The organism is Bradyrhizobium sp. B025 (genome assembly GCF_042257955.1).
Classification (GTDB): Bacteria; Pseudomonadota; Alphaproteobacteria; order Rhizobiales; family Xanthobacteraceae; genus Bradyrhizobium; species Bradyrhizobium diazoefficiens.
Genome location: NZ_CP170150.1, coordinates 7179358 through 7404168 on the forward strand (window position 1 = coordinate 7179358; position 224811 = coordinate 7404168).

General features: G+C 64.7%; 220 protein-coding genes, 2 tRNA genes and 5 pseudogenes (2 of these 227 cut by a window edge). 110 read left to right on the forward strand and 117 right to left on the reverse strand.

The features are described from left to right. Positions 1-548 carry the 3' portion of a YcjX family protein gene (locus tag ACE10W_RS33855; protein ID WP_028172939.1) on the forward strand. It extends 922 nt beyond the left edge of the window, so 548 of the gene's 1470 nt are visible here — the last part of the coding sequence; the start codon falls outside the window, past its left edge; its stop codon occupies positions 546-548. Further along, a complete protein-coding gene (locus ACE10W_RS33860) occupies positions 545-1576 on the forward strand; it encodes a YcjF family protein (RefSeq protein WP_028172938.1) in 1032 nt (343 codons plus the stop codon). Before ACE10W_RS33855 ends, ACE10W_RS33860 begins: the two co-directional genes overlap by 4 nt. Before the next feature lie 114 nt (positions 1577-1690). Here the strand turns inward: ACE10W_RS33860 and ACE10W_RS33865 are convergent, their stop codons facing one another. After that, positions 1691-3256: a glycosyltransferase family 39 protein gene (locus tag ACE10W_RS33865; RefSeq protein WP_304553902.1), complete on the reverse strand. Its 1566-nt coding sequence runs from the start codon at positions 3254-3256 to the stop codon at positions 1691-1693. Between the two features lie 474 nt (positions 3257-3730). On the opposite strand from ACE10W_RS33865, the gene ACE10W_RS33870 reads away from it, so the two are divergent. The 4 genes from ACE10W_RS33870 to ACE10W_RS33885 all read left to right on the forward strand — a co-directional run bounded on the left by ACE10W_RS33870 (position 3731) and on the right by ACE10W_RS33885 (position 7706). Beyond that, the gene (locus ACE10W_RS33870) at positions 3731-5461 is read left to right on the forward strand and encodes an adenylate/guanylate cyclase domain-containing protein (RefSeq protein WP_304548288.1); all 1731 of its coding nucleotides are present in this window, start codon (positions 3731-3733) and stop codon (positions 5459-5461) included. Between the two features lie 326 nt (positions 5462-5787). After that, the gene (locus ACE10W_RS33875; RefSeq protein WP_304548289.1) at positions 5788-6987 is read left to right on the forward strand and encodes a molybdopterin-dependent oxidoreductase; all 1200 of its coding nucleotides are present in this window, start codon (positions 5788-5790) and stop codon (positions 6985-6987) included. 12 nt (positions 6988-6999) lie between these two features. Beyond that, entirely contained in the window at positions 7000-7308 is a 309-nt protein-coding gene (locus ACE10W_RS33880; RefSeq protein ID WP_304548290.1) for a cytochrome c, read from the forward strand. Positions 7309-7505: 197 nt separating this feature from the next. Next, positions 7506-7706 (forward strand): cold-shock protein, encoded by a 201-nt coding sequence (locus ACE10W_RS33885; RefSeq protein WP_008563500.1) that lies wholly within the window; start codon positions 7506-7508, stop codon positions 7704-7706. A 172-nt stretch (positions 7707-7878) separates the two neighbouring features. Here the strand turns inward: ACE10W_RS33885 and ACE10W_RS33890 are convergent, their stop codons facing one another. Further along, the gene (locus tag ACE10W_RS33890; protein WP_011089995.1) at positions 7879-8340 is read right to left on the reverse strand and encodes an Lrp/AsnC ligand binding domain-containing protein; all 462 of its coding nucleotides are present in this window, start codon (positions 8338-8340) and stop codon (positions 7879-7881) included. Positions 8341-8454: 114 nt separating this feature from the next. Between ACE10W_RS33890 and putA the strand changes: the two genes are divergently transcribed. Together putA and ACE10W_RS33900 are read left to right on the forward strand one after the other, a co-directional pair. Next, the gene (gene putA, locus ACE10W_RS33895) at positions 8455-11454 is read left to right on the forward strand and encodes a bifunctional proline dehydrogenase/L-glutamate gamma-semialdehyde dehydrogenase PutA (protein ID WP_304548291.1); all 3000 of its coding nucleotides are present in this window, start codon (positions 8455-8457) and stop codon (positions 11452-11454) included. Positions 11455-11566: 112 nt separating this feature from the next. Further along, entirely contained in the window at positions 11567-12772 is a 1206-nt protein-coding gene (locus ACE10W_RS33900) for a CaiB/BaiF CoA-transferase family protein (RefSeq protein WP_304548292.1), read from the forward strand. 6 nt (positions 12773-12778) lie between these two features. On the opposite strand, the gene ACE10W_RS33905 is transcribed toward ACE10W_RS33900, so the two are convergent. The 5 genes from ACE10W_RS33905 to ACE10W_RS33925 form a co-directional block, all read right to left on the reverse strand. Beyond that, complete coding sequence (locus ACE10W_RS33905) at positions 12779-14314, reverse strand: hypothetical protein (protein ID WP_304548293.1); 1536 nt, start codon at positions 14312-14314, stop codon at positions 12779-12781. Between the two features lie 93 nt (positions 14315-14407). Then, positions 14408-15415, reverse strand: coding sequence for a hypothetical protein (locus tag ACE10W_RS33910; protein WP_304548294.1), 1008 nt, complete (start codon positions 15413-15415; stop codon positions 14408-14410). A 382-nt stretch (positions 15416-15797) separates the two neighbouring features. Beyond that, positions 15798-16295 carry a TPM domain-containing protein gene (locus tag ACE10W_RS33915; RefSeq protein WP_060910642.1) on the reverse strand — a complete coding sequence of 166 codons (498 nt, stop codon included), beginning with the start codon at positions 16293-16295 and terminating at the stop codon, positions 15798-15800. A gap of 5 nt (positions 16296-16300) precedes the next feature. Then, positions 16301-17188 (reverse strand): YgcG family protein, encoded by an 888-nt coding sequence (locus tag ACE10W_RS33920; protein WP_304548295.1) that lies wholly within the window; start codon positions 17186-17188, stop codon positions 16301-16303. A gap of 132 nt (positions 17189-17320) precedes the next feature. Next, complete coding sequence (locus ACE10W_RS33925) at positions 17321-17929, reverse strand: LemA family protein (RefSeq protein WP_011090002.1); 609 nt, start codon at positions 17927-17929, stop codon at positions 17321-17323. Positions 17930-18214: 285 nt separating this feature from the next. Between ACE10W_RS33925 and ACE10W_RS33930 the strand changes: the two genes are divergently transcribed. Genes ACE10W_RS33930 through ACE10W_RS33940 form a run of 3 tightly spaced genes read left to right on the forward strand, consistent with a single transcriptional unit; the run spans position 18215 to position 21437 of the window. After that, a complete protein-coding gene (locus tag ACE10W_RS33930; protein WP_304548296.1) occupies positions 18215-19069 on the forward strand; it encodes an enoyl-CoA hydratase in 855 nt (284 codons plus the stop codon). A gap of 5 nt (positions 19070-19074) precedes the next feature. Further along, the gene (locus ACE10W_RS33935; protein WP_028172926.1) at positions 19075-20223 is read left to right on the forward strand and encodes an acyl-CoA dehydrogenase family protein; all 1149 of its coding nucleotides are present in this window, start codon (positions 19075-19077) and stop codon (positions 20221-20223) included. 17 nt (positions 20224-20240) lie between these two features. Next, the gene (locus tag ACE10W_RS33940; protein WP_028172925.1) at positions 20241-21437 is read left to right on the forward strand and encodes an acyl-CoA dehydrogenase family protein; all 1197 of its coding nucleotides are present in this window, start codon (positions 20241-20243) and stop codon (positions 21435-21437) included. A gap of 245 nt (positions 21438-21682) precedes the next feature. Here ACE10W_RS33940 and ACE10W_RS33945 read toward each other — a convergent pair whose 3' ends face one another. The 3 genes from ACE10W_RS33945 to ACE10W_RS33955 form a co-directional block, all read right to left on the reverse strand. After that, positions 21683-24004: a xanthine dehydrogenase family protein molybdopterin-binding subunit gene (locus ACE10W_RS33945; protein ID WP_304548297.1), complete on the reverse strand. Its 2322-nt coding sequence runs from the start codon at positions 24002-24004 to the stop codon at positions 21683-21685. 249 nt (positions 24005-24253) lie between these two features. Beyond that, a complete protein-coding gene (locus ACE10W_RS33950; protein ID WP_028172923.1) occupies positions 24254-25129 on the reverse strand; it encodes a dihydrodipicolinate synthase family protein in 876 nt (291 codons plus the stop codon). Between the two features lie 56 nt (positions 25130-25185). Further along, on the reverse strand, positions 25186-26151 hold the full coding sequence (locus ACE10W_RS33955) for a VOC family protein (protein ID WP_011090008.1): 966 nt from the start codon (positions 26149-26151) through the stop codon (positions 25186-25188). A 183-nt stretch (positions 26152-26334) separates the two neighbouring features. Here ACE10W_RS33955 and ACE10W_RS33960 point away from each other — a divergent pair, with 183 nt between their 5' ends. Both ACE10W_RS33960 and ACE10W_RS33965 read left to right on the forward strand, forming a co-directional pair. Then, the gene (locus tag ACE10W_RS33960; protein WP_028172922.1) at positions 26335-27201 is read left to right on the forward strand and encodes a S1C family serine protease; all 867 of its coding nucleotides are present in this window, start codon (positions 26335-26337) and stop codon (positions 27199-27201) included. Then, complete coding sequence (locus tag ACE10W_RS33965; RefSeq protein WP_028172921.1) at positions 27198-27569, forward strand: response regulator transcription factor; 372 nt, start codon at positions 27198-27200, stop codon at positions 27567-27569. The genes ACE10W_RS33960 and ACE10W_RS33965 overlap by 4 nt, the downstream gene beginning before the upstream one ends. A gap of 10 nt (positions 27570-27579) precedes the next feature. Here the strand turns inward: ACE10W_RS33965 and ACE10W_RS33970 are convergent, their stop codons facing one another. The 5 genes from ACE10W_RS33970 to ACE10W_RS33990 all read right to left on the reverse strand — a co-directional run bounded on the left by ACE10W_RS33970 (position 27580) and on the right by ACE10W_RS33990 (position 33770). After that, positions 27580-28821 (reverse strand): amidohydrolase family protein, encoded by a 1242-nt coding sequence (locus tag ACE10W_RS33970; RefSeq protein ID WP_039187018.1) that lies wholly within the window; start codon positions 28819-28821, stop codon positions 27580-27582. A 29-nt stretch (positions 28822-28850) separates the two neighbouring features. Further along, entirely contained in the window at positions 28851-29942 is a 1092-nt protein-coding gene (locus ACE10W_RS33975) for a HAMP domain-containing sensor histidine kinase (protein WP_028172919.1), read from the reverse strand. After that, positions 29929-30621, reverse strand: coding sequence for a response regulator transcription factor (locus ACE10W_RS33980; protein WP_011090013.1), 693 nt, complete (start codon positions 30619-30621; stop codon positions 29929-29931). The genes ACE10W_RS33975 and ACE10W_RS33980 overlap by 14 nt, the downstream gene beginning before the upstream one ends. A gap of 100 nt (positions 30622-30721) precedes the next feature. Beyond that, positions 30722-31267, reverse strand: a complete 546-nt coding sequence (locus ACE10W_RS33985) for a hypothetical protein (protein WP_028172918.1) — start codon at positions 31265-31267, stop codon at positions 30722-30724. Positions 31268-31433: 166 nt separating this feature from the next. Next, positions 31434-33770, reverse strand: a complete 2337-nt coding sequence (locus ACE10W_RS33990; RefSeq protein WP_028172917.1) for a Tex family protein — start codon at positions 33768-33770, stop codon at positions 31434-31436. Between the two features lie 398 nt (positions 33771-34168). On the opposite strand from ACE10W_RS33990, the gene ACE10W_RS33995 reads away from it, so the two are divergent. Both ACE10W_RS33995 and ACE10W_RS34000 read left to right on the forward strand, forming a co-directional pair. Beyond that, positions 34169-35281: a ring-opening amidohydrolase gene (locus ACE10W_RS33995; RefSeq protein ID WP_028172916.1), complete on the forward strand. Its 1113-nt coding sequence runs from the start codon at positions 34169-34171 to the stop codon at positions 35279-35281. A gap of 127 nt (positions 35282-35408) precedes the next feature. After that, entirely contained in the window at positions 35409-36878 is a 1470-nt protein-coding gene (locus tag ACE10W_RS34000) for an amidase (protein ID WP_028172915.1), read from the forward strand. A gap of 39 nt (positions 36879-36917) precedes the next feature. Here ACE10W_RS34000 and ACE10W_RS34005 read toward each other — a convergent pair whose 3' ends face one another. Then, entirely contained in the window at positions 36918-37235 is a 318-nt protein-coding gene (locus tag ACE10W_RS34005) for a hypothetical protein (RefSeq protein ID WP_028172914.1), read from the reverse strand. A 147-nt stretch (positions 37236-37382) separates the two neighbouring features. Here ACE10W_RS34005 and ACE10W_RS34010 point away from each other — a divergent pair, with 147 nt between their 5' ends. Together ACE10W_RS34010 and ACE10W_RS34015 are read left to right on the forward strand one after the other, a co-directional pair. Then, complete coding sequence (locus tag ACE10W_RS34010) at positions 37383-38306, forward strand: PaaI family thioesterase (protein WP_028172913.1); 924 nt, start codon at positions 37383-37385, stop codon at positions 38304-38306. Between the two features lie 68 nt (positions 38307-38374). After that, entirely contained in the window at positions 38375-38740 is a 366-nt protein-coding gene (locus tag ACE10W_RS34015; protein WP_028172912.1) for a hypothetical protein, read from the forward strand. On the opposite strand, the gene poxB is transcribed toward ACE10W_RS34015, so the two are convergent. From poxB to ACE10W_RS34030, 3 genes are all read right to left on the reverse strand, one after another. Further along, the gene (gene poxB / locus ACE10W_RS34020; protein WP_271550879.1) at positions 38737-40473 is read right to left on the reverse strand and encodes a ubiquinone-dependent pyruvate dehydrogenase; all 1737 of its coding nucleotides are present in this window, start codon (positions 40471-40473) and stop codon (positions 38737-38739) included. The genes ACE10W_RS34015 and poxB overlap by 4 nt on opposite strands. Before the next feature lie 80 nt (positions 40474-40553). Next, positions 40554-41186, reverse strand: coding sequence for a 2-dehydro-3-deoxy-6-phosphogalactonate aldolase (locus tag ACE10W_RS34025; protein ID WP_028172910.1), 633 nt, complete (start codon positions 41184-41186; stop codon positions 40554-40556). Positions 41187-41201: 15 nt separating this feature from the next. Then, positions 41202-42116 (reverse strand): 2-dehydro-3-deoxygalactonokinase, encoded by a 915-nt coding sequence (locus ACE10W_RS34030; RefSeq protein ID WP_028172909.1) that lies wholly within the window; start codon positions 42114-42116, stop codon positions 41202-41204. Between the two features lie 216 nt (positions 42117-42332). Between ACE10W_RS34030 and ACE10W_RS34035 the strand changes: the two genes are divergently transcribed. Both ACE10W_RS34035 and ACE10W_RS34040 read left to right on the forward strand, forming a co-directional pair. Beyond that, positions 42333-43430, forward strand: a complete 1098-nt coding sequence (locus ACE10W_RS34035; protein ID WP_028172908.1) for an LLM class flavin-dependent oxidoreductase — start codon at positions 42333-42335, stop codon at positions 43428-43430. Positions 43431-43487: 57 nt separating this feature from the next. Then, a complete protein-coding gene (locus tag ACE10W_RS34040) occupies positions 43488-44042 on the forward strand; it encodes a flavin reductase family protein (RefSeq protein ID WP_028172907.1) in 555 nt (184 codons plus the stop codon). A 184-nt stretch (positions 44043-44226) separates the two neighbouring features. Here the strand turns inward: ACE10W_RS34040 and ACE10W_RS34045 are convergent, their stop codons facing one another. The 5 genes and pseudogenes from ACE10W_RS34045 to ACE10W_RS34065 all read right to left on the reverse strand — a co-directional run bounded on the left by ACE10W_RS34045 (position 44227) and on the right by ACE10W_RS34065 (position 53899). Next, on the reverse strand, positions 44227-46095 hold the full coding sequence (locus ACE10W_RS34045) for a sigma-54-dependent Fis family transcriptional regulator (RefSeq protein ID WP_028172906.1): 1869 nt from the start codon (positions 46093-46095) through the stop codon (positions 44227-44229). A 252-nt stretch (positions 46096-46347) separates the two neighbouring features. After that, positions 46348-49653, reverse strand: a complete 3306-nt coding sequence (locus ACE10W_RS34050) for a carboxyl transferase domain-containing protein (RefSeq protein ID WP_304548299.1) — start codon at positions 49651-49653, stop codon at positions 46348-46350. 12 nt (positions 49654-49665) lie between these two features. After that, positions 49666-51387, reverse strand: coding sequence for an AMP-binding protein (locus ACE10W_RS34055; protein ID WP_028172904.1), 1722 nt, complete (start codon positions 51385-51387; stop codon positions 49666-49668). A gap of 146 nt (positions 51388-51533) precedes the next feature. Then, positions 51534-52205, reverse strand: a complete 672-nt coding sequence (locus tag ACE10W_RS34060; RefSeq protein ID WP_028172903.1) for an aspartate/glutamate racemase family protein — start codon at positions 52203-52205, stop codon at positions 51534-51536. A gap of 12 nt (positions 52206-52217) precedes the next feature. Beyond that, a pseudogene (locus ACE10W_RS34065) lies at positions 52218-53899 on the reverse strand (methyl-accepting chemotaxis protein). A gap of 295 nt (positions 53900-54194) precedes the next feature. Here ACE10W_RS34065 and ACE10W_RS34070 point away from each other — a divergent pair. Next, on the forward strand, positions 54195-54695 hold the full coding sequence (locus ACE10W_RS34070; protein WP_060910621.1) for a hypothetical protein: 501 nt from the start codon (positions 54195-54197) through the stop codon (positions 54693-54695). Between the two features lie 11 nt (positions 54696-54706). Further along, the gene (locus tag ACE10W_RS34075; RefSeq protein ID WP_028172901.1) at positions 54707-55180 is read left to right on the forward strand and encodes a hypothetical protein; all 474 of its coding nucleotides are present in this window, start codon (positions 54707-54709) and stop codon (positions 55178-55180) included. A 3-nt stretch (positions 55181-55183) separates the two neighbouring features. Here the strand turns inward: ACE10W_RS34075 and ACE10W_RS34080 are convergent, their stop codons facing one another. Next, a complete protein-coding gene (locus tag ACE10W_RS34080; RefSeq protein WP_304548301.1) occupies positions 55184-55783 on the reverse strand; it encodes a TetR/AcrR family transcriptional regulator in 600 nt (199 codons plus the stop codon). 166 nt (positions 55784-55949) lie between these two features. Between ACE10W_RS34080 and ACE10W_RS34085 the strand changes: the two genes are divergently transcribed. The 3 genes from ACE10W_RS34085 (at position 55950) to ACE10W_RS34095 (ending at position 57204) form a co-directional block, all read left to right on the forward strand. After that, a complete protein-coding gene (locus tag ACE10W_RS34085; RefSeq protein WP_011090034.1) occupies positions 55950-56327 on the forward strand; it encodes a tautomerase family protein in 378 nt (125 codons plus the stop codon). Positions 56328-56435: 108 nt separating this feature from the next. Next, complete coding sequence (locus ACE10W_RS34090; protein WP_011090035.1) at positions 56436-56807, forward strand: hypothetical protein; 372 nt, start codon at positions 56436-56438, stop codon at positions 56805-56807. A gap of 1 nt (position 56808) precedes the next feature. Beyond that, on the forward strand, positions 56809-57204 hold the full coding sequence (locus tag ACE10W_RS34095) for a GFA family protein (protein WP_304548302.1): 396 nt from the start codon (positions 56809-56811) through the stop codon (positions 57202-57204). 3 nt (positions 57205-57207) lie between these two features. Here ACE10W_RS34095 and ACE10W_RS34100 read toward each other — a convergent pair whose 3' ends face one another. The 3 genes from ACE10W_RS34100 to ACE10W_RS34110 are packed head-to-tail and all read right to left on the reverse strand — an operon-like array spanning position 57208 to position 60554. Next, positions 57208-58071, reverse strand: coding sequence for a DUF1989 domain-containing protein (locus ACE10W_RS34100; protein ID WP_039187026.1), 864 nt, complete (start codon positions 58069-58071; stop codon positions 57208-57210). A gap of 44 nt (positions 58072-58115) precedes the next feature. Next, complete coding sequence (locus ACE10W_RS34105) at positions 58116-59045, reverse strand: GTP-binding protein (RefSeq protein WP_028172897.1); 930 nt, start codon at positions 59043-59045, stop codon at positions 58116-58118. 3 nt (positions 59046-59048) lie between these two features. Further along, positions 59049-60554 (reverse strand): amidohydrolase family protein, encoded by a 1506-nt coding sequence (locus ACE10W_RS34110; RefSeq protein ID WP_231166634.1) that lies wholly within the window; start codon positions 60552-60554, stop codon positions 59049-59051. A 163-nt stretch (positions 60555-60717) separates the two neighbouring features. On the opposite strand from ACE10W_RS34110, the gene ACE10W_RS34115 reads away from it, so the two are divergent. Both ACE10W_RS34115 and ACE10W_RS34120 read left to right on the forward strand, forming a co-directional pair. Beyond that, positions 60718-62049 (forward strand): PcfJ domain-containing protein, encoded by a 1332-nt coding sequence (locus ACE10W_RS34115; RefSeq protein WP_246740346.1) that lies wholly within the window; start codon positions 60718-60720, stop codon positions 62047-62049. An 836-nt stretch (positions 62050-62885) separates the two neighbouring features. Continuing rightward, positions 62886-63995 carry an IS630 family transposase gene (locus ACE10W_RS34120; protein WP_304548173.1) on the forward strand — a complete coding sequence of 370 codons (1110 nt, stop codon included), beginning with the start codon at positions 62886-62888 and terminating at the stop codon, positions 63993-63995. A 10-nt stretch (positions 63996-64005) separates the two neighbouring features. On the opposite strand, the pseudogene ACE10W_RS34125 reads toward ACE10W_RS34120, so the two are convergent. Next, positions 64006-64197, reverse strand: a pseudogene (locus tag ACE10W_RS34125) (IS5/IS1182 family transposase); the annotation flags it as partial. Here ACE10W_RS34125 and ACE10W_RS34130 point away from each other — a divergent pair. Together ACE10W_RS34130 and ACE10W_RS34135 are read left to right on the forward strand one after the other, a co-directional pair. Continuing rightward, complete coding sequence (locus tag ACE10W_RS34130; protein WP_304553954.1) at positions 64114-65067, forward strand: hypothetical protein; 954 nt, start codon at positions 64114-64116, stop codon at positions 65065-65067. The pseudogene ACE10W_RS34125 and the gene ACE10W_RS34130 overlap by 84 nt on opposite strands. A gap of 118 nt (positions 65068-65185) precedes the next feature. Beyond that, complete coding sequence (locus ACE10W_RS34135) at positions 65186-65758, forward strand: SEC-C metal-binding domain-containing protein (RefSeq protein WP_231166632.1); 573 nt, start codon at positions 65186-65188, stop codon at positions 65756-65758. Between the two features lie 70 nt (positions 65759-65828). Here ACE10W_RS34135 and ACE10W_RS34140 read toward each other — a convergent pair whose 3' ends face one another. The 8 genes from ACE10W_RS34140 to ACE10W_RS34175 form a co-directional block, all read right to left on the reverse strand. After that, positions 65829-66464 (reverse strand): response regulator transcription factor, encoded by a 636-nt coding sequence (locus tag ACE10W_RS34140; protein WP_011090041.1) that lies wholly within the window; start codon positions 66462-66464, stop codon positions 65829-65831. Between the two features lie 168 nt (positions 66465-66632). Next, on the reverse strand, positions 66633-67262 hold the full coding sequence (locus ACE10W_RS34145) for a response regulator transcription factor (protein WP_304548303.1): 630 nt from the start codon (positions 67260-67262) through the stop codon (positions 66633-66635). Between the two features lie 70 nt (positions 67263-67332). Then, positions 67333-68526, reverse strand: a complete 1194-nt coding sequence (locus tag ACE10W_RS34150; RefSeq protein ID WP_304548304.1) for an ATP-binding protein — start codon at positions 68524-68526, stop codon at positions 67333-67335. 664 nt (positions 68527-69190) lie between these two features. After that, positions 69191-70036, reverse strand: coding sequence for an outer membrane beta-barrel protein (locus ACE10W_RS34155; RefSeq protein WP_304548305.1), 846 nt, complete (start codon positions 70034-70036; stop codon positions 69191-69193). Between the two features lie 234 nt (positions 70037-70270). Then, on the reverse strand, positions 70271-71533 hold the full coding sequence (gene arcA / locus ACE10W_RS34160; protein WP_304548306.1) for an arginine deiminase: 1263 nt from the start codon (positions 71531-71533) through the stop codon (positions 70271-70273). 26 nt (positions 71534-71559) lie between these two features. Beyond that, positions 71560-72993: a basic amino acid/polyamine antiporter gene (locus ACE10W_RS34165; protein ID WP_011090046.1), complete on the reverse strand. Its 1434-nt coding sequence runs from the start codon at positions 72991-72993 to the stop codon at positions 71560-71562. Positions 72994-73136: 143 nt separating this feature from the next. Next, positions 73137-76199 (reverse strand): efflux RND transporter permease subunit, encoded by a 3063-nt coding sequence (locus ACE10W_RS34170; protein ID WP_304548307.1) that lies wholly within the window; start codon positions 76197-76199, stop codon positions 73137-73139. Then, positions 76196-77299: an efflux RND transporter periplasmic adaptor subunit gene (locus tag ACE10W_RS34175; protein ID WP_304548308.1), complete on the reverse strand. Its 1104-nt coding sequence runs from the start codon at positions 77297-77299 to the stop codon at positions 76196-76198. Before ACE10W_RS34175 ends, ACE10W_RS34170 begins: the two co-directional genes overlap by 4 nt. Positions 77300-77666: 367 nt before the next feature. On the opposite strand from ACE10W_RS34175, the gene ACE10W_RS34180 reads away from it, so the two are divergent. From ACE10W_RS34180 to ACE10W_RS34220, 9 genes are all read left to right on the forward strand, one after another. Then, positions 77667-77831, forward strand: a complete 165-nt coding sequence (locus ACE10W_RS34180; protein WP_231166709.1) for a DUF3551 domain-containing protein — start codon at positions 77667-77669, stop codon at positions 77829-77831. A gap of 35 nt (positions 77832-77866) precedes the next feature. Continuing rightward, the gene (locus ACE10W_RS34185) at positions 77867-78055 is read left to right on the forward strand and encodes a hypothetical protein (RefSeq protein WP_131234198.1); all 189 of its coding nucleotides are present in this window, start codon (positions 77867-77869) and stop codon (positions 78053-78055) included. 25 nt (positions 78056-78080) lie between these two features. Further along, positions 78081-78596 (forward strand): Na+/H+ antiporter subunit E, encoded by a 516-nt coding sequence (locus tag ACE10W_RS34190; RefSeq protein ID WP_304548309.1) that lies wholly within the window; start codon positions 78081-78083, stop codon positions 78594-78596. Beyond that, entirely contained in the window at positions 78589-78879 is a 291-nt protein-coding gene (locus ACE10W_RS34195) for a monovalent cation/H+ antiporter complex subunit F (protein WP_011090051.1), read from the forward strand. The genes ACE10W_RS34190 and ACE10W_RS34195 overlap by 8 nt, the downstream gene beginning before the upstream one ends. Then, positions 78876-79169 (forward strand): monovalent cation/H(+) antiporter subunit G, encoded by a 294-nt coding sequence (locus ACE10W_RS34200; RefSeq protein ID WP_011090052.1) that lies wholly within the window; start codon positions 78876-78878, stop codon positions 79167-79169. The genes ACE10W_RS34195 and ACE10W_RS34200 overlap by 4 nt, the downstream gene beginning before the upstream one ends. Then, on the forward strand, positions 79166-80110 hold the full coding sequence (locus ACE10W_RS34205) for an MnhB domain-containing protein (protein WP_304548310.1): 945 nt from the start codon (positions 79166-79168) through the stop codon (positions 80108-80110). The genes ACE10W_RS34200 and ACE10W_RS34205 overlap by 4 nt, the downstream gene beginning before the upstream one ends. Further along, positions 80107-80448: an NADH-quinone oxidoreductase subunit K gene (locus tag ACE10W_RS34210; protein ID WP_304548311.1), complete on the forward strand. Its 342-nt coding sequence runs from the start codon at positions 80107-80109 to the stop codon at positions 80446-80448. The genes ACE10W_RS34205 and ACE10W_RS34210 overlap by 4 nt, the downstream gene beginning before the upstream one ends. Further along, positions 80448-82226 carry a complex I subunit 5 family protein gene (locus ACE10W_RS34215; RefSeq protein WP_304548312.1) on the forward strand — a complete coding sequence of 593 codons (1779 nt, stop codon included), beginning with the start codon at positions 80448-80450 and terminating at the stop codon, positions 82224-82226. Before ACE10W_RS34210 ends, ACE10W_RS34215 begins: the two co-directional genes overlap by 1 nt. A 218-nt stretch (positions 82227-82444) precedes the next feature. After that, positions 82445-82948 (forward strand): DUF1269 domain-containing protein, encoded by a 504-nt coding sequence (locus ACE10W_RS34220; protein ID WP_011090056.1) that lies wholly within the window; start codon positions 82445-82447, stop codon positions 82946-82948. A 15-nt stretch (positions 82949-82963) separates the two neighbouring features. On the opposite strand, the gene ACE10W_RS34225 is transcribed toward ACE10W_RS34220, so the two are convergent. Then, positions 82964-83662: a Bax inhibitor-1/YccA family protein gene (locus ACE10W_RS34225; protein ID WP_304548313.1), complete on the reverse strand. Its 699-nt coding sequence runs from the start codon at positions 83660-83662 to the stop codon at positions 82964-82966. Positions 83663-83922: 260 nt separating this feature from the next. On the opposite strand from ACE10W_RS34225, the gene ACE10W_RS34230 reads away from it, so the two are divergent. The 12 genes from ACE10W_RS34230 to ACE10W_RS34285 all read left to right on the forward strand — a co-directional run bounded on the left by ACE10W_RS34230 (position 83923) and on the right by ACE10W_RS34285 (position 95456). Then, positions 83923-84120, forward strand: coding sequence for a DUF6894 family protein (locus tag ACE10W_RS34230; RefSeq protein WP_039187040.1), 198 nt, complete (start codon positions 83923-83925; stop codon positions 84118-84120). Positions 84121-84306: 186 nt separating this feature from the next. Beyond that, on the forward strand, positions 84307-85746 hold the full coding sequence (locus tag ACE10W_RS34235) for a basic amino acid/polyamine antiporter (protein WP_304548314.1): 1440 nt from the start codon (positions 84307-84309) through the stop codon (positions 85744-85746). A 30-nt stretch (positions 85747-85776) separates the two neighbouring features. Next, positions 85777-86016 carry a hypothetical protein gene (locus ACE10W_RS34240; RefSeq protein ID WP_161536304.1) on the forward strand — a complete coding sequence of 80 codons (240 nt, stop codon included), beginning with the start codon at positions 85777-85779 and terminating at the stop codon, positions 86014-86016. A gap of 41 nt (positions 86017-86057) precedes the next feature. Next, positions 86058-87176 carry an AI-2E family transporter gene (locus ACE10W_RS34245; protein ID WP_304548315.1) on the forward strand — a complete coding sequence of 373 codons (1119 nt, stop codon included), beginning with the start codon at positions 86058-86060 and terminating at the stop codon, positions 87174-87176. Positions 87177-87187: 11 nt separating this feature from the next. Further along, entirely contained in the window at positions 87188-87787 is a 600-nt protein-coding gene (locus ACE10W_RS34250) for a hypothetical protein (protein ID WP_304548316.1), read from the forward strand. Beyond that, positions 87788-88273 carry a DUF992 domain-containing protein gene (locus tag ACE10W_RS34255; RefSeq protein WP_011090061.1) on the forward strand — a complete coding sequence of 162 codons (486 nt, stop codon included), beginning with the start codon at positions 87788-87790 and terminating at the stop codon, positions 88271-88273. 154 nt (positions 88274-88427) lie between these two features. Beyond that, positions 88428-88985, forward strand: coding sequence for an HdeD family acid-resistance protein (locus tag ACE10W_RS34260; protein WP_028172879.1), 558 nt, complete (start codon positions 88428-88430; stop codon positions 88983-88985). Between the two features lie 379 nt (positions 88986-89364). Next, entirely contained in the window at positions 89365-89607 is a 243-nt protein-coding gene (locus ACE10W_RS34265) for a hypothetical protein (RefSeq protein WP_231166631.1), read from the forward strand. A gap of 60 nt (positions 89608-89667) precedes the next feature. After that, positions 89668-90912: an efflux RND transporter periplasmic adaptor subunit gene (locus tag ACE10W_RS34270; RefSeq protein WP_304548317.1), complete on the forward strand. Its 1245-nt coding sequence runs from the start codon at positions 89668-89670 to the stop codon at positions 90910-90912. Next, positions 90909-94031 (forward strand): efflux RND transporter permease subunit, encoded by a 3123-nt coding sequence (locus ACE10W_RS34275; protein WP_304548318.1) that lies wholly within the window; start codon positions 90909-90911, stop codon positions 94029-94031. Before ACE10W_RS34270 ends, ACE10W_RS34275 begins: the two co-directional genes overlap by 4 nt. A gap of 335 nt (positions 94032-94366) precedes the next feature. Then, on the forward strand, positions 94367-94837 hold the full coding sequence (locus ACE10W_RS34280) for an aminoacyl-tRNA deacylase (protein ID WP_028172875.1): 471 nt from the start codon (positions 94367-94369) through the stop codon (positions 94835-94837). 199 nt (positions 94838-95036) lie between these two features. Beyond that, the gene (locus ACE10W_RS34285; protein WP_028172874.1) at positions 95037-95456 is read left to right on the forward strand and encodes a CBS domain-containing protein; all 420 of its coding nucleotides are present in this window, start codon (positions 95037-95039) and stop codon (positions 95454-95456) included. Between the two features lie 151 nt (positions 95457-95607). On the opposite strand, the gene ACE10W_RS34290 is transcribed toward ACE10W_RS34285, so the two are convergent. The 4 genes from ACE10W_RS34290 to ACE10W_RS34305 all read right to left on the reverse strand — a co-directional run bounded on the left by ACE10W_RS34290 (position 95608) and on the right by ACE10W_RS34305 (position 99364). Continuing rightward, a complete protein-coding gene (locus ACE10W_RS34290; protein ID WP_011090068.1) occupies positions 95608-98391 on the reverse strand; it encodes a UPF0182 family protein in 2784 nt (927 codons plus the stop codon). Between the two features lie 242 nt (positions 98392-98633). Then, positions 98634-98708: transfer RNA gene (locus tag ACE10W_RS34295), tRNA-Glu, on the reverse strand. Positions 98709-98856: 148 nt separating this feature from the next. Then, positions 98857-99036, reverse strand: a complete 180-nt coding sequence (locus tag ACE10W_RS34300) for a hypothetical protein (RefSeq protein ID WP_060910601.1) — start codon at positions 99034-99036, stop codon at positions 98857-98859. Further along, entirely contained in the window at positions 99020-99364 is a 345-nt protein-coding gene (locus tag ACE10W_RS34305) for a hypothetical protein (RefSeq protein WP_060910600.1), read from the reverse strand. Before ACE10W_RS34305 ends, ACE10W_RS34300 begins: the two co-directional genes overlap by 17 nt. Here ACE10W_RS34305 and ACE10W_RS34310 point away from each other — a divergent pair. The 3 genes from ACE10W_RS34310 (at position 99363) to ACE10W_RS34320 (ending at position 102019) form a co-directional block, all read left to right on the forward strand. Further along, positions 99363-100370: an RluA family pseudouridine synthase gene (locus ACE10W_RS34310; RefSeq protein WP_060910599.1), complete on the forward strand. Its 1008-nt coding sequence runs from the start codon at positions 99363-99365 to the stop codon at positions 100368-100370. The genes ACE10W_RS34305 and ACE10W_RS34310 overlap by 2 nt on opposite strands. 219 nt (positions 100371-100589) lie before the next feature. Continuing rightward, complete coding sequence (gene rpoH / locus ACE10W_RS34315; protein ID WP_304548319.1) at positions 100590-101489, forward strand: RNA polymerase sigma factor RpoH; 900 nt, start codon at positions 100590-100592, stop codon at positions 101487-101489. Positions 101490-101677: 188 nt separating this feature from the next. Further along, positions 101678-102019 carry a hypothetical protein gene (locus tag ACE10W_RS34320; RefSeq protein WP_161536312.1) on the forward strand — a complete coding sequence of 114 codons (342 nt, stop codon included), beginning with the start codon at positions 101678-101680 and terminating at the stop codon, positions 102017-102019. A gap of 44 nt (positions 102020-102063) precedes the next feature. Here ACE10W_RS34320 and ACE10W_RS34325 read toward each other — a convergent pair whose 3' ends face one another. The 4 genes from ACE10W_RS34325 to ACE10W_RS34340 all read right to left on the reverse strand — a co-directional run bounded on the left by ACE10W_RS34325 (position 102064) and on the right by ACE10W_RS34340 (position 105799). Further along, positions 102064-102687, reverse strand: coding sequence for a peptidoglycan recognition family protein (locus ACE10W_RS34325; protein ID WP_028172869.1), 624 nt, complete (start codon positions 102685-102687; stop codon positions 102064-102066). 35 nt (positions 102688-102722) lie between these two features. After that, entirely contained in the window at positions 102723-103934 is a 1212-nt protein-coding gene (locus tag ACE10W_RS34330; protein WP_304548320.1) for a GGDEF domain-containing protein, read from the reverse strand. A gap of 596 nt (positions 103935-104530) precedes the next feature. After that, positions 104531-105142, reverse strand: coding sequence for a LysE family translocator (locus ACE10W_RS34335; RefSeq protein ID WP_011090076.1), 612 nt, complete (start codon positions 105140-105142; stop codon positions 104531-104533). A 282-nt stretch (positions 105143-105424) separates the two neighbouring features. After that, positions 105425-105799: a response regulator gene (locus ACE10W_RS34340; RefSeq protein WP_304548321.1), complete on the reverse strand. Its 375-nt coding sequence runs from the start codon at positions 105797-105799 to the stop codon at positions 105425-105427. A gap of 128 nt (positions 105800-105927) precedes the next feature. Between ACE10W_RS34340 and ACE10W_RS34345 the strand changes: the two genes are divergently transcribed. Continuing rightward, positions 105928-106773 (forward strand): SDR family oxidoreductase, encoded by an 846-nt coding sequence (locus ACE10W_RS34345; protein ID WP_028172867.1) that lies wholly within the window; start codon positions 105928-105930, stop codon positions 106771-106773. Between the two features lie 209 nt (positions 106774-106982). Here ACE10W_RS34345 and ACE10W_RS34350 read toward each other — a convergent pair whose 3' ends face one another. Beyond that, positions 106983-107789 carry a lytic murein transglycosylase gene (locus tag ACE10W_RS34350; protein ID WP_304548322.1) on the reverse strand — a complete coding sequence of 269 codons (807 nt, stop codon included), beginning with the start codon at positions 107787-107789 and terminating at the stop codon, positions 106983-106985. A 156-nt stretch (positions 107790-107945) separates the two neighbouring features. Here ACE10W_RS34350 and ACE10W_RS34355 point away from each other — a divergent pair, with 156 nt between their 5' ends. From ACE10W_RS34355 to ACE10W_RS34370, 4 genes are all read left to right on the forward strand, one after another. Next, the gene (locus tag ACE10W_RS34355; protein ID WP_011090080.1) at positions 107946-108473 is read left to right on the forward strand and encodes a hypothetical protein; all 528 of its coding nucleotides are present in this window, start codon (positions 107946-107948) and stop codon (positions 108471-108473) included. Positions 108474-108587: 114 nt separating this feature from the next. Next, positions 108588-109532, forward strand: coding sequence for an OmpA family protein (locus tag ACE10W_RS34360; RefSeq protein WP_304548323.1), 945 nt, complete (start codon positions 108588-108590; stop codon positions 109530-109532). Positions 109533-109727: 195 nt separating this feature from the next. After that, positions 109728-110075, forward strand: a complete 348-nt coding sequence (locus tag ACE10W_RS34365; protein ID WP_304548324.1) for a hypothetical protein — start codon at positions 109728-109730, stop codon at positions 110073-110075. A 517-nt stretch (positions 110076-110592) separates the two neighbouring features. Further along, on the forward strand, positions 110593-110829 hold the full coding sequence (locus tag ACE10W_RS34370; protein ID WP_011090083.1) for a hypothetical protein: 237 nt from the start codon (positions 110593-110595) through the stop codon (positions 110827-110829). Between the two features lie 108 nt (positions 110830-110937). Here the strand turns inward: ACE10W_RS34370 and rpoD are convergent, their stop codons facing one another. Further along, the gene (rpoD, locus tag ACE10W_RS34375; RefSeq protein ID WP_011090084.1) at positions 110938-113097 is read right to left on the reverse strand and encodes an RNA polymerase sigma factor RpoD; all 2160 of its coding nucleotides are present in this window, start codon (positions 113095-113097) and stop codon (positions 110938-110940) included. Between the two features lie 374 nt (positions 113098-113471). Next, positions 113472-115472, reverse strand: a complete 2001-nt coding sequence (gene dnaG / locus ACE10W_RS34380) for a DNA primase (RefSeq protein ID WP_304548325.1) — start codon at positions 115470-115472, stop codon at positions 113472-113474. Between the two features lie 280 nt (positions 115473-115752). On the opposite strand from dnaG, the gene ACE10W_RS34385 reads away from it, so the two are divergent. Next, a complete protein-coding gene (locus ACE10W_RS34385) occupies positions 115753-116316 on the forward strand; it encodes a chlorite dismutase family protein (protein WP_011090086.1) in 564 nt (187 codons plus the stop codon). Positions 116317-116399: 83 nt separating this feature from the next. Here ACE10W_RS34385 and ACE10W_RS34390 read toward each other — a convergent pair whose 3' ends face one another. Further along, complete coding sequence (locus ACE10W_RS34390; protein ID WP_028172860.1) at positions 116400-116798, reverse strand: gamma-glutamylcyclotransferase; 399 nt, start codon at positions 116796-116798, stop codon at positions 116400-116402. Positions 116799-117059: 261 nt separating this feature from the next. After that, positions 117060-117971, reverse strand: a complete 912-nt coding sequence (locus tag ACE10W_RS34395) for a transglutaminase family protein (RefSeq protein ID WP_028172859.1) — start codon at positions 117969-117971, stop codon at positions 117060-117062. 90 nt (positions 117972-118061) lie between these two features. On the opposite strand from ACE10W_RS34395, the gene ACE10W_RS34400 reads away from it, so the two are divergent. Further along, positions 118062-118865 carry an N-formylglutamate amidohydrolase gene (locus ACE10W_RS34400; RefSeq protein ID WP_161536319.1) on the forward strand — a complete coding sequence of 268 codons (804 nt, stop codon included), beginning with the start codon at positions 118062-118064 and terminating at the stop codon, positions 118863-118865. A gap of 21 nt (positions 118866-118886) precedes the next feature. On the opposite strand, the gene ACE10W_RS34405 is transcribed toward ACE10W_RS34400, so the two are convergent. The 4 genes from ACE10W_RS34405 to ACE10W_RS34420 form a co-directional block, all read right to left on the reverse strand. Beyond that, positions 118887-119870 carry a DUF3592 domain-containing protein gene (locus ACE10W_RS34405; RefSeq protein ID WP_304548326.1) on the reverse strand — a complete coding sequence of 328 codons (984 nt, stop codon included), beginning with the start codon at positions 119868-119870 and terminating at the stop codon, positions 118887-118889. Positions 119871-119952: 82 nt separating this feature from the next. Continuing rightward, positions 119953-120573 carry a LysE family translocator gene (locus tag ACE10W_RS34410; RefSeq protein ID WP_171901227.1) on the reverse strand — a complete coding sequence of 207 codons (621 nt, stop codon included), beginning with the start codon at positions 120571-120573 and terminating at the stop codon, positions 119953-119955. A 224-nt stretch (positions 120574-120797) separates the two neighbouring features. Continuing rightward, positions 120798-121307, reverse strand: coding sequence for a hypothetical protein (locus tag ACE10W_RS34415; protein ID WP_231166630.1), 510 nt, complete (start codon positions 121305-121307; stop codon positions 120798-120800). A gap of 26 nt (positions 121308-121333) precedes the next feature. Then, positions 121334-122779 (reverse strand): LVIVD repeat-containing protein, encoded by a 1446-nt coding sequence (locus ACE10W_RS34420; protein WP_304548327.1) that lies wholly within the window; start codon positions 122777-122779, stop codon positions 121334-121336. A gap of 208 nt (positions 122780-122987) precedes the next feature. Between ACE10W_RS34420 and ACE10W_RS34425 the strand changes: the two genes are divergently transcribed. Genes ACE10W_RS34425 through ACE10W_RS34435 form a run of 3 tightly spaced genes read left to right on the forward strand, consistent with a single transcriptional unit; the run spans position 122988 to position 124274 of the window. Beyond that, positions 122988-123302 carry a helix-turn-helix transcriptional regulator gene (locus ACE10W_RS34425; protein ID WP_011090094.1) on the forward strand — a complete coding sequence of 105 codons (315 nt, stop codon included), beginning with the start codon at positions 122988-122990 and terminating at the stop codon, positions 123300-123302. Beyond that, positions 123295-123765 (forward strand): SRPBCC family protein, encoded by a 471-nt coding sequence (locus tag ACE10W_RS34430; protein WP_011090095.1) that lies wholly within the window; start codon positions 123295-123297, stop codon positions 123763-123765. The genes ACE10W_RS34425 and ACE10W_RS34430 overlap by 8 nt, the downstream gene beginning before the upstream one ends. Further along, positions 123762-124274, forward strand: coding sequence for an SRPBCC family protein (locus ACE10W_RS34435; RefSeq protein ID WP_011090096.1), 513 nt, complete (start codon positions 123762-123764; stop codon positions 124272-124274). The genes ACE10W_RS34430 and ACE10W_RS34435 overlap by 4 nt, the downstream gene beginning before the upstream one ends. An 18-nt stretch (positions 124275-124292) precedes the next feature. On the opposite strand, the gene ACE10W_RS34440 is transcribed toward ACE10W_RS34435, so the two are convergent. After that, positions 124293-124472, reverse strand: a complete 180-nt coding sequence (locus ACE10W_RS34440) for a hypothetical protein (protein ID WP_028172854.1) — start codon at positions 124470-124472, stop codon at positions 124293-124295. Positions 124473-124852: 380 nt separating this feature from the next. After that, a complete protein-coding gene (locus ACE10W_RS34445) occupies positions 124853-125626 on the reverse strand; it encodes a DUF2189 domain-containing protein (protein WP_028172853.1) in 774 nt (257 codons plus the stop codon). Positions 125627-125921: 295 nt separating this feature from the next. Between ACE10W_RS34445 and ACE10W_RS34450 the strand changes: the two genes are divergently transcribed. Beyond that, positions 125922-128153: an ATP-binding protein gene (locus ACE10W_RS34450; protein WP_304548328.1), complete on the forward strand. Its 2232-nt coding sequence runs from the start codon at positions 125922-125924 to the stop codon at positions 128151-128153. Between the two features lie 2 nt (positions 128154-128155). Here the strand turns inward: ACE10W_RS34450 and ACE10W_RS34455 are convergent, their stop codons facing one another. From ACE10W_RS34455 to ACE10W_RS34485, 7 genes are all read right to left on the reverse strand, one after another. Further along, positions 128156-128599, reverse strand: coding sequence for a hypothetical protein (locus ACE10W_RS34455; RefSeq protein WP_028172851.1), 444 nt, complete (start codon positions 128597-128599; stop codon positions 128156-128158). 2 nt (positions 128600-128601) lie between these two features. Next, a complete protein-coding gene (locus ACE10W_RS34460; protein WP_304548329.1) occupies positions 128602-128955 on the reverse strand; it encodes a hypothetical protein in 354 nt (117 codons plus the stop codon). 142 nt (positions 128956-129097) lie between these two features. Further along, a complete protein-coding gene (locus tag ACE10W_RS34465) occupies positions 129098-129565 on the reverse strand; it encodes a MarR family transcriptional regulator (protein WP_304548330.1) in 468 nt (155 codons plus the stop codon). A gap of 9 nt (positions 129566-129574) precedes the next feature. Continuing rightward, positions 129575-131185, reverse strand: coding sequence for an acyl-CoA synthetase (locus ACE10W_RS34470; protein ID WP_028172848.1), 1611 nt, complete (start codon positions 131183-131185; stop codon positions 129575-129577). A gap of 262 nt (positions 131186-131447) precedes the next feature. Beyond that, positions 131448-132587 carry an epoxide hydrolase family protein gene (locus ACE10W_RS34475; protein ID WP_028172847.1) on the reverse strand — a complete coding sequence of 380 codons (1140 nt, stop codon included), beginning with the start codon at positions 132585-132587 and terminating at the stop codon, positions 131448-131450. Positions 132588-132741: 154 nt separating this feature from the next. Next, positions 132742-133197 (reverse strand): GatB/YqeY domain-containing protein, encoded by a 456-nt coding sequence (locus ACE10W_RS34480; RefSeq protein ID WP_028172846.1) that lies wholly within the window; start codon positions 133195-133197, stop codon positions 132742-132744. Positions 133198-133230: 33 nt separating this feature from the next. Beyond that, entirely contained in the window at positions 133231-133959 is a 729-nt protein-coding gene (locus ACE10W_RS34485; protein ID WP_304548331.1) for an alpha/beta fold hydrolase, read from the reverse strand. Positions 133960-134105: 146 nt separating this feature from the next. Here ACE10W_RS34485 and carA point away from each other — a divergent pair, with 146 nt between their 5' ends. Continuing rightward, positions 134106-135296: a glutamine-hydrolyzing carbamoyl-phosphate synthase small subunit gene (gene carA / locus ACE10W_RS34490; RefSeq protein WP_304548332.1), complete on the forward strand. Its 1191-nt coding sequence runs from the start codon at positions 134106-134108 to the stop codon at positions 135294-135296. A 42-nt stretch (positions 135297-135338) separates the two neighbouring features. Here carA and ACE10W_RS34495 read toward each other — a convergent pair whose 3' ends face one another. Then, positions 135339-135554, reverse strand: coding sequence for a hypothetical protein (locus ACE10W_RS34495; RefSeq protein ID WP_011090107.1), 216 nt, complete (start codon positions 135552-135554; stop codon positions 135339-135341). A gap of 145 nt (positions 135555-135699) precedes the next feature. Between ACE10W_RS34495 and ACE10W_RS34500 the strand changes: the two genes are divergently transcribed. Next, positions 135700-136221 (forward strand): hypothetical protein, encoded by a 522-nt coding sequence (locus ACE10W_RS34500; RefSeq protein WP_060910580.1) that lies wholly within the window; start codon positions 135700-135702, stop codon positions 136219-136221. 115 nt (positions 136222-136336) lie between these two features. On the opposite strand, the gene ACE10W_RS34505 is transcribed toward ACE10W_RS34500, so the two are convergent. Beyond that, the gene (locus ACE10W_RS34505; protein ID WP_027547661.1) at positions 136337-136861 is read right to left on the reverse strand and encodes a Dps family protein; all 525 of its coding nucleotides are present in this window, start codon (positions 136859-136861) and stop codon (positions 136337-136339) included. 114 nt (positions 136862-136975) lie between these two features. Here ACE10W_RS34505 and ACE10W_RS34510 point away from each other — a divergent pair, with 114 nt between their 5' ends. Beyond that, a complete protein-coding gene (locus ACE10W_RS34510) occupies positions 136976-137677 on the forward strand; it encodes a class I SAM-dependent methyltransferase (RefSeq protein ID WP_304548333.1) in 702 nt (233 codons plus the stop codon). 239 nt (positions 137678-137916) lie between these two features. On the opposite strand, the gene ACE10W_RS34515 is transcribed toward ACE10W_RS34510, so the two are convergent. After that, positions 137917-138288, reverse strand: coding sequence for a helix-turn-helix transcriptional regulator (locus tag ACE10W_RS34515; protein ID WP_038965431.1), 372 nt, complete (start codon positions 138286-138288; stop codon positions 137917-137919). A 110-nt stretch (positions 138289-138398) separates the two neighbouring features. Between ACE10W_RS34515 and ACE10W_RS34520 the strand changes: the two genes are divergently transcribed. The 3 genes from ACE10W_RS34520 to greA all read left to right on the forward strand — a co-directional run bounded on the left by ACE10W_RS34520 (position 138399) and on the right by greA (position 143878). After that, positions 138399-139568 (forward strand): MFS transporter, encoded by a 1170-nt coding sequence (locus ACE10W_RS34520; protein WP_304548334.1) that lies wholly within the window; start codon positions 138399-138401, stop codon positions 139566-139568. Between the two features lie 142 nt (positions 139569-139710). Then, a complete protein-coding gene (gene carB / locus ACE10W_RS34525; RefSeq protein ID WP_028172838.1) occupies positions 139711-143175 on the forward strand; it encodes a carbamoyl-phosphate synthase large subunit in 3465 nt (1154 codons plus the stop codon). A 229-nt stretch (positions 143176-143404) separates the two neighbouring features. After that, complete coding sequence (greA, locus tag ACE10W_RS34530) at positions 143405-143878, forward strand: transcription elongation factor GreA (RefSeq protein ID WP_011090113.1); 474 nt, start codon at positions 143405-143407, stop codon at positions 143876-143878. A 310-nt stretch (positions 143879-144188) separates the two neighbouring features. Here the strand turns inward: greA and ACE10W_RS34535 are convergent, their stop codons facing one another. Continuing rightward, positions 144189-144668: an Lrp/AsnC family transcriptional regulator gene (locus tag ACE10W_RS34535; protein WP_027547667.1), complete on the reverse strand. Its 480-nt coding sequence runs from the start codon at positions 144666-144668 to the stop codon at positions 144189-144191. Positions 144669-144935: 267 nt separating this feature from the next. Between ACE10W_RS34535 and trxB the strand changes: the two genes are divergently transcribed. From trxB to ACE10W_RS34565, 6 genes are all read left to right on the forward strand, one after another. Continuing rightward, positions 144936-145901 carry a thioredoxin-disulfide reductase gene (gene trxB, locus ACE10W_RS34540; RefSeq protein WP_011090115.1) on the forward strand — a complete coding sequence of 322 codons (966 nt, stop codon included), beginning with the start codon at positions 144936-144938 and terminating at the stop codon, positions 145899-145901. Between the two features lie 5 nt (positions 145902-145906). Beyond that, positions 145907-146830 (forward strand): LysR family transcriptional regulator, encoded by a 924-nt coding sequence (locus ACE10W_RS34545; RefSeq protein ID WP_028172837.1) that lies wholly within the window; start codon positions 145907-145909, stop codon positions 146828-146830. Positions 146831-147278: 448 nt separating this feature from the next. Further along, positions 147279-148187, forward strand: a complete 909-nt coding sequence (locus ACE10W_RS34550; protein WP_304548335.1) for a 4-hydroxy-tetrahydrodipicolinate synthase — start codon at positions 147279-147281, stop codon at positions 148185-148187. 103 nt (positions 148188-148290) lie between these two features. Further along, on the forward strand, positions 148291-148485 hold the full coding sequence (locus ACE10W_RS34555) for a hypothetical protein (protein WP_304548336.1): 195 nt from the start codon (positions 148291-148293) through the stop codon (positions 148483-148485). A 299-nt stretch (positions 148486-148784) separates the two neighbouring features. After that, positions 148785-148934 (forward strand): hypothetical protein, encoded by a 150-nt coding sequence (locus ACE10W_RS34560; RefSeq protein ID WP_304548337.1) that lies wholly within the window; start codon positions 148785-148787, stop codon positions 148932-148934. 96 nt (positions 148935-149030) lie between these two features. Continuing rightward, a complete protein-coding gene (locus ACE10W_RS34565) occupies positions 149031-149225 on the forward strand; it encodes a hypothetical protein (protein WP_028172834.1) in 195 nt (64 codons plus the stop codon). 121 nt (positions 149226-149346) lie between these two features. On the opposite strand, the gene ACE10W_RS34570 is transcribed toward ACE10W_RS34565, so the two are convergent. Next, positions 149347-150024, reverse strand: a complete 678-nt coding sequence (locus tag ACE10W_RS34570) for a ParA family protein (protein WP_027547672.1) — start codon at positions 150022-150024, stop codon at positions 149347-149349. Between the two features lie 414 nt (positions 150025-150438). After that, positions 150439-150792, reverse strand: coding sequence for a hypothetical protein (locus ACE10W_RS34575; RefSeq protein WP_028172833.1), 354 nt, complete (start codon positions 150790-150792; stop codon positions 150439-150441). Positions 150793-151276: 484 nt separating this feature from the next. On the opposite strand from ACE10W_RS34575, the gene ACE10W_RS34580 reads away from it, so the two are divergent. Next, positions 151277-152221: an AEC family transporter gene (locus ACE10W_RS34580; RefSeq protein WP_304548338.1), complete on the forward strand. Its 945-nt coding sequence runs from the start codon at positions 151277-151279 to the stop codon at positions 152219-152221. 128 nt (positions 152222-152349) lie between these two features. On the opposite strand, the gene tenA is transcribed toward ACE10W_RS34580, so the two are convergent. Then, positions 152350-153024 carry a thiaminase II gene (tenA, locus tag ACE10W_RS34585; protein WP_304548339.1) on the reverse strand — a complete coding sequence of 225 codons (675 nt, stop codon included), beginning with the start codon at positions 153022-153024 and terminating at the stop codon, positions 152350-152352. 192 nt (positions 153025-153216) lie between these two features. Here tenA and ACE10W_RS34590 point away from each other — a divergent pair, with 192 nt between their 5' ends. Continuing rightward, entirely contained in the window at positions 153217-153501 is a 285-nt protein-coding gene (locus tag ACE10W_RS34590) for a hypothetical protein (RefSeq protein ID WP_060910574.1), read from the forward strand. A gap of 28 nt (positions 153502-153529) precedes the next feature. Here ACE10W_RS34590 and ACE10W_RS34595 read toward each other — a convergent pair whose 3' ends face one another. Beyond that, positions 153530-153781: a hypothetical protein gene (locus tag ACE10W_RS34595; protein WP_028172829.1), complete on the reverse strand. Its 252-nt coding sequence runs from the start codon at positions 153779-153781 to the stop codon at positions 153530-153532. 197 nt (positions 153782-153978) lie between these two features. On the opposite strand from ACE10W_RS34595, the gene ACE10W_RS34600 reads away from it, so the two are divergent. Next, the gene (locus ACE10W_RS34600; RefSeq protein ID WP_122975533.1) at positions 153979-154137 is read left to right on the forward strand and encodes a hypothetical protein; all 159 of its coding nucleotides are present in this window, start codon (positions 153979-153981) and stop codon (positions 154135-154137) included. An 805-nt stretch (positions 154138-154942) separates the two neighbouring features. Here ACE10W_RS34600 and ACE10W_RS34605 read toward each other — a convergent pair. Beyond that, positions 154943-155143 (reverse strand): annotated as a pseudogene (locus ACE10W_RS34605) (thiaminase II); the annotation flags it as partial. 76 nt (positions 155144-155219) lie between these two features. Between ACE10W_RS34605 and ACE10W_RS34610 the strand changes: the two are divergent. Beyond that, a complete protein-coding gene (locus ACE10W_RS34610; protein WP_014493360.1) occupies positions 155220-155621 on the forward strand; it encodes a helix-turn-helix domain-containing protein in 402 nt (133 codons plus the stop codon). Then, the gene (locus ACE10W_RS34615) at positions 155618-156475 is read left to right on the forward strand and encodes an IS3 family transposase (protein WP_304548351.1); all 858 of its coding nucleotides are present in this window, start codon (positions 155618-155620) and stop codon (positions 156473-156475) included. The genes ACE10W_RS34610 and ACE10W_RS34615 overlap by 4 nt, the downstream gene beginning before the upstream one ends. A 224-nt stretch (positions 156476-156699) precedes the next feature. Here ACE10W_RS34615 and ACE10W_RS34620 read toward each other — a convergent pair whose 3' ends face one another. Beyond that, positions 156700-157137, reverse strand: a complete 438-nt coding sequence (locus tag ACE10W_RS34620; protein ID WP_304548353.1) for a hypothetical protein — start codon at positions 157135-157137, stop codon at positions 156700-156702. A gap of 345 nt (positions 157138-157482) precedes the next feature. Next, positions 157483-158208, reverse strand: a complete 726-nt coding sequence (locus ACE10W_RS34625) for a hypothetical protein (protein WP_304548355.1) — start codon at positions 158206-158208, stop codon at positions 157483-157485. A gap of 775 nt (positions 158209-158983) precedes the next feature. Between ACE10W_RS34625 and ACE10W_RS34630 the strand changes: the two genes are divergently transcribed. Next, positions 158984-160048 (forward strand): IS110-like element ISBj4 family transposase, encoded by a 1065-nt coding sequence (locus ACE10W_RS34630; RefSeq protein WP_370204754.1) that lies wholly within the window; start codon positions 158984-158986, stop codon positions 160046-160048. Between the two features lie 1885 nt (positions 160049-161933). Here ACE10W_RS34630 and istB read toward each other — a convergent pair. Both istB and istA read right to left on the reverse strand, forming a co-directional pair. Further along, positions 161934-162797 carry an IS21-like element helper ATPase IstB gene (gene istB, locus ACE10W_RS34635; RefSeq protein ID WP_039183785.1) on the reverse strand — a complete coding sequence of 288 codons (864 nt, stop codon included), beginning with the start codon at positions 162795-162797 and terminating at the stop codon, positions 161934-161936. 8 nt (positions 162798-162805) lie between these two features. Then, positions 162806-164296: pseudogene (gene istA / locus ACE10W_RS34640) on the reverse strand (IS21 family transposase); the annotation flags it as partial. Positions 164297-164519: 223 nt separating this feature from the next. Here istA and ACE10W_RS34645 point away from each other — a divergent pair. Both ACE10W_RS34645 and ACE10W_RS34650 read left to right on the forward strand, forming a co-directional pair. Then, entirely contained in the window at positions 164520-164690 is a 171-nt protein-coding gene (locus ACE10W_RS34645) for an RNA polymerase sigma factor region1.1 domain-containing protein (protein WP_304548358.1), read from the forward strand. Positions 164691-164900: 210 nt separating this feature from the next. Further along, complete coding sequence (locus ACE10W_RS34650) at positions 164901-165494, forward strand: tetratricopeptide repeat protein (RefSeq protein WP_304548360.1); 594 nt, start codon at positions 164901-164903, stop codon at positions 165492-165494. A 145-nt stretch (positions 165495-165639) separates the two neighbouring features. On the opposite strand, the gene ACE10W_RS34655 is transcribed toward ACE10W_RS34650, so the two are convergent. From ACE10W_RS34655 to ACE10W_RS34670, 4 genes are all read right to left on the reverse strand, one after another. Next, complete coding sequence (locus tag ACE10W_RS34655) at positions 165640-165846, reverse strand: hypothetical protein (protein ID WP_304548361.1); 207 nt, start codon at positions 165844-165846, stop codon at positions 165640-165642. A 59-nt stretch (positions 165847-165905) separates the two neighbouring features. Next, the gene (locus tag ACE10W_RS34660) at positions 165906-166280 is read right to left on the reverse strand and encodes a hypothetical protein (protein ID WP_304548363.1); all 375 of its coding nucleotides are present in this window, start codon (positions 166278-166280) and stop codon (positions 165906-165908) included. Between the two features lie 84 nt (positions 166281-166364). Then, positions 166365-166441, reverse strand: a tRNA-His gene (locus ACE10W_RS34665). Positions 166442-166705: 264 nt separating this feature from the next. Continuing rightward, positions 166706-167140 carry a phasin gene (locus tag ACE10W_RS34670; protein ID WP_060910511.1) on the reverse strand — a complete coding sequence of 145 codons (435 nt, stop codon included), beginning with the start codon at positions 167138-167140 and terminating at the stop codon, positions 166706-166708. Between the two features lie 705 nt (positions 167141-167845). On the opposite strand from ACE10W_RS34670, the gene ACE10W_RS34675 reads away from it, so the two are divergent. Beyond that, positions 167846-171331 carry a PAS domain S-box protein gene (locus ACE10W_RS34675; RefSeq protein ID WP_304548366.1) on the forward strand — a complete coding sequence of 1162 codons (3486 nt, stop codon included), beginning with the start codon at positions 167846-167848 and terminating at the stop codon, positions 171329-171331. A 136-nt stretch (positions 171332-171467) separates the two neighbouring features. On the opposite strand, the gene ACE10W_RS34680 is transcribed toward ACE10W_RS34675, so the two are convergent. The 12 genes from ACE10W_RS34680 to ACE10W_RS34735 form a co-directional block, all read right to left on the reverse strand. Further along, the gene (locus ACE10W_RS34680) at positions 171468-173021 is read right to left on the reverse strand and encodes an FAD-dependent monooxygenase (RefSeq protein WP_304553903.1); all 1554 of its coding nucleotides are present in this window, start codon (positions 173019-173021) and stop codon (positions 171468-171470) included. 273 nt (positions 173022-173294) lie between these two features. Beyond that, on the reverse strand, positions 173295-174467 hold the full coding sequence (locus ACE10W_RS34685) for a thiolase family protein (protein ID WP_028174708.1): 1173 nt from the start codon (positions 174465-174467) through the stop codon (positions 173295-173297). Between the two features lie 249 nt (positions 174468-174716). Further along, a complete protein-coding gene (serA, locus tag ACE10W_RS34690; protein WP_161536685.1) occupies positions 174717-176306 on the reverse strand; it encodes a phosphoglycerate dehydrogenase in 1590 nt (529 codons plus the stop codon). A gap of 205 nt (positions 176307-176511) precedes the next feature. Next, positions 176512-177684 (reverse strand): phosphoserine transaminase, encoded by a 1173-nt coding sequence (locus ACE10W_RS34695; RefSeq protein WP_011090137.1) that lies wholly within the window; start codon positions 177682-177684, stop codon positions 176512-176514. Positions 177685-177763: 79 nt separating this feature from the next. Further along, entirely contained in the window at positions 177764-177970 is a 207-nt protein-coding gene (locus ACE10W_RS34700) for a hypothetical protein (protein ID WP_038965408.1), read from the reverse strand. 256 nt (positions 177971-178226) lie between these two features. Beyond that, positions 178227-178691, reverse strand: a complete 465-nt coding sequence (locus tag ACE10W_RS34705) for a GNAT family N-acetyltransferase (RefSeq protein WP_304548372.1) — start codon at positions 178689-178691, stop codon at positions 178227-178229. Between the two features lie 16 nt (positions 178692-178707). Continuing rightward, positions 178708-179298: a glutathione S-transferase family protein gene (locus tag ACE10W_RS34710; RefSeq protein ID WP_011090139.1), complete on the reverse strand. Its 591-nt coding sequence runs from the start codon at positions 179296-179298 to the stop codon at positions 178708-178710. A gap of 75 nt (positions 179299-179373) precedes the next feature. Next, on the reverse strand, positions 179374-180270 hold the full coding sequence (locus ACE10W_RS34715; protein ID WP_011090140.1) for an outer membrane protein: 897 nt from the start codon (positions 180268-180270) through the stop codon (positions 179374-179376). A gap of 169 nt (positions 180271-180439) precedes the next feature. Further along, entirely contained in the window at positions 180440-181282 is an 843-nt protein-coding gene (locus ACE10W_RS34720) for an outer membrane protein (protein ID WP_028174704.1), read from the reverse strand. 228 nt (positions 181283-181510) lie between these two features. Then, positions 181511-182761: an MFS transporter gene (locus ACE10W_RS34725; RefSeq protein WP_304548374.1), complete on the reverse strand. Its 1251-nt coding sequence runs from the start codon at positions 182759-182761 to the stop codon at positions 181511-181513. A gap of 259 nt (positions 182762-183020) precedes the next feature. Beyond that, a complete protein-coding gene (gene glmM / locus ACE10W_RS34730) occupies positions 183021-184364 on the reverse strand; it encodes a phosphoglucosamine mutase (RefSeq protein WP_028174702.1) in 1344 nt (447 codons plus the stop codon). 221 nt (positions 184365-184585) lie between these two features. Next, positions 184586-184753, reverse strand: coding sequence for a hypothetical protein (locus tag ACE10W_RS34735; protein WP_165448176.1), 168 nt, complete (start codon positions 184751-184753; stop codon positions 184586-184588). Positions 184754-184860: 107 nt separating this feature from the next. On the opposite strand from ACE10W_RS34735, the gene ACE10W_RS34740 reads away from it, so the two are divergent. Beyond that, on the forward strand, positions 184861-185997 hold the full coding sequence (locus ACE10W_RS34740) for an alpha-hydroxy acid oxidase (RefSeq protein WP_011090144.1): 1137 nt from the start codon (positions 184861-184863) through the stop codon (positions 185995-185997). Between the two features lie 271 nt (positions 185998-186268). Here the strand turns inward: ACE10W_RS34740 and ACE10W_RS34745 are convergent, their stop codons facing one another. The 8 genes and pseudogenes from ACE10W_RS34745 to ACE10W_RS34780 form a co-directional block, all read right to left on the reverse strand. Next, the gene (locus tag ACE10W_RS34745; RefSeq protein ID WP_370205803.1) at positions 186269-186874 is read right to left on the reverse strand and encodes a hypothetical protein; all 606 of its coding nucleotides are present in this window, start codon (positions 186872-186874) and stop codon (positions 186269-186271) included. Between the two features lie 97 nt (positions 186875-186971). Next, entirely contained in the window at positions 186972-187598 is a 627-nt protein-coding gene (locus ACE10W_RS34750) for a hypothetical protein (protein ID WP_304548378.1), read from the reverse strand. A 65-nt stretch (positions 187599-187663) separates the two neighbouring features. After that, positions 187664-188503, reverse strand: a complete 840-nt coding sequence (locus ACE10W_RS34755) for a shikimate dehydrogenase (RefSeq protein ID WP_304548380.1) — start codon at positions 188501-188503, stop codon at positions 187664-187666. A 130-nt stretch (positions 188504-188633) separates the two neighbouring features. Then, positions 188634-189008: pseudogene (locus ACE10W_RS34760) on the reverse strand (sodium-independent anion transporter); the annotation flags it as partial. Positions 189009-189160: 152 nt separating this feature from the next. After that, positions 189161-191209 (reverse strand): elongation factor G, encoded by a 2049-nt coding sequence (locus ACE10W_RS34765; RefSeq protein ID WP_011090149.1) that lies wholly within the window; start codon positions 191207-191209, stop codon positions 189161-189163. Between the two features lie 150 nt (positions 191210-191359). Further along, a complete protein-coding gene (locus ACE10W_RS34770) occupies positions 191360-191842 on the reverse strand; it encodes a DUF992 domain-containing protein (RefSeq protein WP_304548382.1) in 483 nt (160 codons plus the stop codon). 172 nt (positions 191843-192014) lie between these two features. Then, on the reverse strand, positions 192015-193217 hold the full coding sequence (locus ACE10W_RS34775) for a pyridoxal phosphate-dependent aminotransferase (protein ID WP_028174694.1): 1203 nt from the start codon (positions 193215-193217) through the stop codon (positions 192015-192017). A 67-nt stretch (positions 193218-193284) separates the two neighbouring features. Beyond that, positions 193285-193473 carry a hypothetical protein gene (locus ACE10W_RS34780; protein WP_038965400.1) on the reverse strand — a complete coding sequence of 63 codons (189 nt, stop codon included), beginning with the start codon at positions 193471-193473 and terminating at the stop codon, positions 193285-193287. Between the two features lie 364 nt (positions 193474-193837). Between ACE10W_RS34780 and ACE10W_RS34785 the strand changes: the two genes are divergently transcribed. The 6 genes from ACE10W_RS34785 to ACE10W_RS34810 all read left to right on the forward strand — a co-directional run bounded on the left by ACE10W_RS34785 (position 193838) and on the right by ACE10W_RS34810 (position 197703). Beyond that, entirely contained in the window at positions 193838-194488 is a 651-nt protein-coding gene (locus ACE10W_RS34785; RefSeq protein WP_011090153.1) for a glutathione S-transferase family protein, read from the forward strand. Between the two features lie 153 nt (positions 194489-194641). Further along, positions 194642-194818 (forward strand): hypothetical protein, encoded by a 177-nt coding sequence (locus ACE10W_RS34790; protein WP_007596747.1) that lies wholly within the window; start codon positions 194642-194644, stop codon positions 194816-194818. A gap of 36 nt (positions 194819-194854) precedes the next feature. Next, positions 194855-195049, forward strand: a complete 195-nt coding sequence (locus tag ACE10W_RS34795; RefSeq protein ID WP_011090154.1) for a hypothetical protein — start codon at positions 194855-194857, stop codon at positions 195047-195049. Positions 195050-195178: 129 nt separating this feature from the next. Then, the gene (locus tag ACE10W_RS34800) at positions 195179-195982 is read left to right on the forward strand and encodes a PAS-domain containing protein (RefSeq protein WP_011090155.1); all 804 of its coding nucleotides are present in this window, start codon (positions 195179-195181) and stop codon (positions 195980-195982) included. A 72-nt stretch (positions 195983-196054) separates the two neighbouring features. Beyond that, positions 196055-196510: a GNAT family N-acetyltransferase gene (locus ACE10W_RS34805; protein ID WP_027548413.1), complete on the forward strand. Its 456-nt coding sequence runs from the start codon at positions 196055-196057 to the stop codon at positions 196508-196510. A 251-nt stretch (positions 196511-196761) separates the two neighbouring features. After that, entirely contained in the window at positions 196762-197703 is a 942-nt protein-coding gene (locus ACE10W_RS34810) for an aldo/keto reductase (protein WP_011090157.1), read from the forward strand. Positions 197704-197719: 16 nt separating this feature from the next. Here ACE10W_RS34810 and ACE10W_RS34815 read toward each other — a convergent pair whose 3' ends face one another. The 3 genes from ACE10W_RS34815 to ACE10W_RS34825 all read right to left on the reverse strand — a co-directional run bounded on the left by ACE10W_RS34815 (position 197720) and on the right by ACE10W_RS34825 (position 200972). Beyond that, complete coding sequence (locus ACE10W_RS34815; RefSeq protein WP_008544592.1) at positions 197720-198043, reverse strand: antibiotic biosynthesis monooxygenase; 324 nt, start codon at positions 198041-198043, stop codon at positions 197720-197722. 146 nt (positions 198044-198189) lie between these two features. Further along, the gene (locus tag ACE10W_RS34820) at positions 198190-199407 is read right to left on the reverse strand and encodes a DUF1501 domain-containing protein (RefSeq protein ID WP_038967274.1); all 1218 of its coding nucleotides are present in this window, start codon (positions 199405-199407) and stop codon (positions 198190-198192) included. A 2-nt stretch (positions 199408-199409) separates the two neighbouring features. Next, positions 199410-200972, reverse strand: a complete 1563-nt coding sequence (locus ACE10W_RS34825) for a DUF1800 domain-containing protein (protein WP_038967275.1) — start codon at positions 200970-200972, stop codon at positions 199410-199412. A gap of 114 nt (positions 200973-201086) precedes the next feature. Here ACE10W_RS34825 and ACE10W_RS34830 point away from each other — a divergent pair, with 114 nt between their 5' ends. Beyond that, complete coding sequence (locus ACE10W_RS34830; RefSeq protein ID WP_011090160.1) at positions 201087-201296, forward strand: cysteine-rich CWC family protein; 210 nt, start codon at positions 201087-201089, stop codon at positions 201294-201296. Positions 201297-201419: 123 nt separating this feature from the next. Here ACE10W_RS34830 and ACE10W_RS34835 read toward each other — a convergent pair whose 3' ends face one another. From ACE10W_RS34835 to ACE10W_RS34845, 3 genes are all read right to left on the reverse strand, one after another. Then, positions 201420-202118, reverse strand: coding sequence for a glutathione S-transferase family protein (locus ACE10W_RS34835; RefSeq protein WP_028174688.1), 699 nt, complete (start codon positions 202116-202118; stop codon positions 201420-201422). A gap of 103 nt (positions 202119-202221) precedes the next feature. Beyond that, positions 202222-202452 (reverse strand): hypothetical protein, encoded by a 231-nt coding sequence (locus tag ACE10W_RS34840; protein WP_011090162.1) that lies wholly within the window; start codon positions 202450-202452, stop codon positions 202222-202224. After that, entirely contained in the window at positions 202449-203228 is a 780-nt protein-coding gene (locus ACE10W_RS34845; protein ID WP_271555175.1) for a sulfite exporter TauE/SafE family protein, read from the reverse strand. The genes ACE10W_RS34840 and ACE10W_RS34845 overlap by 4 nt, the downstream gene beginning before the upstream one ends. Positions 203229-203533: 305 nt before the next feature. Between ACE10W_RS34845 and ACE10W_RS34850 the strand changes: the two genes are divergently transcribed. The 4 genes from ACE10W_RS34850 to uvrB all read left to right on the forward strand — a co-directional run bounded on the left by ACE10W_RS34850 (position 203534) and on the right by uvrB (position 208140). Next, on the forward strand, positions 203534-204451 hold the full coding sequence (locus ACE10W_RS34850) for a LysR substrate-binding domain-containing protein (RefSeq protein WP_028174686.1): 918 nt from the start codon (positions 203534-203536) through the stop codon (positions 204449-204451). A 137-nt stretch (positions 204452-204588) separates the two neighbouring features. Beyond that, complete coding sequence (locus ACE10W_RS34855) at positions 204589-204813, forward strand: hypothetical protein (RefSeq protein ID WP_028174685.1); 225 nt, start codon at positions 204589-204591, stop codon at positions 204811-204813. A gap of 30 nt (positions 204814-204843) precedes the next feature. Next, on the forward strand, positions 204844-205074 hold the full coding sequence (locus tag ACE10W_RS34860; RefSeq protein WP_060910467.1) for a hypothetical protein: 231 nt from the start codon (positions 204844-204846) through the stop codon (positions 205072-205074). A gap of 93 nt (positions 205075-205167) precedes the next feature. Beyond that, complete coding sequence (uvrB, locus tag ACE10W_RS34865) at positions 205168-208140, forward strand: excinuclease ABC subunit UvrB (RefSeq protein WP_304548399.1); 2973 nt, start codon at positions 205168-205170, stop codon at positions 208138-208140. Positions 208141-208226: 86 nt separating this feature from the next. On the opposite strand, the gene ACE10W_RS34870 is transcribed toward uvrB, so the two are convergent. The 3 genes from ACE10W_RS34870 to ACE10W_RS34880 all read right to left on the reverse strand — a co-directional run bounded on the left by ACE10W_RS34870 (position 208227) and on the right by ACE10W_RS34880 (position 208999). Continuing rightward, entirely contained in the window at positions 208227-208412 is a 186-nt protein-coding gene (locus ACE10W_RS34870) for a hypothetical protein (RefSeq protein WP_304548401.1), read from the reverse strand. Between the two features lie 21 nt (positions 208413-208433). Next, entirely contained in the window at positions 208434-208613 is a 180-nt protein-coding gene (locus tag ACE10W_RS34875; protein ID WP_304548403.1) for a hypothetical protein, read from the reverse strand. Positions 208614-208762: 149 nt separating this feature from the next. Beyond that, complete coding sequence (locus tag ACE10W_RS34880; protein ID WP_304548405.1) at positions 208763-208999, reverse strand: hypothetical protein; 237 nt, start codon at positions 208997-208999, stop codon at positions 208763-208765. Between the two features lie 261 nt (positions 209000-209260). Between ACE10W_RS34880 and ACE10W_RS34885 the strand changes: the two genes are divergently transcribed. The 5 genes from ACE10W_RS34885 (at position 209261) to ACE10W_RS34905 (ending at position 212811) form a co-directional block, all read left to right on the forward strand. Then, positions 209261-209713, forward strand: a complete 453-nt coding sequence (locus ACE10W_RS34885; RefSeq protein ID WP_304548407.1) for a nuclear transport factor 2 family protein — start codon at positions 209261-209263, stop codon at positions 209711-209713. Between the two features lie 253 nt (positions 209714-209966). Next, positions 209967-210407: a nuclear transport factor 2 family protein gene (locus tag ACE10W_RS34890; RefSeq protein ID WP_304548409.1), complete on the forward strand. Its 441-nt coding sequence runs from the start codon at positions 209967-209969 to the stop codon at positions 210405-210407. A 329-nt stretch (positions 210408-210736) separates the two neighbouring features. Next, positions 210737-211645 (forward strand): hypothetical protein, encoded by a 909-nt coding sequence (locus tag ACE10W_RS34895; protein ID WP_304548411.1) that lies wholly within the window; start codon positions 210737-210739, stop codon positions 211643-211645. A gap of 249 nt (positions 211646-211894) precedes the next feature. Then, on the forward strand, positions 211895-212317 hold the full coding sequence (locus tag ACE10W_RS34900; RefSeq protein WP_304548413.1) for a hypothetical protein: 423 nt from the start codon (positions 211895-211897) through the stop codon (positions 212315-212317). A gap of 356 nt (positions 212318-212673) precedes the next feature. Further along, complete coding sequence (locus ACE10W_RS34905) at positions 212674-212811, forward strand: hypothetical protein (protein WP_165448177.1); 138 nt, start codon at positions 212674-212676, stop codon at positions 212809-212811. Positions 212812-212850: 39 nt separating this feature from the next. On the opposite strand, the gene ACE10W_RS34910 is transcribed toward ACE10W_RS34905, so the two are convergent. The 3 genes from ACE10W_RS34910 to ACE10W_RS34920 all read right to left on the reverse strand — a co-directional run bounded on the left by ACE10W_RS34910 (position 212851) and on the right by ACE10W_RS34920 (position 214128). Continuing rightward, entirely contained in the window at positions 212851-212997 is a 147-nt protein-coding gene (locus ACE10W_RS34910) for a hypothetical protein (protein WP_027545961.1), read from the reverse strand. Positions 212998-213196: 199 nt separating this feature from the next. Beyond that, positions 213197-213676 (reverse strand): MaoC family dehydratase, encoded by a 480-nt coding sequence (locus ACE10W_RS34915; protein WP_060910462.1) that lies wholly within the window; start codon positions 213674-213676, stop codon positions 213197-213199. Further along, a complete protein-coding gene (locus tag ACE10W_RS34920; protein WP_304548416.1) occupies positions 213676-214128 on the reverse strand; it encodes a MaoC family dehydratase in 453 nt (150 codons plus the stop codon). The genes ACE10W_RS34915 and ACE10W_RS34920 overlap by 1 nt, the downstream gene beginning before the upstream one ends. A gap of 169 nt (positions 214129-214297) precedes the next feature. Here ACE10W_RS34920 and ACE10W_RS34925 point away from each other — a divergent pair, with 169 nt between their 5' ends. Further along, complete coding sequence (locus ACE10W_RS34925) at positions 214298-214594, forward strand: DUF4282 domain-containing protein (RefSeq protein ID WP_018648333.1); 297 nt, start codon at positions 214298-214300, stop codon at positions 214592-214594. Between the two features lie 116 nt (positions 214595-214710). Here ACE10W_RS34925 and ychF read toward each other — a convergent pair whose 3' ends face one another. The 4 genes from ychF to ACE10W_RS34945 all read right to left on the reverse strand — a co-directional run bounded on the left by ychF (position 214711) and on the right by ACE10W_RS34945 (position 217705). Continuing rightward, positions 214711-215808 (reverse strand): redox-regulated ATPase YchF, encoded by a 1098-nt coding sequence (ychF, locus tag ACE10W_RS34930; RefSeq protein WP_011090173.1) that lies wholly within the window; start codon positions 215806-215808, stop codon positions 214711-214713. Between the two features lie 5 nt (positions 215809-215813). After that, positions 215814-216419, reverse strand: a complete 606-nt coding sequence (pth, locus tag ACE10W_RS34935; RefSeq protein ID WP_375762442.1) for an aminoacyl-tRNA hydrolase — start codon at positions 216417-216419, stop codon at positions 215814-215816. 62 nt (positions 216420-216481) lie between these two features. Beyond that, positions 216482-217198, reverse strand: a complete 717-nt coding sequence (locus ACE10W_RS34940; protein WP_011090175.1) for a 50S ribosomal protein L25/general stress protein Ctc — start codon at positions 217196-217198, stop codon at positions 216482-216484. A 255-nt stretch (positions 217199-217453) separates the two neighbouring features. Then, on the reverse strand, positions 217454-217705 hold the full coding sequence (locus ACE10W_RS34945; protein ID WP_011090176.1) for an accessory factor UbiK family protein: 252 nt from the start codon (positions 217703-217705) through the stop codon (positions 217454-217456). Between the two features lie 167 nt (positions 217706-217872). On the opposite strand from ACE10W_RS34945, the gene ACE10W_RS34950 reads away from it, so the two are divergent. The 8 genes from ACE10W_RS34950 to ACE10W_RS34985 form a co-directional block, all read left to right on the forward strand. Then, a complete protein-coding gene (locus ACE10W_RS34950; RefSeq protein WP_304548430.1) occupies positions 217873-218604 on the forward strand; it encodes a dienelactone hydrolase family protein in 732 nt (243 codons plus the stop codon). 211 nt (positions 218605-218815) lie between these two features. Continuing rightward, positions 218816-219661 (forward strand): prolipoprotein diacylglyceryl transferase, encoded by an 846-nt coding sequence (lgt, locus tag ACE10W_RS34955; RefSeq protein WP_038967285.1) that lies wholly within the window; start codon positions 218816-218818, stop codon positions 219659-219661. A 20-nt stretch (positions 219662-219681) separates the two neighbouring features. Then, positions 219682-220797: a class I SAM-dependent methyltransferase gene (locus ACE10W_RS34960; RefSeq protein ID WP_011090179.1), complete on the forward strand. Its 1116-nt coding sequence runs from the start codon at positions 219682-219684 to the stop codon at positions 220795-220797. After that, positions 220797-221564, forward strand: coding sequence for a peptidoglycan editing factor PgeF (gene pgeF, locus ACE10W_RS34965; protein WP_304548431.1), 768 nt, complete (start codon positions 220797-220799; stop codon positions 221562-221564). Before ACE10W_RS34960 ends, pgeF begins: the two co-directional genes overlap by 1 nt. Positions 221565-221749: 185 nt before the next feature. After that, a complete protein-coding gene (locus ACE10W_RS34970) occupies positions 221750-222376 on the forward strand; it encodes a hypothetical protein (RefSeq protein ID WP_304548433.1) in 627 nt (208 codons plus the stop codon). 195 nt (positions 222377-222571) lie between these two features. Beyond that, positions 222572-223525, forward strand: coding sequence for a ribose-phosphate pyrophosphokinase (locus tag ACE10W_RS34975; protein WP_304548438.1), 954 nt, complete (start codon positions 222572-222574; stop codon positions 223523-223525). A 224-nt stretch (positions 223526-223749) separates the two neighbouring features. Next, positions 223750-224778, forward strand: coding sequence for a putative zinc-binding metallopeptidase (locus ACE10W_RS34980; RefSeq protein ID WP_304548439.1), 1029 nt, complete (start codon positions 223750-223752; stop codon positions 224776-224778). After that, positions 224775-224811, forward strand: partial view of an ATP-grasp domain-containing protein gene (locus ACE10W_RS34985; protein WP_028174672.1) — the 5' end (the start) only. It continues 998 nt past the right edge of the window; 37 of the gene's 1035 nt are visible here — the first part of the coding sequence; it begins with the start codon at positions 224775-224777; its stop codon lies off the right edge, out of view. Before ACE10W_RS34980 ends, ACE10W_RS34985 begins: the two co-directional genes overlap by 4 nt.

Genomic DNA, 224811 nt, shown 5'->3' on the forward strand with positions numbered 1-224811 from the left:
TCGACTGCTTCAACATTGGCCGCAGCACCTTCCTCACCAGCCTGTTTCGGCCGCGCATCGACCGCATCCTGTTCGCGGCGACCAAGGCGGACCACCTGCATCATTCCAGCCACGACCGTCTCGAGGCCGTGCTCCGCCGCGCCGTGACGCAGGCGGTGGCGCGCGCGGAAAATACCGGCGCGCAGATCGACGTGGTGGCGCTCGCCGCGGTGCGCGCCACGCGCGAGGCGCAGGTCGCCCACGGCCGCGACAAATTGCCGTCGATCCTGGGAACACCGGCGGCGGGCGAAAGCGCCGGCGGCGAGTTCTTCGACGGCAACACGGAGGTTGCGACCTTTCCCGGCGACCTGCCCCTGGATCCCGAGCCGCTGTTCAACGGCACGGATGCCTTCCGCGGCCTCTCGACCGAGGCCGCCGAGAAGAGCGACTTCCGCTTTCTGCGCTTCCGCCCGCCAAAGCTCGCGCGAGAGAGTGACGGCGAGCCGGCGCTGCCACACATCCGCCTCGACCGTGCCTTGCAGTTCCTGATCGGAGACAAGCTCTCATGAACGAGCGATCCCCGCCGCGGCGGCCGGCGACGTTCCGGCTCGACGATCCCGGCGTCGTCGTCACCGAAGCCGACGAGACGGCGCGGCTCGGCCGCGGCACCATCCAGATCACGCCGGAGCACGATCCGGCGACATTGCCGGTGCCGATTGAAGCCGTGCTGCCCGCACGACGCGGCCTCCCCTGGGGCGCGCTGTTCTGGTCCGGCCTTGCCGGGCTGACGCTGCTCGGCGTCGGGCTCGGCGTGGTTCATCTGATCGAGGATTTGTTTGCGCGCAGCGAAAGCCTCGGCTTCGTCGGGCTCGCCTTCGCATTCGTCACCGCGCTTGCGCTCGCGGTGGTGATCGGGCGCGAGGCGTATGGACTGGCGCGCCTCGCGACGATCGAGAAACTGCATCAGCGCGCGGCCGCCGTCCTTGCCAGCGACGACCGCAAGGAGAGCCGCGTCATCGTGCAGGACCTCCTGAAGATCGCGCACCAGAATCCGCAGCTCGCACGCGCCCGCGCCACGCTGGAGAGCCACACCGGCGAGATCATCGACGGCGCCGACATGATCCGCCTCGCCGAGCGTGAATTGATGTCGCCGCTCGATGCGGAGGCGCGACGGCTGGTGTCGTCAGCGGCGCAAAAGGTCTCGATCGTCACGGCCGTTTCGCCCCGCGCGGCGATCGACGTGATGTTCGTGTTCGTCGCCGCGCTGCGTCTGATCCGCCAGCTTGCGTACCTGTATGGCGGACGGCCCGGCGCGCTCGGCATGATCCGCCTGCTCCGCCACGTCATCGCCCATCTCGCCATCACCGGCGGCATGGCCGCGAGCGACAGCCTGGTGCAGCAGATGCTGGGCCACGGGATTGCAGCGAAGCTGTCGCAACGGCTGGGCGAAGGCGTGCTCAACGGATTGCTGACGGCGCGGCTCGGATTGGCCGCGATCGAGGTGACACGCCCGCTGCCCTTCGCGGCGCTGCCGCCGCCGAAGCTGTCGGATCTCGCGACGGATCTGCTGCGGAAGAAGGAGGGCGAGGAGGAGTAGCTTCTTCGCCTCTCCCCGCTTGCGGGGAGAGGCCGGAGCGCATCGCCAGATGCGATCCGGGGGAGGGGGACTCTCCGCGAGTCCAACTGTCACCTCCCCCGCGGAGACTCCCCCTCACCCCAACCCTCTCAGCGCGAGCGAAGCTCGTCGCGCATCGGCCTTCGCCAAGGCTTCGGCGGACAAGAGCGGGGAGAGGGAGAGGAAAGCCAGCACGCGCCACTGGAACAGCGGCGAATCCTTCGGCGGGGACAGCTCCGGGGTCCAGCCGGTGAGCTTTTCAAGCACGTAGGTATCGGTCAGAACACCGCGCCAGCGGCGTTCGACCCGACCGAGCTGCTCGCGCTTCGCGGGAATGTCCTCCCACAGCGATAAACGATTGTCGGGCTCGCGCCCGACATAGATGCCGGCGCGGCCCTTGATCCGATCGATGCCGGGATCGCGGAAATCCTGGAAGCGGCCGCGCTCGTTGATCTCGATGACAGGCACGCGGCCCCTGAACAGCCAGCGCATCATGGCATAGGTGCGGTAGTCCGTGGTCGCGATCCAGGTCGCGCCGGTCTCGTCCAGCGCAGCCTGCGCGCGCGCTGCAACCTGCTCGTAGCCGGCTTCGGCGCCGATCGGATCGATCTTGCCGAGGAAATTCCAGGGCGCGGCGACGTAGTAGAGGAACACGATGACGACGAAGGCGATGCCCGAGACGATCGCCGTATTCGCCCAGAACAGGCTCGACCGGATCATCCGCGCCGACCATTTTTCACGCGGCAGCATGACGAGGTTCACCGCGGCCGCGGCGAAGCCGACCGGCCACATGAACATCGGCCAGGTGTCGCCGACCCGGAGCGTCAGCGATTTCGCGAGGAAATAGAGGAACGGCACCAGCACCGCGGTGGACAGCAGGATCGCGACCGGCTCGCGCGAGCGATAGCCGCGCCATGCCGTGATCACGAGGCCCGACAGTACCACCGGGAACATGACGAAGCCGACGAGACCGAATTGCAGGCCGATGTAGTCACCGACGGTGCGGAGCGAGATGCCGTAATTGGCGGTGGCGCGCACGCCCTGGAACCGGAACGAGGCCCAGTCGTGCTGCGCATTCCAGATCAGCACCGGCGAGAACACGGCGATCGCAACCAGCACGGCCAGATAAGGGTAGGGACTGCGCAGCCAGCGCCAGCGCCAATCCGGCACGAGAAGAAAAGCGGCCACCGCCGGCGCGAACATGATCACGGTGAATTTCGACAGCATCGCCAGCCCGGCGAACAGCCCCGCTGCCAGCCACCAGCATCCGTCATCGCTCTGCGCCAGCCGCACCAGCGACCAGATCATCGCGACCGCGAACGGGATCATGGCAACGTCAGGCGCGACCTTGGCCATCAAGAGGCCGTAGTAGAGCGCAGCCTCCGGCATCAGCACCGCCAACACGACCGCACGCGCATCATGGGTGAGGCGGCGGACGATGTCGGCGAGCAGGAGTTGCGTCACCAACATCGCGACGATGCCGCCGAAACGAACGCCGAGCGCAGTGTCACCGAAGATCGCGGTGCCGAAACGGATGAGCCAGGCGATGCCCGGGGGATGATCGAGGAAGCTGAGCGCCGCCTCCTTCGACCAGGTCCAGTAGTAGGCCTCGTCGGTGCGCAGCTCGATCGCGGAGGCGTAGACGATGCGCAGCAGCGTCATCGCGGCGATGACGAGCACGGCAGCAAGGATGAGACGGCGTTCGGCGCCGTCTGGCTTCGCGGAGATGTCGGGAGCGATCGTCACGGCCGCGCTTTTCCCCGACTTGGGAGGGGGAGTCAATGTGGGGGATATTGCCGCCATCTGCTGTCGTCCCGGACCAACGAGCGAAGCGAGTGCAGATCCGGGACCCATACCCACAGGGAGGGGTTTGGCGAAGACTCGGAGTTACCAGCCTGCCCGCAACTACTCCCTGTGGTATCGCGACGAGCGCAAGCGCTCGCGCGGGGGTCCCGGATCGGCGCGCGCCTGTGGGCGCGCTTGTCCGGGACGACAGCGGAGGCTGACCGCGGCAGCGCGCCTTTGCCCACCCTACGGTTTCGTAACCTTGCCGCGCATGTGATCCCGAAAACTGTCCACCGCTGGAATTAAACGCTAGGCTGGCTGTTCTCCTTCATGAACTGATACAACCGAATCATGGCCACCGCTCCTGTCCACATGCCCGAACTCGTCCGCGCGACCAGCGTGCGGCAGGTGCGGCTTGTCTGCGGCGTCATCCTGTTCTCCTATGTGATCAGCCATTTCCTCAACCATGCGCTCGGCAACGTCTCGGTCGATGCCATGGAGGTCGGGGTCTACTACCACACCACATTCTGGCAGTTCCTGCCGGTCGCGATCGTGTTCTACGCCGCCGCGCTCACCCATATGGGGCTCGGCATCTATGCGCTGTATCAGCGGCGGCAGTTCCGCTGGCGAACGATCGAGCCGCTCCAGCTCGTGCTGGGCTTGAGCATCCCCGCCCTGGTCATGGCGCACGTGATCGGTGTGCGGCTCGGCCAGACGCTGTACGGACACCAAAAACTCTATCCGCAGGAACTCTACCTGTTCTTCGTCGCGTCGAACCGCATCTGGACCATGACGATCCTGCTGATCATCGCCTGGATCCACGGCTGCATCGGCATTTATTTCTGGCTCCGCCTCAAGCCATTCTTCACGCGCGCCGCGCCCTATCTGCTCGCGGCCGCAGTGCTGATCCCGACGCTGGCGCTGCTCGGCGTCTATCAGGGCGGCCGCAGCGTCGCGATCGAAGCCGACGACGGGGAATGGCGCACGCACAACCTCACCCGCCGCCAGGTCGGCACGGTCGCGGAAGCCGACACGCTCGACCGCATCACCGGCGGCCTCACCATCGGCTATGTCGGCCTGCTCGGACTGGCGCTGGCCGCGCGCGGCGTGCGCGCCTTGCGCGAGCGGCGCGGCGGCATGATCGCGCTGTCCTACGGCAACGGCAAGACCGTGCGGGTCCCCAAGGGCCTCTCCGTGCTGGAAGCGAGCCTGCGCCACAATGTGCCGCATGCCAGCGTCTGCGGCGGCCGCGCCCGCTGCTCGACCTGCCGCATCCGCATCATCGGCGATCATGGCGCCCTGCCCGAGCCGTCACAGCGCGAGGCCTTCGTGCTCACCCGTGTCGGTGCCACCGACCCTTCGATCCGCCTCGCCTGCCAGTTGCGGCCGACGTCGGATCTCTCCTTCTTCCAGCTCTTCACGGCCCATACGCTCTCGGCGAGCGGGCAGGCCTCGACGCCCGCCAGGATCGGCCAGGAGCGCTATCTCGTCAGCCTGTTCGTGGACATGCGCGGCTCGACGCAGCTGGCCGAAAAGCGGCTGCCGTTCGACACCGTCTTCATCGTCAACCGCTTCCTCGGCGCGGTCTCGCAGGCCGTGGTCGAGAGCGGCGGCCAGCCGAACCAGTTCGTCGGCGACGGCATGCTGGCGCTGTTCGGGCTGTCGGCCGATCCGCAACAAGCCTGCCGGCAGGCGCTGAAGGCCGCCGCTAGCATCGCCACGCATATCGACGAGCTCAACGAGCTCCTGAGCCACGATCTGCGCCAGCCGATCCGCTTCGGCATCGGTATTCACGGCGGCGAGGTCATCATCGGCGACATCGGCTATCGCGATCACATCGTGTTCACGGCGCTGGGCGATGCCGTCAACGTCGCCGCCCGCCTCCAGGACATGACCAAGACGCTGGCCTGCGAGGCCATCGTCTCGGAGGAGGTCCGCCGCACCGCGGGCCTCGCCGACGACGCGCTGCCGCAGCAGGAGGTCGCGATCCGCGGCCGCGACGAGCCGATGGCCGTGCGCGTGGTTGCGGACGCCAGGGAGCTGTCGATGCTGGTCGATCGCGGCGCGCGGGTGGCGGCGTAAGACAACAACGAGCGCGGTGCGCTCCCTCTCCCGCTTGCGGGAGAGGGTTGGGGAGAGGGTGTCTCCGCAACGGGACAGTCCCCTAGAGGAAAGAGCCCTCACCCGCGCCTTCGGCGCGACCTCTCCCGCAAGCGGGAGAGGTGGAGCGCACCACCGTCGCGGCGACAGCTCGACTCTCATTACGAACGCAACACCGGCTTGCTGCAACGCAGCGGCATGGGCCTGCTGCGAAAGCACGAATTGACTTCATCGGCATCGTTGCGACAGATGAATGCAGGATCGCGGTGATGACCGCGAGCCAACGAAAAGCTCCGGAAGGGGACCAGATGTTCGATCGACGCGACCTGCTCAAGGGAGCGGGGCTTGCCGCCATGGCGGCCACACTGAATTCAACCAAAGCGCTGGCGCTGGACACCGTCACCCTGCCCTTCGCCAACGGCGAACGGCCGCTGGTGAAATATCCGCAGAAGCGGCCGATGATCGGCCTGACCAGCCGGCCGCCGCAACTCGAGACCCCGTTCGCGGTGTTCAACGACGGCCCGATCACGCCGAACAACGCATTCTTCGTGCGCTATCATCTCTCGGACCTGCCCTACAATCTCGACCCCGACAAGTTCACGCTCGAGATCAAGGGCAAAGTCGACAAGCCGCTCAAGCTGTCGCTTAAGGACATCCGCAAAATGAAGGCGACCGAAATCGTCGCCGTCAACCAGTGCTCCGGCAACAGCCGCGGCTTCTCTGAGCCGCGCGTCGCCGGCGGCCAGCTCGCCAACGGCGCGATGGGGAATGCACGCTGGCGCGGCGTGCCGCTGAAGACCGTGCTCGAGATGGCCGGCGTGCAGGCCGGCGCCAAGCAGGTCACGTTCAACGGCATGGACGGCCCGGCCAGCGACAAGACGCCTGACTTCGTCAAGGCGCTCGACATCGATCACGCCAGCGACGGCGAGGTGATGCTGGCCTACGGCATGAACGGCGAGGACCTGCCGTTCCTCAACGGCTTCCCGCTGCGCCTGATCGTGCCCGGCTATTACGGCACCTACTGGGTCAAGCACCTCAACGAGATCACCGTCATCGACAATGTCTATGACGGCTTCTGGATGAAGTCGGCCTATCGCATTCCTGATACCCCGAACAATGCAATCGAGCCGGGCACCACGCCGAAGGCGACGATCCCTATCAACCGTTTCACCATCCGCTCCTTCATCACCAGCGTGCCTGACGGCGCCAAGCTGAAGGCGGGAGCTACGACGCTGCGCGGCATCGCCTTCGACGGCGGCAAGGGCATCAAGGACGTCGCGGTCTCCACCGACGGCGGCAAGACCTGGACGAACGCGAAGCTCGGCAAGGATCTCGGCAAATACTCGTTCCGCGAATGGAAGCTGCCGGTGAAGCTCGCGGCCGGCACCGTTGAGCTCAAGGTCCGCGCCACCGGCAACGGCGGCGAGACCCAACCGGATCAGCCGCGCTGGAACCCGGCGGGTTATTTGCGCAACGTCGTCGAAACCGTCCGCGTGACGGTGGCCTGAGGGAGAATGATCATGCAGCGCACCGTTCTCCTCGCCATCTCGCTCACTCTCGCCGCCGGCATCAGTGCCGCGACTGCGGCGCCCGTCAATTACCAACTCCCGGACGAGGTCGCCGCCTTCAAGCCCGGCCCCAATCTCGAGGTCGTACAAGGCAATTGCAGCGCCTGCCACTCGGCCGACTACATCAACACGCAGCCGCCGATGAAGGACAAGAAGGGCTTCTGGCAGGCCGAGGTGACGAAGATGATCAAGGTCTATGGCGCACCGATCGACGATGCCGATGTCGGCAAGATCGTCGATTACCTGGCCGCGACGTATTGACGGAGCGCGGGCCAATTGACCGCGAAACGGGCAAAACCGGCAAAAACGCCGCGAAGTTGAGCGGAATTCGGCAAAAGGCTGATGTGGTTTGAGCTACCAAGCCTGCCACAATCCGCGTATCCTGTTAGGACCGAACCGGCCGGTTGGCGGGGACTGGCGGTTCGAGATCTCGGAGGAAGACCCGCGGAGAAGTCGTGATGGCTAAAGGTACGGTCAAGTGGTTCAACCCGACGAAGGGTTATGGATTTATCCAGCCTGCGTCGGGTGGCAAGGATGTGTTCGTGCATATCTCGGCAGTGCAGAAAGCCGGTCTGTCGACCCTCAACGAGGGACAGACGGTTGAATACGAAGAGATCGCAAACCGGGGCAAGACCTCCGCAGAAAACCTCAAAGTATAAGCCCGCCAGCGTTTCGCTGCCTCCCGGATCAAATCCGGGAGCGAGGCCAAGAAAATTTAGAAGACGGCCAGTGCATTCGACGACGGGCGTTGCGACTGCACACGGATAGCTATTTTTCCCGCGAAGACCGCTCATTCAACGCCACGGCAATGACAATCGCGACGGCACTTCCCTAGCCCACCGGCAACGGTGCGTCGCGCTTGATCTCCTCCATCACCGCGTAGGTCCGCGTCTCGCGCACGCCCGGCATCGACAGCAGGGTCTCGCCGAGGAAACGCCGATACGCCGTCATGTCCGCAAGCCGCGCCTTCACAAGATAGTCGAAGCCGCCGGCAACCATGTGACACTCCAGGACTTCAGGCGCGAGTTTCACCGCGCGCGCAAAGCGCTCGAAATTGTCCGGCGTGGTCTTGTCGAGCAGCACCTCGACGAACACCAGAAGCCCGAGGCCGAGCCGGTGCGGATTGAGTCGCGCGCCGTAGCCTTCGACAAAACCCTCGCGCTGCAAGCGCTTCAGCCGCTCGCCGATCGATGTCGGCGACAAGCCGATGCGTTCGGCGAGCTCGACATTGGCGATTCGCCCATCCTCCTGCAAAATTGAGAGGATTCTCCGGTCTAACCGATCAAGTTCCATATTTTATCTGGCTATAGTGGCATCTATCTTCATTTTCTAAGGCAAATCGACTAACTTGTCTATCGAACTCCGGTAACGTGGGCCTTATCCTGGATTTGAGCCACAGGACACGCCATGCCGAACATCCCGCCTCCCTTCACCGCCCCCTACGCGCCCGATGATGCCGAGATCGCCGCGCGCCTGTTACCGGCGTCGCATCTCAGCCCGCCGCAGGAGGCGCGGATCGACCGCACCGCGACACGGCTGATCGAGGCGATCCGCAAGCGCGACGACCGGCTCGGCGGGGTCGAGGACATGCTGCGGGAGTTCGCGCTCTCGACCAAGGAAGGCCTCGCACTGATGGTGCTGGCGGAGGCGCTGTTGCGCGTGCCGGACGCGCGCACCGCCGATCAGTTCATCGAGGACAAGCTCGGCGAGGGCGACTTCATCCATCACGAGACCAAGTCCACCGCCTTCCTGGTCAACGCCTCGGCCTGGGCGCTCGGCCTGTCGGCGCGGGTGATCCAGCCCGGCGAGACGCCCGACGGCACCATCGGCCGGCTGGTGAAGCGGCTCGGCGCGCCGGCGGTGCGCACCGCCACGCGCCAGGCGATGCGGCTGATGGGCAATCATTTCGTTCTGGGTGAGACCATCGAGCAGGCGCTGGAGCGGGGTAAGCCGCGCTCCGGCCAGAAGACGCGCTACTCCTTCGACATGCTCGGCGAAGGCGCGCGCACCGCGGCGGACGCCAGGCGCTATTTCGACGCCTATGCCAGCGCGATCGAAACGATCGGCAAGGCGGCCGGCAACCATCCCCTGCCCGACCGGCCCGGCATCTCCGTCAAGCTCTCGGCGCTGCATCCGCGCTTCGAGGCGATCAGCCGCGCGCGCGTGATGGTCGAGCTGGTGCCGCAGCTGCTCGATCTGGCGCAGCGCGCCAAGGCCCATGATCTCAACTTCACCGTCGACGCCGAAGAGGCGGACCGGCTGGAGCTGTCGCTCGACGTGATCGCGACAACGCTGGCCGATCCCTCGCTCAAGGGCTGGGACGGTTTTGGGCTCGCGATCCAGGCCTATCAGAAGCGCGCCAGCGCAGTGATCGACTATGTCGACGCGCTCGCCCGCGCCCATGACCGCAAGCTGATGGTGCGGCTGGTCAAGGGCGCCTATTGGGACACCGAGATCAAGCGCGCGCAGGAGCGCGGGCTCGACGGCTATCCCGTGTTCACGCGCAAGGCGATGACGGATCTGAACTACGTTGCCTGCGCGCAAAAGCTGCTCGGATTGCGGCCACGCATCTTCCCGCAATTCGCCACCCACAACGCGCTGACGGTCGCGACCGTGCTGGAGATGGCCGAGGGCAGCAGCGGCTTCGAATTCCAGCGCCTGCACGGCATGGGCGAAGCGCTCTACGAGCAGCTCGCCAAGGATCACGCAGACATCGCCTACCGCACCTACGCCCCGGTCGGCAGCCATCGCGACCTGCTCGCCTATCTGGTGCGGCGCCTGCTGGAGAATGGCGCCAACTCCTCCTTCGTGGCGCAGGCGGCCGATTACCGCGTCCCGGTCCCGGCGCTGTTGCAGCGTCCGGCGGATGCGATCGTCCGGCCGCAGGCGGCGGCCCATCCCAGGATTCCGCTCCCCTGCGATCTGTTCGCGCCGGAGCGGCGCAATTCGCGCGGCGTCGAGTTCGGCGCGCGCACCGCGCTCGACCAGCTGCTGACCGACGTCAAGGCCGAGACAGCCGACCTCAAGCCGATCGCCGATGCAACGCCGGACCAGGCCAATGCAGCGGTGGCCGCAGGGCGCGCGGGTTTCGCCGGCTGGAGCCGGACGCCCGCGGGCACACGCGCGGCGGCGCTGGAGCAGGCCGCGCACCTGTTGGAGAGCCGTAGCGCCCATTTCATCGCGCTATTGCAGCGCGAGGGCGGCAAGACGCTCGACGATGCGCTCTCGGAGCTGCGCGAGGCCGCCGACTTCTGCCGCTACTATGCCGCGCAGGGCCGCAAGCTGTTCGGCAGCGAGACGGCGATGCCAGGCCCGACCGGCGAGAGCAATGCGCTCGCGATGCGTGGCCGCGGCGTCTTCGTGGCGATCTCGCCGTGGAATTTCCCGCTGGCGATCTTCCTCGGCCAAGTCACGGCGGCGCTGATGGCCGGCAACAGCGTTGTCGCAAAACCCGCCGAGCAGACGCCGCGCATCGCGCGCGAGGCCGTAGCCCTGCTGCACGAGGCCGGCATCCCCGAGAGCGCGCTGCATCTCGTCACCGGCGACGGCCGCATCGGCGCGGCGCTGACCGCGCATCCCGACATCGCCGGCGTCGTCTTCACCGGCTCGACCGAGGTCGCCCGCAGCATCAACCGGACGCTCGCGGCCAAGGACGGACCAATCGTGCCGCTGATCGCGGAGACCGGCGGCATCAACGCCATGATCGCCGATGCCACCGCGCTGCCGGAGCAGGTCGCCGACGACGTCGTGACTTCGGCGTTTCGTTCCGCCGGCCAGCGCTGCTCGGCGCTGCGGCTGCTGTTCGTGCAGGAGGACGTCGCCGACCGCATGATCGAGATGATCGCGGGCGCGGCACGCGAACTGAAGATCGGCGACCCCAGCGACGTCGCAACCCATGTCGGGCCGGTGATCGACGTCGAGGCCAAGCAGCGCCTCGATGCGCATATCGCGCGGATGAAGACGGAGGCGCGGCTGCACTTTGCCGGTCCCGCGCCGGAGGGCTGCTTCGTCGCGCCTCACATCTTCGAGCTCACGGAGGCCGGCCAGCTCACCGAGGAAGTGTTCGGCCCGATCCTGCATGTCGTGCGCTATCGGCCCGAGAACCTCGAACGCGTGTTGCAGGCGATCGAGCGCACCGGCTACGGGCTCACGCTCGGCGTCCACTCCCGCATCGACGACAGCATCGAGGCGATCATCGACCGCGCCCAGGTCGGCAACATCTACGTCAACCGCAACATGATCGGCGCCGTGGTCGGCGTGCAGCCGTTCGGCGGCAACGGCCTGTCCGGAACCGGCCCGAAGGCCGGCGGCCCGCACTACCTCGCGCGCTTTGCGACCGAGCAGACCGTGACGATCAACACGGCTGCGGCCGGCGGCAATGCTGCCCTGCTGGCTGGGGAGGAGTGAGTCCCGGAAGGAGCGTTGCATCCCGCCGAAACATCGGTCTAATGCTGCCATGATCCGGCCCGCGCCAATTCCAGCGCGCGGGAAACAACAAGAGCGAGGGAGCAACGCCGCGATGGACAAGGGCATTTTTGCGGGGCTGAAGGTTCTGGACTGCGCGAGCTTCATCGCAGCGCCCGCGGCCGCGACCGTGCTGTCGGATTTCGGTGCCGACGTCATCAAGATCGAGCCGCCCGGCGCCGGCGACCCCTACCGCAATCTGCCGAACCTGCCGGGCTACCCGACCGGCGAGCACAATTTCGCCTGGCTGCTGGAGGCCCGCAACAAGAAGAGTCTCGCGCTCGACCTCTCCAAGCCGGAGGCGCGGGCGGTGCTCTACAAGCTCGTCGAAGAGACCGACGTCTTCATCACCAACATGCCGCCGCCGGTGCGCACCAAGCTCGGCATCACCTATGACCACCTCGCCCATCTCAACGACCGGCTGATCTACGCCTCCTTCACCGGCTATGGCGAGAAGGGCGAGGAGGCCAACAAGCCCGGCTTCGACAGCAACGCCTATTGGGCGCGCTCCGGCCTGATGGACCTCGTCCGCGCCGATACCGATACGACGCCGGCCCGCTCCGTCGCCGGCATGGGCGACCACCCCTGCGCGATGGCGTTGTACGGCGCGATCGTCACCGCGCTCTATCAGCGCGAGAGGACCGGCAAGGGCTCGCATGTCGCTTCCAACCTGATGGCGAACGGGGTGTGGGCGGCGAGCGTGCTGGCGCAGGCAAAACTCTGCGGCGCCAAGTTCGGCGAGCGGCGCCCGCGCGAGCGCGCGCTGAATGCGGTCGCCAACCACTACCAATGCAAGGACGGCCGCTGGCTGATCCTGTCGCTGCTGAGCGAGGAGAAGCAGTTTCCGACGCTGGCCAAGTGCCTTGGCCGCGAAGACCTGATCACCGATCCACGTTTTGCCACCAAGCCCGACCGCCACGCCCGCTCGGTCGAGCTGATCAAGATTTTCGACGAGACTTTCGCCACCAAGGACCTTGCCGAATGGCGCAAGATCCTCGACGGCAACGGCCTCGTGTTCGGCATCGTCGGCATTCTCGACGACATCCCGAACGACAAGCAGATGCTCGACAACGAGGTGCTGGTGCCGTTCGAGAACGACACCATGCTCACCATCTCCAGCCCGATCTGGGTCGACGGCACCAGGAAGGTGCAGCCGCGCAAGCCGCCCGGCGTCGGCGAGCACAGTGACGAGATCTTGCGCGGAGCGGGATACGACGAGGCAGCGATCAAGCAGCTGCGATCAAACGGGGCGGTGGGGTAGGACGCGCTAACGTGTCTTGATGAAGCACATGCCGATGCGGCGCGAGGCCGCGGCAGCCTGACAGGTCAAACCTTTGGCACAGCTCCATGACGTAAAACTCTTGTCGAGCGTTCCCGATCCCGCATCTTGCAAGGAACAATGCGCTCCCCAGCCGTCCTGATATTCGGTGCCGGCCAGTTCCTGGCTGCCGCGGGTCTGCGGCCGGCTGGCGAATCCGCGTGAGAAATCAGGCCGCTGTCCGGCCGCGAACGCGGTCAGGATGTCGCGGCGGCGAAGCTGGTCGCCAAGGAAATGCGGCGAGGCCGGCACGATGGTGGCATTGGACGGCTTGTCCGCCAGCCAATCCACGCCCGGAAAATGGAAGCCGCCGATGCCGCGGGTCTGGTGACAGCCGGCGCAAGTGACGTCGTTGAGACGGCGCTGGAAGCCCGCGACCGAGCGGATGTTCTGCATGTCACCGCGCGCGGTCGCCTGCTTCAACGCGCTAACCACATCGCTGTCCGTGAAGACGGGATTGTCCTTGCCTTCGCCTTGCATCATGCCGAACTCCGGCTGCAACGCGGAGGCATCGAGGCCGGCCGGTGTCGGCACCACCGCGGCCTTGGCCAAAAACTTCTCGGGGATCAGCACCGTGCCGCGATCGAACTCGCGCAGATGGTCGGGCGCGAGCAGCCACTCCTTGAAGTCGCGCCGGAGATCATTGTCCGCAAAAATCCGGTCGCGATCGATCTGGTTCTCCAGCGTCGATTCCTCGAACGTCTTCGTCGCGGCGTCGTACTTGAACACCTTGAGCAAATAGTCCGAGCGGAAGTCGTGCAGTGCCGATTTCGGCGCGATCGAGACCTGGATGTTGGTCTCGATGCGATCGAGCATGGCATCGTAAGGATAGAAGCCGCCGCCGATCAGCCCCTGCCAGTCGCCATTGTCGAGCCAGCGCCGCGCGACCTCGGCGCAGGTGACCGGCTTGCCGTTCGAGGCGATCTGGCGGGCCTCGCGCGCCTTCAGCACCAGGTTGAACGTCATCGGCAGGCGCGTCGCCGTCTTGCTCCCGTCCGGTCCGGCGTCGAAACGGGTGAGCCGATAGATCAGGCGGATCTCGCCGCAGGAATCCTCCGCGACATAGGCGCGGTCCATGCGGTTGACGATGCCGGCCAGCACGAAACGCGTGTTGGGGGATTTCAGCGCGGCCCGATCGAACAGCTGCACGTCAAAGCCTTCGCCGACGCCGATGGTCTCGCTCGGCCATGCCGCCTTGTGTCCCGCGATGTAGCGATCGAACTCCGCGTCGATTGCCGGCGGAATTGGCGCAAGCTGCGGCATCGAGGAGAACAGCAGATCGTTCGTGAGCGGAAAGTTCGCGTTGCGCTCCGGCCATAACAGGCGCGAGATCGTGAGCGCATCGTTCTGGTCGAGCCTGCGCAGGACATCGGGATCGGTGATCGCCGTGCCGCGCGTGAGCTGTGCATTCTCCGCTGCCGATAGCGACATGGCGCCACCAAGAAGCACGACGACAGCAAGGAGAATTCGCAACACGCGGCTCATGCCTTCAGTAACACCGCGCAAGGACCCCTATTCAAGAAAAAAGGCGCTTCACATGGTGGTGAAGCGCCTCTTCGAAAGTCGAATTCCGACAGCTTAGCGCGCGACGATCAGGCCCTTGCTGGTAACAACCACCCAGCGGCCGTCCTGGCGGCGGATCGCATCGACGCGGCCAACGCCGGGAATGGGATCGCCGGCATAAACCTCGTAAAGGCCGCCCCTGCCCTCGATCAGCGCGCCGCCATTGGCGACGTCGCGCAGGACCCAGCCCTCGATCGTCGGGAGCCGGCCGACCTCGGTCTTGGGCGCGGCGGGCACCGGAGCCGGTGCGGCGGCAGCGGTCGCAACCTGGGTCGGCGCGATCGAGCCGGTGGTCTCCCTGGCGGGTGTGGCGGCAGCCTGCGCGGGGGCTGCGGGCGGCGTGGCACGGAGCTTGTCCACGGTCTCGGACAGTTTTGCGATCCTGGCCATCGGCTCGGCCTGCGCCTTCTCGAGCTTGTCGAGACGGTCGTTGGCCCGGTTGAACTGGTTGAGACCGGTCTTGGAGGTGTGCTCGACATTCGCCTTGAGCGCGACGAGGTCGGCATCGATCCGCGCGACGGAGGCATCGAGCGCGCTGGTGTCGGCGACCTGCGCTGGCGCCGGAACCGGAGCTGCAAAGTGCATCATGCCGGCGGTCGCGAGCACGCCGCTGATCGCGCCGACGCTGGCGGCAATCGCCACCACCGCGGCCATCGCCGACAGGCGGCGCTTGCCGCCGGCCTCGCGCGGCTCGTCCGCCTTCACATGCGGGGCGAAATCCTCGCGGTCCCAGGCGCGGTCCGAGGGGGGCATGACGATGAGCTTGCCGGGCTTCGGCTCGGGCCTGGATTCAGCCTGCGGCGTGGCGCTGAACTTCGGCACCTCGATCCGCGAGGCTTCGATCCTGGGCGGCTCGACCCTGGGGGCGTCCGGCGTGACTGGATCAGGCTTGGGCGGCGCCTCGTGGTCGGGCGCGATCGAGGGGGCGTCGATGCCGGCGGCGGCCTCAACGGCCTGCGGCGCGGTCGCGGCGGCTTCGACGCTCGTCTGTTCGCCGGTCTCTTGGGCAGCCTGATCAGCCATTGGTTCGCTCACGGCTCAAATACTCCACGCTGGATTGACCTTTTGGTAACTTTCATTGCTTGCGAAATCCTTACCTTCGGACCCGCTTACCGAAATTTTAGGAAGTCATCAGGGGCCGAATTTGGCCGGGAAAGTGGAACCGGTGTGGCGGGCGTGAAACAATTTGTAACCAGGGGAAGATGAACGGCAGGGCAACGGTCGGGCCGCCGCCCTTCGAGGACAGCCGAAGAAGCGGCCGCCTCGAGCGACAACCGCTTCGCGGTTGCGCGGGGGTGACGGTGAGAGAGTTGGGCGCGCGAAGCAATCCAGACTGCCACCGCGGAAAGACTCTGGATTGCTACGCTACGCTCGCAATGACGGCGTGCGGATTACTGACAGGCGCTCACATCGTCACCGGCGCATCCGGCAGCTCGTTGCGATGCGGGCCCTGCGGAGGAAAATGCTTTGCCAGCTCGCGCGACACGGCTGCGATGCCTTCGATCACGCCGCGCTCGAACTGGCCGGACCTGAACTCCGCCTCCATCGCGCGGCAGATGGTCTCCCAGCCCGCCGCGCCCACTTTCGCGTCGATGCCGCGGTCGGCGATGATCTCGACGTCGCGATCGGCGAGCAGGAGATAGATGAGGACGCCGTTGTTGTGCGCGGTGTCCCAGATGCGCAAATGCGAGAACACGTCGAGCGCGCGCTCGCGCGCCGGCTGGTTGCGGAACAGGGGGCCGCCGTCGAGCGCGCCTTCGACGACGAAGCGGACCTGGCCGGAATGGGTGGTCTCACCCTGCTTGATCGCCTGCTCGATGCGGGTGAGCACCTTTGGCGGAAAAATCCGCTTTGCCCGCCAATGATGCTGCACCAGATGTCTGGCAATGCGCTTGATGCTCATGACCGCTACCAGCTCCCCGAGGCGCCGCCGCCGCCAAAACTGCCACCACCGCCGCTGAAGCTGCCGCTGTCGCTGGACGACGAGCCGCTGCTCCAGCCGCCTCCCGAGGATCCGCTCGACCACGAGCCCCGACGCGACGACCCCGTACTTGGTCCCATCGCGGAAACCACATCGGCGATGAATCCGATGATGAAGCCGGCGACGCCGAGCACCATGGCAAGCCCGAAAGAACCGAGAATGAGCCAGGTCAATGCTGCGATGATGCCCCCGGTCGCCAATGATCCGAGCAGCCGCCCCAGCATGGCCCGGAAGAACCCGCCGACCCCGATCGAGGCGAACACCGTCACGAAGAAGAGCGGCCCGATATCGTCCAGATTGCCGAAATTCACGCTGGGCGAGGGAACCGGCAGCGGCTCGCCGTCGATGACGCGGATCATGCGATCGACGCCATCCGAGATGCCGCCGCTGAAATCGCCCGTTCTGAATTTCGGTGTGATGATCTCGTCAATGATCCGCCGCGAGGTGACGTCGGTGAGCGCGCCTTCGAGGCCGTAACCGACCTCGATGCGCAAATGCCGGTCGTTCTTGGCAACGACGAGGATCGCGCCATCGTCGACCTTCTTGCGGCCGACCTTCCAGGCCTCCGCAACCCGGATCGAGAACTGCTCGATCGTTTCCGGCTGCGTGGACGGCACGATCAGCACGGCGACCTGGCTGCCTTTGCGCGTCTCGAAGTTGCGCAGTTTTTGCGTGAGCGCAGCAATGTCGCCGCTGGAGAGCGTGCCGGTCTGGTCGACCACGCGGCCGGTCAGCTGCGGCACCGCGACGTCGGCGAAGGCGGGGAATGCGAAGGCGAGGAGGAGTGCGAAGGCGAACCACACACTCAGTGTCATCGCCCGGCTTGACCGGGCGATCCGGTATTCCCGAGACGGCAGCGAGATACGGAAAGGCCGCGGCGTACTGGATTCCCCGCTTTCGCGGGGAATGACAGTGGTGGGCGTGGCGCGCATGAGAGGCGAACGCACTTACTTCGATGGCGCGGGCGCAGGATTGAAATCGACCTTCGGCGCGGTCGAGATCTCCTTCTCGTTCTCGACCGAGAAGTTCGGCTTCTCCTTGTAGCCGAACGTCATCGCGGTGAGGTTGGTCGGGAACGAGCGGATGGTGACGTTGTACTCCTGCACCGCCTTGATGTAGCGGTTGCGCGCCACCGTGATGCGGTTCTCGGTGCCCTCGAGCTGGGACATCAGATCTTTGAACAGCGCGTCCGACTTGAGCTGCGGGTAGTTCTCGGTGACGACCAGGAGGCGCGACAGCGCGCTGGAGAGTTCGCCCTGGGCGGCCTGGAACTTTTGGAAGGCCGCGGGGTCGTTCAGCACCTCCGGCGTTGCCTGGATGCTGCCGACCTTGGCGCGGGCATTGGTCACGCCGAGCAGCACGTCCTTCTCCTGCTGGGCAAAGCCCTTCACCGAGTTGACGAGGTTGGGCACGAGATCGGCGCGGCGCTGATACTGGTTCACGACCTCGGACCAGTTGGCCTTGATCTGCTCGTCCTCGCTCTGGATCGCGTTGTAGCCACAATTGGTGAGGCTGAGCGAGGCTAGCGCCGCCAGCACGGTCAGGATCTTGCGCATCAAAATTTCTCCCGGTGGAATCCGGCGCAAACTATCAGAAGGGCCCTGGCGAGTGTCGAGATTTCTTCTCGTCATTCCCGGGCGATGCGACGGGACCGCGCAAGCGCGGCCCGGAGCATCGAAGAATCTCGAGATTCCGGGTTCGCTTCGCGCCCCGGAATGACTGCAACAAGCATATGCGCGCCCCATCGCCAGCCGATTGACGCAAGCCCCTTGCCTATCACCGGCCAACATAGTCAACTCAACGAAACAATAAGACCAAACGGAAACGCCAGGGGGAACGCGATGTCCTCGTTCGAGACCATCCTCGTGGAGCGGCCGGAGCCGGCGATTGCCCGGGTCGTGATGAACCGGCCCGATGCGCGCAACGCGCAGAACCTGCAAATGACCTACGACCTCAACGCTGCCTTCGATGCCGCGGTGCAGGACGACACGGTCAAGGTGATCATCCTTGCCGGCAACGGGCTGCATTTCTCCTCGGGCCACGATTTGCGCCCGGGCGGCAAGAATGAAGCGGGCGTCGATTTTCCGCCGATCGGAAATTGGGGCGGCTTCGCCGAAGCCAATGCGCACGGCCGCTTCGCGCGCGAGCAGGAAATATATCTCCAGATCACGCGCCGTTGGCGCAATCTGGCAAAGCCTGTTATCGCCGAGGTGCACGGCAAGTGCATCGCCGGCGGCTTGATGCTGGCCTGGGCCTGCGACCTCATCGTCGCCAGCGACGATGCGCAGTTCTGCGATCCCGTGGTCGCCATGGGCGTCTGCGGCGTCGAATGGTTCGTGCATCCTTGGGAGCTCGGGCCGCGCAAGGCCAAGGAATTCCTGTTCACGGCCGACAGCTGGAGCGCGCAGGAGGCGCATCAGCTCGGCATGGTCAATCAGGTCGTGCCACGCGCGGAGTTGTCATCGCGCGTGCTGGAGCTGGCGCGCCGGATCGCATCAAAGCCGTCCTTCGCGCTGAAGCTGACCAAGGAGGCGGTCAATCGTTCGGTCGATGTGATGGGCCAGCCGGCTGCAATCGACCAGGCCTTTGCCCTGCATCAGCTCTGTCACGCCCATAACCTTCAGGAGTTCGGCATGATCGTCGATCCATCGGGCCTGCATCCCTCCGTGCGCAAGCCGCCGGCGGCCGCGGAGTAGACGCGATGGACCTCAATCTGAGCGACGAGCAACGGCTGCTGCGCGAAAGCGCGGAACGCTTCGTGGCCGAGAGCTACGATGCCGATCATCGCCGCAAGATGGTGAACGATCCGCTCGGCTTCAGCCCGGCGGTATGGACGCAGTTTGCTGAGCTCGGCTGGTTGGCGTTGCCGATCCCGGAGCAGTTTGATGGGCTCGGCGGTGGTGCGGTCGAGATCGGCATCTTGATGGAAGCCTTCGGCCGCGGGCTGGTGTCGGAGCCTTATGTCGCGACGGTCGTGCTCGGAGCCGCGCTGATCGACAGATGCGGCAGCACGGCGCAGAAGCAGGCGAGCCTGCCGAAGATCGCGGACGGGTCGTTGAAGCTGGCGCTTGCGCATTCCGAACGCGCAGCGCGGTTCGATCTCGCCAAAGTTGCGACCGCAGCCAACAAGACCGCGCAGGGCTGGCGTCTTGCCGGCAGCAAGATCGCCGTGCTCGACGGTCATGCCGCCGACGAGATCATCGTCTCCGCGCATATTCACGATCATCGGGGGCCATCGGGGCGGATCGGCCTGTTCCTGGTGCCGGCAACGGCGCCAAGCCTTTCAATCTCCGACTATCCGCGGCTTGGCGGCGGGCGCGCCTGCAATATCGAGCTGCCCGACGTGCATCTTCCTGAGGACGCCCTGCTCGGCGACGGCAAGGATGCGCTGCCCGCAATCGAATGGGCCGTCGATCGCGCCATGGCCGCGCTCGGCGCGGAAGCCGTCGGCATCATGCAGATGCTGCTGGAGACGACGCTGGAATACACCAAGATCCGGAAGCAGTTCGGCCGGCCGCTGTCCGCCAACCAGGTGATCCGCCACCGCCTCGCCGACATGGCGATGCAGGTGGACGAGGCGCGCTCGATGGCGCTGCGCGCCGCGCTGAAGGCAGACAGCACGCCGACCGAGCGCGCACGGGCCGCGTCGGGCGCAAAGGCGAAGATCGGCAAATGTGCGCGCTTCGTCGGCGAGCAGTCGATCCAGCTTCACGGCGGCATGGGCGTCACCGAGGAGCTCGAGGTCGGCGCCTATTTCAAGCGGCTGGTCGCCTTCGACACGCTGTTCGGCGGCAGCGCGCACCACTATGCCCGCCACGCCCGGCTTGGCCGCGCCGGCGTGCCGGCCTGAACCGAAAGGAGCGCATCATGGACCTGTCGTTCAATGCCGAGGAGCGCGCCTTCCAGGACGAGGTGCGCGGCTTCATCGCCAAAAATCTCACCGAGGAGATGAAGCGCGCGACCGCGCTGACGCCCTCGGTATTCTCCGATCCTGATATCGGCATGGCCTGGCAGCGCGCGCTGCACAGGCAGGGCTGGGGCGCACCGGGCTGGCCGGTCGAATTTGGCGGGCCGGACTGGACGCCGGCACAGCGCTGGATTTTCGAGACCGAATCCGCGCGCGCCGGCGTGCCCAATGTGAATGTCATGGGCGTAAAGATGGTCGGGCCCGTCATCATCGGCTTCGGCAGCCCTGAGCAGAAGAACTTCTATTTGCCGCGGATTCTCTCCGGCGAGGATTATTGGTGCCAGGGCTACTCCGAGCCGGGCTCCGGCTCCGACCTGTCTTCGCTGAAGACGCGCGCGGTGCGCGACGGCGACCACTACATCATCAACGGCACCAAGATCTGGACCACGCATGCCCACCACGCCAACCGCATGTTCGCGCTGGTGCGCACCAGCGACGGGCCGCGGCAGCAGGACGGCATCAGCTTCATCCTGATCGACATGAAGACGCCGGGCATCACGACGCGCCCGATCCTCACCATCGGCGGCGACCACGAGGTCAACCAGGTGTTCTTTGACGACGTGCGCGTGCCCATGGCCAATCGGGTCGGCGAGGAAGGCAAGGGCTGGACCTACGGCAAGTACCTGCTCGAATTCGAGCGCGGCTCGGGCATCGCCTCCGCCAAGCTGCGCGAAGGGCTGAAGGCGATCGCGGACCTTGCCGAGTCGGACCTGACCGGCCGCGCGATCGACAGTCCTGACATCGCGACGCGCATTTCGGAGGTCGAGGTCGACATCGACGCGCTGGAGATGACCGAGCTGCGCGTGCTCTCGGCGCTCCAGACCGGACAGAATCCCGGCGCGGTGTCGTCGATCCTGAAGCTGCGCAACAGCGAGATCCGCCAGGCCGTGACACGGCTGGGCGCCGACGTGATCGGCCACGACGCCCTCGCCGTCGAGCCGATGCGCCCGCTCTACAAGCTCAACCACGAGCCGGCGATACCCGAGGACATGCTGACGGTGGTGCCGGAATATCTCAACGGCCGGGCCTACACGATCTTCGGCGGCACGTCCGAGATTCAGCGCGACATCATCGCGAAGATGATGCTGGGGATTTGAGGATTCGAGGCACGCCGGGCGCCACACTCTCCGCTGTCGTCCCGGACAAGCGCAGCGAAGCGGAGCGCTGATTCGGGACCCATAACCACAGGTGAATGTGGTTACGGGGACTCGGAGTTACCTGCTTCGCGCCACAACCATTCCCTGTGGTTATAGGTCCCGGATCGGCGCGCGCTTATGGCGCGCTTGTCCGGGACGACAGTTGAGTGTGCGGCGACAGCCAGCGCAACGATTCGGCGTTGCGCTTACCCGCCCGCCTTCGCGTCCCTGATCGCCTGCCAGATCTTCTGCGGCGTCAGGGGCGTGTTGAGCTGGGTGATGCCGAGCTCGGCGAGTGCGTCCATCACGCCGTTGGTGACGCAGGGCGGGCCGCCGATGGCGCCGGATTCGCCGCAGCCCTTGGCGCCGAGCGGGTTGGTGCGGCAGGGCGCGGAATCGTCCAGTGTCACCTCGATCGGCGGCACGTCGCCGGCGCGCGGGATGCAGTAGTCCTGATAGCTCGCGGTCAGGAGCTGGCCGTCGGCATCGTAGGAGACGCCCTCATAGAGCGCCTGGCCGATGCCTTGCGCGACGCCGCCATGGATCTGGCCCGTCACCAGCATCGGGTTCACGGCGACACCGACGTCGTCAACGGTGGTGTAGCGCACGACGCGGGAGACGCCGGTTTCGGGGTCGATCTCGACCTCGCAGATATGCGTGCCGTTCGGCCAGCTCGGACCGTCAACCTCCCCTTCCGAATCGACGCTGAGTTTTGCGCCGCTCTCCTTCTCGGCAAGGTCGAACAGGCTGATGCGGCGGTCGGTGCCGACCACGGTGAGCATGCCGCCCTGATATTCGATGTCCTCGACCGAGGTCTCCAGCACGTTCGCCGCCTTCTCGCGCGCCTTCTGGATCAGGTCATTCGACGAGACGGCCACGGCCGTGCCGCCGACGAACAGCGAGCGCGAGCCGACGCTGCCAAAGCCCATCGCCAGATCGGTGTCGCCCTGGACGACATCGATCTTGTCCATGGCAATGCCGAGCGTGTCGGCGATCATCTGGGTGTAGGTGGTCTGAAGCCCCTGCCCCATCGCCATGGTGCCGGAATGCAGGACGACGCGGCCCTGCGAGGTCGCGTGCAGGCTGACCTTCTCGGTATGGGCGCGGCCGCCGGTCCATTCGATGTACGAAGTGAGCCCGCGGCCGTAGAGCAGGCCCTTCTTCTTCGCCGCCTTCTTGCGCGCGGCAAAGCCGTCCCAGTCGGCGAGCTTCACGGCACGGTCGAGCATGTGGGCGAAGGCACCGGAATCGTAAACCTGGCCCGCAGCATTGGTGTAGGGCAGCTGCGCCGGCTTGATGTAGTTGGCCTTGCGGATCGCGCGCGGATCCATGCCGATTTTTCGCGCGGCGGCGTCGAAGAGGCGCTCGACGATGAAGACGGCCTCGGGCCGGCCCGCACCGCGATAGGCACCGACCGGCGCGGTGTGGGTCATCACCGACTTCACCTCGAAATGCACCAGCGGAAGATCGTAGACGCCGGTCTGCACGAACGGCCCGAGCACCAGCGGAATGATGTTGGCGGCCCCCGAAGAATAGGCGCCGGTGCAGCCGATCGACTTGACCCGATAGGCCAACACCTTGCCCTTCTCGTCCAGCGCGAAGGACGCGGTCGAGGTGAGGTCGCGGCCGTGGGTGCCGCCGACGAACTCGTCGGTGCGGTCGCCGCGCCAGCGGATCTTCTTGTTCAGCTTGGTCGCGGCGTAGGCGACGATGCCGTCCTCGGGATAGAGATTGGTCTTCTGGCCGAAGCCGCCGCCGATGTCGCCGACCAGCACGCGGACGCTGTCCTTGGGACGCTTGAGCACGGCTTCCGCCACGTCGCGGGTCGAGGCCGGGGTCTGCGACTGCACGTGCAGGAGGAGACGTCCGGTCTTCTTGTCGATCTCGGCGATGGTCGAGCGCGGCTCCATCGCGGAGGGCACGAGGCGCTGGCTGATGATGTCTAGCTCGACCGTGTGCGCGGCCTTGGCAAAGGCCTCGTCCACCTTGGCGGCATCGCCGTAAGCCATCGCGCCGACGATGTTGTCGGGCGCCTCCGACCACACCACAGGCGCGCCGGGCTTCACCGCCTCGACCGGGTCGACCACCGCGGGCTGCACGTCATATTCGACCACGATCGCTTCGGCAGCGCTCTGCGCCTCCGCGCGGGAGGCCGCCACCACCGCCGCCACCGCCTCGCCGGTGTAACGCACGATCTCATGGGTGAGCAGCCGGCGCGGCGGCACCGTCATCGGCTTGCCGTCGGGGCGCTTGAAGATGCTCAGCGTCGGGATGCTGCCGATATCGTCCTTGACGAGATCCGCACCGGTGTAGACCGCGGTGACGCCGGGCATTCCGGCCGCGGCGCTGGTGTCGATCGAGACGATCTTCGCGTGCGCATGCGGCGAGCGCAGCACGTGCAACCACAGCGCGCCGTCCTGCGGCTTGTCGTCGATGAATTGCCCCTTCCCGGTCAGCAGCCGCTGGTCTTCCAAACGCTTGACGGGCTGGCCCGCTCCGAAACGCAAATTGCCGGGAAGAATGTTCATTCCGTGGGGTCCTCGAGGTCTTTTCGAAACTGCGGGCAGCCTTTTAGCGGATCGACCGGGGGCATACCAGCCGCGGTTTTGGGCGGGATATCCACGATTTCGGCATGCGGTCCCGCAAATCTGCGATTCCGTAGGGTGGGCAAAGGCGCACTTGCGCCGTGCCCACGGTCGCTCAACGAACGCGATCAAGATGGTGGGCACGCTTCGCTTTGCCCACCCTACGCACTGCGCATCGCCCCGGAATGACGGCTACGCCAGCTCCCGGAGCGCTGTCTCCACCACCTTGCGCGCATCGGCCGTCAGCGCGGCCTGCGGCGGGATGGGATCGCCGACGTCGTAGCCCTGGATCGAAAGGCCGGCCTTGATGCAGGCGGCGAGGTTGAAGCGGGCGAAGGCTTCGTTGATCCGCCACAGCCTGCGCTGGAGCGCCATGGCCTCGTCCCAGCGGCCCGCCCGGCAGAGGTCGTAGAGCGCGACGCTCTGGCGCGGGATGATGCAGGCAGGTCCCGCCATCCAGCCGAGCCCGCCGATCAGCATCACCGCGGCCGGAATGTGGGCGGAGGCCGAGAACACGCGCAGGCGATCGCCGCAGCGGTTCATGATCGAGAGCAGCCGGCCGGTGTTGGTCGAGGCGTCCTTGATGTAGCCAATGCGCGGATGCTCGGCGAGGCGCGCGATGATTTCGAGGGTGAGGTCGGAGCGCTGGAATTGCGGATTGGTGTAGATGACGACGGGAATGTCCACGGCGTCCGCGATGGCGCGGAAATAGGATTCGACCTGGGTATCGGCGAGCGGGAAATACGCCTCCAGGATCGCCAAAATGCCGTCGGCACCGAGCTTCTGATAGGCCCGCGCCTGCGCCACCGCATCCGCGGTCGAGGTGGAGGCGACGCCGGCCACCACGGGCACGCGGCCCTTCGCGGCTTCGATCGTGGTCTGCACGACCGCCGTGCGCTGGGCGGCATTGAGATAGGCGAACTCGCCGGTCGAGCCGAGCGGCGTCAGACCATGCACGCCGGCACCGATCAGGTCGTCGCAGAGCTTTGCGAGCACGCTCGTCCGCACCGTGCCGTCGGCATCGACGGGGGAGACGAGGTAGGGGAAGACGCCGTGGAATTCGGACATGTCGGGGGCTCCGGAAGCTGGCACCCGACGGGTATTACCAATGCCCGCCCCGGCGATCAAACCTTGAGCAAGCGCACCCGCGTGCCCCAGGGATCGACCGCCTCCAAACCGTCGGCAAGCGCCGTGACCTTCACACCGCTCTTGCGCAGGCGCTCTTCCTGAGCGGCGAGCAGCTCCTGCTTCGCCATCACCAGCGAAAACCAGGCGAGACCGGTTGTGGAATCGTCGCGCAGGCCCGCGCCCTGGCTCTGCCAGACGTTCATGCCGAGGTGATGGTGATAGCGGCCCGACGACAGGAACGCCGCGCCGTTGCGCTTGCGGGTCGGGTCGAGGCCGACGGTGCCGTGGTAGAAGTTCTCGGCCTGCGCGAGATCGCCGACGCGCAGATGCATGTGGCCGACGCGCATTCCGTCCGGCGCCTTGGCATAGTCGGGAACGCGCGTATTGGTCAGCGACAGCAGGTCGGGGATGTTGAGCTCGTCGGTCGCCATCTTCACGCTGCCCTCGCTCCACTGCCATTGCGAGGGCTCACGGTCGGCATAGACCTCGATGCCGTTACCTTCGGGGTCGTCGAGATAGACGGATTCGCTGACCAGATGGTCGGCAAAGCCCGACAGCGGCACGCGATGCGAGGCGGCGTGCACCAGCCAGCGCGCGAGATCCTTGCGGGTCGGCATCAGGAAGGCGGTGTGGTAGAGGCCTGCGGCATTGCGCGGCTCGATCGCCGCATCGGGACGCGCCTCGAGCACGAGCAGCGTGATGCCGGCCGTACCGAGCTTCGCAGCGCTGGCGGAGCGCTCCATGACGGTCAGCCCGATCACGTCGCGGTAGTAGTCGGCAACCGTGTCGAGATTCTTGACCCGGAGCGTCACCATGCCGACCCGCATCGGCGTGCGGCTGGCATAGGTCGGCCCGCCGCCTTGCGCAGTCCCCTCGGCGCGTGCGGCAGCCGCGGCCGCCATCGCGAGCGAGGTGGCGCCGGCAAGTTGGAGCAGGGTGCGGCGGGTGAGATCGATGGTCATCGGTCGGGGCTCGCTGGAAACGTCTAAGGCCGTACGGCGCAATGTCGACCGATTGCTACACGTTCCCGTGAACGGCTCCCAATCACATGTTCGTCGGCCGGCGCCGGCACTTTCCTGGCCACCCGGCCAGTTTCGCTACCGCGCGCGACATCCCAGATTGGGGACAACTTACAGGAGACCGCCATGACCGCCCCAACTCCACTGTCCTCACTGTCGTCCGCGCTCGCGGATGTCGTGGCGCGCACCGCGCCCTCCGTCGTCTCCGTGCACTCGCATCGCTCCCGCGCAACCGGCTTCGTCTGGAAGCCCGGCCTGATCGTCACCGCCGACGAGGCGTTGGCCGACGAGGGCGAGGTCGAGATCGGCCTCCCCGACGGCAGCCGGGTGGCCGCCACGATCGCCGGCCGCGACCACACCACCGACATCGCGCTGCTGCGCACCGAGGCCGGCGTCGCGCCGGTCAAGCTCGCCGCGACGGTCCCGCCCCTCGGCGCGTTGTCGGTTGTCGTGGCCACCAACCGTGATACGCCGAGCGCCGCGCTCGGGATGGTATCGGCGTCCGGCAAGAGCTGGCGCTCCCTACGCGGCGGCGACATCGATGCCCGGATCGAGCTCGACGTTCGCCTGCGTCCGGGCCAGGAAGGCGGCCTTGCGCTCGATGCGACCGGTGAAGCCTTCGGCATGGCCGTGCTCGGACCAAGGCGCGTGCTGGTGATCCCGACGGCGACGATCGAGCGCATCGCGCCGCAACTCGAAGCCCGCGGCCGCATCGCGCGCGGATATCTCGGGTTAGGACTCCAGCCGGTGCGGCTCGAGGACGGCATCGGCGCCATGGTGATGAATGTCGACAAGGCCGGACCTTCTGCGGCGGCCGGCATCCGCCAGGGCGATGTGATCGTCGCGGTCAACGACCAGAAACTGTCCGGCGTGCGCGCGCTGTCGCGAACGCTGGGACCTGCGAGCGTCGGCGCTGTGGTCGATGTCGCGGTGCGCCGCGGCGGCGAGCCGGTCAGCTTCAAGGTCACGGTCGGCGAGAGGCCGGAGGCGTGAGCGAGGACAAGCTGCCGGTGATCGTGCTGTCCCTGGAGATCGACGATCCCGCCCTCGCCGATCGCCTGGCGGCGCTGCTCGGCAATGTCGCCGGGCTGCGCCTTGCCGCGCCCGGCGAGCAGGCCGCCGCGACGATCGTCGCCCGCGATCCGCGCAGCATGCCCGAGGACATCGCACTGACGCAGCGCGAGCTCGACGTGCTGGCGCTGATGGCCGAGGGCGCCTCCAACAAGATGATCGCGCGTCAGCTCGGCATCTCCGTGCACACCGTGAAATTCCATGTCGGCTCGCTGCTCGACAAGCTGGATGCCACCGGCCGCACCGATGCGGTGGCGCATGCCGCGCGCCGCGGCGTGATCGAGCTCTGAGCGGCGCGGATCAATCGCCGATTGCGATCTGCGCCAGCTCGCGCATGCGGTCGGTATCGACGACGCGGCCATGGCTGATCACGATGCTGGGCGGGCTGTGGAAGCGCAGCGCCTCGGTGACGTCGGCCTGCTCGAGCACGACCAGATTGGCTGCGCAGCCGAGCCCGAGGCCATAGCGCTCGAGGTTGATCGCCGTCGCCGCGCGCGTGGTGATCATGTCGTAGAGCGTCTCGAACTCGCTTTTCTTCGTCATCCACAACAGATGCGAGGCGAGGAACGCCACCTCCAGCATGTTGTTGCGCCCGAGCGGATAATAGGCGTCCGAAATGTCGTCCTGGCCGAGGCAGACATTGATGCCGGCACCGAGCAATTCCTTCACCCGCGCGTGCAGCGGGCCGTTGTGCGGATTGCTGACGACGCTGACACGGGCCTTTCCGAGCAGCACCTTCAGCTCGCGGAGATAGTTCTCGGGATAGAGCGCCATCGCCCGGCAATGATGGGCGAGCGCCCGGCCCTCGACGCCGCGCGCGATCACCGCGCGCGCCATCATGTCGAGCGTGCGCATGTTGGCGTCGCCGACGTCGTCCAGCAGCATCGAGATTTCGGCGCCGTGCTCGGCCGCGAGGTCGAAGCAGAACGCGACATGGCGGCGCATGTCCTCTTCGTCGGCTTCGATCCAGGGAATCCCGCCGACGACGTCGGCCCCGAGCGCCATCGCCTTGCGCATCAGGCCGTCGGCGCCGGGCTCGCGAAACAGGCCGTCCTGCGGGAAAGCCACGACCTGGATATCGACGATGCCGCGAAACTCCTCGCGGATCGCGAGCAGCGCCTTGACGCCTTCGAGCCGAGCCTTGGTGTCGACGTCGGCGAAGGCGCGGATGTGGAGGTTGCCGTGGAGCGCGGCGAGCGCCACCGCGCGCCGTGCGTTCGGGACGATCCAGGACGCGTCGTAATTGCTCTTCACCGCTGCGGCGAGATCGACCGCCTTCGCCGCCTCGCTCATGCCGCCGCCCTGATAGGCCTCGAGCGCCGCCTCCGACATCATCGGCAGGGTCCAGACCTTGCAGAGGTGCAGGTGCGGATTGACAAAGGCCGGCGTCACCAGGCCGCCCTTGGCATCGATGAAGGCCTGTGCGCCGGGATCGAGCCGGTTGCCGATCGCGGTGATCACGCCATCGGTGATTGCAATGTCGACGATCTCGCGGCTGCGCGTGCGGGCATTGGTGATGACGAGGTCTGGCAGGCGGGGCATTGCAGGACTTCCACTCGGTACGCGTGCAATCATGCAAGTTGGGTGCCGGGCTGCGCGGGCGGCGGAAACCGGAGCTGGACCGTCAGGCCCGGCGCATTGTCATGCAGCGCAATCTCGGCGCCATGAAGGCGCGCCACTGCCGCAACGAGGCTGAGGCCGAGGCCGTTGCCCGGCGTGTAGCGGCTCTGTTCGAGCCGGTAGAACCGCTTGAAGACGTGATCGCGCGCCTCGGTGGGAATGCCCGGACCGTCGTCGGCGATCGCGATCACGGCGCCGCCATCGGCGCTGCGGCAGGTCACCGTCACCTGCCCGCCTTTGCGGCCGTGCTTGATCGCGTTGTCGACGAGATTGGCGACGGCGTCGAACAAGAGGTCGCGGTCGCCCGTGATCGCGACCTCGCGGTCGCCGCCGAGGCTGAGACGCGTCGCAACCTGCTCGGCGGCGGCGTCGTAGAGCTCGACGACCTCGCCGGCGATCTCGGCGAGATCAAGCGCGCGAAAGGCGCTCCTGCGGGCGCGGGTCTCGATCTCCGAGATCCGGGTGATGGAGGCGAACATGCCGAGCACGGCATCGAGATCGGCGATGGTGTCGCCGATCAGCGCGGCATCCGCCTCGCTGTTGCGCGGGGTGTGATAGGCCTTCTCCAGCCGGCCGCGCATGCGCGTCAGCGGCGTGCGCAGATCGTGGGCGACGTTGTCGCTGACCTGCTTGACCTCGCCCATCAGCGTCTCGATGCGGTCGAGCATCTGGTTGAGGTTTTCGGCGACGCGGTCCCACTCGTCGTGGCTGCCGCGCAGGGGAATGCGGCGGTCGAGACCGGACAGCATGATGGCACGGCTGGTGGCGTTGATCTCCTCGATCCGTCCCACCGTGCGCCGGGTCACTAGCACGGCTGCGAGCCCGGCGAGCACCAGGAGCAGCACCGCGACCGCGACCATGGCGAGTTCGATCGTGCCGGTGAAGCCGTCGCGATCGCCGGCGGAGCCGAGCCGGCTCTCCACATAGGCGAGCGTACCGAAATAGACGTAGGCCATGATCGCCGCGACGATCAGCCCGAATGCCGCGATCGCGATCAGCGCCAGACGGAAGGTCGAGGAGCGGAGGGTCTTAGCCAGGAGCACGGAGACAATATCCGATGCCGCGGATGGTGTGGATCAGCGGATAGGCCTGGGCGTCGTCGACCTTGCGGCGGACGCGCCCGACATAGACGTCGATGATGTTGGTCGAGGGATCGAAATGCAGGTCCCAGACGTGCTGGAGCAGCATCGCACGCGAGACGACGCGGCCCTCGTTGCGGACGAGATATTCGAGCAGCTGAAACTCGCGCGGCAGCAGCGGAATCTTGCGGCCGCGGCGGCTGGCGTTGCGCGCGATCAGGTCGATGGCGAGGTCGCCGACGCGCAACAGCGTCTCCTTGGCGATGGTCTCGCTGCGGCGGCCGAGGGCCTCGAGCCGCGCAAGCAGCTCGACGAAGGAGAACGGCTTGACGAGATAGTCGTCCCCGCCAGCGCGCAGGCCACGCACGCGGTCGTCGACCTCGCCGAGCGCGGAGATGATCAGGAAGGGCGCCGCGATGCCGTCGTCGCGCAATTGGCGCATCACGGTGATGCCGTCGATGTCGGGCAGCATGCGGTCGATGGTGATCACGGCATAGTCGCGGGCGGCGCCGTGGCTCAGGGCTTCGCGCCCCGTGGCGGCGAGATCGACCTCATAGCCAGAGGTCGTCAACTCTTCGACGAGCTGGCCTGCGGTTTCCGGATCGTCCTCGACGACCAGGATGCGGCGGTGACCTCCGGTCATGCAAAACTCCGCGCGACGATCGCCACCAGACTATCCCGTTCCGGGGCTGAGCGGAACCGCCCGATGGCGATCGCGACAATGGTGCGGTACGGCGATGCGACTACCAATAGTCTCCGCACACATTGACCCATTGCCACCCATAGGGCGTCCAGCTCCTGCGCCAGCAACCGTCGTCGTAGTAATTGGCGTAGTAGAAGGGCGCGCCAACGAAGGCGAACCGGTGGAAGCGATGATGGCGGAAGAAGAATGCATGGCGGCCGATGAAGGGCCTGCCGTGCCAGCCCGTGCCGGCGAAACGCGGCCCGAAGGCGGCGCGGGTCGCGAGCGGCGCACCGGCAAAGCGCGGCCCGATCGCAGCGTGGGCGGTCATCGGCGAGCCGGCGAAGTGGGCGCCACCGAAACGAGCACCGCCCATGCCGCCGACATGCATCCCGCCGAAGCCACCGGCGTGCATGCCGCCGCCGAAATGTCCACCGCCGCCAAAGCCACCATGTCCTCCGCCGCCGAAGCCGCCGTGTCCTCCGCCGCCGAAACCACCACCATGGCCGCCGCCCCCACCTCCACCTCGGGCGAGAACGGGCGAAGCGACCGCCAACGTCGCAGCCATGGCCGCCGCGACGATGCCGGTGAGAAGCCTGCTGTGCATCTGAATATCCTCCTTGTCGCGGCGACGGTCGCGCCGCTCCGGGGGAACAGATGAGGAAAATGCGCCCTCACCTTCAACTTACAAATGCGCCAGATTCTGACGCCGGTGTTAGGGAGGCCCAACTCTCTCGCTCCCTCGCCCCGTTCTTACGGGGAGAGGTTGGAGATCACACGCGCTTGCCGCCGCTCTTCTCGGCGGCGCGGCGCAGGGCTTCGGCGAGGGCGCCGCCGCCGGAGGATTCCTGCTTGCGCGGCGCCGACGAGGTCATGCGGGCTGCATTGCGCGAGCCATTGTCGCGCTGCATGCCGGGGGCGTCCTTCTTGGCGCCGACCTCGTCGTCGAGCCGCAGCGTCAGCGAGATGCGCTTGCGGGCGACCTCGAAGTCCAGCACCTTCACCTTGACGATGTCGCCGGGCTTCACCACCTCGCGCGGGTCCTTGATGAAGGTCTTCGACATCGCCGAGATGTGCACGAGGCCGTCCTGGTGGACGCCGATGTCGACGAAAGCGCCGAAGGCGGCGACGTTGGTCACGGTACCCTCGAGGATCATGCCCTTCTGGAGGTGCTTGATCTCCTCGACACCCTCCTTGAACACAGCGGCCTTGAACGCCGGACGGGGGTCGCGGCCGGGCTTTTCGAGCTCGCGCAGGATGTCGGTGACGGTCGGCAGACCGAAGGTCTCGTCGACGAAATCCTTCGGCTTCAGCGTGCGCACGATCTCGCTGCTGCCGATCAGCGCCTTGATGTCGCTCTTGGTGGCCGCGAGAATCCGGCGCACCACCGGATAGGCTTCCGGATGCACGCCGGACGCATCGAGCGGATCCTCACCGCCGAGAATGCGCAAAAAGCCCGCGCACTGCTCGAACGCCTTCGGCCCGAGGCGCGGCACGTCCTTGAGCGACTTGCGCGACTTGAACGGGCCGTTGGCGTCACGATGTGCCACGATGCTCTGCGCAAGGCCCGAGCCCACGCCCGACACGCGGGCGAGCAGCGGCGCCGAGGCGGTGTTGACGTCGACGCCGACGGCGTTCACGCAATCTTCGACCACGGCGTCGAGCGACTTGGCGAGCTTGGCCTGGCCGAGGTCGTGCTGATACTGGCCGACGCCGATCGCCTTCGGCTCGATCTTGACGAGTTCGGCAAGCGGATCCTGGAGGCGCCGCGCGATCGAGACCGCGCCGCGCAGGGTGACGTCGAGACCGGGCAGTTCCTCCGAGGCGAAGGCCGAGGCCGAATAGACCGACGCGCCGGCTTCCGACACCACGATCTTGTTCATCTTCAGCTCGGCCAGGCCCTTGACGAGATCGCCTGCGAGCTTGTCGGTCTCGCGCGAGGCCGTGCCGTTGCCGATCGCGATCAGCTCGACACGGTGCTTCAGGGCAAGCTTGCCGAGGATTGCGAGCGACTCGTTCCATTGCCGCTGCGGCTCGTGCGGATAGATCACGGCGGTATCGACGACCTTGCCGGTCGCGTCGGTGACGGCGACCTTGACGCCGGTCCGGTAGCCGGGATCGAGCCCCATGGTGACGCGGGTGCCGGCGGGCGCGGCTAGCAGCAGGTCGCGCAAATTGGACGCGAACACGCGCACGGCCTCGGTCTCGGCCGCGTTCCACAGCCGCATGCGCAGGTCGATGTTGAGATGCACCTGGATCTTGGTGCGCCAGGCCCAGCGCACCGTGTCGATCAGCCAGCGGTCGCCGGCGCGCTTGAGGTCGGCGATGCCGAACCGCTTCATGATCTTCAATTCGTAGGCGCTGGGCACGCCCGGCGGCGGCGCCTCGGCTTCGGCCTGAATCTGCAGGTCGAGGATTTCTTCCTTCTCGCCGCGGAACATCGCCAGGATGCGGTGCGACGGCAGCCTGGTCAGCGGCTCGGAGAATTCAAAATAGTCGGCGAACTTTTCGCCCTCGGTCTTCTTGCCATCGCGCACCTTGGAGGCCATGCGCGCATTGGTCCACATCTCCTCGCGCAGCGCGCCGATCAGATCGGCGTCTTCGTCAAATCGCTCGACCAGGATGGCGCGGGCGCCGTCGAGTGCGGCGGCGGCGTCAGCCACGCCCTTCTCGGCGTTGATGAAGCTTTCCGCCACGACCTTGGGATCGTTGCCGGGCTCCGCCATCAGCTGATTGGCGAGCGGCTCGAGGCCGGCTTCCTTGGCGATCTCAGCCTTGGTGCGGCGCTTCGGCTTGAACGGCAGATAGATGTCTTCCAGGCGCGCCTTGCTGTCGGCGGCCATGATCGTGGCTTCGAGGGCGGCATCGAGTTTGCCCTGCTCGCGGATCGATTCGAGGATCGCCTTGCGGCGGTCTTCGAGCTCGCGCAGGTAGCCCAGGCGCTCCTCCAGGGTGCGCAATTGCGCGTCGTCGAGCGCACCGGTCGCTTCCTTGCGGTAGCGGGCGATGAAGGGAACCGTGGCGCCGCCGTCGAGCAGCGTCACCGCTGCCTCGACCTGCTCGGCCCGAACTCCAAGCTCCTGCGCAATTTTCTGGTTGATATTTGCCACGCGAGAATCCCTCTCTCCAAGCACGCGACGCAAACCGAAATCCGGTCGCGGGACGCCGCTTATGGACCAACCCAGGTTGATTCATCAAGGTGCCGCGCGCAACCGTCGACAGACGATTTTTTTGTTGAACCGATGCGATCTCGCCACAATCGTGGGGATGCGGCGGGCGCGGTTGGTATGAAGACTCTATCCTCTTGTCGTCCTGGCGAAAGCCAGGACCCATACCGCGGAATCTTTCAATTGTGGTCGGTATCCGTCCAGAACGATGAGCCGTCGCAAAACGACGCCCTGGGGTAATGGGTCCTGGCTTTCGCCAGGACGACGACGGGGATTGACAGGCGCCTCCGTTCCACGGCTGTTTGCACCGCCGGACCACCGAACTCCACACGAGGACTGCAATGCGGACGACATCGGTCGGCGTCTTCAAGATCGTCACCAAGGGCCCCGGCGACGTCTCCGGCCTCATGGCCATGATCGGCTCCGGCGCGATCGATCCCAAATCGATCCTCGCCGTTCTCGGCAAGACCGAGGGCAATGGCGGTGTCAACGACTTTACCCGGGAATATGCCGTCGCCGCGCTGTGCACGGCTCTGGCGCCACAGCTCGGCTTGTCCCCCGAGGAGGTCGAGCAGCGCATTGCCTTCGTGATGTCCGGCGGCACCGAAGGCGTGCTCAGCCCGCATATCACGGTGTTCACGCGCCGCGAGGTCGAGCGGCGGCCGGCGGGCTTGTCGGGCAAGCGCCTGAGCATCGGCATGGCGCACACGCGGGACTTCCTGCCGGAGGAGATCGGACGCGCCGCGCAGATCGCGGAGACGGCCACGGCCGTGAAGGCCGCGATGGCGGACGCCGGGATCACCGACCCCGCCGACGTCCATTTCGTGCAGATCAAGTGCCCGCTGCTCACCAGCGATCGCGTCGCGGCCGCAAGCGCACGCGGCAACAAGACGGCGACGACCAGCGCCTACGGTTCGATGGCCTATTCGCGCGGCGCCTCCGCGCTCGGCGTTGCGGTCGCGCTCGGCGAGACCGGCTCGGACATCAGCGACGGGGACGTGCTGCGCCGCTACGATCTGTTCTCGAAGGTGGCATCCACCTCGGCCGGAATCGAGCTGATGCACAACGTCGTCATCGTGCTCGGAAATTCGGCGGCATCGGCCAGCGAATTCGAGATCGGCCACGCCGTGATGAACGATGCGATCGACGCCGCCGCTGTGACGTCGGCGCTGAAGAGTGTCGGGCTTGGCGTCGCGCCGCAAGCGGAAGCCGGGCGCGAGCTCGTCAACATCTTCGCCAAGGCGGAGGCCTCGCCCGATGGCAGCGTGCGCGGCTTTCGTCACACCATGCTGGAGGACACCGACATCAGCTCGACGCGCCACGCCCGCGCCGCGGTCGGCGGCCTGATCGCGGGCCTTGCCGGCACCGGCGCAGTCTACGTGTCCGGCGGCGCCGAGCATCAGGGCCCGGCGGGCGGCGGGCCGGTTGCGGTGATCGCGCGACTATCGGATTGAGACGGCCGGCCTCCCCGGTCGTGCGACCTCTCCGCCCCATGCAACCCTGCCCTTCGCGCCGGCTCAGTTGATTCACGCAGGGTCCATGCGAAAGGAAGGACCGCCGCATCTAGAGGATTTGAATTTCATGACTTTGCCGATGAGCTGGAACGAGTGGGCGCAGCACGATGGCGTGGGGCTGGCGGCGCGCGTCCGCAAGGGCGAGCTGACGCCGAAGGAATTGGCCCGCCAGGCCGCTGCTGCCGTCGCTAAGGTCAATCCGGCGCTGTCGGGCGTGGTCGAGCTGTTCGAGGACGTGATCGCCGATCCGGCCAAGGACGGCGCCAACCTCGCCGGCCCGTTCGCCGGCCTGCCCTTCCTGATGAAGGATCTCGGGCCGACCATGAAGGGCCGGCTCCAGGAGATGGGTTCGCTGCTGATGCGCGGCAATCGCGCGAGCGCCGACACCTTCCTGACCGGCAAATTCCGCCAGGCCGGACTGAACCTGATCGGGCGCACCACGACGCCGGAATTCGGCGTCTGCAGCTCGGCCGACAATCCGGCCGTCTACGTCACGCGCAATCCCTGGAACACCGACTACACCACCTGCGGCTCGTCCGCGGGCAGCGCGGCGATGGTTGCCGCCGGCGTGGTGCCGATCGCGCATGCGACCGACGGCGGCGGCTCGATCCGCATTCCCGCCGGCGTCAACGGTAATATCGGGCTGAAGGTCTCGCGCGGCGTGTTCTCGCTGGCCCCGCACATGTCCGACCTCACCGGGCTCGTCTCGATCCAGGGCTGCCAGTCGCGCTCGGTGCGCGACACCGCCGCCTTCGTCGATCACGCGCGCGGGCCTGCGCCCGGCGAGTTCATGCCGTTCTGGACCACGGCGCAGCCCTATTCCGAGATGATCAAGCGCGATCCCGGCAAGCTTCGCATCGCGCTGTCGCACACATGGGGCGATTACACCGCGACGCCGGAGATCGCCGCCGAGCTGGAGAAGACCGGCCGCTTCCTCGAAGGCCTCGGTCATCACGTCGACTATGCGCTGCCCGAGCTCGACTTCCGTGCGGCGTTCGAGGCGCAGACGATGTGCTACATCTCGAATTTTGCGGTGGTGATCTCGAACATGCTGGCCGCGCGCGGGCTGGACAAGCCGCCGGAAGACCTCATCGAGCCGATGAACATCAGGATCTGGGAAGCCGGCCGGCACACCAGCTTCGCCGAGCGGGCGAAGATGCAAGGCGTGTTCAACACGACGTCACGCGGTTTCGGCGCGTTCTTCGAGCAGTGGGACGTCATCCTGACGCCGATCACGGCGCTGCCGACGCCGAAAGTCGGCACCAGGGAATATCTGACCATCTCCGACAATCCTGACGTGCTCGACTGGTTCGGCAACCTCTGGCGCTTTTTCGCCTTCACGCCGCTCGCCAATCTCTGCGGCATGCCGGCGATCTCGATGCCGATGGCAACCCAGGACCACGACCTGCCGCTCGGCATCCAGGCGATCGCCAAGCAGGCCAATGACGGCCTGCTCCTGCAATTCGCCGCCCAGATCGAGCGCGCGCTCGACGGCAAGTGGAACGGCGGCAGAAAGCCGAAGGTGCATGTGAGCTGAGGAGCTGCGGTCGCAATGACATGCGATCGCGCTGCCGCCTCAATTCTTCATCGCCGGGATCTCCTCCGTCGGCTGCTGCTGCCCCTGCTTGTACATCGCGAGCGCCTTGTCGAGCGCTTCGCGCAGGGCAAGCGCGGCGGCCACGCTGCAACGCAGGTGCGCGGTCTGGACCACTTCGACCCTGACCGCGGCTCCGACCGGCATCAAGAGGTTCGCGGCGAGCTCGACCTGGATCGCGCCGTTGTGATGGCCGAAGCAAGACGCGCCGTCGAAATAGATGATCGGCGCCCGCTCGGAGCTCGAGCTCGAAATGGTGACGGGCCCCTGATTGGTGCCGGGTGTTTCGGGGTCGGCCATAAGCGCTCCTTGCGGCTAGTCGAACGAACGAAGCGCTCACCATCGGCGCTTCGGACCGCCCTGTCGAGGCCCAACCGCCCGCAGGCCTGCCGTGCGACCGGTATTCGGGGTTTTGCGCGGCGCCCGGCACTGGTCTAGAACATCGCCATGTCCAGCTCATCGACGTCCAGCCTACCTGCCACGCTCCCGTTCGAGGAGCTGGCCGAGGCCATCAAGGGCCGCCGCTCCGACTACGGCCATATCAGCGGGCTCCAGCTCGACCGCTTCGCACCCGCCGAGGCCTGGTCCAGCCTGCCCTACCGTCCCGTCTTCGTCGGCGACACCGAGACCGGGGTGCTGCATGGCGGCGTCGTCACCGCGATGCTGGACGAGAGCTGCGGCATGGCCGTGCAGCTCGCGCTCGACGGCACGCGCGCGATCGCAACCCTCGACCTGCGTATCGACTATCAGAAGCCGGCGACGCCGGGCCTCGACATCAAGGCGCATTCGGTCTGCTACCGCACCACGCGCTCGATCGCCTTCGTACGCTCCACCGCGTATCAGGAGTCCGAGGACGATCCGGTCGCAACCGCAACGGCCTGCTTCATGATCGGCGCCAACCGCACCAACATGCTCGCCGACCGCAGGATGGATTCGCGCAGCATCCCGACCCTGGAGGCGCCGGAGGATCCGGATGGCCCGTTCGCCCGCAGCCCGTTCGCGCGCTGCCTCGGCATCCGCGTCAACGACGACGGCACGCTGACCATGCCGTTCTCGCCGAAGATCATCGGCAATCCGATCCTGCCCGCGATCCATGGCGGCATGACCGGCGCCTTCCTCGAGACCACCGCCATCATCGGCGTGGCGCGCGAGCTCGGCGCCGCCGCGCCGCCCAAGCCGATCGGGCTGACCATCAACTACTTGCGCTCCGGCCGCGCGCTCGACAGCTTTGCCAATGTCTCGATCGTCAAGCAGGGCCGGCGCATCGTCGCCTTCGAGGCGCGCGCCTGGCAGGACGATGCGGACAAGCCGATCGCCACCGCCTTCGGCCATTTCATGCTGCGGCCGACGCCTGGAAACGACGAGGAATAGGCCTATTTTACTTGACGGCGGGGGCCTGGAACCACAACGATAGCGCGTTCCCCGTGAGAGGTATTGGGTTGCGGCATCCGATCGACATCATCGCCATGTTCGCCGCCATGTGGCTGCTGGCGTCGATGGTGCTCGACGCGGTGACGCCGAAGGAGCTGACCGCGGTGCTGATCGCCATCGCGATCGGGCCTGCCGTGGTCATCACCGCCGTGTTCTACTATCTGCGCTGCCCGCGCACGGATTTCGCGGTGATGTTCGCAGCGCTGTGGCTGATCTCGGACATCGCCATCGCCTTCATCTCGCCGAAGGAGCTGCCGCATTTCCTGATCGTGCTCGGCTTCGTGCCGGCCCTGCTGATCGGCAGCGTACTGCACTGGCAGCGCTTCCAGCGCCGCCACGAGCGGTTGCATGTGCCGTCGGCGAAGCGCAGCTAACGCGGCAGCAGGTTCGTCTTCGCAAGATCGAGCACCTCGTCGCCGCGGCCGTTCATCACCGCGCGCAAGACCCAGAGGCTGAAACCCTTGATCTGCTCGCTCGTGATGGTCGGCGGCATCGACAGCTCCTGCTTGGCGGTGACGACGTCGAGCAGCGCGGGCCCGTTGTAGGCCAGCATCTCCTTCACCGCGCCCGGAAGCTCGCCGGGGTCCTCGACGCGTTTGGCAAAAATGCCCATCGCGCGCGCCATCGCCGCGAAATCAGGGTTTTGCAGGTCGACATTGGTGTCGACGAAGCCGGCGGCCTTCATCTCCAGCGCAACGAAGCCGAGCACGCCGTTGTTGAAGACGACGACCTTCACCGGCAGCTTCATCTGCGTCAGCGTGATCAGATCGCCCATCAGCATGGTGAAGCCGCCGTCGCCCGACAGCGAGATCACCTGGCGGCCGGGCTGCGAGGCCTGCGCCCCGATCGCCTGCGGCATCGCATTGGCCATCGAGCCGTGCACGAAGGAGCCGATCAGCCGGCGGCGACCGTTCATCTCGAGATAGCGCGCCGCCCACACCGTGGGTGTGCCGACATCGGCGGTGAACACGGCATCCTCGGACGCATGGTCGCTGACGACCTTGGCGAGATATTGCGGATGGATCGGCTTGCTGCCGGGGGTGCCCCTGGCGAGCGAGTCCAGCCCCTCGCGCGCCTTCTTGTAATGCGCGACGGCATCGTCGAGATGCTTGCGCTGGGTCTTGGTCTTCAGCAGCGGCAGCAGCGCCTCGATGGTCAGCTTGACGTCGCCGATGAGGCCGAGGTCGATCTTGCAGCGTCGGCCGAGATTTTCCGGGCGGATGTCGATCTGCGCGATCTGGCAACCGGTCGGGAAGAACTGCTTGTAGGGGAAATCGGTGCCGAGCATCACCAGCGCGTCGCAGGCGTGCATGGCGGCATAGCCCGAGGAGAAGCCGATGAACCCGGTCATGCCGACATCGTAGGGATTTTCGTATTCGACGTGCTCCTTGCCGCCGAGCGCATGCACGATCGGGCTCTTCAAGGCCTCCGCAAGCTGCATCAACGGCGTATGCGCGCCGGCGCAGCCACGGCCGCAGAACAGGGTGATGCGCTCGGCGCCGTTCAGGAGGTCCGCGAGTGCCTTCAGCTCATCGGCCTCAGGCACGACTTTCGGCGCCGACAGCGCGAGCCCCCGCGCCGTCGACAGCGCGCGCCTCGGCGGATCGCGGAACGCGACGTCGCCGGGCATGGCGATGACGGCGACGCCGCGCAGGCCCACGGCCGCGCGAATGGCGTTCTCGATCACGAAAGGCAGCTGGCTCGCATCCGAGACCAGCTCGCAATAATGGCTGCATTCCCGGAACAGGTTTTGGGGATGGGTTTCCTGAAAGTAGCCGCCGCCGATTTCGGCCGACGGAATCTGCGCCGCGATCGCCAGCACGGGGACGCGGCTGCGATGCGCGTCGAACAGGCCGTTGATCAGATGCAGATTGCCCGGACCGCAGGAACCTGCGCAGACCGCAAGGCTTCCGGTCATCTCGGCTTCGCCGGCGGCTGCGAACGCCGCAACCTCCTCATGCCGGACGTGGATCCATTCGATGGTGCCGCGACGCCGCAGCGCCTCGGTAAAGGCATTCAGGCTGTCGCCGACGATGCCGTAGATCCGCTTGACGCCGGCCTGTTCGAGCGTTGCCACGAACAGATCGGCCACGTTGTTGATCGCCATGTCGGTCTCCTGATCTCGCTGATTCAGCAAGATAGGATAAAGCGCGGCCGTGACGGGATCACGGCTGGTTTATTGCAGCTTCAGTCTTTCACAATCGCCCGATCGTAGGCCGCGATCGTCTGCTTTGCGCGCGCTGCGACATCGGCCGCCGACATGCCGGGCTTGTAGAGGCTGGAGCCAAGCCCGAATGCGGTGACGCCGCCCTTGATATACTCCGCAAAATTCTGGTCGGAGACACCGCCGACGGCAGCGATCATCACGCCGGCCGGCAGCACCGCGCGAATCGCGGCGATACCGGATGCGCCGAGCACGCTCGCCGGAAAGAATTTCAGGCCCGATGCGCCAGAGCGCGCGGCAAGCAGCGCCTCGGTCGGCGAGAACACGCCCGGCAACGTCACCATGGCGTATTGATGCGCACGCGCGAGCACCTGCGTATCCACGTTCGGCGAGACCATCAGCTTGCCGCCGACGTCATTGAGACGATCGACATCTGCGGTGGTCAGCACCGTGCCGGCGCCGATCAGCACGCCGGCCGGCGCCAGCTTCGCAGCGGTGGCGATCGAGCGGAACGGATCGGGCGAATTCAGCGGGATCTCGATCGCGGTCATGCCGGCCTCGATCAGCACGCTGACGATCGCCTCGGCCTCCTCTGGCTTGACGCCGCGCAGGATCGCGACCAGCGGACGCTTCATCGACGGAAAGGGAACACTCATCTCAGGAAATCCTTCTTAACTCGTCCAGATCGCCGCGGCCGCCATCGACAGGCCGTGGCGAACGGCTTCATCCGCATCGATCGGCCGCGGGGTCACCGAGAGCGCATCGAAAGCCAGCTGATACAGCGTCGCAAGCCGCCCTGACGCAACCAACGTGATGCCGGTTTTGGGAACATTGCCAGAGAGACCCGCCGCCAGCTCGGTGCCGATCAACGTGCCCGACAGCGTCTCGCGCGCGGCGGCCGGCGTGCCGCCGAACAGCAACTGCCGTGACCGCGCACCGAAGAGCAGGTTGGCGGCGAACGCCGGCGCCTCGAACGCGGCTTTCACCGCCGCCTTGAAGCTTGCAACATCCTCGGCGTCATCGGCGCCTGCGACCGCGAGTGACAGAATCGTCTCGCGCGAGATCACACTGAACAGCTCGCCGGTCATGAAGGTGGAGAAATGCTCGACCGTGCCGTCCTTCACCCGCACCCATTTCGAATGCGTGCCGGGCATGCAGACCAGCGCTTCGCCGGCGGCCTTAAGGCCGAGCGCGCCGAGCAACTGCGTCTCCTCGCCGCGCATCACGTCCGGCGCGCCTGCGTCGCGCTGCGCGATGCCGGGCAGGATGCGGATGTCGCGCGCCTCACCCGGCACCCGCACGGCCTGCTTCAGGATGGAGGTGAGCGGTGCCGGCGTGTCGACATAGCCGGCCTCGACCCAGCCGGTTTTGGCGCCGGCCATACCGCAGACGAGAACGGGCAGATGATCCGGTGCTTCGACGGCGGAAAGATGCGATTGCAGCACACCGGCAAATCCGGTCTTGGCCGCGGCCAGCATGCCCTCGCCACTGCGGCGTTCGGCCAGGACCTGGCCGGCCCGATCGACCAGCCACAGGCGGAAGCTGCTGGTGCCCCAGTCCACCGCGACATAGGCGGGTTCGCTCATCTCGGTTCTCGTCCTCGTCTCACCGGCAAGACGCCGTCTCGCGACAATGAGACGACGGCTGGCAAATTCGCCCCGGGATATCGGCTATTGCCGCCGCAAACCAGCGTTTTATCGCAGGTCTGAGACGCTGCCGCGCTGGCACACCGCTTGCTCATGCATCCCCACTCACATCCGTGAACCGCGCACCAAGACGCGTCAATTGTGGAGAGGAAACCCATGGAGATCGGCTATTTCACGATGCCTTCGCACCCGCCGGAGTGCGGCCTGAAGGAAGGAAACGACTGGGACCTGCAAGTCATGCGCTGGCTCGACGAGCTCGGCTATCAAGAGGCCTGGGTCGGCGAGCACCACACCGCGCCCTGGGAACCCAATCCCACCCCGGATCTCCTGATCGCCCAGGCCTTGATGCAGACCAAGCGCTTGCGCATCGGGCCGGGCGGCTTCCTGCTGCCCTATCACCATCCGGCCGAGCTCGCCAACCGCGTCGCGATGCTCGACCACATGTCCGAGGGCCGGCTCAATTTCGGTGTCGCGGCTAGCGGCCTGCCGAGCGACTGGGCGATGTTCAACGTCGACGGCATGAGCGGGCAGAACCGCGACATGACCCGCGAAGCGCTGGAGATCATCCTGAAGATGTGGACCGATCCCGCGCCCTGGACCTACAAGGGCAAATTCTGGACGGTGACCAAGCCGGACACGATGTTCGACTTCCTCAAGCCTCACATCAAGCCGTTGCAGGCGCCGCATCCGCCAATCGGCGTTGCCGGTCTGTCGAAGAACTCGGACACGCTGAAGCTCGCCGGCGAACGCGGCTTCATCCCGATGAGCCTCAACCTCAACCCGGCCTATGTCGGCAGCCATTGGGATTCGGTCGAGATCGGCGCCGCCAAGACCGGACGCAAGCCGAACCGGCAGGACTGGCGGCTGGTGCGCGAGGTCTTCGTTGCCGACACCGACGAAGAGGCCTGGAAGCTCTCCACCGGCGACATGATGGGCCGGATGATGCACGAGTACTTCTTGCCCCTGCTCGGCCATTTCGGCTTCAAGGACTATTTGAAGCACGCGCCCGACGTGCCCGACAGCGACGTCACCGTCGAATATTGCGCCAAGCGGAACTGGATCGTCGGCTCGCCCGCGACCGTCGCCGAGAAGATCGAGAAGATCTACGACGAGGTCGGCGGCTTCGGCGTGCTGCTGGTGTTCGGCTTCGACTACAAGCACAAGGCAGAGGCCTGGCACCACTCGCTCTCGCTGCTCAGCAGCGAGGTGATGCCGCGCCTGAAGCATCTCGGCTCCACGAAGAAGGCGGCTTGACCCGACGCGGATGCGGCGCGATCGTGCCGCATCCGCACCCGTTTCGGAGATTTCCGCGTGAGCGTGGACGCAAAGGATTTCAAGCAGGCGATGCGCCAATGCGCCGGTGCCGTCGCGCTGGTCACGGTCGGTGCCGAGCACGGCAAGCGCACCGGGCTCACGGTCACCTCGGCCTGCTCACTGTCGGACAACCCGCCGTCGCTGATCGTCTGCGTCAACCGCAACGCCAGCGCACATACGCGGATCCGGGAGGAAGGCGCCTTCGCAATCAACTTCCTGCACGAGGACCACGCGCTGCTGGCACTCACCTTCAGCGGCCAGAAGGGCGTCAACGGTGACGACCGCTTTGCGTTCGGGCAGTGGACGCGCGGAGCCACCGGCGCACCCGTGCTGACCGACGCGGTGGCCGCGTTCGATTGCGAGCTGGCGCAGGAATTCGAAACGAAGACGCATTCGATCTTCGTCGGCGAAGTCCGCGGGGTGTCGCATTCCGACGGGGCCGCCCCGCTGGTCTATCTGCGCAGCAGCTTCCACGTACCTCACGAAATCCGCGGCACCGTTACAGTCGGCGATCTCGATTCAAGGCATCTGAGCTGGACGGATTTTTCGTAAGGGCGGCGGCGGTGCGCTCACTCGCCCCGCTTGTGGGGAGAGGGGGAGTCTCTCCGAGGATGGTGACAGTTGGACTCGCGGAGAGTCCCCCTCACCCGCCGCGCTTCGCGCGTCGGCCTCTCCCCGCACGCGGGGAGAGGCGAAAGCCCGCGGCTCGCTCCTCGTTCATCTCCAACCGAACGCGCTACTGCGCGGTCTCGATCTTCAGGTGCTTGATCTTGCGATACAGCGTCGCGCGGCTGAGCTTCAGCGCACGCGCCGCCTCGGTCACACGGCCGCCATGCTTGCGCAGCGCCTCGACGATCGTCGCGCGCTCGGCCGCCGCGAGATCCGGCTCCGCCGCACGGCCGCCGAACAGCGGCAGATCGAGATCGGCATCGGTGACGACGCCGTTCTCCGCCGTGCAGCCGGCAAGCCGCAGCACATGGCGGAGCTGGCGCATGTTGCCGGGATACGGATAGGCCGACAGCAGCGCCCAGGCCTCGTCCGAGAGGCGGCAATTCGGCGCTTCCTCGCGCGCGATCTGGCGAATGATGTCGTCGCGGTCGGCGCGCTCGCGCAAGCTCGGCAGCTTCACCTCCATGCCGCGGAGACGAAAATAGAGATCGGCGCGGAAGGCGCCCTCCTCCGCCATGCGGCCGAGATCGCGATGGGTGGCGCTGATCAGGCGGATGTCGACCGGCACCGGCTTGAGCGCGCCGAGCGGCCAGACCTCGCGGTTTTCCAGCACGCGCAAGAGACGCGTCTGCAGCGCGATCGGCATGTCGCCGATCTCGTCGAGGAACAGCGTGCCGCCGTCGGCCTGCACGATCAGGCCCTTCGAGCCCTCGCGCCGCGCGCCGGTGAAGGCGCCGGCCTCGTAACCGAACAGCTCGGCGTCGATCAGGCTCTCCGGCATCGCCGCGCAGTTCAGCGCGACATAATGGTTGCGGGCACGGTTGCTCGCCGCGTGAATGGCGCGGGCGAACACGTCCTTGCCGACGCCGGTCTCGCCATGCAGCAGCACCGGCAGATTGCGATCACCGATGCTTCGGAGCCGCTTCACGCTTCGGATCAGGCCGGGATCGCGGCCGGCGAGCCGATGCAGGTCATCAAAACGGTCGATCGTCGCATCGCGGCGCGGAGCGTGTGGACCCGTGAAGGATTTGGCGCGCAGCGGCGGGGCGACATGGCCCTCGCCCAACGGACTGCCGTCGGCGCGGCGCAGCTCGACAACATCGTCCGCACTGCGCGCGGCGTGATGATCGAACTTGATGTAACGCGACAGATCGATGCCCGATGCGATCATGCCGTCGGTGAGGCCGAGCAGCGCACGCGCGGAACGGCAGGCGCCGACGATACGGCGGTCGTCGTCATAGGCGAGCAGGCCGCTGCCGCCGTCACCCGGCACGGTCGCGATCCAGGCGTTGCGGAAATGGCCGCGGAAGATCGCACCCTCCATCCGCCGCGTCGCCTCCATCGTCACCGCGAGCGCGAGCTGATGCGCGGCGCGCTCGAGATCCTCACGGCAGGAGGTGATGTTGATGGCACCGGCGAGCCGGCCGGCCTGGTCGAACAGCGGCGCCACGGCGCAGGAGAACATGTGCCACTGTGCGCGAAAATGCTCGTCGCGATGCACCAGGATCGGCTTCTGCTCGGCCAGCGCGGTGCCGAGCCCGTTGGTGCCCTCAAAAGTCTCGGCGAAGTTCGAGCCGGTGTAGATCTTCCAGTCCAGAAACATCTTCGCATCGGCTTCGCCCGGAAGCCGACTGAACAGCATGGTCGCGTTCACATCGGCCAGATTCACACAGTAGCCGGCGTCGCGCAGCACGCGGGCGAGGTCGTCGAGCTCGGGCGTCGCGAGCCGGATCGTCTCCTCCATCGGCTCGGCGACATGCCGGATCTCGGCCTCGGTGAGCGTTTGCGGCGGGCCCTGACGGGCGGGATCGAGCTTGTGGCTGATCAGGCAGCGCCGCCACGAATTGGCGATCCGCGAAGAGGCATCGACGTCGGCCACATGATTGGCGACGGACAAGACGCGGGCGACATGGTTCGAGGCCGAAAGGCTGGCCATCGCGGACGTCTCCACCCTGTATTATTGTGCAAAGTCTGGCAGCACGGGCGGGGATGTCAATCGGGAACCGGGAACGGGGGAGATGGCACACGGTCTCTAGACGTCATTCCGGGGCGATGCGATGGGACCGCGCAAGCGCGGCCCGGAGCATCGAACCCGGAATCTCGAGATTCTCAGGTGTGCAATTGCACACCATAGTTCGCGCTGCGCGCGCCCCGGAATGACGGCATCATCAAGATTGCTGCACTGCGCTCACCAGGTATCGATGCAGGGCCTCTTCTTCTCCGTCCGCGCGGGCGGCTTCGGCACCGACCTAAGCCCCGCCATGATCCAGCGCCGCGTCTCGGCGGGGTCGATGACGTTGTCGATCTCGAACACGGACGCGATCGAGACCGCCTTACCGTTGGCATAGAGCTCGGCGACCTTGTTGCGGTAATAGGTCTCGCGCTCTTCGGGGTCGGCGATCGCCTCCATCTCCTTGCGGAAGCCGAGGCGGACATAGCCCTCGAGGCCCATGCCGCCGAACTCGCCGGTGGGCCACGCCGCAGTGAAGAACGAGGCGTGGAAGCCGCCGCCGATCATCGACTGTGCGCCGAGGCCGTAGCCCTTGCGCAGCACGATGCCGAACAGCGGCACGGTGAGGCTCGCGCCGGTCACGAACATGCGCGAGACGTGCCGCACGATCGCGGTCTTCTCGGCTTCCGGGCCGACCATGAAGCCGGGCGTGTCGCAGAGCGAGACGATCGGCAGATCGAACGCGTCGCAGAGCTGGAGAAAGCGCGCGGCCTTGTCGCCGGCATCGGCATCGATCGCGCCGCCGAGATGGCGCGGGTTGTTGGCGATCAGGCCGAACGGCTTGCCCTCGATGCGGATCAGCGCGGTGATCATGCCGACGCCGTAGTCGCGGCGCAGCTCCAGCACGCTGTCCTTGTCCGCGACGAGATCGATCACGCTGCGGATGTCGTAAACGCGCAGGCGGTTCTCCGGGATGGCGCGGCGGAGCAGACGCTGGTCGGCGGCCTGCCAGTCGGTCACCGCACCCTGGAAATAGGACAGGTATTTCTGCGCGACGCGCGTCGCCTCCTCCTCGTCCTCGACGAGGATGTCGATGACGCCGTTCGGCGACTGGAACGAGACCGGGCCGACCTCGGCCGGATGGTAGACGCCGAGGCCGCCGCCCTCGATCATCGCGGGGCCGCCCATGCCGATCGAGGCGTTCTTGGTGGCGATGATGACGTCGCAGCAACCGAGCATCGCGGCATTTCCGGCAAAGCAATAGCCGGAGACGACGCCGATGACAGGCACGAGGCCGGAGAGCCTTGCGAACTGCACGAAGGACGGGCCGTCGAGCCCGGTCATGCCGAGCCGGTCGGTATCGCCGGGCCGGCCGCCGCCGCCCTCGGCGTAGAACACCAGCGGCACGCGCCAGTCTTCTGCCAGCGTCAGCATGCGGTCGATCTTCTTGTGGTTCATGTGGCCCTGCGTGCCCGCGAGCACGGTGTAGTCATAGGCCACGACGATGCAGCGCGCGCCCTCCGGGCCGAACTTCTCGCCATTGACGGTCGCAACGCCCATGACGAGGCCGTCGGCCGGCGTGTTCTTGATGAGGTCGTCGAGCTTGCGCCGGCGGCGCTGGGCCGCGATCGCGAGGCTGCCGTACTCCATGAAGGAGCCGTCGTCGACGAGCTGCGCGACGTTCTCGCGGGCGGTGCGCTGGTTGGTGTTGCGGCGGCGCTCGACCGAGGCCGGCCGGTTCGCATCGAGCGTGTTGGCCTGGCGCGCGATCAGCTCGGCGAGATCAGGGCGGATGTGGTCGAGGTCGACATCGGCTTCCGCCGCCGACGCGTCGGCCGCGACGTCGAGCGGCTCCAGATACAGGATCGGTTCGCCATGCATCAAAGTGGCGCCGTCTCCGGCGACGAGCTTCATCACCCGGCCGCCCTGCTCGGCCATGACGAGATGCTCCATCTTCATGGACTCGATCACGGCAAGCTGCTGGCCGGGGCGCACGACCTCGCCCTCCTTCACCTGGATGGTGACGATGGTTCCTTGCAGGGGTGCCGCGACCATCACCGCGCCTTCGGGCACGGCCTGCGTAATGTGCGTCTCCATGCCGTGACCGCCGCCTCGCTCAGTCGGGGCGAAGTAGAGCGGCTTGGCTGCGCCATCGGCCGCCTCGACCAGTTTCGCGATGTTGCGATCGATGAAATCGGTCGCGATCCGGTTGGTCCTGAAATCGGGATGCGCGAGCACCGCCTGGAGGAAGGCGATGTTGGTGACGACGCCGTCGATCCGGAATTCGCGCAGGGCGCGCGAAGCCTTGGCGACCACGTCATGCCAGGCCTCGCCCGGCGTATGCACGATGACTTTCGCGAGCAGCGAATCGAAGGCCGCGCTGGTCTTGTAGCCCGCATAGCCAAAACTATCGACACGGACGCCGGGCCCCGACGGCGGCTCGAACAAGGCGAGCACGCCGCCGGTCGGATGCGTCGCGCCAGTCTCGTCCAGCGTCTCCATGTTGACGCGGAGCTGCATGGCGTAGCCGCGCGGCTTCGGGATCGATCCCTGCGCAAGGTCGAGCGAGGCCAGCGTGCTGCCTGCTGCGACCGCGAGCTGGGCGCGGACGAGGTCGAGGCCCAGCACCGCTTCCGTCACGGTGTGCTCGACCTGGAGCCGCGGATTGGCCTCGATGAAGGCAAAGCTATCCTCCGCCGTGCCGTCGACCAGGAACTCGAAAGTACCGAGATTGTCGTAAGCCGCGGCGGTCGCGAGTTGCCTCGCCGCCTCGATGATGCGGCCGCGCAAGGGCTCGCTCAGCGACGGGCTCGGCGCCACCTCGACCAGCTTCTGGTGCCGGCGCTGGATGGTGCATTCGCGCTCCCAGAGATGAGAGACCGCACCATGACGGTCGCCGATGATCTGCACCTCGATATGACGCGCCTGGCGGATCAGCCGCTCGGCATAGACGCCGTCGAAGCCGAATGCCGCCTTGGCCTCGGACTGGCAGCGCGCATAGGCTTCCGCCAGATCGGCCGCATTCTCGACCACGCGCATGCCGCGGCCACCGCCGCCGGCCATCGCCTTGATCACGATCGCCGCGTTGCCGCCAAGCGACGTGAAGAACGCCGTGATCTCCTCGAGCGACGAAGGCCCGCTGGTGCCGGCGATGATCGGCACGCCGCAGCGTTTGGCCAGTTGCCGTGCCGCGACCTTGTCGCCAAACAGTTCGAGCGCTGTCACCTTTGGCCCGACAAAGGTGATCCCCTGCTCGCCACAGGCCTTGGCGAACGCGGCATTCTCGCTCAGAAAACCGTAGCCGGGATGCACGGCATCGCAGCCGGCGCCCTTAGCCGCCGTCACCACGGCCTCGATGTCGAGATAGGCCCGCGCGCCGCGGCCAGGGATCTCGAGCGCCTCGTCGGCGACACGCACATGCAGCGACAGCGCGTCGTCTGCAGGGTGGATCGCTACCGTCGCGATGCCGGCATCGGCCGCCGCGCGCGCGATGCGGATGGCGATCTCGCCGCGATTGGCTATCAGGAGTTTCTTGAACGACATGATGTCTCTCACTCAGACTGCGGCGGGCAGATTTGGATCGAGGTCCTGCTTCTTCACCTTGCCCGTCGCCGTCAGGGGCAGAGCTTCGATGATGCGAATCTCCGGGACCTTGTAGACGGCCATGCGCTCGGCGCACCAGGCACGCAGGCTCTCTGCCGAGATGGTACCGACCGCCTCCGGCTTGAGCTGGATATAGGCCACCGGCACCTGCCCCTTGTCGGGATCGTCGCGTCCGACCACGCCCGAGCCCAGCACCTTCGGATGCTGACCCAGCAGCGCCTCGATCTCCGGCGGGAAGACGCTCATGCCCTTGACCTTCAGCATCTCCTTGCGGCGGCCGAGGAAGTGCAGGAAGCCGTCCTTGTCGATGCTGCCGATGTCGCCGGTGCGCAGCCAGCCATCGACGAGCGACTCCGCGGTCGCCTCCGGCTTGTTCCAGTAGCTCTTGAGCAGCGACGGCGTCCGCACCCGGATCTCGCCTTCCGCACCGAGCGGCAGCAGCGCGCCGGTCTCGAAATCGGTGATCTTGAACTCGGCGCCGGGGACCGGCAGGCCGACGAAGATCGGCTGGTTGTTCAGATCGAAATCGTCGTCCTGGAAGCCTGATGTGAAGGTGTTGGAGGTGTGGGTCTCGGTCATGCCCCAGGCCGCCTCCATCAGGATCGTGCCGGTGAGGTCCTTCCAGCGCCTGCGATAGTCGGCGTTGAGCTTCTTGACGAAGGAGACGACGCGCACCTGCTTCAAGGACGACAGGTCGAACTCGCTCCAGCGCGGATGGTCCATCAGCTCCACCGCGCCGTCGACCGGCATCGCGGTGATCGTAACCTTGTACTTGTCGATCGCGGCCATCGCGCCGACGGCATCCCAGCGCGCCAGCAGAACCAGCGTCGCGCCGGAAAACAGCGGAAAAATCAGGCCAAAGTTCTCACCGGCAATCCAGAACTCCGGAAAGAACGACAGGAACACGCTGCTCTCGTCCGACAGGACCGAGATGCCGTAATTGGCGGCGGCGGTATAGACCATGTCGCGATGGGTGTGAACGCAGCCCTTGGGCATGCCGGTGGTGCCGCCGGTGTAGTTGAGCGCAGCGACCTCATCGAGGCCGGGCGGCGGCAGCGGCGACGGCGCGGGCATCGCGGCAAGCGCCGGCAACAGATCGGTCGCGCCTGCGGCCGCGATGCGCGGCGCGCGGATCGATTCCGGCGTGGGAAACGCAGGCGCCGCCGGCAGGACATCGGCAAAGCTGGTGACGATGATCTCGCGCAGCCGCACCTCGCCCCTCACCTGCTCGACGACGGGGATGAGCTGGTCCAGTGCCACGATTACGTCGGCCTGGGTATCGTTGAGCTCGTAGGACAGCTCGAACGCGCGCGACAGCGGGCTGACGGGGACATGGACCGCGCCGAGCTTCAGGATGCCGAAGAACACGATGTGAAATTGCGGGCAGTTCGGCAGGAAGACGGCGACGCGATCGCCCTTGCGCACGCCCTTGGCCTGCAACAGTGCCGCGAAGCGGTCGCTCTGCCGGTCGAGATCGGCGTAGGTGGTGACGTGCCCGTAGAAGATCACCGCCGGACGCTCCGGGCTCCGCCTCGCCCAGGCGCGCAGATATTCCGTCAAAGGAGCTTCGCCGTGCAGATAGTTCGGCGAACGCGGCATGCCCTTCGGCCACGCCTTGTCCCACAACCCGCGCAAGGTGGCGAGGTAGTCCTTCTCGTTGAGGGCCGCGCTCATGACGTCTTCCCCGTGTTGCTTTTCTTTTCATAAGGCACGCACGTGCCGTCAATCGACATCGTTACACGTCGAGCACGGCAGACTTCATGTCAAGGAAAACAGTTTTCCGCATCACGGCCGATGCCGCGGCGCGGAAAAAGCAGACATTACGCCGTGACGAGGCGAATGATCCGCCTCACGGCCGATGGGATCGGCGCGATGACAGGGACAGTGAATATCGGCTGAAGCTCGCGCGCGGCTTCCCCCAGCGGCCCGCCGCCGATGATGACAGCTTCCGCCCCGTCCTGCGCGATGCAGGCCTCGACCGCGCCGGCGAGGGCTGCGCGCAGCTGCGCCGGATCGCGCATCAGCTCTTGCGGATCGCCTTCGGCAAAGCGCGTGCCGGTGTAGCGCGATCGCAGCCCCAGCGCGTCCGGCAACGCCTCGATCTTCGACTTGAGCAGCGGTGTCGTGGTCGCCACACCGAAGCGGCGGCCTCCTGCGGCGGCCTCCAGCATCGACGACTCGCCGATGCCGACCGCAGGCAGCTTCATCGCAGCCCTGATTCCGGCGAGACCGGGATCGCCGAACGCAGCAACGATGATGCCGTCCGGGGAAGCTCGATGCGTCCGCGCGATCTCCTCGACCTCGGCGGCGGCCGCCTCCAGCGCCTCCGCTGACACGATCATCTGCGGCGCGCGCGTCGCCGTGGCGCCGACGATGTCGAACCCGGCCACGGCGGCCGACCTCGCGATGGCGACCATCAGCGCGGTGGTCGCCCCAAGACTGTTCGGATTGATCAGGAGGATGCGCGCACGCCGATCAGGGTTTTGGTCCATCCCACCGCTATACTAGGCCGCCCGCACGCCGGCAACGAAGGCGCTGACCTCGTTCTCGAGCGATTGCAGTTTCTGGGTCAGCCGGCCGCTGGATTGCAGCACGAGGCCGGCGGCCTGGCCGGTCTCGGCGGTCGCATCGGTCACACCGGAGATGTTTTGCGAGACCTGATCCGTGCCGGACGCCGCCTCCTGCACGCTGTGCGCGATGGCCTGCGTCGCCGCGCCCTGCTCCTCGACGGCGGCTGCGATCGACGAGGAGATCTCGTTGACCTCCATGATGGTGGCGCGAATGCTCTCGATATTGCCGACGACCTGATTGGTCTCGGCCTGGATCGCGGTGATCTGCGCGCCGATCTCGTCGGTCGCCTTCGCGGTCTGGCTCGCCAGCGACTTTACCTCACTCGCGACCACCGCAAACCCCCTGCCGGATTCGCCCGCACGCGCCGCCTCGATGGTGGCGTTGAGCGCGAGCAGATTGGTCTGCGAGGCGATCTGGTTGATGAGGTCGATGACCTCGCCGATCTTGTGCGCGGCGGCGGCAAGCCCCTGCACCGTATCGTTGGTGCGCTGGCCGTCGGCGGCCGCCTTGTCGGCCACCGTCGCGGCCTGCGCGACGCGCTGGCTGATCTCGGTGATCGAGGACGACAGCTGGCCGGCGGCGGAGGCCACCGTCTGCACGTTGCTCGACGCCTGCTGGCAGGCCGTTGCCACGAAGCTGGCGCGATCGGTCGCCTTGTTCGCGGTCTCCGACATGCCTTGCGCGGCCTGCTGCATCGCGCGCGCCTCATCGAACACGTCGCGGACCACGGCCTGGACACTCGCCTCGAACTTGCCGGCGAGATCGGCCATCGTCCTGCGCTTCTCGTCGTCGGCTCGCTGCTTCGCCTCCTGCTGCTCGGCATGCATCCGGCCCACGGCCGACGCATTGTCCTTGAACACGGCGAGCGCGTTGGCGAGCCCGCCGACCTCATCGCGCCGATCGGTGTAGGGCACGTCGAACGCACTGTCGCCGGCGGCGAGGCGTTCGGTCAGCGCCGTAATTCCTGCCAGCGGCTTCGTGACGCTGCGGCCGATCACGAAGGAGGCACCGAGCACCAGCACGAGCACGACAAGACACACCAGCGCGAACGTCGTCGCGTTCTGGCGGAACACGGCATCGACGTCGTCGAGATAGATGCCGGTGCCGATGATCCAGCCCCAGGGCGCAAAGCCCTTCACATAGGAGATCTTCCCGACCGGCTGGTCGAAGCCGGGCTTCGGCCAGAGATAGCTGTAGAAGCCGGCGCCCTGCTTGCTGACGACGTCAACGAAGCCCATGAAGAGCGCGTTGCCGGCGGGGTCCTTCATCCCCGAAAGGCCTTGCCGTCGAGCTCGGGCTTGATCGGATGCATGACCATCCTGGGGGTCATGTCGTTGATCCAGAAATACTCGACCTTGTCGTAGCGCAGGCTCTTGATCTCCGCCATGGCGGCGGCCTGCGCCTGCTCGCGCGGGAGTTTTCCGTCGCTCTCGAGCTTCTGATAGTGCGCCAGGATGCCGTAGCCGACGTCCACCATGTGCTGCGTCTTGGCCTGGCGATCGGCGACCATCTGGGTGCGCAGGGTCGAAAGCGCGATCGGCGCCAGCGCGATCATGCCGAGGAGGCTGATGCCGACAATCAGGACCAGCTTGAAACTGATGCGGGAGAAAATCATCGGGGCTCGCAAAATTGGAAGGGCTGATATGCCAGTTTATCCCGCTCCCCTTAGCAAAGCTTTAAGCATTCGGGTTCCCCAAATCCCCGCAAAATCGAGTGGGCGCTCGGCGGCATGCCGTATGCGGCCCGGCAGGTTTGCGGGGCCGGCCGCATTCGAGATCCGAACGCTTCAAATCTAGAAGACCTCGATATCGGCCCTCGACGCGTTGACTTGCGACAGGCTCTGACGGAACGATCAACGCAGATCGTCAGCGCCAGAAGCGGCGTGCGCCCAGCCCAAGGCCACAGGCTCAATGCATCAATCGACATACGCCAAGCCCATCGACCTTCCCGCACTGACCGCAGCCGAGCGACTCTTCATCTGGGGATTTCGCGCCAAGGCGCGCAGCGGAAGCGCCGTTCCGACCGCGGCCGACATCCAGCAGGTGTACGACCATTTCCGCGTCGGCGATGCCGTGCCGTCGCTGGAATCGATCATCGAGATCTTTGCCTGCACGGCGCATACGGCGATCGAAGTGCATTGCCCCACCTGTCCGCGCATGTCGGAGAGCGAGCACGGAATCCTGCGGGCGATCGCCGCCGCGCAGAAGGAGCGCGACGATGTCGCGCGCGAGCAGTTCGAGTGCTGGCTGCCGCCGGTGGGCGCGGATTGGGCGCTGGCGCCGGTCCGGGGACTAGCGACCATCTTCCGCATGGCCGGCCTCATTCTGCCTGACCGGCATGTCGAGCCTTTTGACCAGGACCGGACAATGGTGATGAAGAGCTGGCTTGTGGGCAGTCCCACGTTGCATTGATGAGATCGTTCATGATGGAGGCTGCGAGCAATTCCGTGCCTGACCCGGAAGCCGGCCAGTCGCGGCTCTGCCCGCTTCAAGCCGCGCTTGCGACCCGTCCCGGCGTCGAAGGCTACGATCAATTCTGCCGCGTCGCGCTTTCGCTGTTCCGCTTCATTGGCGCTGCCTATGCGACCGGCGCGTCCGATTGCTGGGAGGCGGCCTATCGCTTCGCCGACGAGGCGCCCGGCATTGCCGACAGCCCGCTGCTGGTCGCGCGAGCGGCTGCGCTCGTCAGGATCCTGCGCAGCGGCCGGCCATGCGAGCTGTGCTTCTTGCCGCCGTCGTGCCGGCGCCTCTCGAAGGACGAGACGGAGTTGATGCGACTGCTGTCGGTCGCGCGCAGCAAGCAGCCTGGTGAACTCGAGACAATCGTCTGCGGGTTCGTCGGCTCCGGGAAAGAGGATGCGACAACGCGGGCGGTCAACGCGCTTGCCTGCTGCTGACGCCTAACCGCCCGCCTTGCCGAGCACGAGATCGATCGTGTGGGACGCGATCTTGCGCAGCTGCGCCTCGTCGCCGAAGGCCCGTTCGAGCACGGCGAGGCCGCGCGTCACCGTGATGATGTGGAGCGCTGCGACCGCGGGATTGCCGTTGAACTCGCCGCGTTTCGCGCCTGCCGACAATGTGTCCTGAACCAAAGCGGTGATGCGCGAGATGAGGTTCGCAAAGGCCTGGCGCGCGTCCTCGTCGAGCCCCTCGCCTTCGACCGCACCGAGCTCCATCAGGCCGCGCGTGGTCGGACATCCGCGCGGTGGCGAGCCCGAGCGGAAATTCACGATGGTCAGGTCGAAGAACGCGGTGAGGCGTTTTCGCAAACTGCCGGCACCGAGCGCCTTTTGCAGGGCGAGGAGATAATCGCCCGCGTAGCGCTCATAGGCCTGCAGGAACAGCGCCTCCTTGCTGCCGAAGGCATTGTAGAGGCTGCCGCGCTGGACGCCGGCGTCGCGCGCGATGTCGGACAGCGAGGTGCCGCGCACGCCCTTGCGCCAGAACTGGTCGAACGCAATGCGCAGGACGTCGTCGTGGTCGAACTCGCGCGGTCTCAAATGTCGATCCTCGGCCTGAAAGTATTTGACACGATGTCAAGAACGTGTTTTCTCGACATGGTGTCAAAAACCAGTTGGGATTGATAGCCCGTTTCGTCAATGAGCCGGACCGCCGGCGCGCACCATGCGCCCTGGCCGGTCGGCCCGCATGCAAAGGGACCAGCTCATGCCTCTCCTCCACATCTCGATGCGCGCCGGAAAGCCCGACGCCTACCGGCAGGCGATCCTCGACGGTCTCTACCGCGCCATGCGCGAGGCGCTGAACGTGCCCGAGGGCGACGAGTTCATGACCATCAGCGAGCATGACCCCGCGAACTTCCGCTGCGGCAACGCCTACGGCGTCGAGCGAAGCGAGGACGCCGTGCTGATCCAGATCACCGTGTTCGCCTCGCGCACCCCTGAGCAGAAGAAAGCGCTGTACCGGCGGATCGCGGAGCTGCTCGGCGAGAACCCGGGCATCCGGCCCGAGGACGTGTTCGTGAACGTGCTCGATGCCCCCGGGGAAAACTGGTCGGTCGGCCACGGCCTCGCGCAGTTCGCGTGAATTTGCCGGGCGCGGAGTTGCCCGCGCCCCCTTGAGAATTGCCGGCCGGAAGGGTCTGATAGGCGGCGGAGGAAACCTCCGCCGAGCCGAACCCGGGACCTGAGCCGCATGACCATGTCGGTCGAGCAATTGTGGAGTCTGCCTGAAACCGCGCTGGTCGGCGCCTACGCAGAGGCGCGGCGCCGTTACGCGGAGAAGAAGTTCGAGCGCGACACCCAGCGGGCGCGGCTGGAATGGATGCGCGCAAAGCTGTTCGTCAACACGCAGGGCAATGTGACCGAGCGCAAGATGGCGGTCGACGTTTCCGAGGAGCTGGCGCGCAAGGGCCAGGAGGTGCGCGAGATGACGCGCGATCTCGACATGCTGAAGATCGACGTGGACGTGATCGACACCATGATCCGGCTGCGCGGCGCGCACGGCGCCCCGCCGGTTCATGCCGAAGAGGCGGCCGAGAAACCGGCCGAGCCGGAGGGGGAGTGAGATGGCTGCGTTCCGCGGAAGCTGCCTGTGCGGCGAGGTCGCGTTCGAGGTCGAGGGTCCGTTCGATCGCTTCCTCAACTGCCATTGCTCGCGCTGCCGCAAAGCGACCGGGACCGCGCATGCCTGCGAGGTGATCGTGAAGGCGGGGGCGCTGCGCTGGCTGCGCGGGGAAACATCGGTCGCGCGCTTCGATCTGCCCAATGCACGAAGCTTTGCGACCGCGTTCTGCAAGAGCTGCGGCAGCCCGATGCCGCATCTCACGCGCAGCGGACGCGAGGCGATCATCCATGCCGGCGCGTTCGACGAGCCGCTGGGCGCGGCACCTGACCGGCACGTGCATTGGACGTCCCGCGTGGATTGGTACGCGCACGGGGATGGATTACCGGTGGAGGATTGAAGCTCAGCTTTGCGCATGCCCACCGTGGCGGCGGTGATACGCGCTTGGCGACGGCCAGCTCCAGTCCTTCAGTGTCGTTCGATCCGGCTCGAAGATCTCGATCTTGAGCGGATGACATGCCGCGGCATCGCTGGAATGGGTTGCGCTACAGTCGCCACCGGGACAGGCCGACAACGCGCCGAGCAGGTCGATCTCCGCGAGAAATTCGATGAAGTCGCCGGGACGGACCGGACTTGCCTTCATGAAATATTGGTGCGTGTCCTTCGTGAAGCCGGTGCACATGAAGACGTTGAGTACGTCGTGGATATGATGCTCGATCGCGCGTGGCTCCATCTCGAGCTCGGCGGCAAGCGCGCGGGACAGGTTGGAATGGCAGCAGAAATCGTAAGCCGTGCCGTTCAACAGGAGATTTGTATAGGGGTCGCAGCGCGTGCCGATCACATCATGAATGCCGGCGCCGTCCTCGTCGAAGCCGTACCAGCCGAGCGTGTCGTGACTGATGGTCGCCATCGGCCGAAGGTAGGGCATATTGCTCCAGAGCCGGTCCCCGATGCCGACATGCGTACCATGGAGCGCCCGCGTCTTGCCGCTGAAGAAGCGCTCGGAGAGATCCTCTGCATTCCAGAGATTGAGGTCGCCGACCTGAGGGCCTTCGATGCTGACGATGCGGAAAAACTGGCCGCGCGCCACGCGAAATGTTCTGGCATCGCGTGGCGGCACGGTGAGCTCGTGCGTCTTGACCATCGTGCGGCGAGCCTGCTCAAGCGCGGCGAGGTCAGGCCCGGGCATCGTGCCGGCCGGATAGACGATCGTCGGCTTGGCGGCGCGGCGCGAAGCGGCGTCTGCGGGTGCGATTTTGGGCGACATGCCAAGCTGATCCCTGTGACTGCAATCCATCCTACCGCCTCATCTCACCCACTCGCAACGCACTCCGCCATGATCCCATCGAGCTCCGCCTTCGAGAGAACGCCGAGCTCGGCGATGAAAACGATGCGTGACCGCGGCACGCCTGGTGTCGGCGCCTCACCCGGCGCCAGTGTTGCGCGGCCGCCGGCGAACTGAAACACCGTCAGACGGCCGGGCTGCTCGACGGTCTCGAACAGGCCCTTGGCGCGGGCGAGTTTCGGCGCCAGCCGGCCGATCGCCTGCTGCAAGCGCGGCAACGAGATTGGGTGGTCCGAGGTCCAGCTCAACGTCTCGAAGCGTTCCTCTGCCGGCCGCCGCGGCCCCGGCTCGCGTGTCGCTGGCGCGCGATCGATGGCTGCGGGAAACAGCAGCGCGGCGGGAATCTCGCCGTGCTGCGCATCGACCACCACGGCGGGGACGCGCAGCGCGCGGATGGCTTCGCGCATGCCGGCACCCGCGCCCTCGTCCGCCAGATCCAGCTTGCTGAGCGCCACGATATCGGCGACCCGCAGCTGCGCGCGCACCAGCGCGTCATCCAGGGCTGACGGCAGTGTGCCTGCGTCCATCACGCAGAGCACGGTTTCCAGCGGCGCCTCGCGCAGGATCACCGGATCCATCAGGTTGCGCACGATGTCGGAGGGATCGGCGACGCCGCTGGTCTCGATGACGATATACTCCGGCTTCGGATCACGCCGCAGCAGTGTCGACAGCGTGCGGAGCAGATCGCCTTCGAGCGAGCAGCAGATGCAGCCGTTGGCAAGGCTCACCACGCCGTCGCTCGCGCCCGCGATCAGCTCCGCATCGATGTTGATCGCGCCGAAATCGTTGACCACGGCGGCGATGCGCCGTCCCTCCGCATGCGCCAGCAGATGGTTGACGACCGTGGTCTTGCCCGCCCCCAGAAAGCCCGTGACCAGGAGAATGGGGACCGGCATGGGTCAGCCCTCGACGACCGGGCGGCGCACCGGCCGGCCGGGCCGCGCAGTCACATCCAGAATGCCGTCGCTGATCAGCGGCTGGCCGCTGACGACGAGATGCCGCACGCCCTCGGACGGCCGGTTCATCGCCGTGAACGTCGCGCGGTCGCTCAGCTTCTCGTAATCGAACACGACGATGTCGGCATCGGCGTCCTTTGCGAGCCTGCCCTTGGCGCGCATCGCGGGCGTGCTCTGCGACAGGATCTCCGCAGGGATCAGCGCACATTTGCGCACGCCTTCCAGCAGCGACACCGTCTTGCGCTCGCGCACCCATTCGCGGATGAATTTCGTGAAGCAGCCGGCCGAGCGGGGATGCGAGGTGGCGTCATCCGGCAGCGGCCAGGCATCGCCGGTGTAAGTCTTGCCGTCCGACGTCGTCCACGGCATCGCGTCGGACGCGATGGCGCCGCCGGGATACAGCACCGACATGTCGAGCAGGTCGCGGTGATGCGAATTGTTCTCGGTGTCGAGGATGTGCCAGAGCACCAGCGAGGACGGCTCTTCGGCCTGCGCCTTGAGCAGCTCCGCGCGATCATGGAAGCGATAGCCGTCGGTCACGCGCTGCACGGAATCGTAACCGGTGCCGTTGCGCTCGACGAATTGGGGATCACTGAAGAAGGCCGCGGCCAGCACGGTCGAACCGGTGCCGTAAGGATAGGCCTCGACCGTAATGGGCAGGCCCTGCGCCTGCGCCTTCTCGACCAGCACGCGGCAGCGCTCGATGTCGGTCTTGCTCGACGAGTTGAAGTGGCAGATGTGCATATGCGCGCCGGTGGCGCCGGCATAGCCGATCAGGCGGATATAGGCCTCCGCCGCGCTCTCGGGGTCGATGCGCGACATGTAGGCGACGTGGGTGAAGGTCGGCACGTCCTGCTTCGCGGCGAGCTGGCAGACCGCGGTCAGCTCCTGCACGCCGGCGCCCGGCGCGTAGGCGTTCAGGATGCCGATGCCGATGCCGCCCTCGTTGAGGCCGCGCGCGAGGCGATCGAGGATGCCGGCGACCTCCGCATCGCTCGCCACATTGTCCATCCAGCGGCGGTCGCGCATGGCGTTGCCGAACGCCTCGAGCGAGCTCTCCGCGTTGGAGCCCGTCATCGCGCCGATGCGCGCAAAAGCCCAGTTGGTGGCGGCGCCGTAGTTCAGCACGCGCCCCTTCCTGGCCTGGCGCTCATACCAGGATGCGACCGGCAGCACGCCGGCCTCGAGATCGAGCGTCGTCGTCACGCCGTCGAACGCCTGCATGCGATCCGCCGGGATCGACTGGCCATGCGCGTGCAGGTCGATGAAGCCCGGCGCCACCACGAGCCCGGTGGCGTCGATCACCCGCTCGGCGCCGCCGAGCGAGGAGCCGACGGCGGCGATCTTGCCGTCCACCACCGCCACATCGCCGATGGCATCCATCCCGCTCGCGGGATCCACCACCCGGCCGCCAGAGATCACCAAACCGCTCATATCGTCACTCCGCATGCCATTGCCAAAACCTCCAAAGACCCGGCAGCAGCTTCGGAGGTGCGTCTGGGCCGCATAGAGGCAGATTTTTGTGACAACGACCACCGCCGCGGATGCCGATGCAGCATGCATATTGCCGCGCGGCTGTCGCGGGGACGCGCATACGAGATGCAGTCTCGGGTTGCATCCCGGCAAATGCCAAGCTATGGGATGCGCGCAATTTCATTTTTGGAGGCGACCATGTCTACGACTGCACGCTTCCCGGGTTCGACGCGCGATATTTGACGCGCTTCCCGGGATCGGTTCCCGGGTGAGACCACCAAGCCCTGCATCAAATCGAATCTGCCGCGACCTATTGGCGCGCGTTTGCGAACCTATTGTCATGACATCCAATCTCAAGCTGGCCCCTGATCGAGGCGACCGGCGTTGCGACCTGCTGGAAAGCCGGCTGCGGCGATATCACCCGCGCTTCCAGGGCGCGGTGCGCGCCTTGGCCGTGCGGCATCCGCGCATTGCGGACCTTGCCGCGAGCTTTCCCGCGCTGCTCTTCGCGCTTGCTGTTCCGCGGCGGGGGCTCGATCCTGCACGCGCGATTGCGTGCGTGATCGACGGCCATGCCCTCGCGGAGGCGGCGGCTGCCGCCGACGCCCCGCTGTGGCTGCGCAAGCTGCCTCCGGAAACGTTTGCGCGTCCGATCCCGCGATTGCCCGACGGCGAACTCTTTCGGCGACAGATCGCGAACCACCTTCCGCGCTCTCCCAAGCTCGCGCCGACATGGCTTCAGCTCGTGGCCGATGCCGCCGAGCTCGCGCACGAACCGATGGCGGCGTGGATCGCGCGTGAATTTGCGCGCGAGCCGCGACGGGTGAAGCCTGCACGGCTGCGGCTGATTTGTCTCTGGGCCTGGTATTCGACCGAGCCCGCGACGTTGGGACATGATCTGATCGAGAGGCCATGGACACCGGACATGCGCATCGATGCCGCACGTTCGGCCGCAGAGGATTGGCGGACGATCGTGGCCCTGCATGCGAACCTCGGCCGCCAGCCGATCGCCGATATGTGGCTGCGCCCCGGCCGGGTGGCGGGCTACGAATTTTTGCCGCTGGATTCGATTGCCGCCATCACCGAGGAGGCGAAGGCAATGAGGAATTGCCTCAACACCTATGGCCAGAACCTCGCGCACAACCGGTCGCGGGTCTGGAGCATACGGGAGGATGGCCAACGGGTCGCGACGCTGCGGATCGCCTGCCGCTATCGCGATCCGCTGCCGAACATCGTCGAGCTCAAAGGGCCCGGCAACATCGAGGTATCGCGCGAGCTGTGGTGGGCGGCGCGCCAATGGCTGCACAGGCACGATCTGTCGCAGATCGACATGAGGCAGCGAGATTGGGGAACGACGCCGCTCGACCGCGGAAGCTGGGTGCCCCTGTGGCGGCCATACTGGCTCGCCAAGCGCCGCATTCCGGACTGGCTGCCGATGGCCCCGTCGCGCAAGGCGTTCGACACGCTGTGAGTGGACGCGGTGTTTTCCCATCCCAGTCAGGCCGACACGCGGCCGCAGTCTCGCGGCATGATTTGCCCGAGCTATGCTTCGCTTCACACCCTCTCTCCAAAAGAAAGGGCGCAGGGAAGACCGGGCGCCGGCTGGCACCCATTAAGACCCCTGCGCTGAACAGATGCACACGCAATGCACAGGGGAGACACAGGGCAGCCGAAACCCGGCCTTCCCTGCGCGATGGTTTGACGGCCTATGCCGCGCTCTCCCGGGAGCCGAGTTCGTTCTGGCCTCCCTCGCCTTCGCGAAATGCACGGCATCGCGCCGGTTGACGCGAATAACGCCTTCGCCAGGGCTTGACCGTAGCAACGACGGCCAGGACCACACGGTTTCGCCGTACGCAGGCACCCCTGCTTCGCCTGAGGGCTTCGCAGGACATGCCTGCCTCACCCGAGGCCTCGCAGGGCTTGAGCGCCGTCCGTCGATCGCGGTCCGTAGTGCGCTCACGAGGTTCATCTCGCCCTGCACGCTACTGACCGCCTTTAACGCCGCCCGCGTCCACCGCAACCCAGCCCGCGTTCGTGACGACGTACGACCGCCCCTTTTGCCGGGCTGGGATGGCCGACAAATACGATAAATCCGAATTTCGGTAAAGTGGAATATTTTGAAGGTGAAGGCTTGACAACTGAATCACGCTGTTTCGTGATCACTATCATGAGGCGCATCTTCTCCGCCGCCGGCCCTATCCAAAGGTCGCCTCCAAGCGATCAAAGCCGACCCACCCGTACTAGTCATCTGGAACGCAAGTTCGTCACATTAGTTGATAGCTCGAATCTCTACAGAGGAGAGAGCTCGTGGCGAATGCAGGTGAGCGAGGCCGGCCGATCGCGCCGCTGGTTCTTAGCCCGCAGGAGCGGGCGTACTTGGAGAGGCAGGTTCGTCGTCATCGCGTTGCCCGATCGCTATCTGAGCGCTGCCGCGCGATCCTGCGGTGTGCGGATGGCTTGCCAAGCAAGTCGGTAGCTGCCGAACTCGGCCTCCACGAACACACGGTTGGCAAGTGGCGCCGCCGATTTTTGAAGGACCGCTGTGATGGCCTGCTTGACGAAGCCCGCCCTGGCCGTCCTCGAACCATCAACGACGATCAGGTTGCTGAGGTAATCGAGCGGACATTGCGTACGACGCCGCGCGACGCGACGCACTGGTCGATCCGCTCGATGGCCGCCGAAACTGGCTTTTCTCACACCACGATCCGCCGAATGTGGACGGCGTTCGGCTTGCAGCCGCACCGCAGCCAGACATTCAAGCTGTCGAGCGATCCCCTATTCGTCGATAAGGTGCGCGATATTGTCGGGCTTTACCTGTCCCCACCGAACCGAGCCCTTGTCCTCAGCATCGACGAGAAGAGCCAGATCCAGGCCCTGGATCGCGAGCAGCCGGTCCTGCCGATGATGCCGGGCGTGCCGGAACGTCGCACCCACAGCTATGTGCGGCATGGTACGACCACGCTGTTTGCCGCGCTCGATGTCGCTTCCGGCTTTGTCATTGGCAAATGCTACAAGCGCCATCGGGCGGTCGAGTTCTTGAAGTTCCTCAAAGAGATCGACGCTCAAATCCCTGAGGGGCTCGCTGTCCATATCATCATGGACAACTACGCCACCCACAAGACACCCAAGATCAAAGCGTGGCTCGCTCGCCGGCCGCACTATCATGTCCACTTCACGCCGACTTCCGCGTCATGGATCAATCAGATCGAGCGCTGGTTCGCTGAGCTCACCAGAAAGCAAATCCAGCGAGGTGTTCACACCTCCGTCAGGCAACTCGAGGCCGACATCCGTACCTTCATCGAACTGCACAACAATAACCCGAAGCCCTTCAAATGGACCAAGTCCGCAGACCAGATCTTGGCTTCCGTCAAACGCTTCTGCCACAAAGCCCAGCAGACTTTATGTGGCGAACTTTAGATTCACGTGACTAGGACGTAGATTCATAAACGCGAAGCCAGAGTCGCATCGACGCCAGTTCGGCGAAGGCAAGGAAGTTGCTGGCGAGCTTGTCGTAGCGCGTGGCGACGCGGCGAAAGTGATTCAGTTTGCAGAAAAGGCGTTCAGTAAGGCTGCGTTCGCGGTAGAGCCGCTTGCTGAAGTAGGGCTTCAGCTTTCGGTTGGACCTGGCGGGGGATGTTGGGATGAGAGACGAAGGCTGGCGGAGGATATTTTCCAAGAAGACGTCAGCGGCGAGGCGATCGCCAATCTCTCTCCGACCGAGATGGCGCGCGCAAACAGTTCGCTGTTCGCGACCTTTTGCCTGGTCGACCTGATCGACCGGGTTCGAGAACCGCGAATTCCCGATTTGCGCAACACCGAAGGGGACGAGGTGGTCCTCTGTGTTGCGCGCTTCCCTCTTGCAGCCGGCACGACGAGCAAAAGCATCCGGAGCGCGCTCCAGGCGCATGATGAATTTTGCATGACGGACACGACAAGCTGGAACTGGATCACCCGAGAAAGACGGGCCACCGCGGCGGCCGGCGAACGGCCAGGGCAGGCGTTGAACCTCGAGACCTGGCGCGACGACGGCTCACTCGTGCTCGGCGATGTGAGGCTGGAGGACAAGGCGGTCGTGCTCAGCGTGAACTCCCGGCAGCGATGCGAGCGCGGCAATGCGCTGCTGTCCGCGGTACTCGGCTCGCTCGTCGGGAAACCCTCGATCGAAACCGAGACTGTCGAACAGATGATGGCATCGCACAACGCCGCTGAGCCTCAGGAAGTCGACATCTCCGAGGCGGAGAAATGTGCGATAATCCACGATCAAATGGATCGGCACTACCGCAGCGTCCTCGATGAGCCGGTTCCCGCACTCGGAGGACTGACGCCACGTGCCGCAGTCAAGACAGACGATGGCCGAATTAAAGTCGTCGAATGGCTCAAGATGATGGAGAACGAGACCGCCAAGTCCGGCGCTCGCAACAGCGCAATGGCCAGTTACAACTTCGGTTGGCTATGGACGGAATTGGGTCTGGCTGGACTGAGGCGATGAACGAAATCACCAACTGACCGCTACGTCGTGGCCAGGAGATTGCTCAGCTCACCACGCTCATAATGGCTCTTTCCACGGAAGAGGATCCGTCAACGCGGTTGTATCGCAGGTGCTCCCAATGGGGAATTCATACAAAGTGGGACGAAACGACCCTTGCCCCTGCGGTAGCGGCAAGAAGTTCAAGAAGTGCTGCCTCGGCTCACAAAGCCCGAGCGAGCCATCATCCGGATTGCGCAGATTTGATCCGCGGGAAGTCGCCCGATCAGCGCTTGAGGACGAGAAAATCTCGACCTGGCGATATGATCCACTTGTGGAGCCGCATCCGGACCAGTGGCTTGCGCTGGATGAGCAAGAACGGATTGATCTCGTGCTGGCATATCATCGACATGCCGGGATCCGCCTCCCGCGGGAGCAATTGCACGCCGTCATTCACGCCATCGTCGAGAACCAGATTGCCGATGCCGAGCTGCCGGTGCGACGCACGGCGCAGCGACTGATGTCCGAAGGGCTGGATCGTCATGATGCGGTTCATGCGATCGGCTCGGTGCTCGCCGGACACATCAATGACCAGATGCGGGAGATCAAATCGGACGCCGACCACGCCGACATGCCGCCCGACCGAGACCCGAATGCGGATTATTTCGCTGAGCTGGAAGCTTTGACTGCGGAAGGGTGGCTTCGGTCCACGTGATCGTCGTGTCGACGCTTGTGCATCCTGCATGATCTGCACAGCACCCATTCCACGGCAACGGCGGCGTCTCTCAAGGCACAACCAGTTTCTTGCGAATGGCATAGCGGACCAGTTCGGCCGTCGACGACATTCCGAGCTTGCGCATGGCGGACGCACGATGGGTCTCGACCGTCTTCACGCTCAGCTTCAAAATGACGCTCATGGATCTGTTGGTATGCCCTTCCGCAATCAATTGGACCACGCTCTGCTCGCGCGACGTCAGCAGCATGTCCGACCTGCCATGCTTGTTGAGCTGGTAGTCGTGGAGCAGCTTCTCCACCAGGGCGCTGGTGAAGTAGGGCCTGCCGTCGAGCAGCGCCTCGATTGCGGAAATCAGGTGCTTCTTGGCATCCGACTTGAACAAGAAGCCGCGGACTCCCGCCAGAACGGCTTCGGACAGCAGTTCCTCGTCTTCATGCATCGTCAGGATCAGCACCTCCGTGCGCAGATCGAGTGCCTTGAGCCGGCGGCTGACCTCCAACCCGTTCATGAGTGGCATCGAATAGTCGACGATGACGATGTCCGACATCGTCTCCACGGCCAAACCGACGGCCTGCTCGCCATTGGTCGCTTCGCCGGCGACGATCCAGTTGGACTGCGTTTCGACAATCGCGCGAAGCCCTGAACGTACGACTGCATGATCATCCGCAATCAAGATGCGTTTCATGGCGTCGTTCTCGTTTTCCGGCCGCAATCGATGGAGACGGCCGGCAGCAGCAAGGTCGAACGATCATGCCGATCATGGCTCGAAGCGCCATCCTGCAAAACCCTGAACTGCCTCGGCGAATGTACCGACGTGGCCGGCTTCAAGGAGACCCCACGGACCGACGCGCCGTCATGCCTCAACCAGCTGCGCGCGAACGGCGTACCGGACCAGACCTGCGGTTGAGTTCACGTCCAGCTTGCGCATCGCGGCCGCTCGATGTGCCTCAGTCGTCTTGACGCTGAGGTTCAAGATCGCGCTGATGCCCTTGTTGCTGTAGCCTTCGGCCACCAGCTTGACGACAAGCTGCTCGCGTGGCGTAAGCCCACGGCCCCGGTCTGCTTCGCCGTCCGCGCCGTGATCCAGCTCGTTCCGGCAGCTTTCGCTGCAGAACCGCTTATGCGCCAAAAGCGCGTCCACGGCCGCCAATAGCGATCTGTTCGCATCCGACTTCGCCAGAAAAGCGCGTGCGCCGGCCTCGAACGCCTGCTGCGCGAGCAGACCGGACTTGTGCACCGTGAAAATCAGAACCTCCGTCTGCAGCGGATAGTCCCTGATCCGCCGCGCAACCTCCACTCCCGTCATTCGCGGCATGGAGAAGTCGACGATAGCCACATGCGGCCGGCTTTCGATTGCCGCAGTCAGCGCCTTGCTGCCGTCGTTCGCTTCGGCAACCACCTCCCAATCCGCCCGCTGTTCGAGCACCGCTCGCAAGCCCAATCGCACCGCCTCGTGATCATCCGCGATAAGAAAGCGTTTCATGGCAGAGCACTCCAATGTCGCTATACGGCAGCCATGTCCACCCGCTACCGATAACCTTCTTCTTCTTGCCTCAGTGGGTGCCAGCTTGGGCCCTCCCGAAGCCCGTGGCCTTTCGCCGGCCAGGCTTGTTCGTCGTCAGCCCATGCGGAAACACCGCGCGCAGGATGGTGCCGGAGAGCTGTGTTGCCGGATCGGAGTGGATATCCAATGACCCTCCGATCTGTTCGAGCCGTGCCCTCATCGCGGGAATGCCGACGCCGACGGATATGGTTTTCGCACCTTGCTTCGCGTAGTCGGCGCGCATCCCCCGCCCATTGTCGGTGACCGTCAGTCGAAAACGAGCGCCGATGGCGTCGATAACGATGCTCACCTCCGTCGCTTGCGCGTGGCGGAATATGTTCGTGAGGGCTTCCTGGACGATCCGCAGCAAGGCGCGTTGCTTCTCGTAAGGTAGCCTATCGACGTCGGGCACGATCCTGGTCGTGACCCGCAACGAGGTGCGGGCCGCAAAACCATCAGCGTAGTGCTCGATCGCGGCCTTGAGTCTGTCGATCGTCAGATTCTGGGGGTGTAGCAGATAGGAAAAGGCACGGATTTCCCTGAGTGCCTCATCGATAGACGCGTCGATCTCACCGCAAAGCCGTTCGGCGCCGACCGCGTCGCTCATTTCACGCCGGAGCCGCATGAGACCGAGACTCGCGGCAATCAAATGCTGACATGTCGAATCATGGAGATCGGAAGCAATCCGCTGCTGGATATCCTCCTGGATGGACGCCAGATTGGCAATGACTTGAACATCATCGACACCTTCGGTCGCGGTTTCGAATGCACCATGGCGCACGGTACGATGGCTGCCGATCAGCCGGATCGCGCTACCCGCCACAGGATCCACAACCGGAGCGATGGTCGTCTCCATATTTTGCCGCCGGTCGCCAAATGCGAGACGATGGCGAATCCTCACTTCCGTTCCTTCCGCGAGACAGGCGCGAAGGGCTTCATAGATGGATCTGGCGTCATCCCTGCTCATGCAGCTGGAGACGTCCATCTCCCTGATGTCTTCGGACGAGATGCCGAGATGCTGCTCGAATGCCGGATTGATCCCCTCATAGACGAAGCGACGGCCAGGCGAAGGGCGCACGACGAAGAGAAAGTCAGCCGAGCTCATCCAGTACAGCCGGTCGCCGGCCTCTTCGAAATCGAGCCGGAACGACCCTGTGCCGCTGGTTCGAATTGGCTCGGAAGCGGGAAAGCTATGAGGCTTCACGGTACGCGCTCACTCTGCTGCGGCAACGCCCGACATTGAAGCTCGATATCAGGAGTCGCCGTCCTGCCCCGCAGGCGGGGCATCACCCTGGATCAGAGTACGGACGCCCGTGGGGTCCGCAGATTATACACCGTTAGGTTGATGGCGCCATAAGTAGTATTGGCGCGAGATTGGAATCTCGAATTCGTGAGGGGAGACCTGAAGGGATCAAATATGCGGTTCGTGCCGGACCATTCGGCACTGGACTCAAAAGAGATGCAACAAATGCTAAAGTGCCGCCAATAGACTTCACGAACGGCACGAGGGGATAACAGCTTCCCCGATACGCAAGCAGCGCCCTCCGAGAATCGTGCATATCGTTCTCGGGTCAACGTCGGACGACACGTCCATCAGGCGCCTAGCGGGTTCCGGCTCCGCTCGCGCTGGATTTCTTTTTCTTTCCAGCCTTCGCGCTCGGAGAAGGCTGCTGAGGCGGCGCGATCACCAGCGGATGAGACGGCACTTGGAGGCGGTGAGTGGCGGCGTCGTCCCTGAGTGCATCAGTATCCAGGCGCTGGCTTCGGTCGACAGAATCGCGCGGGTCTGCGACGGCGGCAGACGGCGCCGCTAGCCCAACGGCGACTCCCATCAGCACCCACGCGCATTTCATCATCTTGCAGGCCCCTCAAAAAGCGAAGTCAAGTCGAGGACCGATCCTGAGGTCCCGGTAGCGCCGCACAGCAACGTTCGATGTACGCGCTTCGTACAACACACTGGTCGTCAGCGACACGTTGCTGGTAAAATTGTACTTCACACCCAGGTCCGCCGAGTAGATCTGGTCTTGCCGCCCCCGGTTCAGCCCGTCTGTGAACCAGAAGGCTTCGAACAGCGGCGTGCTCACGATTGACCATTTCGGATCGAGCTTGACTTCGATGCCGAGCAACGCATCGAAGCGCCAGCGGCGAGCTTCCGCGAGGTCGGAAAACCGGTAGGTCACAAGCAACAGCGGCGAGAGTGTCACATTATTCATGCGGAAGTCGCGCGCCACTGAGCCCATCACGTCATGCGAGGTGAAGGCAAGGTCCCGGTAGACTCCATCGAAATCGTATCGGTTCTCGTAGATGGCGGAGAAGCGCCAGCCGTCCCAATTCTCCGTCAGGCGCGCTCCGACGCGTGCGACTGCAGCGTTGCCATCCTTCTCCGTCGCGAATGCCTCGTATTGGGCGCGGGCGTAGAGCCGGTATGAAAGGTCATTGGTCAGATTCCCGTCCAGCCTGACGCTCACGTCGGGCTCATAGTAGAGATCCGATTTGCGGTTGTCCCGGCTGAACAAGGCATTGTCGGTGAAAGTCGGCGCGACGGAACCGACGACGCTCCACGACGGAGCGGAGTAGTACGGCACGGGACTGCTCGCCTTCAGCTCGGTGAGATCAACGTCCGCGGCCCACGCGGCGCTTGCTCCAAACAATCCAACGACCGGCAACAGAACGATAGATCCGCGCATGGCATGCCCGATGGCTTCTTCGTACACCAGGAATCGCCTTAGATTGGGCGACGATTGTGGCGTGTTAGTGATAGGACTTTAAATCAGGGATTGAACCGACAGATTGCCATTTCGTAAAATGCCGGAAGCTCCCGACGCTGCGAAAGAGACGCCGGGGAACTCACGCTGCACGTGACCGATCGGTTGCGTTGCCCCCAACAAAAGGCGGAACGGCGCGCGGGCGCGGCACGCTGGCGGCGCGGCCGAGCCCACTCGATCCGCCTAATAGTCCACCGCGTCCCTGGTGATCGGACAGGTCATGCAATGACCGCCTCCCCGGCCCCGCCCCAGCTCTGCACCGACGATGGTGATCACCTCGATCCCTTCCTTGCGCAGCAAGGTGTTGGTGTAGGTATTGCGGTCATAGGCAAACACCACGCCCGGGGACGCGCAAACCAGGTTAGCGCCGCTGTCCCATTGCGTTCGCTCGCGCATGTAGGCGTTGCCACCGGTCTCGACCACGCGCAGCTTCTTCAGGCCGAGCGCTTCAGCCACGACATCCACGAACGGCTTTTCATCCCTGCGCAGATCGAGGCCGGCGGGATTGTCGGCCGGCCGGTAGGAAAAGGCCGCGATGTTGTTGACGATGTCGGGATAGAGCAGAACGCAATCCCGGTCCGCGAACGTGAAGACGGTATCGAGATGCATCGCGGCGCGGAGCTTGGGCATCGCAGCGACGATCACGCGCTCGGCCGCCTTTTTCCTGAACAGGGCCGCCGCGACCTGGCTGATCGCCTGCCGCGAGGTGCGCTCGCTCAACCCGATCAGGACGTTGCCCTTGCCGATCGGCATCACGTCGCCGCCTTCCAGCGTCGCCAGACCGTGATCCCGCGTCGGATCGCCCCACCAGACATTGACCTTGCCGGCGAAATCCGGATGGAACTTGTAGATGGCGGTGGCGAGAATCGGCTCTTCATGCCGCGCCGGCCAATAGAGCGAATTCAGCGTGACCCCGCCATAGATCCAGCATGTCGTGTCCCGCGTATACAAAGTGTTGGGAAGCGGCGGCAGCAGATACTCGGTCATGCCGGCGGCCTCGCGGACGAGCTTGAGCATCTCGCCGCCATGGGCGTCCGGGAAGTCATGGGTCGAAACGCCCCCGATCAGCGTCTCGGCCAGATCGCGCGGCGTGAGGCTCTCCAGATAGCCCCGCAGTTCGTCGACGAGACCGAGACCGACCTGATCGGGAACAACCTGGTTGTCGAGGATCCACTTCCGGGCCTCGGGGATCGCAACTGTCTCGGTCAGCAGGTTGTGCATCTCGACCACGTCGACACCGCGATCACGCATCTTCTGGACGAAATCGAAATGATCGCGCTTGGCGTTTTCGACCCACAGCACGTCGTCAAACAGCAGGGTGTCGCAATTGGAGGGCGTGAGGCGCTGATGGGCGCGGCCGGGTGAGCAGACCATGACCTTGCGGAGCTGACCGACCTCCGAATGAACGCCAAAGGCTCTGTTGGATTCCGATGCCTGCTTTGCCATGGGACTGCCCTTGAGGGTTGCCTTGCCTAGATCGTGATGTAGCCGGTGGCCAATCCGTGGATTCCGACAGCCGCGCCGACGGCGGCTGCGATGAAGATGCCCCACTCGACGGCCGTGAAGACCCTCGCCTTCTGTTCCAGGCGCGCCCAGAAATAGAGCGCCGTGCCAGGCGCGTAGAGGATCAAGGACAGCAGCAGGAACTTCATTCCGGCCGAATAGATCAGGAACAGCGTGTAGATGACGGCGATGCCGGCAAAGATCGTGTCGCGCGTTCGCTCGCTGCCGCTCTTCTCATAGGTCTCGCCCCGCCTGACGAGCAGGAGCCCGTAGGCCGCGACGAGGAAGAACGGAATGAGTGACATCACGCTCGTCAGATTGAGCATCAGCGCGAAGGCATCCTGCGACCAATAGGTGCTGATGACGAAGAGCTGGACGATCACGTTGGTGAGCCAGAGCGCCGCGGCCGGCACCTTGTTCGCGTTCTCCGTGCCGAACAATGCCGGCATATCCCTGGTCCGGCCGGCGGCGGAGAGCACCTCGGCACAGATCAGCGACCAGGCGAGATAGGCCCCCAACACCGAAACCAGAAGTCCGATGCTGACGAAGATCGCGCCCCAATGCCCGACCACGGCCTCCAGGACCGTCGCCATGGACGGTTGCCGCATGCCGGCGATCTCGGCGCGGAGAAGCACGGCGTATGGCAGCATGGTGACGAGCACCATCAGGCTCGTGACGATCGCAAACCCCAGCAGGGTCGCAGCACCGACATGCGCGCGCTCCTTGGCGTAGCGTGAATAGACGCTGGCGCCCTCGATGCCGAGAAAGACAAACACCGTGACCAGCATGGTGGCGCGGATCTGCTCGAACAGGCCCTTGTCCGGCATGCCCTCGCCGCCCCAGAAATTGCCGCGGAACATGTCGGCGTTGAACGAGAATATCAGGATAACGATGAAGACGAGGATCGGCACGATCTTGGCGACAGTGACGATGGTGTTGATCGCGGCCGCCTGCTGCACGCCGCGCAGGATCATGAAGTGGAACAGCCAAATTCCGATCGAGGCGACGATGATTGCGGTGACCGTGTTGCCATCCCCAAAGACCGGAAAGAAGGCGCCCAAGGTCGACTTGATGAGGACCCAATAGGATACGTTGCCGATGCAGCTGCCGATCCAGTATCCGAATGCCGACAAGAAGCCGGGATAATCGCCAAATCCTTCCTTCGCATAGGCATAGACGCCGGCATCGAGCTCGGGCTTTCGCTCGGCCAGCGCCTGGAACACCCGCGCGAGGGTGTACATGCCGCCGCCGGCAATGCACCAGGCGAAGATCGCGCCGAACGGACCGGTGGCGATGCCGAAAGTTCTCGGCAGCGAGAAGATCCCCGAGCCGACCATCGAGCCGACCACCATCGCGGTCAATGCGAACAGGGAGAGCTTTTGGATTGACGGCGTCCCAGTCATGTGAAGACCTCGCGACACGCGGGTGCGCAACATCCTGGCCGAGCGACCTTGCCGGCGGTCGCACGATGCGCCTTGGGCGACACCTGGAATATCGGGTGATTACCTAGTCGCGCGTCGGGATTTCCCTCGCCGGAAACAGCCGCTCAAGACGACGGTGGAGCGGAGGCCATGGCTGGTCCCTTCTCCCCGAACCAGGTCACGTACAATGTCGGCAGCAAGACAAGCGTCAGCACGGTCGCGACCAGCAGGCCGCCCATGATTGCAACCGCCATCGGGCCCCAGAAGACGGTTGGAGCAATCGGGATCATGCCGAGAACGGTCGACACCGCCGTCAGCATGATGGGACGGAAACGGGAGCTGCTGGCATCCACCGCGGCGTCCCATGGGCTCTTGCCCTGCGCGCGCTCCGCATCGATCTGGCTGATCAGAATCACCGCATTCTTGCTGATCATGCCGAGCAGGGCGAGAACGCCGAGAATGGTGACAAAGCCCATCGGCCTGCCGGACAGCAACAGCGCGGCCACAACACCGATCATCCCGAGCGGGGCCACGCTAACGACCATGACCAGTCGCGGGAAGCTCTGCAACTGGACCATCAGAACCGTGAACATGACGAACAGCATCATGGGCACCACAGCGAGCACGGAGGCCTGCGATTTCCGGCTCTCTTCCACGGTCCCGCCGACGGCCACGCCGTAGGATGCAGGAAGCGTCTTCCTCAGCTTTTCGATCGCGGGCGATAGGGCATCCACCACCGTATCTGGCAGCGTTCCACCGCCGATGTCGGCACGCACCGTCAAGGTCGGAATACGGTCGCGCCGCCAGATCAGGGGATGCTCCTGATGATATCCGAACGTCGCAAACTGGCTGAGCGACACCGTCTTTCCTCCAGGCAGCGGCACCTGGAGCGTGCGCAGGTTGGACAGCGAAATGCGCTGTTCGTCGATAGCCCGGGCCACCACGTTGACCAGATAGATGTCGTCGCGGACCTGGGTGACGACTGCGCCAGATATCACGGTGTTCAATACGCTCGATATCGCCTGCGAGCTCAGGCCGAGACGGCGCGCTTCATCCTGATCGACGTAAATCCGCAGCTGGCGCTCCGGCTCCATCCAGTCAAAGTTGATGCTCTTTGTCCTGGGATCGGAGGCAACGATCTGCCCGACCTTGAGCGCAATCTCACGTACCTGCTCCACATCGGGTCCGCCAACGCGATATTGCAGCGGCCATCCGACAGGGGGGCCGAGGCCGAGAGGCGAAACCGACGCGACGGCAGCCGGAAACTGCTCCGCGAGAAGACGCTCCAGCCTCGCCTGCAGGCGCTCGCGCGCTGCGACGTCCTTTGCCACCACAACCGCCTGCGTGAAGGAATCGTTCGGAAGCTCCACGCTCAGTGGAAGATAGAAGCGGATCGCGCCGCGCCCCACATTGGTGCTCCAATGACGGACGTCCGGATCGGCGGCCAATGCTGCATCCAGGCGCTTGGCTGCCGTCTCGCTCGCATGGATCGATGCATTCTGCGGCAGGGTGAGGTCCACAAGCAATTCGGGCCGATCGGACGACGGAAAGAACTGCTGCGGGATCAACGGAAGCGCGAGAACGGACGCGGCAAAGAGCGCCAGCGAGATCGCAATCGTCGGCCACTTGGCGCGCATCGCCAGCGTCAGAAAATTCCGATAGAAACGGAACATCGCGCCAGGCTCGGCAGCCCCCTTCTGCACCGGCGGGACGAGAATGACGACACCCAGCAAGGGCGTGAAGACCACGGCAACGAGCCACGACACCAGGAGCGCGATCGCAACCACCGCAAACAGCGAGAACGTATATTCGCCGGCCGAGCTCGCGGCAAACCCGACCGGGATGAAGCCCGCGATCGTCACCAGCGTTCCGGCGAGCATGGCAAAGGCATGACTGCGGTAGGCAAACGTCGCAGCGTCGACCTTGCTGTCGCCTTGCGCCAGCCGATTGAGCGTTGCGTCGGTGGTCGTCATCGCGTCGTCGACCAGCAGTGCGAGCGCGATGATCAGCGCTCCCAGCGATATTCGCTGCATGTCGACGCGAGCGATCTCCATGATCGGAAACACGATGGCCAGCGTCAACGGAATGGCAAGCGCGATGATGAGGCCGGGACGGATTCCGAGGCTGATGAAGCTCACCACCAGGATGATGGCGATAGCCTGAAGGAGCGAGGTCATGAATTCGCCGATCGCGCCTCCCACCACGACGGCCTGGTCGGCAACGAGGATCGGCTCGATTCCAATCGGGAGATCGGCGGTGATCTCCGCCATCACCTTCTTGACGTTTCGGCCGAGCGCAAGAATGTCGCCGCCGTCGCGCATTGCGATGGCAAGCCCGATTGCGGGCTGGCCGTTGACCCGGAACATCGGTTGCGGCGGATCCACGTAGCCGCGCCGCACCTGCGCGATGTCGCTCAGGCGAATCGTGCGCCCTCCTGCGACGAAATTGACGCTGGCGATGTCCTGCTCCGACTGAAAACCGCCCGACACCCGCACGGAGATGCTTTCCTTGCCGGTCTGGATCACGCCCGTCGGGCGGACGATATTCTGCGATTGCAGCGCGGCGAGCAGAGCCGCCCGGTCGACGCCCAAGGTCGCGAGCTCCTGCTTGGAGAATTCGACGAAGATCACTTCGTCCTGCGCACCCAGGAGTTCGATCTTTGACACGTCCGGGACCTGAAGCAATCGAGAACGGATGCGCTCGACGTGATCCCGCAACTCCCGTTGCGTGAAGCCGTCGCTGGTGAAGCCGTAGACGATGCCGAACGTGTCACCGAAGTCGTCATTGAAGCCCGGACCGACAACTCCGGCTGGCAAGGTGTGCCGCATGTCGCCGATGCTCTTTCTCACCTCATACCAGGTGTCGGAAACCTGCCTCGCGTTCGCACTTCCTTCCAGGTTGACGAAAATGGTGACGAGACCCGCCCGGGTGAAGCTGCGCAGGAAGTCCAGATGGGGCGTCTCCTGCAATTGGCGCTCGAGCCGCTCAGTCACCTGCTTCATCGTCTCTTCGGCCGTTGCCCCCGGCCAGGCCGCCTGAACGACCATGGTCTTGATGGTGAAGGAGGGATCCTCGTTTCGACCAAGCCGGAAATACGCCAGGCCCCCGGCGATCACGGCAACGATCATGACATAGACGACAAGCGAGCGATGCCTGAGGGCCCAGTCGGAGAGATTGAGCCCGGTCATGGCTCTGCCCCGAGCACCCGCACCTTCTGGCCCGGATGAAGCGCCTGCACGCCCGCGGTGACGATGATCTCTCCGGCGTCCAACCCCTGCGAGACGATGACCTGTGCCTGGTCGAAACGCAGGATATCAACATTGCGCGCCGAAACGAGGTTCGTCGACGGATCGACAATCCACACCGCCGGCTGTCGATTTATCCGCGTCAACGCGGTTGCCGGTATGTCGATCACCGGACCGGAACTGGTTTCGACGCGGCCATTGACAGTCGCGCCGAGCCGCATCGCCGCCGGTGGATCCGTCAGGCCGACCTTGACCTCGAAGGTGCGGGTGACCGGATCGGCTTGAGCCGCGATCTGACGAATGCGGCCTCGCGCCGTAATCTTCGGATCATCCGTCAGGCTGACGGTCACCTGCACATCGGCCGGGGCCGATCTGACCATCTGAGCAGGAACATCGAAGATTGCGTCGCGGCCGTCCTGCCTCGCGATCCGCGCGATCATTTGTCCGGCCTGAACGACCTCGCCGGCCGACGGCCCCGTCGCGGTGATCTTGCCCGGCGCGTCGGCTCGCAGTTCGGTGAAACTGACGAGATCGTGCGCAGAGCTCAATTGCGCCTCCGCCGCCTCGACCTGCGACTGGGCGGTCTGTCTTGCTTGCGTCGCCGCCTCGAAATTGGCACGCGTGGTCCACCCTTGTGCCAACAGCGTCTCCTGGCGTTCGTAATGGTTGAGTGCCTGCGTCAACTGGCCCTGTGCGGCGGAAAGAGCGGCCTTCGCCTGTCGCAATGTGCTCAGCTCGTTCTGAGGCTCGAGTTGGGCCAGCAACTGCCCGGCCTCGACCCTGTCACCGAGCCTGGTGTCGTTCGCAAGCAGACGTCCGGAGATCCGGAAAGCGACGCTGACTTCGTCCTCCGCCTCGATGCGCCCCGTGAAGGTCAGCGGCACCAGGCTCTCACGCTTCTCGATCGTCGTGGTCCGGACCGGACGCGGAGACGATTCCTTGGTTTCCACTTGACGGTCACACGCAGCCAGGACCGACGCGGATGCAGCCGCCATCAGCGTCAATGCAATGGCTTGCCGAGATGTTGTTCGGCGACCGCGCATAGCCAAGCTCCTGAAACGTTGCCGGGCAGGTCCGCCTTTCCCGAGGTTGCGATTTCGCGATATCGCCCCTCGGTATTCTTGCCCAGGGGATCGACCGCACACATCGGCAAATCTACTCGGTGCGGCCGGATGCAATCGCGGTTACGGCACGACGCAAACGCAGGCAGAAACCCGACGAGGCGTGACGATCCGTCGGAGAGCGCTCTAGGGAATTCCTGACGCCTGATCAGGCAATCACCCAATATCGCCGGTCGCATCAAGAGCGCACGGTTGCACGCCCAGATGAAGCGATCGAGCGCGTCGGCTTGATGAATCAGGAGGGTTCAAGATGCGAAAGTTGATCCTAGTTGCGGCGGCGATCTCGGCAATGCTGACCATCGCGCCACAGACTGCATCGGCACAGACCCAGCAGAACCAATGGTGCTCCAAGTTCAAAGGGATGGTGAACTGCAAGTACTCCACCCAGGATCAGTGCCAGGCGTCCCGGAGCGGAAGAGGCGGCACCTGCTTCCCTCGGCAGGCGTCACGCTAGTTGCGTGGCAGGGCAGCGAGAGCCCATCCAGGGCGATGGCGTCGAACGATCCGCTCGTGGACGCCATTCGAACCGGTGTGGATGCTGTTGTATCGCTACGCCAACCCCCGTTTCGACACATCGACGGGTTCTCGGCTGCGGCCGCCGACAGCGCCGCCGCCGGAATCCCGTCCTTCAATGCACAAGGCCTGGTTTTCGAAACATCGCAGAACGGCGCGAGCTGACCCGCCGCCAGCCGAGGACTCCGACGTGAGCGGACCCTCAGGAAAACGAGACGCGCGTACGGGCGTCGCGGCGTCCTGGCGAAGCGCGGCGTCCCGAGCGGCATGGTTCCTCTGCCTTTGGCTCGTGCTTGCCGGCACCTCTGTCGATGACATTCCTGCCGCAACAATCGCCGTCGCGACGGCAACCTGGACGAGCTTGCGTTTGCTGGAGCCTGGCACGTCGCGGCGCTCACCTCGCGCCATCCTCCGACTGGCGCTTCTGTTCCTGTACCAGTCCATTGTGGCCGGAGTGGACGTCGCAAGGCGCGCACTCGATCCCGGCCTGCCGCTGCGCCCGGGATTTGTCGCGTATCCAACCCGTCTTCCGCGTGGCCTGCGTCGCAACGTGTTCGCAACGCTCACCAGCCTGTTGCCAGGCACCGTGCCGGCCGGAGAGGAGGAGGCGCAACTCCTCTATCACTGCCTCGACATCGATCAGCCCGTGATCGCCGAACTTGATCAGGAGGAGGCGGCCTTGGTTCGAGCGCTTTACAATGACTGAGTTCCTGACGGTCGTGGTCGGTTTCATTCTGGCAATGCTGGCGCTTGGACTGTTGTCGATCCTGCGTGGCCCCGGCGACGCTGACCGGGTCATGGCGACGCAACTGATCGGGACCGGAGGCATTGCGACGCTGCTGCTGCTCGGCACCGTAGCGAGCATACCCGCAGCGATCGACGTGGCTTTGACCCTGGCGCTGCTCGCCACCTTCGCCTCCATCGCGTTCGTCAAGAAGGGGCTTTCCCGCTTCGAGGCCGATGGGACCGCATCAACGGAGGACGAATGAGCCTCGCACGCGACATGATGACGATTGCAGCGGTGTCGGCCGGCGCGTTCTTCTTTCTGGCGGGCACGGTCGGCCTGCTTCGCTTTCCCGATACCCTGACGCGTCTGCACGCGCTCACCAAGGCGGACAACCTCGGCCTCGGCCTGGTCGTGCTCGGACTGCTCCCGCAAGCAGCGGGTCTTCGCGACGGGTCGAAGCTGGTTGGTATCTGGCTGCTCGGCCTGCTCGCGGGCGCCACCGTCTCGCAACTGATTGCGCGCGCGGCGCGCCAAGGCCAGTTGAACCGATGAGCATTGCGACGGTCTTTGAAATTGTCCTTGCCGCGGTCGTGCTGACCCTCGGCGTCTGGACGATCGTCGTGCCCGAGACGTTTTTGGCCACGGTCGGGTTCGTTGCCTATGGACTGCTGGTGGCACTGATCTGGGTACGCCTCGACGCTGCCGACGTTGCTCTGACCGAGGCCGCAATCGGCGGCGGCCTCGGTGGCGTCTTGCTGCTGAGCGCGGCGGCGCGATTGCGGGATGCCGACATGATGGCGGACGAAGCGCCAGGCAAACTGCTGCGAGCGGGCGCCGCAGCGCTGTCCGTGCTGACGGCTGCGGCGCTGGCCGGCGCGGTCCTGTGGCTGCCCGATTCCGCTCCGACGCTTGCTCCGGCTGCTGTTGCAAATGCCTGGGCAACGGGTCTGTCCAACCCCGTCACCAACGTGCTCATGGCGTTCCGCGCCATGGATACGATGCTCGAGAAGATCGTGCTGTTGCTGGCCATCGTCGGCGTTTGGTCGCTTGCGCCTGACAGTGCGTGGGGCGGCCGTCCCGGGCCGCGCCACCAAGCCGATCCACGTGGCGTTCTTGCCTTTCTTGCGCGGCTGCTGCCGCCGGTTGGCATCGTCATCGGGATCTATATCCTCTGGACCGGTTCCGACCATCCCGGCGGAGCTTTTCAGGGCGGCGCGATTCTCGCGTCGATGTGGCTGCTGGCCGTCATGGCCGGATTGGCGGACACACCGCTCGTGAGCGATCGATCGGTACGGTTCATCCTCGTTGCCGGGCCCGGCCTGTTCCTGCTCGTCGGCCTTGCCGGCCTTCTGTTTGGCGCCGCGTTCCTGTCCTATCCGCCAGCGCTGGCCAAGCCGCTGATACTTGGCATCGAGGTCGCAATGACCCTGACGATCGCAGCGACGCTCGGACTGCTGCTCGCCGGCGTACCGGAACGGGGCATGGAGCCGTGAGCGGCGTGACGGTGTTCGGATTGTGCGCTGCTGCCACGGTCGGACTTGGGCTCTACGGCCTGATCACGAAGCCCCAGCCCCTCCGCAAGATCATCGCCTTCAATCTGCTCGGCAGCGGCGTATTCCTCCTGTTCGGCGTCGTTGGACGGCGCGGTGCGGCGGCGGGGATCGGCAATGATCCGGTGCCGCAAGCCCTGGTGATCACCGGCATCGTCGTCGCGTTTTCCGCAACGGCTTTGGCGATTGCACTGCTGCTGCGGCTGTTCCAGACGAGTGCCTCCATGGCGCCGCGCAGTCGCGCCTCGCCGGGCGATGACCCAGATCAGGCCGGTGGCTGATGCTGCCCCCTGCCCCAGCGCTGGACGCGACAACAACCCCAAGCGGCTTCCTGCTGGTGCTGTCGATTGCCATACCCATCGCGGGTGTTCTGCTGGCCTTCGTTCTGGGCGAACGACACATCAGGCTGGTCGCATTCGCGACGATCCCGCTGGGGCTGGTGATCGTCGTAGCGATTCTGGCAGCAGTTGCGCAGCGCATGGGCCCTCTCGTTTACCTGCTCGGCGCCTGGCCGCCGCCGCTGGGGGTGGCGCTGCGCGCGGACGGATTGTCGGCCGTGATGCTTGCGGCGACCGCAGTCGTGATCTCCGCAGTCGCCGTCTATGCCGGTACTGAATTCTCAGTGACAACGACGGAGGCGCGCGCGCCATTCGTGTTCTGGATCCTGCTGCTGGCGGTCTGGGCGGCGCTGAACACAATCTTCGTCGGTGGAGACCTCTTCACGCTTTATGTTGCCCTGGAATTGCTGACATTCGCCGCGGTGCCGCTGGTCTCGCTGGATGGCCGTCCGGAGACCCTGCGCGCGGCGATACGCTATCTGCTCTTCGCATTGCTCGGCTCCGTGCTCTATTTGCTGGGCACGGCGCTCCTCTATGGTCTTCATGCCACCCTGGATATCGTGCTGTTGTCGCACCGGATTGGAGCACAGCCTGCCTCGCTCGTCGCGGCGGCATTGATGACATCAGGTCTTCTGGCCAAGACCGCACTCTTTCCGTTGCATCTCTGGCTGCCGCCTGCCCACGCAGGCGCGCCGGCTGCCGCTAGTGCGATCCTGTCTGGCCTCGTCGTGAAGGGATCTTTCTTCATCATCGTGCGGCTCTGGTTCCAGGTGATGCCCGGGCTGCCTGGTTTCGCCGCCGCACAACTGCTCGCCGCGCTGGGAGCTGCGGCAATCGTGCTCGGAAGCGTCCTCGCCTTGCGCCAGGAGCGACTGAAGCTCCTGATCGCGTATTCGACGCTGGCCCAGATCGGGTATCTCTTCCTGATGTTTCCGCTCGCGTTCAATGCCTCGGGTCATCTGGAGAGTGGCGAGGCCCTGGCGGGCGGCCTGCTGCAGGCTGCCTCTCACGCCACCGCAAAGGCGGCGATGTTCATGGCCGCCGGATCGATCTACGCCGGGCTGGGCCACGATCGCATCGCGGGGCTCGGCGGTATCGCGCGCGTCCTGCCCTTGAGCGTCCTGGCGTTTGCCATCGCCGGCATCGCGCTGATGGGCGTGCAGCCGAGTGGCGCGTCCCTGGCGAAAGACCTGTTGCTTCAGGCCGCGACCGAGAGGGAGCAATGGTGGTGGGCGGTCGTGCTCCAGGCAAGCGGGGCGTTCACTGCCTCCTATGTCGTGCTGGTTCTGGCTCATGCGCTGGCCCCTCCGGACAAGTCTGTTGTATTGACCGACCCGGCACCGCGCCTTCCGGACGTGGCGGTGCTCGTGCTGGCGCTCTGCTCGTTATTGCTTGGCCTCGTGCCCTGGGAACCGTTTCTGCCTGTCCAGCGTATCTCGCCGTTAGGTCTCTTAGATCTCGAAACTCTCTCCAAATTCCTCTTGCCTCTCCTGGGAGGCGTCGTGCTGGCAATCCTGCTCCGCCCCTGGCCTCACCCGCTTGCGTCTTCGGTGCGTTGGAGGCTCGCCATCGGCGTGTTCGATTCATTCCGGCGCGGCTGCTGCGCGTTCGGCAGCTATGTTGAAAGGGGCAACGGTGTTCTCTGCGAGTGGCCGGCGGCAAGCATCTGCCTTCTCATGCTGGCCCTGCTGTTCGGCGTGTTGATGCTTGTGGCCGCGTGAGGCGCCGGCTCATGCATCGGCCGGGAACAGGTGAGGCCCAAGAACAGGTCAGGCCCAAGTGTTTCCCATCGCGATCATCAGGAACATTCATCCCGACGCCTCAGGGTTTTCTCCGATCCCGCGCCGGTGAACCGACGGCTAATCTCTGACAACGCATCCCGCCAGCGGCGCTGGCGTACCAGGCTTGGCCGGGAGTTGCGATCCAGCAGGAGGTCTTCATGTCCGATTTAGTGGCGATCGTATATCCATCCGAAGCGAAGGCTGAGGAAGTTCGTCAACGGCTGCTCAACCTGCAGAAGGAATATCTGATCACGATCAGCGATGCCGTGATCGCCGTGAAGACCGATTCCGGGGGCATCAAGCTCAATCAACTCGTCAACACGACGTCGATGGGAGCGGTAACCGGTGGTTTCTGGGGGCTTCTGATTGGCATGATTTTCCTCAATCCGATCCTCGGTGTCGCCGTCGGCGCGGCCTCCGGCGCGCTCGGCGGCGCGTTATCCGATTTCGGCATCGACGACTCCTTCATGAAGGAATTGTCAGCGTCGCTCCACACCGGCAACGCCGCCCTGTTCGTCCTGATCAAGAGTATGACCGCCGACAAGGTACTGAAGGAGATCAAGGACGCCGGAGGGACCGTGCTGAAGACGTCTTTGGATGATACCAGGGAACAGGCCCTGCGCGACGCGCTAGCAAGCGCCGCGGAGCGACCGGCGGCCTGACAGCCCTTTGGCCGCTCAGCGCCGGCTGCCGGCCAGACGCAGCAGCATCATGAACAGGTTGATGAAGTTGAGATAGAGCGACAGCGCTGAAATCACCGACTTGCGGCCAGCCGACGTTTCATCGTCCCCGCTGTCGTACATCGCCTTGATCCGCTGGGTGTCGTAGGCCGTGAGCCCCGCAAAGACGCCGACACCCACGACCGAGATCAACCAGTCGAGCCCGCTTGATTGCAGGAAGAGGTTCACCAGGCTGGCAATGATGACCCCGATCAGGCCCATGAACAGGAAAGTGCCGAGACCGGACAGGTCACGCCTTGTGGTGTAGCCGAATACGCTGAGCGCTCCGAACATCGCGGCCGCGATGAAAAACACGCGCGTGATCGAGGCGCTGGTGTAGATATGCAGCAGTATCGAGAGCGAGACCCCGACCAGCGCGGCATAGATGAAGAACAGAAGCCGCGCCGTCGCCGCCGACAGCGTATTGATGCGCGCGCTGATGAAAAAGACCAGCGCGAGCGGCGCCAGTATGAAGACCCACATCAACGGACTCTGCAGCAATGCGGGACCGGTGAGCTGATAGGTCAGCCAGGCCACAACGGCGGTCACGCCGACGCCGGCCGCCATATAGTTGTAGATGCGCAGCATGTAGCCGCGCAATCCAGCGTCCACCGCGATTGTGTCAGAGGTCGCCAGGTTCTGATCGTAGTTTGACATCGCTTGCCTCCTCGCGGAGCCGTTGGGAGGCAGCGACCCTATTCCTCTGCCCTCGCACGGGATATCGGACAATCACCTGATATCCCGGGGGCACGATCACCCTACTCGGCCTGCAAATGCGGCACGCCGGCCCTTCAGTTGTGGCGATTTCCGCCTTACGGAATCGTAAGATGGTGCTGCCGCTTGCGTTCGTCTTTCCGAGCACGACCCTTACGCATTTGTCACTGGAAGCGGCACGCTTTCCGGCCTAATCGGCCGACATGCGGTACTTCTTTCACATCGTCGACAAATACGGCCTCTCGCCGGACGAGAGCGGATGCGAGCACGTTGACCAGCACGCGGCGATGCTGCATGCCCGTCGCATTGCAGAAGAGCTCGCCAAGGCCGGGGAATTCGTCCGGTCGGGCTTCGTGTTTGTGGCCGATACTGCTCCCGGACTTTCGTCCGGTCGCAACTGAGGAAAGACGAGGCTGGCCGGACCAGGTCCGGCCTACTGGTTTCCTGCCACTGCTCTCTACATAGAATCACGGATGTTCGAGCAGAAGGGCTGCTCCTAAGGTCTTCGCCAAGGGGTGGCCGGCGCTCCACCGTCGCAAAGGTTTGTCGCGCCTGCCCGATCTCCGATTGGAAGGCCAGCTTGCACCATGGCGCCTCCATCGAGCCAGACCGATCAAAGGCTCTCACGGAATGCGCTCATCGCGCTCGTGATCGGGTCGATGGTCGGTTCCGGTATCTTTGCATTGCCTGCAGCGTTCGGGCGGACCACGGGCGCGCTCGGAGCGATGATCGCCTGGGCCATCGCGGGCACAGGCATGCTGATGCTCGCCTTCGTGTTTCAGACCTTGTCACAGCGCAAGCCGGACCTCGATGCCGGCATCTACGCCTATGCCAGGGCCGGATTTGGCGACTATATCGGCTTTGCTTCGGCCGTCGGATACTGGATCGGTTGCTGCCTTGCCGACGTCGCCTGCCTCGTCCTGATCAAGGCGACGCTCGGACAGTTTTTCCCGGTCTTCGGCGACGGCACGACGCCAGTGGCGATCGCTTCTGCGTCCGTCCTGCTCTGGGGCGTGCACATTCTGCTGCTGCGCGGCATCACGGGGGCGGCCGCGCTCAACACGATCGCGACCTACGCTAAAATCATCCCGATACTATTGTTCATCGTCGTCGCCGTCATCGCCTTCGACGGCACGCTCTTCTCCATTAATTTCTGGGGCACGGAGCAGCCGGCCGTTTCGAAGGTGGTCGCGCAGGTTCGCGGCACGATGCTGCTGACGGTGTTCGTGTTCGTCGGAATTGAAGGCGCGAGTGTCTACTCCCGTTACGCCCGGAGCCGCACCGATGTCGGATTCGCAACCCTTGCCGGCTTTCTGACGGTTCTGTGCCTCCTCGTCCTCGTGACGCTCCTGTCGTACGGCGTGCTGCCACGAGCGGAGCTGGCGGATCTCCCGACACCATCCATGGCCGGCGTGATGGAGGCGGTCGTCGGCCGCTGGGGCAGTGTGTTCATCAGCGTGGCACTCCTGATCTCGGTCCTCGGCAACTACCTGTCCTGGTCGCTGTTGGCGGCCGAGATCCTGCATTCCGCCGCGATCCACCGCACCATGCCCTCCTTTCTCGCCACGGTGAACGTGTACAAGGTCCCTGCCGGCGCGCTCTGGCTCACCAACTGCGTCATCCAGATTTTTCTGCTCGTCACCTGGTTTGCGGAATACGCATTCACGCTTGCCTTGAAGATGACGAGCGCGATGACGCTGATCCCATATTTCTTTGTTGCGGCGTACGGCCTGAAGCTCGCCTGGACCAGCGAGGCCTATCACGCCGGCGAGCACGCCCGGATTGTCGACTGGATCCGCTCGGCCATCGCGACAGTTTACGCGGCCGGCATGATCTACGCAGGCGGGCCCAAGTTTCTCCTGCTGTCGTCGATCCTCTATGCGCCCGGCACGTTGCTGTTCCTTCTCGCAAAACGCGAGCGCAAGGAAGCGATCTTCCGGCCGTTCGAAATCATCCTCTTTGCAGCGATCACGATCGCCGCATGCGCCGGCGTCTACGCGCTGGCCACCGGAGCCATCTCGATTTGAGTCCTTGTCCCTGGTTACATGGAGGCGGATATGAGCACCCGGGCCATCTGTAGCGCCTTGATCCTCGGCGGATTGGTGGCGGTCTCCGCATATCCAACCCTGTCGCTGGCCCAGTCGACCGAGACCGGCGTGTCTGCCCAAAAAGATGCCGGCGCGCCGGCACCGAAGAGCGCAGCGCCCAACACCAATACGAACCCGACGAAGCACCGTTACTGGCGTCATCGCGGCGGAAAGCATCCGCACTATGGCAGCCGGCGCGTCCGGACCTAGGCGCAAACGACGATAGCCCACTCCAGCGATTGGACCGATCCATGAGCGAGTCCAGGACAGGACCGGAGAAGCTCCACGAGGTCGTTCTGCGCGACACGTCCGCCGATCTGCCGGACGCGCGACGCAGCATTCTCGCGACCGGGCTGACCCTGCTCGCCGCATGCGTCTTCCTGTTTCTGGCGTGGCAGACGGTGTCCAGTCTCCTGCTCATCTTCGCAGGCGTGTTGTTCGCCGCATTTCTGGACGCGTGCGCAAGGGCTCTGGCGCCGGTCCTTCCGCTCAATCGCGCCTGGCGCCTGACGCTGGTCCTGTTGCTGTTCTCCGCTCTGTCGGGGTTTGGAATGGTCTGGGGTGCGGGCAAGCTGCCGGAGCAGACGCGCCTCCTGCTGAAGGTCATGGACAGCCAGATCGACGTCCTGCAGGAGCATCTCCTGTCATATGGCGTTGACCTCCTCGGCCCGGAATGGGGCCGCGACTTTGCGCAATGGCTGTTCTCGGATCAGGGCCGTTTTCTCAGCCATGCACAATTTCTGCTCGGCGGAGCCTCAACTCTTCTGACCGGCGCGCTGGTGATCCTGTTCCTCGGGATCCTCTTTGCCTTCGATCCGAACAGCCATCGCGAAAGCCTGGTCATGCTGGTGAAGCAGTCCTATCGCGCGCGGACAAGAGCCGTCATGGACGAGATAGGCACCGTCATGCGGCTGTGGCTGGTCGGACAGCTCATCCGCATCATCCTGATGACGCTGTGGGTCTGGATCGCACTCTACCTCATCGGGCTGCCCGGTCCCTTCGTGCTCGGATTGCAGGCGGGCCTGTCGAATTTCATTCCCTATCTAGGACCCATCGTGGCCGCGATTCCGATCGCGCTCGTCGCAATGCCGCTCGGCAGTTCGCTGCTGATCTGGGCCGTCCTGATCTACACGATCATCCAGTCAGTCGAAGGCTATGTGATCGGCCCGCTGATCCAGCGTCAGGCGGTCGAGATCCCGCCTGCCTGGACGCTGGTCGCCATCGTCATTCTGGGCGCGCTGTTCGGCGTCCTGGGCATTGCGCTGGCCATGCCACTGGTCGCGATCGGCCGTGTCGCAATCATCCGATTCTACGTCGAGGACTACCTTGGCGACGACCTCAAGCAGACATTCAACGGCGGTAGATCGTGACTGGATAGCCCATGAGCAAGATCGATGTACAACGGAACGTGGGTACGGAGCCTCCCTCGCCTCGTCCCGGAATGGCTCATTTCCTGTGGCAGCAGCTTCCTTATGTCGTGGCGCTGGTGCTCGCTATCGCAGGCGTCGCCTATACCAACGTCTCCCACCAGCCTCTCGTCGGCTACTGGGAATTCCTGGCGCTTGCCATCTGCGTCGTCTGCGTCGTTACCAAATGGCCGGAGGCCCAGGGCAAAGAGGCCCAGCTCCGATTGATCTGGACCCAGGCGCTGCATTGGATTGCCGTCCTGATCACAATGAACATCATACTGATCTCGGGCGTCCAGCAGTTGCTTCCGACACCGGCAACCGGCCTCGTCCTGCTGACGTTGCTCGCACTCGGCACGTTCCTTGCCGGCGTCAGCCTGTTGTCGCTGCAAATCTCGTTCCTGGGCCTCGCGATGGGCGTGGCCGTCCCGGCGATCTCCTGGCTGAAGCAGTCCGTCTTCTTCTTCCTGCTGGGCGCGGTGCTGCTGATCGGCCTCGGCATCACGTTCTGGCTCCGCCAGGACAGCCGACCGAGGATTGCGCCCTCCGACACCAACAGCCAAGTGGAGGCTTGAATGCGAATGACACGGCCTGTTGCAGTCTTCGCCACATCCGCGCTGCTATGCATCGCCAACCTGCCCGCGCGCGCCGAAACGTTCAGGGTCGGCCGGCTCCTCTGCTTGAGCAACCCGCGCGTCGGGCTTGTGCTCGGATCGGTGCAGTCACTGCGCTGCACATTCTTTGCGAGAAACCCGCCGAGGCAGTTCATCTATGAGGGACGGATCCGGCGCGTTGGCCTCGATCTCGGCGTGACCAGTGCAGGCAGCCTGTCGTGGGCCGTGCTCGCCAAGAACTCGCGGATCGGCTCCGCCACCCTGCGCGGCAACTATGTCGGCGCGAGCGGCAGCTTGGCATTCGGCCCCGGTCTCGGCGCCAACGTCCTGATCGGCGGCTCGCGCAGGAGCGTGATGTTGCAGCCGCTGTCGATCGAGCGATCGATCGGAATCAATCTCGCGGCTGGTGTCACCAATCTGACGCTGGGTCCGCGCGGCAGCCGCTAGCTCGCAACCGCGATCCCGCGCGCGATCGCCGGATTCCGGTGGGCTCACGAGAACATTCCCACCCCGTCGCTCAGGGTTTCGTCGGATGTCGACGGCGCGGGCTCGAAGCTACCATCCCAAGCGTGCCGATCATCGCGCGGATCAGGAGGATGGCATGACAGTCTATGACAGCCGGTCGGACATCGGGGTTCTGGGCTCGCCTCCGCTGTGGGTCTGCGCTCTCCTCGGCATCGTGATGATCGCCGCCGGCATCGCGGCTCTCAGCGACGTGGTTTTCGCGACGATCATCAGCGTCAAGCTGATCGGGCTGACGGCTATCGCGGCCGGCGCATTCGAGATCATGCATGCCTTCTGGACCAAGGGATGGGGCGGCTTCCTGTGGCAGATCCTTCTCGGCGCTCTCTATCTCGCCTTCGGGCTTGTGCTGCTCACCCAGCCGGCTTCCGGTGCCCTGATCCTCACCTATTTCCTCGGCGCGGTGCTGCTCGCCTCGGGCGTCATTCGATGCGTGCTGAGCTTCGCCCATTGGCGACAGAACGGATGGATGATGCTGATCTCCGGCATCTTCGGACTGCTCGCGGGCGTGCTGATCCTGTTCAGCTTTCCGACCATCAGCGTCTGGGCCCTCGGATTCCTGCTTGGCGTCGACCTGATCTCGCACGGCCTGGCGTGGCTGCTTTACGCGCTTCAGTCCGTGCGGCGAACTGCGTAACGATGGAGAAGATGATGATGGACGCTCCCACCCGTCGAGCTTTCCTTGGCTTTGCTCAGAATGCCGTTGCTGCCGCGGCGATCGGCGCTGTCGGAGTTCGTCTGATTGAGACTGCGGAAGCGATGCCGATTGCCCACGATCTTGGCCAGGCCGGCGAGCCGTCGGAGCTCCTGACGCAAGCTCAGTGGTGGGGACCCCCAGCCGGTCCCGGTTGGGGACCTGGTCCGGGCTGGGGCCGCCCACCGCCACGCAGGCGCCGATGGGTTTGCTGGTGGCATCGCGGCCGTCGTCGTTGTGGATGGCGGTGGCGCTAGGAGCCCCCTCTTAACTTGCGCAATCCGCCGGGAGCAGATTTGCCACGAAGGCGATGGAGGCGATCGTGCGCCACGTGAATCAATGGCTCCTGTGGGCCGCTCTGATAGCTCTTCTCGTGGTGGCAGCCGCCTTCTGCGTGTCGGTATGGCAGGCAACTCCATCGATGCCGCTTTACCGCAACATCATCCTCGGAGGGGCCGTCGTCCTGATGCTGGTGTTCGGCTGCGGCCTGATCGCGCTGATGTTCTATAGCCGTCGCAAGGGTTATGACGAGCCCGCGCGCAGCGATCGGATACGGCGGGAGTAACGAGGCGCTGGTGAAGCACCGACCCGGCCCGGCTCTTAGGTCTGGAGCAAGGAGCGGACAATGACCCTTGCTGGCGTCTCGATCAGGCTGCTGGCGGCAACTCTCCTGACGATCATCGCCGGTGGGACCGCCCGGACACAACCTGCCGCGGCCGGAGCCCCTGCGGTCGGCGTCGTGGAAGCGACCAGGCGGCCGATCACCGAGACCAGCGAATTTCTTGGACGGATCGAGGCGATCAATCGGGTCAGCGTCGTCGCGCGCGTGACGGCATTTCTGGACAAGCGCCTGTTCGACGAGGGCGCCGAGATCAAGGAAGGCGACGAGCTCTATCGGCTCGAGCGAGGTCCCTTCGAAGCGGATCTTGCATCGAAACAGGCGCAGGTCGCGCAGCTCCAGGCAACGCTCGAAAATGCCAAATTGACGACCGAGCGCGCGCGGACCCTGCTCGGAGGTCCCGCCGGGCAACAGTCCACCTACGATGCAGCGATCGCCAACCAGCTCAGCCTCGAAGCCCAGGTGCAAGCCGCGCAAGCCCAGGTCCAAGCCTCCCAGATCAATCTCGGTTACACGAAGATCAACGCGCCGATTGCCGGCAAGATCGGACGCACGGCGGTGACGGAAGGCAACGTCGTCGGTCCGAGCTCGGGCGTGCTGACCACCATCGTCAGCCAGGACCCGATGTATGTCACCTTCCCGGTGCCGCTCCGCCAGGGGCTCGAGCTGCGGGAACGATACGGACCACAAGGCGGCCTGGACGCGGTGGTGATCAGGCTGCGACTGCCCGATGGCCGGATGTACGGGCACTCCGGCAAGCTGAATTTCGTCGACAACACCATCGCCCAGAGCACCGATACCATCATCGTACGCGGGGAGATCGGCAATCCAATCCTGCGGGCTTCTTCGGCGGCTGGCGTCACCGTTCACGAGCTGACTGACGGCGAGTTCGTCACCGTCGTGCTGGAGGGCGTCCAGCCGGTCGAGGTGCTGGCAATCCCGCGCTCCGCCGTGCTCTCCGATCAGCAGGGCGACTATGTGCTGGCTGTCGGCGCCGACAACAAGGCCGAGCAGCGCCGCATCCAGCTCGGACAATCGACTACGACCATCGCCGCCGTGATCGCCGGACTTGCGGCCGGCGACAAGGTCATCGCGGAAGGCTTGCAGCGAGTTCGTCCCGGCCAGATCGTTTCGCCGGGACCGGCAAGTCCGCTGATCCTGTCGAGCATGAAGCCCGCCGCGGACGCCCCGGCTCCTCAAGCGGATCACGGCGCCTCCGGCACGACCCGCCCGCTGGACCGCAAACCATGATATCCGCCGTTTTCATCGATCGCCCGCGGCTTTCGATGGTGATCGCCTTCATCATCACCATCGCCGGCGCGCTGGCGTTGATGCAGATTCCGGTGGCGCAATTTCCGGACATCGTGCCGCCGCAGGTCACGGTCTCCGGCACCTTCCCTGGCGCATCCGCCGAGGTGGTCGAGAGCAGCGTCGCCCAACCCCTGGAGGCGCAAATCATCGGCGTCGACCGCGCGCTCTACATGAAATCGACCAGCGCCAATGACGGCAGCTACACACTGACGGTCTCGTTCGCGCTCGGCACCAACCCCGACATCAATACCGTCAACGTCAACAACCGCGTGCAGAGCGCACTGTCGCAACTACCGACCGAGGTGCAGCAGCAGGGGGTGACGGTGCACAAGCGGTCCTCGTCGATCCTGCAATTCCTCGTGCTCTACAGTGCCAATGGCCAGCAGGATCCGCTGTTCATCACCAACTACGCGATCATCAACGTGCTTGATGCGATCGCCAGCACGCCCGGCGTCGGCCAGGCGAACCTGTTCGCCAAGATGAACTACTCGATGCGGATCTGGTTCGATACGCAGCGACTCACCAGCCTCGATCTCACGCCATCGGACGTCATTGCCGCGATCCGCACGCAAAGCGTCCAGGCGCCTGTGGGGCGCATCGGTGCACGTCCGATCAGCGACGACCAACAGCTCCAGTTCAATGTGCAGACCCTGGGCAGGCTCGCCACCGTCGACCAATTCGCCAATATCGTGCTGCGCGCCAACCCGGACGGCTCGTCGCTGCTCGTGAAGGACGTTGCCCGTGTCGAGATGGGCGCGCAAAATCTCGACAGCGAAGCGCGGATCGACGGCCGCGCGGCCGTGCCGGTCGCGATCTATCTGGCGCCGGGTGCCAATGCGATGAGCACCGCACAGGCCGTGGCGGCGACGATGCAGCGGCTGTCGCTGCGTTTTCCCACCGGCCTGAGCTATCTCGTGCAATACGATTCCACGAGCTTCGTGCGCGACACGATCACGGAGGTCTTGCGGACGCTGGGCGAGGCCTTCGTCCTGGTCGTGATCGTGGTGTACCTCTTCCTCGGCAATCTGCGGGCCACGGTGATCCCGGCCGTTGCCGTTCCAGTGAGCCTGGTGGGCACGTTCGCCGTCCTGCTGGTGCTGGGCTATTCGGCCAACACGGTATCCCTGCTGGCCATGGTGCTCGCCATCGGCATCGTGGTGGACGACGCCATCGTCGTCGTCGAGAACGTCGAGCGGGTGATGGAGGAGGAGCCGGGCCTTTCCCCCGCCGCGGCCAGCAAGAAGGCCATGACCCAGATCACCGCGCCGATCATCGCGATCACCCTGGTGCTGCTCTCGGTCTTCGTACCGATCGCATTCATTCCCGGCATTTCCGGAACGCTGTTTCGCCAGTTTGCGGTGACGATCAGCGCCGCGATGATGATCTCGGCGTTGAATGCGCTGACGCTGTCGCCCGCCTTGTGCGCGCTGTTCCTGCGCCACACCGGGCCCAGGCGCGGCATCATGGGACGCGTCCTCGGCTTCATCGACTGGCTGCGCGACCGCTACAGCGGCGGCGTCCGCCGCCTGGTGCGCGTGGCGGGTCTCTCACTGCCGTTCGTCGCCGTCGTTGCCGCCGGCATCTTCGGCATGTCGCTGATCACGCCAACAGGTTTCCTCCCCGAGGAAGACCAGGGCGCCTTCTTCACCTCGGTGCAACTGCCAGACGGCGCATCGGTGGCGCGAACCAGCGAAGTCACCCAACAGATCGAGGATCTCCTGAAGCAGATCCCCGCCGTCGATCACGTCCTTGCCATCGTGGGCTTTTCCCTGCTCGACGGCGCGTCCGAACCGAACAGCGCATTGGTGGTCACGCGGCTGAAGCCGTTTTCCGATCGCAAGGCGGCAGCCGATTCCGCGCAGGCGCTGATCCGGCAAACCTTCGCAGCCGGCGCACAGATTCGACAGGCCAACGTGTTGCCGTTCAATCTGCCGCCGATCATTGGGCTCTCCACCGGAGGCGGGTTCGAATACCAGCTTCAGGCGCTGGAAGGACAGACTCCGGCCGCGATCTCCAGCGTCACCGGGGCGCTGATCGGTGCAGCCAATGCCGATCCACGGCTTGCGCGTGTCTTTTCGACCTTCACTGCGACCAATCCATCCATCCATCTCGACATCGACCGCCGCAAGGCGCAGGCGCTCGGCGTGACGGTCAGCGACATCTTCACGGCCTTGCAGGCGACGCTCGGCGGCATCTATGTCAACAACTTCAACCTGTTCGGCCGCACCTGGCAGGTCAACGTTCAGGGCGAAGCGTTCGATCGCGCCGATATTTCGGACATCTGGCGGATCTATCTGCGCAACGGCGCCGGCCAGATGGTGCCGATCAGGTCGCTCGCCGGGATCAGGATCGTGACCGGGCCTCAGGTCATCACCCGCTACAACAATTATCGCTCGGTGACGGTGAACGGCAGCCCGGCGCCGGGCGTCTCCTCAGGAACCGCGATGGTCGCAATGGCAGAAATCTCCAACACCGTGCTGCCTGCGGGCTACAGTTTCGCGTGGACCGGCACCGCCTATCAGGAGCAGCAGGCCGCTGGCCAGACCGGCATCGTGCTCATGCTTGCGGTGCTGTTCGCCTACCTATTCCTGGTGGCGCTCTATGAGAGCACGGTGATCCCGATACCGGTGCTGCTATCGGTCGTCGTCGGCGTGCTCGGGTCCTATGTCGGCATCAAGCTCGCCCGCCTCAATCTCGACCTCTACGGCCAGATCGGGCTCGTGGTCCTGATCGCGCTCGCCGCCAAGAACGGCATTCTGATCGTCGAATTTGCCAAGGAGCAACGCGAAGCGGGCGTGGCGCTCAACGACGCCGCGATCCAGGGCGCGCATATGCGCTTTCGCGCGGTCATGATGACTTCGGTCGCCTTCATCCTTGGCCTCCTGCCGCTCGTGATTGCAACCGGCGCTGCGGAGCTCAGCCGCAGGGCGGTCGGGACAGCCGTATTTGCGGGCATGCTCGCGGCAAGCTCAATCGGCATCTTTCTCGTCCCGACGCTCTACGTGACGTTCCAGCGTCTGCGGGAGCGGATGAAGGCCGCGCCAAAGTCCGGCAACTGAGTTGACTGGCGCAAGGTGCGCAAACTCGGCCGATGCCTGCGCGATCAATCAGTTGTCGAGCGAACAAACCCGCGAACTCTCATATAATTGAAATTGCTATGTAATTTATACGGTCTTGCCTCATGTGATCCCGAGCCCGTTCGGGAAAACAAGCGCAACGCGCGCGCTTCCGACTGCCGACCGTGCGTCAGATTGGTCAACGACAACGAATTGCAGCTTGCGGATTGAAGGCCTATGTTGAGTCTCCAACCAAGCAGCCGCCCATCGTACGGCGAGAGTCTGCAGGGGAGAGACCTCACGGTGGATGGCGTGCATTTTGCGCCGGAGGTCACATCATGGCCATTGCTCCCACACTCCAGAAGTACCTCGCCGCTGAGAACATCCAATACGAAGTGGTCCCGCACGAACTCAGCATGACGTCCACTCGCACGGCCGAGGCATGCCATATCCCGGGCGATCGCCTCGCCAAAGGCGTCGTGCTGCGGCGCGACGGCGAATATATGCTGGCCATCTTGCCCGCATCGCATCACCTCCGCCCGTCGGAACTGAAGACGATACTCGGCGGAAATGTCCACATGGCACAAGAAACCGAGATCGGTGAGCTGTTCCGCGATTGTGCGCACGGTGCAGTTCCCGCCGTCGGCAAGTGCTACGGGCTGGATACTATCGTCGACGACAGCATCGAGGCGCAGCCCGACATCTATATGGAAGCCGGCGACCACGAGACGCTGCTTCATATGGGTCACGCGCAGTTTGCACGCCTGACGGCCAACGCACTGCACGGGCGCTTCAGCGCGCACGACTGAGGATTTGCGCACTGCCCAATCTTGGGCGGGAACCTCGGCCGCGACGTCGCCGTCAAACTGTTCAGGAAAGCGACGGCGACAGCGTCGGCGCTTGTCTGGTCAGATCGCGAAGTAATGATGCTTTCTCCTGTGACCTCGCACCCGATCGGTTGTACAGTTCAAACGAATGGGGGCGCTGCTGCAACAACGGAGGCTCGCCATGAAAGTCAAAGACGTGATGCACAAGGGTGTCGACTGGGTCAGCCCCGACACCCCCATCGCCGAGATCGCCAAATTGATGCGGGCGCATGACATCGGCTGCATTCCGATTGGCGAGGACGACAAGCTGGTCGGGATGGTGACCGACCGCGATATCGTCTGCAAAGGGCTCGCGAGCCACACCTTTGATGCTCGCCGCGCAACGGCCCGCGATGTAATGACTGAGGGTATTCATTGCTGCCGGGAGGACGACGACCTCGCAAAGGCGATGCATCATATGGAGAAACTGCAGGTCCGCAGGCTGCCCGTGATCAACAAGAGCAAGCGGATGGTCGGCATCATCAGCCTGGGCGACCTCAGCCGCTCCGCCTCAAATGATCTGCTGACCGAGACCGTCAGGAGTGTTTCGGCGCATCATTGAATTGAGGCCCGAGTTGCTCTCGCGATCGCCAGACGTCGAGCTGGGCCGGAGCCAGGCGTTTGTCATGCAACCATCGCGCAACGCGAGAGCAGCGGCCCGAAGCGCCTGACTTGGCGTCGGCGTGAGCGGGCTAAACTGAAAAGTCGAGGCCCTAGCGGTCGGCGGAGTGTCGGTTCATGTCCTCCAGGAGCTCGCGCATGGCGTCGAACTGCGTGCCAAAGCCTTTCCAGTCGCCGGACCTCAATCGTTCAACGGCCTGATTGTAGCGGTCGAGCGCCTCCCGTGCCTGACTTGCCGATGGGCGTGTGACGGGCATTTCCTCCATCGTGCTCGAGACCGGCCGCACCGCGCCAGGCTCGGTGAACAGAGCCGACAAGGCCTCATCGAGCGTCTCCTTCATCACCACATGCTCGCCATAGGCTGCGATCACGCGTTTCAGCTCCGGCAGGTGCCCGTGCTCCGCTCGCAAATAGAGCGGCGTGACATAGAGGATCGAGTTCTCGATCGGGATCACAAGCAGGTTCGCGCCGCGTATCACCCGCGAGCCCATCTGATTCCACAGCGTGATCTGTTGCGATATCTCGGTACTCTGGTTGATCCGCGCTTCGATCTGGAACGGCCCGTAGACTAGCTTCTCCTTGGGAAATTCGTAGACAATCAGCTTACCGTAGTCGGGCGCGTCGCAGCGTGCGGCGAGCCAGGCGATCATGTTGTCGCGGCGGCTCGGCACCATGGGAAGCATGAGGAAGAACTCAGCCTGCGACTCACCGGGCAGCCGCATGATGATGTAATATGGGGCCATCGTTGCAACGCCGCCGCCGCCCGGCTGACGCGGGAACTGCCAGAGATCCTCGCGGTTGTAGAAAACGTCGGCGGCCTCCATGTGATAGCTCTGATAGAGCTGCGCCTGAATCAGGAACAGATCCTCCGGATAGCGGATGTGCCTCTGCAGATCCGCCGGCATGACCGAGAATGGCTTGAAGAGGTTCGGAAAGATGCGCCGCCAGGTCGCGGCAACCGGATCGCCGGTGTCCATCAGATAAAAGTCGACGGTGCCGTTATAGGCATCGACGATGACCTTCACTGAATTGCGAATGTAGTTGAGATCCTGATCTTGCGCCGGCTGCGCGGAAGGGAAGTAGGAACTCACCGTGTAGGCGTCCTGCATCCAGAACATCCGCCCATTGCTGATGACCAGATAAGGATCGTGATCGAGCCTGAGGAACGGAGCGATCGTTCGCACCCTTTCCCCGATGTTGCGGCGGATCATGATCCGGCTGTCCGCCGTGATGTAGCTCGAGAGCAGCAGGTTCGGGTCGTTGAAGTAGTAAGCGAACAGGCCTCTCCATACCGCCGCTCCTATCGGAACGCCGCCCGTCCCGTCATAGGCTGCGTAGACATTGTCTTTGCCCTTCGGGTAGTCGAACTCAGGCGTGCTCCCTTTGACGATGACGTAGCTGTCGTGCTCTTCGCCGTAGTAGATGCGCGGTTCGCGGATCTGCGGGCCTCCGTCCGCGACAGGAGGTATGTCGCGCAAATAGAGGAATGGCAGCCCTTCGCTGCTCTTGCGAGTGACCGGGCTCATCACTGCGCCGGTGCCGTGAGTAAACAGCACGTGGTGGTTGACCCATGTCTGGGCATTCGGCGGCAGCAAGGAAGGTCGCAGTTCGCGGGCCGAGATCATGACGCTTTGGTAGGAGCCATTGAGCCAGTAGCGATCGACGTCAAGGTGATGGAATTTGTAGTAGGTGCGGATCTCCTGCAGCTGCGCGTAGGTGTCCGCCAGGGGCTGCCAATCCCACAGCCTGATATTGTCGATGGTCGCCTTGTTGGCATCGAGCGTCTTGAAGCTGAGCTTCTGTTCGGCGGCGAACGGCTTGGCCGCGATCTGATCGAGATTGTAGGCCTGCCGGGTGAGCGCGATGTTGCGTTCGATATAGGGCCTTTCCAGCTCCAGTTCGCTTGGCCTGACGAAGAACTGCCGGAACAGCACGGGAACCAGGCCGGACAGCACGAAAGACCCGATCGCGACAAGCAGGAACGCGGCGGCAGGAAGCCGGTAGGTGCGCACGCGCACGTTTGCCCACGCGGCGAGCGCCGCGATGCCCGAAAGTCCGATCATCAGCCACAAGGCCGGCAGCCCCACATGGACATCGGTGTAACTTGCACCGACAACCACGCCGTTATCGCCATAGAGCAGCAGGTAGCGATCGAGACCAAAGGACCAGGCCTTCACCGCAAACAGAAGACCGAGCAGCGCCGAGCCGTGGGCGATCACCGTCGACGACATTGATCGGCGATGAATGTCGTATTCGATCTCGCCGTGCACCAAGTAGATCGCCGCGGCGAACAGCGCGCTCAGCGCGAGCGCGAGCATCATCCAATTCTTGATGAGGATATAGGCGGGCAGCGAGAAGAGATAGAAGCCGATGTCGTTGTTGTAGAGCGGATCGTCTGCCCCATACGGCGCCTGATAGACAAACTGCAGGAAGACGCCCCAGTTGCCGGCTTCGGCCGCCGCGACAAGCAGAGCGAGCGAAGCCGCACCAGCTGCGATCAACCGCGGCCACCGCAGTCGGTCGCGCACAAGCGCAAGCAGATCTGGCGGCGCGTTGCCCGCGGCGCTCCACACGGAAGCGGCGGCAAGCTGTGTCGACCGCCGTCGGGCGAAGTGCAGTGCGAGCCATCCGTTCAACAACAGGATGACGGCAGTTGCCGTCCAGACCGCAAGAAAGACGACGGCCTTGGCGCCGATTGTTGTCCAGAAAACCTCGCGATAACCGATCACGGAAAACCAAAGCCAGTCGACCAGGAAGTCGCTGGCGAGCGCGAGCAGGGTCAGGACAATCGCAATGACGAGGGCCGCAATAATCAGCCCGACCACGGCACTTTGCCTTGGTGCCTTCCGCTCGGGTCCTGTAATCCCGATCGTCATCGCCTGATCATAGTCGAAATCAGGGACGCCCGCCGCTTGATTCGTGGTCGGGATGACGCCTCGAGGCGGGCGACGCAAGTGCTCGAAGCTGCGTCGCTAGGACCGCGGCGCAATATGGCATTTCGAAACGGCGCAAGGCGCCAAGCACGGCTGATGCAGCCGGCGCGATCAATCAGCTATCGCGCAACATGGCGCTCCCGAACCGGAGTGCCATCGTACAATGTCGGGAAATATCTTGGATTTGGCGCTCCCTAGGGGAATCGAACCCCTGTTTCAGCCTTGAGAGGGCCGCGTCCTAACCGCTAGACGAAGGGAGCGTGAGGGACAGGACATAGCCGCGAATTTTGCCGGCGGCAAGCCTCGATCGGGGGCGAAATCGGCGGATATGCATGGCGAGTGCGGCTCAGGCTTAACGGCGCGAAGCACCGGCCAGCCGCTCGCGTTCCCGCATATGGCCGGGAACACTCAGGACTTCTTCAGCTTCTCGATCGCCGCGGCGCCGCCGGCCGGCTCCAGGCGGAACAGGCCAGAGCCCGAAAATGCGGATTTGAACGGCGACGTCGAGCGGATCTGCTCGCCGCTGCTGCCGGCAATGGCCTGGTTGAGCAGATCCTGAGCCGGTGCGGCGCTACGGCTCGTTGGCAAATTTGAGCTTTCCGGCCGGCCTCAGGGTGTGGGCGTCGAAGGTGCGGATCTCGGTGACCCCGCCGACATCCAGCGTGATCACGAGGCGGTCGCCGGCGACCCCGGTCGAGACGATCCTGGCGCCCTTCGGCAGGGTGGCGGTGACGTCGCCCGCGATCTCGGGCGCCCTTCCCTCCGACTTGAAAAGGCGGTAGCCCACCGCGATCAGAACGGCGCAGATCGCCAGCGCCGTGGTCAGCCCCGCGATCAGCATCATCCGCCGCACCCGCGCGAACAGCGCGGCCTGCTCGGGGGTCGGTTCGGGAACAGCGGTATCAGACGTCGTCATGGAAAACTCAGGCTCTGCGCAAAGGTTGGAGGTTGTCGTCGCCGGCGACGAGGGCTCGGCCCGGCTCGACCGCGTGCTGGCGGCGCGCCTGCCGGACCTGTCGCGATCGAGGCTGAAAGCCCTGATCCTGGCGGGGGCGGTGAGCCTGAAGGCCTCCGCCGTCCGCGACCCCGCTTATCACGTCAGTCACGGCGATACGATCATAATCGACGTGCCGGAGGCCGCGCCCGCCGAGCCGAAGGGCGAAGAGATCGCCCTCGATATCGTGTTCGAGGACGACGACATCATCGTCATCAACAAGCCCAAGGGCCTGGTCGTGCACCCCGCGGCCGGCCACGAGACCGGCACGCTGGTGAACGCGCTGATCGCCCATTGCGGCTCGACGCTGTCGGGGATCGGCGGGGTACGCCGGCCCGGCATCGTGCACCGGCTGGACAAGGACACGACGGGACTGATGGTGGTCGCCAAGAACGACCTCGCCCACGCCTCGCTGTCGGCACAGTTCGCCGACCACGGCCGCACCGGGGCGATGCGGCGCGGCTATATGGCCTTCGCCTGGGGGGTGCCGGGCCGGCATCGCGGCACCGTCGATGCGCCGATCGACCGCCATCCGTATGCGCGGGAGAAGATGGCGGTGCGCCAGGGCGGCCGCGAGGCAGTGACGCATTGGGAAATCCTGGAGAGTTTTCCGGGGCGCGACGGCAAGCCGATCGCGGCGCTGCTCGCCTGCGAGCTCGAGACCGGGCGCACGCACCAGATCCGCGTCCACCTCGCCCATATCGGCCATCCGCTGATGGGCGATGCGGTCTATGGCCCGCACTTCAAGACCAAGGCGAACCAGCTGGCGCCAGAATCGCAGGCCGCTTTGGCGGCGCTCGGGCGGCAGGCCCTGCATGCCTATCTGCTGGTATTGGAGCACCCGAGGACGGGAGAATTACTCCACTGGGAGGCGCCGCTGCCGGAGGATTTGCTTCTCCTGGAAGGCGCCCTGAAAGCGGCGCTATGACGCAGGCCCGTTAGGAAAAGCGTTACATTACAAAAAGTTATAGCTGCCACACGGGGACGTGACGTCAGCAATCCTTCCCTTTTTGCCCCCCCATGGGGTATATTGCGCCTGCGTTGGAAATGACCAACGCGGAACATCGCAGCTACGGCCGGCTTTAACACAGCGGTCGTCTGCCTGGCCCGCCGCTATCGGGGGCCTGAACCTTTGGAGGGCTCAACTATGGCCCGTACCGCTGCTCTGCCGGTCCTCAATGGAGAATCCGGCCTTTCTCGCTACCTCGCCGAGATCCGCAAGTTCCCGATGCTGGAACCCCAGCAGGAATACATGCTCGCCAAGCGCTGGCGGGAGCATGACGATCGCGACGCGGCGCACCAACTCGTCACCAGCCATCTCCGCCTCGTGGCCAAGATCGCCATGGGCTATCGCGGCTACGGCCTGCCGATCTCCGAGGTCGTCTCGGAAGGCAATGTCGGCCTGATGCAGGCGGTGAAGCGTTTCGAACCCGAGAAGGGGTTCCGTCTCGCCACCTACGCGATGTGGTGGATCAAGGCGTCAATTCAAGAGTACATCCTGCGTTCCTGGTCGCTCGTGAAGATGGGCACCACCGCGAACCAGAAGAAGCTGTTCTTCAACCTGCGCAAGGCGAAGAGCAAGATCAACGCGCTGGACGAGGGCGATCTCCGCCCCGACCAGGTTGCGACCATTGCCAAGCGGCTGGGCGTGACGGACCAGGACGTGATCGACATGAACCGCCGCCTCGGTGGCGACGCGTCGCTCAACGCGCCGATCCGCGACGACGGCGAAGCCGGCGAATGGCAGGACTGGCTGGTCGACAATACGCCCAACCAGGAAGCCATGATGGCGGAGCACGAGGAGTATGATCACCGCCGTGACGCGCTGAACGGCGCCATGAGCGTGCTCAACCCGCGCGAACGCCGCATCTTCGAGGCCCGCCGCCTCGCCGATGAGCCGATGACGCTGGAAGACCTTGCTGCCGAGTTCGGCGTCTCGCGCGAGCGCGTCCGCCAGATCGAGGTCCGCGCCTTCGAGAAGGTGCAGTCCGCGGTCAAGGGCACGATCGCAAGAGCAGAACAGGCCGCGCTGGAAGCCGCGCATTAAGCAAGGCTTCGCTGGCGCCAGAGATTGGCGGATCGAAAGAGACGGAAAAGCCGGCGGCAACGCCGGCTTTTTTGTTGGGTGTGAGCTGCGGCATATTTCGCAGCGATGCCGGCGAGGCACCTTGAACGCCCGTGACGGGTCGCCCGACACACTCTTGACGGGCCACATCCAGAGAACGGACACGCGCCGTGTCGATCATTTTGCAATCCACCGTTGGCGGCTTCTCCGCCCAGTTCATGCGCAAGCTGCCGCTGGTCGAGCAGGCGATGCGGGAGCACGGGCTCGATCCCGCGGAGTTCGTGATCTCCAAGGACTACGCCTCGACCGCGACGATCCCGATCATGGGTCCATTCTTCTTTAACTACAGTGTGTACTTCGGCGACGAGACATTCACCGTCACCGAGCCGAACGACATGGTGTTCCTGGACTACTTCTTCAAACGCGTGCTCGCAGCGGACGAGCCGCCGGAATTGCCGCAGCGGCCGGGTTTGATCCGGCGGCTGTTCGGCTGGATGGCGCAGCCGGTGTAGCCTCTCCCGTCATTCCGGGGCGCGGCCCCGGAATGACACGCGAGCTACTCCCCCCATGTCCTCGCCAGCGTCGCGAGCCAGCAGCCTTCGCAATAGCGCGCGTCCTTGTAGTCGATCCAATTGTGCGCATAGACGCGGTCGAGCGGGATGTCGTAGCGCGCACGCAGCACCTGGACGAGGATCTTCCACGCCGCGACCTGCGCCTCGGTCGGACCGGCCGCAACATCGGGATAATTGCCGGCGAACTCGACGCCGATCGAATTGTCGCGCACCACCTGGCGATAGGTCGGTCTGTTGTCGATGTACTTGTTGTCGTTGCGGTTGGCGCCGTCGCCATGGGTCGGCACCAGGTTTTCCGCGACCGCCCAATAGACCGTGCCGTCGGTCTCGACCCAGACCGTGACGCCGCGCCGCGTCGGGTTCTTCGACTGCTCCGCCGCGCCGCCGCGGGCCGAGCCCGCCGGCCCCTCGGTCTGGTGCACGATGATGTTGCGCCAGGAATGGGCGCTGCGGACGTCGCCCCACGGCGCCAGCCAGACGATCTTCAGGCCGGGAATGTCGGGCGTGCCGGAGGCGCGCGCGAGCTTTGCGAGTTCAGCGTCGGTTGCGGCGGCGGGTGCGATCAGGAGGGCGGCGAGAATGGCCGCGAGCAGGCGAGACATCATCACAAAGGGTCCAATGCGGACCCGAGCCTAGCACGCCGTCAGGCGAAATTGTGCGCGGCTTCGCCCATGCCGTTCGGCTCAGGCGAGAGCGGCGGTGCCGGATCGTAGACGGCAAAATCGTTCTTGCCGTTCTTCTTGGCGGCATAGAGGGCGTGATCGGCATGCGCGATCAGGCGGTCCGGGAATTGGCCGATGCCGGGATCCCATTGCGCCGCGCCGATCGAGATCGCGATCGGGATGTCGTTGCCGTTGCAGGCCGCAGCGTCCCGACGGCAGACCTCGAGCACACGGCGGGCGATTGCGGCCGCCTCGCGCAAGGAAGAGGACGGCAGCACGACGCAGAACTCGTCACCGCCGGTACGGGCGAGCATGTCGCCGGGCCGCAGCCGCGTCTGCGCCATCAGGGTGAAGTGCTGGAGGCAGGCATCGCCCGCGGCATGGCCATGGGTGTCGTTGATGGTCTTGAAGCCGTCGAGATCGATCACCAGCAGCGAGAACGGCTCGCCGCTGCGCTCCGAACGGGCGCATTCCTCGGACAGGCGCTGCAACAGATGGCGCCGGTTGGCGACGCCGGTGAGGTCGTCGAGCAGCGCGAGGTCGGCGACCTCGCCACGCAGCCGGTCCATCGCCATCAGGAGGAAGCCGAAATTCAGCGTCATCGACAGGAACAGGAGCCCCAGCACCATGACGGCGTGGGTCTGACCGCCGGCGACCGCCGAGAAATCGTAGCCGAGCAGATTGCCCACCGCACGGGCAAGGAAGATCGCAATGATGGTGATGATGACGATGCCGGCCAGACGGGCGCCAGGATTGACGTGCCCTTCAGGCGGCAACAGCAACAGACGCAGCGACAGCACCAGCGGCAGGGCCTGGCCGATCGTGTAGCTGAGCATGCGCAGCTGCATGTGCTCGAAGCCGACCATGAAGAAGACGACACTGCCGATGCTGATGATCCCCGTCGCAGCCATAACGCGCCAGGAGACCGGCCGGTCGTAGAAGCGCTGAATGCCCATGGCGGCAAAGCAGCTCGCCGCAATGATACCGGTGGCCCCGATGAGAAGCGGCACGGGAGAGGCGACGAACAGACGGATCAGCGCCGCCATCGCGCCGGCCGCGCCGACGAAGGCCGATGCCATCCAGAACCGTGCGGCCGCGAATTTCGGATAGGAACGCGTCACGTAGGCCCAGATCAGGCCGAGCGCCAGGAAGTTGACGACGAAGACCGTCCAGAGTGTCGGTACGTTCAGCATGGCGCGTGCGGCAAGCGCAGCGCCCCGCCCCCCATTACTGGTAGCCGTCCGTCCATAACCCATCCCCGTTTTCTTGCGGGGAACAATGCGCGGGTTGCACTTAACGGAGTCTCACTGCGATCCTTCAAAGCGCGCCTTTGGTTTTGGATTCGTGAACGGCGCGCGGATTGTCGGATCGTTAGGCATGTCGCCATCGGCCTCGTGCGGTCGTATCGCGATCCGCCGTGGAGCGGATTCGCGGGCAAAAATCACCCGAAAACGCATCTGAGCTGTGGATAACGTGATGACACAGATATGACGGCGCGGGGCAGAGACCTGCGAATCTGCTGAGTTTGTCGTCGAGGATGTTGCGAGGCTGGCCCTCCGCCGAGCATCCCTCGTGTCGCGTTCCACCATTAACCCTTGAGAGGATACTATGGCTAAGAAAGCGAAGAAGGCGAAGAAGGCGACAAAGAAGAAGGCCAAGAAGGCCGCGAAGAAGAAGTAGCCAGCATGTTCTTTGCCCGGGTGGAGCTCGCTCCGCCCGGGCGTCGGGTAAGGCTAAGAGAGTTTGAAGATGGCGGGCGCGAGGCCCGCTTTTTTATTGGCTGGAGAAGCTACCGCTCGGCAAACGCGAGCTTGGCGCCGAGTGCGGCAAATCCCGCCGCAAAGCTGCGGCGCAGCCAGGTCATCACCGCGGGGCGGGAGATGACGCGCTCGCGCACGGATGCGGCGCAGAGGCCGTAGACGACGAACACCGCAAACGTCATCGCCATGAAGGCGCCGCTCAATTCCAGCATCCGCGCCAGCACATGGGCCTCGTCCGCCGCGATGAACTGCGGCAGGAAGGCGAGGAAGAAGATCGACAGTTTTGGATTGAGGATGTTGATCAGGAAGCCGGTGACGATGACCCGGCCGCTCGACCGCTCCTTGATCTCGCCCTCCACCGCCAGCGCACCCCGCTCACGCAGCGCCTGCCAGGACATGTAAAGCAGATAGAGAACGCCGCACCATTTCAGCGCGGCGAAGGCGAGCGCGCTGGTGTGGAGCACGGCGGCAAGTCCCAGCATGGCGGCAACCATGTGCGGCACGATCCCGAGCGTGCAGCCGAAGGCGGCAGCCAGGCTGGCGCGGGAGCCGCGCGTCAATGCCGCGGCCAGCGTGTAAAGCACGCCGGTGCCGGGCGAGGCGACGACGATCAGCGAGGTGAGCAGGAAGGACCAGGTCATGAGCAGACCCTACCACCCCGCCTCACGGCAAGAAAGCGGCGCCCCCGGGATCAGCCGTCAGGATGACGGGGTGCGAACAGGCCAGCCCTACAGACAAGGCAATTCCAACACCGTCACCCTGAAGTGCTCGCCTCTTCGGCGAGCCTCGAAGGGTGATGGCCCGGCTGCATCTCGGCCGTTCATCCGAGGCTCGCCACACGACGCTTTGCGCCGCGCGGCTTGCACCTCAGGATGACGAGGTGAGAACTGGCCAGCCCTACAAACAAAGCGGTTCTGCCCCGGTCAGACCACCTGCGCGATCTCGGCCTCGCGCAGCACGTCGAGCGGCGCCCAGGGCTTGGCCCAGAATTTGGCGCCGTCGGGCAAGGGTTGGTTCAAGGGGCGGCCGGAGGTGACGACGACGTCGAGCTTGGGATTGCGTCCCTTGGCGACATGGGCGAGCTCGACGCCGTTCATGCGGCCGGCAAGCTGCACGTCGGTCACCATCAGGCAGAGCGCGCCTGCGCTCTTCTCGAGCACGCGCTCGGCCGCTTCGGCGCTCTCGCACTGGATGACCTTATAGCCGCTCTCTTCCAGCAGGAGACTGAGCATTTCCCTCTGCATGGGGTCGTCTTCAACGACGAGTGCCGTTGCAGGAAATGGTCTCGATTGTCCCATCGGCGACTCCCAATGCTGCCTGTCTTCGTCCAAGTAACTTACGTTAAGGAGCCAACTCGAATACGGTTCGGTTCCATTCTGAAAAAATGTAAATCATAGTTCCAAAATCGGAGCTTGAGGGGGGATCCATGACTGCGATTCGCGGCGCCGCCGCCATCACGGGAGCTGCAAGCGGCATTGGCCGCGCACTCGCCATCGAACTCGCCCAGCGCGGCTGCGACCTTGCGCTCGCCGATCGCGACGAGGCCGGGCTGAAGGCGCTCGCCGCCGAGATCGGCGAAGGAAGCGAGAAGGCACGCAAGGTCACCGTGCATCGCGTCGACGTCAGCGAGCCCGGCGACATCGCGCAGTTCGCAAGCGAAGCGACAGCGGCGCATCCGTCGCTCGGCATCCTCGTCAACAATGCCGGCGTGGCGCTGCTGGGCACCTTCGAGGAGATCGACCAGGCGCAGATGGAGTGGCTGTTCGACATCAATTTCTGGGGCGTGGTGCACGGCACGCGCGCCTTTCTGCCGCACCTGAAGACGATGGAAGCGGCGCATATCGTCAACGTCTCGTCGGTTTTCGGCATCATCGCCCCGCCGGGACAATCGGCCTATGCCGCGGCCAAATTCGCCGTGCGCGGTTTTTCCGAGAGCGTGCGGCACGAGCTCGCGGTCGCCGGAAGCCCGGTGAAGCTGTCGGTCGTGCATCCCGGCGGCGTCGCCACCGCGATCGCGCGGAGCTCGCGCACCGGGGTCGGCGTCACCGACAATGCCCGCCGCTCGCAAATGATCGAGCGGTTCGAGAACGCGGCAAAGACGACACCAAAGGACGCCGCTCTGCGCATCATCAAGGGCATCGAGAGGAACGAGCCCCGCATCCTGATCGGCAACGACGCCCGCTTCATGGACCTGCTGCAGCGCTTCCGCCCGGGGACGTACTGGGCGCCGTTGCAGCGGAGGCTGGAGAAGATGGCGAAGGGGACGAAGTGAGTGTGATGCGACGCCGCCCTCCGCACCCACCGTTGTCGTCCTGGCGAAAGCCAGGACCCATAGCCACCGAACTCAGTTTGGCGAAGGCGGGCAGTTACTCAGCCAATGCAAGTGGCTGAGAGCCGTCGTAACAATTACTCCCTGGGGTAATGGGTCCTGGCTTTCGCCAGGACGACGATGGGGAGTGCCCTCGCAGCCGTCTCCCACCCTCACTGCCCCGCCAGCCGATCGGCAAAATAGCCGATCGTCTTGCGATAGATCACCGCCCTGTTCCACTCCCGCATCGCCTCGAAATTGGCGGTGCCTTCGCCGTAGGGCTGGCCCATCTTGAAGCCGCTGGTGTGGAGCAGGTTCGCGGTCGAGGCGAGCACGTCGGGCACGCTGTGGCGCAGGTCGACGTGGCCGTCGCCGTCGAAATCGACGCCGTACTTGATGTAGGACGACGGCAGGAACTGGGTTTGGCCGATCTCGCCGGCATAGGCGCCGATCAGGTCGCGCAGCGGCAGGTCGCCGCGCTGCACGATCTTGAGGGCGGCGAGCAGCTCGCCCTGGAACAGATCGGTGCGGCGGCAGTCATGCGCGAGCGTCGCCAGCGTGCGGATCACCGGCAGCTTGCCGATGTCGCCCTTGCCAAAATCGCTCTCCAGCCCCCAGATCGCAACCAGGATATAGCGGGGCACGCCGAACTGCTGCTCGATGCGCGAGAGCAGCGCGGCGTGACGCTGCAGCAGCGCCTTGCCGCCATTGATGCGGCCCGGCCCGACGCGGGTCGAAACATACTGCTCAAAGCTCTTGTTGAAGGTGTAGCGCTGGCGCCGGTCGAAGGCGAGCACGGCGCCGTCCTGGGTGATGCCGCTGAACGCCGCACTGGTCACGCTCGCCGAGACGCCGGCTCCTTGCGCTTCCGAGGCCATGCTGGCGACGAAGCCGTTGAAGTCGCCGCCGCAGCGCGCGGCCTGGGCCGGGCCGCCGGCCAGACCAACGAAGCAAGCAGCGGCCAGAGCGTATCTCAGCATGTCGAGCGATCCCCCAAAATCCCAGTGCGAAGCAGCGCGCGATCATGCCCGGGAAAGAGGCAACCGTCAAAGCGGCGCGCTTGATCCGCATCAACGTGTCTCACACCCCGCTTTCTAGATTGAGCGAAACACGAGAGCCGCCCAGGAGACTAGCCTATGACCGGAATTACCTTGACCGCCGAGCAGATCCGCAATGCGCCCGCCTTGGTGCGGCAATGGATCGAGCAGGAGGTGATCACCTCGCTCGGCCTTGCACCGCGGACGCCTGCGGCCGCGCCGCCGCAGGCCGCCCATCTCGTCGCCTGCAGCGTGGAGGACATGGCCGGCGTGCTTGAGCATGTCCGCGGCGTGTTTCCCGCCGTGAACGTGCTGTTCGAGCTCGGCCGTCCCGGCATCAGCATCGGCCAGCCCGCAGTGATGACGTTCCGCCTGATGGACATCCTGCATCACACCCGCCTGCAGGACGTCGGCCAGGTCATGACCTGCCTGGAGATGCTGAACCAGGCACTGACCGAGGTGAGGAAAGACCCATCGGTGCGGTTCTGCGGCTTCGACAATGAGGGCCATTGCCTGATCGCGCCGCAGACCCAGACCAGCATCGCAACGCTGTGGCAGACCATGATGGAACGCCAGCAGGCGGCGCAGGCGCCCGAGGCCGGCAGCCGGATTGCACCGGCGGCTTGAAACGGGCGGCGGCTTTCCGGACAATCGGCAAGGGAATGGGCCGCCGGTGAGAACCGGCGGTATGGTGCAGGCGACTAACGTCTGCGCCCCCTCCTCAACCGATAGAGAGTGCCGATGCCCGCGCCGCGAAACATCCCCGGATCGCTCGTCCTTGCCGCCCTGCTCTGCCTTCTCGCCGTCACCACCGCGACCGCGCAGACGCGCGATGTCGCCGGCAGCCGCGACTATCCCGGCATCGGCCGGTTCGCCGGCAGCGTCATCACCGGCTATGTGGTGAAGGATTTTGACGCCGCGCGGATGCAGGCGGCCGCCTTCAAGGACGGCCAGCCGACCGATGCGCGGCGGCTCGAGGGCCGCGTTGTCCGCATCGCCTATCGCACCAATCCTGGTCCCTCGATCCTGGAAGTGTCGCGCAATTTCGAGACGCAGCTCGCGAAAGCCGGCTTCGAGACCCTGCTCGCCTGCGACACCGACGCCTGCGGCGCCATTCCCTTCACGGAAAACATCGACACGCTGCCGATCCCGCAGATGTGGGTCGACGGCTTCAACTACCGCTACTTTGCCGGCCGCAAGAGCGAAGGCGGGCGCGAGACCTATGCCAGCGTCATCGTCAGTCAGAACAACCAGGATATCTATGCGCAGGTCACCGTCGCCGAGCTCGGCGCCATCGCGAACAAGATGGTCGATGCCGCCGCGATGGCGAAGGGCCTGGGCGAGACCGGCCACATCGCGCTCTACGGCATCTATTTCGACACCGACAAGGCCGTGCTGAAGCCGGAGAGCCGCCCGACGCTGGAGCAGATCGCAAAGCTCCTGACCAGCCAGCCGCAGCTCAACGTCTTCATCGTCGGCCACACCGACAGCCAGGGCGCCTACGAGTACAATCTCGACCTGTCGAAACTCCGCGCCGAAGCGGTCGCCGCCGAGCTCGCGAAGAGCTTTCGCATCGCGCAGGCACGCTTGCGCACCGCCGGCGTCGGCCTGCTCGCGCCAGTCGGCTCGAACGCGACGGACGCCGGCCGCGCGCTGAACCGGCGGGTGGAGCTGGTGGCGCCGTAACGCCCAACGCTCGTCATTCCGGGGCGCCCGAAGGGCGAACCCGGAATCCATCACGCAGCAGAGTTGGCGGGTAAATAGATTCCGGGCTCGCGCTAACGCGCGCCCCGGAATGACGGATGAGAGAGTTACCGCTATAGTATCGATGCTCGCGCGGCGCCGTCAGTGGTGCGTTGAGCCAGCATGAGGCGAACCGCCATGCCAAACAATCAGCAACCTCAACCAACCCGCCCCGCCCTCCTGCGCATCCCCCTGTTCCGCCTGCTCGCCATCAACCTCGCGATCGGCGCCTGCGCCGCGGCGCTTCTCGTCGGCGGCCTGCTCTGGCTCAACCCCGGGCATCTGCGCGAGCTGATCCTCGCCGACCGCGCAGGCGGCGTTGCGCTTGTTCTGCTGCTCGCCTCGTTCCTCGTCACCTTCGGTTCCGCGGCAATGGGCAGCGCGATCATGGCGCAGGGACGTAAAGAGGATGATAGCGGGCGCGGCGGCGGACACCAATCGCCGCTCGCCGTCCAGGAACTGGCGCAGCGCAGGCGCACGCATTGAGATGTGCACCGCGAAGATGGAACTCGTCCGCACCGGATCATATTGTCGGCACGCAAACGGGAACACATGCAGCCCGACGCGCCTCGCTACAAGCGCGTAGCTCTCGCTGCATCGCGAGAGCGGACAAGATGAACAAAGTGATTTGATAGTCCAAGCAATTGTTTCGGCGCGCATCGAAACCAGAGATCGCGATCGACGCATATCTGATGCGCTCACTGCGACACCAACGCTGCGGCGATTTATCTTGCCACCGCATGGCGCGAGTTATATTCTTCTATTCTAGGTTGTCGCCCCGCCAGCCCCGGGCGACACTGAAGACCCAAAATAAACGGCGGGCTTTTCGGCCCGCCGTTTATTGAGGAAGGGCCGCAACGGACCTTACGAAGCGCCGGGCGCATCCATTTCTTGAAATCAGATTTCGCCAATCGAGGGCACGGAGACCTCCGCAGGCCGCGGCTCCATGCTGACAACCCCCAAAGCCATTTGACTATGGCGCCCTTATCGACGACAAGCCGCCATGGCCAAGAAACCCGGGACCAATCCCAAAGGCGAGTTCGCCTTTTTCAACGTCGTCTATGAGGACGGCTCCCAACGCTCCAACCGCCGCGTCCCCGCGGAATTGCTCGGGGGCCTCGAGGGCGACGAGCCCGCCCGCGGCTTCATCATGGAGCAGGACCGCGAGATCGCCGAAAAATCCGGCCGCCCGCCGCTGGCGATCAAGGAGATCGAGCGGGTGGGGGTGAAGAAGAAGTAGGACTTCGAGCGCGACACGCGACGCGTCAGCACAAACGAAAAACGGCGGGCTTTCGGCCCGCCGTTTTCGTCTGGATGCCCGGGTCAGGCCCGGGCATGAGAATCCGAATTAGTTATCCAGGAAGCTCCGCAGCTTCCGGCTCCTCGACGGATGCTTCAGCTTGCGCAGCGCCTTGGCTTCGATCTGGCGAATACGCTCGCGGGTCACCGAGAACTGCTGGCCAACTTCTTCCAGCGTGTGGTCGGTGTTCATGCCGATGCCGAAGCGCATGCGCAGCACGCGCTCTTCGCGCGGAGTGAGCGAGGCGAGCACGCGCGTGGTGGTCTCGCGCAGGTTCGACTGGATCGCGGCGTCGATCGGCAGGATCGCGTTCTTGTCCTCGATGAAATCGCCGAGATGCGAATCCTCTTCGTCACCGACAGGGGTTTCGAGCGACAACGGCTCCTTGGCGATCTTGAGGACCTTGCGGACCTTCTCCAGGGGCATGCCGAGCTTCTCGGCGAGCTCTTCCGGGGTCGGCTCGCGGCCGATCTCGTTGAGCATCTGGCGCGAGGTGCGCACGATCTTATTGATCGTTTCGATCATGTGCACGGGGATGCGGATGGTGCGCGCCTGGTCGGCGATCGAGCGGGTGATCGCCTGCCGGATCCACCACGTCGCGTAGGTCGAGAACTTGTAGCCGCGGCGGTACTCGAACTTGTCGACGGCCTTCATCAGGCCGATGTTGCCTTCCTGGATCAGGTCGAGGAACTGCAGGCCGCGGTTGGTGTACTTCTTCGCAATCGAGATCACGAGACGGAGGTTGGCTTCCACCATCTCCTTCTTGGCCTGGCGGGCTTCGCGCTCGCCCTTCTGCACGGAGTGCACGATCTTGCGGAACTCGACGATCTCCAGGCCGGTGAGCGCGGCGAGTTGATGCACCTCGTGGCGGAGGTCCTTGATGCGGTCCTTCTCGTGGTGGACGAAGTTCTTCCAGCCCTTGGCCGACAGCTTCGAGACGCGGTTGAGCCAGCGCGGATCGAGCTCCGAGCCGGTGTAGTTGCGCAGGAAATCCTCGCGCGCGACGCCGTGGCTGTCGGCGAGACGCATCAGGCGGCCCTCATGCGAGACGAGGCGCTTGTTGATGTCGTAGAGCTGCTCGACGAGACTGTCGATACGCGCCTGGTTGAGGCGCAGCGACTTCACCTCGACGATGATCTCGTCCTTGAGCTTGCGGTACTTGCGCTCCTGGTGCGGCGAGAGCGAGGGCCCATGCGAGGTGCTCTCGAGCTGGTTCTGGATGTCCTGCTCCTGAAGCTTGCGCAGCTTCTTGTAGCTCTCGGCGATCTTGTCGAAGATCTCGACGACCTTGGGCTTGAGCTCGGCCTCGATCGCCGCAAGCGACATCTGGTTCTCGAACTCGTCGTCCTCGTCCATGTCGGCTTCGGCGGCGGCCTCGCCCGGATCCTTCTCGGCCTCGGCGCCGTTGCCGGCGGCAGGCGCGGCGCGGAACGGGGTCGGCGCCGGCGGCGCGGCGGGCGGGGCGACATGCGCGGGCGCAGCCCCGGTCACTGCAACCGCTTCGCCGCCCTCGGCCGTGGCTTCGCCGTTCTCACCGGTGGGGCCGCCGATCATCGCGGTGTTCATGCCGCCCTTGGCTTCGGGGCCGGCATAGGTCGCTTCGAGATCGATGATGTCGCGGAGGAAGATCTTGCCTTCGTTGAGCTCGTCGCGCCAGATGATGATGGCCTGGAAGCTCAGCGGGCTTTCGCACAGCCCTGCGATCATCGCCTCGCGGCCGGCCTCGATGCGCTTGGCGATCGCGATTTCGCCTTCGCGGGAGAGCAGCTCGACGGTGCCCATCTCGCGCAGATACATGCGCACGGGATCGTCGGTGCGCTCGCCCGGCTCGCTCTTCTTGACCTCGGTGACGGCCTTCTGGGTGACCTCGACGAGCTCGTTGTCGGTCTCGTCCTCGCCGCCCTCGTCCTTGTCTTCCTCGCCTTCGCTATCGTCGGCTTCGGTGACGTTGATGCCCATGTCCGAGAGCATGGACATGATGTCCTCGATCTGCTCGGGCGAGGTCTGGTCGGACGGCAACACTTCATTGAGCTGATCGAAGGTCACGAAGCCGCGCTTCTTGGCCTGCTTGATCATCTTCTTCACGGCCGCGTCGGACAGATCGAGCAACGGCGAGGGCGCGTCCTGGGAATCCTTCTCGGGAGCATCCGCTGCCTTGTCGTCTTTTTCCTTGTCCTTCGCCTGCAGCGTCTTTGCCTTGGTGGCCATCCATTGCTCCTAAACGCGTTTCACACAGACGTTCGCCGCGCCTGCCTGAAATCACTTGAACCTGTTGCTCGACGCTCTCGCTTCGTCAGCTCTCGACACGGAAAGGGCGGCGCGCACATCTCTCGCCACCCCCAACTTTCTCTCGCCGGATTTGCCTAACGCTTCGTGAGCCTCTTTGTCGCAGCGGATGCAGGTGTAGTGCCAACAGTTCTCGCGCGGATTCATTCCTGACGCGTCTGTTCTGCCTGCGGCCGCCTCTGGGCCAAAGTGCTACAAGACCGTTAAGCCTCGATTAACCCTGTTTTTGCCGCCAAACCATGGATTTGGCGAGTCTTTTAGCGGTTCCGGCCCCGGCCGTCCGCATGATTCTTTCATCACACGCTCTTCTGGAACCGGCCCGACAGCTCGCCAAAACCCTCGATCAGGGCCTCGGTGCCGTCGACTTCGCCTATCCGAGCCTTGACGTCGCGCAGCCACGCCAAATTAGCCTCGCTGGGGTCCTCCCCCAAGGCCAGCTCGGCGTCCTTCAGCTCTCTAAGTAGTGAATGCCATTGCCGATGCAAGGCAACCAGCTGATGCCAAGTGGAGAGAACGTCGTCCCGTGCCGCGCCTTCCCGCGCGCCCCACACCGCCGCGGTCGTGATGCCATTCTCAACCCTTTGAAGAAGCTGAGAAAATCCTCCCTTTTCGATGTCGGCCCGCATCTTCTCGGCCAGCTCGCCAGGGTCCGGCGAGTGGTGATGGTCGTTGGCGAAAGCGGCGATAATGCCGGCGCGGAGCTTGTGGGCCTCCGGATGGGCGAATTCCAGGGCGGCCACCTCCTCGAGGTGCTCATGCAGCAGCCAGGGGTGGTTGATCAGGCATTGCAGGATCAGGGCCTCCCTGCGGGAGATGACGCTGCGCTGGCCCTTCATGATCGGGCTCGTCGCGAGCTGGGGGCTCGCCGCCTGGTAGGGGCCGGAGGGTAGCGGGGTGGGGCCGGGCGCGCCGCGGAACCCCTGGCCGCCGAATCGATTCGCCTGCCCGCCGCTCCGCGGCTGGAACGGGCGGCCGCTCTGACCGGGGCGGAAATTGCCACGGCCGGCAAAGCCGCCGCGCCCGCTCTCGGGCGCAAACGTACGCTGAAGCCGCTCGGCGAGATCCTGGCGATAATAGCGCCGCACCACCTCGTCGCGGATGCCGCCCGCGAGCTCCTTGATGCGCGCCTCCAGTGCAGCGCGCCGCTCGGGGGTGGCGAAGTTGCCGCCTTCGAGCTCGCGCGACCAGAGCATGTCGGCGAGCGGACGCGCCGCCGCGATCACCTCTTCCATCGCGCCACGCCCGCCGGAGCGGACGAGATCGTCGGGGTCCTGCCCTTCCGGCAGCAGCGCAAAGCGCAAGCTTTTTCCGGGCGCGAGAAACGGCAAGGCGAGATCGGCCGCACGATAGGCCGCCTTCTGGCCGGCCCTGTCGCCGTCGAAGCAGAGGATCGGCTCGTCCGCCATCTTCCAGAGCAGCGCGAGCTGGTTTTCGGTGAGCGCGGTGCCGAGCGGCGCCACGCTGCCGGCAAAGCCCGCGGTGACCATGGCGATGACGTCGACATAGCCTTCGACCACGATCAGCGCGCTGCCGTCATGCGTGGCTTTGCGCGCGGTCTGGTGGTTGTAGAGATTGTCGCCCTTGTGGAAGAGCGGCGTCTCCGGCGAGTTCAGGTATTTGGCCGGAACGTCCTTCTCCAGCGCGCGTCCGCCGAAGGCGATGACGCGGCCGCGCAGATCGGTGATCGGAAACATCACGCGATCGCGGAAGCGGTCATAGGGCACGGGAATATCGTCGCCGCCGATCAGCAGGCCGGTCTCGACCATGTCGTCGACGGAGACGCCGAGCTTGCCGAGATGCTCCTTCAGCGCGAAGCGATCGGGCGAGGCATAGCCGAGGCGGAACTGCAATTGCGTCGCCGGCGAGATGGCGCGATCGGCGAGATAGCCGCGCGCCTTGGCGCCGACGCGCGAAGCCAGCGTTTCGGCGAAATACTTTGCCGCGAGATCCATGACGTCATGCAGCGAGCGGCGCCGCTGCTCCTGGCGCGCCGCATCGGGCGTCACCGCCGGCAGCGGCAGGCCCGCCATGCTCGCGAGCCGCTCGACCGCCTCTGCGAACGGCAGGCCGTCGGTCTCCATCACGAAGGTGATGATGTCGCCATGCTTGCCGGAGGAGAAGTCGTGGTAAAAACCCTTCTGGTCGTTGACGTAGAAGGACGGCGTCTTCTCCTGCTGGAACGGCGACAGCCCCTTCCACTCCCGTCCGGCCTTCTTCAGCTTGACGCGCTTGCCCACGACTTCGGAAACCGAAAGCCGGGCACGCAGCTCGTCGAGGAATTGGGGCGTGAAGCGCATGGGGGTGTGTCTAGCGCGAAACCGTGTGAGTCGGGCGAAGGATCAGGGATATAGGTGCGGCCCGCCCAAAAGTCAGGTTTGTCAGGCTTATCCGGGTTATTCGACCTATGCACAGGCGCCGTCATCCCGAGGCGCCCATCCCGTCACCCCCGCGCAATGGCGAAGCCATTGTCGCTGGAGGCGCTCGCCTCTTCGGCGAGCCTCGAAGGGCGACGGAACAGGTGGCCGGGAATGACGCGAAAAGCTTGAACCTAACCCGGTTCCACGCTTCCATATCCCTATGTTCAGGACCTTTCGAGGCGGCCACAGCGGGGGCTGGCGCATCACCTCGATTTCGCCGGTGACGGGCGAGCCCCTGCCCTTCATGCCGGCGCTGTCGGTCACCGACAGCGAGGCGGTCTCGTTGCCGCTGGTGCCTTCGCGCAATGCGTGGCGGCTTGCCGGCGTGCCCAGCAGCTTGCGCTACACCGAGCGCGCTGAGAAGCAGCAGCTCGTGGCCGTGCAGGCCGGGCTCGGCCGGCTCGAGGCAACCAGCGCGGCGCTGATCCCGATCCGCAAGTCGCAGGCCTGGTGGGAGCTGACGCAGGAAGAGCGCCGCAGGATTTTCGAGGACAGATCGCACCACATCGCCAGCAGCCTGCGCTTCCTGCCCGCCATCGCGCGGCAGCTCTATCACTGCCGCGACCTCGGCGGCCCCTTCGACTTCCTGACTTGGTTCGAGTTCGCCCCCGCGCACGCCTCGCTGTTCGAGGAGCTGGTGGCGATGCTCAGGCGCACCGAGGAATGGACTTACGTCGAACGCGAAGTGGACGTGCGCGTGGTCAAGGAAGTGCTGTCGGCCTAAAGCGCGAAGAGATCGCGCTTTAGGTTATTTTTTTTGAGCATGATCTTGTCGGAAAACCGCTACGCACTTTTCCGGATCATGCTCTAGTGCTCCAGGAAGCGCCCCGACTCGATGCGGGGCAGATCGGCGACCGGCCAGTTGTAGACATAGGTCCACGCCTTGCCGGCGGTGCCGTCCGGCAGCGTCACGTCGATCAGCTTGCGCAGATATTCGGTCGGCTCCGGAAACCCCTCGCCGCAGGCCTCGTACATGTCGAGCTCGCGCAGCAGCTCGTCGGGCACGCGCATGTGGAACAGCTCGCCATGGACAAGGTCGGACGGCGCATCCGACAGCAGCAATCCCGGATAATGCTTGATGAGAAAGAGCCGGCCGCGGCAGGTCGCTTTACCCAGAAATTCCGCGTGGCCGGCAAGCAGCCGCGCCATCGGATGGTCGAAGCCACGCATCAGGGTGCCATAGACGAAGAGACGATCGGAGGTCATGGGGCTGTCTATAACTGTGAATTTTGCGGAACGACAGCGTTGCACATTCGATGTCGTCCTGGCCTAGTGCGCAATTGCGCACGGGGGCCAGGACCCATTACCCCGGGGAGCCGTTTGGCGAAGACTCGTCGTTCGGTACGACTACCGTTCGCAATCGATAGATTCCGCGGTATGGGTCCTGGCTTTCGCCAGGACGACGTTGGAGAGGCGTTGTGCCCGCCTTGCCGCGTAGGCGATCTCGAAGCCGACCCCGATGTCCACCTATAAGACTTCTGCCTCCAGCTCCTGGTCGTTGTCCTGGTCGTCCGAAACCACCTTGATGTTCACGTCCATGGCTTCGAAGGCATCCCCGGAGCCGATATAGACGCCGTGCAGCGGGATCGCCTGGCGCGGATCGCGGGCGACCGCGACCCGGATCAGGTCGCGGGTGCCGACGATGCCGTTGGTCGGATCGAACTCGATCCAGCCCGCGCTCGGCAAATAGACCTGCACCCAGGCGTGCGTCGAACCGCCGCCGACGTGCCGCTGCTCGATATCCTCCGGCACGAAGATGTAGCCGGAGACGAATCGCGCGGCGATGCCGAGCTGGCGCAGCGCCTCAATCATGAACAGCGCATAGTCCCGACAAGTTCCTGTGCCCGACTGCAAAGTGTCGAGCGGATGCTGCGTGCCCAACTCGTGGCGCTTGCGGTATTTGAACTGCTTGCGGATGCCGTGCGTCATGCCGCTCAAGATCTTGAAGGTCGGCGTCGGCGCGTCCTCGTCGAGGAAGCCGCGCGCCCACTCCGCGATCTCGCCGTCGGGATCGGTGTATTGCGGCGTGATGTACTGGACGAGATCGGGGAATTCCTCGTCGTCGTAGACGAAGGGATAGAAATAGGCCGGATCGTCCGGCGTCAGCGCGAACTCCTCCACCGGATTGTGCTCGACGGTGACATGCCAGTCGAAGATCAGCGCGTCCGCGCGCTCGTCGAAATTGGCGATCGCGACCGAATTGCCGAACACGTCGTGGATCCAGTGCAGCGACATCGGCTCGGGCGAGATTTCGAGCCTGGAGTCGAGCACGCGCAGATCGTGCCCGTCGCGCGGACGGAGCATGATCCGGTGTTCGCCGAACGCCACGGGGCGGTTATAGCGATATTCGGTCTTGTGATGAATCGTGAGCAGCGGCATCGTGAGGCGATCATGGTGACTTTGGGCGGATCAATCTATAGCGATTCTGCCCGATTCTTGGGGTGACTGCATTTTCCATAGGCAATCAGGATGGCTTTAGACACAGCCGACGCGACCGATCAACTGCTCGGCGAGGGTGACATTCCGCCAGTGCATGAGGTGAATGCGGCGGGGGCATCGCCCTTTCTGCTCACCGCGGATCACTACGGGCGGGTGCTGCCGCGCGCGCTCGGCGATCTCGGCGTCGCCGAGAACGAGCTGACGCGGCACATCGCCTGGGACATCGGCATTGCCGGCGTCGCCGAGCGGCTGGCAGAAATGCTGGATGCGCATCTGATCGCGCAGCGCTATTCGCGGCTCGTGATCGACTGCAACCGCCCGCCGGGCGCCGTGAGCTCGATTCCCGTGATGTCGGAGGCAACGGCAATCCCGCGCAATGAGGGCATCTCCGCGGGCGAGCGCGCGGCAAGGCGGCGCGAGATTTTCGAGCCCTATCATCATCGCATCGATGCCACGATCGGCCGCCGCCTGCACGACAAGCGGCCGACGGTGCTGGTGTCGCTGCACAGCTTCACATCGGTCTATGCCGGTGTTGAGCGGCCCTGGCATATCGGCGCGCTCTACAACCGCGACACGGTGCTGCCGCAGCTCCTGATCAAACATCTACGCGCCGAGAGCGATCTCGTCGTCGGCGACAACGAGCCCTATGCGGTCAACGACCTCACCGACTACACCATCCCCGTGCATGGCGAAGCCCGCGGCCTCGTCAACACCGGCATCGAGATCCGCCAGGATCTGATCGCGGACCAGTCCGGCCAGCAGCAATGGGCCGAGCGGCTGGCGCGGATCTTTGCGGAGATCGAGCTGGGGTTGCGCGCGGAGAGGGTGGCATAGCCAGCCAGGCCGGCGCTGCGGTCAACCGCCACGCGTTGCCACGAACACCGCGAGCGCGGCAAAGATCGCGGCGATGCCCCACAGCACGTAGGCGATGCGGCCGTCGCCGCGGGCGTCGAGCGTGGCCTCGGCCGGATTGTCGGGATTGACGCGGACCTCGACGGTCGCGCCGTCCTGATAGCGTGACATCAGCTTTCGCAGCATCTCGTCAGACGCCGACGGCGTTCCTGCCGCGACGCGCGCGCATTCATTGGTGTAGCTGACGTTCTGATAGAGGTAGGTGTAGGTCACGCGCTTGCCGAACATCTCGGTGCCGCGGCGCTCGCCCGGCTCGCTCGCCTCGTGATATTCCTCGATTCCCGACAGCTTGATCGTGCCCGGCACGGTCGGCCACCGCGTCGCCATCGAGGCCTGCCGCTGCACGGCCCACGCCATCAGCGCGATGACGAGGCCGAACGCACCGAAGGCGACGACCAGGCCCGCGAGATCGGGCCGTGCGACGTGATGGGCGAGATATTGGTAACTCTGGTTGAGACCGAAGGCCGAGCCGAACACGATGGCGAGCACGACCACGGTACCGATGCCGAGACAGCCCCATAGGCCTTTGGGCAGATCGCGCTCCAGCACGGCCTGATCGGGATGGCGCGGATTGTAGTAGACGGTGACGATGCTGCCGGCGGGATATTTCGCGAGTTTCTCGGCGACCTGGAAATTGCCGAGGTCTTCGCCGATCGAGATGCGGTTGTTGCGCAGCTTGCGGCCGCCGACCGAATACTCGTAGGTCACGTTGGCGAAGTTGCGGTTCTCCATCCGATAGCCGTCTTCGCGCTCGTCGTCGGACACCCTGACCTCGCGCACCTCGGCAGCTGATGTAACCACCTTGCCGGGCGCCTGCGGCCAGCTCCGCGCCTCGCGCGCCTGCCAGGTCTTCACGACGGCGGCAATCAGGATCAGCGCGAGCGGCGCAAGCAGCATCGCGTAAACGAGCGGGGGCAGAGCAGGCACGGCAAAATCCTTCGTCAGCGGCAATGCCCGATTGGACGCATTGCCGCCGCGAAGGGTTCAAACCAAACCGGCCTCTGGAAGGTTATTTCGCCCTGGTCAGCGCCAGCCAGATGCCGCCGCCGATCATGAAGCCGCCGGAGATGCGCGACATCATCCGCGTGCGGCGGGCCGAGAAGAATTTTCGCGCGCGGCCGGCTGCAATCGCGTAGAGCGCGTCCGTCATCGCCGCGGTGACCATGAAAGTTGCGCCGAGCAGTGCGACTTGCGGAAAGTGGTCGCGGTTCATGTCCATGAACTGCGGGATGAAGGCACCGAAGAACACCAGCACCTTCGGGTTCGATAGCAACACCAGGAAACCTTGCAGGAAGAACCCGCCGCGCGGCGGCGGAGGCGGCTGGTCGACATTGACGCCCTCGACCGGCGCCCAGATCAGCTTGATGCCGAGCCAGACCAGATAGGCGGCGCCGGCAAAGCGCACCCAGTCGAACCAGTAGCCCATGGTCGCCATCAGCGACGTCAGGCCGATCGCAACGATGCCGATGACGATGGCGAGCCCGGCCTGCGCGCCAAGGACATTGGTCAGCGCCGCACGCGTGCCGTGACGCAGGCCGTTGGCGATGACGAGGGTGACGATCGGACCCGGCAGCAGCGCCAGCGCAATGCAGGCGGCGACGAAGGCGAGATAGGCTTGCATGGACATCATGGAGGGACTCGGCTGAGAGCGGTTGAAGGCATTAATGCACGGGAAGGACGGGAACGGAAGACAGATGAGCGCAGCGTGCCCGCCCAACCACCGGTGTCATACCCCGCGGAGGCGGGGTATCCAGTACGCCGCGGCTTCTCGGTATCCCACGAGCGCCTCGGAATACTGGATCACCCGCTTTCGCGGGTGATGACAGCGGAGAACGTGGCGCGGGTCGCGCCCCCTCACCGCCCATCCAATGCAGCAGCCATCCATTGCTTCATCTCCTCCGTTTCCAGAAGCACGAGCGCGGCGCGCTGCGCGGCATTCGCCTCGCCCGCGCCTTGCGCCACCGCGACGAGCAGATCGCAGCGGCGCGACAGCGCGAGGCCGGCGGCGGCATGGCGCGCGCCGTCGGGCATGTCGAGATCGTAGTGCCTGATGCGGCCCTGCATGGCGGCGACGCTCACGGCCTCGCCCGGCGCGACCGGCGTGAAGCGTGGACTGATCAGGTCGATATCGGTGACACGATCGACCTCGTCGTCATCGGCAACGCCGGTGTCGCAATTGCAGAAGCCGCGCTTGGCGCGGACGTAGAGCTCGACGCCATCGCAGCCGCCCGCCGTACAACGGAACGCGCGGCCGGCGGGCCAGCCGTCGCGGGGAAACGGCCAGCTCATCTCCTGCCAATGCCCGGCGCGGTCCGTCGCATGGACACGCAGACCGGGCAGCGCGCCGAGGGCGATCAAGGCCATCAGCATCCTCGCCCCGCGCCGCATCGTCAGCTCTTCGGCGGGCCGGCGACGGCACGCGCGGGACCGGTCAGCTCGAGGATATGCAGGCCGGTGTTGGCGCGGTCGACGATGTAGATGTAGCCGCGATCATCCGTCTCCACATTGTTGGTCTGGATCGCGACCTTGCAGCGTTCGCCGCCTTCGATCGGGATGCAGCGCCTGTCGGTCGCGCTCGTGATCGACGGAATGAAATAGCCGACCTCCTTCGGGTGATAGGGGTCGCGGATGTCGAGCGCGCGCACGCCGGCATTGAAGAAGGCGATGAAAGCCAGCTTCTTGTAGTAGACCGGCGCCATGCTCTCGTTCGAGGAGTGCGAGCCGAAGCGGCCGCCGCGCTGGCAGAACTGTCCGCTCGCCTCCGGCACGGTATAGCTCGAGATCATCATCGGCCGCGTCTCGGTGGTGACGTCGGCGAACCACACCATCTGCCGCGCCTCGCCGCATTCGTTGAGGATCGCCTCGTCAACGATCATCACGATGTCGCGAGTCCTGCCGTCCTTGTCCTCGGAAAATTCCGCAACGGGCATGTCGAGCATCGGGAACGTCGTGTGCGCGCCGTTGAAGGCGGACATCGGCATCCGCGCAATCTCGGGATAGCGCAGATTGTCCGGCGTCGGCTCCTTCGGCCCGTTCAGGAGCTTGTCACGATCGACGATCTGAAGGATGCCGCCCTTGTTGGTGCCGTACCCGAAAAAGACGCGATTGCCTTGGGGCCCGGTCGAGATCGGCCCGTGCAGTTCGGTCGGCACCGCGCCGGTGGCGCCGGGCTCCTGACCGGGCAGGCCGAAGTCGCGGATCTTCTGCGGATGCGCGGGATCGGAGAGGTCATAGACCTGCGTCATGCGCCGCGTGCGCCAGTCCGGCGCGCCCGAGACGAGAAAGGCGATACCGGTGTCGCATTCCCACCAGCTCTTGTGCGTGTCCTTCAAGCCGCCAATGCGCGCGATCAGCACAGGGCTGGCGGGATCGGCGACGTTCCAGATCTCATGCGCCTCGCTGCCGAAGGTGCGCAGCATGTACACCGCATTCGGATCGCCCTTCGGCAACGACTTGCCGTCGCAGACCCGCACCATCTGCGCGCCGCCGGATTCATATTTGCCTTCCTGCCCCGGCAGGTGACGCAGATATTTGGGATGCGCGGGATCGGTGACGTCGACGATCGAGGTTCCGTTCGGCTCCGCCTGTCCCGTCATCGGATTGACGGGAGCGGGCACGTCGTCGGTGCCGCCGTGATGGCCGATATAGGCGATCCAGCGCTCGCCCTGATGATGGATGGTCGGCTGATAGGCGCTGCGCGCCTGGAGGTCGTTGGTCCCGACCAGCTTCATGTTGGAAGCTTCCGGCGGCGCGCCGATCGTCTGCTTCTGCGCGTAGGCCGGTGTGCCGCAAGCGAAGAAGACGAGGCCCGCGGCAGTCAGGACGCAACGGAACATGAATCCTCCCGGAACCAATCTGCGTTGGCTGAGCTGAAAGGCTAGCACAGCCGACTGCAGGCGCCCAGAACACGATCTCGCGGCCAGTCATTCCGGGGCGCACGAAGTGCGAACCCGGAATCTCGAGATTCCGGGTTCGACGCTGATGCGTCCCCCGGAATGACGTGCCGCTTGACATGCAACCATTTGGTTGCCTATTGTCACCGCCATGGATGAGGTCTTCAAAGCGCTCGCCGACGCGTCACGACGATCGCTGCTCGACAGGCTTCACGCCAGGAACGGCCAGACGCTGAACGAACTCTGCGAAGGCCTCGCGATGACGCGGCAGGCCGTGACCAAGCATCTGGTGATTCTGGAAGAGGCCAACCTGGTCACGGCCATCAGGCATGGCCGCGAGAAGCTGCATTACCTCAATCCGGTGCCGATCCATCAGATCGGCGAACGCTGGATCAGGAAGTTCGAACGCGGCAAGCTCGCCGCGCTCGGCGAGTTGAAACGCCAGTTGGAGAAGCGCGATGAGTAAGCCGCAATTCGTCTATGTGAGCTATATCGAGACCTCGCCGGAAAAGCTGTGGGAGGCGCTGACGTCGAGCGAGTTCACCAGGCAATACTGGTTCGGCGCCGAGATCCGTTCCGACTGGAAGGTCGGCTCGCCCTTCGCGCTTCTGCTGGACGGCGAAATCACCGATTCCGGCGAGATCCTCGAGGCCGATCCGCCGCGGCGCCTGTCCTACAGCTTCAAGCACCAGAAATACGAAGAGCTCCGCGGCGAGCCGATCTCGCGCGTCGTCTTCACCATCGAACCGTTCGGCTCGCTCGTGCGTTTGACCGTGCTGCATGACGGCTTCGTTGAGGGCGGCAAATATCTCGGCGCCGTCTCCAATGGCTGGCCGGCGATCCTGTCAGGCCTCAAGAGCCTGTTGGAGCGAGGCAAGGTGCTCGCCATTCCCCGCGCAGCCCTCAACAAGGGATTCGACGCAAAATGAACCTCGATCAATTCAAGCCGCTCACCGTCTATACCATCTACATCGCCTCCACACCGGAGAAGGTGTGGGAGGCGCTGACCTCGGCCGAGTTCAGCCGGCAGTATTTCTTCGGTAATGCCGTGGAGGTCGAGCCGCGGCTCGGCGGCGCGTTCGTCGTGCGCACGCCCGACGGCGCCCTGCACATCAGCGGCGAGGTCCTCGCTTACGATCCGCCGCGAAAGCTCTCGGTCACCTTCAACGTCAACTGGCCGGATCTGATCGAGAAGCTCGGCCCGACCCTCGTCACCTACGAGATCGAAGAGGTCGGCGACGCGGTCCGTCTCACCATGAGCGAAGGCCATGACCGGCCGCTCAGCGACGACATCCTCTCCGGCGGACGGCAGGGCTGGCCGGCGATCCTCTCCAGCCTCAAGAGCATGCTCGAGACCGGCAAGCCGCTGGTGGTGAAGATGGGCCCGCCGCAGCGGATGCTGGATGCCCTGAAGGCGATGGGGATCAAGACGCCGTAGCGGCCGGAATCTGCGCCCTCATCGCTTCTTCTTCGCCGGCGGCGGTTGAATCTCGTCGATCTTGCGACGGCAATCCCCTTCCGAATCGTGCGGGCCCGAGACAAAGGTCCCACTGACCTTGATCGCGTACCAGCCCGACTCCACGCCGAGCCGGAGTGCTTCGTCTGTCTTGACGTGTCGTGGGGAGAGAGTTTGCATCAGGTGCTTTCGGTTGGCGTTCGATCTCGTATCGAACCGCGGTGGAATCTTTCAGGCATATCCGGCACGCGCCCGCCGCGTCCGGCTCACCCGCGGGAACGGGCAATATGCGCAACCATCGCCGTTACGATGGCGTGATGAGCCAGCTCCGCCGGTGCGAGGAATGAGCCGTTTCGTGTCGCGCGCGCATGGTCACGGCGCCGCGTGTGCGAAAGGACGACCGGACTTGCAGACGTTGGCGCACCGTGCGCGCAATCCCTGCAATTAGCTATCGTTTTCTCGCCCGCGCCGCGCCTTTGACGCGCCAAATGCCGTTCTCGATCGAATAAGGCCGCCGAAGCCTCGTTTTCGACTGCTTGGTCGTGCGTCGGGCTTGCCTCTCACGGCACCGGCGCCACCAGACGCCGATAGAGATGCCACGTCGCATGGCCGAGCACCGGCAGCGTCACGATCAGCCCGAGGAAGTAAGGCAGCGCGGAGACGATCAGCAGCATCACGATCACGGCCGCCCAACCGATCATCGGCAACGGGCTGGTCACGACCGCGCGCACGCTCGTCACCATGGCCGTGACAAAATCGACCTCGCGGTCGAGCAGCAACGGAAACGACACCACGGTGAGCGAGAACAGGATCAGCGACAACACGGCGCCGACCGCGTTGCCGATGGCGAGGAACAGCAGACCCTCATTGGTCGTCAGCACCACCGTCATGAACTCCTGAAGGCTCGAGAACGAGGCGTGCAGGCCGAGCAGCAGCGCGATCAGGAGCCTCACCTGGTACATCCAGATCACGAACATGAACAGCGTGACGAACGCCATCCAGCCGATCTCGCTGCGCGAGCGTATCGCCGACCAGATCGCGCCGAAGGAGACGGGCTCGCCGCGCTCGCGGCGGCGGCTGACCTCGTAGAGACCGATCGCGACGAACGGGCCGATCAGCGCGAAACCGGCGGCCAGGGGATAGACCAGGTAGACCATGCCGAAAGCGGTGAGGCAGAGCATGATGGCGATGCCGCCGGCGGCATAGAGTGCGCCGAAGCAAAGCCCGTAGAGCGGCAGCGCCTGGAAATCGCGAAGACCCTCGACCAGCGCCTCGGCAATGTCGGTCGCCATAACGGGACGCACCACCGGATCGACCTTGCCCGAGATGGACATCAGCTCCCTCCTCATTTGCCGGTGCGATCTTCGTCGCACGCGGATCGTCCGTGATATTAGCGCCGTCGGGCGCCGCGCGCACGCGCAGTTTGGTTCCGGATGACGGTATCCTGGGAGCCCGGCGGCGCTGCGTCGACGCCCCCTGTCGGGCGCTCACCCGTGCTGCGCGCAACCTCAGAATCTTTCCCCCCTCGAGGGCTTTTGGGCACGATGCCTATGGACGGAACGGACGGTGGTGCCGCAAATTGCACCTTCGAACCAGCACACGCGATGACCAGAGCGGACCACCCGACCGATGAGCTTGCGTACCCGGCTACTGATACTCGTCATCGCGGCCATGCTGGTGCCGGCGAGCCTCGTCGGGCTGCGTTTCATGCAGAATCGAAGCAGCGACATCAACGCCGCCCTGACCAATCTGGCGGCGGCGGCCGACGAGATTGCAAGCGATCTGGACGAGAAGATCCAGGGCACCGCGCAGCTTCACTATGGTCTCGCCCGTGCCCGCGACCTCGACACGCGCGACAAGGCGGCGTGCTCGGCGTTTCTATCGGAAGTGCGCGAGGAATACCCGCAGTTCACCGGGATATTGACCATCGATCCCGACGGCAGCCTGTTCTGCGACTCGCTGCGGACCAACCGCACGCTCGACCTGAGGGATCGCGCCTATTTCAAGCAGGCCCTAGTCTCGCGCGGTGTCGTGCTCGAGCCGGTCTTCGGCCGGCTGACCGGACTGTCAGTGCTCCAGATCGCATATCCTGTGCGATCGGAAGCCGGCGCGCTGAAGCTGATCCTGCTCGCTTCGTTCAACCTGCGCAAATTCGCGGAGTTTCACCACAAGCGGCTGCTCGCCGAGAAGGATATCCTGCTCGTCGATGCCAAGGGCACGGTTCTGGTCGCTCCCTCCGGCGGAGGCTGGACCGAGCCCGTCGGCGGGTCGATCGCGGGATCCGAACTGTTCCGCTTCGCGGCAACGCCCGACCGGAAGGCGTTTCAGGAAGTGACCGATCGCGAGGGCCGCACCCATGTCTGGAGTGTCGCCGCCCGCTCGCCGTCGACCCGGGATGCCGGTCTCTACATCCTGGTCGGACGGTCCAAGGACGGGCTGGTCGCGGCAGCGAACCGACGACTCTACGAGGACATGGCGATCCTGGCGGTGGCCTCGCTGCTGCTGCTGGCGGCGGTCTGGATCCTCGCGACGGTGAGCGTCGGCCGCCAGGTCGGGCGGCTCGCCGCGATGGCCAAGAGGCTCGGGCGCGGTGACCTCGGCGCGCGAATTCTGCCGCCCCATCCGCGCGGCGAACTCGGCGGACTGATGAGCCTGCTCAACGACACCGCCGAGTCGCTCCAGCAGCAACGCGCCGCCATCGCGGAGCTCAACCAGAAACTCAGCCAGTCCCAGAAGATGGAGGCCATGGGCCAGCTCACCGGCGGCGTGGCGCACGATTTCAACAATCTGCTGACCGTCATTCTCGGCAATGCGGAGCATCTTGCCGACAGCCTGGCGGGAAACAAGGAATTGCACCGGATCGCCGGCGATATCGCGACCGCCGCGGAGCGCGGCTCAGACCTGACGCGGAGCCTGCTCGCCTTCGCACGCAAGCAGCCCTTGAGGCCGAGGGAGATCGACATCGCCGGCAGGATTCGCGACATGGAGCCGTTGCTGCGTCGGACCCTGGGCGGGCACATCGAGTGCGCTTTCGCGCTCGGGGCGAATGTGTGGTTGACCAGCGTCGATCCCGGCCAGCTGACAACTGCGCTGCTCAACCTCGTGCTCAACGCGCGCGACGCCTTGCCTGACGGCGGCAAGCTGACGGTCGAGGTGCGCAACGTTTCGCTCGGAGAAACTGACGTCGACGTCAACGGCGAGCCGCGGCCCGGCGACTACGTCATGGTCGCGGTGACGGACACGGGCAGCGGCATGACCGCCGAGGTGGCGAGCCGCGCGTTCGAGCCGTTCTTCACCACCAAGGAGGTCGGCAAGGGGACCGGGCTTGGCCTCAGCATGGTCTACGGGTTTGTGCGACAATCCGGCGGCCTGGTGCAGATGCAGTCCGAACCGGGACACGGCAGTGTCGTCAGGCTGTTCTTTCCCCGCCTCGCAACGCAGCCGACCGAGGACCCATCACCCCGGGATCGGACCGTCGCACCCGATGGAAGCGAGACCATTCTCGTGGTCGAGGACGACGACATGGTTCGAGCCTATGTCGTGAACGAGCTGAAGACGCTCGGCTACCGCGTCATCGCGGCGCCGAACGGCCCCGCGGCGCTCGACCTGTTGCGCCAGCCGGGGGACATCCACCTGCTGTTCACCGACGTCGTGATGCCCGGCGGCATGTTCGGGCCGGAGCTTGCCAGGCAGGCCACCGGCTTGCGGCCCGAGCTCAAGGTGCTCTTCACCTCCGGCTACACCCAAAATCCCGTCAAGACGCCCGACGGGCTCGGCGACGCCCGCATTCTGACAAAACCGTTCCGGCGGCACGACCTCGCCGCGATGCTGCGGTCCGCCCTGTCGGCGCCGCCGCGATGACGTCAGGACGACCACGTGAGCAGAAGCGCCACGCCAAGATTGGCCGCGAACAGGGCCGCGTCGATGACAAATATCCTGAGCATCGGGCCTTTGAGCACCGGCCAGTAAGCCACGCCGACACGTCCGCCACGCATCAGGATCGGCAGGTTATAGGCGAACTGGCTGAAGTGGCAGGCGGCGAAGAACAGGAACAGCACAAGCTGCGCCTCGACGGGCTGGAAGAACGGCGGGCGCGCGACCAGAAGAAAGAACGACAAAAGCCCGATCGGCAAATTCATCCCGCCCAGGAACGCCACGCTGGCCGCGAGGGTCGGCGCGATTGGATTGCTCCGCTCTTCCCGCGGCAGCAAGATCTTCAACGTGTTGCGCTGTGCAATGCTGAACTGGATGAATGCGCCGCCGAACCAGAGCGCATTGAGAAGCAGAACGAAATCCGAAAGGCGCATGTCTATTTTCCGTAAAAGGCTTCGCTGCGCACCACGCGGCCGGCAGCGTCGAAATCCATGAACTCGCTGGCGCGCGTGTCGCCGAGCTGCCACCACACCGTCAGCCGCGAGATCGTGTCATCCCAGCTCCAGGTCAGGATCTTCAGGTCGGCGCTTTCGATGTGGCCGTAGGCCTTCCGCCAGTAGACGCGGATGTTTTCGGCGCCTGTGACGACAGGAGAGCCGGTCAGCGTCAGCGCCAGAGGACTGCGCATCTGCGCATTGTCGGCAAAATGCGCGACGACCGCGTCGATATCGACCCTGCACCAGTTCGCGCACCATGCCGCGACAAAGTGTTCGGCGGCGGCGCGATTCATTTTCTGTGCACTCGTGTCTTGAGCGCTCGTCTCTTGAGCGCTCATGGCTTCCGTCCGCTCATGACGCGGCCCTCCCCTGGCTCGTTGCCGGGAAAGTGGCAAAGTCCACGCCTCATGTCAACTATGTTGACTTGAGAATTCGTCAGTGGTTGTCGGCGATCGCCCCCATGACGGCCATCCATGACGCCGCGCCGGACGCCCCGACGCGATCGAACGCCGCGCGCAGGGCCTTGCGCTCGTGGTCCGATGCCCTTTGCTCGATACGTTTCCCGGCGTCCGTCAGGCGCAGCAGCTTGGAGCGATGCTGCTCGGGCGAGCGCTTCGACGTCAGGAGCTTGCGCTCCAGCAGCAGGTTGAGCGGCCGGTTCAACGCCTGCTTGGAAATGCCGAGGATCTCGATCAGCGCGCCGATCGCGATGTCGGGCCGGCGGGCCACCACGTAGAGGATACGATGGTGCGGGCGCGACAGGCCCTGCTTTGCAAGATACTTGTCGGCCTCCAGCGTCATCCCGCGCCAGCCGTAATACATGAGCTCCAGCGCAGCATCGAGATCGTGCAGCTTCGCAAGTGAGGCGCGGTGAAGCCCCGCGGCTTGAGACGTCTTTGGCATTGTAAGAAGCTAACCCTTCGCCCGCAGTTCGCGCCGCAGCACCTTGCCGGTCGCCGTCATCGGCAGCGTCTCGGCGAACTCCACGAAGCGCGGATATTCGTGCGCGGCGAGCTGCACCTTCACGAACTCCTGGATCTCGCGCGCGAGCGCGTCGCTGCCGGTAAAGCCCGGACGCAGCACGATCCAGGCCTTGATCGACTCCGTGCGGATCGGGTCGGGAATGCCGACCACCGCGGCCATCGCCACCGACGGATGCTTCATCAGCGTGTGCTCGATCTCGGATGGGCCGACGCGATAGCCGGCGGTGGTGATGACGTCGTCCTCGCGGCTGACATACCAGAAATAGCCGTCCTCGTCCTGCACGCCGAGATCGCCGGTGAGCAGAAAGTCGCCGGCATATTTCTTCGCGGTCGCCTCCGGATTGCGCCAGTATTCGAGCATCGTGACGGGGCACGGCTGGCGCACGCCGATGATGCCGCGCTGCCCGCGCGGCAGCTCCTCGCCCTTGTCGTTGACGATGCGGACGTCGAAGCCCGGCGTCGCCTTGCCCATCGCGCCGGGCCGGATCGGAAACAGGTTGGAGTTGCTGCCGATCACGAGATTGCACTCGGTCTGGCCGAATACTTCGTGCGCGTCGATGCCGAAGGTCTCGCGCACCCAGCCCAAGAGTTCGCCGCCGAGCGATTCGCCGCCGGTGAAAATGCTGCGCAGCTTGACGCCGGGATGCTTCACGCCGGCCTGCCGCATCAGCTTCAGCGCCGTCGGCGGCAGGAAGACGTTGCGGACGGAAAGATCGGCCATCATCTGCATCGCCGCCTGCGGCTCGAATTTTCGGGCGCGGTGACCGACCAGGGGAATGCCGTGATACCAGAACGCGAGCAGGCCGTTGACGAGGCCGCCGATCCAGGCCCAGTCCGCCGGCGTCCACATCAGATCGCCGGGGCGCGGCAGGAAGTTGTGGCACATCTCGACGTTCGGCAGATGGCCGAGCACGACGCGATGCGCATGCAGCGCTCCCTTCGGATTGCCCGTTGTGCCCGAGGTGTAGATGATCAGCGCAGGATCGTCGGCCGAGGTGTCGACGGTCGCAAAATCCTCGGACGCGGTTTCGATCGCCGGCCAGAACGGTTTTGCGCCGGCGTGGACGGCGCCGCTCGTGACATAGATGTCCTGCAAATAGGGCAGCCGATCGCGGACCCTTGTGAGCTTCTCCCAGCCCGCCTCATCGGTGATGATGGCTCTTGCTTGCGAATTCGACAGGCGAAATTCCAGCGCGTCCTCGCCGAACAGCGCGAACAGAGGGATCGAGATCAGCCCGGAGCGGAACGCCGCCATATGCGCGATAGGCAGCTCCAGCGACTGCGACAGGAACACCGCGACGCGGTCACCGCGCGCAAGGCCATCCGCCTTCAGCACGTTGGCGAAGCGGCGCGACATCTCCGCGACCTCGTCGAAGGAGGTGCGCGTGGTGGCGCCGTTCTCGTCGACATAGATCAGCGCGAGACGGCCGGTACCGTCGGCATGGCGGTCGCAGCACGCCTCCGCCATGTTGAAGCGCGCCGGGATATCCCAGCGGAAGTTGCGATAGAGCTCGTCGTAGGTCTTGGCTTCGGTGAGCATGGCTCGCGTTTCCACGGTCTTGGCGTCATGGCCGGGCGAAAGCGCGAAGCGCGTCTTCGCGATCAAAGTCCCGGCCATCCACGCCCTTGCTTCTTGAGCCTAGTCTAAGCTCGTGGATGCCCGGGACAAGCCCGGGCATGATCTGCATTCGACGTCGTTCCGGGGCGGTCCGCAGGACCGACCCCGGAATCTCGGGATTCTCAGGTGTGCAATTGCGCACCATAGTTCGCGCTTTGCGCGCGCCGGAATGACCGCGAGAGAATTATCGCACTGTCGCGAAGAACTTCCTGACATCGCGCACGAACAGCTCCGGCTGCTCGAAGGCGGCGAAATGGCCACCCTTCTCCATCTCGCTCCAATGCGTGATGTTGGAAAAGTTGGGCTCCATCCAGCGCCGTACCGGCGTGATGATCTCCTTCGGGAAGACGGCGACACCGGTCGGCACGCCGACCCTGGGCGTTGTGCGGCGCTTGCCAAAGCTTTCCCAATAGAGCCGTGCGGACGAGGTCGCCGTCTCCGTCGCCCAATAGAGCATGACGTTGTCGAGCAGCTCGTCCCTGGAGAAGATGTTCTCGGGATGGCCGCCGCAATCGGTCCAGGCCCAGAACTTTTCCAGAATCCAGGCCGCCTGCCCGCTCGGCGAATCCGTCAAGCCGTAGCCGAGCGTCTGCGGCCGCGTCGACTGCTGCTTGGAATAACCGGAGTCGAGATCGACGTAATGCTTGAGGCCGGCGAGCGCGCGCTTCTCCTCCACCGTCGGCTCGCCCTCGACCTTCGGCGCCGCGTTGAAGGCGAGCGTGATGTGGATGCCGGCGCAATGCTCGGCGTCCTGCGCGCCGAGCGAGGTCGTCACCGCCGAGCCCCAGTCGCCGCCTTGCGCGCCGTAGCGCGCATAACCGAGGCGGTCCATCAGTTTGGCCCAGGTCGCGGCGATGCGGTCGACGCCCCAGCCGGTGGTTTGCGGCTTGGCGGAGAAGCCGAAGCCCGGCAGCGAGGGACAGACGACGTGGAACGCATCCGCGGGATTGCCGCCATGCGCGGCGGGATCGACCAGCGGCGCGATCACCTTCTGGAATTCCACGATCGAGCCGGGCCAGCCATGGGTGATGATCAGCGGCAGCGCGGAGGGCTCGTTCGAACGCGCATGCAGGAAGTGGATATCGAGCCCGTCGATCTCGGTCGTGTATTGATCGATGCGGTTGAGCCTGGCTTCGCGGGCGCGCCAGTCGTAGCCGTCAGCCCAATAGGTGCAGATCTCCCGGATCCATTTCAGCGGCGCGCCCTGGCTCCAGTCGTCGACGAGTTCAGCCTCCGGCCAGCGCGTGCGGGCGAGGCGCGATTTGAGATCGGCGAGGATGTCGTCGCTGATGGCGATGCGGAACGGCTTGATGGCGCCGGTCATCGGTTGCCTCCCCTTGTTCTTTTGTCATTCCGGGGCGCGCTCCTTGGCGCGAGCCCGGAATCCATTGCGCAACAGAACTGGCGGCCCGATGGATTCTCTGATGCGCAATTGCGCATCATAGCTCGACGCTGACGCGTCGCCCCGGAATGACAACTCAGCCCGACAGCGCCGCCTTCACCAAACCGCTCGCCTTGCCGAAATCCATCTGGCCGGCGTACTTCGCCCGCAACACCGCGATCACCTTGCCCATGTCCTTCATGCCGGCTGCACCGGTTTCAGCGATCGCGTCCGAGATCGCCTTCTTGACCTCGTCTTCGGACATCTGCTTCGGCAGGTAAGCCGAGATCACCGCGATCTCCTCGCGCTCCTGCTGGGCAAGCTCGGCGCGGCCGCCCTTGTCGTAGAGCTCGACCGATTCCTGGCGCTGCTTGATCATCTTCTGCAGCACGGCGAGCAGGTCGGCGTCCGACAGCGGCGGCTTGCCGCTGCCGCGGGCCTCGATGTCGGCGTTCTTGAAGGTCGAATTGACCATGCGCAGCGTGGACAGCTTGCGCTCGTCCTTGGCCTTCATGGCCTCCTTGACCGCATTGTTGATGTCGTCGCGCAGCATGGTCGTGATCCCTTTGAATATCCGACGCCTGATCTAGGCCGTTCGCGCTCCTGAGACAACCTGGCTTTGCAGCCATTCGGTCAGCGCCTGCACCGTCGCCGCGGGCTGTTCCGGCTGCGGCAGATGCCCGCAATTCGCCAGAACGACGAGCTTCGCGCCGGCAATGCCGTCCGCCATCTCCTTCGAGAACGCATTGGGAATCGTGTTGTCCTGATCGCCGGTCAGCACCAGCGTCGGGCATTTGATCGTGGCCAGCGTCGGCCGCGAGTCGACCCGCGCAATGATCGCGATCTGCTGCCGCAGATAGCCGTCGACGCCGACGTCGTCGCCCTGCTCATGCACGAGCCGGCGAAGGTCGGCATCGTCGCGGCGCGAGGGATGCACCAGTTCCGGAAACATCTCCTCGCGCGCGGCACGCAACTCCCCGCGCTTCGCACGCTCCATCAGGCCGCGGCGGCGCCGGGTCGCCTCCGCCGTATCGGGCCGGGCCTGGGTGTTGATCAGCGCGAGCCTCAAAACCCGCTCGGGCGCCTGGCGCATGATCTCCAGCGCGATGTAGCCACCCATGGAATGGCCGGCGAGCGCAAAGCGCGGCGGGGCCTCGCCCAGCACGCGGCGGGCGATCGCCGCCATGCTGTCATCGCGGATATGGTTGGCGACCATCACCGGGCCGAACCGCCACAGCGCCGGGATCACCGGGGCATAGATCCGGGCCGAGGAGGCCAGCCCCGGAACCAGCAGAAGCGGGGTGGTCTGGTCCATTATTGCCTCGAAAGCCCCTGGATTTGCCGGAAATTGTGCGGCCAAGCTTAAGTACCCGGGACGGGCTGTCAAATATGCAAAAACGCATGTGAATCGGGCCTCTCCCGCTTTGACGGAGGCGCGCGGGCAGACTATGAAACGCGCTCATGACACAACATGACAACGATCCCGCCTGGCCGGACCATAAACCGACCGCGCTCCTCGTGCTCGCCGATGGCACGGTGCTCGAAGGCTTCGGTCTCGGCGCCGAAGGCCACGCCGTCGGTGAAGTCTGCTTCAACACCGCGATGACCGGCTACGAGGAGATCCTCACCGATCCCTCCTATGCCGGCCAGCTCATCACCTTCACCTTCCCGCATATCGGCAATGTCGGTACCAACGAGGAAGACATCGAGACGGTGAACATGGCCGCGACGCCGGGCGCGCGCGGCGTGATCCTGCGCACCGCCATCACCGATCCCTCGAACTACCGCGCCACCAAGCATCTCGACGCCTGGCTCAAGGCGCGCGGCATCATCGGCCTCTCCGGCATCGACACCCGCGCGCTGACCGCGCTGATCCGCAGCAAGGGCATGCCCAATGCCGTGATCGCGCATGCCAGGAACGGCGAGTTCGACCTGCATGGTCTGAAGGAAGAAGCGCGCGAATGGCCGGGGCTCGAGGGCATGGACCTCGTGCCGATGGTCACAAGCGGCCAGCGCTTCACCTGGGACGAGACGCCGTGGCTCTGGGACAAGGGCTTTGGCCGGCAGGACAAGACCGAGTTCAACGTCGTCGCCATCGACTACGGCATCAAGCGCAACATTTTGCGCCTACTTGCCGGCGTCGGCTGCAAGGTGACGGTGGTGCCGGCAACGACGTCAGCCGAAGATATCCTGGCGATGAAGCCGGACGGCGTGTTCCTGTCGAACGGCCCGGGCGATCCGGCCGCGACCGGCAGATATGCCGTGCCTGTCATCCGGGACGTCATCAAGTCGGGCACGCCGACCTTCGGGATTTGTCTTGGCCACCAGATGCTCGGCCTCGCTGTCGGCGCCAAGACCAAGAAGATGCATCAGGGCCACCACGGCGCCAATCATCCCGTGAAGGACGAGACCACCGGCAAGGTCGAGATCACCTCGATGAACCACGGCTTCGCCGTGGACGAGAAGACGCTGCCGAAAGGTGCGACGCAGACCCACATCTCGCTGTTCGACGGCTCCAATTGCGGCATCCAGCTCGACGGCAAGCCGGTGTTCTCGGTGCAGTACCACCCCGAGGCTTCGCCGGGCCCGCGCGACTCGCACTACCTGTTCCAGCGCTTCGCCGATCTGATGCGGCAGAAGAAGAGCGCGTAAGCGGCAAGATCACCCGGCGGATGAATCCGCCGGGGCCCGCCGTCAGGGGCGCATGAACATGAAGTCCGTGTCGGGATCGCAGTTCTCGGCGATGAAGCGCAGCTCCGCCTGAATGTCGGCGACGGACCTCGTCTCGAGATATTTTGAGATCACCAGGCTGAGCAAGGCGCGGCAGACGGCTTCGTGCCCGAGACCGGCCGTCTCCGCCTCGTCGACGGCCGCCGAAAAATGGCGCTGCGCAACGTCGGATGCGTACATGGCGTCCCCCTCCTTCGCGTTGATTTGCGTGCCCCTGAATGGCCGCCCGCGCCTTGATCTCCGTCAAGCCGGCATGTGGACTTGTGTCAGGAACAAGGACGCCTGCGCCGTCTTGATTCCTGGTCTGTTGCCACTGGAGCCTCCCATGTCCGTCGTCCGCGACAATGCCGAGCCGCTCGCCATCGTGTTTGAGGATGACGGGCTCGTGCCGAACAACATCCTCCCCTTCCTGGTCTACCAGGGGGCGGTGAAGCTCGACCCGGAGCATCCGGAGCAGACGATCGAAAACCTGTTTGAGGAGAACGGCTGGGGCGGCACGTGGCGCAACGGCGTCTACGACTATCTGCACTACCACGCGACGGTGCATGAGGTGCTCGGCGTTGCGCGTGGGAGCGCACGCGTTCGCTTCGGCGGCGACCATGGCCAGGAGCTTCAGATCAAGGCCGGCGATGTCGCGATCCTGCCAGCCGGCACCGGACATCAGTGCATCAAGGCAAGCGGTGATTTCTGCGTGATCGGCGCCTATCCGCCGGGCAGCAAGATGGAGATCACGCGCGCGACGCCGGAGAACCATGCCAAGGCGCTGAAGACGATTCCAAAGGTCGCGTTGCCGCCGGCCGATCCGGTGACAGGCAAGGATGGGGCGCTGACGCGGTTGTGGCGATAGCTACAAGCGCGGTGCCGTAGGGTGGGCAATGCGAAGCGTGCCCACCAATCCATTTGAACTGTGCGGACAGATGATGGGCACGGCGCGCGCCTTTGCCCACCCTACGGCACCATGACTAAGCCTCGTTCGCGCCTTCCTGGCGGGTGGCTTCGAACAGGAACCAGGTGCGGCGCTCGGTCTCGTCGATGAAGACCTCGAGGATGCTGGCGCTGGCGACATCGCCGGCGTCATCGCAGACTTCGTGGGCCTTCCGCATCGCGCCCGCGACATGCTTGTTGTCCTGCATCAGCTCGCGCAGCATCTCGCGCGGCGGGACGTAATCCTCGTTGTTGTCCTTGATGGTCTGGAGCTTTGCGACCTGGCCGATCGACTTCAGCGTCGCGCCGCCGATCTTGCGGACGCGCTCGGCGAGCTGGTCGGTGGTGGCGAAGATCTGGTCCGAGTGCTCGTCGAGCAGCAGATGGTAGTCGCGGAAATGCCGGCCGCTGATGTGCCAGTGGAAATTCTTGGTCTTGAGATACAGTGCGAACGCGTCGGCCAGAAGCACGTTGAGCGCCTCCGAAACCTTGTTGACCGCCTGGGGCGACAGATCGGTGGGGGTGTCGAGGTCGGGCGAGACCTTGTTGGGGGCTTTGCTCACGGGAAACCTTCCTGTTAGGACGCGGACATTGACGGCGCGCCGTCGCCCCCCTAACGCAAGGTGGGCAGCGCCGGTTCCTGTGCAGGAGCTGTTTGGCCGGGACGTTCGGACACCATGGACGATTGGATCGATTATTACGACTCCACGCATACGATCTATGCCAGCAAGCTGCATCGCGATTTGCACTTCCAGATCATCGCGCGGGACATCATCGGCTACATCTCCTCGCCCGAGGCGACGGTGCTGGACTACGCCTGCGGCGAGGCGCTGTCGGCGAGCCAGGTCGCAGCCGCCTGCGGCAAGCTGATCCTTGCCGAGCCGGCGCCGGGCGTGCGCGGGCGGCTGATCGCGCGGTTTGCCCCGAACACCAAGATCCGCGTCCGCTCGCTCGACGACGTCCGCAAGATGCAGGACCAGTCCATCGACCTCGTGGTGATGAACTCGGTCGCGCAGTACATGACGCCGGAAGAGCTCGATGCCGCGCTGCTCAACATCCGGCGATTGTTGACCCCGTCCGGCAAGCTGGTGCTCGGCGACATCCTCCAGCCCAATGTCGGCATGTTCAGGGACGTGATGGCGCTGCTCGGCTTCGGCTTGCGTCACGGCTTCCTGAAGGACGCGCTGATCGGGCTGATCAGCACCGCGCTGTCCGATTACCGTCAGCTGCGCTCGCGCATCGGGCTGCAGCGCTACAGCGAGGACGAGATCACGGCCAGGTTGAAGGCGGCCGGGTTCGCGGTCCAGCGCGCCCACACCAATATCGGCCACAATCGCTGGCGCATGACCTTCATCGCGCGGCCGCCAATGGTTCGTTAAGCATAACAATTGGCTGAGGTGGCTTGTCGCACCTCGCTCGGACATGATCCATCCGGCCCGGTGGCGGAAGTGTCTACGCGAGAGCGGTGCATCGCTCTTTATCCTGGTTCAAATCCAGGCCGGGTCTCCACGCTTCGCCCTGACGGGCTACGCGTGGCGCAGCCATGCTAGACCGGCAGCGGAAGCGTGTCCGGCGCAACTTGAGCGAAGCGAAAGCGTAGACGGACTGTATCCGCGGCTCAATCTGCCTTGGCGACTTCACACTCCGACAGAAGCTGAAGCCGGTCCGCATCCTTGGCTGCGGAGCTGAGCACGGCATCGAGCAGGCCGGGGAAGCGCACCTCCAGATCCTCACGGCGCAGCCGCATGAAGCGGTTGGTGCCCGCCACGCGCGTCTGCATCAGGCCGCATTCGCGCAACTTGGCGAAGTGATAGGCGAGGTTGGATTTGCCGGCGAGACCATTGAAGTCACCGCAGCAGAGCTCACTGCTGACACGTTCCTGCTGGGCGAGCTGGTAGACGATCGCCAACCGGATCGGATCGCTCAGGCAATCCAGGACCATCGGCAGCTCGATCTGCTCGCGGGTGGGATGGAGGGGCGTGCGGCTCATGGTCCGAATCATAGCGATGCGGCCGCAATGTTCAATAGTTCTTGAACCAATTGACACTGAAACCGTCGCGTTCGATAGTTCAATAAACATTGAACATAGGGATCTTTCCAATGAGCGTATTCTGGCTGGCCCTGGCGGCCTTCGCGATCGGCACCGAAGGCTTTGTTATCGCAGGGCTTTTGCCGGCGATCGCCGCCGACCTGTCGATTTCGGTCTCGGCCGCCGGCCAATTGGTGACCGCCTATGCCCTCACCTATGCCGTGGGCTCGCCGATCCTGGCGGTGGCGCTGAACAATATCGACCGCCGGACCGTGCTGGCTCTGGCGCTGTCGACCTTCATCGCGGGAAATCTCGCCGCGATGGTGGCTTCCAGCTACGCCCTGCTTCTGGCTTCCCGGATGCTGATGGCCCTGGGCTCCGGGCTGTGCATGCCGACCGCGCTCGCAGTGTCGGTGGCCGTCGCCTCGCCTGAAAGGCGCGGCCGCGCGGTTGCGCTGGTCACCTCGGGACTGACGGTTGCGACCGTGATCGGCGTTCCGCTCGGCAATCTCGTCGGGAGCCTGCTCGGCTGGCGCGCGACCTTTGCCATGGTCGCCCTGATCGGTGCCGTTGCGCTCGCCGGCCTCCTGCTGGGCCTGCCCCGCGGCCTGCCGCGCAACACCGCCTCACTCGGCGAGCGGCTGGCGGTGGCGCGTCACGGCAATGTCCTGGTGGCGCTTCTTATCACGATTCTATGGGGGCTCGGCGGCTTCACCGTGTTCACCTATTTCGCGGTGCCGCTGCGCGGCCTCGGCTTCGATGCCTCGCAGATCAGCCTTGCGCTGTTGGTGTTCGGCGGCGCCGCCGCGATCGGGAACATGCTCGGCGGCGTCCTGGCCGACCGGCTCGGCACGCTCGCCACCGCAGCGTTCGGGCTCGCAGGCATGGCGACCGCGCTGATCCTGCATTCGCTGGTCCTCAAATTGATGCCCGGACAGGCGCATTATGCCGTGCTGGGCACGATCTTCCTCTGGGGCATCTCGGGCTGGGCGTTCTATCCGGCGCAGATCGCCAGCATCATCCGGATCGAGCCGCAGGCCTCGATGATCGCGCTCTCGCTCAACGCCTCGTCGATGTATCTGGGCTTCGCCATCGGCGGCGCCTTGGGAGGCGCGGTGCTGGCCACGCTGTCGCCAAATGACCTCGGCTGGATCGGCGGAACGAGCGTTGCGGCCTCGCTTCTGGTGCACCTCGCCCGTGGCTGGCAGGCACGGCCAAAACCGGTCAAAATTGCCGGTTGATGGGTGTTTTTCGGGGTTTCGCCGCCCCGAAAACTGGTCTAAGACCCACCCGCGCGCGAGGGAGACCACCGCGCTCTCGGCCAAAGGGACGCGCAGCCGCGCGCCCTTTTTTTGTGCCCAAATCCGACTTCGGCGAGAGTTGATGCCCAAACGTACAGACATCACCACCATTCTGATCATCGGCGCCGGTCCCATCGTGATCGGACAGGCCTGCGAGTTCGACTATTCGGGCACGCAGGCGGTGAAGACGCTGAAGGAAGAGGGCTATCGCATCGTCCTCGTCAATTCCAACCCGGCCACGATCATGACCGACCCGGAATTGGCGGATGCGACCTATATCGAGCCAATCACGCCCGAGATCGTCGCCAAGATCATCGAGAAGGAACGTCACGTCATTCCCGGCGGCTTCGCGCTCTTGCCGACCATGGGCGGCCAGACCGCGCTGAACTGCGCGCTGTCGCTGCGCCGGCAGGGCACGCTGGAAAAGTTCCACGTCGAGATGATCGGCGCCACCGCCGACGCGATCGACAAGGCGGAGGATCGCCAGCTCTTCCGCGAGGCCATGACCAAGATCGGGCTCGAGACGCCGAAGTCCCGGCTTGCCAATGCGTCGGCATTGAAGAAGTCGTTCCGCGACAAATATCTCGCCGAACGCGAAAAGCTCTCCGGCGCCGCGCTCGAAGAGCTCGAGCGGCAGTGGACGCTGGGCGAAAGCGACCGCCGCAAGCGCTACCAGGAATACGCATTCGGCCAGGCCATGATGGCGCTGTCCGAGATCGGCCTGCCCGCGATCATCCGCCCCTCCTTCACCATGGGCGGCACCGGCGGCGGCATTGCCTACAACAAGGAAGAGTTCCTCGACATCATCGAGCGCGGCCTCGACGCGTCTCCCACCAACGAAGTGCTGATCGAAGAATCCGTGCTCGGCTGGAAGGAGTACGAGATGGAGGTGGTGCGCGACAAGAAGGACAATTGCATCATCGTCTGCTCGATCGAGAACCTCGATCCGATGGGCGTGCACACCGGCGACTCCATCACGGTGGCGCCGGCACTGACGCTGACCGACAAGGAATACCAGATCATGCGCGACGCCTCGCTGGCGGTGCTGCGCGAGATCGGGGTGGAGACCGGCGGCTCCAACGTGCAGTTCGGCGTCAATCCCGACGACGGCCGCATGGTCGTCATTGAGATGAATCCGCGCGTGTCGCGTTCCTCCGCGCTGGCTTCCAAGGCCACCGGCTTTCCGATCGCAAAGGTCGCCGCCAAGCTCGCGGTCGGCTACACCCTGGACGAGATCGCCAACGACATCACCGGCGGCGCCACTCCGGCCTCGTTCGAGCCGACCATCGACTACGTGGTCACGAAAGTGCCGCGCTTCGCCTTCGAGAAATTCCCCGGCGCCTCCACGACGCTCACGACGTCGATGAAGTCGGTCGGCGAAGTCATGGCGATCGGCCGCACCTTCCAGGAAAGTCTTCAGAAGGCATTGCGCGGCCTCGAGACCGGATTGACCGGCCTCGACGAGATCGAGATCGAGGGGCTGGGCCAGCACGACGACAAGAATGCGATCCGTGCCGCGCTCGGCACGCCGACACCCAACCGCCTGCTCCAGGTCGCCCAGGCGATGCGGCTCGGCTGGTCGAACGAGGACATCTTCAACTCCTGCAAGATCGATCCGTGGTTCCTCGGCGAGATGCGCGGCATCGTCGACATGGAGGAGAAGGTCAGGAAGAACGGCCTGCCGGGCAATGCCTTCGGCATGCGCACGCTCAAGGCCATGGGCTTCTCCGACGCGCGGCTCGCGGTGCTCGCCGACACGACGGAAGCCGAGGTGACGGCGAAGCGCCACGCGCTCGACGTTCGCCCGGTCTACAAGCGCATCGACACCTGCGCGGCCGAATTCGCCTCCCCAACCGCCTACATGTACTCGACCTATGAGGCGCCGTTTGCTGGCGCTCCGGCGGACGAGAGCACGCCATCGGACAAGAAGAAGGTCATCATTCTCGGCGGCGGGCCCAACCGCATCGGCCAGGGCATCGAGTTCGACTATTGCTGCTGTCACGCCTGCTTCGCGCTGCACGACGCCGGCTACGAATCCATCATGGTCAACTGCAACCCGGAGACGGTGTCGACCGACTACGACACCGCGGACCGGCTCTATTTCGAGCCGCTGACCGCCGAGGACGTGCTGGAGATCATCGCGAAGGAGCGCACCAACGGCACGCTGCATGGCGTGATCGTGCAGTTCGGCGGCCAGACGCCGCTCAAGCTGGCGCGTGCGCTGGAGGCCGCCGAAGTGCCGATCCTTGGCACCTCGCCGGACGCCATCGACCTCGCCGAGGACCGCGACCGCTTCAAGCGCGTGCTCGACAAGCTGCGGCTGAAGCAGCCGAAGAATGGTATCGCCTATTCGGTCGAGCAGGCGAGGCTCGTCTCCGCCGATCTCGGCCTGCCCCTGGTGGTGCGCCCGTCCTATGTGCTCGGCGGCCGCGCCATGCAGATCATCCGCGAGGAGAACCAGCTCAACGACTATCTGCTCGGCACGCTGCCGGAGCTGGTGCCGGCCGACGTCAAGGCGCGCTATCCGAACGACAAGACCGGGCAGATCAACACCGTGCTCGGCAAGAACCCGCTGCTGTTCGACCGCTACCTGTCGGACGCGACCGAAATCGACGTCGACTGCCTCTGCGACGGCAAGGACACCTTCATCGTCGGCATCATGGAGCACATCGAGGAAGCCGGCATCCATTCCGGCGACAGCGCCTGCTCGCTGCCGCCGCACTCGCTCGATGCGAAGATGATCGAGGAGCTGGAGCGGCAGACGCGCGAGCTCGCGCTCGGCCTCGACGTCGTCGGCCTGATGAACGTGCAATACGCCATCAAGGACGGCGAGATCTACGTGCTCGAAGTCAATCCGCGCGCCTCGCGCACGGTGCCCTTCGTCGCCAAGGTGGTCGGCACGCCGGTCGCCAAGATCGCCGCGCGCATCATGGCCGGCGAGAAGCTCGCCGATTTCGGGCTGAAGAAGGCGCAGCTCAAGCATGTCGGCGTCAAGGAATCGGTATTCCCGTTCGCGCGCTTCCCCGGCGTCGACACGGTGCTCGGCCCCGAGATGCGCTCGACCGGAGAGGTGATGGGCATCGACCGCTCGTTTGCGGTGGCCTTCGCCAAGAGCCAGCTCGGCGGCGGCACGCGGGTGCCGCGCAAGGGCACGGTGTTCGTCTCGGTGCGCGAGAGCGACAAGACGCGTATCGCCGAGGCCGTTCGCGAGTTGCATTCGCTCGGCTTCAAGGTGCTGGCGACGTCGGGCACGCAGCGCTTCCTGACCGACCAGGGCATCCCGACCGAGAAGGTGAACAAGGTGCTCGAAGGGCGGCCGCATATCGTCGACGCCATCACCAATGGCGACGTCCAGCTCGTCTTCAACACCACCGAAGGCCCGCAGGCGCTCGCCGACAGCCGTTCACTGCGGCGCGCGGCCCTCTTGCATAAAGTGCCGTATTACACCACTCTTTCCGGGGCCGTGGCGGCCGCGCAGGGCATCCGCGCCTATCTTGGCGGGGACCTTGAGGTTCGTACCCTGCAGAGCTACTTTTCGGAAACCTGATCGCGAACGGAAGGCTAGGCCTTGAAAGGTTAAGCCTTCCGCTAAGTGATTGGCAGTCAAGCCACAATGGCCGCAGGAACTGTCCGGCCATATGGTTGTTCTGTTCCGGCGCCAAGCCCATATCTGTCGACGTCCGGCGGCTCATGTACCGATCCCCGGAAATACCGACGAATCAAGGTTGGGCGCCCATTCGCGTTCTGGGGCGCACGATCGAAGGACGAGAGAGAAGATGGAAAAGGTTCCGATGACTTCGGCCGGGTTTGCCGCGCTCGGGGAAGAATTGAAGAAGCGCCAGTCCGAGGACCGTCCGCGCATCATCGAGCATATTGCGGAGGCGCGCTCGCACGGAGACCTGTCGGAAAACGCGGAATATCACGCCGCGAAGGAAGAGCAGTCCCACAATGAAGGCCGCATCGCCGAGCTCGAGGACAAGCTCGCGCGCGCCGACATCATCGACATCTCGAAACTGTCCGGCGACACCATCAAATTCGGCGCCACCGTAACGCTGGTCGACGAGGACACCGAGAAGAAGGCGGTGTGGCAGATCGTCGGCGAGGTCGAGGCCGACGCCAAGAAGGGCCGCATCTCCATCACTTCGCCGCTCGCCCGCGCGCTGATCGGCAAGAAGAAGGGTTCGACCGTCGAGGTCAACGCACCCGGCGGCGCCAAGGCGTATGAGATCACCAAGGTGGAGTGGCGGTAAGGATTTGCCGCTGCGCGTGATGATGTTTTGAAAAGGCCGCGCAAACCGCGCGGCCTTTTTGTTTAGGCGTGTTGCTCGGAATGACGGTGTGGAGACCGCGAAGCGCAACTCTATCACCGTCACCCTGAGGTGGCCGCTTCTTCAGCTGCCCTCGAAGGGCGACGGCCCCATTGTTGCCTCGCGCGGCGACACGCGGGCCGCCCATCCTTCGAGGCTCCCGATGGGGCGCTCCGCGCCCCATCACTCGCACCTCCAGCGACGAGCGCTACGCGCTCGCGCGGGGGTGACGGGACTAACAGGCTTGGCGAACCTACCGCCGCCCCTTCACATCCAGCGGCACGGCCGCCTCATATTTCGAATTGTGCAGCACCAGCGAGGTCCGCACGTTGCGGACATGGGGCGCGGCGGTCAGGTGGGTGACGAAATCCTGGAAGGTCGCCATGTCGGGCGCGACGCATTTCAGGATGAAATCGACCTCGCCCGACAGCATCCAGCATTCCCGCACCAGGGGCTCGGCGCGGACGAACTCCTCGAAGGCGCGCAAATCCGCCTCGGCCTGGCTGGACAGGTGCACGGCCGCGAACACCGTGACGTCGAAACCGAGCTTTCGCGCGTCCAGCAGCCCGCGATAGCCGTGAATGTAGCCCTCCTCCTCCAGCGCCCGGACCCGGCGCAGGCAGGGCGGCGGCGAAATGCCAACCCGCTTGGCCAGCTCAACATTCGTGATTCGACCGTCGGCCTGAATCTCGGTGAGAATTTTCAGGTCGATCTCGTCTAGGTTCCGCGACACGTGATTGGAACTCCTGGCCTTTGCGGCGGTATCGGGTGGGTTTGTCGCAATCCTCATAGCCCAGTCCGCACCCATTGCGCAATTTTATTGCGCGTGCAGCGCAATCGACTTTTGTTCCCTGTTGGAAAAATCCGCCGACAGGGAATGCAATTCTTGCATAGCTCACCAGAACGCTTAGATTAGCTCTGATATTTCAGCACCTCCGCGAGGCCTCCTGGCTCCTTCCGCGCCCGCGCTGCAAATCCCCCGTGAAAGGCGTCCATCGAAATGTCCGCTCCTGTTCATGCAAAGGTCGTGATTATTGGCTCTGGCCCCGCGGGCTACACGGCGGCGATCTACGCCGCGCGTGCGATGCTCGAGCCGATCCTGATCCAGGGCATCCAGCCGGGCGGCCAGCTCACCATCACCACCGACGTCGAGAACTATCCGGGCTTCGCCGACGTGATCCAGGGCCCCTGGCTGATGGAGCAGATGGAGAAGCAGGCGGTCCATGTCGGCACCAAGATCGTCACCGACCTGGTGACCAAGCTGGAGACCGGGCGACGGCCGTTCCGCCTCACCTGCGACAGCGGCGACGTCTATCTCGCCGAAACCGTGATCCTCGCCACGGGCGCGCAAGCGCGCTGGCTCGGGCTGCCGTCCGAAGGGAAATTCCAGGGCGGCGGCGTCTCGGCCTGCGCCACCTGCGACGGCTTCTTCTACCGCGGCAAGGAAGTGATCGTGGTCGGCGGCGGCAATACCGCGGTCGAGGAAGCGCTGTTCCTCACCAACCATGCCTCGCAGGTCACCATCGTGCATCGTCGCGACCACTTCCGCGCCGAACGCATCCTGCAGGAGCGTCTGTTCAAGCACCCGAAGATCAAGGTGGTCTGGGACTCGGCCGTCGACGAGATCTGCGGCACCGAGAACCCGAACAAGGTCACCCATGTCCGCCTCAAGAACGTCAAGACCGGCAAGCTCACCGAGCTGAAGGCCGACGGCATCTTCATTGCCATCGGCCACGCCCCGGCGACCGAGCTGGTGAAGGACCAGGTCAAGCTCAAACCGTCGGGCTATGTCGAGGTCGCCCCGAACTCGACCGCCACCTCGGTGCCCGGCCTGTTCGCCGCCGGCGACGTCGCCGACGAGACTTATCGCCAGGCCGTGACGGCCGCAGGCCTCGGCTGCATGGCAGCACTCGAAGCCGAACGTTTCTTGGCCTTGCGCGCCAGCGAGCGTGCAGCAGCGGAATAAAGATCATGCCTCGAACACGCGACGGATTTACGGATATGGACTGGGACAAGCTGAAGGTGTTTCACGCGGCGGCTGAAGCGGGCAGCTTCACGCATGCGGGCGAACAGCTCGGCCTGTCGCAATCGGCGGTCTCGCGCCAGGTCTCGGCGCTGGAGCAGGAGCTCTCGGTCTCGCTGTTCCACCGCCACGCCCGCGGCCTGATCCTCACCGAGCAGGGCGACCTCCTGTTCCGCACCGCGCATGACGTGTTCATGCAGCTCCAGGCGGCGCGCGCCAAACTGACCGACAGCCGCGAGCGGCCGAGCGGCGATCTCAAGATCACCACCACGCCCGGCGTCGGCATCAACTGGCTGATCCCGCGGCTCGGCGAATTCACCGCGCTCTATCCGGAGATCCGGATCTCGCTGATCGTCACCGACGAGGAGCTGGACCTGTCGATGCGCGAGGCTGACGTTGCGATCCGCACCCGCAAGCCGACGCAGCCGGATCTCATCCAGCGCAAGCTGTTCGCGATGGGCTTCCACGCCTATTGCTCGCCTGATTACATCAAGCGCTTCGGCACGCCGCGCACGCTGGAGGAGCTCGACTCCCACCGCATCATCACGCTCTCGGACGGCACCTTCGCGCCGCATCTTCAGAACCGCAACTGGCTGGTCGAAGCCGGCCGCAACGGCTCGGGTCCGCGCGAGGCCTATTTCAGGGTGAACAACATCCTCGGCCTGGTACGCGCCTGTCAGCAGGGCCTCGGCATCGCCGCGCTGCCGGATTATCTGATCGAAGAGCAGAGCCGTCTCGTGCAGCTGTTCGGCGAATCGGATTCGATCCAGCTCGATACATATTTCGTGTATCCCGAGGAGTTGAAGACGGTCGCGCGCGTGCAGGTGTTCCGCGACTTCGTGGTGAGCAAGGCGCAGCGCTGGCCTTCCTGATTTCCGCATGTCTGACATGCGGCCTCGGCTGTTGCTGCATGGCGTTAGGCAAGCTCATAATGTTTGCACGCTGAGCCTTCGCGTTGCGCATTTGTCCCCCTCCTCCAGTGGCGCGGGAGTTCAGTAATCCCTCTTGGAAGGTGATTGTGTCGGCCTCACGTGGCCAATACCTTAAGCCGGGCTCGTTCGAGCCCGGCTTTTTTTCTGCCCAATTCGGCATTCGCCTTCCGCGTGTATTGACAGTTCCACGTATCGCCCGCATCATTTGCGAATGATCACGAAGTCGTGCGCAATCGTTTCGAAAAAGGGCCCCCACCCGGGGACCTCGGATTTTTGCGCGCGCTAACTACGCTTCGTCATCGCAGCAAATCCCGAAAACCCCGCCACCTGGACGGGGTTTTTTCATGTGCCCTCCGTCTCAGGTTTTTTCCCGAGAAGGAGACTGGACATGACCGACCTGCGAACGCATCTGCACGGACTCTGGCTGCCGCTGGTGACGCCGTTTCGCGATGGCAAGCTCGACGAGACGTCGCTGCGGCGGCTGACCCGACATTACTGCGGACAGGCCGTCGACGGCTTCATCCTGGGGGCGACCTCCGGTGAAGGCATGACGCTGCGGGACGCCGAGCTCGAACGCCTCGTCGCCATCGTCCGCGACGAGATGGCGGCCGGCCGCCGAACGTTGCCTATCTGCCTCGGAATGTCGGGCGCGGACACCTCGCGGCTGAAGGAGCGCCTTGATGAAACCGCGGACTGGCCGATCGACGGCTATCTGATCGCGAGCCCCTATTACGTGCGGCCGTCGCAGCGCGGGCTCCTGGCGCATTTCGAAGCACTTGCCGACCACGCCGCCTGGCCGCTCGCGCTCTACAACATTCCCTATCGCTGCGCGGTCAACATCACCAACCAGACCATGCTGCGGCTCGCCGAGCATCCCAACATCGTCGGCCTGAAGGATTGCGGCGCCAGCCGCGAGCAGTCGATCGCGCTGCTGCGCGACCGGCCGGACGGTTTTCGCGTGCTCACCGGCGAGGACGCGAATTACCTCGAGGCGCTCACCGACGGCGCCGATGGCGGCATCGTGCTCTCAGCCCATGTCGAGACCGCGACGTTCGCGGCCGTGCATGCCGAGCTGAAGCGAGGCAACCGCGACGCGGCGCAGGCGCGCTGGCAGGAGGTCGCCGAGCTGACGCGCCTGTTGTTCACCGAGCCGAGCCCCGCGCCGGCCAAGCACTGGCTGTGGCGCAGCGGCCTGATCGACAGCCCCGAAGTGCGCCTGCCGATGGTGGAAGTCAGCAGCGAGCTCGCCGCCACGATCGACCGCGAGATCGAGCGACGGATGAAAGTCGCGGCGTAGCCCCCCTCTTCACCTCACCCGCACATGGCCTTTCGAACGAACCGGTTGGCTCCGGTTCGAACGGCTGCGTGCTGCCCGACGCAATCTCAGTGGATATCAACCCATGCGACCTCACCGGTGGCTGTGCGCCCTCAAGGCCCTCTGGCAATTCCTGTCATGCGCGGGGGGCTTCACATGGACCGACAAATATCCAGCGTCGGCCTGGCTGCGCCGCGACATCGGCCTGAGCGAGGAGGTCGTGACGCGGGAGTGGAATCGGGTCGACGAGATCAGGCGCGAATACAGCGGGTGGGTTTAGCGCGACGCAATCTCACCTCGTGCACGCTGCCTTCCCTTCTCCCCTTGTGGGAGAAGGTGGCGCGAAGCGCCGGATGAGGGGTTTCTCTCCGCGCGCAAACTGTCCGTGGGGAGGGAAACCCCTCACCCGTCTCGCCGCTTACGCGGCGAGCCACCCTCCCCCACAAGGGGGGAGGGTAAGAGACCTCGTGGTTAACCGCGCCCCAATCGGCTTCGCATCCGCCGCATGGCGCATCCACGTCTCGTTTACGCTCTGGCGCCTATCGTTTTTCTTAAAAGCCTTCCAAAGGGGGAATGACCATGGGACGTCGCGCCCGGCCTACGGCCGCACAGCAATTCGTGCCCGCCGATCTTTTGCGGGGAATCCTGGTGGTTTCGTCGTTCGGGTTCTGGGCGGTGATGCTCGGCCTGATGCCGGTGCTGCTGTTTCGGGTCTGGCTCGTCGGCTGACGAGAACGCGCGCGGATGGTTAAACCCGCGTCACAAATGCGTTCAAAATGCGAGCGGCGCAGCAACCCGGAATTTTAAAACATCTCGCGTAGCGTGATGCCCATAAGCGAAGAAATCGCGGGGGCGTTTGTGAATAGTCAGAATGAAATGGCGTCGCATTACGACGCACGACAGAGCTTTACCACCGAGGAGAGCTTCACCACCGAGGACATTCTCTGGGCCGCCGGCATCTGGTCGGTGATCCTGACACTGTCGCCGGTCATCGTGTTCTACATGCTGATGGTGGCGTAGCGTTGATCTCGAGATTTCGGGTCTGGCGCTAGCGCGCCATCCCGGAATGACAGGGTGAGGCCCAAAACGCAAAACGCGCGGACGTCCGCGCGTTTTTCGTCCGGGGAATGATTTGTGAAAATTATGCCGCCTGCTTGTGCATTGCGCCGGATGCCGACGCCGTGCCGCGAATGGCCTTGACCGAACGCTCGATCGCCGCCCACAGCCTTGCAATCTCCTGAGCCGCACGGCTCTCGGCCTGATACTCACGCGCGCCTTCGCCGTGGCTGAGCGCCATCAACAAATCGGAACGATTGGTGATCTGACCGCCCCACACCGGAGCACGGAATTTCGCCAGCGCTTCGCGGGCGATGGTGACGATCGGGCTTTCGGCTTCGTCGCGCTTGGCCGGAGCACCGTTGAGCACGACCGCGTAGGGCTTGCGCGCCGCGCGGCACATCTGAATGGTTTCCTGCACCGCATTGACGTCGAACACGCCGGGACGGGCGGGAATGACCACCATGGTGGCATTCTTGATGGCGTCGTCGACGACGGCCGAGAGGTTCGGCGGCGTGTCGATCAACACCCATTCATAACCGTCGCGCTTGGCGGCGGAGACGATGCCGCTGACGGAGTTCACGGCCGATTTGATCGGCGGTTCGTTGGTGCCCCGCAGCTTGTGCCACAGCGTGAGCGACCCCTGCGGATCCGCGTCCACGAGCATGACCTGTTTGCTCGCCTTGATCTGCGCGGCGAGATGTGCGGCCAGGGTACTCTTGCCCGAGCCGCCTTTACGCGATGCAAAAACAATAACGTTCATACCTTCGGCCTCCAGATTGACCCCAGGCTCCGAAAATGAATCACCGCGCTGATTCGGGAAAGAAAAATTTACCGGGAGTTGCTCTGCCGCCACGAAATAACAAGACGTGTTGGCTTTTGAGTCACACTGCTGCGCGCGACAAGACACGAACGGCAATCAAGAGCCTGCGATGCGCGCAATCGTTGGTTTTTTTTGAGCAGCGAGAAGGGGAAAGCCGGAATGCAACCTTGCCGCGCAAACCGTCTCGCGACTCTTTTCGATCGCGTGTGGCGGTAATTTCCGCAAGCAGGCGCGCAAGGCGCGCGAACAAAAGGAGTCCGGTAGCTTTCGCGGAGCCGATGCCGCCAAGCGCGGAGCCGCGCTTCGCACGCTTGCCCGGGCCTGAGTTTCAGGGAAGGAACGCAGCGGCCGCGCTCAGCCTTCTTCGGATTTCTTCTTCCTGGCCACTTTCGGCGCCGGCTTGGTGCTCTTCTTCGCAGTCTTGGGCGCGATGTTGGTCGGCTTGCCGGCGCGGGCCTGACCCGGCTCGGGTCCCTGGCGGAAGAACACCTTGCACTGCGGCGAGAGCTGCGCCTTCTTCTGGATCATGCAGGCGGTGATGGCGTCGACGTTTGGCACGAACTCGCCGCACAGCCGCATCGCATCCGGCGTGCAGGCCTGCTGCTCCTCCTGCGTGTAGGCGAAGCCGGCGCCGGGATGGACCAGGACAGCCAGGGCAAGCCCCGACGCGGCAGCAAGAGCGGACTTCCTGAAGTGAAAAGCGGGCATCGATCCCCCATATGTCTGGTCTTGGCCGAGTGTGGGTGAACCGCCGTTCGTTGGCAACGAGGGCGGAGGCGAAACCCCTGATGTGTGCGCTCTCGGCAACAGGGCGGGCCTTCTCCTCCGCTGTCGTCACCTGGCTTGACCGGGTGACCCGGTATTCCAGAGACGCCTGACGTTCCCCGAGGAGCCGCGGCGTACTGGATCTCCCGCTTTCGCGGAGGATGACGGCGGTGGGAGGGGCAGGACTTCGGCTAACGCCTTGGCGGGACTTACGAGATCGGTTTCCACCGCTGGCCCCGACGCCCTCAAAACAAAAACCGCGAAAACAACCCCATGCACAGTAGCCGGGGCCTTGATATGCCCAGTGAAATCGCCTCTTGCGGATTTTACGAAGCGGTTTTGACTCGTCGGGCAAAACAGGGGCATGATGGCATCATCGAGAGTGCGTGGGGTGGTCGGCTGATATCCCCGTGAAGAGAGGGGGCGCATGGCCACCGTGTTGATCGTCGCGCCGGTGTTTGCCCTGATCGCATCAGGCTATGCCGCGGTGCTGTTTCGCTTCGTCACCGAGACCGCGCACAAGGGCATCTCCGAATTCGCCTTCAGCATCGCGATCCCCGCTTTGCTGTTCCGCACCATCGTCGTCTCGGAATTCCCCGACGTCAGCCCCTACCGGATGTGGGGCGCCTATTACGGCGCGCTCGCCATCACCTGGATCGCGGCGCTGGCGCTCTCAGTGCTGCTCCGCGCGCGGCGCGAGGACCGCGAGGACGGCGTCGTGTTCGCGATCGGCTCGGTCTACGGCAACATCGTGATGCTGGGCATTCCCCTGACGCTCTCGGCGCTCGGCAACGAGGCGGCAGGGCCGATGGCGCTGATCCTGTCGGTGAACACGCCGCTGCTCTGGCTCTGCGGCATCCTGCAGATGGAGTTCGTCAGCCGCAAGCGGACCGGCTCGGCGCTGACGATCATCTGGCCCGTGCTCGCCGATCTCGCGCGCAACCCGCTGATGCTGGCGATCGGCTTCGGCGTGGTCTGGCGCTTCACCGGCCTCGGCCTCAATCCCGTCGTCGACCGGACCATCGAGCTACTGGCGCAGGCGGGATCGCCGGCGGCGCTGATCGCGCTCGGCATCAACCTGTTCCGCTTCGAGGTGAAGGGCGAGATGTTGAGCGTCGTCGTGATGAGCGCCCTCAAGCTGCTAGCGATGCCGGCGGCGGCGTTCGTGCTGGCAAAACTGCTCGGCTTGCCGCCGACCGCGGCCGGCGTCGTCGTGCTGTTCGCGGCGATGCCGACCGGCGCGAACGCGTACATCTTCGCGGTTCAGTATCAGCGGCTGGTGAACCCGGTGTCGGGCGCGGTCGCGCTGGGCACGCTGCTGGCGGCGGTGACGTTGCCGGTGGTGGTGATGAGGGTGGCGGGGGTGAGGTAGGTCGCGCCGACAGACGTGGTTTCCGTTAGGCTTTCAGGCATCGTGACGGAAGCTCGACCCGACAGATCGAGGAGCATCGTCATCGTAATTGTATAACCTTCAGGTTATGAGCCTCACTGCCGAAAGGGCTATTGAGCACGCTGGCCCGCGCGCCAGGCCATCTCCCAGAAGTCTGCCTCGAGTGAGGTGGCTTCCTTGAAGATCGCAATCAGCTCTGCCTCGCGGGCCGGCGTGGCGTAGAGATCGGCGAGATGCTCCATGTGCGCCCGCGCCTTGGCAGCGACCTCCTGGTACGGCGCGCCGGCGTACTCGGCGATCCAGACGCGATAGGCGTTCGTCGCGGCGTCCGCATCGGGTCGCGCGGCGAGCCGTGTGGCGATCTCCGCGTACCCGATCACGCAGGGGGCAAGCGCCACCTTGAGCGCCAGCAGATCGCCGCGCATTCCCGCGTCGAGCACGTAGCGTGTATAGGCCAGCATCTCGGCCGCCGGAGGGGTCTGTTCAAGGTCTGTCGGGGACAGACCCCAATCGGCGCAGAGCTTCACATGCAGGTTCATCTCGACATCAAGGATGGCCGAAAGGCCGGCCGCGGCTTCACGCATGTCGGCAAGTCTGGGCGACTTGTAGACCGCGAGCGCGTAGGCGCGAGCAAACTCGATGAGGAACAGGTAGTCCTGAACGAGGTAGTGACGAAACGCCGCTTCGGGGAGCGAGCCGTCTGCCAATCCGTTCGTGAAGGGATGCTCGGTGTAGGCCCGCCACTCAACGGATGCTGCTGTCTTGAGACGCTCGAAGAAACTCACGATCTTTTTCGCCCGGCTTGCTTGTCCATGAACGTCCTTGGCTCGCTACCGATAGCGCATTGCGAACCGAGGAGCTACGGTGACCGCGGACAAAACTGGCTTTGAGCAGCGTTGCGGATGGGGCGCTCCCCGCGTCGAGAGTTTTGTGCACCGTCACCGTAGTGCGATCCGGCCGAGATTTCGCCGCTGCCGGTGCCGGAGAACATTTCGGACCGCCAGTTCTTCCAGCAACTCGCGCTATCGAACATCGTCACGACGGCCGAGGCGTTGGCAGCGGTCAAGACGGGCGACATCCCGGCGCCGCTAATGGCCATCGTGAGCGCGATGCCGGCCGATCAGCAATTCAACGCCGAGATGCTGCTCTCAGGCGCCACGGTGTTTCAGCGCAGCCATCCAATGACGGCGGCGATCGGTGCGGCCTATGGCTCGAGCGATGACCTGATCGACGCATTCTTTCGGGCCGCCGCGACGCTGTGACCGGAGAAGATTGACGGGGAGGAGGCTCCTAGGGGGCGCTCGGCGGCGTGCAGCATCCCGGCGCGCAATAGTTTTCGGGGCGTCCTTCGGCGCGGCCCTTCCAATAAATCGCGCTGCACTCGGCAATTCTGAGATTGACGTTCGACGAGTAGAGCTTTTCGCCGAGTTTGAGGCAGACGGCGAAGGCGAGCAGGCAGATCACGAAGAGTGTGGCAATGCGCCAGTCGTTATCGCTGTCGCCGGAATGATGCTGCTGTTTCTGGTCAATGCAATTTGACATCGGCAATGTTCTTCCAAAATCGTCAATGTTTTTCCAAATGCGAGAGAAAATTCTGACACCTAACCGCTGATTGTGTCAACCGGAGGCTGTGCGCGGTTTTGCAGTGCGTTAACAACTCCTGATCGGGCCTTATGCCCGGAGTCCAATGAAAGGCCGCCCCTATCGGGCGGCCTTTCGCATTCGAGAGGGGGAAATCCATGTTTTCGAGGGATGTGCTCGACGCGCTGGTCGCGGCCGCAAATGCCAACGCCACGGTGTTTCAGCGCAGCCATCCAATGACGGCGGCAATCGGCGCCGCTTACGGCTGGAGCGATGCCCAGATCGACGCCTTCTTCCGGACCGCGGCGGCGCTGTGACCGGAATTACGGTGACACTGCACTAAACTGAAGTCGCCTGACGTCGTGCAGTTTCGTGCACTGTCACCGTAATTCCGGCTTGCTTGTCCATGAACGTCCTTGGCTCGCTACCGATAGCGCATCGCGAACGGAGGAGCTACGGTGACCGCGGACAAAACTGGCTTTGAGCAGCGTTGCGGATGGGGCACTCCCCGCGTCGAGAGTCTTGTGCACTGTCACCGTAATGGCATGAAAGGCGCGGCCGATCTCCATACCCAGGTGCAAGAACCTCGGCTGGCCGACCTTCCCCAAGGGGCCGTTTTTCTTTGCGCATATCTGGCCACACGCAAAAAGCCGCCAAGGTCTCCCTCGACGGCTCGTGCCGTTGCATTTGAGTAAAGGTACTGCGTCGAGCGGTGCTCGAACGCAGCCCGTGCTTGCTCTTATTTGGACGCACACGACCTTCAATGAGGCCGGTGGGTGCGTTGCCACTGTGTCGGGCCAACGATCCCCGATCCTTATCACATGTGACTGGCGGCGACGCTCTTCAAGCCAGCACTGCTGTCCCGTTCGATGAAATGGCAAAAGCAGATTTTCCAATTAAGTCGCTGCGCTCCAGCCCGCTGCGCGGGAGCCAGAGGCGAGAGGTCGGTAGCCAGTTGAGAGGATATTGGTAGCAGTGGAGAGCCCCGTCCCTGAGAATCGAGGCGTAGTCAACCTCACTCAGGAAGGAGCTCGGCGCCAAGCTCACTGACCGGTGGCCGCCGGCAGCACTAAACCGAAGTCGCCTGATCTCGTGGAGTTTCGTGCACTGTCACCGTAATTCAAGCGCCACCTTGAGTGCCAGCAGATCGCCGCGCATTCCCGCGTCGAGCACGTAGCGTGTATAGGCCAGCATCTCGGCCGCCGGAGGGGTCTGTTCAAGGTCTGTCGGGGACAGACCCCAATCGACGCAGAGCTTCACATGCAGGTTCATCTCGACATCAAGGATGGCCGAAAGGCCGGCCGCTGCTTCACGCATGTCGGAATACGGTGACAGTGCTGGACTGCACCCCTGAAGTGAGACACGATAATTTCAGTGACAGGCATTTCAAGGATGACCTGTGGCAGGACAAGGAAAGAACCGTCAGTTTCCGACGGCCTACAAGATAAAGGCGATCAAGCGGGTTGAGAGAGGCGACGGCGTTCTGCCCGTAGCCCGTGAACTCGGAATTTCTCGCAAGATTCTCCACGACTGGATCAAGGCGTGGAAGGCCGATGGGCCAGACGGGTTGAACCGCAAGCGCGGACCCAAGCCTGGCCCCCGCAAGCTGAAGCCGCCAGCGACGTACAACGACAAGCGCTCGGCCCTCGTGCTCGCCAAAGCGCGTATCGCCGAGCTCGAAGGGCTGGTGGGTCGCCAGCAGATGGACCTCGATTTTTTTCGGCAAGCCTTGCGCGCCTTGGAGCGGCCGGCAGCGCAAGGCAAACCCGCATCCGCATCATCGAAGTCATCCAAGCGATGACTTCGCAAGCAACAGACCCAAACGTCGACGTGCAGCGACTATGCCGCCTCGCGGGCCTGCCGCGCGCTACGTATTACCGTCATCTCGCCAAACGCAGCAGCGAGACAGCCGAGTGCGAGCTGCGCGACGTGATCCAGCGCATCTGCCTCAAGCACGTCTTCTACGGCTATCGGCGGGTGACCGCGGCTCTCCGGCGCCAAGGTATGGTGGTGAATGCCAAGAAAGTTCAGCGGCTTATGCGCCAGGATAATCTGCTCGCACAGCGCAGGACGCCGTTCCTGAAGCCGCCTGCAGAACGACCATCAAGCGTTCTCGTCATCCCTAATCTGGTCCGCGGCCTAGTGCCATCCGCACCCGATCAGATCTGGGTCGCCGACATCACCTATGTCCATCTCGCCAAGACCTTTGCCTATCTCGCCGTCATTCTGGATGCCTTCTCGCGCAAGGCTGTCGGCTGGGCTTTTGAAGATACGCTCGATGCCTCACTCGCCATCGCTGCACTGGAGAAAGCCATCGACGCCCGGAAGCCGGCACCCGGCAGCCTGATCCATCACTCCGATCGCGGCGTGCAATACGCGTCCATCGCCTATCGCCAGCGACTGGCCGATCGCGACATTACCATCAGCATGAGCAGGCCGGGCAATCCCTTCGACAACGCCAAGGCCGAAAGCTTCATGAAAACGCTCAAGGTCGAGCAGGTCAACGGCAGGACCTTTACCGATCTGGGCGACGCCCGCCGCCACATCAACAGCTTTATCGCGGAGGTCTACAACAAAGAGCGCCTGCACTCGGCGCTCGGATATCAGTCGCCCCTTGAGTTCGAAGCCGCGTTCGCGCAAAACAAAGCGCGATAACGCATCGTGACAACCCCGCTGTCACTGAAATTATCGTGTCTCACTTCAGGGGTGCAGTCCAGTGCACTTAATCGATAACGACAATTCTTTTCCGACTGTGTCGCGGCTCGACCAATGCTTACTCAGCTGCATGAGCAGTACTTTTGCGGCCGCAAGCACTTCACGTTCGGGGATTCGCCCATGATATCCGCCAAGGGGCCGCCACCGAGATACCGGCGCAATGATTAGGTGTCTGGTGCGACACGCGCGCGCGAGAACCACGCGCGGGCGTCGCTACGAAAGAGCAGCACCACGGCGACCACCAACAATAGATATCCGGTGTGAAAGAGGATTGCCGCGACAGCGTTGAACCGGAGACGTTCGTCGAAATCGATGATGACGCTCGGAATTCCGATAATGACCATGACGAGACTGATCCAGCGAGCCCAATTCTGTCGCTTTCGTGCAATCAGCCAAATCCACAACGACTGCCCCGCGATGGAGCAGACGAACATGATCGGATAGCCGATCGGATACAGATTGTAGTACTTGGCAAGGCTGGCGGGATTCGCAGCAGCCGACCCCAAGCCCGTGACGAGCGCCGCACCAGCCAGACGCTCGTACCAAATGACACTATCCGGACGGCTTGCGGCCCCCACTTTCTCCGAAGCTCCACCAGCCATTCACCACCCCGACGCGACCGACGAGCCTCGGCCTAATCGGAAGACGATAGCGCACCCAACCGCAACCGGAGAAGCCGGTTGAGACACATGGTATGTTCAATCTCTGATCAAGGTGGCTTGGCTGCAACAGCTTGAGTACGGATCTATTCAACAAGCTGCTGACTGATCCGGGAGGACTGGTACAGTTGGGTGGGAACCACGAACCAGCGACAACAATATTGAAAAGACTAGCGAATTTGCGCTCGCATTAGCATGTTTTGTAGCAGGATTTTGTATTTTGCAACACGGAGTTGGCGAGCGTCAGTCGGGTGCAAGCGTGGTGGTCAACGCCTCTTTGTTTGCCCGCTACTCCTCGATCAGGTCGCCTTCTAAGACGTAGCCGACGACGACTGCAGGCTCTCCTCCACGGTTGTCGTACATCGCGCGCCAATACCAATCTTCATCGTTGAGCCCTTGGGTCGCGTAGCTGATCGACGCCTGATCTTTCCCCTCGGGAAGAACACCGGCCACAGGGCCGCTCTTGTCTGCTTTCTCGTAGAACTTGGCACCCGCCCTCAGCTTAACATCGGAGAAAGTCGATCCTTCGATATACCGCGCTGCTCTCTTCGTGTTTTGCCGCGCCAGCAAAATAGACGTCATGCTGGCCAAAACGAAGGCTGACCTCTCCTTGAAACCGTCCGGGCCATAGAGACGCGGATCATGCTTTACCCGCCACGCATCGGCTTTCTTATGCCGATACACTTGTGGTGTGAGGCGCCAGACATTCCAGAATGCCGTGTGATCGATCCCTTCTTTTGTTAGGTCTTGGTCGATTTGCGCGTGATCCAAAACGACGTAGCTGAAGTGGTCTCTCACATTTTTTCTTATGTATTCTTTGTCGCGAGCATAATAGGGCGCGCGACTCCCGAAGATGGCGAACGAATTATTCAGGTCCATTTGCGTGTCGTAGAAGGTTTCAAATTCTACGAAGAACGCTTTGCGGCAATCGGCCAAGCATTGAGCATACTCCATGTCGCGATGAGCCTTTTCGGCGGCTAGCAGAAATTCCCTTGCCTCTCCGTCCTCGATCAAATCGATCAGGCTTAAGCTACCTTCCCGGCGTCGGCCGGGGATCGAAAAGCTATCTCATGAAGGCCGCATAGTGAGATAATGGCCGCACACAGGTTTCCCTCGGGAGCCCGCGTGCGGCCTCTCTTTGGGCTATGCATTCACAAATCGATCATGTCCGCTTAGCACCCAAGAGCGGCACAAAAGCAGACCTACCGATATCGACGCGATGGGCCAGAAGCGGACCAGCATCACTATCAAGAATGCTCGTTGCATGGCGCTTTCCGCATCGCGGATATCCAGACTTAGAAAGTTGACCCACAGGTGATGTGGAGAGTGCCCTGGACAATTTGAATGTTAACGTTCCGCCCTATCGGCACGGAGTTTCCCCCAGTAGTGACCCAGGCCAATGCGACGCCATCGGGTATTTGTCGTTCAGACGCAGGTTCGCCAAAATGGTCAATCAAGCTTTTTCTCGTGTCTTGGATCGCATTCGGGCCGGCAGCAATCGGCGCTTGCACTTGCACTACCGCGTCCAATCCCCACACATGAGTGCATTGCACGCCGAAGAAAGGGGCTGCCAGAGCGACAGATGGCGTCAAGAGCCCAAGGATGAACGCGCATTTCAAGAAGCGAGTTGCGATCACCAAAGCGAGACCTCTGAACTGGACTGCACCACGTCAATATCGACGCGTTAAGGCTAGCATAGCACGATCAAGTCCGTTAATGGGATGGTCCGGCCGTGCTCCTGCCCCGCCAGCGATAAGCTGGCCAGGGGCGCCAAGACAAGGAGCACGCCATGTCCCAGACACCCAGTACTGCGATCGCCGTGATCGGCATCGATATCGGAAAAAACTCGTTCCACGTCGTGGGCCACGATACGCGCGGCGCCATCGTGCTGCGGCAAAAGTGGTCGCGTGGCCAGGTCGAGGCGCGGCTCGCCAATATACCGCCTTGCCTGATCGGCATGGAAGCCTGCGTCGGCGCACATCATTTGAGCCGCAAACTCGCATCGCTTGGTCACGATGCCAGGCTGATGCCGGCCAAATATGTCCGCCCCTATAGCAAGGGACCGAAGAACGACTTCAATGATGCCGAAGCGATTGCCGAAGCCGTGCAACGCCCAACGATGAAGTTCGTGGCGACCAAGACTGTAGAGCAACTGGATCTGCAGGCGCTGCATCGGGTGCGCGAGCGCCTGGTGTCGCAACGCACCGGCATCATCAACCAGATTCGCGCCTTCATGCTCGAACGCGGGATCGCGGTGCGCCAGGGTATCGGCTTCCTGCGCACAGAATTGCCCACCATCCTTGCGACGCGCACCGATGCCCTGTCGCCACGCATGTTGCGTGTCATCGAGGAGTTGGCAGGCGACTGGCGTCGGCTGGATCAGCGCATCGATAGCCTCTCCGGCGAGATCGAAGCACTGGCCCGTCAAGATCAGGCATGTTCGCGCCTGATGACGGTGCCTGGCATCGGGCCGATCATTTCGAGCGCCATGGTGGCCGCGATCGGCACTGGAGACGTCTTCTCCAAAGGCCGTGACTTCGGCGCCTGGCTCGGACTGGTGCCCAAGCAGATCTCGACGGGAGACCGCACGATCCTCGGCAAAATCTCACGGCGCGGCAATCGCTACCTGCGCGTTCTGTTCGTGCAGGCGGCATGGGTTGTGCTGGTCAGGATCAAGAACTGGGAACGTTACGGACTCAGATCCTGGATCGAAGCCGCCAAGAAGCGATTGCACCACAACGTGCTGGCGATCGCACTCGCCAACAAGCTTGCCCGCATCGCCTGGGCGGTGCTGGCTAAAGGACGCGCCTTCGAGCTGACAAGGACCAACGATGCAGGCGTCCGACCCGCTTGATCCTCGCGCCGTGCTCGGCGCGGTCAAGGCGCGGCCTGGCAACGCCGGAGCCAGCCGCAAGCCAAGCGCAACGGCCGGCCTTGACCGCCCGTGCGCGCGACGCGACGCACGTCCTGCGGGCCGGGACGAAGGAACGGCCCCTGGCTCGAACACAGGAACTGCGAGGTAGGAGGAGCATGCGATGACGTAACCCCATCAACAGGTTCCAGCCGAGGTCTGCGAGAGGATGAGACGAGATGGAGGTTCGGTCTTCCCGGCGCATGCGAACACTGGTGACCCAAATGGCCCAATCGAGGCCTGTCCGCTAATGAGAACGCACGCGCGCTGATATCCATGATGGCCCGGAGCAAATGCTCCAATCAAAGGCCGGATACATTGATGCAAGACCACTCACCACCTGATCGACGAATCTCTTGCTACGCACGGCCGGACCATACATCGGGTCAAAAGCAGCGGCGGACGCCAAGTTGGATCGTCGTCCGGTTTGCCCCTGGCAGCCGACATGACACGAGTTCAATCGACCTTCGGCTAAGCGTCCGCAAGCGAACGGCGGTGGGTCAGCCAATAGTCATTCTGCCACTCCTCGTAGCCAAGCAACTCGCCAAAGCGCCTTTCGCGGTTGTCGGACCAAGCTCCGCGCTCGCTCAGAAGCGTTAGCATTGCATCAACCCGCCACTCGTGGCCCGGTAAGGCGTAGAATAGCCTCCGGTATTTGAGCTGTGGCAGTTCGGGGCATGGTTCAATCACTTCGTGTCTTATCAGTCGGCCTACAGCAACATGCCTATCGAACAGCCGCCAATATCGAATACAGATGTCTGGCTCATCGCCAACTATATCCATGAAATATGCGAGGGGCTTTGTGCCCCTCAGCATTAGGCCGAGTTCTCTGTTGGTGTGAACCAAATAGGGCAGCTGACGAAGCCATGCGGGTTGCATGTTCGGCATCTTAACTGCACAACGTTAATTTCCGCTAATGGGATGGTCCGGCCGTGCTCCTGCCCCGCCAGCGATAAGCTGGCCAGGGGCGCCAAGACAAGGAGCACGCCATGTCCCAGACACCCAGTACCGCGATCGCCGTGATCGGCATCGATATCGGCAAAAACTCACGGCGCTTGAACTGGTGGGCAGCAAAGGGCCAACAGCAGAACTCCAAGAGATGCCGTGGCCCACACAGGATTGTAGCCGCGAGGTTGCTTACGTCAGCTCGTCCAACCACCGCTGAGCCAATTTCGGCTCACCCGGAGTGTTTGAAAGGCGAGAGCCCATCTGCAGGAACCGCGCATGAAGCGGGAAGGATTCCATACCGCACTTGTCGCGAAGGCGCTCAATTTTTGAGCCTAATTCAAGTAGCTCCTCCCTTGCCGGGTTGCGCAAACCAACGCGCTCGTATGAGCCGAAGAGACCCCATTCTCCCTTGGCGCACTCTTGCAAAGCCGAGAGAAGCAACTCGCCATATGCAGCTTCAAAGGCCGCGAGCTGCCGTTCGTACGAGGGTCTCATCGGCTTGAATACGTTTTCGGATCAAAAAATCCGGCGAGAGCGGAGACGACTGCAACAGCCGCCAAGAATAGGACAGTGGTAGGATCGATGAACAAATACAAGACTGCCGCTATTCCGACGACGGTCAGAGCTGGCCCAATGAACGCAGGGTGCGTCTTAAGCCAGTTGATCATCCTGTTGCGGACCTGCGGGATGTAGGCCGTAGCCGCGAGAAGAGCGACGAGTACAACAAGCCATTTCGACATGATGGGACGAAGCGCCTTATTTGCCTTACAACCACAATAGTTAGGCACGCTTTCGCGCGCATGAAGAATAGAGTTCAAATTATAGCGACCAGCCGGCCTGTCCGCTTTGGGGCAAGCATCGGCTCTAGGCGATCCGGCTGTCAATCGGCCTGTAAATTTGACCCCTCATCGGCGTCCAATTTTGACCCCTTCGTGCGCCGCGGTTTGACGGTAGCGCTCGGCTCGTTGGAGCTGGCCGGGATAGCGGAGACGAGACGAGCGCGGGTGGCGTGATCGTCGTCGCGGCTTTTGAAGCGCCAGCTGTCATTGCCGGTCTCGACGATGTCACAGTGATGGGTCAACCGATCGAGCAGCGCGGTGGTCATTTTGGCGTCGCCGAACACGCTCGGCCATTCGCCGAAGGCGAGATTGGTGGTCACGATGACGGAGGCGCGCTCATAGAGCCGGCTGACGAGGTGGAAGAGAAGCTGGCCACCGGACTGGGCGAAGGGCAAATAGCCGAGTTCATCCAGCACAATGAAGTCCATCCGGGTCAGATGCTCGGCGAGCCGTCCTTGCCGTCCGTTGCGGGTCTCGGTCTCGAGGCGATTGACGAGGTCGACTACGTTGAAGAAGCGGCCGCGGGCACCGGATCGGATGCAGCTTCTGGCGATGGCAATGGCCAGGTGGGTTTTGCCTGTGCCGGTGCCGCCAACCAGCACGACGTTGCGTTGTTGGGCGATGAAGCCGCCGCCAGCAAGATCATTGACGAGTGTCTGATTGATCGGCGTGCCGTCGAACTGGAAGTCGGCGATGTCCTTGGCAAGCGGAAGCTTGGCAATGGTGAGCTGGTATTTGATCGACCTGGCTTGCTTCTCGTTGATCTCGGCGTTGAGCAGGTCGCCGACAATGCGCTGAGGTTCGTGCTGGCGCTTGACGGCAGTTGCCATGATCTCGTCGAAGGCAGCCTTCATGCCGTAGAGCTTGAGTTCGCCCATGAGGTCGAAGATTTGGGTTCGTTCCATCAGATGGTCCTCCGGAGGTTGTCGTAGCGGGCACAATCGGCGATCGGTGCATGACGGAGCGTCAGTGCGGCCGGCGTCATGATGTTGGCCGGTGGGGCGGGTTCACGTTGACGGGCCAGGATATTGAGAACGACATCGGCCGAATGGACGCTGTGACTGAGCGCTTCGGCACAGGCCGCTTCCACCGCGGGCAGACCGTCAGTCAGCACCGCGTTGAGGATGTCGACCATCTGTCGATTGCCGTCGTCGGTGCTGGCAAGCTTGCGCCGGATCCGCTCGATCGCGGCTGGCAGCACCCAGTCTTTGAAGGGAGCACCGTTGCGCAAGGCGCCGGGTTTGCGGGCGAGCACCGGCACATAATGCCAGGGGTCGTAGACGGTATCGCCGCGGCCAAAGGATCGCGGGTGCTCGGCAACGATGCGTCCATCCTGACGGATCACGATGCGATCGGCATAGGCTTGAACCTCGACCGGTCGCCCGACTGCGCTGGCTGCGACCGAGTACTTGTTGTTGTCGAAGCGCACCAGGCAGGTCTTCGAGACCGATGCCGTCACCGCATGGAAGCCGTCGAAGCGGCCGGCATAGGGAACGAGTTTGGGGCGTTCGGCTTCGAACACTTCCCAGATCGTCTGATCGACCAGCTCCGGATGGCGATGAACCTTGGCGTAGGCGATGCATTTGTCGAGCAGCCAGGCGTTTAACTCGTCGAGGTTTTTGAACCGCAGCCGCGGCGTGAAGAAGCGTTCCCTGACCAGCCCGACCTGGTTCTCGACCTGCCCCTTCTCCCAGCCCGACGCTGGCGTGCAGGCGACCGGATCGACCAGATAGTGGCTGCACATCTGCAGGAAGCGGCGATTGTAGAGACGCCCTTTACCGACGAAGATCGTCTCTACGGCGGTCTTCATGTTGTCGTAGATGCCGCGGGTGCAGGTGCCTTTGAACAGGGCGAACGCCCGGTCGTGGGCGTCGAACACCATCTCCTGCGTCTCCCGCGGATAGGCCCGCACGAACAGCATGCGGCTGTGACAGAGCCGGACATGGGCGGCCTTCACCATCACCGTGGTGCCGCTCAGCAAGACCACCTCGTGGCTCCAGTCGAACTGGTAGGCTTCGCCTGGGGCAAAGCTTAGCGGGACATAAGCAGCCGCGGTCGATTGCCCGCGTTCCTTGCTCCACCGCCTGGCGTAACGCCGCACCGCATCGTAGCCGCCGTCATAGCCACGGCTGCGCAGCTCTTCGAAGATCCGGATTAACGTCAGCTGTTCACGAGCCGGTTTGGCCGCGTTCGCCGCCAGCAGTCCGTCGAGCTCTACTGCCCATCGTCCCAGCTTTGGCCGCGGCTGCACTTGCCGCTCGTACTCGAAGGAGGTCTCTCCTGACCTCAGCACCTTCCGGACCGTGTTCCGCGACACCTTCAGGTCACGGGCAATCTCCTTGATCGTCTTGCCCTTGATGAAGTGCTCGCGCCGAATCCGCGCAATCGTCTCCACGATCAGCATCCTCGACCACCTGCTTCATTCCAAAGCAGGCAGCGCAACAGACCAACCTATAGGGGGTCAATTTTGGACGCCGATCCCCCGGCTTAGGGGGTCAATATTGCAGGCCGAATGACAATCCGGCACTCAGTTCCGGGATACTCCCAAATCCGGCGGCGCAAACCATCCCGACGGATGAGAATCCGACTCTCTCGCCGCATAGTAGAGGCCGCTGAAAGGATAGAACATGAACGTGCCGGAAATCATTGGACGAGCCATCGAGATCGGTAAACCGGACGGTAGGATTACCTTCGATGAGCTGAATAAACTTTGTGAGGGTGCAGTGCTTGATCCCAAAGACATCGAGCGCATTCTCAACGCCCTTAGCGAAGCAGGAATTTGGATTGAAGGAGACTGAGGTCCGCAGTGGGTCATGACCGCACTTCGGAGTGCCGCTCGGCTGCTTCCGATATACCCCTATGAGCCGACCACCCGGGACGCTGCCTAGACTTCGCTTGCGGGCCAGAAGCGGACGAACGCCGCTTCCAATTGACCGTCGCAGAGTGATGTTTCCTTAATGTCGTATGAGTGACACTCCGCACGGACAATAGAGGCATCGGTTAAAAAGATGCGACTAGCACTAACAAGCCGCGCTGATGATCGCACCAAACGCCGCAGCAAAATTCCTGAATGGATTGCTGCTGCATCATCCGGCGACGTTGACGCTCAGTTGGCTCTCGCTTGGGAGTATGCCCGAGGCGACTCCGTTGACCCGGATTTCGTGACCGCATGGAACTGGTTTGATTGTGCCGCCTCGTCCGGTCAGGAAAACGCTGTTTTGCATCGAGCCCGCTTCCTTCAGCTTCGCGGCGTGCCGGAAGGGCTACGTGAACTTCGCAAGCTCGCTGCTAAGGGCAACTGGAAAGCGCAATTTTGGCTTGGAACGCACTATCAATCACAACATGGGCGCTTGAACCAGTTGAGAGCGGCCGTGTGGTACGGTCGATCCTCTAAAAACGGGAACCTCGGCGGTAAGCTTGCCAAGCTAGCGCAACTGAGAAGAATTGCTGATCAACCCTTCAAAGCGTTGTTTGCCGCCAAGGTCATATTTGAAGCTATTTCGACCTTCCGACACTTGTTCCGGCAAGATCAGCAAATCGAAACCTATCAAGCGTTGATGTTTCGCTTAAAAAGCAGACCCTCCGGGAAAGCAGCTACTTGAAGCCCGCTTCGGGTCAAAACGAGACTTGCTGGACTGCTAGGGCCTCGTCCGCTTCTCGTAGATTAGCCGACTTGCGCGATCATCGGCTTACCTTGGTGCCGCGTGTTGACGTTGGCTTGCCCAGCGACCTGTCCGGCTTACACGTTCAATCCAGCTTGTAGCGAGGGAATTTCTTGAGAGCTTCAGCCATGGCCGACGCAGTCGGCGGGCCATATTTCCGTCCCTCGGTCGCCTGCGTGTGCCCTGTGATGGCGTCGTTCATTTTCTCCGCCATCCCAATTTCATCACCGATCCTCTTGAAGAGGTGGCGCCAAGCATGGTTAGGGCTGAGTTCGGGATCATCAACACCCAATCCACGAACCCATGTTCCCAGGTGAGCGCGAGCAGTGTCGGCGCGAGAACGCGACGGCTTCAAAGGATCATTGCTTTTCTTCTGTGGCGTCTTTCCTTCCAGCGCTTCGCCGGTCCAGGGTCGTCCTCGTGCAATTTCACGAACCAATTGTACCAACGACCCGCGAGCGCGATTGCGTTCAGCCTTGTAAGTGGCTGGCCCTCGCCGTTCCTTTGGGCCCGCAGGGTGGCAATGCGCGTTTCGACCTCTGCTTCCCACTCTCCAAGACGGGCCTTAGCTTCGTATTTGGGGGTGTCGGCCGGGAGTTTGAGATGAGCTTCACGCTTGGTCCCGTAGAGCCTTTGGTAATCCTCGCGAACGTCCTCGGGGATACCTTTGCGAGCAAACCATCGACCGTCAGAAGCTCGATTCAAACCGACCATACGCAATGCCATTTGTAGCGCCTTTTGTATTTTAGGCGGCGCAAATACGTCAGGTCTATCAATAAGATGCTGAGAATGCGGAGTTATCCGCAACGGTGGTACAGTTGGGTGGGCTCGAACCACCGACCTCCTGTTCCACAGACAGGCGCTCTAACCAACTGAGCTACAACTGCATCCTTGCGAGCCGCGCCTTGGGGCGCCCTGAGAGGGCCGGTACCGAGGGGGCTGGACGGGGCGGAAACTAGGTGCAACGGCCGTTTTTGGCAAGGCCGCAAACGGGCGGAATCCACCCTCAAACGACGTTATTTCCAAAGGAAAACCCGGGCGTGGGCCCGGGTTTCTTATTATTTGGGCATGATCTTATCGGAAGACCGCTGTGCACTTCGCGCGCGACCCTTCGGGTCCGGATCAGGCCCTGATCAAACCGGCCCCGTCGCTCAGGCGGCGGGCGGGTAGAGCTTCGAGGCGCTGGCCTTGATCGGCTCGGCGGCGGCGGTGGCGGCGCGCTGGGCGATCTCGGCGAGCTCCTTGGCCTGGGCCTGGAAGGTCTCGAGCTGCTTTTTGCCATGGCTGCTCCACAGCGCGAACGCATCCGACGGCGACTTCACGCCGAGCAGCTCCTGGGTGAAGTCCAGATGGGCGGTGGTGTTGGCCTTCATGAACTCCATCAGCTTGGCGGTGTACTCGTTCGCGCCCTTGCTGGCGGAGGAGAACACGGCCTCGATGGTGCCGTTATGGCTTTCGGCCGCGTCCTTGAACTTGGCGTAGCTCTCGCGGGCCTGCGAAACGCCCTTTTCGGCGAACGCACGCATCTGCTCGGGCACCTCGAACGGAATGATCGAGGCAGAAAACGGATCAGTCGCACCTGTCATTGTTGGTCCCTCACGGTCTTGGAAAATGGAGTGAGCCTTCTGGCGCGCCCGCCGGCCAACCGGGGCCCTCTGTGGCGGATACGAAGACTGGATACGCGTAACGAAAAAGATGGCTCGTCCAACGCCCAGCAGTATCACTGGGTAACATGTCAACATTGTGCAGCGCAACGCGATCCAGGGGGCGCAGAGAAAATTTAATCGCGGGGAGGATGAGGTTCCGGGGTATGGGAACCCGTGGTTGCGGTACCACGATGTTGAATTCCAAGACCGCGCGGTCGGGCTGCTTACCCTCCCCTGGAGGGTCCGAGACGAGCGTAGCTCGCTCGTGGGTCGATCGCGCGCAGCGCGGGCGGGGTGGGGTGATCTCTCCACTCGGGCAGTGCGAAATGCGGAGAGACTGTCACCCCACCTGGGTTCGCATGCCGCTTCGCGCCAAGCGAACCCATCCTCCCCCTCCAGGGGAGGATGGGCAGCTGTGATGCCGCGCTAGTCTACCGGGCCCGCGGCGCGCGAATCCTGCGGATGCAGCGGCCGCGCGGCTTGCGGGGGCGGCCGGATTAAGGTTATCGCGGCTTTAGGGCTTCCCCCATAGGCTGGGGCCGTGGACCTGCCCGCGCCCGCGCGCGATACTAACCCTTTCTTAAGGCTGTCATTCCCGGCAGCCCTAGGGCCAGAGGCGTGACAGCGAGACTTAAAGCCGGTTGGATGAGTCATTCGGATTTCCAGTTGCGAGGCGTGGGCGATCCCCGGCTGGCCGTGCATGCGACATCCCCGCTGCCCGCGTGGCTCTGGTCGGTCGACGGCACGCGCGTGCTGTGGGCCAATCCGGTCGGCGCAAAATTCTTCGGCGCGGCGCATGCCGCAGTGCTGGCGGAAAAGACGTTCGGCCCGGCCGACAGCCATCGCCGCCAGGTCGCCCGGCTCGCCCGGCAGCTGCCGGCGAGCGGCACGGTGCGGCTCGAACGGCTGCGCGGCTTCGGCGCCCGGCTCGGAACGCTGATGACCTGCGCCTGCACGCGGCTGACCTTCGCCGATGGCGGCCAGGCCGTGCTCGTCACCGCGATGGAGCCATCGGTGCGCACCATGCCGCTGATCGAGCGCCTGCATCGCCTCGTCGCGGGCGCCAGGATGCCGATGGCGGCGTTCGCGCCCGACGGAATGTTCGTCGGCGCCAGCGAAGCCGCCCGCTCCCTGCTCGGCTTCCGCGATCTCGGCGAAGCCGGGCTCGAACGGGCCCGCGGCGATGCGCTTCGCAACGGCCGCGCCGAGACGCCGATCGGCATCGGCCAGATGGTGCTGCAACGGGTCGGCCTCGGTGCCGATATCGGCCTGGTCGCGCTGATCGAGCCGGCCGCCGCGCAAGCGGCAGCGGCGAGCGATGCCGCCCCGGCCGCATCCGCATCCGAGAGCACGCCTGACGTCACGCCCGCGGCGCCGGCTCAATCCACGCCGCAAACCGAGCAGGCTCCGAACGCGCCACCGCCGTCGAACGACCCGCTAGCCGCGATCGCGATGTTCGATGCCTTCGCCGAGCCGGTCGAAACGCCCGCGCCGGCCGAGACGATCGCGCCCGCGTTGCCCGCGAGCGAGGCGGCGCCGGAGATCGCAACGGTCCAGGAGACTGTCGAAGAAGCCGTCGCCGAGACGGTTGAAGAGACGGCCCAGGAATCGGCTGAAGAGCCGGCTGACGCGCCCAAAACTCCGGTTGAAAACCACCCCTCAGCCATTGTCTCGCCGCAGGCCGCGTCGATCACTACCGGCATGGTCGAGCCGCCGTCGGGTCCCACGGAGACGCCCGCGCCGCATCAGCATCCGCTGCGCTTCCTCTGGCAGATGGATGCAGAGGGCCGCTTTGTGCTGGCGTCCTGCGAGTTCATCCGCCTGATGGGCGCGCACACGGCCGCCGGCTTCGGCCGCCCCTGGCGCGAGATCGCCGAGGAATTCTCGCTCGACCCGGAGGGGCGCGTGGCGCAGGCGCTGGCCAGCCACGACACCTGGGCCGGGATCACTGTGAACTGGCCGGCCGATGGCGGCGAGCATCTGCCGGTCGAGCTCGCGGGCCTGCCGGTCTACGACCACGCGCGCAATTTCGCCGGCTTCAAGGGCTTTGGCGTCTGCCGCGATCTCGACGGCCTCAACCGGCTCGATGCGCTCCGGCGCTTCGAGCTGCTCGCCGAACCGCCGGCGCAGCACGGCCTGTCCGCCGACATCGTCGAGCCCGATCCGGAGCCCGTGGCAGAGGCGCCGCCGCCGCCGGCCGAGCCGCCCGCACCTGAGCCCGAGCCCGCACCCGAACCTGAACTGCCCGACCCCGCCCTCGACGCGAATTCACATCCAACCGATCCGGAAACGCCAGTGGAAACGCCTCCCAACGTCGTGCCGTTCCGCCCGCCCGGCGATACCAGATCACCTGGTGATCAGAGATCGCCGACGCTGACGCCGATCGAGAACAGCGCGTTCAACGAGCTCGCCCGGCAATTGTCCGAGCGCCTCGAACGCGAGCGTGAGACGATCGCCACCGCGACGACCGAACCGCCGGCGGAGAGCACGCCCGAACCGCTGATCGAGGCGCCGCACGCGGCCGAATGGCTGACCGAGCCGGAGCCGCCGGCGCGCGGCCACAGCATGCGCGACCGCGCGCTGCTCGACCTGCTGCCGACCGGCATCCTGATCTATCGGCTCGACCGCCTGCTCTACGCCAACCCGGCGTTCCTCGCGCGCATGGGCCATGCCAGCGTGAGCGCGCTGGAGAATGCCGGCGGCCTCGATGCGCTCTATGTCGAGCCGGGCGTATCGCCCGCCAGCAGCACCTCGCAAGGCGGCACGCCGGTCACGATCAGCGCGACGCTTCCCAATGGCGAAGCGCCGCTTCCGACCACCGAGGCGCATCTGCACACGATCGACTGGGACGGCGAGAGCGCGCATGCGCTGGTCTGCGCGCTGCCGACTGCTGCGCCTATCGTTGCTGCGCCCGCCGTTGCCGAGCCTGTCGTTGCGCCGTCCGTTGTCGCCGAGCCAGTCGTCACCGAGCCACTTGTCGCGGAGTCCTTCCCCTACGCGTCCGAGCTCGAATCCCAGGCCGGCGATGCCGACGCCGAGGATCTCGCCGCGATCCTCGACACCACGGCCGAGGGCATCGTGATGTTCGATGCCGAAGGCAACATCCTCGTCTGCAACCGCAGCGCCGAAGCGCTGTTCGGCTACGACGGCGAAGCGCTGCTCGAGCAGAACCTGGTGTCGCTGTTCGCGCCGGAGAGCCAGCAGATCGTCGCCGACTATCTCGAAAGCCTGAAGAGCCAGGACATTTCCAGCCTGCTCGATCACGGCCGCGAGGTGCTGGGGCGCGAGAAGAAGGGCGGCGTCATTCCGCTCGCCATGATCATGGGCCGCACCAGGCCCGACGGCCCGAACTTCTTCGCCGTGTTCCGCGACCTCTCCCAGAGCAAGAAGGGCGAGAGCGAGCTGACGCAGGCCCGCCGTCTCGTCGACGGCGCGGCGAATGCCAAGGCCGACATGCTGGCGCGGATCAGCCACGAGATCCGCACGCCGCTCAACGCCATCATCGGCTTTGCCGAGGTGATGATCTCCGAGCGCTTCGGCACGCTCGGCAACGAGCGCTACGGCGAATACATGAAGGACATCCGCGCCTCCGGCGAGCGCGTCATCGCGATCATCGACGATCTGCTGGAGCTGTCGCGGATCGAGACCGGCAAGCTCGACCTCAACTTCGCCAACCTCAACCCCAACGACCTGGTCGAAGCCTGCGTCGTGGTGATGCAGCCGCAGGCCAACCGCGAGCGCATCATCATCCGCACCTCGCTCGGCCATGCGCTGCCGCAGGTGAGCGTGGACGCGCGCGCGATGCGGCAGATCACCATGAACCTGATCTCGAACTCGATCCGGCTCGCCAGCGCCGGCGGCCAGGTGATCGTCTCGACCGCGCTCAACGATCGCGGCGAGGTCGCGCTTCGCATCCGCGACACCGGCCACGGCCTCAGCGAGCGCGAGGTCGCGGCCGCGATGGAGCCGTTCCGCACCCCGCCGCCTGGAGATGCCGAGGACAATTCGGCGCTGAGCCTGTCGCTGACCAAGGCGCTGGTCGAAGCCAACCGCGCCCGGTTCAACATCAAGAGCGCAGGCCACGGCACGCTGATCGAAGTGGTGTTCGCGCCGGCGCTGGCAAGGGCGTGAGGCTCGGCGAAATCAAACCTGGTCGACTGGGCGAGGACCACCTCTCCCCAGCGGAGAGGTGGCGCGAGCCCGCGGTTCGACCGATCGAACCAAGCGCGAAGGCTCACGCCGCGCGGACGGTGTCGCTGCGTGGTGCTCAGGAAAATCCTTGCGCCCCGATGGATTGACCGAACCATCGGGACGCGGCCCGGACAACCTCCTCATGGTCGGGTGTACTGTCGCAGGCCCACGCGACGAAGCCGTCGGGGCGCACCAACGCTGCACTCAGGCCCAGCCGGTCCTTCGCGTCATCGGCGACATATGTGATCCGGTCGCCCCAGCGGCTTGCAAGCATCCGAAGCGACGCACGGGAGCCGAAGTCCAGCAATATCCCTTTCGCCGTCCTGAGACGTTCTCCGACCGTCGTCCCGTCAGCGAATTCGAAATCGGGAACACTCCGGCCGACAAGCGGATGGCTGCCGCCGAGATCGTAGCGGAGCGAAACGCCGCGCACGCGCTCGGCGAAATAGGTCGTACCGTCCCGCGTCCCGATGAGATCGCGAATGATGGCTTGGAGCGCGCGGGTGCTCGGCGTCGGCCGCATGATCGCGACCTGCGCGCGCGACCAGTCGAGGATTTGCGCGCCCACAGGATGCCGCTCGCGCGAATAGCTGTCGAGGAGATCGGCCGGTGCTTGCCTGCGGATCGTGGCTGCCAGTTTCCAGCCCAGGTTCATCGCATCGCCAAGACCAAGATTGAGGCCCTGGCCGCCCAGCGGCGAATGGATGTGGGCAGCATCGCCCGCCAGGAGCACCCGCCCTCTGCGATACGTGGTTGCCTGATGGGCTCGATCCGTCCAGCTGGCGGCGAGCCGAAGCGCCGTGACGGTGACGTCGGTGCAGGAGACGCGACGCAGGACGCCCTGCACATGCTCGCGCGTGATCGGCTCGGTCCGGTGGAAAGCTCCGCCGTCGAAATCGACCATCGCGATCGTCCCGGGCTGCGCAAAGGTATACATGCCGGCGGGCGTGTAGTTGCGGCCCTGGCGAAGCTTGTCCGGATCGGCCAGCTCGACGTCGATGGAATAGCCCGTGAACTCGGGGTCGGTGCCGACGAAGTCGAAGCCACCGATCTTGCGTACCGTGCTGCGGCCGCCGTCGCATCCGACAAGCCATCGTGCCCGGAAGGTCTCGCCGGCCGCCTGCACTGGCACGTCTTCGCTCGAGGCGACAATGGCATCCACGCCAAAACCGCGCCGGATCTCGACGCCCATGCTGCATGCGCGCGCAGCCATAACGGATTCGAGCGTTTCCATATCGACGGCGAGGTTGGCGTCGGCTGACGTTGGCAGACGCCAGGACCACTTCGCGGCATCGATGTTGTCCTGATAGAACTGGATGCCGGCGAAATGACCCGCGGGCCGTCGCGTCTGCTGCATCCAGTGGGCTGCACGCTTGATCGCGCCTGAGGCGGGCTGCTGCGCGGCCACGATCTCTTCCAGCAGGCCACGCCGGTGAAAGGCCTCGAGTGTGGGGATCGAAAGACCGCGCAGGCCAAACGGGAGTTGCTTCAGGGCCGAATGCGAATCTTGCGATTGCTCCAGCACCAGAACCTGGAGACCAGCGAGCCGCAACTCGCACGCGAGAAACAGGCCGACGGGACCGGCACCGGCAATGACGACGTCGTATGGAATCGAGGATTGATCGTGCATGAGACGCTCCTGTGGTCGATGTTCGACCGGAGCGTTCCCTGGCTCGAGAATCACACGGACGAACGATTGGGCGCCCTGGTGGCGTCCGATGTTCGTCGCGGGGATCTCGTGCACAAGGCCAAAGACCAGAGCTTTCGTTACCGAAAGGACTTGGGCTTACCAGACCAAGTCTGCCTTTTCCGACGGAAGACGTATAGTTTCGTGACGATCGATCTGCAACGAAAAAGGCACGGCGCTTGCGGCGCCGTGCCTTTCACATTCATGTGGCCCGGATCAGCTGTAGATCTCGAACAGGCCGGCGCCGCCCTGGCCGCCGCCGATGCACATCGTCACCACGCCCCACTTCGCCTTGCGGCGCGCGCCTTCCTGGAGGAGGTGGCCGGTGAGACGTGCGCCGGTCATGCCGAAGGGATGGCCGATCGCGATCGAGCCGCCATTGACGTTGTACTTGGCGGGATCGATGCCGAGCTGGTCGCGGCAATACAGGCACTGGCTGGCGAAGGCCTCGTTGAGCTCCCACAGATCGATGTCGTCGATCTTGAGGCCGGTGCGCTTCAGAAGCTTCGGAATCGCGAACACCGGGCCGATGCCCATCTCGTCGGGCTCGCAGCCGGCGGTCGCCCAGGCGACGAAACGGCCGAGCGGCTTGAGGCCGCGCTTCTCGGCGTCCTTGGCTTCCATCAGCACGACGGCGGCGGCGCCGTCCGAGAGCTGGCTGGCATTGCCGGCGGTGACGAACTTGCCGGGGCCCTTCACCGGCTCGAGCTTGGCAAGGCCCTCCAGCGTGGTCTCGGGCCGGTTGCACTCGTCACGGTCGACGACGTAGTCGACGATGCTCTCCGCCTTGGTCTGCTTGTCGACGACCTTCATCTTGGTCTTCATCGGGACGATCTCGTCCTTGAACTTGTTCGCCTGCTGGGCCGCGGCCATGCGGCGCTGCGATTCCAGCGAGAACTCGTCCTGGTATTCGCGGCTGAGCTTGTAGCGCTCGGCGACGATGTCGGCGGTGTCGATCATCGCCATGAAGATGTCGGGCGCGACCTTGAGCAGTTCCGGATCGACCCATTCCTTCGGCGAGCCGCCGCCCGGAATGGAAATGCTCTCGACGCCGCCGGCGACGATGCAGTCGGCGCCGTCGGAGCGGATCGAGTTGGCGGCCATCGCGATGGTCTGGAGCCCCGAGGAGCAGAAGCGGTTCACCGAGACGCCGGCGGTGGTCTTCGGCAGGCCGGCGAGCAGCGCGGCCTGGCGGCCGATGTTCGGCGCGCCGTGGGCGCAATTGCCGAGGTAGCAGTCCTCGACATAGTCCTTGTCGACGCCAGCGCGATCGACCGCGTGGCGGATGGCGTGGGCCGCGAGCGACATCGGCGGCGTGATGTTGAACCCGCCGCGGCCGGATTTCGCGAGGCCCGTGCGCGCATAGGAAACGATGACGGCTTCACGCATTGTTTTCTCCCTTGTCGAACGATTTTGAACGGAGCGTCCTGGTCGCCATTGGTACACAAAGTTGGAGGGCTGCGGGAGAAATAAAAACGCCGCCTCCGGTGAGGGAGGCGGCGTTGTTCCGCGGCTCGGAATATATGATACGCTTCATTCCGGGGCGATGCGCAAGCATCGAACTATGGTGCGCACTTGCGCACCTGAGAATCTCGAGATTCCGGGTTCACGCTTCGCGTGCCCCGGAATGACGGAGTGTCAGAACGTCAGCGCCTTGGCCTGCTTGACCTGCGGCAGCGCCTGCACCTTGGCGAGCACCTCGGCCGGCACCGCGCCGTCGACCTCGACCAGCGCGATGGCGTCGCCGCCCAGCTTGACGCGGCCGAGATGGAAGGTCGCGATGTTGAGCTTGGCGGCGCCAAGCAGGCTCGCGAACGCGCCGATGAAGCCGGGCTTGTCCTCGTTGGTCACGTAGATCATCGACTTGCCGAACTCGGCATCGACGCGGATGCCCTTGACGTCGACGAGGCGCGGCTTGCCGTCATGATACACGGTGCCGGAGACCGAGCGCTCCTGGCGCTCCGTCGCCACCGTGACGGTGATCAGGCTCTCATAGTCGCTCTGGGCGGCGCGCACGATCTCGTCCACCACCATGCCGCGCTCCTTGGCGACCACGGGCGCGGACACCACGTTGACCTCGCCCAGCATCGGCCGCAGCAGGCCCGACAGCACGGCGGAGGTGATCGCCTTGATCTTCATCTCGGCGACGTGGCCCTCATAGGTGATCTCGACCTTGAGGATGCCGCTCTCGGTGAGCTGGCCGGCGAATGAGCCGAGCTTCTCGGCGAGCGCGATGAACGGCTTCAGCTTCGGCGCTTCTTCCGCCGTGATCGAGGGGAAGTTGACCGCGTTCGAGATGGCGCCGGTGAGCAGATAGTCCGACATCTGCTCGGCGACCTGGAGCGCGACGTTCTCCTGCGCTTCGGTGGTGGAGGCGCCGAGATGCGGCGTGCAGATCACGTTGGGATGGCCGAACAGCACGTTGGTATTCGCGGGCTCCTCGACGAAGACGTCGAAGGCGGCGCCCGCGATGTGCTTGGAATTCAGCGCATCGACCACCGCCTGCTCGTCGACGAGACCGCCGCGGGCGCAGTTGATCAGGCGCACGCCCTTCTTCATCTTGCCGATCGCGGCAGCATCGATGATGTTCTTGGTCTTCTCGGTCAGCGGGGTGTGCAGCGTGATGAAGTCGGCGCGCTTGAGGAGGTCGTCGAGATCGACCTTCTCGACGCCGATGTCCTTGGCGCGCTCCGGCGACAGGAACGGATCGAACGCGACCACCTTCATGCGCAGGCCGAGCGCGCGGTCCGCGACGATCGAGCCGATATTGCCGCAGCCGACCACCCCTAACACCTTGCCGGTGATCTCGACGCCCATGAAGCGGTTCTTCTCCCACTTGCCGGCCTGGGTCGAGGCGTCGGCCTGCGGGATCTCGCGGGCGAGCGCGAGCATCAGGGTGATGGCGTGCTCGGCGGTCGTGATCGAATTGCCGAACGGCGTGTTCATCACGATGATGCCCTTGGCCGTGGCGGCGGGGATCTCGACGTTGTCGACGCCGATGCCGGCGCGGCCGATCACCTTGAGGTTGGTTGCCTTCTCGAGGATCTTGGCGGTCGCCTTGGTCGCGGAGCGGATCGCGAGGCCGTCGTAATTGCCGATGATCTCGGCGAGCTTGTCCTTGTCCTTGCCGAGATTGGGCTGGAAGTCGACCTCGATGCCGCGATCCTTGAAGATCTGCACGGCGGCGGGCGAGAGCGCGTCGGAAATGAGAACTTTGGGTTTGGTCATGGGAATGATCCTCTACCTTCCTCGCAAAGAGGGACGGCCTTCGGGAGCAGGGTGATGCTGTTTCTTCTTCCTCTCCCCGTTCTTACGGGGAGAGGGTTGGGGTGAGGGGCAGCCACAGGCGAAGGTACTCGCGGAGAGAGCCCCTCACCCGGATTGCTGCGCAATCCGGCCTCTCCCCGTAACGACGGGGAGAGGCTAAGAAAGCTCACGCCGCCTTGGCGAGCTGCGCCTTGGTCTCGGCGAAGGCCCAGTCGATCCACTGGGTCAGGAGCTCGACGTCCCTGGCCTCGACGGTGGCGCCGCACCAGATGCGCAAGCCGGCCGGTGCATCGCGATAGTAGGCGAAGTCGTAGCCGGCGCCTTCCTTCTCGACCAGCGCGACCAGCTTCTTGGAGAACTCGGCCTGCGCATCGTCCGAGAGCGCGGTGAGCGCGGGATCGATGAACTTCAGGCACACCGAGGTGTTGGAGCGGATCGAAGCGTCCTTGGCCAGGAAGTCGATCCAGGGCGTCTTCGCCTTCCAGTCGGCCAGCACCTTGGTGTTGGCGTCGGCGCGCGCGATCAGCGCCTTGAGGCCGCCGATCGACTTGGCCCAGTTCAGCGCGTCGAGATAGTCCTCGACACAGAGCATCGACGGCGTGTTGATTGTCTCGCCGACGAAGATACCTTCGTTGATCTTGCCGCCCTTGGTCATGCGGAAGATCTTCGGCAGCGGCCAGGCCGGCTTGTAGGTCTCAAGCCGCTCCACCGCGCGGGGCGACAGGATCAGCATGCCGTGCGCGGCCTCGCCGCCGAGCGCCTTCTGCCAGGAGAAGGTGACGACGTCGAGCTTGGCCCAGTCGAGGGCCTGCGCGAACGCCGCCGAGGTGGCGTCGCAAATGGTCAGGCCTTCGCGGGTCGCGCTGATCCAGTCGGCGTTCGGGACGCGCACGCCTGACGTGGTGCCGTTCCAGGTGAAGACGACGTCCGACTTCGGATCGACCTTGGAGAGATCGGGGATTTCACCATAGGCCGCATTGAGCTTGGTGACGTCCTTGAGCTTCAATTCCTTGACGATGTCGCTGACCCAGCCTTCGCCGAAGGATTCCCAGGCGAGCGTCGTGACGGGCCGCGCACCGAGCAGCGACCACAGCGCCATCTCGACCGCGCCGGTATCGGAGGCCGGCACGATGCCGATGCGATAATCGGCCGGCACTTCAAGCACTTCGCGCGTCAGATCGATCGCGAGCTTGAGCTTGGTCTTGCCGACCTTCGCGCGATGCGAACGGCCGAGCGCTGCGTCCTTGAGATTTTGGGCATTCCAGCCGGGGCGCTTGGCGCAGGGGCCGGAGGAGAAATGCGGCACGTTGGGCCGCGAAGCGGGCTTCGCTACAGTCATATTCTACCCTTCCAGATAGTAAGCCTCCCGTTGGGGGGAGGTGTCCCGCCGCGGCTGATACGGGAAACGGGAAGAGTCGTCAAGGAAGTTCCGGCACCTCACGCGCGAGTGATGGCGCTTCCGGCGCGATATCGGGGGATTCAACCCTGGCGAGCGCGTTCAGCAAGTCCGTGGCCTCGCTGATCAATTGCGCGGCTTTGCGTCGGCTGCCGACTTTCAAAATGCATTTGTCATTGGCCTGCACAACATAGTCGTTGCCGACCTTGATCATCGAATAGCTTGTCATCGAAATCCCCGAACCGACCGAGCTCGGTGTCTGACGCTGCCGTAGCACCGTTCGTTCCCGGCTCAACGTGAACGACGGCTGGGTAGTTTACCGGCTCTTAACATGAACGAATGCGCGATCCGAATTCGCTGATTACGCAAGGCGCGCGACCGGAGCCCCATTCCGATACAATCGGAATGGGGCTCTTGATTTTTGTGTTGACGCGTTTTCTTTACGCGAACCGGTATCCACTTCGCTCGAAAACGCTCTTACTGCCTCAAAAGCGGACAGTCATGCCGACATGACTCGCTGTGAATCCGAGCCGCTTGTAGAAGCGCTGCGCGTCTACTCGCGTCTGATGCGTCAACAGCTCGACCAGGTTGCAGCCACGCGCTTTCGCTTCCGCGATGGCCCATTGCACCAATTGCTCGCCGATGCCGCGGCTGCGACAATCAGCGGCAACGCGCACGTCTTCGAGCAGACCGCGGATGCCGCCTTGCGAGCTGATGCCTGCCAGCACAGCAAGTTGCAGGCAGCCGACCACCCTGCCCTCGCTCTCGGCAACCACCAGCATGAGATTTGGATCGCGCTCGACCCGCGCGAACGCCTCGTAGTAGGCGGCAGGCAGCGGCTCCTCCACGCGCTCGCGGCCGCGCCCGAGATGATCGTCGGCGAGCATCGCCACGATCGCAGCGACGTCCTCGCGGCGCGCGCGACGAATGGAGACGGATTTGGCGTTCATACGGAAACTCCAGGACTCAGCGCGCCGGCGGCAGGCCGAGAAAGGTCTCGACTTCGCCGATCCAGCGGCGGACCGCCGCGTAGCGACCAAGATCGAAGCCGCCCTCATGCGCGACGCGCGTATAGGCGAGCAGCGAGACGTCGGCGAGCGAAACCGCTTCGCCGGCGAAGAAGCGGCTGCCGGAGAGATGCTGCTCCATGCGGTCGAGCGCCGCATAGCCGCGCTTGACCTTTTCGGGATCGAGCTCGGAGGCGTCCTTGCCGAGGTAGACGAGCTGAAAGCGGCACACCGCGATATAAGGCTCGTGGCTGTACTGCTCCCAGAACAGCCATTCGTCCATCTTGGCAGCAGTAAAGGCGTCGCGCGGGATCAGCGCGCTGTCGCGGGCGAGGTAGCGGATGATGGCATTGGACTGCGCCAGCGTGCGGCCGTCGTCGAACGCAACGGTCGGCACCTGGCCGGCGCCGTTCATCGCCAGAAATTGCGGCGTGCGTGTCTCGCCCTTGCGGGTGTCGATGTCGATCCAGTCGTAGGGCAATGCGAGCTTGTCGCAGACCCACTTCACCTTGAGACAATTGCCGGAATTGGTATCGCCGTAGATCTTCATCGCTGCCGCCCCGCTTCGGAGCGACAGAGCATCAGGACGGAGGGAATCTGTCAACCGCGCTGCGGCGATGCAGCGTCAGAACTTGTAACCGAGTCCGACGCGCGCATTGTTCAGCGTCACCGAGGTGTTCATGACCGGCGAGAATTTCACGTATTCGTATTCCACGCGCGCGAACAGACCGTCCCAGATGCAGTATTCGACGCCGAGGCCGGCGGTCCAGCCCACCGCGAATGCGTTGGTTCGACGCTGAGTCTGCGACTGAGACTGGGCCGGAACGGCCTGCGGCGCTCCGAAGGTGGTCGTGGTCAACGTGGCGCCGCCGACGACAATCGTATTCGTCACATCCTGACGCAAATCCACAATGCTCGTCACCGAGCGGGACACGTCCATTCGGCCGACCGCAGCGCCCATGAAGGCATACGGCATGAAATCGCCGCCGTCCCAACCCACCCGGCCCCGGAGCGTGATCATGTCCTTGACTTTCGCCGCGGCAGTGCCGGTCAGCGTCACGTCATAATTGTCGGTGACGTTCGCAGCGTGTGCATCGCCGGGCGGGTTGACGATCGTGAGCGAGTTGGTGCCCGACGTGAGCGTCGAGAGGTTGTTGAAGTAGCTGTAGGTGCCCTCAAGACCGAGAATGGCATCGTACCATTGCCAGTTGCGGCCGACGAAGGCGCCGAAATTTGTGCTCTGCGTGTTGGTCTTGTTCATCAGCGACCAATTCGCGGTCGGCTGCTGCAGCACGCTGTCGCGGAAAATGAAATTGGTCAGGCCGACGACGCTCTGGCTGAAATCGGTCGCGTCGGCCGTGTAGCCGCCATTGACGCCGACATAGGCGCCATCCCAACGATGGGACGTCTTGGACAGACCGTCGGTGAAGCCGCCGCGCAGGACGGGCAGATCCGGCATGTCGGCCGCGTGTGCGGCGGATACAGATCCGAACACCGCCGCCACCAACCAAAGCCTACGCATTGCAACGCTCCAAATCGAACTCGAACTTTCGCCATGATCATGGCTCGTTAACCTTAACCAATGGTTGCGCCGGAGCCCTTCGTCGCCGCGAGCAATGAAAAATACGCAAAGCAAAACGGCGCGGGATGATCCCGCGCCGTTAAGAAGTCCTAACCAATGAGGCTGACGATCAGCCCTTGGTGACGAGCGGCGGCGGCACGTAGGCCGGCGGGCTGTTGAGATCCCAGCGCACGCCGAGCTTGAGGTCGTGCGAGGTGAGCTCCTTGAGCTTGATCGAGGTCGGGCCCGAAGCGCTGTTGTCGAACAAGCGGAAGTTGCCGGGCGCCGCGTCGCCGAGGTTCATGTAGCTGTAGGCCAGTTCGACGGTGAACCCGGGATTGACCTTGTAGGCGAGACCGGCGTGGGCGGCCCAGGCGAAGTTCCACTTTCCGCTGTCGGCGAAGTAGGCAACGCTGGCGCTCGGGGTCGGGGTCAGTGCGGCGAGATAGGCAATGCCGTCGTCGCGGAAGCCGCTGATCTTGTTGTAGGAGCCGCCGACACCGGCGCCGATGAACGGGGTGATGCACCACCAGGTGCCGAGATCGACATAGGCGTTGGCCATGACGACCCACTCGGACTTGCTGCCGCTGTAGTTGTCGGAACCGACGAAGCCGGGCCCAATGACGTTGTCCGCACCATGCAGGTTGGCCTTGCCCCGGTACTGGCCGATCACGTCCGCACGAAACCAGTTGTTGAAGCGATAGCCGACGCCGAGGTCGAACAGCGGGGACGAGTCGAAGCCGAGTCCCTCCGTCGTCTTCGTAAACCCAGGCGCTACGGTGGCCTCGATGCTCTTGGCGCGCTGGTTGGTCATGCCGATGTCACCGCGCAGATACCAGCCGCCGAAGTCGGCGGGCGGTGCCGGCGGCGCGTACATGGGAGGGGGCGCCGCGATCGGCATATCGGCGGCGAATGCCATCGACGAGATCAGGGATGCCGCACCCGCGGCAAGGAGAGACTTAACGCTACGCATTGGCTTCGTCCTTATGGCCGGTGAGGCAAAATGCAGACGCCTCACGTTCTGGAAACTCACGGCCCGGACGATGGCAGCAAATGTTTAAGCGCCACTTAACCCTAATTTTTAAGGTTGATTTTTTCTGACTGTACACGCGGATGCGGCGGAAGCGTTGCAAAAATGCAGCGCCCTTTGTCCTCATTTGCTAACGATGTATGAAGCCGTGTTGCGGCAAAAAAGGATCTGTTAACGCGCGTACCGCGGCAGTTTTGGCAGGAACACGGCGAGCAGCCCGATCGCCGGGAGGTAAGCGCAGACCTGATAGACGAACTCGATCGAGGTGTGGTCGGCGAGCTTGCCGAGCACGGCCGCGCCGAGGCCTCCGATGCCGAAGGCGACGCCGAAGAACACGCCGGAGATCATGCCGAAGCGGTGCGGCACCAGTTCCTGCGCGAACACGATGATCGACGACGTCGTCGACGAGATGATCAGGCCGATGATGACGCTGAGCACCGCGCTGGCGTAGAGCCCGGCATAAGGCAGCGCCAGCGTGAACGGCAGCGCGCCCAAAATCGAGATCCAGATCACGATCTTGCGCCCGAAGCGATCCCCGAGCGGACCACCGAGAAACGCGCCGACCGCGTTCGCGGCAAGGAAGACGAAGAGATAGATCTGGGCGGCCTGCGTCGACACGCCGAAGCGGTCGATCAGATAGAAGATGTAATAGCTCGACAGGCTCGAGACGTAGAGCTGCTTCGAGAACAGCAGCGCCACCAGCACGAGCAGCGCGACCGCGACGCGGCGCGAGCTCGGCGCGTCAGGATGGGCTTGAACCGCCGCCGTCTTCTTCGCCTTGATCTGCGGCGCGTACCAGCGGCCGATGCGCCAGAGAACGACGATGGCAAGGAACGCGATCGAGGAGAACCAGGCGATGCTGCCCTGCCCGAACGGCACCACGATCAGCGCCGCCAGCACCGGGCCCATCGACGTGCCGAAGCTGCCGCCGAGCTGGAACACCGATTGCGCGAAGCCGTAGCGGCCGCCGGAGGCGAGCCGCGCGATGCGCGCGGATTCCGGATGAAACACCGCCGAGCCGAGACCGACCAGCGCAGCGGCGACGAGGATGACGAGATATTGGTGCGCGGCGCTGAGCAGCAAGAGACCGAAGAAGGTCGAGGCCATGCCGATCGCCAGCGAATAAGGCTGCGCCTTCTTGTCGGTGTAGTGCCCGACCACCGGCTGAAGCAGCGAGGCCGTGAACTGGAAGGCCAGCGTGATCATGCCGATCTGCGCGAAGTCGAGCGCGTAGGTGTCCTTCAGGATCGGGTACACCGAGGCGATCAGCGACTGCATGGTGTCGTTGAGGAAGTGCGAGAAGCTGATGCCGGCGAGCACGACATAGGCCGGCCCCGCAGCCTTGGCGGCAGCGGGCGCCACGTCGCTGACGACGACGGGCTCGGTCAGCGTTTCCGCAGGTACGACGACAGGCTTGTTCAACGAACCAATCCCGGCAGGCGCGGCGAACCGCCGCATCCGCTAGTTACGATGCAAGCGGCGATGGAACCACCGCCAAACGTCGATAGCTGGGATGCGCTCGTCTGCCCCTCTCCCCTTGTGGGAGAGGGTGGATCGCCGCGCAGCGGCGAGACGGGTGAGGGGTCTGCCTCCGCGAGTCGATCTAGCAGCTGTGGTCGGGGATAGAACCCCTCATCCGGCGCTTCGCGCCACCTTCTCCCACAAGGGGAGAAGGAAGAGCTCAGGCCGCCGCCTGTCCGAGCGCCGAGACGATGGTGTCGACGACGTCCTCGACCAGGATGCGGTCCTCGCCTTCGCCCATGACGCGGATCACCGGCTCGGTGCCGGAGGAGCGGATCAGCAGGCGGCCATGGCCGTTGAGGCGCTTCTCGCCGTCGGAGATCGCCGATTTGACGTCGGAATCGTCGAGCGGCTTGCCGCCCTTGTGCCGGACGTTCTTGAGGATCTGCGGCAGCGGATCGAAGCGGTGGCAGACTTCCGACACCGGCCGGCGCGACTTCTGCACCACGGCCAGCACCTGCAAGGCGGCAACGAAGCCGTCGCCGGTGGTGGCGTAGTCGGACAGGATGATGTGGCCGGACTGCTCGCCACCGAGATTGTAGCCGCCGCTCAGCATCTGCTCGAGCACGTAGCGGTCGCCGACCGGCGTGCGCACGAGATCGAGCCCCTGCCCTTTCAGGAAGCGCTCGAGCCCGAGATTGGACATCACGGTGGCGACGATGCCCGGCCGCGACAGCCGGCCGTCTTCCTTCCAGCTCTGCGCGATCACCGCGAGCAGCTGGTCGCCGTCGACGACATGGCCGCGCTCGTCGACCAGGATGACGCGATCGGCGTCACCGTCCAGCGCAATGCCGATGTCGGCGCGCATCTCGCGCACCTTCTTCGACAGCGCTTCCGGCGAAGTCGAGCCGCAATCCTTGTTGATGTTGAAGCCATCGGGCTCGACGCCGATCGGCACCACGTCGGCGCCCAGCTCCCACAGCGCTTCCGGCACCACCTTGTAGGCGGCGCCGTTGGCGCAATCGACGACGACGCGCAGCCCGTCGAGCGACAGATCGCGCGGCAGCGTGCGCTTGGCGAATTCGATGTAGCGGTCATGCACGCCGTCGATACGGCGGGCGCGGCCGAGGCTCGCGCTCTGCGCCAGCCGCTTGTCGATGGGCTCGTCGAGCAGCTGCTCGATCTGCTTCTCGACGTCGTCGGAGAGCTTGAAGCCCTGCGGACCGAACAGCTTGATGCCGTTGTCCTCGAACAAATTGTGCGAGGCCGAGATCATCACGCCGAGATCGGCGCGCATCGACTTGGTCAGCATCGCAACCGCCGGCGTCGGCATCGGGCCGACCAGCAGCACGTCCATGCCGACCGAGGTGAAGCCGGCGACCATCGCATATTCAATCATGTAGCCGGACAGGCGGGTGTCCTTGCCGATCACGACCCGATGGCGGTGGTCACCGCGCTGAAACGCAAGGCCCGCGGCCTGGCCGACCTTGAGCGCGAGCTCCGGCGTGATCAGTCCGTTGGCGCGGCCCCTAATCCCGTCCGTCCCGAAATATTTGCGGCTCATATCGTCCCCCACGCAACAACCAGGGAATCCCCTCTACAACCACGGAGTGCCCGAACGGGCCCCGCATCCCTGATTTGCTGAGGTCTTATAAGGCCATCACGGCTAACTTGGCTTCAAAAAATGTGATTAATCATTACGGAATAGGGGCCGCCTTCGCCCCGCTAACTAATTGTTAACACTATATTTCCCGTTAGGGAACCGAAATGGGGCGGAACCCGCCCCTATTTGGAGCGCTTCACATGGCCGTCGCCGCGGCTCGGCGCCGGCTGGGTGACGTTGACGGGATCCGAGCCCGGGAAGGTCTCTTCGAGGCCCTCTTCCAGGGCGTCCTCGAGATCCTTTTTCTCCTTGATCTCTTCCGGTGTCGGTGCGGCGTGCGGTCTCGTCATGGCACCCTCCTCTCAAACGATTTGGCTGTGCATCCAACCATGCTAGATGACCCCTCGATCTTCCGATGCAAGACTTTCGGATACGAGACGGGCCCGGGGACACGTTCATGAAGCACATCACCTGTATCGACGATCTTCGCGCGCTGCATAAGCGCCGCGTGCCGAAGGCGTTCTTCGATTATTGCGACCGCGGCTCCTATGCCGAGGAAACGCTGCGCGCCAACCGCGAGGACATGCAGGCGATCAAGTTCCGCCAGCGCATCCTGGTCGACGTCTCCAAGCGCGACACCTCGACCACGATCCTCGGCGAGACCTCGACCATGCCGCTGGTGCTCGCGCCCGTGGGCCTGCTGGGCATGCAGCATGGCGACGGCGAGATCCACGCCTGCCGCGCCGCACAGGCCGCCGGCATCCCGTTCACGCAGTCGACGATGTCGATCTGCTCGATCGAGGACATCGCCGCCAGTGTCGAGAAGCCGTTCTGGTTCCAGCTCTACGTGATGAAGGACCGCGGCTTCATCAAGGCGCTGATCGAACGCGCGATCGCGGCGAAATGCTCGGCGCTGGTGCTGACCGTCGATCTCCAGGTGATCGGCCAGCGCCACCAGGACATCAAGAACGGCATGACCGTGCCGCCGGAATGGTCGCTCTCGAAGCTGATCGATTTCGCCACCAAGCCGGCCTGGGTGTCGGGTGTGTTGCAGGGCAAGCGCCGCACCTTCGGCAATCTCGCCGGCCACCTGAAGGTCAGCGACGACATCACGTCGCTGTCGACCTGGATCAACTCGCAGTTCGACACCTCGCTGAACTGGAACGACATCGATTGGATCCGCAGCATCTGGCCGGGCAAGCTGGTCCTGAAGGGCATTCTCGACGTCGAGGACGCCGAGCTCGCCGCGAAGACCGGCGCGCAGGCGATCGTGGTCTCCAACCATGGCGGCCGGCAGCTCGACGGCGCACCGTCCTCGATCGAGGTGCTGCCCGAGATCGTCGATGCCGTCGGTGACAGGATGGAGATCATGTTCGACGGCGGCATCCGCTCCGGCCAGGACGTGATGCGCGCGCTCGCGCTCGGCGCAAAGTCTTGCATGATCGGCCGCGCCTACGCCTATGGCCTAGGGGCCGGCGGCCAGGCCGGCGTCGCCAAGGCGATCGATATCATCCAGAAGGAACTGCTGACGACCATGGGCCTGTGCGGCGTCAACAGGATCGAGGAGATCGACGATCACATCATCGCGGTGTGACCGCAGCGTCGGTGCCGTAGGGTGGGCAAAGCGAAAGCCTGCCCACCATACGATTCCGAGGCGCTCGAAGCCTCCAAAATCTCGGCTGTCGTCCCGGCGCAGGCCGGGATCGATGACCACAAGCAGGCGCGGTTACGGGGACTCGGAGTGACCTGCTTCGCGCAACAACTTCATCTTGTGGTTATGGATCCCGGATCTGCGCGCGCCTAGGGGCGCGCTTGTCCGGGACGACGGAATTTGTGGCAGTAGTCGCGCCTCATATCTCGCACCCTCACATCGGCGGCGTGATCCCGTCCCTGCCGACGTTGACGCGGTTGGCTTCCAGCGAGCCGTCCTCCTTCTTCGCCGCGCCGAAGATGATCAGCTTGGCGCCCGGCTTGATCTCGGACCTGTCGCTGGCGACGAAGCTGACGATCGGGGTATCCGGCGGCACCACGACTTTCTTCTCGCCGTCCTTGTATTTCACCGTGATGTTCTGACCGTCGGTGCCCTTCACGGTCTGCGTCACGGTGGCATTGGTCATGGTCGAGTTGGCGCGCGCGTCCCAGGGCCGAAAACCTTCGGCCGCGCCGCGCTGGTTCTCCGGGAAGATATGCACCGCGATCGCCCTCTGGGTGCCGTCCGTCTCCGGCATGGCGGTGACGCCGATATAGGAGCCTTCCTTGATCTCCGACAGCTCCGTCTTCACCACGGCGAAGACCGCGACGTTGTCGGTCATGCGCACATTCACGTCGCTGCCTTCGCGCGTCTTGATGTCGAGCATGTTGCCGTCGACGTTCGCGATGGTGCCGCGGATGCGCACCGTCGGCGCCTGCTGCGCCGAGACAGAGGAAACAGCGATAAAGGTCGCGAAGGCTGCCGCGACGGCGCGCGGCATCCAGGTGTTCAGCTTCGGCATGATTATCCCCTCCAGGGAGTTGCGACGGTCAAACACGGCAACCCCGTGTGACCGCCGCTATTCCCGGCCGTGACGATCACATCGGCGGCGTGAGGCCGTCGCGCCCGACGTTGACGCGGTTGGTCTCGAACGAGCCGTCCGGCAACTGCTTCATGAAGGCGATCACCTTGGCGCCGGCCTTCAGGTCGGTCTTGTCGCCGGGCACGAAGGTCACCACCGGCGTGTTGTCGGGGACGAACACCTTCTTCTCGCCGTCCTTGTACTTGACCAGCAGCGTATGGCCGTCACTGCCGACCACGCTCTCCGACACCGTGGCGTTGGTCATGCTCGAGTTGGGCTTGAGGTCATAGGGGCGCGAGCCTTCGCCGGTGCCGCGCATGCTCTCCGGAAACACATGCACCTCGACGGCGTTGTCGCCGCCGTCAGGCCCCGGCACCGTGGTGGCGCCGACGAAGGAGCCGGGTTTGATGTCGGCGAGTGAAATTTTGGTAATGCCGGACACGCGCACATCGGATGCGATGTGGAGCTTGACGTCCTCGCCGCTGCGCGACTTGACCTGCAGGGTGTCGCCGTTGACGCTCTCGATCGTGCCGCGCACGCGCGTCGGCACCGGCGCCCTCTGCGCGAAGGCATAGAGGGTGGAAGCGGCCACCATCGCGACGGCGATGAGCGGACGTGTGAAAGTTGCACGTTGAACAGGCATGATTGTCTCCGATTGTCCCACTGGGATAGAACTCCGGAGGTGGTGCGCTATTCGCCGTTACCCTCTCAAGACTTTGTGAGATCGGCCTCGACCAATGCGCGCAGCTCGTCCGTGACCCGCGGCCGCCGGCCGAACCACAGCTCGAAGCCGCGCACGGCCTGGTGCAGCAGCATGCCGAGACCGTCGGCGGTCCTGAGGCCGCGTGCCTTTGCTGCGGCGAGCAGCGGCGTCACCAGGGGGACATAGACGAGATCGGCAACGACGGCCGCCTGCGGCAGGCCTGCAACATCAACATCGAGTGAAGGCTGACCGCGCATGCCGAGCGAGGTCGTGTTCACGAGAAGTTCTGCACGCGGCAGCACGTCGTCGATCCCGTCCCACGTAACGGGCTGCACGTTCGGCCCGAACTGCTTCGCCAGCGTCTCGGCCCGCGCGATGGTGCGATTGGCGAGATGGATGCGTTTGATGCCGCGCTCGCGCAGGCCGAACACGACCGCGCGCGCGGAGCCGCCGGCCCCGAGCACCAGCGCCTCCTCGGCCGTGTCCCAGCCGGGCGCGCTGGCATCGAGATTGTTGATGAAGCCCTCGACGTCGGTGTTGGTCGAGCGCAGCTCGCCGTCCTCGAACCACAGCGTGTTGGCGGCGCCGACGGCCTTGGCGCGCGCATCGGGCGTCGACAGCGCCAGCACGCCCTCCTTGTGCGGAATGGTGACGTTGGCGCCGACGAAACCGCGCAGCGACAGCCGCAGCACGAAATCGCGGAGATCCTCGGGCGGGACGGCCTCGATGACATAGCCGCCGGCGATACCGAGCGTGCGCAGCCAGTAATGATGGATCAGCGGCGAGCGCGAATGCGCGGCGGGCCATCCGATCAGACAGGCTGCGGGAGCCTTGGTCACGGTCATCTTCTCCCCGGATCGTATCGGAGGCGATCCATTTCGCGTCCCGCGGGCTCTGTCAAGCGCGCGGACACGATTCCCGCACTGCGCTTCCGCAAGGCCGTGATGCGGCTCCGGCTTGAGAAGGTGCGCGCCGTCAGGTCGCGGCCATATCATCGGCCGCGGACAGAGCCGCGCCGCCCTTGATGTCGGCGACCGCGCGCTCGATGGTCACGCGATAGCGCGCGCGGGGCGGGGTGACGCCATGGGTGAGCAGCGCGCGGCGGACGGCGGGCGAGGCGCCGGTGATGAACAGCCGGATGCCCCGGCGGTGGGCCTTGGCGGCGACGCGGCCGAGCACGTTGGCCGCCGTCGAATCCAGGAACGGCACCGCGGCGAAATCGACCACCAAGCCCTTGCGCTTGTCGGCGATGCCGTCGAGCACGCTTCCGATCGCGGAGGCGGCGTCGAAGAGAAACGCGCCGGTGATGCGATAGACCAGCACGTCGCGATCGACCAGACAGTCTGGATTGCTTCGCTGCGCTCGCAATGACGGAGAGGAGGAGGCTGCGTGAGTCCAACTTTCGCCGCACGCGTGGATACAGCCCCTCACCCCACCTCTCCCCGTAAGAACGGGGAGAGGGAGTGAGAGAGCGTGCTTCCCTCACTGCGCGAGAGACAGACTCACGCCGCGTGCTGATGCGCGGCGATGATCTGGTCGGCGGCGCGGCCCGTGACTTCGGCCATGTGGTCGAACGTACGGGTGAAGCTGCCGGCGCCGGCGGTGGCCGAGCGCAGCTCGACGATCAGCTCGCCGATCTCGGCTTCCGGCATCATGGCGCGGACACAGTCCCAGCCGCTCCAGCCGTCGCGGGTGTCGAAGCCGAGGATCTGGCCGCGCCGCGCCGACAGGATCGCGTTGATCTTGGCGGTGGCATCCGTCGGGCAGACGATCTCGACCACGTGGATCGGCTCCAGCAATACCGGCTGGCATTGCGGCAGGCCTTCGTTGAGTCCGACCCGCGCGGCGGTGCGGAAGGCGAGATCGGAGGAATCGACGCTGTGATAGGAGCCATCGGTCAGCGTCACCTGCACGTCGGTGACGGGGAAACCGAGCGGACCGCGCGTGAGCCCGTCGACGACACCTTCTTCCACCGCCGGGATGTAGTTGCGCGGCACCGCGCCGCCCACCACCTTCTCGGCGAATTTGAAGCCGTCGCCGCGCGGCAGCGGCTTGATGTCGAGCACGACATCGCCGAACTGGCCGTGGCCGCCGGACTGCTTCTTGTGACGGCCGCGCTGGGTGATCGGCTTGCGGATGGTTTCCTGATAGCCGATCGCGGGCGGTTGCGAGGTGACCTTGACGCCGAAGCGATCGCGCAGGCGTTCGCTGGCGACGCGCAGATGCATCTCGCCCTGGCCCCACAGCACGGTGTCGTGGGTCTTTGCGTTCTGCACGACCATGAGCGAGGGATCCTCCTCATGCAGCCGCGTCAGCGCCTGGCCGAGCTTGACGTCGTCCTTGCGGTCGGTGGCCGCAACCGAGATCGCAAGCACTGCCGATGTCGGTTCTGCCGTGACCAGCGCCGCCGGCTGGGTCTTGCCGCTCGAGACCATGTCGCCGGTCTTGACCGGATCGAGCTTGGCGAGCGCGACCGTGTCGCCGGCTTCCGCCGCGGCACGCTTGGTGTCGTAGGCACCGTTGACGGCGAGGATGCCGGAGATGCGCCCCGCGCCGCCGGAGGAGGATTGCAGCGTGGCACCGTCGTCGAGATGGCCGGCGAGCAGCCGCGTCAGCGACAGCTTTCCGCCATGCTGCGAATGCAGCGTCTTGAAGACGTAGCCAAGCGCGTCCTTGCTCTCCGGTGCGCCGAGACGCTTTGCAGTCTCCGCAACACCCGGCGCCTCGTGGCGCAGCGCCTTCATCAGGCGCAGCACGCCGTTTTCGCGCGCCGCGGCGCCGAGCAGCACCGGGCAGATCAGCCCTTCGCGCAATTCGCGGGCGAGATCGTCGAACACGGCATCGCGCGGCGGCTGGATGTCTTCGAGCAGTTGTTCCATCAGCGCATCGTCGTGGTCGGCGAGCTTCTCCAGCATCGAGAAGCGGGCCTCCTTCTCGCGGTCGCGATCGCCGCCTGCGAGCGCGATGACCTCGGAGGCCTTGTGCTCGCGATAGATGAAAGCGCGCTCCAGCGCGAGATCGACGAAGCCCTCGATCAACTCGTCCTTCCAGATCGGGATCTGGCGCAGCACCAGCGGCACGCGCGAGGCGGGTTGGAGCGTTGCGAGCGTCTCGCGGATGCGCTTGTTGGCGCGGTCGATCTTGTTGAGGAACAGGAAACGCGGAATCTTCAGCTCCTCCAGCTCGCGCAGGATGATCTGAAGCTGGGGCAGCTTCTTCTCGTCGGCTTCGCAGACTACGACCGCGGCATCGACCGCGGGCAACGCGGCGCGCATGTCGTGGGCGAATTCGACGGAACCGGGACAGTCGAGGAAGGTGTAGCTGTCGCCCATGAAACTCGTGGTGGCGGCAGTGAGGCCGACGGTCATCTTGTGATGACGGGCCTCGGGCGTGGCGTCGCCGACGGAAGTTCCGGCATCTACGCTGCCGGCACGCGGGATTGCACCCGTTCGTGCCAATATCGCTTCAAGAAGTGTGGTTTTACCGCTTTGGAATGGGCCCACCAGCGCAATGCACCGTGGACCTCGGGGACTTCTGACGTCTTGTCCCATTCGCCGCCTCCTTGGTGTGGAGCTCGGCCCATGATTGGGTCGGCAAACGCGGATGCTCTGCCCGTCCCCGAGATTTGGCAAGCGTCAAACGTCGCTGCGGTGCGTCCTTGTGATCGCGCCGGTGGAACGGCGCGATCACACGCATAATTGTTAACGGCCGGGCCGGAGTTCCAGGCTTTCGAGGCCGGCGGCGACGTTGAGTCCGACCTGGCCCTGCACGCTGAGCGGCTGGAGCGCGATCGAATTGTTGGAGCCGCCGACCAGCGCATTGCCACCGATACCGACGCCGACCGAAGCGCTACCCTGCGCGCCGGCATAATTGCCCGAGAGATCGCCGGGGCCGAGCCGGTCGACCGGCGCGAACACGCCCCAGGCCAGCGTCGTCTCCTGGGTGATGCCGATGTCGAGACCGACTTTGCGGATGGTCGCGACATAGCGATCCTCCGGCAAACCGTCGGCACGCAGGACGCAGCCGAGATTGGTCACCGATCCCACGATGAAGCCAACGCTGGCACCGCCGCGGCATTCGAGCACGCCAACCCGGACCATCCGCTGCTGCTGAGCGTCGCTGTTTGCGACGGAGGCAACGAGGCTGGCGGCAGTGAGCCCGGCGAAGATGAACGTACGGCGCATGAATGTCTCCGGCGATGAATGTGATGCGAGCAGAGAGTCGCGCCTGCAAGCGAGGCGCGACGTTCTATGCCACAAGAGTCGTAGTGGTGCCAGATCACGCGTGACGATAAGCGTGCAAACAATAAAAAGGCCCGCCAGAGGCGGGCCTTTTCGATAGGTATTTGCGACAGGCTCAGCGGAGATTGCCGCAGAAGCGCTGGATGCGCTTGCAGGCGTCTTCGAGGTCCGAGGTCTTGGTCGCGTAGGAGATGCGGAACGCCGGGCCGAGGCCGAAGGCCGAACCCTGCACTACGGCGACGCCTTCGGTCTCCAGCAGCTCGGTGACGAACTGCTCGTCGTTGGAGATCACGTTGCCCGACGGCGCTTTCTTGCCGATCGTGCCGGCGCAGGACGGATAGACGTAGAACGCACCCTCGGGGCGCGGGCACTCGATCCCGTTCGCTTGGTTGAGCATGGAGACGACGAGGTCGCGGCGCTCCTTGAACACCTTGTTGTTGGCGGGGATGAAGTCCTGCGGACCGTTCAGCGCCTCCACCGAGGCCCACTGCGCGATCGAGCACGGGTTCGAGGTCGACTGCGACTGGATGGTCGCCATCGCCTTGATGAGCTGGGCAGGGCCGCCGGCATAGCCGATGCGCCAGCCGGTCATGCAATAGGCCTTCGACACGCCGTTCACGGTGAGCGTGCGGTCGTAGAGGCTGGGCTCGACCTGCGCGACCGTGGTGAACTGGAAGTCGTCATAGACGAGGTGCTCGTACATGTCGTCGGTCATCACCCACACATGCGGATGCTTGACCAGCACGTCGGTGAGCGCCTTCAGCTCGGCCCTGGTGTAGGCAGCGCCGGTCGGGTTCGACGGCGAGCACAGGATCACCCATTTGGTCTTCGGCGTGATCGCGCGCTCGAGCGCTTCGGCCCCGAGCTTGAAGCCGGTCGCCGCGGTGCAGACCACCGGCACCGGCTCGCCGCCGGCGAGCGCCACCATCTCGGGATAGCTGACCCAGTACGGCGCCGGGATGATCACCTCGTCGCCAGGATTGATGGTCGCCATCAGCGCGTTGTAGAGCACCTGCTTGCCGCCGGTGCCGACGATGACCTGGTTCGGCTTGTAGACGACGCCGTTCTCGCGCTGAAACTTCGCGATGATGGCTTCCTTCAGCTCGGGGATGCCGTCGACCGCGGTGTACTTGGTCTTGCCGGCTTCGATGGCGTGGATCGCCGCCAGCTTGATGTTGGCGGGCGTGTCGAAGTCGGGCTCGCCGGCACCTAAGCCGATGACGTTGCGGCCCGCCGCTTTCAGCGCGCGTGCTTTATCCGTGACCGCGATGGTCGCGGACGGCTTCACACGGTCGAGCGCAGCGGCAAGGAAGGACATCGTCATCTCCTGACAAGCGTCGTGACCCATGGGTCGTCACGACTCTGATTGTGGGAATGAAGCCACCCTAAAACGTGTGCCGCTGCGCCGCAAGAAACTTCGGCCCGATCTCGAAAAAGTTTACGGATTCCGGCGTTTCGAGGCGGGATTTCCCGCAATATTCCGTAACTTTGCCGTCCGAATCCCTCATATCCGGCAAGGCCTGTCCTCGGAGCAATTTTGCGTGTTTGCCGTCGCCAAACCAGACCGTCGTCATGCCCAGGCTTAGCCGTCCGAAGGACGGCGTCGCTTTCGCTCGCCTATGTCCCGGGCATCCACGTTCTTTCTGCCGTGCGGCGAGGCGTGGATGGCCGGGACAAGCCCGGCCATCACGATGTGGAAGCATGGTGCCCTGAACCGATCGCCCCTCTCGCGGAGCAACGCATCCGCACGTTGACGCAAGCGTGATCTGATTTGCATCGTCGCGTGGAAATGATCTTCCGTGGCGTTGCAGTGCGGTAGGGTTTTCGAGTTTTTCTATTGGCTGGCTCTTGCGGCGGATTCGCATCGGCATCATTGTTTAGCCGCGTTGCGGGGCAACAAGCGCCGCGCCTTCCCGTCCTCGGTTTAGAACTCCCAGAATGTACAAGCTCTATTCGATGCAACGCTCCGGCAACAGCTACAAGGTCCGCCTTGCGCTGGCGCTGTTGAACTTGCCTTACGAAGCGGTCGAGGTGGACATTCTGCGCGGCGAGAGCCGGACGCCGGACTTTCTGTCCAAGAACCCGTCAGGCCAGGTGCCGCTTCTCGAGGTCGACGGCAACCGTTATCTCGCCGAGTCCAACGCCATCCTCTGGTACGTCGCCGTCGGCACGCCGCTCGCGCCGGAGAACCGCATCGATCGCGCCGAGGCGCTGCAATGGATGTTCTTCGAGCAGCACGCGCTCGAGCCGAACATCGGCGCCGCCTATTTCTGGCTGTCGCTGGTCAAGGGCGGCCGCGACCTCCAGACCCATTCGCTGGAGGACTGGATGGAACGCGGCTATGGCGCGCTCCAGGTGATGGAGAACCATCTCAAGACCAACGCCTATTTTGCCGCGCGCCAGCTCACGGTCGCCGACATCGCGCTGTACGGCTACACCCATCTCGCCGACCGCTGCGATTTCGACCTTTCGACCTTCCCGGCGATCCGGGACTGGCTGAAGCGCGTCGAGGCCGCGCCCGGCTTCGTCGCGATGGACTGGCGGCCGGCCGACATCGACGACCCCGCCAGCATCGCCGCCAGCGCCTGATGGCGCGGGCCTGGGCGAATAGCGGGCATAAGCGTCGTCTTTGCCGCAATCCCGCCATTTTCGTTGCGGCAGCCGCCGCAATATTGCCGGTTGAAACTGGGAAATTCTGGAAAGTCGCGGGTGATTCGCTCGCACGTTGAAGGATTTAGACCTATGATTCGGGCGTCCGGCACGGCAGGCTTTCAGGGCCAACCCGCTACCGTTTCGTCTTCCCGGCTGACCAACGCGGTCGCGGCCTCGCTCGCCGTCGCCGCGCTCTCGCTGTGCCTGATCGTCACCCTGACGGTGCTGTCGACCAAGGCGACCATGGCGATGGGCCTGCCGGTCTGATTCCCGTTTCATCCTGACCAGCCTTCAGGGCGCCGCGTGACCCGCGCCGACCGGCATCGCGACAGGACGTCGATGAAGTCACCTGTGGTAGTCGTTGCAATCACCCTGACTGCGGCCATCCTGGTCGCGGCCTCGCTGTTGATTTTCACCGGCATGCGCAAGAGCTCGGGCACCTCGACGCTGAATGCGCCCGCGTCGCTGCAACGCGTCAGGCACGCGCACTTGGTCTAAAATCATCCGAAAGCTTTGCGCGCCGCCGCAAGCCGCCCTTAAGCACTTCGCACGAATTCGCACCGCACCGGTGCAACCATCAGTCACTGTTGCCGCCTTACCTCGTTCAGGGAGGAACGAGACAGGCCCATGCGATACGGATGGCGTGCGATCTGTGGACCGGTGCTGACAGCGGCGACCCTGCTGCTGGCGATCCTTTTCGATCGCGCCATCCCCTCGCCCGCACCGCTGCTCGTCTGCATCGTGGCGCTTGCGGGCGCGCTGTCGGGTTTCGCCTCCGCCATCACCAGCGCAGCCTTCGCCGTGACCGGCACGGTGCTGCTCCTGTTCTTCCACCGAGCAATGCCCTTGGCGACCGCGGATCTGGTGCAGCTCGGCCTCCTCGCGGTGACGACCGCCGGCACTGCCGCGATCAGCGGCCTGATGCGCGAGCGGCTGCTCGGCACCTTTGCCGCCGAGCGCCAGAGCCACGCCACCGCCGCGCGGCTGTCGGCCGCGCTCGACCAGGTCGATATCGGCATCGTGCTGCTGGATGCCGAGACGCGCGCCGAATTCATCAACCGCGCGTTCCGCGATTATTTTGCGGTGCCGGACGACATCGCCGACGGCAAACCGCCCTTCGTCGCGCTGATGTATCACGGCCGCGACACCGGCGCGTTCGAGCTGCCGGAGGACGAGCTCGCCACCTTCATCGCGCAGCGCATGGAGATGGTGCGCATCGGCGATGCCACGCCGATCAACATCGCCTTGCGCAGTGGCGAGGTGCTGCGCTTCGTCTGCGCCGCGCTGCCCGACGGCGGGCGCATGCTGAGCTACACCCCGGTAACCGACCTCGTGCGCCACACCGATGCGCCCTCGCGCGCCGACTATTACCGTTCGCTGCGTGACCCCACCGGCCGCAGGCTGATCCGGCACCTGCGCGCCGCGGAATAGCGTCACAGCACGATTGATCGACGCGCCCTTCATCACGTATGAAGGTTGCTTCATCGATCGCGGAATTTCCAGATGTCGCTCACCGTTCGCTCCGTCACCAAGCAGGACTACGATCAATGGCTGCCGCTGTGGGACGGCTACAACGCCTTCTACGGCCGCTCGGGCCCGACCGCGCTCGCGCCCGAGATCACGCGGATGACGTGGCAGCGCTTCTTCGACGCCTATGAACCCGTGCATGCGCTGGTCGCCGAAAGCGACGGCCGGCTGCTCGGGCTGACGCACTACCTGTTCCATCGCAGCACCACCGCGATCGAGCCGTCCTGCTATTTGCAGGATCTGTTCACGCTGGAGGCCGCGCGCGGCAAGGGCGTCGCCTCGGCGCTGATCCATGGCGTGTACGAGCGGGCGAAACTGGCGGGATCGCCGCGGGTCTACTGGCAGACGCACGAGACCAACGTCACGGCGCAGCGCCTGTACGACAAGGTCGCGGAGCGGTCCGGCTTCATCGTCTATCGCAAGCTGTTCTAATCCCGCGCGCAGCCTGTGGATAACTACCGCTGTCACCTACGCGTTACATAGCGGGACTAGGCTCCACCTGCGTCTGATCAGGCCCCCCGTCACCGATCAAGCGCCCCAAAGCGGTCCCCGTCAGTCGCCGCGTCTGACAGGGGCCGCATTTTTTTGTCCGCTCTGCCGGCATGGCAGCAGCGCGGCGAGCAGCTTGCTGGCGCGGCGCACCGCGGTCACAATGTGCTGCTGCTCGTCTCACAGGATCTCCCATGGAAATTCGCAATCTCGGCGCCTCCGGCCTTCGCGTGTCTGCGGTCGGGCTCGGCTGCAACAATTTCGGCCAGCGCACCGACCTCGAGACCTCGCGCAAGGTGATCCATCGCGCGCTCGACCTCGGCATCACGCTGTTCGACACCGCCGACATCTATTCGAACATGGGCGGCTCGGAAAACGTGCTCGGCACTGTCCTGGGCGATCGCCGCAAGGACATCGTGCTGGCGACGAAATATTCCAAGCCGATGGCGGAGGACGGAACCAAGCAGGGCGCCTCGCGCCGCTACATCATGGCCGCCGTGGAAGCGAGCCTGAAGCGGCTGAAGACCGACTACATCGATCTCTACCAGCAGCACGACTATGACCCGCTGACGCCGATCGAGGAGAGCCTGCGCGCGCTCGACGATCTCGTCCGGCAGGGCAAGGTCCGCTACATCGGCAATTCGAACTTTCCGGCCTGGCGGATCGCCGAGGCCGAGTACGTCGCACGCGCGATGAATGTCAGCCGCTTCGTCTCCTGCCAGGACGAATATTCCCTGGTGGTGCGCGACATCGAGAAGGACTTGCTACCGGCAGCAACGGAATACAAGCTCGGCCTGTTGCCGTTCTTCCCGCTCGCCAGCGGACTTCTGACCGGAAAGTACCGGAAGGGCGAGAGCGCGCCTGACGACACCCGCTTCGGCAAGGTGCCGCGGCTGCGCGACCGCTACGTCACGCCGCGCAACGAGGACATCGTCGAGAAGCTCCAGGCCTTCGCCAAGGCGCGCGGCCACAGCATGCTCGAGCTTGCCTTCTCCTGGCTCGCCTCGCGCCCGCAGGTGTCGAGCGTGATCGCCGGCGCCACCCGCGTCGAGCAGATCGAGGAAAACGTCAAGGCGATCGCGTGGAAGCTCAGCACTGATGATCTTGCCGAGATCGACACGATCACCCTGGGCTGACGTTTGAAGCGCGGCGCTATTTCGCGCCGCGCCCCACCGTCTGCATCACTTCGAAGCCTTCGAATTGCGGATGGCCGAGATAAAGCGGCTTGTTGTCGCCGGCCTTGTGATGCGCGGCCCGAAAAGCCTCCGACTTGGTCCACGCCTCGAACGCCGCGTGGTTCGCCCACACGGTGTGCGAGGCATACAGCGTGTGGTCCTCGAGCTCGGGGCCGCGCAGCAGATGGAATTCGACGAAGCCCGGCACCTTGTCCAGATGCGTGTCGCGCGAGAGCCAGACCTGCTCGAAGGCGGCCTCGGAGCCCTTGGCGACGCGGAAGCGGTTCATGGCGATGTACATGGGTGGTCTCTCCTGATGCTCAGGCGATTATCTCGTCATTCCGGGATGCGCCGCAAGGCGCAGGCCCGGAATCCATAACCCCGATCGGGAGTATGGATTCCGGGCTCGCGCCAAGAGGCGTGCCCCGGAATGACGGCGTTTGTGGATTAGGCCACCAAGCCCTTCATCGGCCTTGCGCTTGCGCTGTCCGGGAACACCGTCTCGGCCAGCACGCGATCGGACAGGCCAAACTGGCCTTGCAGCACGCCCTTGATCACGGAGCGCAAGTCCGTGGTGGGCTTGAGGTCGCGGGCCTCATAGAGGTTGGCGGGCTTGAGGCCCGGCCAGTCGGAGATGACGCGGCCGCCCTTCACCGCGCCGCCGGCGAGCAGCGCGACGGTGGCGGTGCCGTGATCGGTGCCGTCGGTGCCGTTGATGCGCGCGGTGCGGCCGAATTCGGTGGCGACGACGACGACGGTATCGCGCCAGCGCTCGCCGAGGCCGTTCTCGAATTCGACGAGCGCGCCGTCGAGCCCGCCGAGCAGGAAGGCGAGACGCCCGACCGGGCCGCCTTCATTGGCGTGCGTATCCCAGCCGTCGAAGGCGAGCGCGGCGATGCGCGGGCCGTCGTCGGCCGCCATCAGCTTGGCGGCGCCGCGCGCGACCTGGCGCATCTGCGCGACCTGATTGCCGCCCTTCGGCTTCATGTCGTCGCCGCTTGCGGCCTTCTCCAACTGGAGGCCCTGCGAGAGGGCCATCGCCAACGCGGGATCGCGGTGACGGTAGAGATCGACGAGCCGCATCGCGGTGTCGTCGTCGGCCTGCGGCAGCGCCACCGGCGCCCAGCCGACGGTCGGCGCATTGCCGCGCAGCACCAGCGGCGTGGTCGGCCCGACCGCAAGGCCGCTCGACACGCGCTCGCCGCGCGGCAGCGCTTCCAGCGCGCGGTTGAGCCAGCCGGACTGCACCCGGCCGGGGCCGGCATAACCGCTTTCGAGCACGTCCTGGCCGTCGAAATGCGAACGGTCGCGATAGGGTGTCGCCACCGCGTGGATCACTGCGGCATGCATGTCGCGATACATGCGCGCGAACTCCGGCATAGCCGGATGCAGCGCGAAGAAGGAATCGAGCATGATCGCGGGATGCGCGCCGTCCGCCGCGAGCGCGATCGATCCGTGCAGGCCGGCATAATCGGGGTCACCGACCGGCGCGACGGTCGAGAGCCCGTCGAGCGCACCGCGCAGGATCACCACGATCAGCCTGGGATCGCGACCGTCGGCCGCGCGGGCGAATTTCGGCAAATAGGCCCAGGCCGCGAAGGAGGCACCGCCGAGCAGAAGACCGCGGCGCGAGGTGAGGAGCCGGTTCTCGACGCAGTCGATCATCATCATCTCCTCTGCATTTCCGGCGACATCAGCAGCAGCGCCAGCGCCTGCTGGCGCGATTCCGCGCGCTCGATGGTCCGCCGCGTTTCGATCGACGCCGCGTCTGCCGCTGCGAATTCCAGCAGGTCGAGCGGGTCGATGTTGTTGCCGAGCCGCGCGCCCATCTGCGCGGCGATGTCGAGCCGCAGCTTCATGCCTTCGGGCGCGGCCCAGGCCGCAACGGTGTCCGGGAAACCGTTGGGACCGGACGGCGACCACAGCGGCTGGCCGAGCAGATTGAGACCGTTCAGATAGGCGCCGGGATCCTCCGGCACGCGCGCGAGCAGCCGGCCGCTCGCGACCAGGAAATCGTAAGGGCTGCGCATCTTGGTCAGCGGCGCCTTCCAGGCCTCGTCAGAATCGACCAACGCGGTCGCCATGGCCTTGAGATCACCATCGGTCTTGACGAAGACGTCGCGCAGGCGCGCGACCAATGCCTGGGGCGGATCGTCGGCGACGAAATGACGAACGAGCTTGGTCGCGATGAAATTCGCGGTCGACGGATGCCGGGCGATGTCGGCGAGCGCCGCCTCGCCCTGCGCCAGCCCCGTCGGCTCGTAGGTCTTGCCGAGCAGCACTTGCGGCCCCGGCTGGTGCGCGTTGACGTTGAAGGCGAAGGAGCCGGGTGTGCCGAGCCCGCCTTGCCGTCCGGCAAAGGTCCAGCCCGTGATGATGCGCGCGAGCGAGGTGACGTCCTCCTGCGTGTAGCCGCCGCCGACGCCGAGCGTGTGCAGCTCCATGATCTCGCGCGCGAGATTTTCGTTGAGCCCGCGCTTGCGGTTTTGCCCCGCGCGCGAGTCCGGCCCAAGCGATTGCTGGTTGTCGAGGAAGAACAGCATGGCCGGATGCTGCTCGACCGCCTTGAGCATGTCGGCGAAGCGCCCGAGCACGTGCGGCCGGATCGCCTCGCGCTCGAACGCGCCGGCCCAGATCCGCGCCAGCTCGCCCTTGCTCGCGGAGATGCAGAAATGGTTGGACCAGAACACGACCAGCCGCTCGGTGAAGCCGCACTCGACCAGCGTGGCACGCTGCAAGCGCGCCAGCGCCTCGGCACGAAAGGTTTTCTGGATCACGTTGAGCGGCTGCGGTGCAGGTTTTGCGGCGGGCGGCGCGGCCATGTTCGGCTGCATGGTCTCGGGCTTCGCCGCAGCGTCCGCCGGCTTGGCTTCGGCCATCTGGCCGGCGATCTCGGTCGCAGCCGTGTTCAGCGAGAGATTGCGGCGCGGCCCGGGCTTCTGATCAGCCGGCGCCTGCAGTGGCGGCGCTTCGGGCGGCGTGCCGGCCTTGGCGGCGGCCTCACGTGCCTGCTTGACCTCGTCCTGATAGGCGAACACGGCCTGACCGAGTTGCGGCGTCGATTGCAGGCCGGGCGCCTCCAGCAGCACGCCGTTGGGACGCGCCAGTTCCGCCTTCACGAAACCGCGCGGATCGGACGCCGCGTTGATCAGATCGCCGGATGCCCCGCCGCGGGCGCCGAGGCCGAAGCGGTTGAGCGCGACGAGGGCGGCTTGCGAATCGCGGGCCATCGATTTGTCCTTCGCGGATTGCCAACCGCTTTCCTGGTCTGTGCGCGGCGGATAATATACTGCAGCCGGAGATGAACCCGACATGAAAATGACGGCACAGCTTTTGCGCAAATCATGACAATTCCGAAAGAATCCTCAATGCAGGGCCCGCGCCGTCTCACCTGCTCCCGCTGCGGCACCGAGTTCGGCTGCGACCTCTCGGGCACCTGCTGGTGCGCGGAGGAAACCGCGCGACTGCCGATGCCGGTCAAGGGCGAGGATTGTTTGTGCCGGGACTGTCTGCGCAAGGCGGCGGCGCGTAGCCCGGATGGAGCGCAAGCGTAATCCGGGCTACGGCAGTATCGTAGGGTGGGCAAAGCGAAGCGTGCCCACCATTTTCATTGCGCGTGTGGGGAGATGGTGGGCACGGCGCTTTGCGCCTTTGCCCACCCTACGAAGCGACAAAACTTACACCGCATGCCCCGGCGAGGTCCGCGCCATGCCGTCGAACGCGTCGAGCAGCTTCTCGCGCCAGGCGTAGACCGGATCATCCGCCTCCAGCAGCTTGAACGGGCTCGTCACGCGCGCCCACTGAAAACCGCCGAACACGATGTAGTCGGCATAGTTCGGCGCGCCGCCGCCGATGAAGGGCTGCTTCTTCAACGTTTGCCGCATCATCTCCAACGATTTGCGGAAGGCGACCACGCCGGCATCGCGGCTGGCCATGATCTCTTCCAGCGTCTTGCCGCCAAAGCGCGCCTCGCGCGATTGGCGGAAATAGGCGGCATCGACGTCGGCGAGATTCTTCGGGATGTCGGCGACGATCAGCGGAAAGATGCCGCCGACGATGGCGATGTCGCCGAAGGCGTTGATCATGCGCGCCATGGCGCGGCCGCCCTCGCCGCCGAACAGCGACGGGCGATCCGGAAACCTGTCTTCGAGATAGTTCGCGATCGTCCAGGAATCGACGACGGGCTTGTCATCGTGCAGGAGCACCGGGACCTTCTCCGAGCCGTGCGGCGCGATCGCGCTCTTCTCGGTGAAGCGCCAGGGCAGCGATTCCGCCGCCAGCCCCTTGTGCGCCAGCGCCATCCGCGTGCGCCAGCAATACGGGCTGAAGGGACGCGAGGCGTCGGTGCCGACGAGTTCGAACAGTTTGAGCGACATGGCCGGTGCTCCGTGATCGCGAACGCAGCGAAGCAATCCAGACTGCCGCCGCGGAGACATTCTGGATTGCTTCGCTGGCGCTCGCAATGATGATGTGGAGACCTCACCGCCCGTGCGTGCGCAAGAACCTCTCGCCGTCCTCCGTCACCGCGATCACCAGCCCGAGGCCTGCAACCGTCTCGCGCGCGACGTAGCCGCGGTCGGCGGCGTCTTCCCAGATGGTGAGGCGCGGGCACGAGGTCTTCCAGGTCGAAATCACCTCGGCATAGGCGCGCGGCTCGCGCGCGACCCATTCGACGAAGTCCAGCACCAGCGGATCGGCAGTCTCGCTCATTGCAAACCTCCCTTGTCGAAGGCCGCCAGCACCGGGGTGCGAACCAGGAGCCAGCCGCCATAGGCGACGTAGTAGCAGGCGATGGTGGTGATCAGCTTGTTCGACCAGACGATGAATTGCTGGTCGGTCATGGCTTCGAGAATGCGGCGCGCGAGCGTGGTGCCGAGCATGGATGCTGCGATCGCGACGCCGGCGAGCACGGGATCGAGGCTCGCGGCCTGGTCGATGATGCCGCCGAAATAGATCAGCTTGGTGAAGTGGCTGACGAGCTGGCACATCGCCTTCGTCGCCACCTTCTCGCGCCGGCCGAAATCGCCGCCGAGGAAGAAGGTGTCGAGCAGCGGCCCCGACACGCCGGTCATCAGCATCAAGCCCATGCAGATCGTGCCATAGACGGTGCCCTGCCAGAGCCTATCAGGGTCCGGCTTGATGTTCGTCGGCAGCAGCCGCGCCATGAACGGGGTGATGCCGAGCAGCAGCAGCGCCATCGGCTTGTCAGGCACGTAGCGGGTGAGCGACCAGGCCGCGAGCGCGATGGTCGCGCCGACCATATAGTTCGCGACCGGCCGCCAGCGGATATGCGCCCGCCACAGGAACGCACGCCAGCCGTTCGAGGCCATCTGCGTGATCGCATGCAGCACCATCGCGGTCGGCAGCGGCATCAGGGCCAGCAGCACGCCGATCAGGATCAGCCCGCCCGCCATGCCGAACAGCCCCGACAGGAACGCGGTGGCGACCATCAGCAATCCAAGGGCAGCGATCATCATGGGCGTCACGCGGGGTCTCCGTGGCAAGTGAGGGACGCAGACTCTGCGCTCTCCCTCGCCCCGCTTGCGGGGAGAGGGTGGGGTGAGGGGGAGCCTCCACAAGGGAGGTGGCAGTTGGACTCGCGGAGACTCCCCCTCACCCGGAATTTGCTGTCGCAAATTCCGGCCTCTCCCCGCAGGCGGGGAGAGGCGAAGAAGCAGCCTCCCGCTCAACAAAATCGGCGTGGATTACGCTGATATTTCTGCCTCGCTTGCTCCCCTCGCGCAAACTGAGTTATCTTGCCCTGGCATCAGCTTTCCTGAGGGTCGGTCATTTGCGGCGGCTGCTCTTTCTCAACGGCATCAAGGCATTCGAGGCGGCGGCGCGGACCGGCAGCTTTGCCGCGGCGGGCGTCGAGCTCAACGTGTCGGCGGCCGCGGTCAGCCGCATGGTGCATCTGCTGGAGGAGCGGCTCGGCGTCGCGCTGTTCGAGCGCAAGGCCAACCGGCTGGTGCTGACGCAGGCGGGACGCGCCTATCAGAGCGGGCTGACGCCGATCTTCGATGCGCTCGCCAGCCTGACCGCGCAGGTGACGGCCCCCTCCAGCGTCCGCGTGCTCACCATCGGCGTCGGCCACACCTTTGCGATGCGCTGGCTGATCCCGCGCCTGTCGGAGTTTCGCAACGAGGAGCCCGACATCGAGGTGCGCTTCACCACCGGCGGCGCGTCGGTGCCGTTCGGCGAGGACTGGAGCTGCGGCATCAAGCTCGGCACCGGCGACTGGCCCGGGCTGGTCGCCGAGCCGCTGTTCGCCGGCGACCTCACGCCGGTCTGCGTGCCCCGTCTCGCCGCGAGCCTGAAGCGTCCGGCCGATCTCAGGGGACCCAGCCTGATCCGCGTCGCACATTCGGCCGAGGACTGGCCGATCTGGCTGAAGGCCGCCAACCTCGCGCGCATCAATGCGCGCGGGCCGGAATTCCAGTTTTACGGCCAGGCGCTCCAGGCCGCCGCCGACGGGCTCGGCATCGCCATGGGCATCCGGCCCTACATCGACGACGATCTCGCCGCCGGGCGCCTGGTAGCGCCGTTCGACCTCTCGGTGCCCAAGGGCATGCGCTGGTATCTGGTCTATCGCAGCTTCCAGACCGAGCAGCGCGACTTTGCCGCGTTCCGCCGCTGGATCATGCGGGCGGCGTCGGAACCCGCCGCCCGTCCGGCGAGGCGCACCGGCCGCACCACAGCGCGGAACTGAAATTCAGCGGTTCCGCGGGCAAAAAACCCCGTCGCATGTGAACCGCTTCACATCCTGAAATCCGCAAACGTGGTCCCCTGACCCTCCAACAAGGCGCTCGAGCAACAGACTCGACCAAGACACTCCGGGGACTACCAATGACGACCATCTATGACGGCTTTGACATCGAATCCTTCGAAGCTGGCAAGGGGCTGTGGCACGCCCGCATCCGGCGCGCCGATTTCAGCCTGGTTGCCATCGACGGCGTGCTGTTTCCGGCCATGGAGGTCGGCTTCGCCTGGCCCGATCGCGACGCCGCGATTGCCGATGCCAAGCACCACATCGATCGCTTCCGCCGGCGGGCCGACAGCGACGACGAATAATCGGTCAGGGACGGCGAAGGGGAACCGGTCATGTCAATCACCGAATTCGACGACGGAGCGCGGCCTCGGATCTACAACCGCGCCGTCCTGTCGAATTGTCCCGAATGCGACGGCGATCTCACGGTGCTCCGCGTGATCGGCGGCCGCGCCGGGTGCGAGTACTGGACCATGCGCTGCACCGATTGCGGCGGGATCCACCTCGACATCCTCAAGCCGCATGGGACGGCCGAGGACAACGAGGGCCCGCTGCCGGCGGCGTGACGTTTCGGCCTGCTGCCAACCTGCTGTCAGCAGCCTGCGCACGGACGGGCATTCGCCCTTTCCTGAGGGGCGGACTCGTCCCATATTCGCCTCATGGCGAAGAAACCTGCATCCTCCGAAAAATCCGGCAAATCCCCCAAGTCCAAGGCTCCGTCCAAGGCCCCGTCCAAGGCCCCGAACTCGAAGGCGCACCGCCCTGACGTGCAGCCGATCGGGCCGGCGCTGGCCGAGCTGCTCAATCCCGCCATCAACCGCGGCGATGCCGGGCTTGGATCGGGCACCGGCCTCCAGCCGCCGCCGGACAATTCGCGCGACCGCCGCGCCGGGGGCGAGGCCGCCGCGCATCGCGCGCGCGCCTCGACGCCGAAGGACTTTCCTCCCCCTCCCAACCCTCCCCCGCGTGCGGGGGAGGGAAAGGGTGGGGGCGGACTCGACGAGGCGCCGCAGGCCAATTACGGCACCGCGGCCACGATCCCGACGCTCGATCCGGAACTGGCGCGGCAGCTCGGCCTGCCCACCGAGGAGGACGATGCCGAGGCGCTGGCGCGTCCGCCGCGCAGCAAAATGGAGGCGCTCGGCGTCAAGGCGACCGCGGATGCGCTGGAGTCGCTGATCCGCGAGGGCCGGCCGGAGTTCCGCAAGGACGACGGCTCCACGAAGGTATGGACCCCGCATCGGCCGCCGCGCCCGGAAAAGTCCGAAGGTGGCGTGCGCTTCGAGATCAAGTCGCACTACGAACCGCGCGGCGACCAGCCGACCGCGATCGCCGAGCTGGTCGAGGGCATCCAGCGCAACGACCGCAGCCAAGTGCTGCTCGGCGTCACCGGAAGCGGCAAGACCTACACCATGGCCAAGGTAATCGAGGCGACGCAGCGCCCCGCCATCATCCTGGCGCCGAACAAGACGCTGGCCGCCCAGCTCTATGGCGAGTTCAAGAACTTCTTCCCCGACAACGCGGTCGAATATTTCGTCTCGTATTACGACTACTACCAGCCGGAAGCGTACGTCCCGCGCACCGACACCTATATCGAGAAGGATTCCTCCATCAACGAGCAGATCGACCGCATGCGCCACTCGGCGACGCGCGCGCTGCTCGAACGCGACGACGTCATCATCGTCGCCTCGGTGTCCTGCATCTACGGTATCGGCTCGGTCGAGACCTACACCGCGATGACGTTTGCGCTGAAGAAAGGCGAGCGCATCGACCAGCGCCAGCTCATCGCCGACCTCGTCGCGCTCCAGTACAAGCGCACCCAGGCCGATTTCACCCGCGGCACCTTCCGGGTCAGAGGCGACGTCATCGACATCTTCCCGGCGCACTATGAGGACCGCGCCTGGCGCGTGAACCTGTTCGGCGACACCATCGAGACCATCGAGGAGTTCGATCCGCTCACCGGCCACAAGCAGGACGAGCTCGAATTCATCAAGATGTACGCCAACTCGCACTATGTGACGCCGCGCCCGACGCTGGTGCAGGCGATCAAGTCGATCAAATCGGAATTGAAGCAGCGGCTCGATCAGCTGCACGACCAGGGCCGCCTTTTGGAAGCGCAGCGGCTGGAGCAGCGCACCACCTTCGACCTCGAGATGATGGAGGCGACCGGAAGCTGCGCCGGCATCGAGAACTATTCGCGCTATCTCACCGGACGCCTGCCCGGCGAGCCGCCGCCGACGCTGTTCGAATACGTGCCTGACAACGCGCTGGTGTTCGCCGACGAAAGCCACGTCACCGTCCCCCAGATCGGCGCCATGTTCAAAGGCGACTTCCGCCGCAAGGCGACGCTCGCCGAATACGGTTTCCGCCTGCCCTCCTGCATGGACAACCGCCCGCTCCGCTTCGAGGAATGGGACATGATGCGGCCGCAGACCATCGCGGTGTCGGCGACGCCGAGCGGCTGGGAGCTGAACGAGAGCGGCGGCGTGTTCGTCGAGCAGGTCATTCGCCCGACCGGGCTTATTGATCCTCCGGTCAACATTCGCCCCGCCCGCACCCAGGTCGACGATCTCGTCGGCGAAGTCCGCGCCACCGCGCAGGCCGGCTATCGCTCGCTGATCACGGTGCTAACCAAGCGCATGGCCGAGGACCTCACCGAATATCTGCACGAGCAGGGCATTCGCGTTCGCTACATGCACAGCGACATCGATACCATCGAGCGCATCGAGATCATCCGGGATCTCCGGCTCGGCGCCTTCGACGCGCTGGTCGGCATCAACCTCCTGCGCGAGGGCCTCGACATTCCCGAATGCGCGCTGGTCGCGATTCTCGACGCCGACAAGGAAGGCTTTTTGCGCAGCGAAACGTCCTTGATCCAGACCATCGGCCGCGCCGCGCGCAACGTCGACGGCAAGGTGATCCTCTATGCCGACCAGATGACCGGCTCGATGGAGCGCGCCATCGCGGAGACCAACCGCCGCCGGGAGAAGCAGGTCGAGTACAACACCGCCAACGGCATCACGCCGGAGAGCGTGAAGAAGCAGATCGGCGACATCCTCAACTCCGTCTACGAGCGCGACCACGTGCTGGTCGAGGTCGGCGGCCACGACATGACCGACGACGTCATCTCGATCGGCCACAATTTCGAAGCCGTGCTCGCCGATCTCGAAACCCGCATGCGCGAGGCCGCGGCCGATTTGAACTTCGAGGAAGCCGCGCGCCTGCGCGACGAAGTCAAGCGCCTGCGCGCCACCGAACTCGCGGTGGTCGACGACCCCACCGCCAAGCAGCGCACCGTCCAGGGCAAGGCCGGCGCCTATGCCGGCACCAAGAAGTACGGCGACGCGGCGAACCTGCCCGTCAGCGCGATGAAGAGGAAAACCGTGAGCTCCGCGCTGAAGGCCAGCGGCGTCGGCAGCGGCTCGAAGGTGCACAAGCCGCATCTCGACGAGATGCACGGCCCGGAATCGCTGCCCTACCGCGAGAAGCCGAGCCTGCCCGCAAAGCCGTTCGGCAGCACGAGCCGGATCATCCAGCCGACGGACTCGCGACAGTCAGGACCGGAGTTCGGCCCCACCCCGCGCTCCAGCGGCGGCGCGCCGGGGCATCGCGGCGGGTGGAAGAAGAGGTAGGGGGGTTCATCCGCGTTGTTCGTGGTTATGGATTCCGGGCTCGCGACTTCGTCGCGCCCCGGAATGACGAGGGAGAGATATCTCCCTCACCCCACGCTCGCCGTCACCACGGCCATCACCGACAGCAGCAGCACGATGGTCACGAGCTGGAGCGAGGCGACCGGCTGGGTGCGCCAGGCGGTGATCTTGTCGGATAGCGACAGGTGGGCCTCGAAGAACTTTGGTTCGTAGACGGTCTTGAAGAAGGAAGGGAAGCTCGGGCCCAGGGCCACCGCGAGCAGCGCGTGGGCGAGCTAGGCGATTGCGACGAAGATGGCGACGCCGGGGTCGCCGACGCGGTCGTGGTTACCGAGCAGCTTGAGCAGCATCGCGGCCGTGGCGAAGGTCGGGAAGCTCTGGAGGGTCGCGGTCAGCGCGAGGCCTTCGAGCGCGTTGTGCAGGCGGGACTTTCTCGCGGCGATCGTGGCGGCCATGGCACGTCTCCCTGGTGACATGGGGATGACGTTAGTCGCGATGCCGCACGGGTGATGTGAGTTGGGTCACGCGCCTTTTTGGCGCCGGAACAAGAGGCGAGATGGATTCCGGGTTCGCGCCAAGTGGCGCGCCCCGGAATGACAGGGAGCTACAGCTTCCCCTGCCCGTTCACCTGGCCCTGCTGTTGCCGCTGCCTTTCCTGTTCCTTGGCGTGGTGCCGGCCGTAGAGGCAGCCGGCGGCGGCGCCGAGGACGCCGTGATGGCCGGCATAGTGGCCGGCGACGCCGCCGACGACGGCGCCCTTGATGCAGCCCTTGGCGTTGGCGGTGGAGGTCGCACCACAGATGAGAAGCGCGGCAGTGACGGCGAGAAGGAGGGATTTCATGGATCGATGTCTCCGGATGCGGTGTCGGCGTCTCAACGGGCGCGGGCGCATCGCGGTTCCACGCGCCTGCGCGGCCCCGGCATTGCGCAAGGCGATTTCGTGCAGGCGCACGGGCGCTCAACCCATAATTGCAGCCATGAACCTGGCATTGCGCTTGCGCGTCATATCGACTGCAACACTCCTGTGGTTTCGCGGATTGCCGGTGCGCGAAACCGCGCGTTAGCGTTGCGCAACGCCATGCGGCCAATGAGGACGGGCGGAATGACAGTCGAGAAGCTCAATCGCCAGCGCGTCGTGCATCTGCTCGACGCCTTCGCGCGCGGCGACATCGAGGCCGCGCTGTCGTGCTGCACCGACGATGTCGACTTCCTCACCCACGCGCCGATCGACATCCTGCCGCACATGGTGCCGCGCCACGGCAAGGCCGAATTGCGCGCGCTCTGGCAGACGGTCTGGGTGCGCTATTCGGAGATCCGCTACAAGGCGCCGCACATCGTCGCCGAGGGCGACGAGGTCGCCACCTACATGCAGACCTATTTCAGGAAGCGCAGCAACGACCGCGTCGTGCAGTTCGACATGGCGGTGTTCTATACCTTCCGCAACGGACAGGTGGCGCAGATCCGCGAGATTATCGATTCCTACGATCTGGTGCAGCAGGTGCTGGAGCGCGAGATCGGACCGCTGATCGTGGGGGCGCGGGTGGACGGGGTGTAGCCCAGGGGCCAGGACGACACCGAGGATGTGGCGCAGTTCGGGTTCCACAAGCCCCGCACCCGGAAGATTACGGGGTTCTGTTGTAAATCTCACAAAACGCGATCAATTGTGCATTGCGAAAACGTGAATTGCGTTTTGGCCGAAATTCCGTATTTTATTCGCATACAAACGAGTTGAGCCGCCCCGAGGCACGTTTCCTGTGCATCGGGCTGCTTTCCGTTTTTTTTGCAAGCCAGCTTCAGGACTGCCCAAAATGACAGAGCACAGCCTCTGGCGTTTCTCGCGCGCATTGCACCGCGCGATCAACGACCGGCATTTCGAGAATATCGAGGCCCTGATCGACGAGGACGTCGAGTGGGCGCTCTATGGCCCGATCGACATGTTTCCGTTCCTCGGCGCACGCCAGGGCAAGGACGCCGTGCTCGACGTCATCCGCCAGCTCGCCGACAATTTCCAGGTCCGCCGCTTCGATCGCGAGAGCATCATGCTCGGCGTCGATTCCGCCGCCTCGATGCTGCGCTATTCGCTGACGGCGCTGGATTCCAACAAGCCGATTTCCTTGCGGGTCGCGCAGTTCGCCCAGTTCAGGGCGGGCAAGCTCGTCAGCTTGCGCGTGCTGATCGACACCTTCGACCTGGTCGAGCAGGCACTCGGCCGTGCCATTCATCTGCCGAAGATGAGCAGCGTCGGCTGAGGGGGGACGCCAACGGGCCCCGCTCTTCGGGACCGATGACGATGCGTGGTGCGACGTCCTGGCCTCCAGCCCCGCCGGATGCCGTCGTGCCGGAAGCCCGTCGTCGGGCGCGCGCCTCTCGCGCGGCCCGTTGGTTCGCCATTCCAGTTGTTTGAGCATGTTTTTTTGGAGAACCGCTGCACACTTTGCCGGATCATGTTCTGGGCGAGGCGAGTCGCCATAATTTCGCAACGATAGATCAGCATCCTTTGCGCGGAATGGCGCATGCTCACTGCAGAAGGCCGATATATATTATCGGACAGCATGCGCCGGGGTTCGCGGGCAGGACGATGGAATTCTCGACAGGTTTTGGCTGGACCAGGCTGCCGGTGCTGGCGGCCGCGTTCATTTTGGGCTCGGTGCTGACGGTCTCGGCGCAGATCATCCAGCCCTTCTCCGCGGCCACGCCCGACGAGGACGCCGAGGCGGCCGAAGCCCCCGACGCCAACGACCCCGACGTGCTCAAAGGCATCGACGTCGACAAGCTCGACTGGGGCCAGCTCGCGATCGACGCCGGCACGCTAAACGACCTCATCGCCGCCAAGAAGCGCGCGCAGGCCGCCGCCAATGACGGGATGAACTGGTCGTCGAACGCCAATGCCAACGGCTCCTCGGCGGTGACGGTGAAGCAGTCGGTATCCTCGTTCTGGGACGCCCGCATCGGCGCCGACATGACGGTGACGAGCGAGCCGCGGACGATGTCCGAGCTCTTGGCGCAGAAGGCCGCCAATGGCGGCAACCTGCCGCAATCCTCCGGCAGCGCCTGGGCGGCGGCGACCGCGCCCGGCGCGGGCCCGATCTGGGACAAGACCGCGGTGGAAGCCCGTGTCGACCCCGGCGCCGAGCAGAGCAAGCTCGGCGCGTCGCTGACCAAATCGGTGCCGCTGTCGGGCGACACGTCGCTGACGCTGCAGAACGGCTACAGCGTCAACCAGCAGGGCACGACCGCGGTCCCCGGCATCGGCGGGCACATCACGCGCAATTACGAGACCGACCAGTCCGCCAAGGTCACCCTCACCGACACCGGCACCAGCATCACCGCCGGCCAGACGCTCTCGACCACCGACGACAAATGGCTGCGCAAGTTCGGCGCCGAGCAAAAGCTGTTCGACAACGTCACCGTCTCCGGCTCGGTCGGCGAGACCTCGCAGGGCGCGATCAACAAGAGCCTGACGGCGGGGTTCAAGAAGAGCTGGTGAGTGTGTTTTCGCCTCTCCCCGCTTGCGGGGAGAGGGAGTCAGACACCGGCCGTGCCGCGAAGGCGCTCCGCCGCAGCCGCCGTTCAGACATTCCTAACCATACGCCACGGCAAAACCCCCGAATGGTCCGCCCTTGCCGCATCTCGGCCTAGTTACGGTCAAAATCCGACGCCCTGATGGGGATCGCCTTACAGACGTCGTCGTGCGGGGGACACTCGCGCTGCGCTCAACGCGAACAGGGGAACAACGATGAACGCCATTCGTCCGGAAAAGATCGAAGCCGCCGAGACCGAGACCGTCGACAGCAATCTGGCCGCGGTGACCGAGGTCGAAGCCGGCATCCGCGACTTCGTCCGCAACGACATCGCCTATCTGCGCCGGCCGGCAGCGACGACCACCGACGCACCGCCGCTCGATCCGAGCGCGGAGGCCACCGTCACCAACGTCAACTCGCTGATCCAGCGCGTCGCCGGCACCTCGCTCGCCGAGATCGAGAATCTGATCTCCGAGCTCGAGAGCCTGCGCGACCTGCTCCATGCCGAAGGCCAGCGCGTCCAGCGCGAGATCTCCGGCTACGCCCAGCTCAGCCAGGCCGCGATGAAGTCGACCCGCATGATCGCCGACAACGTCGCGCAGTGGAAGCGCGCCGCCGACGGCCTGCGCAACAGCTGATCGGTCAGCACCCGGCATCACCGGCCGCCGCGTTCCGAAAGGGGCGCGGCGGTTTTGATTCCGGGGCGGTGTGAATGCGCGTGTCCGCACGCTGTCTCCCCAATGCAGGCGTCATCGCCCGCCTTGTGCGCACTTGCGCACTGGAGCGGGCGATCCAGTATTCCAGAGACGGCAGTGATTGAGCGGAGACGCCGCGGCGTACTGGATGCCCCGGACAAGCCGGGGCATGACAGCGGAGGGCTTGGCAGGCGGCCACGCAAGTACGTCGGCCAGAGCCCCCCTTTGAACCCTCCACCCCTCCCCGGCGACCAATGCCAGGCGCCCGTCGGTTTTACGCGGGCTCAGGGGGACATTTCATGGAAAGCATTCGGCCCGACACCACGGAGCCCATACCGCTGCGACCCGCGCCGAACCAGTTCGGCACGATCATGCTGCGCTTCGTTGGATTATTGGCGGTTGCGATCGCAGTGCTGGCGTTCGTCTATAGCCGCTGAGCGGAAGCCGGACACCGGCCCCGAAACGTTAACGAGCTCTTACCGGGCGGCTTCCACGGTCGAGGCTTCCAGGGTGTAGGCGCCATCGGCATAGCCCTTCACCACCATGCCGGCGACCAGCATCACGGCCAGCGTCGCGGTCGCAAAGATAAATCCGACAAACTTGAGTGCGCCGCGGTCTGCCATGGTCCTCGTCCCCTGTACTCTGCCCAATTCGTTTCAATTAGACAGCGACAGGTTCATAATTGGTTAGCAACTCGATGGTTCCCCCAACTGCTTCGCGGGTAACCATGTTGCGCAGGCTTATGGCAGCCGCCCGGAATCGCGTCCATAGCGCGCGGGCAACACTCGCGCGCTCTTTTCCGCCGTTCATCTTGGAACTGATCTAACCGCCCTTCCGCATCGGCACGAAGGCTGAGGCGGTGATGGCATAGACCTCTTCGCCGCGCTGGTTGGTGCCGGTGGTGCGGGCCGTCAAAATGCCCCAGCCGGGGCGCGAGGCGGAGCTGCGCTTGTCGATGACGACATTGGCGTAAGAAACGGTATCGCCGGCGAGCACCGGCCGGATCCAGCGCAGGTCGCGAAAGCCCGGTGACGGGCCCCACACCGCAACCTCCTCGCCGCGCGCTGCGGCCTCTCGCGCCAGACGCTGGCCGTCCGCGACAAGCAGGCTCATGCAGGCCGACCCGACATGCCAGCCCGAGGCCGCGAGCCCGCCGAACAGCGAGTTCTTGCCTTCCTCCTCGTCGAGGTGAAAGCGCTGCGGATCGAATTTTTGGGCGAATGTCTTGATCGACTCCGCGGTGAACGTATAGGCGCCGATCTCACGGCGATGGCCGATCTCGATCTCCTCGAAAAACGGCATCAGACCGCCCCCTCGCGCCGCTCGATCAGGATCGGCGAGGTCATCTCGCACAGCGCCTGCCCCGTCGCATTGCGCACGGTGCACTTGAACTTGACGATGCCGAGCCCGGGGCGGCTCTTCGAGGTGCGGGCTTCCACGACATCGACGTCCAGCATGAGGTCGTCGCCGGGCCTGAGCGGCGACAGCCAGCGCACCTCGTCAACGCCGGGGGAGCCGAGCGAGGCGGCGCGGGTGATGAAGCCGTCGGCCATCATCCGCATCATCAGCGAGCACAGGTGCCAGCCCGAGCCGGACAGGCCGCGCAGCATGCTCTTGCTGGCGGCGTCCTCGTCCAGGTGCATCGGTTGCGGATCGAACTCGGCGGCGAAGGCCAAGATCTCGTCGCGGGTGACATGGCGCGGGCCGAACGTTCCGAACCGGCCGGGCGGGAAGTCTTCAAAGGTCAGGGTCATCTTGGGATTGCTGGCGGAAATGACAGATTGTGGCCGCACTTTGCGGCAATCTCAACCCGCCGGCCCGCATGGCTCGTGCTACATTCGACGCGGCGATTCTGGCCTTGAGTCGGGTCAACCGAGGGCCGAAGCCCGATTTGACAAGGCCCGATTTGTCCGGGGGAGAGCGATGTTTTCATTCAGCGACCTGTTTCAGTGGGACCGCTTTATCACGCCGACGATCATCAAGACCTTCTACTGGCTGGTGATCGCGCTGATCTGCCTGTTCGGCCTCTCCGGCATCTTCTCCGGCCTAGCTGCGATGGCGATCAGCCCGTTCGGCGGCTTCCTGGTGCTGCTGTCGTCGATCGCGAGCGTCGTCGTCGGCATCGTGTTCTCGCGCATCGTCGCGGAACTGATCCTGATCGTCTTCCGCATCAACGAGCATCTCGGCGCGATCCGGGATCAGGGCGGCGGGATGCGGTAGCCCGTCATTCCGGGGCGCGCGCAGCGCGAACCCGGAATCCATCGGGCCTCAGAACAAGTGGATGAATGGATTCCGGGCTCGCGCCAAGAGGCGCGCCCCGGAATGACAACTCCGGCTTACGTATTGAACCGGAAATGCATCACGTCGCCGTCGGCGACGACGTATTCCTTGCCTTCGAGGCGGAGCTTGCCGGCATCGCGGGCGCCGGCTTCGCCGCCGAGCGCGACGTAGTCGTCAAACGCGATCGTCTCGGCGCGGATGAAGCCTTTCTCGAAATCGGTGTGGATCACGCCGGCCGCTCCCGGCGCCTTGGTGCCGCGATGGATGGTCCAGGCACGCGCTTCCTTCGGGCCCACCGTGAAATAGGTGATGAGGTCGAGCAGCGTGTAGCCGGCGCGGATCAGGCGGTCGAGGCCGGCCTCTTCGAGACCCAGCGTCTCCAGGAAGTCGGCGCGTTCTTCGCGCGAAATGGTGGCGATCTCGGATTCGATCTTGGCCGAGATGACGACGGCGACGGCTCCTTCCTTGGCGGCCTGCTCCTGCACCGCCTTGGAGAACGAATTGCCGGTCGCGGCCGAACCTTCCTCGACGTTGCAGACATAGAGCACGGGCTTGGACGAGAGCAGGCCGAGCATCCCGAAGGCGCGCTCCTCCTCCGCCTTGCGCTCGACGAGGCGCGCGGGCTTGCCCTCGCGCAGCAGCACCAGGGTGCGGTTGACGAGGTCGAGCTGCTCCTTGGCGTCCTTGTCGTTGCCCTTGGCCTTCTTGGTGAGGTTGTCGACGCGCTTCTCGAGGCTGTCGAGGTCGGCGAGCATCAGCTCGGTCTCGATGGTCTCGATGTCGGCGAGCGGGGCGATCTTGCCCTCGACATGGGTGATGTCGGAGTCTTCAAAGCAGCGCACGACATGCGCGATGGCGTCGACCTCGCGGATGTTGGCGAGGAACTGGTTGCCGAGGCCTTCGCCCTTGGAGGCGCCGCGCACGAGGCCCGCGATGTCGACGAAGGTCAGCCGGGTCGGAATGATCTGGCCGGACTTGGCGATCGCCGCAAGCTTGTCGAGCCGCGGATCGGGCACGGCCACCTCGCCGACATTCGGCTCGATGGTGCAGAACGGATAGTTCGCAGCCTGTGCCGCGGCCGTCTCGGTCAGCGCATTGAACAAGGTCGACTTGCCGACATTGGGCAATCCGACGATCCCGCATTTGAATCCCACGAGCGTTATTCCTTGCCGTTGTCGTCCTTGGTCAAAAACCCCTTCGCCTGCATGGCAAGATGCACCCTGTTGGCGAAGGTCGCGTCCGTGCCCTTGGCGATCAGCGCGGCGTGCTCGGCGACCGCGTCGCAGAGTGTCGCCACCCAGTCGTTGTCGGCCTTGGCGAAGTCCGACAGCACGTGGCCGTGCACCAGTTCCTTGACGCCGGGATGACCGATGCCGAGCCTGACACGACGGTAGTCGTTGCCGATATGCGCCGAGATCGAGCGCAGACCGTTGTGGCCGGCGATGCCGCCGGCGACCTTCACCCGCACCTTGCCCGGCGGCAGCTCGAGCTCGTCATGGAACACGGTGACGTCGCCAGGGGCGATCTTGAAGAAGCCTGCCGCCTCCTGAACGCTCCGGCCGGAATCGTTCATGTAGGTCGTCGGCTTGAGCAGGATCACGCGCTCAGTGCCGAGCGCGCCTTCCGAGGTCTCACCCTGAAACCTGCGGCGCCATGGCGAGAAACCATGACGCCGCGCGATCTCGTCGACGGCCATGAAGCCGATATTGTGCCGGTTACGTGCGTATTTCGCGCCGGGATTGCCGAGCCCAACAAAGAGTCGCATGACGCGGCGCGCCCCTCGCTCGGCGCGCGGGTCACAGGACCGCGCGCCAGCTCTTTGAGAGATTACTTCTTCTTGTCGCCGCCGGCGGGAGCCTTGGCAGCCGCTGCCGGAGCAGCAGCAGCCGGAGCAGCCGCACCAGCCGCAGGAGCTGCTGCAGCCGGAGCCGCGCCACCAGCAGCTGCCGCAGCAGCAGCCTTCTGCTCTTCGGCGTAGCCGGACGGCGGCACGATGGTGACGAGGGTCGCGTCCTCACGAGTCAGCGCCTTCACGCCGGCCGGCAGCTTGACGTCCGACAGATGCAGCGAGTGACCGATTTCGAGCGAGCCGACGTCGGCCTCGATGTACTGCGGGATGCTCTCGACGCCGCATTCGAGCTCGATCGCGTGGGCAACGATGTTGACGGTGCCGCCGCGCTTCACGCCCGGGGAGGCTTCCGACTTCACCACGTGCAAGGGAACGCTGATGCGGATGGTGGCGCCTTCGCCGAGCCGCATGAAGTCGACATGGATTGGGAAGTCCTTGACCGGATCGAGGTGATAGTCGCGCGGAATCACGCGGTGCTTCTTGCCCTCGAGGTCGATGTCGACCAGCGTGGTCAGGAACCGGCCGGCCAGGATGCGCTGGCGCAGTTCGCGATCTTCAATCGAGATCGTGACGGGGGGCTGGTTGTTGCCATAGATCACTCCGGGCACTCTGCCGGCGCGACGCTCAGCCCGGGCGGCCCCCTTGCCGCTCTTCGGACGTGCGGTCGCCTTCAATTCCTTGACGGTCGTCGCCATAACGTTAAGTCCTTGTTTTTGCAAAAGTTAATGGGCCGCAGCGCGGCCCATGGCATCGTCCACAGCAAGCCTCCAGGGGTGCGGGGGCCGCGAACGTGGCGGGCTTTTACCCGGAAGATGCGGAAATGACAAGAAGAATGGGCTGGCGGGCCGCGCCGGACTAGCCGTCATTCCGGGGCGGTCGCGACAGCGACCGAACCCGGAATCTCGAGGTTCCGGGTTCGATGCTGCGCATCGCCCCGGAACGACAAATACCTATCCCCCCAGCTTCGCCTCCAGCGCCGTGATGCGCGCCTTCAGGGCTTCGTTCTCCTCGCGCGCCAGGCGGGCCATGTCCTTGACCGCCTCGAACTCCTCGCGCTTGACGAGGTCCATGTCGCGCAGGAATTTTTCGGCCTGGGTCCGCATCACCGTGTCGAACTCGCGCTTGACGCCCTGAGCCGCACCGGCGGCGTCGTTCATCAGGCGGCCGATCTCGTCGAAAAACCGGTTGTTGGTCTGGGTCATGTCGGTCTCCTGGCGGCCTGCGATAAACTTTGCGCGAACTCTCGGAAAGACAATGGCAATCCGATCGGGCCGGATCAAGGGCCGATCGGCGGTATCCTTGTCATGCCCCGGTTTCCTTGCAATCGTATTCAACGTCCCGGCATAAGAAGAATCACAAGGCGCACGAGATGATCGACCAGCAGATCGCGATTCCCACCAAGGACGGCCACACCGCAACCTTCATCAGCCATCCCGAGCGTGGCGGGCCGTTTCCGGTCATCCTGTTCTACATGGATGCGCCGGCGATCCGCGAAGAGCTGCGCGACATGGCGCGCCGGCTCGCGACATCAGGCTATTACGTGATGCTGCCGAACCTCTATTACCGCTCCGGCGTGATGGAGCTGGGCGCACTGCCGGCCGACCCGAACGCACCGGAGCGCAAGCGCATGTTCGCGCTGATGAGCTCGCTCACCATTCCCATGATCATGGACGACACACGCGCGCTGCTCACTTACGCCGAGGGCCAGGCCGCCGCGAACACGAAGATTGTCGGCACCGTCGGCTACTGCATGAGCGGCCGCTACGCGGTCAACGCCGCCACGCATTTCCCCGATCGCGTCAAGGCCGCCGCCTCGGTCTACGGGGTGCAGCTCGCAACCGACCAGGACGACAGCCCGCATCTGGCCCCAGCCAAGACCAGGGCCGAGCTCTACTTCGCCTGCGCCGAGACCGATGTCTACGCGCCGCCGGAGATTATCGAAAAGGTCAAAGAGGGCATGAAAGGTGCCAAGGCCGAGGTCGAGATCTATCCCGGCACGCATCACGGCTTCGCCTTTCCAAAGCGCCCGGTCTATGACCGCGACGCCGCCGAGCGGCACTGGGAGCGTCTGCTGGCGCTCTATCGCCGCAATCTCGTGTGAGCAGCAGTATGATCGGCCTGTCCGCGAACTCGGTGCACCTCTCCCGCTTGCGGGGGAGGTCGGCGCGAAGCGCCGGGTGGGGGTTCTCTCCACACGGAGATTATCTCGATTGCGGAGACACCCCCTCCCCAACCCTCCCCCGCAAGCGGGAGAGGGGGCGCAGGTCCGTCGGGGCCGCAGCTTGCCCATCAAACTCTAGAAACAAGGCGTGATGCCCTTTCTTCTCATCGACTTTCCCGCCTTCAAGCCGATCGCGATCGAGATCGGTCCGTTTGCGATCCGCTGGTACGCGCTGGCCTATATCTGCGGCATCGTGTTCGGCTGGCTCTATGCGCGCTCGCTCCTGAAGAACGAGCGCTTGTGGGGCGGGCCGGCGCCGATCTCGCTGGTGCAGGTCGACGACTTCATCCTGTGGGTCACGCTCGGCATCATCCTCGGCGGCCGGACCGGCTACGTGCTGTTCTACAATCTGCCCTTCTTCATCGAGCACCCCGCCGCGATCTTCCGACTGTGGGAGGGCGGCATGTCGTTCCACGGCGGCTTCCTCGGCTGCGTCGTCGCGGTGATGTGGTTCGCCTACCGCAACGGGATCCCGATCCTGTCGCTCGGCGACATCACCACCGCGGTCGCGCCGGTCGGGCTGCTGCTCGGGCGCATCGCCAATTTCATCAACGGCGAATTGTGGGGCCGTGCCACCGATGCGAGCCTGCCCTGGGCGATGGTCTTCCCCAACGATCCCACCCAGCTGCCGCGCCATCCGAGCCAGCTCTATGAGGCCGGCATGGAGGGCATCCTGCTGTTCACGGTGCTTGCGATCATGATCCGCCTCGGCGCCCTGAAGCGGCCCGGAATGATCCTCGGCGCCTTCATCCTGATCTATGGTCTGACCCGGATCGCCGGCGAGCATTTCCGCGAGCCGGACGTCCAGCTCGGCTTCCTCTGGGGCGGATTAACCATGGGCATGCTGTTGTCGATCCCGATGCTTATTGTAGGTCTCATACTTATTGTATTGGCTATCAGGCGCGGTGCGCCGAGGCCGATCGAGGCCATTCGTTAATTCCTTTCGAGAAGAAGGCCGTGACCGAACAGCCGCTACTCAACGAGATCAAGGCGCTGATCAAATCCTCAGGCCCCATGCCGGTCTGGCGGTACATGGAACTGTGCCTGATGCATCCGCGCTATGGCTATTATGTCTCGCGCGATCCGCTCGGGCGTGAGGGCGACTTCACCACCGCGCCCGAGGTCAGCCAGATGTTCGGCGAGCTGCTGGGCCTGTGGACCGCCTCGGTGTGGAAGCAGATGGGCTCGCCGCAATCTTTGCGGCTGATCGAGCTCGGCCCCGGCCGCGGCACCATGATGGCGGATGCGCTGCGTGCGCTCCGCGTGCTGCCGCCGCTCTACCAGGCCCTTCAGATCCACCTGGTCGAGGTCAATCCCGTCCTGCGCGAACGGCAGAGTGCGACGCTGTCGGGCGCACGCAACGTCGCCTGGCACGACAGCATCGACGACGTGCCCGAAGGCCCGAGCATCATCCTCGCCAACGAATATTTCGACGTGCTGCCGATCCACCAGATGGTGAAGCGCGAGAACGGCTGGCACGAGCGCGTGATCGAGATCGATCCCAACGGCAAGCTTCAGTTCGGCGCGGCCTCCGAGCCGACGCCGCGCTTCGACGTGCTGCTGCCGCCCCTGGTGCGCGCCGCGCCGGTCGGCGCCGTGTTCGAATGGCGTCCCGACGGAGAGGTCATGAAGCTCGCCACGCGCGTGCGCGATCAGGACGGTGCGGCGCTGATCATCGACTACGGCCATTTGCGCAGCGATGCCGGCGACACCTTCCAGGCGATCGCGCGCCACACCTTCACTGATCCCTTGAAGGCGCCGGGCCAGGCCGACGTCACCGCCCATGTCGATTTCCAGGCACTGGCGCGCGCAGCCGAGGACGTCGGCGCCCGCGTGCACGGGCCGGTGACGCAGGGCGATTTCCTCAAGCGCGTCGGCATCGACACCCGCGCGGCCGCCTTGATGCAGAAGGCAACGCCCGAGGTCGCCACCGACATTTCGGTGGCGCTCAAGCGCCTGACCGACACCGGGCGCAGCGGCATGGGCTCGATGTTCAAGGTGCTCGGCATCTCCGAGCCGCGGCTAACTGGCCTTGCCGGCCTCAGCGATCTCGAACACGCTGGAGGGAACTGATGACCGTCGCTTCGTCACTGCTGTCGGCGGTGCCAGGGCTGCGCCATTCCTTCTTCACCCGTGAAGGCGGCGTCTCCGGCGGCATCTATTCGGCGCTGAACGGCGGGCTCGGCTCCAACGACGATCAGGCCCTCGTCGCCGAGAACCGCCGCCGCATGGCCGAGCATGTCGGCGTGGCGCCGGAACGTTTCCTCAGCCTGCACCAGATCCATTCGCCCGACGTGCTCATTGCCGAGACGCCGTGGCCGAGCGGGCCGCGGCCGAAGGGCGACGCGCTGGTCACCAGGACGCCCGGCATCGCGCTCGGCGTCTCCACTGCCGATTGCGGGCCGGTGCTGTTCGTCGATCCCAGTGCGCGCGTGATCGGCGGTGCCCATGCCGGCTGGAAGGGCGCGCTCACAGGCGTGCTGGAGTCCACGATTCTAGCGATGGAAAAGCTCGGCGCCACGCGCGGCGGCATCATCGCCGCGATCGGCCCGCTGATCCGGCAGGAGAGCTACGAGGTCGGCAACGAGTTCGTGGCACGCTTCATCGAGGCGGACGCGGACAACGCGATGTTCTTCATCCCGTCGGTGCGCGAGGGCCACGCGATGTTCGACCTCGCCGGCTTCATCCGGACGCGGCTGGAGGCCGCCGGCATCCTGATGATCGACGACCTCGGCCTCGACACCTATGCCGACGAGCGCTTCTTCAGCTATCGCCGCTCGGTGCATCGCAAGGAGCCGGATTACGGCCGCCACGTCCACGCGATCGCGCTCGAGGGGTGAACACACAGGCAACACGCCGTCATTCCGGGGCTCGCGAAGCGAGAACCCGGAATCATCGTGCAGCAATTTATGCGGAGAAATGGATTCCGGGTTCGCGCCAAGTGGGCGCGCCCCGGAATGACAGTGGGATGTGTCACCCCTGCCCTAGACGTTAATGCGTTTTAACGATATCGCTGCCCTCCATAATGAGGGACGCGTCATTCATCCTGGGCCGCGCGGGTTCGCGCGTGCTGGCGGTCATGCTGCTGGCAGCGGCGACCGCGCTTGGCGGTTGCGCCGGCGGCGGCGGTGCCGCCAACTCCTATGCGATGGCGCCGAGCGCCGGCAGTGGAGCGACGGTGGCGTTCGAATCCATCGACGGGCCGCCGCCACAGGTGTTCGACCGCATGGTCGGCGTGCTCGACAGCGAATCCAAGCTGCGCAGCCTGTCCGTGGTCTCCCGCGAGGGGACGGCTGCCTATCGCGTGCGCAGCTACCTCTCCGCCCAGATCGTGCGCGGCAGGACCGTGATCGCCTGGGTCTGGGACGTCTACGACGCCAACCAGCAGCGGGCGCTGCGCCTCTCCGGCGAGGAACCCACCTCGGCCAAGGGTGGCCGCGATGCGACGCGCGATCCTTGGAGCGCCGCCGACGACCTGGTGCTGCGGAAGATCGCCCAGGCCGGATTCAGCGGACTTTCCAACATGATCAACGGCACGCCGGAGGCACCGGGCGCTGCTCCGGGCCTGCGGGGACCTGCGGTGGCAAGCGTCACCCCGGAGGCTCCGGCACCGGAGATGCCGGCCTCGGCGCTCGACTACGCCGAGCGATAACCCCCGCTAAACCACGGCCTCAAGTTGCGGCCAAACCGTTGGCCCGACTCAGGATTTTCAAAGGGAAAACGTAGCATCCCGGGTTGCCATTGCAGCCCCCGGCCTGATATTTCCTCGCCCGTCGTAACCGTGCTTTCCAGTGGGTATTCCCAGATGTTGAACGTCCTATCCAGCAAAGCGCGGGAGGAAGCGTCCATGTCGGCCAAGAACGGCTCCATCAAGCTTGTCGCCGGCAACTCCAATCCGGCTCTCGCCCAGGCCATCGCGCAGGGCCTCGACCTGCCGCTGACCAAGGCGGTGGTCCGGCGCTTCGCCGACATGGAGATCTTCGTCGAGATCCAGGAGAACGTCCGCGGCTCGGATGCCTTCATCATCCAGTCGACCTCGTTCCCGGCGAACGACCATCTGATGGAGCTCCTGATCATCACCGACGCGCTGCGCCGCTCCTCGGCGCGCCGCATCACCGCGGTGCTGCCCTATTTCGGCTACGCCCGGCAGGACCGCAAATCGGGCTCGCGCACGCCGATCTCGGCCAAGCTCGTCGCCAACCTGATCACGCAGGCCGGCGTCGACCGCGTCATGACGCTCGACCTGCATGCCGGCCAGATCCAGGGCTTCTTCGACATCCCGACCGACAATCTCTACGCGGCACCGCTGATGGTGCGCGACATCAAGGACAAGTTCGACCTGTCCAAGACGATGGTGATCTCGCCCGACGTCGGCGGCGTGGCCCGCGCGCGCGGCCTCGCCAAGCGCATCAACACCCCGCTCGCCATCGTCGACAAGCGCCGCGAGCGGCCGGGTGAATCCGAGGTCATGAACGTAATCGGCGACGTCGCCGGCTACACCTGTATCCTGGTCGACGACATCGTGGACTCCGGCGGCACGCTGGTGAACGCGGCCGACGCGCTGATCGCCAAGGGCGCCAAGGACGTCTACGCCTACATCACGCACGGCGTGCTCTCCGGCGGCGCGGCCGCCCGTATCACGAACTCCAAGCTGAAGGAGCTCGTGATCACCGACTCGATCCTGCCGACGGACGCGGTGAGCAAGGCGCCGAACATCCGCACGCTCCCGATCGCCAGCCTGATCTCGGACGCGATCGCGCGCACCGCCGCGGAAGAGTCGGTGTCGAGCCTATTCGATTAATTCATCTACGCCGTCACGATCGCAAGGTGGGCAAAGGCGCGGCGCGCCGTGCCCACCTTTTTTGTTGCCATGCCTTTTATTGCCATGACGGTCACGGGCACGCTTCGCCCCACCCTGCCAGCTCGTGCTCCGACTGCACCGCAGCACAAGCCCCACGGGTTGTTGCCAATCGCGGCCCATGACATCATCCGGACGCCGAGTCATCTCTGCCCTCTGGATGCCTGATGCCACGCCGGAAATTTGCCTGGGAGAAGCTGTCGGACGACGAATTGCTCGCGCAACGTCTCTCTAGCCTGAGGGTTACGGTCGAAGGCACCTGGCTCGAGGATTGCGTCGGCACGCTCCACGAGGAGCTCGAAGAGCGGGGCATCCGGCTGCGGCCGCACACATGGATCTCGAGCGAATGGTTCAGTCCGGGCGATGTACCCGGCATCGCAATCCCCTTCTATCTCGCCCATCCCCGCCTGATGAAGCTCGAGAAGAAGATGATGTTCGACGTCGAGGGCGGAACCTGGCGCGAGTGTATGGCCATCCTCCGTCACGAGGCGGGCCATGCCATCCAGCACGGCTATCAGCTGCAGCGCCGCCGGCGCTGGCAGCAGCTGTTCGGTCCGTCGTCGAAGCACTATCCGCGCTACTACCGGCCCAATCCGGCGAGCCGGCGCTACGTCCAGCATCTCCGGCTCTGGTACGCGCAGAGCCATCCTGACGAGGATTTCGCCGAAACTTTTGCGGTGTGGCTGCGGCCGCGTTCGAACTGGCGGACACGATATGCCGGCTGGCCGGCACTGAAGAAGCTCGAATATGTCGACGAGCTGATGGGCGAGATTGCGGGAAAGCGGCCGCTGATCACGACACGAGAGCGTGTCGACCCGTTGAGCAAGCTCGGCCAGACGCTCGAAGACCACTACAAGAAGAAGCAGGCGTTCTACGCCTTCACGCCGCCGAAGACCTACGACCGCGACCTCTCGAGGCTATTTTCCGCCGATCCACGGCATCACCGCTCAAAACCGGCTTCGAGCCTGATCAGACGGCACCGCGCCCAGATCAGGCAATTGGTCGCGCGATGGACGGGCGAGAACCAGCTCACGCTCGATGCCGTGCTTGACGACATGATCTCCCGCTGCCGCGAGCTCGATCTGCGCGCGGTCGGCCCCGAACAGAAGCTCGTTCTCGATTTCACCGTCCTCGTGACCGCCAAGACGATGCACGCGCTGTTTGGCCCGTCTCGGCGCAAATGGATCGCGCTATGAGACGCTTGCGTATTCTGGTCCTGATGCATCCGG

Coding starts and splice junctions, on each gene's coding strand:
- ACE10W_RS33860 (WP_028172938.1), top strand. CDS start 545: ATGAACGAGCGATCCCCGCCGCGGCGGCCGGCGACGTTCCGGCTCGAC.
- ACE10W_RS33865 (WP_304553902.1), bottom strand. CDS start 3,256: ATGACGCTGCTGCGCATCGTCTACGCCTCCGCGATCGAGCTGCGCACC.
- ACE10W_RS33870 (WP_304548288.1), top strand. CDS start 3,731: ATGGCCACCGCTCCTGTCCACATGCCCGAACTCGTCCGCGCGACCAGC.
- ACE10W_RS33875 (WP_304548289.1), top strand. CDS start 5,788: ATGTTCGATCGACGCGACCTGCTCAAGGGAGCGGGGCTTGCCGCCATG.
- ACE10W_RS33880 (WP_304548290.1), top strand. CDS start 7,000: ATGCAGCGCACCGTTCTCCTCGCCATCTCGCTCACTCTCGCCGCCGGC.
- ACE10W_RS33885 (WP_008563500.1), top strand. CDS start 7,506: ATGGCTAAAGGTACGGTCAAGTGGTTCAACCCGACGAAGGGTTATGGA.
- ACE10W_RS33890 (WP_011089995.1), bottom strand. CDS start 8,340: ATGGAACTTGATCGGTTAGACCGGAGAATCCTCTCAATTTTGCAGGAG.
- putA (WP_304548291.1), top strand. CDS start 8,455: ATGCCGAACATCCCGCCTCCCTTCACCGCCCCCTACGCGCCCGATGAT.
- ACE10W_RS33900 (WP_304548292.1), top strand. CDS start 11,567: ATGGACAAGGGCATTTTTGCGGGGCTGAAGGTTCTGGACTGCGCGAGC.
- ACE10W_RS33905 (WP_304548293.1), bottom strand. CDS start 14,314: ATGAGCCGCGTGTTGCGAATTCTCCTTGCTGTCGTCGTGCTTCTTGGT.
- ACE10W_RS33910 (WP_304548294.1), bottom strand. CDS start 15,415: ATGGCTGATCAGGCTGCCCAAGAGACCGGCGAACAGACGAGCGTCGAA.
- ACE10W_RS33915 (WP_060910642.1), bottom strand. CDS start 16,295: ATGAGCATCAAGCGCATTGCCAGACATCTGGTGCAGCATCATTGGCGG.
- ACE10W_RS33920 (WP_304548295.1), bottom strand. CDS start 17,188: ATGACACTGAGTGTGTGGTTCGCCTTCGCACTCCTCCTCGCCTTCGCA.
- ACE10W_RS33925 (WP_011090002.1), bottom strand. CDS start 17,929: ATGCGCAAGATCCTGACCGTGCTGGCGGCGCTAGCCTCGCTCAGCCTC.
- ACE10W_RS33930 (WP_304548296.1), top strand. CDS start 18,215: ATGTCCTCGTTCGAGACCATCCTCGTGGAGCGGCCGGAGCCGGCGATT.
- ACE10W_RS33935 (WP_028172926.1), top strand. CDS start 19,075: ATGGACCTCAATCTGAGCGACGAGCAACGGCTGCTGCGCGAAAGCGCG.
- ACE10W_RS33940 (WP_028172925.1), top strand. CDS start 20,241: ATGGACCTGTCGTTCAATGCCGAGGAGCGCGCCTTCCAGGACGAGGTG.
- ACE10W_RS33945 (WP_304548297.1), bottom strand. CDS start 24,004: ATGAACATTCTTCCCGGCAATTTGCGTTTCGGAGCGGGCCAGCCCGTC.
- ACE10W_RS33950 (WP_028172923.1), bottom strand. CDS start 25,129: ATGTCCGAATTCCACGGCGTCTTCCCCTACCTCGTCTCCCCCGTCGAT.
- ACE10W_RS33955 (WP_011090008.1), bottom strand. CDS start 26,151: ATGACCATCGATCTCACCCGCCGCACCCTGCTCCAACTTGCCGGCGCC.
- ACE10W_RS33960 (WP_028172922.1), top strand. CDS start 26,335: ATGACCGCCCCAACTCCACTGTCCTCACTGTCGTCCGCGCTCGCGGAT.
- ACE10W_RS33970 (WP_039187018.1), bottom strand. CDS start 28,821: ATGCCCCGCCTGCCAGACCTCGTCATCACCAATGCCCGCACGCGCAGC.
- ACE10W_RS33980 (WP_011090013.1), bottom strand. CDS start 30,621: ATGACCGGAGGTCACCGCCGCATCCTGGTCGTCGAGGACGATCCGGAA.
- ACE10W_RS33985 (WP_028172918.1), bottom strand. CDS start 31,267: ATGCACAGCAGGCTTCTCACCGGCATCGTCGCGGCGGCCATGGCTGCG.
- ACE10W_RS33995 (WP_028172916.1), top strand. CDS start 34,169: ATGCGGACGACATCGGTCGGCGTCTTCAAGATCGTCACCAAGGGCCCC.
- ACE10W_RS34000 (WP_028172915.1), top strand. CDS start 35,409: ATGACTTTGCCGATGAGCTGGAACGAGTGGGCGCAGCACGATGGCGTG.
- ACE10W_RS34005 (WP_028172914.1), bottom strand. CDS start 37,235: ATGGCCGACCCCGAAACACCCGGCACCAATCAGGGGCCCGTCACCATT.
- ACE10W_RS34010 (WP_028172913.1), top strand. CDS start 37,383: ATGTCCAGCTCATCGACGTCCAGCCTACCTGCCACGCTCCCGTTCGAG.
- poxB (WP_271550879.1), bottom strand. CDS start 40,473: ATGGCGATCAACAACGTGGCCGATCTGTTCGTGGCAACGCTCGAACAG.
- ACE10W_RS34025 (WP_028172910.1), bottom strand. CDS start 41,186: ATGAGTGTTCCCTTTCCGTCGATGAAGCGTCCGCTGGTCGCGATCCTG.
- ACE10W_RS34030 (WP_028172909.1), bottom strand. CDS start 42,116: ATGAGCGAACCCGCCTATGTCGCGGTGGACTGGGGCACCAGCAGCTTC.
- ACE10W_RS34035 (WP_028172908.1), top strand. CDS start 42,333: ATGGAGATCGGCTATTTCACGATGCCTTCGCACCCGCCGGAGTGCGGC.
- ACE10W_RS34045 (WP_028172906.1), bottom strand. CDS start 46,095: ATGGCCAGCCTTTCGGCCTCGAACCATGTCGCCCGCGTCTTGTCCGTC.
- ACE10W_RS34050 (WP_304548299.1), bottom strand. CDS start 49,653: ATGTCGTTCAAGAAACTCCTGATAGCCAATCGCGGCGAGATCGCCATC.
- ACE10W_RS34055 (WP_028172904.1), bottom strand. CDS start 51,387: ATGAGCGCGGCCCTCAACGAGAAGGACTACCTCGCCACCTTGCGCGGG.
- ACE10W_RS34060 (WP_028172903.1), bottom strand. CDS start 52,205: ATGGACCAAAACCCTGATCGGCGTGCGCGCATCCTCCTGATCAATCCG.
- ACE10W_RS34070 (WP_060910621.1), top strand. CDS start 54,195: ATGCATCAATCGACATACGCCAAGCCCATCGACCTTCCCGCACTGACC.
- ACE10W_RS34075 (WP_028172901.1), top strand. CDS start 54,707: ATGATGGAGGCTGCGAGCAATTCCGTGCCTGACCCGGAAGCCGGCCAG.
- ACE10W_RS34085 (WP_011090034.1), top strand. CDS start 55,950: ATGCCTCTCCTCCACATCTCGATGCGCGCCGGAAAGCCCGACGCCTAC.
- ACE10W_RS34090 (WP_011090035.1), top strand. CDS start 56,436: ATGACCATGTCGGTCGAGCAATTGTGGAGTCTGCCTGAAACCGCGCTG.
- ACE10W_RS34095 (WP_304548302.1), top strand. CDS start 56,809: ATGGCTGCGTTCCGCGGAAGCTGCCTGTGCGGCGAGGTCGCGTTCGAG.
- ACE10W_RS34100 (WP_039187026.1), bottom strand. CDS start 58,071: ATGTCGCCCAAAATCGCACCCGCAGACGCCGCTTCGCGCCGCGCCGCC.
- ACE10W_RS34105 (WP_028172897.1), bottom strand. CDS start 59,045: ATGCCGGTCCCCATTCTCCTGGTCACGGGCTTTCTGGGGGCGGGCAAG.
- ACE10W_RS34110 (WP_231166634.1), bottom strand. CDS start 60,554: ATGCGGAGTGACGATATGAGCGGTTTGGTGATCTCTGGCGGCCGGGTG.
- ACE10W_RS34135 (WP_231166632.1), top strand. CDS start 65,186: ATGGGGAATTCATACAAAGTGGGACGAAACGACCCTTGCCCCTGCGGT.
- ACE10W_RS34140 (WP_011090041.1), bottom strand. CDS start 66,464: ATGAAACGCATCTTGATTGCGGATGATCATGCAGTCGTACGTTCAGGG.
- ACE10W_RS34145 (WP_304548303.1), bottom strand. CDS start 67,262: ATGAAACGCTTTCTTATCGCGGATGATCACGAGGCGGTGCGATTGGGC.
- arcA (WP_304548306.1), bottom strand. CDS start 71,533: ATGGCAAAGCAGGCATCGGAATCCAACAGAGCCTTTGGCGTTCATTCG.
- ACE10W_RS34165 (WP_011090046.1), bottom strand. CDS start 72,993: ATGACTGGGACGCCGTCAATCCAAAAGCTCTCCCTGTTCGCATTGACC.
- ACE10W_RS34170 (WP_304548307.1), bottom strand. CDS start 76,199: ATGACCGGGCTCAATCTCTCCGACTGGGCCCTCAGGCATCGCTCGCTT.
- ACE10W_RS34175 (WP_304548308.1), bottom strand. CDS start 77,299: ATGCGCGGTCGCCGAACAACATCTCGGCAAGCCATTGCATTGACGCTG.
- ACE10W_RS34180 (WP_231166709.1), top strand. CDS start 77,667: ATGCTGACCATCGCGCCACAGACTGCATCGGCACAGACCCAGCAGAAC.
- ACE10W_RS34185 (WP_131234198.1), top strand. CDS start 77,867: ATGGCGTCGAACGATCCGCTCGTGGACGCCATTCGAACCGGTGTGGAT.
- ACE10W_RS34195 (WP_011090051.1), top strand. CDS start 78,589: ATGACTGAGTTCCTGACGGTCGTGGTCGGTTTCATTCTGGCAATGCTG.
- ACE10W_RS34200 (WP_011090052.1), top strand. CDS start 78,876: ATGAGCCTCGCACGCGACATGATGACGATTGCAGCGGTGTCGGCCGGC.
- ACE10W_RS34205 (WP_304548310.1), top strand. CDS start 79,166: ATGAGCATTGCGACGGTCTTTGAAATTGTCCTTGCCGCGGTCGTGCTG.
- ACE10W_RS34215 (WP_304548312.1), top strand. CDS start 80,448: ATGCTGCCCCCTGCCCCAGCGCTGGACGCGACAACAACCCCAAGCGGC.
- ACE10W_RS34220 (WP_011090056.1), top strand. CDS start 82,445: ATGTCCGATTTAGTGGCGATCGTATATCCATCCGAAGCGAAGGCTGAG.
- ACE10W_RS34225 (WP_304548313.1), bottom strand. CDS start 83,662: ATGTCAAACTACGATCAGAACCTGGCGACCTCTGACACAATCGCGGTG.
- ACE10W_RS34230 (WP_039187040.1), top strand. CDS start 83,923: ATGCGGTACTTCTTTCACATCGTCGACAAATACGGCCTCTCGCCGGAC.
- ACE10W_RS34235 (WP_304548314.1), top strand. CDS start 84,307: ATGGCGCCTCCATCGAGCCAGACCGATCAAAGGCTCTCACGGAATGCG.
- ACE10W_RS34240 (WP_161536304.1), top strand. CDS start 85,777: ATGAGCACCCGGGCCATCTGTAGCGCCTTGATCCTCGGCGGATTGGTG.
- ACE10W_RS34245 (WP_304548315.1), top strand. CDS start 86,058: ATGAGCGAGTCCAGGACAGGACCGGAGAAGCTCCACGAGGTCGTTCTG.
- ACE10W_RS34250 (WP_304548316.1), top strand. CDS start 87,188: ATGAGCAAGATCGATGTACAACGGAACGTGGGTACGGAGCCTCCCTCG.
- ACE10W_RS34255 (WP_011090061.1), top strand. CDS start 87,788: ATGCGAATGACACGGCCTGTTGCAGTCTTCGCCACATCCGCGCTGCTA.
- ACE10W_RS34260 (WP_028172879.1), top strand. CDS start 88,428: ATGACAGTCTATGACAGCCGGTCGGACATCGGGGTTCTGGGCTCGCCT.
- ACE10W_RS34270 (WP_304548317.1), top strand. CDS start 89,668: ATGACCCTTGCTGGCGTCTCGATCAGGCTGCTGGCGGCAACTCTCCTG.
- ACE10W_RS34275 (WP_304548318.1), top strand. CDS start 90,909: ATGATATCCGCCGTTTTCATCGATCGCCCGCGGCTTTCGATGGTGATC.
- ACE10W_RS34280 (WP_028172875.1), top strand. CDS start 94,367: ATGGCCATTGCTCCCACACTCCAGAAGTACCTCGCCGCTGAGAACATC.
- ACE10W_RS34285 (WP_028172874.1), top strand. CDS start 95,037: ATGAAAGTCAAAGACGTGATGCACAAGGGTGTCGACTGGGTCAGCCCC.
- ACE10W_RS34290 (WP_011090068.1), bottom strand. CDS start 98,391: ATGACGATCGGGATTACAGGACCCGAGCGGAAGGCACCAAGGCAAAGT.
- ACE10W_RS34310 (WP_060910599.1), top strand. CDS start 99,363: ATGGAAAACTCAGGCTCTGCGCAAAGGTTGGAGGTTGTCGTCGCCGGC.
- ACE10W_RS34305 (WP_060910600.1), bottom strand. CDS start 99,364: ATGACGACGTCTGATACCGCTGTTCCCGAACCGACCCCCGAGCAGGCC.
- rpoH (WP_304548319.1), top strand. CDS start 100,590: ATGGCCCGTACCGCTGCTCTGCCGGTCCTCAATGGAGAATCCGGCCTT.
- ACE10W_RS34330 (WP_304548320.1), bottom strand. CDS start 103,934: ATGCTGAACGTACCGACACTCTGGACGGTCTTCGTCGTCAACTTCCTG.
- ACE10W_RS34335 (WP_011090076.1), bottom strand. CDS start 105,142: ATGACCTGGTCCTTCCTGCTCACCTCGCTGATCGTCGTCGCCTCGCCC.
- ACE10W_RS34340 (WP_304548321.1), bottom strand. CDS start 105,799: ATGGGACAATCGAGACCATTTCCTGCAACGGCACTCGTCGTTGAAGAC.
- ACE10W_RS34345 (WP_028172867.1), top strand. CDS start 105,928: ATGACTGCGATTCGCGGCGCCGCCGCCATCACGGGAGCTGCAAGCGGC.
- ACE10W_RS34350 (WP_304548322.1), bottom strand. CDS start 107,789: ATGCTGAGATACGCTCTGGCCGCTGCTTGCTTCGTTGGTCTGGCCGGC.
- ACE10W_RS34355 (WP_011090080.1), top strand. CDS start 107,946: ATGACCGGAATTACCTTGACCGCCGAGCAGATCCGCAATGCGCCCGCC.
- ACE10W_RS34360 (WP_304548323.1), top strand. CDS start 108,588: ATGCCCGCGCCGCGAAACATCCCCGGATCGCTCGTCCTTGCCGCCCTG.
- ACE10W_RS34365 (WP_304548324.1), top strand. CDS start 109,728: ATGCCAAACAATCAGCAACCTCAACCAACCCGCCCCGCCCTCCTGCGC.
- ACE10W_RS34370 (WP_011090083.1), top strand. CDS start 110,593: ATGGCCAAGAAACCCGGGACCAATCCCAAAGGCGAGTTCGCCTTTTTC.
- rpoD (WP_011090084.1), bottom strand. CDS start 113,097: ATGGCCACCAAGGCAAAGACGCTGCAGGCGAAGGACAAGGAAAAAGAC.
- dnaG (WP_304548325.1), bottom strand. CDS start 115,472: ATGCGCTTCACGCCCCAATTCCTCGACGAGCTGCGTGCCCGGCTTTCG.
- ACE10W_RS34385 (WP_011090086.1), top strand. CDS start 115,753: ATGTTCAGGACCTTTCGAGGCGGCCACAGCGGGGGCTGGCGCATCACC.
- ACE10W_RS34390 (WP_028172860.1), bottom strand. CDS start 116,798: ATGACCTCCGATCGTCTCTTCGTCTATGGCACCCTGATGCGTGGCTTC.
- ACE10W_RS34395 (WP_028172859.1), bottom strand. CDS start 117,971: ATGCCGCTGCTCACGATTCATCACAAGACCGAATATCGCTATAACCGC.
- ACE10W_RS34400 (WP_161536319.1), top strand. CDS start 118,062: ATGGCTTTAGACACAGCCGACGCGACCGATCAACTGCTCGGCGAGGGT.
- ACE10W_RS34410 (WP_171901227.1), bottom strand. CDS start 120,573: ATGATGTCCATGCAAGCCTATCTCGCCTTCGTCGCCGCCTGCATTGCG.
- ACE10W_RS34415 (WP_231166630.1), bottom strand. CDS start 121,307: ATGGCCTTGATCGCCCTCGGCGCGCTGCCCGGTCTGCGTGTCCATGCG.
- ACE10W_RS34420 (WP_304548327.1), bottom strand. CDS start 122,779: ATGTTCCGTTGCGTCCTGACTGCCGCGGGCCTCGTCTTCTTCGCTTGC.
- ACE10W_RS34425 (WP_011090094.1), top strand. CDS start 122,988: ATGGATGAGGTCTTCAAAGCGCTCGCCGACGCGTCACGACGATCGCTG.
- ACE10W_RS34430 (WP_011090095.1), top strand. CDS start 123,295: ATGAGTAAGCCGCAATTCGTCTATGTGAGCTATATCGAGACCTCGCCG.
- ACE10W_RS34435 (WP_011090096.1), top strand. CDS start 123,762: ATGAACCTCGATCAATTCAAGCCGCTCACCGTCTATACCATCTACATC.
- ACE10W_RS34440 (WP_028172854.1), bottom strand. CDS start 124,472: ATGCAAACTCTCTCCCCACGACACGTCAAGACAGACGAAGCACTCCGG.
- ACE10W_RS34445 (WP_028172853.1), bottom strand. CDS start 125,626: ATGTCCATCTCGGGCAAGGTCGATCCGGTGGTGCGTCCCGTTATGGCG.
- ACE10W_RS34450 (WP_304548328.1), top strand. CDS start 125,922: ATGAGCTTGCGTACCCGGCTACTGATACTCGTCATCGCGGCCATGCTG.
- ACE10W_RS34455 (WP_028172851.1), bottom strand. CDS start 128,599: ATGCGCCTTTCGGATTTCGTTCTGCTTCTCAATGCGCTCTGGTTCGGC.
- ACE10W_RS34460 (WP_304548329.1), bottom strand. CDS start 128,955: ATGAATCGCGCCGCCGCCGAACACTTTGTCGCGGCATGGTGCGCGAAC.
- ACE10W_RS34465 (WP_304548330.1), bottom strand. CDS start 129,565: ATGCCAAAGACGTCTCAAGCCGCGGGGCTTCACCGCGCCTCACTTGCG.
- ACE10W_RS34470 (WP_028172848.1), bottom strand. CDS start 131,185: ATGCTCACCGAAGCCAAGACCTACGACGAGCTCTATCGCAACTTCCGC.
- ACE10W_RS34475 (WP_028172847.1), bottom strand. CDS start 132,587: ATGACCGGCGCCATCAAGCCGTTCCGCATCGCCATCAGCGACGACATC.
- ACE10W_RS34480 (WP_028172846.1), bottom strand. CDS start 133,197: ATGCTGCGCGACGACATCAACAATGCGGTCAAGGAGGCCATGAAGGCC.
- ACE10W_RS34485 (WP_304548331.1), bottom strand. CDS start 133,959: ATGGACCAGACCACCCCGCTTCTGCTGGTTCCGGGGCTGGCCTCCTCG.
- carA (WP_304548332.1), top strand. CDS start 134,106: ATGACACAACATGACAACGATCCCGCCTGGCCGGACCATAAACCGACC.
- ACE10W_RS34495 (WP_011090107.1), bottom strand. CDS start 135,554: ATGTACGCATCCGACGTTGCGCAGCGCCATTTTTCGGCGGCCGTCGAC.
- ACE10W_RS34500 (WP_060910580.1), top strand. CDS start 135,700: ATGTCCGTCGTCCGCGACAATGCCGAGCCGCTCGCCATCGTGTTTGAG.
- ACE10W_RS34510 (WP_304548333.1), top strand. CDS start 136,976: ATGGACGATTGGATCGATTATTACGACTCCACGCATACGATCTATGCC.
- ACE10W_RS34515 (WP_038965431.1), bottom strand. CDS start 138,288: ATGAGCCGCACGCCCCTCCATCCCACCCGCGAGCAGATCGAGCTGCCG.
- ACE10W_RS34520 (WP_304548334.1), top strand. CDS start 138,399: ATGAGCGTATTCTGGCTGGCCCTGGCGGCCTTCGCGATCGGCACCGAA.
- carB (WP_028172838.1), top strand. CDS start 139,711: ATGCCCAAACGTACAGACATCACCACCATTCTGATCATCGGCGCCGGT.
- greA (WP_011090113.1), top strand. CDS start 143,405: ATGGAAAAGGTTCCGATGACTTCGGCCGGGTTTGCCGCGCTCGGGGAA.
- trxB (WP_011090115.1), top strand. CDS start 144,936: ATGTCCGCTCCTGTTCATGCAAAGGTCGTGATTATTGGCTCTGGCCCC.
- ACE10W_RS34545 (WP_028172837.1), top strand. CDS start 145,907: ATGCCTCGAACACGCGACGGATTTACGGATATGGACTGGGACAAGCTG.
- ACE10W_RS34550 (WP_304548335.1), top strand. CDS start 147,279: ATGACCGACCTGCGAACGCATCTGCACGGACTCTGGCTGCCGCTGGTG.
- ACE10W_RS34555 (WP_304548336.1), top strand. CDS start 148,291: ATGCGACCTCACCGGTGGCTGTGCGCCCTCAAGGCCCTCTGGCAATTC.
- ACE10W_RS34560 (WP_304548337.1), top strand. CDS start 148,785: ATGGGACGTCGCGCCCGGCCTACGGCCGCACAGCAATTCGTGCCCGCC.
- ACE10W_RS34565 (WP_028172834.1), top strand. CDS start 149,031: ATGCCCATAAGCGAAGAAATCGCGGGGGCGTTTGTGAATAGTCAGAAT.
- ACE10W_RS34570 (WP_027547672.1), bottom strand. CDS start 150,024: ATGAACGTTATTGTTTTTGCATCGCGTAAAGGCGGCTCGGGCAAGAGT.
- ACE10W_RS34575 (WP_028172833.1), bottom strand. CDS start 150,792: ATGCCCGCTTTTCACTTCAGGAAGTCCGCTCTTGCTGCCGCGTCGGGG.
- ACE10W_RS34580 (WP_304548338.1), top strand. CDS start 151,277: ATGGCCACCGTGTTGATCGTCGCGCCGGTGTTTGCCCTGATCGCATCA.
- ACE10W_RS34595 (WP_028172829.1), bottom strand. CDS start 153,781: ATGTCAAATTGCATTGACCAGAAACAGCAGCATCATTCCGGCGACAGC.
- ACE10W_RS34600 (WP_122975533.1), top strand. CDS start 153,979: ATGTTTTCGAGGGATGTGCTCGACGCGCTGGTCGCGGCCGCAAATGCC.
- ACE10W_RS34615 (WP_304548351.1), top strand. CDS start 155,618: ATGACTTCGCAAGCAACAGACCCAAACGTCGACGTGCAGCGACTATGC.
- ACE10W_RS34620 (WP_304548353.1), bottom strand. CDS start 157,137: ATGGCTGGTGGAGCTTCGGAGAAAGTGGGGGCCGCAAGCCGTCCGGAT.
- ACE10W_RS34630 (WP_370204754.1), top strand. CDS start 158,984: ATGTCCCAGACACCCAGTACTGCGATCGCCGTGATCGGCATCGATATC.
- istB (WP_039183785.1), bottom strand. CDS start 162,797: ATGGAACGAACCCAAATCTTCGACCTCATGGGCGAACTCAAGCTCTAC.
- ACE10W_RS34645 (WP_304548358.1), top strand. CDS start 164,520: ATGAACGTGCCGGAAATCATTGGACGAGCCATCGAGATCGGTAAACCG.
- ACE10W_RS34650 (WP_304548360.1), top strand. CDS start 164,901: ATGCGACTAGCACTAACAAGCCGCGCTGATGATCGCACCAAACGCCGC.
- ACE10W_RS34660 (WP_304548363.1), bottom strand. CDS start 166,280: ATGGCATTGCGTATGGTCGGTTTGAATCGAGCTTCTGACGGTCGATGG.
- ACE10W_RS34670 (WP_060910511.1), bottom strand. CDS start 167,140: ATGACAGGTGCGACTGATCCGTTTTCTGCCTCGATCATTCCGTTCGAG.
- ACE10W_RS34675 (WP_304548366.1), top strand. CDS start 167,846: ATGAGTCATTCGGATTTCCAGTTGCGAGGCGTGGGCGATCCCCGGCTG.
- ACE10W_RS34680 (WP_304553903.1), bottom strand. CDS start 173,021: ATGCACGATCAATCCTCGATTCCATACGACGTCGTCATTGCCGGTGCC.
- ACE10W_RS34685 (WP_028174708.1), bottom strand. CDS start 174,467: ATGCGTGAAGCCGTCATCGTTTCCTATGCGCGCACGGGCCTCGCGAAA.
- serA (WP_161536685.1), bottom strand. CDS start 176,306: ATGACCAAACCCAAAGTTCTCATTTCCGACGCGCTCTCGCCCGCCGCC.
- ACE10W_RS34695 (WP_011090137.1), bottom strand. CDS start 177,684: ATGACTGTAGCGAAGCCCGCTTCGCGGCCCAACGTGCCGCATTTCTCC.
- ACE10W_RS34700 (WP_038965408.1), bottom strand. CDS start 177,970: ATGACAAGCTATTCGATGATCAAGGTCGGCAACGACTATGTTGTGCAG.
- ACE10W_RS34705 (WP_304548372.1), bottom strand. CDS start 178,691: ATGAACGCCAAATCCGTCTCCATTCGTCGCGCGCGCCGCGAGGACGTC.
- ACE10W_RS34710 (WP_011090139.1), bottom strand. CDS start 179,298: ATGAAGATCTACGGCGATACCAATTCCGGCAATTGTCTCAAGGTGAAG.
- ACE10W_RS34715 (WP_011090140.1), bottom strand. CDS start 180,270: ATGCGTAGGCTTTGGTTGGTGGCGGCGGTGTTCGGATCTGTATCCGCC.
- ACE10W_RS34720 (WP_028174704.1), bottom strand. CDS start 181,282: ATGCGTAGCGTTAAGTCTCTCCTTGCCGCGGGTGCGGCATCCCTGATC.
- glmM (WP_028174702.1), bottom strand. CDS start 184,364: ATGAGCCGCAAATATTTCGGGACGGACGGGATTAGGGGCCGCGCCAAC.
- ACE10W_RS34735 (WP_165448176.1), bottom strand. CDS start 184,753: ATGACGAGACCGCACGCCGCACCGACACCGGAAGAGATCAAGGAGAAA.
- ACE10W_RS34740 (WP_011090144.1), top strand. CDS start 184,861: ATGAAGCACATCACCTGTATCGACGATCTTCGCGCGCTGCATAAGCGC.
- ACE10W_RS34745 (WP_370205803.1), bottom strand. CDS start 186,874: ATGCCGCGCGCCGTCGCGGCAGCCTTCGCGACCTTTATCGCTGTTTCC.
- ACE10W_RS34750 (WP_304548378.1), bottom strand. CDS start 187,598: ATGCCTGTTCAACGTGCAACTTTCACACGTCCGCTCATCGCCGTCGCG.
- ACE10W_RS34755 (WP_304548380.1), bottom strand. CDS start 188,503: ATGACCGTGACCAAGGCTCCCGCAGCCTGTCTGATCGGATGGCCCGCC.
- ACE10W_RS34765 (WP_011090149.1), bottom strand. CDS start 191,209: ATGGGACAAGACGTCAGAAGTCCCCGAGGTCCACGGTGCATTGCGCTG.
- ACE10W_RS34770 (WP_304548382.1), bottom strand. CDS start 191,842: ATGCGCCGTACGTTCATCTTCGCCGGGCTCACTGCCGCCAGCCTCGTT.
- ACE10W_RS34775 (WP_028174694.1), bottom strand. CDS start 193,217: ATGTCCTTCCTTGCCGCTGCGCTCGACCGTGTGAAGCCGTCCGCGACC.
- ACE10W_RS34780 (WP_038965400.1), bottom strand. CDS start 193,473: ATGACGACGGTCTGGTTTGGCGACGGCAAACACGCAAAATTGCTCCGA.
- ACE10W_RS34785 (WP_011090153.1), top strand. CDS start 193,838: ATGTACAAGCTCTATTCGATGCAACGCTCCGGCAACAGCTACAAGGTC.
- ACE10W_RS34790 (WP_007596747.1), top strand. CDS start 194,642: ATGATTCGGGCGTCCGGCACGGCAGGCTTTCAGGGCCAACCCGCTACC.
- ACE10W_RS34800 (WP_011090155.1), top strand. CDS start 195,179: ATGCGATACGGATGGCGTGCGATCTGTGGACCGGTGCTGACAGCGGCG.
- ACE10W_RS34805 (WP_027548413.1), top strand. CDS start 196,055: ATGTCGCTCACCGTTCGCTCCGTCACCAAGCAGGACTACGATCAATGG.
- ACE10W_RS34810 (WP_011090157.1), top strand. CDS start 196,762: ATGGAAATTCGCAATCTCGGCGCCTCCGGCCTTCGCGTGTCTGCGGTC.
- ACE10W_RS34815 (WP_008544592.1), bottom strand. CDS start 198,043: ATGTACATCGCCATGAACCGCTTCCGCGTCGCCAAGGGCTCCGAGGCC.
- ACE10W_RS34820 (WP_038967274.1), bottom strand. CDS start 199,407: ATGATCGACTGCGTCGAGAACCGGCTCCTCACCTCGCGCCGCGGTCTT.
- ACE10W_RS34825 (WP_038967275.1), bottom strand. CDS start 200,972: ATGGCCCGCGATTCGCAAGCCGCCCTCGTCGCGCTCAACCGCTTCGGC.
- ACE10W_RS34830 (WP_011090160.1), top strand. CDS start 201,087: ATGACAATTCCGAAAGAATCCTCAATGCAGGGCCCGCGCCGTCTCACC.
- ACE10W_RS34835 (WP_028174688.1), bottom strand. CDS start 202,118: ATGTCGCTCAAACTGTTCGAACTCGTCGGCACCGACGCCTCGCGTCCC.
- ACE10W_RS34840 (WP_011090162.1), bottom strand. CDS start 202,452: ATGAGCGAGACTGCCGATCCGCTGGTGCTGGACTTCGTCGAATGGGTC.
- ACE10W_RS34855 (WP_028174685.1), top strand. CDS start 204,589: ATGACGACCATCTATGACGGCTTTGACATCGAATCCTTCGAAGCTGGC.
- ACE10W_RS34860 (WP_060910467.1), top strand. CDS start 204,844: ATGTCAATCACCGAATTCGACGACGGAGCGCGGCCTCGGATCTACAAC.
- uvrB (WP_304548399.1), top strand. CDS start 205,168: ATGGCGAAGAAACCTGCATCCTCCGAAAAATCCGGCAAATCCCCCAAG.
- ACE10W_RS34875 (WP_304548403.1), bottom strand. CDS start 208,613: ATGGCCGCCACGATCGCCGCGAGAAAGTCCCGCCTGCACAACGCGCTC.
- ACE10W_RS34880 (WP_304548405.1), bottom strand. CDS start 208,999: ATGAAATCCCTCCTTCTCGCCGTCACTGCCGCGCTTCTCATCTGTGGT.
- ACE10W_RS34885 (WP_304548407.1), top strand. CDS start 209,261: ATGACAGTCGAGAAGCTCAATCGCCAGCGCGTCGTGCATCTGCTCGAC.
- ACE10W_RS34890 (WP_304548409.1), top strand. CDS start 209,967: ATGACAGAGCACAGCCTCTGGCGTTTCTCGCGCGCATTGCACCGCGCG.
- ACE10W_RS34895 (WP_304548411.1), top strand. CDS start 210,737: ATGGAATTCTCGACAGGTTTTGGCTGGACCAGGCTGCCGGTGCTGGCG.
- ACE10W_RS34900 (WP_304548413.1), top strand. CDS start 211,895: ATGAACGCCATTCGTCCGGAAAAGATCGAAGCCGCCGAGACCGAGACC.
- ACE10W_RS34905 (WP_165448177.1), top strand. CDS start 212,674: ATGGAAAGCATTCGGCCCGACACCACGGAGCCCATACCGCTGCGACCC.
- ACE10W_RS34910 (WP_027545961.1), bottom strand. CDS start 212,997: ATGGCAGACCGCGGCGCACTCAAGTTTGTCGGATTTATCTTTGCGACC.
- ACE10W_RS34915 (WP_060910462.1), bottom strand. CDS start 213,676: ATGCCGTTTTTCGAGGAGATCGAGATCGGCCATCGCCGTGAGATCGGC.
- ACE10W_RS34920 (WP_304548416.1), bottom strand. CDS start 214,128: ATGACCCTGACCTTTGAAGACTTCCCGCCCGGCCGGTTCGGAACGTTC.
- ACE10W_RS34925 (WP_018648333.1), top strand. CDS start 214,298: ATGTTTTCATTCAGCGACCTGTTTCAGTGGGACCGCTTTATCACGCCG.
- pth (WP_375762442.1), bottom strand. CDS start 216,419: ATGCGACTCTTTGTTGGGCTCGGCAATCCCGGCGCGAAATACGCACGT.
- ACE10W_RS34940 (WP_011090175.1), bottom strand. CDS start 217,198: ATGGCGACGACCGTCAAGGAATTGAAGGCGACCGCACGTCCGAAGAGC.
- ACE10W_RS34945 (WP_011090176.1), bottom strand. CDS start 217,705: ATGACCCAGACCAACAACCGGTTTTTCGACGAGATCGGCCGCCTGATG.
- ACE10W_RS34950 (WP_304548430.1), top strand. CDS start 217,873: ATGATCGACCAGCAGATCGCGATTCCCACCAAGGACGGCCACACCGCA.
- lgt (WP_038967285.1), top strand. CDS start 218,816: ATGCCCTTTCTTCTCATCGACTTTCCCGCCTTCAAGCCGATCGCGATC.
- pgeF (WP_304548431.1), top strand. CDS start 220,797: ATGACCGTCGCTTCGTCACTGCTGTCGGCGGTGCCAGGGCTGCGCCAT.
- ACE10W_RS34970 (WP_304548433.1), top strand. CDS start 221,750: ATGAGGGACGCGTCATTCATCCTGGGCCGCGCGGGTTCGCGCGTGCTG.
- ACE10W_RS34975 (WP_304548438.1), top strand. CDS start 222,572: ATGTCGGCCAAGAACGGCTCCATCAAGCTTGTCGCCGGCAACTCCAAT.
- ACE10W_RS34980 (WP_304548439.1), top strand. CDS start 223,750: ATGCCACGCCGGAAATTTGCCTGGGAGAAGCTGTCGGACGACGAATTG.